Annotated in this window: 182 protein-coding genes, 4 tRNA genes, 2 pseudogenes and 1 riboswitch (1 of these 189 cut by a window edge); of the genes and pseudogenes, 88 read left to right on the top strand and 100 right to left on the bottom strand. The window is 66.4% G+C overall.

Annotated elements, in window-relative coordinates:
- On the top strand, positions 1–93 hold a 93-nt coding region (locus tag NFE57_RS06645; RefSeq protein ID WP_252134798.1), incomplete at its 5' end, for an integrase catalytic subunit.
- An 84-nt stretch (positions 94–177) separates the two neighbouring features.
- Here the strand turns inward: NFE57_RS06645 and ubiA are convergent.
- Positions 178–1,092 (bottom strand): 4-hydroxybenzoate octaprenyltransferase, encoded by a 915-nt coding sequence (gene ubiA, locus NFE57_RS06640; RefSeq protein ID WP_252134786.1) that lies wholly within the window; start codon positions 1,090–1,092, stop codon positions 178–180.
- Positions 1,089–2,330, bottom strand: coding sequence for an ABC transporter permease (locus tag NFE57_RS06635; RefSeq protein WP_252134785.1), 1,242 nt, complete (start codon positions 2,328–2,330; stop codon positions 1,089–1,091). Before NFE57_RS06635 ends, ubiA begins: the two co-directional genes overlap by 4 nt.
- Before the next feature lie 158 nt (positions 2,331–2,488).
- Here NFE57_RS06635 and NFE57_RS06630 point away from each other — a divergent pair, with 158 nt between their 5' ends.
- Positions 2,489–3,232, top strand: coding sequence for a 16S rRNA (uracil(1498)-N(3))-methyltransferase (locus NFE57_RS06630; protein ID WP_252134784.1), 744 nt, complete (start codon positions 2,489–2,491; stop codon positions 3,230–3,232).
- 46 nt (positions 3,233–3,278) lie between these two features.
- Positions 3,279–4,652: a glutamate--cysteine ligase gene (locus tag NFE57_RS06625; RefSeq protein WP_252134783.1), complete on the top strand. Its 1,374-nt coding sequence runs from the start codon at positions 3,279–3,281 to the stop codon at positions 4,650–4,652.
- A gap of 69 nt (positions 4,653–4,721) precedes the next feature.
- Here NFE57_RS06625 and NFE57_RS06620 read toward each other — a convergent pair whose 3' ends face one another.
- Complete coding sequence (locus tag NFE57_RS06620) at positions 4,722–6,038, bottom strand: methyltransferase family protein (RefSeq protein ID WP_252134782.1); 1,317 nt, start codon at positions 6,036–6,038, stop codon at positions 4,722–4,724.
- 103 nt (positions 6,039–6,141) lie between these two features.
- Here NFE57_RS06620 and NFE57_RS06615 point away from each other — a divergent pair.
- Positions 6,142–6,215 (top strand) — tRNA-Gly (locus tag NFE57_RS06615).
- A 98-nt stretch (positions 6,216–6,313) separates the two neighbouring features.
- Positions 6,314–6,466, top strand: a complete 153-nt coding sequence (locus NFE57_RS06610) for a hypothetical protein (protein WP_252134781.1) — start codon at positions 6,314–6,316, stop codon at positions 6,464–6,466.
- Positions 6,467–6,515: 49 nt separating this feature from the next.
- Here the strand turns inward: NFE57_RS06610 and NFE57_RS06605 are convergent.
- Positions 6,516–6,601: transfer RNA gene (locus NFE57_RS06605), tRNA-Tyr, on the bottom strand.
- A gap of 156 nt (positions 6,602–6,757) precedes the next feature.
- On the opposite strand from NFE57_RS06605, the gene NFE57_RS06600 reads away from it, so the two are divergent.
- The 4 genes from NFE57_RS06600 to NFE57_RS06585 all read left to right on the top strand — a co-directional run bounded on the left by NFE57_RS06600 (position 6,758) and on the right by NFE57_RS06585 (position 9,926).
- The gene (locus NFE57_RS06600; RefSeq protein WP_252134780.1) at positions 6,758–8,365 is read left to right on the top strand and encodes a M20/M25/M40 family metallo-hydrolase; all 1,608 of its coding nucleotides are present in this window, start codon (positions 6,758–6,760) and stop codon (positions 8,363–8,365) included.
- Positions 8,366–8,411: 46 nt separating this feature from the next.
- A complete protein-coding gene (rlmB, locus tag NFE57_RS06595) occupies positions 8,412–9,158 on the top strand; it encodes a 23S rRNA (guanosine(2251)-2'-O)-methyltransferase RlmB (protein WP_252134779.1) in 747 nt (248 codons plus the stop codon).
- Between the two features lie 227 nt (positions 9,159–9,385).
- Positions 9,386–9,598, top strand: a complete 213-nt coding sequence (locus NFE57_RS06590) for a cold-shock protein (RefSeq protein WP_252134778.1) — start codon at positions 9,386–9,388, stop codon at positions 9,596–9,598.
- A gap of 100 nt (positions 9,599–9,698) precedes the next feature.
- The gene (locus tag NFE57_RS06585) at positions 9,699–9,926 is read left to right on the top strand and encodes a hypothetical protein (RefSeq protein ID WP_252134777.1); all 228 of its coding nucleotides are present in this window, start codon (positions 9,699–9,701) and stop codon (positions 9,924–9,926) included.
- A gap of 11 nt (positions 9,927–9,937) precedes the next feature.
- Here the strand turns inward: NFE57_RS06585 and NFE57_RS06580 are convergent, their stop codons facing one another.
- The 3 genes from NFE57_RS06580 to NFE57_RS06570 all read right to left on the bottom strand — a co-directional run bounded on the left by NFE57_RS06580 (position 9,938) and on the right by NFE57_RS06570 (position 12,949).
- Complete coding sequence (locus NFE57_RS06580; RefSeq protein ID WP_252134776.1) at positions 9,938–10,591, bottom strand: GntR family transcriptional regulator; 654 nt, start codon at positions 10,589–10,591, stop codon at positions 9,938–9,940.
- 85 nt (positions 10,592–10,676) lie between these two features.
- A complete protein-coding gene (araD1, locus tag NFE57_RS06575; RefSeq protein WP_252134775.1) occupies positions 10,677–11,657 on the bottom strand; it encodes an AraD1 family protein in 981 nt (326 codons plus the stop codon).
- Between the two features lie 41 nt (positions 11,658–11,698).
- Complete coding sequence (locus NFE57_RS06570) at positions 11,699–12,949, bottom strand: sugar MFS transporter (RefSeq protein ID WP_252134797.1); 1,251 nt, start codon at positions 12,947–12,949, stop codon at positions 11,699–11,701.
- Positions 12,950–13,159: 210 nt separating this feature from the next.
- On the opposite strand from NFE57_RS06570, the gene NFE57_RS06565 reads away from it, so the two are divergent.
- Positions 13,160–14,323, top strand: a complete 1,164-nt coding sequence (locus NFE57_RS06565) for an aldose epimerase family protein (RefSeq protein WP_252134774.1) — start codon at positions 13,160–13,162, stop codon at positions 14,321–14,323.
- Between the two features lie 24 nt (positions 14,324–14,347).
- On the top strand, positions 14,348–16,147 hold the full coding sequence (locus tag NFE57_RS06560) for an IlvD/Edd family dehydratase (protein WP_252134773.1): 1,800 nt from the start codon (positions 14,348–14,350) through the stop codon (positions 16,145–16,147).
- Positions 16,148–16,201: 54 nt separating this feature from the next.
- Here NFE57_RS06560 and NFE57_RS06555 read toward each other — a convergent pair whose 3' ends face one another.
- From NFE57_RS06555 to NFE57_RS06530, 6 genes are all read right to left on the bottom strand, one after another.
- On the bottom strand, positions 16,202–16,966 hold the full coding sequence (locus NFE57_RS06555; protein ID WP_252134772.1) for a FadR/GntR family transcriptional regulator: 765 nt from the start codon (positions 16,964–16,966) through the stop codon (positions 16,202–16,204).
- 112 nt (positions 16,967–17,078) lie between these two features.
- Positions 17,079–18,104, bottom strand: a complete 1,026-nt coding sequence (locus NFE57_RS06550; protein WP_252134771.1) for an alanine racemase — start codon at positions 18,102–18,104, stop codon at positions 17,079–17,081.
- Between the two features lie 83 nt (positions 18,105–18,187).
- The gene (locus NFE57_RS06545) at positions 18,188–18,967 is read right to left on the bottom strand and encodes an ABC transporter ATP-binding protein (RefSeq protein ID WP_252134770.1); all 780 of its coding nucleotides are present in this window, start codon (positions 18,965–18,967) and stop codon (positions 18,188–18,190) included.
- Complete coding sequence (locus NFE57_RS06540; RefSeq protein ID WP_252134769.1) at positions 18,958–19,920, bottom strand: FecCD family ABC transporter permease; 963 nt, start codon at positions 19,918–19,920, stop codon at positions 18,958–18,960. The genes NFE57_RS06545 and NFE57_RS06540 overlap by 10 nt, the downstream gene beginning before the upstream one ends.
- Complete coding sequence (locus tag NFE57_RS06535) at positions 19,917–20,726, bottom strand: ABC transporter substrate-binding protein (RefSeq protein ID WP_252134796.1); 810 nt, start codon at positions 20,724–20,726, stop codon at positions 19,917–19,919. The genes NFE57_RS06540 and NFE57_RS06535 overlap by 4 nt, the downstream gene beginning before the upstream one ends.
- Positions 20,726–22,564 carry a TonB-dependent receptor plug domain-containing protein gene (locus NFE57_RS06530; RefSeq protein WP_252134768.1) on the bottom strand — a complete coding sequence of 613 codons (1,839 nt, stop codon included), beginning with the start codon at positions 22,562–22,564 and terminating at the stop codon, positions 20,726–20,728. Before NFE57_RS06530 ends, NFE57_RS06535 begins: the two co-directional genes overlap by 1 nt.
- Before the next feature lie 102 nt (positions 22,565–22,666).
- Positions 22,667–22,870, bottom strand: a riboswitch (cobalamin riboswitch).
- A 117-nt stretch (positions 22,871–22,987) separates the two neighbouring features.
- Between NFE57_RS06530 and NFE57_RS06525 the strand changes: the two genes are divergently transcribed.
- Entirely contained in the window at positions 22,988–23,134 is a 147-nt protein-coding gene (locus NFE57_RS06525; RefSeq protein WP_252134767.1) for a hypothetical protein, read from the top strand.
- Between the two features lie 32 nt (positions 23,135–23,166).
- Here NFE57_RS06525 and NFE57_RS06520 read toward each other — a convergent pair whose 3' ends face one another.
- Genes NFE57_RS06520 through NFE57_RS06510 form a run of 3 tightly spaced genes read right to left on the bottom strand, consistent with a single transcriptional unit; the run spans position 23,167 to position 28,234 of the window.
- On the bottom strand, positions 23,167–24,948 hold the full coding sequence (locus NFE57_RS06520; RefSeq protein WP_252134766.1) for an IlvD/Edd family dehydratase: 1,782 nt from the start codon (positions 24,946–24,948) through the stop codon (positions 23,167–23,169).
- A 31-nt stretch (positions 24,949–24,979) separates the two neighbouring features.
- Positions 24,980–26,062, bottom strand: coding sequence for a LacI family DNA-binding transcriptional regulator (locus NFE57_RS06515; protein ID WP_502802714.1), 1,083 nt, complete (start codon positions 26,060–26,062; stop codon positions 24,980–24,982).
- A gap of 18 nt (positions 26,063–26,080) precedes the next feature.
- Complete coding sequence (locus NFE57_RS06510) at positions 26,081–28,234, bottom strand: alpha-glucuronidase family glycosyl hydrolase (RefSeq protein ID WP_252134764.1); 2,154 nt, start codon at positions 28,232–28,234, stop codon at positions 26,081–26,083.
- 136 nt (positions 28,235–28,370) lie between these two features.
- Between NFE57_RS06510 and NFE57_RS06505 the strand changes: the two genes are divergently transcribed.
- The 5 genes from NFE57_RS06505 to NFE57_RS06485 all read left to right on the top strand — a co-directional run bounded on the left by NFE57_RS06505 (position 28,371) and on the right by NFE57_RS06485 (position 36,106).
- The gene (locus NFE57_RS06505; RefSeq protein ID WP_252134763.1) at positions 28,371–30,740 is read left to right on the top strand and encodes a glycoside hydrolase family 3 N-terminal domain-containing protein; all 2,370 of its coding nucleotides are present in this window, start codon (positions 28,371–28,373) and stop codon (positions 30,738–30,740) included.
- Positions 30,737–32,815 (top strand): GDSL-type esterase/lipase family protein, encoded by a 2,079-nt coding sequence (locus NFE57_RS06500; protein WP_252134762.1) that lies wholly within the window; start codon positions 30,737–30,739, stop codon positions 32,813–32,815. Before NFE57_RS06505 ends, NFE57_RS06500 begins: the two co-directional genes overlap by 4 nt.
- Before the next feature lie 100 nt (positions 32,816–32,915).
- Positions 32,916–34,055 (top strand): fumarylacetoacetate hydrolase family protein, encoded by a 1,140-nt coding sequence (locus NFE57_RS06495; RefSeq protein ID WP_252134761.1) that lies wholly within the window; start codon positions 32,916–32,918, stop codon positions 34,053–34,055.
- Between the two features lie 53 nt (positions 34,056–34,108).
- Positions 34,109–34,906: a D-xylose 1-dehydrogenase gene (gene xylB, locus NFE57_RS06490; RefSeq protein WP_252134760.1), complete on the top strand. Its 798-nt coding sequence runs from the start codon at positions 34,109–34,111 to the stop codon at positions 34,904–34,906.
- A gap of 24 nt (positions 34,907–34,930) precedes the next feature.
- Complete coding sequence (locus tag NFE57_RS06485) at positions 34,931–36,106, top strand: endo-1,4-beta-xylanase (RefSeq protein ID WP_252134759.1); 1,176 nt, start codon at positions 34,931–34,933, stop codon at positions 36,104–36,106.
- A gap of 95 nt (positions 36,107–36,201) precedes the next feature.
- Here NFE57_RS06485 and NFE57_RS06480 read toward each other — a convergent pair whose 3' ends face one another.
- Positions 36,202–39,603, bottom strand: coding sequence for a TonB-dependent receptor (locus NFE57_RS06480; protein ID WP_252134758.1), 3,402 nt, complete (start codon positions 39,601–39,603; stop codon positions 36,202–36,204).
- Between the two features lie 331 nt (positions 39,604–39,934).
- Here NFE57_RS06480 and NFE57_RS06475 point away from each other — a divergent pair, with 331 nt between their 5' ends.
- From NFE57_RS06475 to NFE57_RS06445, 7 genes are all read left to right on the top strand, one after another.
- Positions 39,935–41,479 carry a tryptophan halogenase family protein gene (locus NFE57_RS06475; RefSeq protein ID WP_252134757.1) on the top strand — a complete coding sequence of 515 codons (1,545 nt, stop codon included), beginning with the start codon at positions 39,935–39,937 and terminating at the stop codon, positions 41,477–41,479.
- Positions 41,476–43,011, top strand: a complete 1,536-nt coding sequence (locus tag NFE57_RS06470) for a tryptophan halogenase family protein (protein ID WP_252134756.1) — start codon at positions 41,476–41,478, stop codon at positions 43,009–43,011. Before NFE57_RS06475 ends, NFE57_RS06470 begins: the two co-directional genes overlap by 4 nt.
- A complete protein-coding gene (locus NFE57_RS06465; RefSeq protein ID WP_252134755.1) occupies positions 43,008–44,033 on the top strand; it encodes a cupin-like domain-containing protein in 1,026 nt (341 codons plus the stop codon). The genes NFE57_RS06470 and NFE57_RS06465 overlap by 4 nt, the downstream gene beginning before the upstream one ends.
- 93 nt (positions 44,034–44,126) lie before the next feature.
- Positions 44,127–45,776, top strand: coding sequence for a glycoside hydrolase family 43 protein (locus tag NFE57_RS06460; RefSeq protein ID WP_252134754.1), 1,650 nt, complete (start codon positions 44,127–44,129; stop codon positions 45,774–45,776).
- Positions 45,763–47,589, top strand: a complete 1,827-nt coding sequence (locus NFE57_RS06455) for a glycoside hydrolase family 9 protein (protein WP_252134753.1) — start codon at positions 45,763–45,765, stop codon at positions 47,587–47,589. The genes NFE57_RS06460 and NFE57_RS06455 overlap by 14 nt, the downstream gene beginning before the upstream one ends.
- 93 nt (positions 47,590–47,682) lie before the next feature.
- On the top strand, positions 47,683–48,705 hold the full coding sequence (locus tag NFE57_RS06450) for a LacI family DNA-binding transcriptional regulator (protein WP_252134752.1): 1,023 nt from the start codon (positions 47,683–47,685) through the stop codon (positions 48,703–48,705).
- Between the two features lie 108 nt (positions 48,706–48,813).
- Entirely contained in the window at positions 48,814–50,223 is a 1,410-nt protein-coding gene (locus tag NFE57_RS06445; RefSeq protein WP_252134751.1) for a sugar porter family MFS transporter, read from the top strand.
- Positions 50,224–50,268: 45 nt separating this feature from the next.
- Here NFE57_RS06445 and ada read toward each other — a convergent pair whose 3' ends face one another.
- The 6 genes from ada to NFE57_RS06415 all read right to left on the bottom strand — a co-directional run bounded on the left by ada (position 50,269) and on the right by NFE57_RS06415 (position 56,370).
- Complete coding sequence (gene ada, locus NFE57_RS06440) at positions 50,269–51,303, bottom strand: bifunctional DNA-binding transcriptional regulator/O6-methylguanine-DNA methyltransferase Ada (protein ID WP_252134750.1); 1,035 nt, start codon at positions 51,301–51,303, stop codon at positions 50,269–50,271.
- An 84-nt stretch (positions 51,304–51,387) separates the two neighbouring features.
- Positions 51,388–51,639 carry an ATP synthase F1 subunit epsilon gene (locus NFE57_RS06435; RefSeq protein ID WP_252134749.1) on the bottom strand — a complete coding sequence of 84 codons (252 nt, stop codon included), beginning with the start codon at positions 51,637–51,639 and terminating at the stop codon, positions 51,388–51,390.
- 44 nt (positions 51,640–51,683) lie between these two features.
- The gene (atpD, locus tag NFE57_RS06430; RefSeq protein ID WP_252134748.1) at positions 51,684–53,219 is read right to left on the bottom strand and encodes a F0F1 ATP synthase subunit beta; all 1,536 of its coding nucleotides are present in this window, start codon (positions 53,217–53,219) and stop codon (positions 51,684–51,686) included.
- A gap of 109 nt (positions 53,220–53,328) precedes the next feature.
- On the bottom strand, positions 53,329–54,207 hold the full coding sequence (locus tag NFE57_RS06425; protein WP_252134747.1) for a F0F1 ATP synthase subunit gamma: 879 nt from the start codon (positions 54,205–54,207) through the stop codon (positions 53,329–53,331).
- Between the two features lie 69 nt (positions 54,208–54,276).
- A complete protein-coding gene (gene atpA, locus NFE57_RS06420; protein WP_252134746.1) occupies positions 54,277–55,806 on the bottom strand; it encodes a F0F1 ATP synthase subunit alpha in 1,530 nt (509 codons plus the stop codon).
- Between the two features lie 9 nt (positions 55,807–55,815).
- Positions 55,816–56,370: a F0F1 ATP synthase subunit delta gene (locus NFE57_RS06415; RefSeq protein WP_252134745.1), complete on the bottom strand. Its 555-nt coding sequence runs from the start codon at positions 56,368–56,370 to the stop codon at positions 55,816–55,818.
- A 222-nt stretch (positions 56,371–56,592) separates the two neighbouring features.
- Between NFE57_RS06415 and NFE57_RS06410 the strand changes: the two genes are divergently transcribed.
- Positions 56,593–57,270: a dienelactone hydrolase family protein gene (locus tag NFE57_RS06410; RefSeq protein WP_252134744.1), complete on the top strand. Its 678-nt coding sequence runs from the start codon at positions 56,593–56,595 to the stop codon at positions 57,268–57,270.
- Between the two features lie 65 nt (positions 57,271–57,335).
- Positions 57,336–58,361: a tetratricopeptide repeat protein gene (locus NFE57_RS06405; protein WP_252134743.1), complete on the top strand. Its 1,026-nt coding sequence runs from the start codon at positions 57,336–57,338 to the stop codon at positions 58,359–58,361.
- Here the strand turns inward: NFE57_RS06405 and NFE57_RS06400 are convergent.
- The 3 genes from NFE57_RS06400 to NFE57_RS06390 are packed head-to-tail and all read right to left on the bottom strand — an operon-like array spanning position 58,331 to position 63,516.
- Positions 58,331–59,353, bottom strand: a complete 1,023-nt coding sequence (locus NFE57_RS06400; protein WP_252134742.1) for a cupin-like domain-containing protein — start codon at positions 59,351–59,353, stop codon at positions 58,331–58,333. The genes NFE57_RS06405 and NFE57_RS06400 overlap by 31 nt on opposite strands.
- A complete protein-coding gene (locus NFE57_RS06395) occupies positions 59,350–60,072 on the bottom strand; it encodes a GDSL-type esterase/lipase family protein (RefSeq protein ID WP_252134741.1) in 723 nt (240 codons plus the stop codon). Before NFE57_RS06395 ends, NFE57_RS06400 begins: the two co-directional genes overlap by 4 nt.
- A gap of 51 nt (positions 60,073–60,123) precedes the next feature.
- The gene (locus NFE57_RS06390; protein WP_252134740.1) at positions 60,124–63,516 is read right to left on the bottom strand and encodes a glycosyl hydrolase 2 galactose-binding domain-containing protein; all 3,393 of its coding nucleotides are present in this window, start codon (positions 63,514–63,516) and stop codon (positions 60,124–60,126) included.
- Between the two features lie 142 nt (positions 63,517–63,658).
- On the opposite strand from NFE57_RS06390, the gene NFE57_RS06385 reads away from it, so the two are divergent.
- Positions 63,659–64,993, top strand: coding sequence for a sugar porter family MFS transporter (locus tag NFE57_RS06385; RefSeq protein ID WP_252134739.1), 1,335 nt, complete (start codon positions 63,659–63,661; stop codon positions 64,991–64,993).
- Between the two features lie 339 nt (positions 64,994–65,332).
- On the opposite strand, the gene NFE57_RS06380 is transcribed toward NFE57_RS06385, so the two are convergent.
- Positions 65,333–67,825, bottom strand: a complete 2,493-nt coding sequence (locus NFE57_RS06380; protein ID WP_252134738.1) for a glycoside hydrolase family 3 protein — start codon at positions 67,823–67,825, stop codon at positions 65,333–65,335.
- 233 nt (positions 67,826–68,058) lie between these two features.
- Here NFE57_RS06380 and NFE57_RS06375 point away from each other — a divergent pair, with 233 nt between their 5' ends.
- Together NFE57_RS06375 and NFE57_RS06370 are read left to right on the top strand one after the other, a co-directional pair.
- On the top strand, positions 68,059–69,285 hold the full coding sequence (locus NFE57_RS06375; protein ID WP_252134737.1) for an ROK family transcriptional regulator: 1,227 nt from the start codon (positions 68,059–68,061) through the stop codon (positions 69,283–69,285).
- Positions 69,286–69,324: 39 nt separating this feature from the next.
- Complete coding sequence (locus NFE57_RS06370; protein ID WP_252134736.1) at positions 69,325–70,608, top strand: sugar MFS transporter; 1,284 nt, start codon at positions 69,325–69,327, stop codon at positions 70,606–70,608.
- 264 nt (positions 70,609–70,872) lie between these two features.
- Here the strand turns inward: NFE57_RS06370 and NFE57_RS06365 are convergent, their stop codons facing one another.
- Positions 70,873–71,196, bottom strand: coding sequence for a hypothetical protein (locus tag NFE57_RS06365; protein ID WP_252134735.1), 324 nt, complete (start codon positions 71,194–71,196; stop codon positions 70,873–70,875).
- A 24-nt stretch (positions 71,197–71,220) separates the two neighbouring features.
- Between NFE57_RS06365 and NFE57_RS06360 the strand changes: the two genes are divergently transcribed.
- Entirely contained in the window at positions 71,221–72,288 is a 1,068-nt protein-coding gene (locus tag NFE57_RS06360; RefSeq protein ID WP_252134734.1) for a serine hydrolase domain-containing protein, read from the top strand.
- Positions 72,285–72,701: a VOC family protein gene (locus NFE57_RS06355; protein WP_252134733.1), complete on the top strand. Its 417-nt coding sequence runs from the start codon at positions 72,285–72,287 to the stop codon at positions 72,699–72,701. Before NFE57_RS06360 ends, NFE57_RS06355 begins: the two co-directional genes overlap by 4 nt.
- Here NFE57_RS06355 and NFE57_RS06350 read toward each other — a convergent pair.
- From NFE57_RS06350 to pdxH, 3 genes are read right to left on the bottom strand one after another with little or no spacing between them, the layout of a single operon-like run.
- Complete coding sequence (locus NFE57_RS06350; RefSeq protein WP_252134732.1) at positions 72,698–73,492, bottom strand: PhzF family phenazine biosynthesis protein; 795 nt, start codon at positions 73,490–73,492, stop codon at positions 72,698–72,700. The two genes, NFE57_RS06355 and NFE57_RS06350, sit on opposite strands and share 4 nt — an antisense overlap.
- Complete coding sequence (locus tag NFE57_RS06345; protein ID WP_252134731.1) at positions 73,489–74,436, bottom strand: cation diffusion facilitator family transporter; 948 nt, start codon at positions 74,434–74,436, stop codon at positions 73,489–73,491. Before NFE57_RS06345 ends, NFE57_RS06350 begins: the two co-directional genes overlap by 4 nt.
- Positions 74,433–75,011 carry a pyridoxamine 5'-phosphate oxidase gene (gene pdxH, locus NFE57_RS06340; RefSeq protein ID WP_252134730.1) on the bottom strand — a complete coding sequence of 193 codons (579 nt, stop codon included), beginning with the start codon at positions 75,009–75,011 and terminating at the stop codon, positions 74,433–74,435. The genes NFE57_RS06345 and pdxH overlap by 4 nt, the downstream gene beginning before the upstream one ends.
- Before the next feature lie 384 nt (positions 75,012–75,395).
- Between pdxH and ligD the strand changes: the two are divergent.
- Positions 75,396–76,346 (top strand): annotated as a pseudogene (gene ligD / locus NFE57_RS06335) (non-homologous end-joining DNA ligase); the annotation flags it as partial.
- A gap of 99 nt (positions 76,347–76,445) precedes the next feature.
- Here the strand turns inward: ligD and NFE57_RS06330 are convergent.
- The 3 genes from NFE57_RS06330 to NFE57_RS06320 form a co-directional block, all read right to left on the bottom strand.
- Positions 76,446–76,631, bottom strand: coding sequence for a DUF1289 domain-containing protein (locus NFE57_RS06330; RefSeq protein WP_252134729.1), 186 nt, complete (start codon positions 76,629–76,631; stop codon positions 76,446–76,448).
- Positions 76,632–76,639: 8 nt separating this feature from the next.
- A complete protein-coding gene (locus NFE57_RS06325) occupies positions 76,640–78,076 on the bottom strand; it encodes a DEAD/DEAH box helicase (RefSeq protein WP_252134728.1) in 1,437 nt (478 codons plus the stop codon).
- A 93-nt stretch (positions 78,077–78,169) separates the two neighbouring features.
- A complete protein-coding gene (locus NFE57_RS06320) occupies positions 78,170–78,631 on the bottom strand; it encodes a hypothetical protein (RefSeq protein WP_252134727.1) in 462 nt (153 codons plus the stop codon).
- 79 nt (positions 78,632–78,710) lie between these two features.
- Between NFE57_RS06320 and NFE57_RS06315 the strand changes: the two genes are divergently transcribed.
- Genes NFE57_RS06315 through NFE57_RS06305 form a run of 3 tightly spaced genes read left to right on the top strand, consistent with a single transcriptional unit; the run spans position 78,711 to position 81,558 of the window.
- Complete coding sequence (locus NFE57_RS06315) at positions 78,711–80,159, top strand: FAD-binding oxidoreductase (RefSeq protein ID WP_252134726.1); 1,449 nt, start codon at positions 78,711–78,713, stop codon at positions 80,157–80,159.
- A gap of 51 nt (positions 80,160–80,210) precedes the next feature.
- Positions 80,211–80,996 (top strand): SapC family protein, encoded by a 786-nt coding sequence (locus NFE57_RS06310; protein ID WP_252134725.1) that lies wholly within the window; start codon positions 80,211–80,213, stop codon positions 80,994–80,996.
- A 7-nt stretch (positions 80,997–81,003) separates the two neighbouring features.
- Positions 81,004–81,558, top strand: coding sequence for a cytochrome b (locus NFE57_RS06305; RefSeq protein WP_252134724.1), 555 nt, complete (start codon positions 81,004–81,006; stop codon positions 81,556–81,558).
- A 225-nt stretch (positions 81,559–81,783) separates the two neighbouring features.
- On the opposite strand, the gene NFE57_RS06300 is transcribed toward NFE57_RS06305, so the two are convergent.
- A complete protein-coding gene (locus NFE57_RS06300; protein ID WP_252134723.1) occupies positions 81,784–82,638 on the bottom strand; it encodes an N-formylglutamate amidohydrolase in 855 nt (284 codons plus the stop codon).
- Between the two features lie 122 nt (positions 82,639–82,760).
- Here NFE57_RS06300 and cpdR point away from each other — a divergent pair, with 122 nt between their 5' ends.
- From cpdR to NFE57_RS06280, 4 genes are all read left to right on the top strand, one after another.
- Positions 82,761–83,138, top strand: coding sequence for a cell cycle two-component system response regulator CpdR (gene cpdR / locus NFE57_RS06295; RefSeq protein WP_252134722.1), 378 nt, complete (start codon positions 82,761–82,763; stop codon positions 83,136–83,138).
- A gap of 170 nt (positions 83,139–83,308) precedes the next feature.
- Positions 83,309–83,383, top strand: a tRNA-Val gene (locus tag NFE57_RS06290).
- A 388-nt stretch (positions 83,384–83,771) separates the two neighbouring features.
- The gene (locus tag NFE57_RS06285) at positions 83,772–84,515 is read left to right on the top strand and encodes a FadR/GntR family transcriptional regulator (protein WP_252134721.1); all 744 of its coding nucleotides are present in this window, start codon (positions 83,772–83,774) and stop codon (positions 84,513–84,515) included.
- 62 nt (positions 84,516–84,577) lie between these two features.
- A complete protein-coding gene (locus tag NFE57_RS06280; RefSeq protein ID WP_252134720.1) occupies positions 84,578–85,630 on the top strand; it encodes a glycoside hydrolase family protein in 1,053 nt (350 codons plus the stop codon).
- A gap of 71 nt (positions 85,631–85,701) precedes the next feature.
- Here the strand turns inward: NFE57_RS06280 and NFE57_RS06275 are convergent, their stop codons facing one another.
- Positions 85,702–89,757, bottom strand: coding sequence for a glycosyl hydrolase (locus NFE57_RS06275; protein ID WP_252134719.1), 4,056 nt, complete (start codon positions 89,755–89,757; stop codon positions 85,702–85,704).
- Positions 89,758–90,047: 290 nt separating this feature from the next.
- Between NFE57_RS06275 and NFE57_RS06270 the strand changes: the two genes are divergently transcribed.
- Entirely contained in the window at positions 90,048–90,767 is a 720-nt protein-coding gene (locus NFE57_RS06270) for a transcriptional regulator NanR (RefSeq protein ID WP_252134718.1), read from the top strand.
- 9 nt (positions 90,768–90,776) lie between these two features.
- Here the strand turns inward: NFE57_RS06270 and apnL are convergent, their stop codons facing one another.
- From apnL to NFE57_RS06235, 7 genes are read right to left on the bottom strand one after another with little or no spacing between them, the layout of a single operon-like run.
- Positions 90,777–92,564 (bottom strand): D-apionate lactonase, encoded by a 1,788-nt coding sequence (gene apnL, locus NFE57_RS06265; RefSeq protein WP_252134717.1) that lies wholly within the window; start codon positions 92,562–92,564, stop codon positions 90,777–90,779.
- Positions 92,548–93,570 carry a Gfo/Idh/MocA family protein gene (locus tag NFE57_RS06260; protein ID WP_252134795.1) on the bottom strand — a complete coding sequence of 341 codons (1,023 nt, stop codon included), beginning with the start codon at positions 93,568–93,570 and terminating at the stop codon, positions 92,548–92,550. Before NFE57_RS06260 ends, apnL begins: the two co-directional genes overlap by 17 nt.
- Complete coding sequence (locus NFE57_RS06255; RefSeq protein ID WP_252134716.1) at positions 93,570–94,595, bottom strand: ABC transporter permease; 1,026 nt, start codon at positions 94,593–94,595, stop codon at positions 93,570–93,572. The genes NFE57_RS06260 and NFE57_RS06255 overlap by 1 nt, the downstream gene beginning before the upstream one ends.
- A gap of 10 nt (positions 94,596–94,605) precedes the next feature.
- Entirely contained in the window at positions 94,606–96,129 is a 1,524-nt protein-coding gene (locus NFE57_RS16740; protein WP_252134715.1) for a sugar ABC transporter ATP-binding protein, read from the bottom strand.
- Positions 96,126–96,680 carry a DUF2291 family protein gene (locus tag NFE57_RS06245; protein ID WP_252134714.1) on the bottom strand — a complete coding sequence of 185 codons (555 nt, stop codon included), beginning with the start codon at positions 96,678–96,680 and terminating at the stop codon, positions 96,126–96,128. The genes NFE57_RS16740 and NFE57_RS06245 overlap by 4 nt, the downstream gene beginning before the upstream one ends.
- Positions 96,677–97,621: a D-ribose ABC transporter substrate-binding protein gene (locus NFE57_RS06240; RefSeq protein ID WP_252134713.1), complete on the bottom strand. Its 945-nt coding sequence runs from the start codon at positions 97,619–97,621 to the stop codon at positions 96,677–96,679. The genes NFE57_RS06245 and NFE57_RS06240 overlap by 4 nt, the downstream gene beginning before the upstream one ends.
- Positions 97,622–97,680: 59 nt before the next feature.
- Complete coding sequence (locus NFE57_RS06235) at positions 97,681–98,508, bottom strand: phosphogluconate dehydrogenase C-terminal domain-containing protein (RefSeq protein ID WP_286207687.1); 828 nt, start codon at positions 98,506–98,508, stop codon at positions 97,681–97,683.
- A gap of 104 nt (positions 98,509–98,612) precedes the next feature.
- On the opposite strand from NFE57_RS06235, the gene NFE57_RS06230 reads away from it, so the two are divergent.
- The 6 genes from NFE57_RS06230 to NFE57_RS06205 all read left to right on the top strand — a co-directional run bounded on the left by NFE57_RS06230 (position 98,613) and on the right by NFE57_RS06205 (position 107,893).
- Positions 98,613–100,106, top strand: coding sequence for an FAD-linked oxidase C-terminal domain-containing protein (locus tag NFE57_RS06230; protein ID WP_252134712.1), 1,494 nt, complete (start codon positions 98,613–98,615; stop codon positions 100,104–100,106).
- On the top strand, positions 100,106–101,254 hold the full coding sequence (locus tag NFE57_RS06225; RefSeq protein WP_252134711.1) for an FAD-binding protein: 1,149 nt from the start codon (positions 100,106–100,108) through the stop codon (positions 101,252–101,254). Before NFE57_RS06230 ends, NFE57_RS06225 begins: the two co-directional genes overlap by 1 nt.
- Before the next feature lie 272 nt (positions 101,255–101,526).
- A complete protein-coding gene (gene glcF, locus NFE57_RS06220) occupies positions 101,527–102,825 on the top strand; it encodes a glycolate oxidase subunit GlcF (RefSeq protein ID WP_252134710.1) in 1,299 nt (432 codons plus the stop codon).
- A 132-nt stretch (positions 102,826–102,957) separates the two neighbouring features.
- On the top strand, positions 102,958–103,773 hold the full coding sequence (locus NFE57_RS06215; protein ID WP_252134709.1) for an IclR family transcriptional regulator: 816 nt from the start codon (positions 102,958–102,960) through the stop codon (positions 103,771–103,773).
- 200 nt (positions 103,774–103,973) lie between these two features.
- Positions 103,974–105,584, top strand: a complete 1,611-nt coding sequence (locus NFE57_RS06210; protein WP_252134708.1) for an alpha-L-fucosidase — start codon at positions 103,974–103,976, stop codon at positions 105,582–105,584.
- 77 nt (positions 105,585–105,661) lie between these two features.
- The gene (locus tag NFE57_RS06205) at positions 105,662–107,893 is read left to right on the top strand and encodes a hypothetical protein (RefSeq protein WP_252134707.1); all 2,232 of its coding nucleotides are present in this window, start codon (positions 105,662–105,664) and stop codon (positions 107,891–107,893) included.
- A gap of 310 nt (positions 107,894–108,203) precedes the next feature.
- Here the strand turns inward: NFE57_RS06205 and NFE57_RS06200 are convergent, their stop codons facing one another.
- Positions 108,204–110,831: a TonB-dependent receptor gene (locus NFE57_RS06200; RefSeq protein WP_252134706.1), complete on the bottom strand. Its 2,628-nt coding sequence runs from the start codon at positions 110,829–110,831 to the stop codon at positions 108,204–108,206.
- A 245-nt stretch (positions 110,832–111,076) separates the two neighbouring features.
- Between NFE57_RS06200 and NFE57_RS06195 the strand changes: the two genes are divergently transcribed.
- Both NFE57_RS06195 and NFE57_RS06190 read left to right on the top strand, forming a co-directional pair.
- A complete protein-coding gene (locus tag NFE57_RS06195; RefSeq protein ID WP_252134705.1) occupies positions 111,077–113,299 on the top strand; it encodes a hypothetical protein in 2,223 nt (740 codons plus the stop codon).
- Positions 113,300–113,304: 5 nt separating this feature from the next.
- Complete coding sequence (locus tag NFE57_RS06190; protein WP_252134704.1) at positions 113,305–116,127, top strand: family 78 glycoside hydrolase catalytic domain; 2,823 nt, start codon at positions 113,305–113,307, stop codon at positions 116,125–116,127.
- A gap of 67 nt (positions 116,128–116,194) precedes the next feature.
- On the opposite strand, the gene NFE57_RS06185 is transcribed toward NFE57_RS06190, so the two are convergent.
- Together NFE57_RS06185 and NFE57_RS06180 are read right to left on the bottom strand one after the other, a co-directional pair.
- Positions 116,195–117,412 (bottom strand): SGNH/GDSL hydrolase family protein, encoded by a 1,218-nt coding sequence (locus NFE57_RS06185; protein WP_252134703.1) that lies wholly within the window; start codon positions 117,410–117,412, stop codon positions 116,195–116,197.
- The gene (locus NFE57_RS06180; protein WP_286207685.1) at positions 117,412–119,505 is read right to left on the bottom strand and encodes a beta-galactosidase; all 2,094 of its coding nucleotides are present in this window, start codon (positions 119,503–119,505) and stop codon (positions 117,412–117,414) included. Before NFE57_RS06180 ends, NFE57_RS06185 begins: the two co-directional genes overlap by 1 nt.
- Positions 119,506–119,599: 94 nt before the next feature.
- Between NFE57_RS06180 and NFE57_RS06175 the strand changes: the two genes are divergently transcribed.
- The 3 genes from NFE57_RS06175 to NFE57_RS06165 are packed head-to-tail and all read left to right on the top strand — an operon-like array spanning position 119,600 to position 123,968.
- Positions 119,600–121,429 carry a beta-L-arabinofuranosidase domain-containing protein gene (locus tag NFE57_RS06175; protein WP_252134701.1) on the top strand — a complete coding sequence of 610 codons (1,830 nt, stop codon included), beginning with the start codon at positions 119,600–119,602 and terminating at the stop codon, positions 121,427–121,429.
- Complete coding sequence (locus tag NFE57_RS06170) at positions 121,429–122,697, top strand: ribulose-bisphosphate carboxylase large subunit family protein (protein ID WP_252134700.1); 1,269 nt, start codon at positions 121,429–121,431, stop codon at positions 122,695–122,697. The genes NFE57_RS06175 and NFE57_RS06170 overlap by 1 nt, the downstream gene beginning before the upstream one ends.
- Positions 122,694–123,968 (top strand): four-carbon acid sugar kinase family protein, encoded by a 1,275-nt coding sequence (locus tag NFE57_RS06165; protein ID WP_252134699.1) that lies wholly within the window; start codon positions 122,694–122,696, stop codon positions 123,966–123,968. The genes NFE57_RS06170 and NFE57_RS06165 overlap by 4 nt, the downstream gene beginning before the upstream one ends.
- A 200-nt stretch (positions 123,969–124,168) precedes the next feature.
- Here NFE57_RS06165 and NFE57_RS06160 read toward each other — a convergent pair whose 3' ends face one another.
- The 20 genes from NFE57_RS06160 to NFE57_RS06065 all read right to left on the bottom strand — a co-directional run bounded on the left by NFE57_RS06160 (position 124,169) and on the right by NFE57_RS06065 (position 146,925).
- Positions 124,169–125,434 carry an MFS transporter gene (locus NFE57_RS06160; RefSeq protein ID WP_252134698.1) on the bottom strand — a complete coding sequence of 422 codons (1,266 nt, stop codon included), beginning with the start codon at positions 125,432–125,434 and terminating at the stop codon, positions 124,169–124,171.
- On the bottom strand, positions 125,434–126,102 hold the full coding sequence (locus NFE57_RS06155; protein WP_252134697.1) for an aspartate/glutamate racemase family protein: 669 nt from the start codon (positions 126,100–126,102) through the stop codon (positions 125,434–125,436). Before NFE57_RS06155 ends, NFE57_RS06160 begins: the two co-directional genes overlap by 1 nt.
- A gap of 19 nt (positions 126,103–126,121) precedes the next feature.
- Complete coding sequence (locus NFE57_RS06150; protein WP_252134696.1) at positions 126,122–129,322, bottom strand: alpha-L-rhamnosidase; 3,201 nt, start codon at positions 129,320–129,322, stop codon at positions 126,122–126,124.
- Positions 129,319–130,401, bottom strand: coding sequence for an L-rhamnose/proton symporter RhaT (gene rhaT / locus NFE57_RS06145; RefSeq protein WP_252134695.1), 1,083 nt, complete (start codon positions 130,399–130,401; stop codon positions 129,319–129,321). Before rhaT ends, NFE57_RS06150 begins: the two co-directional genes overlap by 4 nt.
- Positions 130,402–130,419: 18 nt before the next feature.
- Positions 130,420–130,737 carry an L-rhamnose mutarotase gene (locus NFE57_RS06140; protein ID WP_252134694.1) on the bottom strand — a complete coding sequence of 106 codons (318 nt, stop codon included), beginning with the start codon at positions 130,735–130,737 and terminating at the stop codon, positions 130,420–130,422.
- Positions 130,734–131,642 (bottom strand): amidohydrolase family protein, encoded by a 909-nt coding sequence (locus NFE57_RS06135; protein WP_252134693.1) that lies wholly within the window; start codon positions 131,640–131,642, stop codon positions 130,734–130,736. The genes NFE57_RS06140 and NFE57_RS06135 overlap by 4 nt, the downstream gene beginning before the upstream one ends.
- 67 nt (positions 131,643–131,709) lie before the next feature.
- Positions 131,710–132,459 carry an SDR family NAD(P)-dependent oxidoreductase gene (locus NFE57_RS06130; protein WP_252134692.1) on the bottom strand — a complete coding sequence of 250 codons (750 nt, stop codon included), beginning with the start codon at positions 132,457–132,459 and terminating at the stop codon, positions 131,710–131,712.
- Entirely contained in the window at positions 132,456–133,319 is an 864-nt protein-coding gene (locus NFE57_RS06125) for a 2,4-didehydro-3-deoxy-L-rhamnonate hydrolase (protein ID WP_252134691.1), read from the bottom strand. Before NFE57_RS06125 ends, NFE57_RS06130 begins: the two co-directional genes overlap by 4 nt.
- Positions 133,320–133,326: 7 nt before the next feature.
- Positions 133,327–134,544 (bottom strand): L-rhamnonate dehydratase, encoded by a 1,218-nt coding sequence (rhmD, locus tag NFE57_RS06120; RefSeq protein ID WP_252134690.1) that lies wholly within the window; start codon positions 134,542–134,544, stop codon positions 133,327–133,329.
- Positions 134,545–134,733: 189 nt separating this feature from the next.
- On the bottom strand, positions 134,734–135,894 hold the full coding sequence (lldD, locus tag NFE57_RS06115) for an FMN-dependent L-lactate dehydrogenase LldD (RefSeq protein WP_252134689.1): 1,161 nt from the start codon (positions 135,892–135,894) through the stop codon (positions 134,734–134,736).
- Positions 135,891–136,652 (bottom strand): L-rhamnose 1-dehydrogenase Lra1, encoded by a 762-nt coding sequence (lra1, locus tag NFE57_RS06110; protein ID WP_252134688.1) that lies wholly within the window; start codon positions 136,650–136,652, stop codon positions 135,891–135,893. Before lra1 ends, lldD begins: the two co-directional genes overlap by 4 nt.
- A complete protein-coding gene (locus NFE57_RS06105; RefSeq protein ID WP_252134687.1) occupies positions 136,636–138,708 on the bottom strand; it encodes a beta-galactosidase in 2,073 nt (690 codons plus the stop codon). The genes lra1 and NFE57_RS06105 overlap by 17 nt, the downstream gene beginning before the upstream one ends.
- Positions 138,705–139,433 carry an SDR family oxidoreductase gene (locus tag NFE57_RS06100; RefSeq protein WP_353653871.1) on the bottom strand — a complete coding sequence of 243 codons (729 nt, stop codon included), beginning with the start codon at positions 139,431–139,433 and terminating at the stop codon, positions 138,705–138,707. The genes NFE57_RS06105 and NFE57_RS06100 overlap by 4 nt, the downstream gene beginning before the upstream one ends.
- Positions 139,434–139,447: 14 nt before the next feature.
- Positions 139,448–140,509, bottom strand: coding sequence for a Gfo/Idh/MocA family protein (locus NFE57_RS06095; RefSeq protein ID WP_252134685.1), 1,062 nt, complete (start codon positions 140,507–140,509; stop codon positions 139,448–139,450).
- Positions 140,506–141,696, bottom strand: coding sequence for an extracellular solute-binding protein (locus tag NFE57_RS06090; RefSeq protein ID WP_252134684.1), 1,191 nt, complete (start codon positions 141,694–141,696; stop codon positions 140,506–140,508). Before NFE57_RS06090 ends, NFE57_RS06095 begins: the two co-directional genes overlap by 4 nt.
- The gene (locus NFE57_RS06085; RefSeq protein WP_252134683.1) at positions 141,693–142,832 is read right to left on the bottom strand and encodes an ABC transporter permease; all 1,140 of its coding nucleotides are present in this window, start codon (positions 142,830–142,832) and stop codon (positions 141,693–141,695) included. Before NFE57_RS06085 ends, NFE57_RS06090 begins: the two co-directional genes overlap by 4 nt.
- A complete protein-coding gene (locus tag NFE57_RS06080) occupies positions 142,829–144,310 on the bottom strand; it encodes a sugar ABC transporter ATP-binding protein (RefSeq protein ID WP_252134682.1) in 1,482 nt (493 codons plus the stop codon). The genes NFE57_RS06085 and NFE57_RS06080 overlap by 4 nt, the downstream gene beginning before the upstream one ends.
- A complete protein-coding gene (locus NFE57_RS06075) occupies positions 144,304–145,299 on the bottom strand; it encodes a sugar ABC transporter substrate-binding protein (RefSeq protein ID WP_252134681.1) in 996 nt (331 codons plus the stop codon). The genes NFE57_RS06080 and NFE57_RS06075 overlap by 7 nt, the downstream gene beginning before the upstream one ends.
- A 2-nt stretch (positions 145,300–145,301) precedes the next feature.
- Positions 145,302–145,754, bottom strand: a complete 453-nt coding sequence (locus NFE57_RS06070; RefSeq protein ID WP_252134680.1) for a MaoC/PaaZ C-terminal domain-containing protein — start codon at positions 145,752–145,754, stop codon at positions 145,302–145,304.
- Positions 145,744–146,925, bottom strand: a complete 1,182-nt coding sequence (locus NFE57_RS06065; RefSeq protein WP_252134679.1) for a CaiB/BaiF CoA transferase family protein — start codon at positions 146,923–146,925, stop codon at positions 145,744–145,746. Before NFE57_RS06065 ends, NFE57_RS06070 begins: the two co-directional genes overlap by 11 nt.
- Before the next feature lie 104 nt (positions 146,926–147,029).
- Here NFE57_RS06065 and NFE57_RS06060 point away from each other — a divergent pair, with 104 nt between their 5' ends.
- The 3 genes from NFE57_RS06060 to NFE57_RS06050 are packed head-to-tail and all read left to right on the top strand — an operon-like array spanning position 147,030 to position 153,337.
- Positions 147,030–148,133: an extracellular solute-binding protein gene (locus NFE57_RS06060; RefSeq protein ID WP_252134678.1), complete on the top strand. Its 1,104-nt coding sequence runs from the start codon at positions 147,030–147,032 to the stop codon at positions 148,131–148,133.
- On the top strand, positions 148,130–149,248 hold the full coding sequence (locus NFE57_RS06055) for a CaiB/BaiF CoA transferase family protein (RefSeq protein ID WP_252134677.1): 1,119 nt from the start codon (positions 148,130–148,132) through the stop codon (positions 149,246–149,248). Before NFE57_RS06060 ends, NFE57_RS06055 begins: the two co-directional genes overlap by 4 nt.
- Positions 149,249–149,266: 18 nt before the next feature.
- Complete coding sequence (locus NFE57_RS06050; RefSeq protein WP_252134676.1) at positions 149,267–153,337, top strand: glycosyl hydrolase; 4,071 nt, start codon at positions 149,267–149,269, stop codon at positions 153,335–153,337.
- Positions 153,338–153,467: 130 nt separating this feature from the next.
- On the opposite strand, the gene NFE57_RS06045 is transcribed toward NFE57_RS06050, so the two are convergent.
- The 4 genes from NFE57_RS06045 to NFE57_RS06030 all read right to left on the bottom strand — a co-directional run bounded on the left by NFE57_RS06045 (position 153,468) and on the right by NFE57_RS06030 (position 160,485).
- Positions 153,468–155,294, bottom strand: coding sequence for a beta-L-arabinofuranosidase domain-containing protein (locus NFE57_RS06045; protein WP_252134675.1), 1,827 nt, complete (start codon positions 155,292–155,294; stop codon positions 153,468–153,470).
- Positions 155,291–156,697 (bottom strand): glycoside hydrolase family 140 protein, encoded by a 1,407-nt coding sequence (locus NFE57_RS06040; protein ID WP_252134674.1) that lies wholly within the window; start codon positions 156,695–156,697, stop codon positions 155,291–155,293. The genes NFE57_RS06045 and NFE57_RS06040 overlap by 4 nt, the downstream gene beginning before the upstream one ends.
- 5 nt (positions 156,698–156,702) lie before the next feature.
- Positions 156,703–157,752 (bottom strand): glycoside hydrolase family protein, encoded by a 1,050-nt coding sequence (locus NFE57_RS06035; RefSeq protein ID WP_252134673.1) that lies wholly within the window; start codon positions 157,750–157,752, stop codon positions 156,703–156,705.
- A gap of 150 nt (positions 157,753–157,902) precedes the next feature.
- On the bottom strand, positions 157,903–160,485 hold the full coding sequence (locus NFE57_RS06030; protein WP_252134672.1) for a TonB-dependent receptor: 2,583 nt from the start codon (positions 160,483–160,485) through the stop codon (positions 157,903–157,905).
- Positions 160,486–160,804: 319 nt separating this feature from the next.
- Between NFE57_RS06030 and NFE57_RS06025 the strand changes: the two genes are divergently transcribed.
- The 8 genes from NFE57_RS06025 (at position 160,805) to NFE57_RS05990 (ending at position 167,180) form a co-directional block, all read left to right on the top strand.
- Complete coding sequence (locus NFE57_RS06025; RefSeq protein WP_252134671.1) at positions 160,805–161,830, top strand: oxidoreductase; 1,026 nt, start codon at positions 160,805–160,807, stop codon at positions 161,828–161,830.
- A 77-nt stretch (positions 161,831–161,907) separates the two neighbouring features.
- Entirely contained in the window at positions 161,908–162,849 is a 942-nt protein-coding gene (locus NFE57_RS06020; RefSeq protein WP_252134670.1) for a DnaJ C-terminal domain-containing protein, read from the top strand.
- 6 nt (positions 162,850–162,855) lie between these two features.
- Complete coding sequence (locus tag NFE57_RS06015; RefSeq protein ID WP_252134669.1) at positions 162,856–163,818, top strand: YihY/virulence factor BrkB family protein; 963 nt, start codon at positions 162,856–162,858, stop codon at positions 163,816–163,818.
- 8 nt (positions 163,819–163,826) lie between these two features.
- Positions 163,827–164,618, top strand: coding sequence for an enoyl-ACP reductase FabI (gene fabI / locus NFE57_RS06010; protein WP_252134793.1), 792 nt, complete (start codon positions 163,827–163,829; stop codon positions 164,616–164,618).
- A gap of 1 nt (position 164,619) precedes the next feature.
- Entirely contained in the window at positions 164,620–165,147 is a 528-nt protein-coding gene (locus tag NFE57_RS06005) for a GNAT family N-acetyltransferase (RefSeq protein WP_252134668.1), read from the top strand.
- Positions 165,144–166,214, top strand: coding sequence for a chorismate synthase (gene aroC / locus NFE57_RS06000; protein ID WP_252134667.1), 1,071 nt, complete (start codon positions 165,144–165,146; stop codon positions 166,212–166,214). Before NFE57_RS06005 ends, aroC begins: the two co-directional genes overlap by 4 nt.
- A 121-nt stretch (positions 166,215–166,335) precedes the next feature.
- Entirely contained in the window at positions 166,336–166,635 is a 300-nt protein-coding gene (locus NFE57_RS05995) for a hypothetical protein (RefSeq protein WP_252134666.1), read from the top strand.
- Positions 166,636–166,919: 284 nt separating this feature from the next.
- Complete coding sequence (locus NFE57_RS05990; protein ID WP_252134665.1) at positions 166,920–167,180, top strand: hypothetical protein; 261 nt, start codon at positions 166,920–166,922, stop codon at positions 167,178–167,180.
- A gap of 8 nt (positions 167,181–167,188) precedes the next feature.
- On the opposite strand, the gene NFE57_RS05985 is transcribed toward NFE57_RS05990, so the two are convergent.
- The 5 genes from NFE57_RS05985 to NFE57_RS05965 form a co-directional block, all read right to left on the bottom strand.
- A complete protein-coding gene (locus tag NFE57_RS05985) occupies positions 167,189–168,478 on the bottom strand; it encodes an adenylosuccinate synthase (RefSeq protein WP_252134664.1) in 1,290 nt (429 codons plus the stop codon).
- Between the two features lie 118 nt (positions 168,479–168,596).
- Complete coding sequence (locus tag NFE57_RS05980; RefSeq protein WP_252134663.1) at positions 168,597–169,691, bottom strand: ATP phosphoribosyltransferase regulatory subunit; 1,095 nt, start codon at positions 169,689–169,691, stop codon at positions 168,597–168,599.
- An 87-nt stretch (positions 169,692–169,778) separates the two neighbouring features.
- Positions 169,779–171,356: a phosphoglycerate dehydrogenase gene (gene serA, locus NFE57_RS05975; protein ID WP_252134662.1), complete on the bottom strand. Its 1,578-nt coding sequence runs from the start codon at positions 171,354–171,356 to the stop codon at positions 169,779–169,781.
- Positions 171,357–171,460: 104 nt separating this feature from the next.
- Positions 171,461–172,618, bottom strand: a complete 1,158-nt coding sequence (locus NFE57_RS05970; RefSeq protein WP_252134661.1) for a phosphoserine transaminase — start codon at positions 172,616–172,618, stop codon at positions 171,461–171,463.
- Between the two features lie 97 nt (positions 172,619–172,715).
- Positions 172,716–173,552 carry an alpha/beta hydrolase gene (locus NFE57_RS05965; protein WP_252134660.1) on the bottom strand — a complete coding sequence of 279 codons (837 nt, stop codon included), beginning with the start codon at positions 173,550–173,552 and terminating at the stop codon, positions 172,716–172,718.
- Positions 173,553–173,988: 436 nt separating this feature from the next.
- On the opposite strand from NFE57_RS05965, the gene NFE57_RS05960 reads away from it, so the two are divergent.
- Entirely contained in the window at positions 173,989–177,039 is a 3,051-nt protein-coding gene (locus NFE57_RS05960; RefSeq protein ID WP_252134659.1) for a TonB-dependent receptor, read from the top strand.
- 81 nt (positions 177,040–177,120) lie between these two features.
- Here the strand turns inward: NFE57_RS05960 and NFE57_RS05955 are convergent, their stop codons facing one another.
- The 3 genes from NFE57_RS05955 to NFE57_RS05945 are packed head-to-tail and all read right to left on the bottom strand — an operon-like array spanning position 177,121 to position 181,775.
- Positions 177,121–177,972: an endonuclease/exonuclease/phosphatase family protein gene (locus NFE57_RS05955; RefSeq protein WP_252134658.1), complete on the bottom strand. Its 852-nt coding sequence runs from the start codon at positions 177,970–177,972 to the stop codon at positions 177,121–177,123.
- A gap of 15 nt (positions 177,973–177,987) precedes the next feature.
- Positions 177,988–180,273 carry a glycoside hydrolase family 3 N-terminal domain-containing protein gene (locus NFE57_RS05950; protein WP_252134657.1) on the bottom strand — a complete coding sequence of 762 codons (2,286 nt, stop codon included), beginning with the start codon at positions 180,271–180,273 and terminating at the stop codon, positions 177,988–177,990.
- Positions 180,274–180,287: 14 nt separating this feature from the next.
- Positions 180,288–181,775 (bottom strand): glucoamylase family protein, encoded by a 1,488-nt coding sequence (locus tag NFE57_RS05945; RefSeq protein WP_252134656.1) that lies wholly within the window; start codon positions 181,773–181,775, stop codon positions 180,288–180,290.
- A 442-nt stretch (positions 181,776–182,217) separates the two neighbouring features.
- Here NFE57_RS05945 and NFE57_RS05940 point away from each other — a divergent pair, with 442 nt between their 5' ends.
- Complete coding sequence (locus tag NFE57_RS05940) at positions 182,218–184,695, top strand: TonB-dependent receptor (RefSeq protein WP_252134655.1); 2,478 nt, start codon at positions 182,218–182,220, stop codon at positions 184,693–184,695.
- Positions 184,696–184,873: 178 nt separating this feature from the next.
- Here NFE57_RS05940 and NFE57_RS05935 read toward each other — a convergent pair.
- Positions 184,874–184,950 (bottom strand) — tRNA-Pro (locus NFE57_RS05935).
- Between the two features lie 152 nt (positions 184,951–185,102).
- Here NFE57_RS05935 and NFE57_RS05930 point away from each other — a divergent pair.
- The 4 genes from NFE57_RS05930 (at position 185,103) to NFE57_RS05915 (ending at position 191,516) form a co-directional block, all read left to right on the top strand.
- Positions 185,103–187,427 carry a GH92 family glycosyl hydrolase gene (locus NFE57_RS05930; RefSeq protein WP_252134654.1) on the top strand — a complete coding sequence of 775 codons (2,325 nt, stop codon included), beginning with the start codon at positions 185,103–185,105 and terminating at the stop codon, positions 187,425–187,427.
- Between the two features lie 185 nt (positions 187,428–187,612).
- Positions 187,613–188,359 (top strand): trehalose-phosphatase, encoded by a 747-nt coding sequence (otsB, locus tag NFE57_RS05925; protein ID WP_252134653.1) that lies wholly within the window; start codon positions 187,613–187,615, stop codon positions 188,357–188,359.
- The gene (locus NFE57_RS05920) at positions 188,356–190,152 is read left to right on the top strand and encodes a glycoside hydrolase family 15 protein (protein WP_252134652.1); all 1,797 of its coding nucleotides are present in this window, start codon (positions 188,356–188,358) and stop codon (positions 190,150–190,152) included. Before otsB ends, NFE57_RS05920 begins: the two co-directional genes overlap by 4 nt.
- A complete protein-coding gene (locus NFE57_RS05915; protein WP_252134651.1) occupies positions 190,134–191,516 on the top strand; it encodes an alpha,alpha-trehalose-phosphate synthase (UDP-forming) in 1,383 nt (460 codons plus the stop codon). Before NFE57_RS05920 ends, NFE57_RS05915 begins: the two co-directional genes overlap by 19 nt.
- Positions 191,517–191,518: 2 nt before the next feature.
- Here NFE57_RS05915 and NFE57_RS05910 read toward each other — a convergent pair whose 3' ends face one another.
- Both NFE57_RS05910 and NFE57_RS05905 read right to left on the bottom strand, forming a co-directional pair.
- Positions 191,519–193,057, bottom strand: coding sequence for an ABC transporter permease/substrate-binding protein (locus tag NFE57_RS05910; protein WP_252134650.1), 1,539 nt, complete (start codon positions 193,055–193,057; stop codon positions 191,519–191,521).
- Complete coding sequence (locus tag NFE57_RS05905) at positions 193,054–193,839, bottom strand: ATP-binding cassette domain-containing protein (protein ID WP_252134649.1); 786 nt, start codon at positions 193,837–193,839, stop codon at positions 193,054–193,056. The genes NFE57_RS05910 and NFE57_RS05905 overlap by 4 nt, the downstream gene beginning before the upstream one ends.
- Before the next feature lie 101 nt (positions 193,840–193,940).
- Between NFE57_RS05905 and NFE57_RS05900 the strand changes: the two genes are divergently transcribed.
- Positions 193,941–194,714 (top strand): SDR family oxidoreductase, encoded by a 774-nt coding sequence (locus NFE57_RS05900; RefSeq protein WP_252134648.1) that lies wholly within the window; start codon positions 193,941–193,943, stop codon positions 194,712–194,714.
- Here the strand turns inward: NFE57_RS05900 and NFE57_RS05895 are convergent.
- Positions 194,711–195,604 carry a LysR family transcriptional regulator gene (locus NFE57_RS05895; RefSeq protein WP_382279806.1) on the bottom strand — a complete coding sequence of 298 codons (894 nt, stop codon included), beginning with the start codon at positions 195,602–195,604 and terminating at the stop codon, positions 194,711–194,713. The two genes, NFE57_RS05900 and NFE57_RS05895, sit on opposite strands and share 4 nt — an antisense overlap.
- An 89-nt stretch (positions 195,605–195,693) precedes the next feature.
- Between NFE57_RS05895 and NFE57_RS05890 the strand changes: the two genes are divergently transcribed.
- Both NFE57_RS05890 and NFE57_RS05885 read left to right on the top strand, forming a co-directional pair.
- Positions 195,694–197,802, top strand: coding sequence for a malate synthase G (locus NFE57_RS05890; protein WP_252134647.1), 2,109 nt, complete (start codon positions 195,694–195,696; stop codon positions 197,800–197,802).
- 186 nt (positions 197,803–197,988) lie between these two features.
- Positions 197,989–199,665 carry a DUF8614 domain-containing protein gene (locus tag NFE57_RS05885; protein ID WP_252134646.1) on the top strand — a complete coding sequence of 559 codons (1,677 nt, stop codon included), beginning with the start codon at positions 197,989–197,991 and terminating at the stop codon, positions 199,663–199,665.
- A 9-nt stretch (positions 199,666–199,674) separates the two neighbouring features.
- On the opposite strand, the gene NFE57_RS05880 is transcribed toward NFE57_RS05885, so the two are convergent.
- The 7 genes from NFE57_RS05880 to pyrE form a co-directional block, all read right to left on the bottom strand.
- Complete coding sequence (locus tag NFE57_RS05880) at positions 199,675–200,193, bottom strand: DUF2141 domain-containing protein (RefSeq protein ID WP_252134645.1); 519 nt, start codon at positions 200,191–200,193, stop codon at positions 199,675–199,677.
- Positions 200,194–200,346: 153 nt separating this feature from the next.
- Positions 200,347–200,976, bottom strand: a complete 630-nt coding sequence (gene maiA / locus NFE57_RS05875; RefSeq protein ID WP_252134644.1) for a maleylacetoacetate isomerase — start codon at positions 200,974–200,976, stop codon at positions 200,347–200,349.
- Positions 200,973–202,088: an AI-2E family transporter gene (locus tag NFE57_RS05870; RefSeq protein WP_252134643.1), complete on the bottom strand. Its 1,116-nt coding sequence runs from the start codon at positions 202,086–202,088 to the stop codon at positions 200,973–200,975. Before NFE57_RS05870 ends, maiA begins: the two co-directional genes overlap by 4 nt.
- Positions 202,085–203,005 carry a signal peptidase I gene (gene lepB, locus NFE57_RS05865; protein WP_252134642.1) on the bottom strand — a complete coding sequence of 307 codons (921 nt, stop codon included), beginning with the start codon at positions 203,003–203,005 and terminating at the stop codon, positions 202,085–202,087. Before lepB ends, NFE57_RS05870 begins: the two co-directional genes overlap by 4 nt.
- A gap of 21 nt (positions 203,006–203,026) precedes the next feature.
- Positions 203,027–203,428 (bottom strand): holo-ACP synthase, encoded by a 402-nt coding sequence (acpS, locus tag NFE57_RS05860; RefSeq protein ID WP_252134641.1) that lies wholly within the window; start codon positions 203,426–203,428, stop codon positions 203,027–203,029.
- Positions 203,425–204,153, bottom strand: coding sequence for a pyridoxine 5'-phosphate synthase (locus NFE57_RS05855; protein WP_252134640.1), 729 nt, complete (start codon positions 204,151–204,153; stop codon positions 203,425–203,427). The genes acpS and NFE57_RS05855 overlap by 4 nt, the downstream gene beginning before the upstream one ends.
- Entirely contained in the window at positions 204,150–204,734 is a 585-nt protein-coding gene (gene pyrE / locus NFE57_RS05850; RefSeq protein ID WP_252134639.1) for an orotate phosphoribosyltransferase, read from the bottom strand. The genes NFE57_RS05855 and pyrE overlap by 4 nt, the downstream gene beginning before the upstream one ends.
- Before the next feature lie 198 nt (positions 204,735–204,932).
- On the opposite strand from pyrE, the gene coxB reads away from it, so the two are divergent.
- From coxB to NFE57_RS05800, 10 genes are all read left to right on the top strand, one after another.
- A complete protein-coding gene (gene coxB / locus NFE57_RS05845) occupies positions 204,933–205,994 on the top strand; it encodes a cytochrome c oxidase subunit II (RefSeq protein ID WP_252134638.1) in 1,062 nt (353 codons plus the stop codon).
- 2 nt (positions 205,995–205,996) lie between these two features.
- Complete coding sequence (gene ctaD / locus NFE57_RS05840) at positions 205,997–207,661, top strand: cytochrome c oxidase subunit I (RefSeq protein WP_252134637.1); 1,665 nt, start codon at positions 205,997–205,999, stop codon at positions 207,659–207,661.
- Positions 207,662–207,812: 151 nt separating this feature from the next.
- On the top strand, positions 207,813–208,715 hold the full coding sequence (locus NFE57_RS05835; RefSeq protein WP_252134636.1) for a heme o synthase: 903 nt from the start codon (positions 207,813–207,815) through the stop codon (positions 208,713–208,715).
- On the top strand, positions 208,712–208,858 hold the full coding sequence (locus NFE57_RS05830) for a cytochrome c oxidase system small membrane protein (protein ID WP_252134635.1): 147 nt from the start codon (positions 208,712–208,714) through the stop codon (positions 208,856–208,858). The genes NFE57_RS05835 and NFE57_RS05830 overlap by 4 nt, the downstream gene beginning before the upstream one ends.
- Positions 208,855–209,388 carry a cytochrome c oxidase assembly protein gene (locus NFE57_RS05825; protein WP_353653870.1) on the top strand — a complete coding sequence of 178 codons (534 nt, stop codon included), beginning with the start codon at positions 208,855–208,857 and terminating at the stop codon, positions 209,386–209,388. The genes NFE57_RS05830 and NFE57_RS05825 overlap by 4 nt, the downstream gene beginning before the upstream one ends.
- 31 nt (positions 209,389–209,419) lie before the next feature.
- Positions 209,420–210,307 carry a cytochrome c oxidase subunit 3 gene (locus NFE57_RS05820; RefSeq protein WP_252134634.1) on the top strand — a complete coding sequence of 296 codons (888 nt, stop codon included), beginning with the start codon at positions 209,420–209,422 and terminating at the stop codon, positions 210,305–210,307.
- A complete protein-coding gene (locus tag NFE57_RS05815) occupies positions 210,304–210,696 on the top strand; it encodes a DUF983 domain-containing protein (protein WP_252134633.1) in 393 nt (130 codons plus the stop codon). Before NFE57_RS05820 ends, NFE57_RS05815 begins: the two co-directional genes overlap by 4 nt.
- Positions 210,693–211,334, top strand: coding sequence for an SURF1 family protein (locus NFE57_RS05810; RefSeq protein ID WP_252134632.1), 642 nt, complete (start codon positions 210,693–210,695; stop codon positions 211,332–211,334). The genes NFE57_RS05815 and NFE57_RS05810 overlap by 4 nt, the downstream gene beginning before the upstream one ends.
- Positions 211,335–211,346: 12 nt before the next feature.
- Positions 211,347–212,747, top strand: coding sequence for a threonine synthase (thrC, locus tag NFE57_RS05805; protein ID WP_252134631.1), 1,401 nt, complete (start codon positions 211,347–211,349; stop codon positions 212,745–212,747).
- Between the two features lie 4 nt (positions 212,748–212,751).
- Positions 212,752–213,621, top strand: a complete 870-nt coding sequence (locus tag NFE57_RS05800) for a class I SAM-dependent methyltransferase (RefSeq protein ID WP_252134630.1) — start codon at positions 212,752–212,754, stop codon at positions 213,619–213,621.
- 151 nt (positions 213,622–213,772) lie between these two features.
- Here NFE57_RS05800 and NFE57_RS05795 read toward each other — a convergent pair whose 3' ends face one another.
- From NFE57_RS05795 to NFE57_RS05785, 3 genes are read right to left on the bottom strand one after another with little or no spacing between them, the layout of a single operon-like run.
- Positions 213,773–214,417, bottom strand: coding sequence for a heme exporter protein CcmB (locus tag NFE57_RS05795; protein WP_252134629.1), 645 nt, complete (start codon positions 214,415–214,417; stop codon positions 213,773–213,775).
- On the bottom strand, positions 214,414–214,986 hold the full coding sequence (ccmA, locus tag NFE57_RS05790; protein WP_252134628.1) for a heme ABC exporter ATP-binding protein CcmA: 573 nt from the start codon (positions 214,984–214,986) through the stop codon (positions 214,414–214,416). The genes NFE57_RS05795 and ccmA overlap by 4 nt, the downstream gene beginning before the upstream one ends.
- Positions 214,983–215,333, bottom strand: coding sequence for a metallopeptidase family protein (locus NFE57_RS05785; RefSeq protein WP_252134627.1), 351 nt, complete (start codon positions 215,331–215,333; stop codon positions 214,983–214,985). The genes ccmA and NFE57_RS05785 overlap by 4 nt, the downstream gene beginning before the upstream one ends.
- An 80-nt stretch (positions 215,334–215,413) precedes the next feature.
- On the opposite strand from NFE57_RS05785, the pseudogene NFE57_RS05780 reads away from it, so the two are divergent.
- Positions 215,414–215,710 (top strand): annotated as a pseudogene (locus NFE57_RS05780) (4a-hydroxytetrahydrobiopterin dehydratase); the annotation flags it as partial.
- A 53-nt stretch (positions 215,711–215,763) separates the two neighbouring features.
- Here NFE57_RS05780 and NFE57_RS05775 read toward each other — a convergent pair.
- Positions 215,764–216,561: a LytR/AlgR family response regulator transcription factor gene (locus NFE57_RS05775; protein ID WP_252134625.1), complete on the bottom strand. Its 798-nt coding sequence runs from the start codon at positions 216,559–216,561 to the stop codon at positions 215,764–215,766.
- A gap of 134 nt (positions 216,562–216,695) precedes the next feature.
- Here NFE57_RS05775 and NFE57_RS05770 point away from each other — a divergent pair, with 134 nt between their 5' ends.
- The 4 genes from NFE57_RS05770 (at position 216,696) to NFE57_RS05755 (ending at position 220,435) form a co-directional block, all read left to right on the top strand.
- Positions 216,696–217,913 carry an acyltransferase family protein gene (locus tag NFE57_RS05770; RefSeq protein WP_252134624.1) on the top strand — a complete coding sequence of 406 codons (1,218 nt, stop codon included), beginning with the start codon at positions 216,696–216,698 and terminating at the stop codon, positions 217,911–217,913.
- A complete protein-coding gene (locus tag NFE57_RS05765; RefSeq protein WP_252134623.1) occupies positions 217,846–218,769 on the top strand; it encodes an isoaspartyl peptidase/L-asparaginase family protein in 924 nt (307 codons plus the stop codon). Before NFE57_RS05770 ends, NFE57_RS05765 begins: the two co-directional genes overlap by 68 nt.
- A 23-nt stretch (positions 218,770–218,792) precedes the next feature.
- A complete protein-coding gene (locus NFE57_RS05760; protein WP_252134622.1) occupies positions 218,793–219,641 on the top strand; it encodes a S1/P1 nuclease in 849 nt (282 codons plus the stop codon).
- A gap of 149 nt (positions 219,642–219,790) precedes the next feature.
- Complete coding sequence (locus NFE57_RS05755; RefSeq protein ID WP_252134621.1) at positions 219,791–220,435, top strand: protein-L-isoaspartate(D-aspartate) O-methyltransferase; 645 nt, start codon at positions 219,791–219,793, stop codon at positions 220,433–220,435.
- On the opposite strand, the gene ispG is transcribed toward NFE57_RS05755, so the two are convergent.
- The 7 genes from ispG to NFE57_RS05720 form a co-directional block, all read right to left on the bottom strand.
- Entirely contained in the window at positions 220,436–221,560 is a 1,125-nt protein-coding gene (gene ispG / locus NFE57_RS05750) for a flavodoxin-dependent (E)-4-hydroxy-3-methylbut-2-enyl-diphosphate synthase (protein ID WP_252134620.1), read from the bottom strand. It abuts the gene before it with no gap.
- 264 nt (positions 221,561–221,824) lie between these two features.
- The gene (locus NFE57_RS05745) at positions 221,825–223,171 is read right to left on the bottom strand and encodes a GH1 family beta-glucosidase (RefSeq protein WP_252134619.1); all 1,347 of its coding nucleotides are present in this window, start codon (positions 223,169–223,171) and stop codon (positions 221,825–221,827) included.
- 25 nt (positions 223,172–223,196) lie between these two features.
- Positions 223,197–224,009: a carbohydrate ABC transporter permease gene (locus tag NFE57_RS05740; RefSeq protein ID WP_252134618.1), complete on the bottom strand. Its 813-nt coding sequence runs from the start codon at positions 224,007–224,009 to the stop codon at positions 223,197–223,199.
- Positions 224,006–224,884: a carbohydrate ABC transporter permease gene (locus tag NFE57_RS05735; protein ID WP_252134617.1), complete on the bottom strand. Its 879-nt coding sequence runs from the start codon at positions 224,882–224,884 to the stop codon at positions 224,006–224,008. The genes NFE57_RS05740 and NFE57_RS05735 overlap by 4 nt, the downstream gene beginning before the upstream one ends.
- 129 nt (positions 224,885–225,013) lie before the next feature.
- Entirely contained in the window at positions 225,014–226,414 is a 1,401-nt protein-coding gene (locus NFE57_RS05730) for a sugar ABC transporter substrate-binding protein (protein ID WP_252134616.1), read from the bottom strand.
- On the bottom strand, positions 226,401–227,414 hold the full coding sequence (locus NFE57_RS05725; RefSeq protein WP_252134615.1) for a LacI family DNA-binding transcriptional regulator: 1,014 nt from the start codon (positions 227,412–227,414) through the stop codon (positions 226,401–226,403). Before NFE57_RS05725 ends, NFE57_RS05730 begins: the two co-directional genes overlap by 14 nt.
- A 58-nt stretch (positions 227,415–227,472) precedes the next feature.
- Entirely contained in the window at positions 227,473–228,615 is a 1,143-nt protein-coding gene (locus tag NFE57_RS05720) for an ABC transporter ATP-binding protein (RefSeq protein ID WP_286207680.1), read from the bottom strand.
- A gap of 161 nt (positions 228,616–228,776) precedes the next feature.
- Here NFE57_RS05720 and yajC point away from each other — a divergent pair, with 161 nt between their 5' ends.
- Together yajC and secD are read left to right on the top strand one after the other, a co-directional pair.
- Positions 228,777–229,115 carry a preprotein translocase subunit YajC gene (gene yajC / locus NFE57_RS05715; protein ID WP_252134614.1) on the top strand — a complete coding sequence of 113 codons (339 nt, stop codon included), beginning with the start codon at positions 228,777–228,779 and terminating at the stop codon, positions 229,113–229,115.
- Position 229,116: 1 nt separating this feature from the next.
- On the top strand, positions 229,117–229,630 hold the start of the coding sequence (gene secD / locus NFE57_RS05710) for a protein translocase subunit SecD (RefSeq protein ID WP_252134613.1). 1,088 nt of this gene lie beyond the right edge of the window; 514 of the gene's 1,602 nt are visible here — the first part of the coding sequence; it begins with the start codon at positions 229,117–229,119; its stop codon lies beyond the right edge, outside the window.

Here is a 229,630-nt window from a genome sequence, read left to right as displayed (position 1 = left end):
GCCCCGGAAACGGCGACACCGCCATATCCGGCATCCGGTTCCGCTTCGCTCCACCTCCGCCCGGATATGGCGGCAGCGGCTTTAATCCACTAACAAACCAATCGGTCCACTCGGTGGGGGCAGATCAGGGCCCCCACAAAGTATTACTTTGTGGGGGAGTGGGCCGGTGCCGCTCACCTAAAGCGCCTGACCGACGACGACGCAGCCGAAAAACATCAGCAGCCCGGCGAACCGGTTCGCGCGGAAGCGATCGAGCGCGTTGGCGCCGTTATCGGTCTGGAGCGTCGCGACCTGCCAGCAGAAATGGAGCGCGACCGGTACGAGCGTGACAAAAGCGAGCGGATCGGCGCGCACCTGCCAGATCGCCGCCGCCCACAGCGCCAGCGCAAGGGCATAGAAGCCCGCGGTGCCGCCACGCACATACTGCCCCATCCTGAGCGCCGACGAGCGCACCCCGATCAGCGCGTCATCCTCACGATCCTGCAGCGCATAGATCGTGTCGTAGCCGATCACCCACGCGATCGCCCCGGCATAGAGGAGCAACCCCGGCAGCGTCAGCGCGCCCGCGACCTCGGACCAGCCGACCAGCGCCGCCCATGAAAACACCAGCCCGAGCCATGCCTGCGGCCACCAGGTGATCCGCTTCATGAACGGATACGCCGCCACGGGCGCGAGGCTGGCAAGCGCGACGATCGCGGCATAGGCCGAGAGCTGGAGCAGCACGACCAGCCCGATCAGGCACAGCAGCACCAGCCAGATCCATGCGGCGGTGAGCGAGACGCCCCCCGAGGCCAGCGGCCGCGCGCGCGTGCGCGCGACCTTGCGATCGAGATCGCGATCGACGATGTCGTTATAGACGCAGCCCGCGCCGCGCATCGCAATCGCGCCGAGCAACAGCCACAGCAGCAGTTCCCACCGGCTGAAGGCGCCGCCGGCGAGCGCGACACCCCATGCCCCCGGCCAGAACAGCAGCCACCAGCCGATCGGGCGATCGAACCGCGCCAGCAGCGCGAACGCGCGCAGCCGCGGCGGCAGCGCACCAACCAGACCGCGATGCTGGGTATCGGGGACAATCTCGGCGGGCGTGGTCATTCGTACCGCAGCACTTCGGCCGGATCGACCGCGGCGGCGCGGGTGGCGGGGAACAGCGTCGCCAGCACGGTGCCGACAAGCGTCATCACGACGATGCCGACGAGTTCGAGCGGGCCGATGATGAAAGGCATGTCGAGGAAGATGCCATAGCCGCTGGGCGCGGCGTCGCCCGCCATCCGCGCGCCGAGCGCGGCCGAGAGCGGCGCCTTCGACAGCACCAGCCCGAGCCCGATCGCCAGCCCGACGACGGTGCCGATCCCGCCGATCACGCTGCCCACTGCGACGAAGATGCGGATCACCGAGGCGCGCGAGGCGCCCATCGTGCGGACGATCGCGATCTCGCGGTGGCGCGAGCGCACCAGCATGACCAGCGACGACATAATGTTGAACAAGGCAACCAGCACGACCAGCGACAGCACGATGAACATGCCCACATGCTCGACCGCGAGGGCATCGAACAGCGCCTTGTTCATCTCGCGCCACGTCTGGAGCGACGCTGTGCCGGCGAGCTTGGCCTTGAGCGGGGCGAGGAGGCGGTCGGCATGTTCCGAATCGTTGGTTGTGATGTCGATCCGGCTGACGACATCGCCCGCGCCGACCATGCGCTGAACCGCGGGCATCGTCGCGACGATGCGGGTCGAATCGTATTTGGCATTGTCCGAATGAAAGATGCCGGCGAGGCGGAAGCTGTAGAAATCGGTGCCGATGCCACCATCGGGCTCGAAACGGACCATCATCAGCGACACCGGCTCACCGACATAGACGCCGAGCTGTTCGGCAAGGCCGCTGCCGATCACGATCTCGCCGTCGCCCTGCGGCGCATGGCCGGTGACGAGCGCCTGCCCCGGCTGGACGAGCGGGTTGGTGGCGAGCCGATCGGGCGGCAGGCCCTGGAGATCGGCGGCATAGGTGCGGCCATTGACGCTGGCGACGACACCGCGTTCGATCGCGGGGCCGGCCGACACCACGCCCGGCGTGGCGCGTGCGGTAGCGGCGAGCTGGCGCCAATCCTGGAGGAATGCCCCCGGCCGGGTGATCGAGGCGTCGCCGTCGATGCTCGCGAATTGCTGCACCAATCGCGCCTCGGCGCCGTTCATCACGCTCATCACGAGGATCAGCGAGGCGACGCCGATGGTGACACCGAGCATCCCGATCGCGGCGACGAGGAGCACGATCCGCCCGCCCACGCCGGGCAGCAGATAACGCCCGATCAGCATCCGTTCGAACCGGGAAAGCATGGCCCCAGTCCCTTGCCGATCGCGCCGGACGCCGCAAGCTGTTTCGCTTTCGGGGCAGACGCGCGCGGCGCGGCCGGCCAGAATTTATTCCACTTGTGTGATGGCGGCCCGGGGCCGTCGCTGTTTCAGTATAACTGAAACAGTCTATAGCGAACGCCATGCCCGCCACCCCCGCCTGGCCGCCGCAATCGACGCCGCGCCTGTTCGTCGACTCGCCCCTGCACGCGGGCGCCGCGATCCCGCTCGACGGCGCGCCCGCGCATTATCTGCTGTCGGTGATGCGGTTGAAGGATGGCGATCCGGTCAAGCTGTTCGATGGAGTGAGCGGCGAGTGGCTCGGCATCGCGCGCGCCGTGCGCAAGCGCGACCTCATCCTCGACGTGACCGAGCAATTGCGCGAACGCGAGTCGGTGCCCGATCTCTGGTTGTGCGCGGCACCGATCAAGAAGGGCCGGATCGACTGGGTGGCCGAGAAAGCCTGCGAACTGGGCGTCGCGCGGCTGGTGCCGGTGCTGACGCGGCGCACCGTCGTCGATCGCATCAAGGACGAGCGGCTGCGCGCGCACATGATCGAGGCCGCCGAGCAATGCGGACGCACCGCGGTTCCCGAACTTGGCGACTCGGTGACGCTCACCGCGCTGCTCGCCGACTGGCCGGCCGAGCGCGCGCTGTTCTTTGCCGACGAAACCGGTGGCGCCCCCGCGCTGGAGGCGATGCGCGCGCGCCCCGGCCCGGCCGCGATCCTGATCGGGCCCGAAGGCGGGTTCGATGACGCCGAGCGCGCCGCGATTCGTGCCTTGCCGCAGGCGATCGGCATCAGCCTTGGCCCGCGCATCCTGCGCGCCGACACCGCCGCGGCGGCAACGATCGCCCTGTGGATGGCCGCAGCGGGCGACTGGTGACGTTCTGGTCTAGCGCCGCCCGCCGCCCTCCCCTACATCCCCGCGCATGACGACCAAGACCGTGACGGACAGCCACGCGGCGGTGATCGAAAGCCGGTCGCAGCTCATCGACAGCTTCGCGCGAGGCGAGAAGCCGAAGGAGCGCTGGCGGATCGGCACCGAACACGAGAAGTTCGTCTACGCCAAGAGCGACCTTCATGCCCCGAGCTATGACGAACCCGGCGGCATCCACGATCTGCTGACGGGGCTGACCGAGTTCGGCTGGCAGCCGGTCGAGGAGGCGGGCAAGATCATCGCACTGACCGGCCCCGACGGCGCGATCAGCCTTGAACCCGCCGGGCAGTTCGAGCTTTCGGGCGCTCCGCTCGACAATTTGCACCAGACCTGCGCCGAGGCGGCGCGACATCTGGAACAGGTGAAGGCGATCGGCGATCGGCTGGGGCTGGGCTTCCTCGGGCTCGGCATGTGGCCCGACAAGACGCGCGCCGAGCTGCCGGTGATGCCCAAGGGCCGTTATGCGATCATGCTGCGGCACATGCCGCGCGTGGGCGAGCTGGGGCTCGACATGATGCTGCGGACCTGCACGATCCAGGTCAATCTCGATTACGCGTCCGAAGCCGATATGGTGAAGAAATTCCGCGTCGGGCTCGCGCTCCAGCCGCTGGCGACCGCGCTGTTCGCCAATTCGCCCTTCACCGAGAAAAAGCCCAATGGCTATCTCTCGTATCGCAGCCATATCTGGTCGGACACCGATCCGGCGCGCACGGGCATGCTGCCGTTCGTGTTCGAGGCTGGCTTCGGCTACGAACGCTACGCCGACTATATGCTCGATGTGCCGATGTACTTCGTCTATCGCGAGGGCCGCTATATCGACGCCGCGGGGCTGTCGTTCCGCGATTTCCTGAAGGGCGAATTATCGGTCCTGCCCGGCGAGAAACCGACGCTCGACGATTGGAACGATCACCTCTCGACCGCTTTCCCCGAGGTGCGGCTCAAGACCTTCCTCGAAATGCGCGGCGCCGATGGCGGGCCGTGGGGGCGGATCTGCGCACTGCCCGCGTTCTGGGTCGGGCTGCTCTACGACGAGGGCGCGCTCGATGCGGCATGGGATGTCGTCAAACATTGGACGATGGACGAACGCGAGGATTTGCGGAACGCGGTGCCCAGGCTGGCGCTCGACGCGCCGATCGCGGGCGGCGGCCGCTTGCGCGACATTGCGGGCGACGTGCTCGACATCGCCGCGGCCGGATTGTCGGCGCGCGGCCGGCTCAATTCATCGGGCGACAACGAATCGGGCTTCCTCGAGCCGCTGCGCGAGATCGTGCGGACCGGCAAGGTGCCTGCGCAGATGCTGCTCGATCAATATCGCGGCTCGTGGGACGAGGATGTCTGCCGGCTCTATCGCGAGACGCGATTCTGATTCATGCGGGCGCTCCTGCGCAAGCAGGAGTCCAGGATAACAGAGTGCATCACGTTCGACTCCGGGTTCCTATGCGGCTTTGCTCTGCGCTGTGCGATCGAGCCCGCCCCGGAGCCAGTTGAAGAAGCGCGGCACCGGGCCGTTGCGTTCCATCCATTGCCAATAAGCGACGTAATCGGGATCGGCCTTGAGGTGCTTTTCCTCGGTCTTGGCGCGCCAGTAATAGACCCCGCTGACAACCGCGAGGATCAGCGTGTTGCGCGCGGCATCGACGAGGCTGCCGGTGGTGAAGAACGGGAGCGTCGCGCACCACCAGAACAGGTTCTTGGCGAGATAGGCGGGGTGGCGCGACAGCGCATAGGGGCCGTGGGTCAGGATACCGCGATGCGTGAGGTTCGAGAAGCGCAGCCCGAACGCCACCGTCGCCCAGGCGTAAACCGCGGTGAGCAGGACGAGGACGATCCCGGTCGCACTCAGCAGCCACGGATGCCCGGCGAACCAGTGCATCCAGCTCCCATCGCTGAAATTGCCGATCCGGTAATCGAGCGGGCCGCCATCGTTCATCAGGATGAAGGGCGGATAGCAGATCAGTGCCGCCGTCCAGCCCGAGGCATAGGGATTGGCGGTGCGAATATGCGCGTCGAGCGGCCGCATCGTCAGCATGTAGCCGACGGTCGCAAAGCCCACGTCGACGACGAACATGAAGGTGATGAGCCAATTGGCGAGCGCGACCGGATCGTCGAACAGCGCGCCCGTATCGGTGCGGATGAAATCGCCGAACCCGCCGGGGACGATCGCGAGCATGAAAGCGAGGTAGAAGCCCTTGACCGCCCAGCTGCGCAGATGGTTGGCGATCGCCTGTGGGTCGGCGGGCTCGGTGCCCATCAGCCAGGCGCCGAGCGCATAGGCACCGTCCTTGGGATCGATCAGCCGGCGATCGAGCCACAGCACATAGGGAATCGACAGCACGAACACGAAGGGTGCGGCGACCTGCAGACACCCCATCGCAAACGCGAAGCCATCCTCCCAATAGAAACGGAAGGTGAAATAGATGATCGCGATCGCGCCCCAGGTGAGCCACAGCCCGGCAAGCTTGGTGAGGCTGACGTCGAGCGTCTCGCGCCACGGCCGCACCGCCTGCCAGTCGATGCCCGTAGAGGCGCGGCGATGGACCTTGTCGACGACCAGCGCCCAGAGCACCATCGGAACCCCGCAGGCGAGCACGTTGACCAGCGCGGCATAGGGGCCGTCCATCCCGAACCAGCGCGCGATCGCGCACCAGCCGACCATCCCGACCAGCCCGGCCAGCCCGACGCCGTGGCCGACCGCCGATACCGGTCGCGGATCGGCGGTCGCGGTGCGGGCAAGAGATTTGTCATGAAACATGCCCGCTGAGCGATAGCGGCTAATGGTAATCAAGCCGTGAAGCACGCGTCCCCGCTTGATCTGGCGCGCGCCGCCCGCTAGTTCCGCACGTCCGGCCCGGTGAGCGGGTATAGCACAATGGTAGTGCAGCAGCCTTCCAAGCTGAATACGCGGGTTCGATTCCCGCTACCCGCTCCAACCGCCGCCTTTCCCTGTCATTTCGCTGCACGTGTCATACAGCACCGATACACTCGGCGCGGCGCTCTATTGCGTCAGCAACGCAACAGGAGAACGTCATGCGTATCGCCAAAACCATGATCGCGGCCGGGCTGCTGACGGGCGCGCTCGCGCTGACCGGCTGCGTCAACGATCGCCCCGGCCATTGGGGCGATCATCATCGCGGGCATCATGGGCATCACGATCGGGGCGACCATCACGGGCGCCGCTGAGGCGCCGGCCCGTCGCATCGCTTAAGTGATGACGACGGCGCTTCGGCGGTGGTGGACAGGGCTGGATTCGAACCAGCGTACGCTCTCGCGGGCAGATTTACAGTCTGCTGCCATTAACCACTCGGCCACCTGTCCCAAGGACCGCCGAAGCGAGGGCGGTCCAATGCCGCCCCGTGGCGCGCCTGTCAACGCCCCTGTCGACAGCCCCGCCGCCGTCGTGGCCGGGGTTGCGCCGAACCACACCCTAACTTAGTGTTTGGGCGAGACAATACGCCGAGTTCAGGGGGTTTCATGCGCCATTTCCTACTCGCCGCCGCCGCGCTGGCCGCGGTCGCGACACCGCTCGCCGCCCAATCGGTCGATCGCGGCGCGGTCAACCGCATCATCGACGAGGGCACCAACCACAGCCAGGTGATGCAGACCGCGCAATATCTGTCCGACATGATCGGCGCGCGGCTGACCAATTCGCCGACGATGCGTACCGCCGAGGAATGGACGCAGGCGCGGTTCCGCGACTGGGGATTGAAGAACGTCCACAAGGAAGGTTTCGAATTCGGCCGCGGCTGGTGGATCGAGCGATCGCAGGTGCGCATGACCACCCCGCGCGTGATCGAACTGACCGCGATCCCGATCGCGTGGTCGCCGCCGACGCCGGGCACGATCTCCGCCCCTGTGATCGTCGCGCCGATGAGCAAGGCCGAGGATCTCGACCAATGGCGCGGCAAGCTGGCGGGCAAGATCGTGATGGTGACGCGCCCCAACGATGGCTCCGAGCCGTCGACCGCGCCGTTCCGCCGCTATACCGATGCCGATATCGCCAAATTCGACGAATTCGAGCAGCCCAAATACGATCCCGAGGCCGCCGATCGCCGGATGAAGCGCGCGACCTTCGCCAAGCAGCTCGATGCCTTTCTCAAGGCCGAGGGCGCGCTCGCCTATGCCACCATGTCGCCGCGCGACGGCAAGCTGATCCACGGCACGGGCTATCTGTTCGCCAGCGGCGACAGCCAGGTGATGCCGGGTTTCGAGATCGCGGCCGAGGATTATCGCCGCCTCGCGCGGCTCGCCAAGGTCGGCCCCGCCCCCGTCGTCGAGATGACGAGCGTGGTCCATTACGACGATTCGGACAGCAAGGCGTACAACATCCTCGCCGACATTCCGGGCACCGACCCCAAGGCCGGCTATGTGATGGCGGGGGCACATCTCGACAGTTGGGTCGCGGGCGACGGCGCTGCCGATAATGGCGCGGGCACCGCGATGATCATGGAGGCGGCGCGCATCCTCGCCGACATGGGCGTGCGGCCCAAGCGCACGATCCGCTTCGCGCTCTGGTCGGGCGAGGAACAGGGGTTGCTCGGCAGCCTGGCCTATGTCGAGCAGCATCTGGCGATGCGCGGCGACCCCAATGTGCCCGAAAAGACGGGGCTGGAACGCTATTTCGGCTGGCAGCAGCGCTGGCCGATCCACCCGCGGCCGGGCTATGGCGACCTTGCCGCTTATTTCAACATCGACAACGGCTCGGGCAAATTGCGCGGGCTCTATGCCGAGAATAATCCCGCCGCGGTGCCGATCTTCCGCGAATGGCTGGCGCCCTTCGCGGCGATGGGCGCGGACCATGTCGTGATGAGCCGCACCGGCGGCACCGACCATGTGTTCATGCAGGCGGTGGGCGTGCCGGGGTTCCAGTTCATCCAGGATCCGCTCGATTATGACAGCCGGCTGCACCACACCAATGTCGACACGTTCGATCACCTGAAGGCCGAGGATATGCGGCAGGGTGCAATCGTGCTCGCCTCGCTGTTGCTTTCGGCGGCCAACGCCGACAAGGCGCTGCCACGCCCGCCGCTGCCGCGCGAGCCGGTGCCGACCGACCCTTATGCTTATCCGGATGACGATTGATGATGGCCCGACCGACCGCCCCGACCCATTCTGCGGGCAATGATTGATGGCGCGTCGCGGCCAACGCTCGACCACCCACGGCACACCCGGCCGCCCTCGTTTCTGGGGGCGGCACGCGGTGACCGCGGCGCTCGCCAACCCCGAGCGCACGATCCGCAAGATATGGGGCACGCGGGAGGCGCTGGCCGGGTTCAAGCTGCCGTCGGCGATCCAGGTCACCTATGCCGACGTCGCCGATCTCGCCCGCCTCGTGCCCGGCGATGCCCCGCATCAGGGGATCGTCGCCGAGGTCGATCCGCTCGAGGATATCTGGCTCGGCGATCTGCTCAATCAGCGCGGCGACGACAAGCGACCGCTGGTGGTGCTCGATCAGGTCACCGATCCGCACAATGTCGGCGCCATCCTGCGCTCGGCGGCGGCGTTCAACGCGCTCGGCATCGTCACGCAGGATCGCCACGCCCCGCCCGAATCGGGGGTGGTGGCGCGCGCCGCCTCGGGCGCGCTAGAACTGGTGCCATGGGTGCGCGTGGTGAACCTCGCGCGCGCGCTGGACGAGATTGCCGAGGCCGAATTCTGGCGCATCGGGCTCACCGGCGAATCGCAGACGACGTTGGCCGATGCGATCGGCGACAGCCGCGTCGCGTTGGTGCTCGGCGCCGAAGGCGAAGGGATGCGACAGAACACCGAAGCCCATTGCGACGTGCTGGCGCGGCTGCCGATCGCTCCGAAAATGGAGAGCCTCAACGTCTCCAACGCCGCCGCGATCGCGCTCTACGCGGCAACGGTGCGGTAAGACTTTGCGCCACGGGGCGCCGCCCCAACCGACGGTTCGCGGCACGCGCCGGGGCGTTCGGCGCAGCGCGCTTACAATCGGTCGCAACTAGGTCTATATAGACGCGGCTACAGTCGCATATCGACGGTCTTCGGCGCTTTGCGGCACCTTCTTCCTTCTTTCCCTGCTGCCGAAGCATCGGGTGCGCCGACAATCGGCGCCCCCTGAACGAAAGAAGGACTACCGCAATGGCCATTTCCGGCACCGTCAAATTTTTCAACGCCGACAAGGGCTATGGCTTCATCGCCCCCGACGAAGGCGGCAACGACGCGTTCGTGCACATCACCGCGGTCGAGAAGGCGGGGCTTGCCACGCTGCGCCAGGATCAGCGCGTGACCTACGACCTTGAGGACGATCGTCGCGGCAAGAAGGCTGCGGTCAACATTCAGGCGCTCGACTGATACCGGGGCACCGGCGGCGCCTGTGCAGCGCCGCCGGTGCCCGTTTTGGCCGATCGACCGCCTTTCCCTCATCCGGCCCTTCCCTCATCCGAAAGCCCGCATGGCCGACGATCCCGTTTTCTACCGCGCTCGTGCCGCTGCCGAGCACGCCGCCGCCGAAGCCGCGACGCTCGACAATGTGCGCGATCGGTGTGAACGTGCCGAGCGTGCCTGGACGGCGATGGCCGAACGCGCCGAACGCACGCGCCGCCAGCGCGACGCTCGCGAAGCCGCCACCGCCGCCCGCGTTCTCGACGCCGCCGCGCCGCCGCCTGCTTCCGTCGACTGACACCGCCCGCGTCAGCGCGGTGCCGCACCACGCAATTGTTGGTTGAGATCGGCGCGCGCGCCGTCGATATGCGTCGCCAGCAAACGCTCGGTTGCCGCGGTATCGCGCGCGAGCCACGCCTCGATCAGATCGCGGCGCTCCCGATGCGCACGCTCCCTGCGCCCGGCGGATTCATGATGCGCGAGCACATAGCGCTCGGCCATCACCTGCAACCGCTCGACGAGTTGCGTGGTGAGCGGCCGGGCGACCGCACGAATGAGCGCCATATCAAAGGTCCGGCTGCGCACCGTGAGATCGGGGCGGCCACAATGCGCGGCATCGAGATCGTCGAAGGCGCGTTGCACGGCCGCGCGATCGGCGTCATCGGCCATCGCCGCCGCGAGGCCGGCAGCGCGTGGCTCTATGTCAAGCCGCAGCACAAAGATCTCATCGGCCTCATCGGCCGTCATCGGGCGGACGAAATAGCCGCGATTGGGCTGGCTGATCAGCAGCCCTTCCTGTTCGAGCCGTGCCAGCGCCTCGCGCAGCGGGATTTTGGAGACGCCCAGTTCGGCGGCGAGCGCATCCTGCCGGATCGCGATATCATACGCCAGACGACCGGTGACGATCCGTTCGCGGATGACCTCGAACACCTGCTCGGCAAGCGTGCGAACGACGATGCTCATGCGGCATCCCCTCCATCAACCGTCAGCAGTGCGCAGCAATGCGAGCGTCCGTTCCGCCCGCACCGGCTGCGGGCGGAGGGTGCGATCACAATATCTTTACCGCCGTATCGAGCGCGGGGGCGCTGCCGATCGGGTTCGATACCGGCATCGTGAACGGCGCCGCCTCGATCTCGAACACGTCGCCGGGCTGCGTCTGGACGCCTTCGCTGAACGACAGCGTCGCGGTACCGAAAAAATGGACGTGGACGTCGCCGGGGCGACGGAAGCCAGCATATTTGAAATGGTGATGTTCGAGGTTGCTGATCGCGTGCGACATATTGCCCTCGCCCGAGAGGAAGGGCTTTTCCCAGATCGTCTTGCCGTCGCGCACGATCCGGCTGGCGCCTTCGACATGATCGGGCAGCGTGCCGGTGAGCAGTTCGGGCCCGAGCGCCGCCGGGCGCAGCTTCGAATGCGCGAGCCACAGGTAATTGCCGCGTTCGGTGACGTGATCCGAAAATTCGTTGGCGAGCGCGAAACCGAGCCGGACGGGGGTGCCGTCATCGGCGATCAGATAGATGCCCGCAATCTCGGGTTCCTCGCCCGCGTCGAGCGCGAAATCGGGCGACGGCAGCGGGGCGCCGGGCGCGACCAGCGCCGAACCGTCGCCCTTGTAGAACCATTCGGGCTGGACGCCGATGCTGCCGTCGCCAGGCTTGCCGCCCTCGACGCCCATCAGGAACATCTTCATCGAATCGGTCTGGTGCGCAGCCTCGGCCGCGGCGCGGTGCATCTTGTCGCGCCCCTCGGCCGAGCCGAGATGGGTGAGCCCGGTGCCCGTCATCAGCAGATGCGCGGGATCACGATGATCGATCGGCGCGAGCAAGGTCACCGCGTCGAGATCGACCGGATCGCCCAGCCCGGCGGCCTGTGCCTGATCGGCGAGCCCGGCCCCGGCGGCAAGCGCCGCCTGAGCGAGATCGTACACGGCCTCGACCCCCGCCACGCGGCGCGGCGCGGCATCGGGCGTGACCAGAGCGACACCGCGCCCGGCGGCATCACGAAACTGAACGAAACTTATCGACATGACGTCCTATCCTTAGAAATAATCCTGCCCACGCGGCGCGGTCAGACCGCACCGGGTTCGGCGACGGGCGGCGGGGTGCGGCCCGACACCACCGGCTTCGAGCCCCAGAGTGCGTAGAACAGCACGTACAATTCGCACGCTGCGGTCAGCAGGAACGACAATTGCAATCCATAACGATCGGCGAGCCAGCCCTGGACGATCACAAGCGCGCCGCCCGCAATCGCCATCACCAGCAGACCTGACCCCTCTTCGGTGAGCGGCCCCAGCCCGCGGATACCGAGCGTGAAGATCGTCGGGAACATGATCGAGTGGAACAGCCCCACCGAGATCAGCGTCCACATCGCCGTCGGGCCGGTCGCGAAGGTGGTGATGATCATCACCACGAATGCGCCGATCGCCGCCCCTGCGAGCACGCGCTCCGGGGAGAGCTTGCGCATCAGGAAGCTGCCCGCGAACCGGCCGACCATCATCCCGCCCCACAGCAGGAACAGATAGTTCGACGCCGTGGCGTGGCTGATATTGCCGATTTCGGGCGCCGACACGAAGTTGATGAACAGGTTCGACACGCCGATCTCGGCGATCAGATAGATGAAGATCGCGGGGATGCCGAACACCAGATTGCGGTGCCGCCACAGCGAATGCTGGTGGCGATCCGCGGCGGTGGCGCGCTGGGTCGCGACGCCGAGCGCGGGCAGTTTGTAGCGCGCGATCACGATTGCGAGCACCACGAGCACGCCGGCGACGATCAGATAGGGAAGCTGCACCGACTGGGCATCGGCAAGCCGTTCGGCCATCGTCATTTCGGCGGCACCATCGACGCGGGTGCCCGAGGTGCTGCGCGAGAGGATGAGATAGCCCCCGAACAGGGGCGCGAGCGTCGTCCCCATCGAGTTGAACGCCTGGACCAGATTGAGCCGCGACGAGGCGGTCTCGGGCGAGCCGATCACCGCGACATAGGGGTTGGCGGCGACCTGAAGCAGCGTAATCCCGCTCGCGACCACGAACAGCGCGGTCAGCACCACACCGTAGGACGGGATGCGCGCGGCCGGGATCATCATCAGCGCGCCCGTCGCCATCACCAGCAAGCCGACCACCAGCGACTTCTGATAGCCGATCCGTTCGATCAGCTTCGCCGAGGGGATCGAGGCAACGAAATAGGCGATGAACCACACCGATTCGATCAGCGTCGTCTGGGTGTAGGTGAGATCGAACACGCTGCGCAGATGCGGCAGCAGCGTGTTGTTGATGACGGTGATGAAGCCCCACATGAAGAAGAGCGTCGCCAGCAGCATCAGCGCCGAACGATAGACCAACCCAGCGCCGCCGGGGCCGGTGGCGCCCGCGGTCGGAATGGGGTCGGTAGTGGGGGGCAGAGCCATCAAGCGCGTCCTCTTTTACGATACCGGAATCGACTTTCAATTTCTTCTTGTCTGAGTATATACGGTTATGACGCGGGTCAATCTTCTCGCAGCAAGGCAATCTTCCCGCAGCAAGGATAGCCCATGAAACGGTTCGCCATCGGATCCGCCGCCGCACTCCTCGCGGTGGCCGGCTGCTCGCCACAGACCGACGGCAACTCCCCGCAGGAGAAGAGCGTGACGGCACAGCGATCGCAGTTCGGCACGCTTGCCGACGGCACCCCGATCGAGGCGGTGACGCTCACCAACGATCGCGGCGTTTCGGCGCGGATCATTGCCTATGGTGCGACGTTGCAGGCGCTCGAGGCCCCCGATCGCGACGGCAAGAGCGCCGATATCATGCTCGGCTATGACGATCTCGCGAGCTTCGTCGACAAGCCCAATTATTTCGGTGTCACCGTCGGCCGCTATGCAAACCGGATCGCGGGCGGAAAATTCGCGCTCGACGGCCAAACCTATCAGCTCACGCTCAACGACACCGCCAACTCGCTCCACGGCGGCGCGCGCGGGTTCGACAAACAGGTGTGGACGATCACCGACGTCAAACAGGGGCCGGTGGCCAGCGTGACGCTCGCGCTGACCAGCCCCGATGGCGATCAGGGCTACCCCGGCACGCTCACCGCGACCGTCACTTATGCGCTCGACGAGAAGAACCAGCTCACGATCGATTTCAACGCGACCACCGATCGGCCGACCGTGGTCAACATGACCAATCACGGCATCTTCAATCTCGCCGGCGAAGGTGCCGCCACCGGCATTCTCGACCACAAACTGACGGTGCCCGCCGCCGCCTACACCCCGGTCAACGCCGCGCTGATCCCGACCGGCGAACTCAAGCCCGTCGCGGGCACGGTGTTCGATTTCCGCAAAGCCCGCACGATCGGCGACGGCATTCGCGACGGCACCGATCCGCAGATCGTCGCGGGGCGCGGCTATGACCATAATTTCGCGCTCGACGCCGGGCTGACCGCCGAACCCAAGCTCGCCGCGCGGCTCGAGGACCCCAAGAGCGGCCGCGTGCTCGACGTGCTGTCGACCGAGCCGGGGATGCAGATCTACACCGGCAATTTCCTCGACGGCACGCTCGTCGGCAAGCACGGCCATCTTTATCGCCAGGGTGACGGCATCGCGATGGAGCCGCAGAAATTCCCCGATTCACCCAACCAACCCGGCTTCGCCTCGGCACGGGTCGATCCGGGCACGCCCTATCACCACCGCATGATCTTCCGTCTTTCGACGGCCAATTGATGATCTCTCCGGAGCCCGCTTACCATGACTGACGCCTCCTCCACGCCCAAGCTTCGCAGCCGTGCGTGGTTCGACAATCCCGACAATATCGACATGACCGCGCTCTATCTCGAGCGCTATCTCAATTTCGGGCTGAGCCTCGACGAACTACGCTCGGGCAAGCCGATCATCGGCATCGCGCAGACCGGCAGCGACCTGAGCCCATGCAACCGCCACCATCTGGTGCTCGCCGATCGCGTCCGCGAAGGGATTCGCGATGCCGGCGGCGTCGCGCTCGAATTTCCCGTCCATCCGATCCAGGAGACGGGCAAGCGGCCGACCGCGGGGCTCGATCGCAACCTCTCCTATCTCGGGCTGGTCGAAGTGCTGTTCGGCTATCCGCTCGACGGCGTGGTGCTGACCACGGGCTGCGACAAGACCACCCCCGCCGCGCTGATGGCCGCTGCGACCGTCAACATTCCCGCGATCGCGCTGTCGGTCGGGCCGATGCTCAACGGCTGGCATCGCGGCGAGCGTACCGGATCGGGCACGATCGTGTGGAAGGCACGCGAACTGCTCGCGGCGGGCGAGATCGACGACAAGGGCTTTATCGAGCTGGTCGCCTCGTCGGCGCCGTCGACCGGGTTCTGCAACACGATGGGCACCGCCTCGACGATGAACAGCCTCGCCGAAGCGCTGGGCATGTCGCTGCCCGGATCGGCCGCGATCCCCGCGCCGTATCGCGACCGTCAGGAAGTGTCGTGGCGCACCGGCAAGCGGATCGTCGAGATGGTCCGCGAGGATCTCAAGCCGTCGCAGATCATGACGCGCGAAGCATTCCTCAACGCGATCCGCATCAATTCGGCGATCGGCGGCTCGACCAACGCGCCGATGCACCTCGCCGCGATCGCGCGCCACATGGGCGTCGAACTGCCGATCGACGATTGGCAGGAATATGGCCACCACATTCCGCTGCTCGTCAATCTCCAGCCGGCGGGCGAATATCTGGGCGAGGATTATTATCATGCCGGCGGCGTGCCCGCGGTCGCGTCCGAACTGATCAAGCACGATCTGCTCGATACCGACGCGATGACGTGCACCGGCAAGACGATCGGCGAGAATTATCGCAACGCGCGGATCGCGGATGAGCGCGTGATCCGCCCCTATGACCAGCCGATCCTCGAGGATGCGGGCTTCATCGTCCTGCGCGGCAATCTGTTCGACGCCGCGATCATGAAGACGAGCGTGATCTCGGACGATTTCCGGGCGCGCTTCCTGTCCAACCCCGACGATCCCGAGGCGTTCGAGGGCGAGGCGGTCGTGTTCGATGGCCCCGAGGATTATCACGCGCGGATCGACGATCCCGCGGTTGGCATCACCCCCACTACCTTGCTGTTCATGCGCGGCGCCGGGCCGTTCGGCTATCCGGGCGCGGCCGAAGTCGTCAACATGCGCCCGCCGGCCTATCTGATCCGCGAGGGCGTCCATGCGCTGCCGTGCATCGGCGACGGGCGGCAATCGGGGACCAGCGGCAGCCCGTCGATCCTCAACGCCTCGCCCGAGGCGGCGGTGGGCGGCGGCCTGGCGCTGCTCAAGACCGGTGATCGGGTGCGGATCGACCTCAAGCGCGGTACCGCCGACATGCTGATTTCGGACGCCGAACTGGCCGAGCGGCGCGCGGCGCTCGAGGCGGCGGGCGGCTATCCCTACCCCGCCTCGCAGACGCCGTGGCAGGAAATCCAGCGCGCGACGATCGGGCAGATCGCCGATGGCGCGATCCTCGAAGGTGCCGAGAAGTTCCAGCGGATCGCCCAGACCCACGGCGTGCCGCGCGATAACCATTGATTGATCGGCATTGATCGACCGGCATTGGCAAGCCGGAAGGTGCCGCCTGCTGCATCACGTCGTGGCAGGCGGCCCCTCTTCCGCGCGCATCGCGATTTCGGTGTCGGCCAGCGCGAGATCGATCAACACCACCATCGCGTTGCGCGCGCCATCCGCATCGCCGGCCGCGATCGCGGCGTGGAGCGCGCAATGCTCGGGCATCGGATCGCGGGGCAGCACGCGGCGGCGCTGTTTGAAGATCGTCGTCCACGCCACCGCGGCCATGATCGAACTCGACAGCGTCGAGAGCAATTGGTTGTGCGCGGCCTCGATGACGAGGCTGTGGAAAAGCTGGTCGGCGGCGCGGCCCTCCTCGGTCGCCAGCCCGTGCGCCGCCATCGCGTCGAGCGCGGCGGCCATCGCGGCGACCTGAACCTCGTTACGCCGCGCCGCCGCGGCCGCGGCAGCGGCGGGCTCGACGATCATCCGCAGTTCGAACAGGTCGCGCAGGAATTCGGGGCTCGGCTCGCTCGCGAATTGCCACGCGAGCACATCGGGATCGAGCCGGCTCCAGCGTGCCGGATCGGTCACGTGCGTCCCGGCTTTGGGGCGGCTTTCGACCAGTCCCTTGGCCGACAGGATACGGAACGCCTCACGCAGCGCCGAGCGTGACAGATCGAGCTGCTGGCTGAAATCGATCTCGCCGGGAAACAGATGGCCCGGCGGCAATTCACCACTCAGGATGCGGCGCCCGAGTTCACGTGCAAGCGACGAGTGCAACCGGCGATTGAGGTTGCCCTTGAGAAGACCTGCTCCCTCGGGCTCGCCACGATCGTCCAAAGCTGTTCCTCCGTTGCATGGCTGCGCTCTTCCGGCTCAGTCGCCTATGTCCGACGATATAATGTATACCATATCTGACTCTGCGCCAAACGCGCTGCCCAGGGTTCGGACCCTAAAGCCAGCACCGATCGAAACGCGCGCCGAGGCAGGTGAGCAATTCGTATTGCGCCATCCCGCTGGCAGCCGAGGCGGCAGGCAGATCGTAATCGAGCGCGACCCAATCGCCTTCGGCAAGCCGGGGCGCGGCATCGACCCCGATCGCGATCATATCCATCGACACGCGGCCGAGCACGGGCAGCACCACATCGCCGACGCGCGCGATGCCCGTGCCCGAAAAGCCACGGAAATAGCCGTCGGCATAGCCAAGATTGAGGATCGCGATCTCGGTATCGGCGGGCGCGCGCCAAGTCGCATTATAGCCGACCACTCCGCCTGCGGGCACACAACGGCGCTGGATCACCTGCGCCTCGGGGGTGACGACCTGCGCAATGCCCCGATGTTCGTCACGCTGGCGGCCACCGTACAGCGCGAGGCCGGGGCGCGTCAGATCGAACGCATAGTCCGCGCCGAGCGCGATCCCCGATGAATTGGCGAGGCTCATCCGTGCCGCGCCGGTGCGGCCGGCGAGCGCCGCGAAGGCGTCGCGTTGGCGCGCGTTCATGGCCGTATCTTCGTCGGCGCAGGCGAGATGGCTCATCAGCGTGACGATATCGAGCCCGTCGAGCAAGCCGCCGCCAATATCCTCAGGCGCGACGCCGAGGCGGTTCATGCCGGTATCGACCATGACATCGCAGGGGCCCCCGCCCGCCTCGCGCCAGCGCGCGATTTGCATCGGCGTGTTGAGCACCGGCCGCGCGACGCCGGCGGCCGCGGCGGCCATATCCTCCGCACGGACGCCGTGAAACACCGCCAGCGGCAGATCGAGATCGCGCAGGGCCATCGCCTCGGCCCAGGTCGCGACGAAGAAGTCGCGACAGCCCGCTGCCGCGAGCCGTTCGGCCACCCCGCGCGCGCCCAGCCCGTACCCATCGGCCTTGATCGCCGCGCCGCACGCGGCACGCCCGCTCATCGCATCGAGCGCGCGCCAATTGGCGACCAGCGCGGCGGAATCGAGGCGAAGGCGGAGCGGCGCGTTCATCGCCCCTGCGTTAGCGATACGCCGGCCCGCGCGCCACCCTCAGCCTGCCGCAAAGGCGCCGGGCCGATTACCCCCGCGCGCGCTCAGCCAGTCACCCGTCCGATCGGGATGCACAATGGGCGGCCCGCGCGATCGACGGTGACGGTGACCTCAATCGCGAACACCGCGCGCAGATTGGCGGGGGTCAGCACCTCGGCCGCGGGGCCGAACGCGGCGACGCGGCCCGCCTTGAGCAGCAGCACATCGTCCGCCGCGCGGCCCGCCTGGACGAGATCATGGAGGACGATGGCAACCCCTGCCCCAGCCGCCGCCCGCGCACGCAGCCGATCGAGGATGTCGATCTGGTGCGCGGGATCGAGGCTCGCGAGCGGTTCGTCCGCGAGCAGCCATGCGGGCGCCCCGGCGAGCACGCGCGCGAGCAGAACGCGGGCACGCTCGCCGCCCGAAAGTTCGTTGACCGGGCGATCGAGCAGATCGGTGGTGGCGGTGGCGATGACGGCCGCGTCGATGGCCGCGCGATCATCGGCCGATAGCCCCGCGAACGGCGCATGGTGCGCGGCACGGCCGAGCGCGATCACGTCACGCGCGGGCACGTTCCAATGGATCGCGGCATCCTGCGGCAGATAACCGATCTGTCGCGCGCGCTCACGGGGATCGAGCGCGGCGACATTACGGTCGTCGAGCCGGATCGTGCCGCCCCGGATCGCGACCAGCGCCGCCATCGCCTTGACCAAGGTCGATTTGCCCGCGCCGTTGGGGCCGAGGATCGCGGTGACGCGGCCGGGGCGGAAGGTTGCGGTGATGTCGTGGAGGACCGTGCGGCCCGCCAGCGCCACTCCGAGGCGATCGACGATCAGGTCCATGCCAGCCTCCGTTGCCGGAGCAGTAGCGCGAGGAAGAAAGGCGCGCCGATCAATGCCATCGCGACCCCGAGCCGGACCTCGCCGGCGCCGGGCGCGAGGCGGCACAGGCTGTCGGCCGCGAGCACCAGCGCCGCGCCGCCCAGCGCCGAAGGCAGCAGCAGCGCGGCCGGGCGGTGGCCGAAGATCGGGCGCAGCAGATGCGGCACGACGAGGCCGACGAAGCCGACTACCCCCGTCACCGCGACGCTCGCGCCGACCGTCAGCCCGGTGCCGAGCACCACCAGCGCCTGTAACCGCCCGAGCCGCACCCCCATCGAGCGCGCCGCCGCCTCGCCCAGCGTCAGCGCATCAAGCGCGGGGGCGGTGAGGAGGAGGAGCAGCGCGCCGACGCCAAGGAAGGGCAAGGCCGGCAGCAGATCGACCCAGCCGCGATCGGTGAGCGCGCCCATCAGCCAATCGATCACCTCGGCGGTGGCATAAGGATTGGGCGCGATCGAGATCAGGAACGCGGTGAGCGCGCCCGACAGGCTGGCGAGGACGGTGCCCGCGAGGATGAAGCCGACCGCGCTCTGCGTCCGCCAGGTGAGCGCGGCCAGCAGCGCCATCGAGCCCGCCGCCGCCAGCATCGCGCAGGCGAACACCCCGCCCGCCCAGCCGAACACGATCGCCGCGACCGCGCCGAGCGCGGCCGAGGACGACACCCCCACCACCGCCGGATCGGCGAGCGGGTTGCGAAGATAGCCTTGCAGCACCGCGCCCGACAGCCCGAGCACCGCGCCAAGCACCAGCCCCAGCACCGCGCGCGGCAGGCGCAATTCAAGGATGATCCGCCCGAGCGGATCGGCGCTCCACCAGAGCGGAAACGGCACCCACACCTTGCCCGCCATCAGCGACAGGCCGAACAGCAGCGCCACGACCAGGCCGAGCAGCGCGAGCTTCGCGGCGCGGCTCATTCGAGCACCTGGTGCCGGATCGCGGCGAGCGTCTGCACCGCGGGGACGATCGTCGGCCCGCCGCAATTGACGAGACCGCGCGGGAACACCGCCTGCCGCGTGCGATAGGTGAGGATGCGCGTGCGGATCGCCGATTCACGCGTGGAAAATTCGGGCGTCATGATGAGGCGCGGCGGATCGGTGAGGATCGTCTCCAGCGGCAGCCGTCCGGTGTGCTGCAACCCGTAATCGGCGGCCGCGTCGCGCAGGCCGACATGCGTCATCAATTCGTCGAGCAGCGTGCCCGCGCCGGTCACCAGATCGCCGCTGATGTAGAGCAGCGCCGAGGGGCGCGCCTCGTCCTGCGGCGCGGTCTCGGCGAGCGCGGCATCGATACGGTTCACCAGCGCCTGCCCACGCCCCGGCCGATCGACTGCGCGCGCGATCACCATGATCTGTGCCTTGCTCGCCGCGATCGTCGTCGGCGAATCGAGCAGCAGCACGTTGAGCCCGGCGCGCGCATAGGCGGCGCGTGTCGCGGCAGGGGTGAAGGTGCTCGTCAGCACCAGATCGGGGCGAAGCGCAATCACTTCCTCCGCCGTGCCCGCCGTCACGCGGTAACGGCGCGCGACCTCGGGGGGCAGCGAGGTCGACGCCGGGTCTTGCGAATAATGGCTGATCGCGGCGATCCGATCGGGCTCGACCAGCGAAACCAGAATCTGGTCCGCGCACGGATTGGTCGAGACGATCCCGCCACGCGTCACCGCCGCCGGCCTGTCGCAGCCGGCGAGGACGAGCAGCAGCGGCAGGATCGCCGCGAGACGCATCAATCGAGCTTCATCCGGATTCCGCCATAGGCCGCGCGGCCAAAGGTGCCATAACCCGACACCGTCTGATAGCGCGCGTCGAACAGATTATCGATGCGGCCGTAGAGCGTGAAGCGGCCCCCGACCGGCAGTTCGGCGCGCACGCCCGCCAGCACATAACCGTCGAGCCGGTTGACATTACCGGCATCGTCATAGCTGTCGCCGACGACACTGACCGTGCCGCCGAGGCTGAGCGCGTCAGGAAAGCGATAATCGGCCGAGAAATTGACCGTCTCACGCGGGCGTCGGGCGAGATCGTTGCCGAGATTGGTGCCCGGGGTGCGGTTTTCGGTTCTGGTGTAGGTGTAATTGGCGGCAACGGTGAACGCATCGACCGGCCGCAATGTGACCCCCAGTTCGACGCCCTCCGCACGCGCACGCGCGATATTGGCGTAAGTATAGGTGCCGAGATCGAAATCAATCTGGTTGTGCGTCGCGCGATGGAAATAGGTCGCGCCAACGCGCACCCGGCCGCCCAGCGCGGCCTGCTCGATGCCGACATCATAGCTTTTGGCCGTCTCGGGCGCGAGCGTCGCGGTGCCATAGGCGCCGTGCAACTGGTACAAGGTCGGCGCCTTGAAACCTTCGGCATAGCTCGCGCGCAACGTCGTGCCCGTATCGAGCGCGAGCGCGGCATTGGCGCCGAAGCTGGTGTGGGTGCCGTAATCGTCATGATCGTCGTTGCGGACGCCACCGGTGATGGTGAGCTGGCGCACCGGCTGGACGATCAGCTCGCCATAGACGCTGGTGACCCCGGCCGACGCGGTGGTGCTGCCATCATCGAAGCGGCTGTTTTCATGCTCGGCGCCCGCGATCACGCGGAGCTGATCGACTATGCGGTAATCGCCCTGATATTCATAGCGTTCGGAACGCCCGCGGCCGATGAAGCCCGGTGCGGTGCTGAAACTGGGGTCGTAATTGTCGCGGTTGACATCGGCGATGGTGAAAGCGGCACGGTTGCGCCAGCGGCCGACGGTCGCGTAGACACCGGCATAGCCGTAGATTTCCTGCGTCGTCGAATATTCAGGCGTGTCGGCGAAACTGTAGGCCGGCGGCGGAAAGCCATCGAGATCGATCGTCGAATGCGCATAATAACCGCGCAGATCGAGCCCGACCCCCTTGGTTATATCGACCCCCAGCCGCGCACTGCCGCCGATCTGGCGATAGCCGTCGCGCTCGGTCCCGCTCGACGCCGCCGAAATGCCGTCGCTGCGCAGATAGCCGCCGGTCAACGCCCCCGACAGCGCGCCGCTGCGCCCCGATACCGCGCCATTGGCATAGACGCTGTCGGCGGCGCCATATTCGGCGCTGGCGCGGGCTGCGATCCCGGCTTCGGGCGGCTGTTCGGTGACAATGTTGACGACGCCACCGATCGCCTGGCTGCCCCATGGCACCGAATTGACCCCGCGCAGCACCTCGACCCGTTCGACCGAGCCGGAGAGCAGGCTGCCGAAATCGAATGCCCCGCCGGGCGACGAGGGATCGTTGACGCGCACGCCGTCGATCAGGACGAGCGTCTGCGTGGCCTCGGCGCCGCGAATGCTCAGGCTGGTCAAGGTGCCCGGACCGCCCGAGCGCGTCATGCTGACGCCGGGGGTCGTCGCCAGATAATCGGCGATCGAGACGGTCTGGCGCGTCTCCAGATCGGCGCGGGTGACGACAGTGATCGCATCGCCAGCCTCGCTCGCCGCTTGCGGTGCGCCGGCGGCGGTCACGACGATGTCGTCGGGCGTCTCCTGCGCAAGCGCGGGGCTGGCCAGCGCCGCGGTGGCCAGAAGGATCGATCGATACGGGGTCATGCAGGTCTTCCTCGATGCGACCGCTGCGCACCATTGCGAGCGGACAAACGTCGCTCGCTCGAGGAAAAGCCCCTCGTCCGCCCGGCACACCCCGTCCGCGCAGTGGATCGACCGTGGCAGGCAGGTCTCCTGACTTCCGGGTCGTCGCTGGCGCGCCGCCTTCCCGGGACATGAAGCCCAGTGGCGTGATGGCGTGCCGGCTATCCGGTTACAGTTGCGGGGGCAGCGCCGGGATTGCGGAATTCACTTCCGCGCACCGGACTTCCCTTTTGATCCCTTTCGGGAACCTGTCACACCGGCGCCTCTAGCGATTTGCGACGAACCGATCAAGTTCGACGAAAAGAGGGCTTTCAAAGACGAGCCGTTTATGTTTTTTCAAGCTGCCAGTAGTACATCTGTACGCGTAGCAATCGGGGGGTCGCTATGAAGGGGTCAATAATCGAAACGCTTGAAGCGCCGCCGGTGGAAGCCGAGGGCGAAGGTGAGCCGGTCGTCGGCATTCTCGTCGGCTCGCTCGCCGCTTTGGCGCTCTGGGCAGGGATCGTGGGTCTGATCACCCTGATTTTCTGACCGGCGACGGCTCGATGCGGGGCCAATCAACATCAATGGTTGTGGCGCGGCGGTATCTCGGCGATCCGATGATATTTTAGCGCCATTTCGAGCACCGCGCCGTCGGCGAGCTGGCCTGTCTTCTCGCGCGACAATTCTTCCCATGGCGAATGGCTCGCGGGCACCGGTGGCGGCGCCTCGGTGCGGCGCCGTGCGATCTCCGCCGCGTCGACCAGCGCATTGCACGTCCCCGCGTTCAGATCGACGCGGATCGTATCGCCCGTGCGCAGCCATGACAGCCCGCCGCCGACCGCGCTTTCGGGACTGACGTTGAGGATCGACGGGCTGTCGGACGTGCCCGATTGCCGCCCGTCGCCAAGCGTCGGCAGCCAGGCGATCCCGCGCCGGATCAGCGCGTCGGGCGGCTGCATGTTGACGACCTCGGCCGAGCCCGGCCAGCCGATCGGCCCGGCACCGCGCATGACGAGGATGCAATCCTCATCGATTCGCAGCGCGGGATCGTTGATGCGGTGGTGATAATCGTCCGACCCGTCGAACACGATCGCTCGCCCCTCGAACACATTCTCTTGGCCGGGACGCGCGAGATAGCGTGCGCGGAACTCGTCCGAGATCACCGAGGATTTGAGGATGCCGAGATCGAACAGATTGCCCGTCAGCGCGAGATAGCCGGCCTTTTCCATCAGCGGATCGCCAAACGGGCGGATCACCTCGCGGTCGTGCGATTCGCAACGTTCGATATTCTGGGCGACCGTGCGCCCGGTGCAGGTCAGGCAGTCGCCGTCGAGCTTCCCTGCCTGAAGCAATTCCCACAGGATCGCAGGCACGCCGCCCGCGCGGTGAAAGCGCTCGCCGAGATATTGGCCCGCCGGCTGGACGTTGGCCAGCAGCGGCAGATCATAACCATAAGTGGTGAGATCGCGGGGATCGAGATCGACCCCGGCGTGGCGCGCCATCGCCATGATGTGCGGCTGCGCGTTGCTCGACCCACCGATCGCAGTGAGCAGGCGGATCGCATTGAGGAAGCTCGCGCGCGTCAGGATCGCCGAGGGACGCAGATCCTCATAGGCCATGTCGACGATGCGGCGGCCGGTCTCATACGCCATCTGCCCGCGCTCGCGGTACGGCGCGGGAATCATCGCGCAGCCGGGCAGCGACATGCCGAGCGCTTCGGCGATCGAGTTCATCGTCGAGGCCGTACCCATCGTATTGCAATGCCCCGCCGACGGCGCGCTATCGCACGCACGATCGAGAAATTGCTCCTCGCTGATCTCGCCTGCCGCGAGCTTGCGGCGCGAACGCCAGATCACCGTGCCCGAACCGACCAGTTCGCCATCGTGCCAGCCATCGAGCATCGGTCCGCCGGAGAGCACGATCGCAGGGATGTCGACCGTCGCTGCCGCCATGATCGCCGCCGGGGTGGTCTTGTCGCACCCCGTTGTCAGCACCACCGCGTCGATCGGATAGCCATAGAGCAATTCGGTGAGCGTCAGATACGACAGGTTGCGATCGAGCGCCGCAGTGGGGCGGCGGCAATTCTCGAAGATCGGATGGACCGGAAATTCGATCGGGATACCGCCCGCGTCGCGGATGCCGTCGCGCACGCGTCGCGCCAGATCGAGATGAATACGGTTGCACGGCGCCAGATCGCTGCCCGATTGGGCGATGCCGACGATCGGCCGCCCGTCGCGCAATTCGGCCGGAGTCAGCCCGTAATTCATGAAACGCTCTAGATAGAGCGCGGTCATATCGGCGCGAGCGGGATCGGCGAACCAGTCACGCGAACGAAAGCGGCGCTTGGCAAGGCGGTGAGTCATGCCGCCTTGGTAGCGCTACCCCGCGATCAATTCAACGCTTCCCGCTGGCAAGTTCGGGACGACGGCGACGCGGTGGCGCATCGGAGTGGCGACGCACCAGCGCAAAATCGAGCAGCACCCGGCGGAACGGCGCAGCCTTGCCCGCGCGGCGTTCGCGCACCTCACCAACGAGCTGGTCGAGCGCGGCGCGCGACATTTCCGCGATCGGCTGGTGGATCGTCGTCAGCGCGGGCCAGATGGTGGTCGCGAACGGCGTATCGTCGAACCCGCAGACGCTGAGATCGCCGGGAACATCGACCCCGCGACGATGCGCGACCGCGACCGCAGCGGCGGCCATATCGTCGTTGCTCGCAAAAATCGCGGTCGGCGGCGACGCGTTGGCGAGCAGCAGCTCGGCGGCGTCGAGCCCCGAGCGATAGGTGAACAGGCCCTGCGCGATCAGCCCCTCGTCGATCCTGTTGCCGCGCTCCCCGAGCGCGGCGCGATAGCCCTCAAGGCGGCGCGCGCTGGCGTGCTGATTGGGGTTGCCGATGATGAAGCCGATCCGATCGTGCCCCATCGCGAGCAGATGGTTGGTCATCGCGCGCGCGGCCTCGAAATCGTCGATCCCGACCGACGAGACCCGATCGGGCGGGCGGGCGCTCGCCACCACCACCACCGACACGCCGGCCTCACCGAACAGCGCGATCACATCGGCCGCGTCGCTGAGCGGCGGCGGCAGCAGCACCCCATCGACGCCACCGTCGATCAGGTGGCGCGCCGCGCGCTGCTCGTCCTGCCCGGGCTCGCACTTCTCGATCACAAGCTGAACGTCGCCGCGCGCGGCCTGATCGAGCACGCCGACCAGAAATTCGCTCAGATAGGCCGCGCTCGGATTGCTGTAGAGCAACCCGATCCGCACCTGCCCCCCACCCGCCAGGCTGCGCGCCGCCGAATTGGGCGCGTAGTTGAGTTGGCGAATCGCTTCCTCGACCGCCGCGCGGGTGAGCGGGCGCACCGTCTGTTCGCCGTTGATTACCCGCGAAACCGTCATCGGGGAAACGCCGGCGCGCTTGGCAACGTCAGCAATCGTGGGGGCGCTACTGCCGCGCCGGCTAGGTTTCTTTACCAATATCGTTCCTCTGTTGCCCGATTAATGCCCCGGAGCATAGGGAAAGCGCAATGCCTCGTAATAACCGAGATCGTGAGCCGGCGGTTCCTCCCCTACAGGCAGCGGCAATTTCGACAATGACTGGAAATAGGCGATCGAGGCATCGCGCCACCATTTCGCCTCGCGATGCTGGATCGCCAGGAAGCGCGTGGCCTTCACATAACGCGCATCATCGACATAGCGCGCGAGCCCCGCCCACGTCCGCTGCATGTCGGCAACGGCGGCAACTCCGTGCCCATAGCGTTTGACGAGCGCATCCCACAGCGTGTCCCCCGACGCCATTTCATAGGTCCAGGGCAGGTGGTGGAACCACAGCAGATCATCATCGCCCACCGTCGCGAGGCTCGCGAAACGCTGCGCCACCGGGGAGGCATATTGCGCCACCGCGTCGCTGCCCGATGCGGTGCGATCGAACCCGATCCCGTTCGCATCGGCACGGTTGTAATAGACCGGATTCCATTCGGGGCGATCGAGATCGCGGACCCACGGCCCCGGACCATAATGATGGCCGGTCGCCATCTGGTGGGCGAGCCCGAGCGGGGTCATGTAATCGACCGCGGCCTGGCGCGAGGCCATCATCATGCCGGTGACGGGCGCGACGAAGCCGGGATCGGCGGTGAAGGTCTGCTTGATCCATTCCTCGGCGATCGCGCGCGAACCGAGATCGGGATCCCACGCCAGTCGCCCGAACGCATACCAATTGGCCTGATCGAAATCCGATCCCGACCAGTCGCGATCCGACCCGATATTGGCGACGCCGGCAATCGCGCTGAGTTTGTGCCCGTCGAGCCTGCCTTCGACTACTTTGGCGACCGTCGAGCCCTTGCCCTGAGCGAAGGTATCGGCGTCGAGCGTCTCCTCGAACAAGGGCGCGAGATAGACGAGATGGGTTGCGAAGCCGAGATATTCCTTGGTGATCTGCAATTCGAGCGCGAGCGGCGTCCCGGGCATCGCACCGAATAGCGGCGAGAAGGGCTCGCGCGGCTGGAAGTCGATCGGGCCGTTCTTGACCTGCACGATCACATTGGCGGCGAATTTGCCGTCGAGCGGCTTGAACTCGCTATACGCCTGCCTGGCACGGTCCTCCGGATTTTCGGCCGCATAGACGAACGCGCGCCAGATCACGACGCCCTGATGTGGGCGGAGCGCGGCGGCGAGCATGTTCGCGCCTTCCGCCTGGCTGCGCTGATAGTCGCCGGGGCCCGGCTGGCCTTCCGAATTAGCCTTGACGAGGAAGCCGCCGAAATCGGGGATCGCGGCGTAGATTTCATCAGCCTTGGCCTGCCACCAGCGCGCGACGCGCGGATCGGTGGGATCGGCCGTGTCGAGATCGCCCAGCGCCTTGGGGGCGGCGAAATTGACCGACAGCCAGACCTTGATGCCATAAGGCCGGAAAATATCCGCCAGCGCCGCCGCCTTGGCGATAAAGTGCGGCGTCAGCATCTCGGGCGCGGCGTTGACGTTGTTGAGCACGGCGCCGTTGATGCCGATCGAGGCGTTGGCGCGCGCGTAATCAGTGTAACGCGGATCGTGCCAATCGGGCAGCCGCCACCAATCCCAGATCGATTGCCCGGCATAACCGCGCTCGACGGTGCGATCGAGATTGTCCCAGTGATTGAGCATCCGGATTGCGATCTTCGGCGCCGAGCGCACATCCAATTTATCGAGCGCGGCCCCGGTCTCGGCGAGCCGCAGCCAGGCGAAGGCGCCGTGGAGCAGCCCGACATCGGTGTTGGCGGTGATCAGCGTCACTGGCTTGCCAGCCAGCGTCGTGCTGCGGATGAGATAGCCTTCGGTGCCGAGCGCGGTGGCGGTGGCACGATCGAGCGTCACGCCGGGAACGCTGGCGGGCGTGCCGATGACAAGCGCACCCGCGATCGGATCGCGCCGCGTCGCGATCGCCGCCCCCAGCAGGCCCGTCAGCCCGCGATCGAGCTCGGCCGCTGCGATTCGCAGTGTCGGCGACGGGGCCTCGGGCACCACCAGCGCGGTCGCGTGCTGCGCCAGTGCGGCGCGCGGCGCACCGGCGAGCGGTTGATAGCGCAGCCACAAATCATAGCCGTCCTCGGCGTGCCCTACCCCGGGCACCGCCAGCAGCGCAAACACCGCCAGCAGCCATTTGATCGTCCCACGCATCATTCTCTCCCGGATTTTCCGCGCATCATTGCGTCGGTCAGCCATTGACAAACCCACCCTATAGCATGGTAGCGCTATCAGGGAAGATGCGCTCAAGCATCGCTGGACGTGGTGTCCGTTCAAAGGGGAGTGACGCATGAAGGTTCGCGCGATTCTGTGCGCCGTTTCGGGGCTGGCATTGATAGCGGCCGCCCCCGCGCCATCACCGGTTCCGCCTGCCCCGCAGGCGGCGGACCAACCTCTCTACCGCGATGCCGGCGCGCCGGTCGCCGATCGGGTCGACGATCTGATTCGGCGCATGACGCTCGAGGAGAAGGTCGCGCAGCTCGAAGTGGTGTGGACGGGCAAGACCAACATTTTCGACACCAACGACCAGTTCGATGCCGCCAAGATGAGCAAGGTCTATCCCGGCGGAATCGGCGGCGTCGCGCGGCCCGCCGACGCACACGGCCCGATTTCGCCGCGTGAATTGCCCTGGCGCGACACGGCGCAGACGATCCGGCTGGTCAACGCGATGCAACGCTGGGCGATGACCAGGACCCGGCTCGGCATCCCGATCCTGTTCCACGAGGAAGGCCTGCACGGCTATGCCGCGCTGGGTGCGACGAGCTTCCCGATCCCGATCGGGCTCGCCTCGTCCTGGGATGCCGATCTCGTGCGGCGTACCAACGTCATCACCGCGCGCGAGATTCGCGCCCGCGGGGTGACGCAGGTGCTGTCGCCCGTGGTCGATATCGCGCGCGATCCGCGCTGGGGCCGGATCGAGGAGACCTTTGGCGAAGATCCCTATCTGGTCGGCGAACTCGGCGTCGCCGCAGTCGAGGGGTTGCAGGGGCCGGGGCGCGCGCGCGTGCTCAAGCCCGGCCATGTCTTCGCGACGCTCAAGCATCTGACCGGCCACGGCCAGCCCGAGAGCGGCACCAATATCGGCCCGGCGCCGCTTTCCGAACGCGAGTTGCGCGAGAATTTCTTTCCGCCGTTCGAGGAAGTCATCCGCCGCACCGGCGTGGCCGCGGTGATGCCGTCGTATAACGAGATCGACGGTGTCCCCAGCCATGCGAGCAAATGGCTGCTCACCGACGTGCTGCGCGGCGAGTGGGGATTCAAGGGCGCCGTCACCAGCGACTATTCGGCGATCGACCAGTTGAAGGACATCCACCACGTCGCGGGCGATCTGGAACAGGCCGCACGGCTCGCGCTCGCCGCCGGGGTCGACATGGATCTGCCCGACGGGCTGTCGTACCAGACGCTCGTCAAGCAGGTGCGCGAGGGCAAGGTTTCCGAAGCGCGGATCGACGAGGCCGTCCGCTATGTGCTCGACATGAAGTTCCGATCGGGGCTGTTCGAGAATCCCTATGCCGATGTCGCCGCGGCGCAGGCGATCACCAACAATGCCGAAGCCCGCGCGCTGGCGCTCGAATCCGCGCAAAAATCGATCGTGCTGCTCAAGAATGACGGGCTGCTGCCGCTCAAGCCGACAGGCACGATCGCGGTGATCGGCCCCAACGCGGCCAAGGCGCATCTCGGCGGTTATTACGGTATTCCGCCGCACGCCGTATCGCTGCTCGACGGGATCAAGGCCAAGGTCGGGAACAGCGCGCGGATCGTCTACGCCGAGGGCGTCAAGATCACCGAGAATGACGATTGGTGGGCTGACGAGGTCACGCTCGCCGATCCCGCGCAGAACCGCCAGCGGATCGCCGCAGCCGTCGAGGCCGCGAAGGGCGCCGACACGATCGTGCTCAATATCGGCGGCAACGAACAGACCAGCCGCGAGGCCTGGGCCGACAACCATCTCGGCGATCGCGACGACATCACCATGGTCGGCGAGCAGCAGGAATTGTTCGATGCCCTGAAGGCGCTGGGCAAGCCGATCGTCGTGGTGCTCACCAACGGCCGGCCGCTCGCGGTCAACGAGGTCGCCGAACAGGCGAACGCGCTGGTCGAGGGCTGGTATGGCGGCGAACAGGGTGGCAATGCGATGGCCGATGTGCTGTTCGGCACCGTCAACCCCGGCGGCAAGCTGCCGGTGACGATCGCGCGCAGCGTCGGGCAATTGCCGCTGTTCTACAATCACAAGCCGAGCGCGCAGCGCGGCTATCTGTTCGACACCACCGAGCCGCTGTTCCCGTTCGGCTACGGGCTCAGCTACACCAGTTTCGAGATCGGTGCGCCGCGCCTGTCGGCCAGGACGATCGGCATCGCCGGGAGCGTGACGGTGTCGGTTGACGTCACCAACACGGGCAAGGTCGCGGGCGACGAGGTCGTCCAACTCTACATCCGCGACAAGGAAAGCTCGGTCACGCAACCGGTCAAGGAGCTCAAGGGCTTCCGCCGCGTGACGCTGGCACCCGGCGAGAAGCAGACGCTGACCTTCACGCTGACCCCGAATGCGTTCGCGCTGTGGAACATCGACATGCAGCGCGTCGTCGAGCCGGGGGCGTTCGACATCATGGTCGGGCCCGATTCGCGGACCCTCAAGACGGTGACATTGGACATCTCATGAGACTGATCCTCCTCGCCGCCGCCGCGCTCGTCACCGCGCCCGCGGCGGCGCAGGAGGCGCCGCATTGGGTCGCCTCGTGGGGATCGGCGCAGCAGGTGCCCGAGCCGCACAATGCGCTGCCCGATACTGCGCTCACCGATGCGACGCTGCGCCAGACGGTGCGGCTCTCGCTCGGCGGCACTCAGATGCGCGTGCGGTTCTCGAACATCTTCGGCACCGCGCCGTTGACGATCGATGCCGCCGCGATCGCGCGGCCGGTAGCGCGCGGCAAACCGCAGATCGTGCCCGCAACCAATGTGCGGCTCAGCTTCGGCGGCACCCCCACGGTCACGATTCCCGCCGGGGCGGCATATTATTCGGACCCGATTCGTTTCGACGCGGCGGCGGGATCCGATGTCACGATCAGCATCCATTACCCCAGGCCGCCGGCGCAGCAGACTGGCCATCCGGGCTCGCGCGCGACCTCGTTCGTGGTACCCGGCAATCGCGTCGGCGATTCCGATCTGCCCGATGCGCACGCGATCACGCATTGGTATCAGCTTTCCGACATCGAGGTCGCCGCCGCGCCGGGCGCCCGCGCGATCGTGGCGATCGGCGATTCGATCACCGACGGCAACGGCGCGACCACCGATGGCGACAATCGCTGGCCCGACCAACTCGCCGCCCGGCTGCGCGCGACGGGGGCGGAGATCGGCGTGGTCAACGCGGGAATCGGCGGCAACCGCGTGCTGCTCGACGGGCTCGGCCCCAATCTGCTCGCACGCTTCGACCGCGATACCGCCGCGCGCAGCGGCGCCACCGACGTGATCCTGCTCGAAGGCATCAACGATCTCGGCACGCTGACGCGCGACGCGCCCGTATCACACGCCGAGCATGACGCGCTCGTCGCCAATATCATCGCCGGCTATCGCCAGGTGATCGCGCGCGCGCATGCGCAGGGGTTGCGCGTCTGGGGCGGCACGGTGACGCCGTTCGTCGGCAACGATTATTATCATGCCGATGCCGACAACGAGGCCGATCGTCAGGCGATCAACGCGTGGATACGCACGCCGGGTAATTTCGACGGCGTGATCGATTTCGATGCGGCGATCCGCGATCCCGCGCATCCCGAGCGGCTGTTGCCCGCGTACGATTCGGGCGATCACCTCCATCCCTCACCCGCGGGCTATGCGGCGATGGCGGCGGCGGTGCCAATCGAGGCGATGATCGCTGCCGGCACCCGTACTGACGGCCCGCAGATCGCGATCACCTTCGACGATCTGCCCGTTCACGGGCCGCTGCCCGACGGCGACAGCCGGATCGCGATCATGGCAGCGATCAGCACCGCGCTGAAGGATGCGGGGGTGCCGCCGACCTATGGCTTCACCAATGGCGGTTTCGCCGAGGCCGAGCCGGCGTCGATCCCCGCGCTCGCGGCATGGCGCGCGTCGGGCCAATTGCTCGCCAACCACGGTTGGTCGCACATGAACCTCAACGAGAATGCGTTGTCCGCATGGCAGGCCGACGTACTGCGTAACGAGCCCGCGATCGAACCGCTGATGGCGGGCGCCGACTGGCATTGGCTGCGCTATCCCTATCTCGCCGAAGGCGAGACGCCGGCCAAGTGGAAAGCCGCACGCACCTTCCTCGCCAGGCACAAATACAAGGTCGCGAGCGTGACGATGAGCTTCGGCGACTATGCCTGGGCGGCGCCCTATGCGCGCTGCGTGGCGAAGCAGGACCAGGCGGGAATCGCCACGCTGGAGGCGAGTTACATGCAGGCCGCCGCCGAGGCGCTGGCGTGGTCGCGCGCGGCATCACAGACGGTCGCGGGCCGCGAGATCCCGCTGGTGCTGCTGATGCATGTCGGCGCCCTAGACGCGAAATTGCTGCCGCGATTGCTGGCTTTCTACCGCGCGCAGGGCGCGCGCTTCGTGTCGCTTGCCGAAGCCGGGCAGGACGCCTTCTACGCGGGCGACATCGCCCCGGCCAAGGCACGCCATCCCGCAACCTTCGCCGCGGCGGCGCAGGCGAAGAGGGTTGCGCTCCCACCGCCCCCCTCCCCGCCGGCGTTACTGGAAAGTATTTGCCAATGACGGGCGCCGGAGGCACAGCTGCATCGTGGGTTACAGAATGCTTGACTCACGCGCTATATTGCATATTGGTAGCGCTATCAATTCCGAGGGGATGCACGAGATGGAATTTGCGGTGAAAACCGCGCTGCCGGCCGACTGGCAGGCCGGCCGGTTCGTCGGGCGCATCGACCGTGGTGAGGGGCCATGCGTCGTCCTGATCCGCGACGGCCGCGTCACCGACATCACCGCCACCTACCCGACCGTGTCGGCGTTTGCTGCGGCGGGCGCGCCCGCTTGCGACGGCGACGATCTGGGCACGCTCGACGCGCTTGGCCTGTCGGTATCGACGACGCCCCGGCTGCTGAGCCCGATCGACCTCCAGTGCGTCAAGGCATCGGGCGTGACCTTTGCGGTCTCGGCGCTCGAACGCGTGATCGAGGAGCGTGCGCGCGGCGATGCGAGCAAGGCGGCCGAGGTCCGCGGGCGGCTCGAGCAGCGCGTCGGCGGCTCGATCCGATCGGTCGTCCCCGGCAGTGCGGAGGCCGCGACGCTCAAGCAGGCGCTGATCGACGACGGCATGTGGTCGCAATATCTCGAGGTGGCGATCGGCCCCGATGCCGAGATTTTCACGAAGGCCCCCGTGCTCTCCACGGTTGGATGGGGCGCCGACATCGGCATTCGATCCGATTCGACCTGGAACAATCCCGAGCCTGAAATCGTCCTGCTGATCGCCCCCGATGGGGTGCCGCTTGGCGCATGCCTCGGCAACGACGTCAACCTGCGCGATTTCGAGGGACGATCGGCATTGTTGCTGGGCAAGGCCAAAGACAATAACGCATCGTGCTCGCTGGGCCCGTTCATCCGGCTGTTCGACGCCGGCTTCACGATGGACGATGTACGCGACGCCGAACTCGATCTGGAAATTTCGGGCGACGACGGCTATCGCCTGACCGGGCACAGCGCGATGCGCGAGATCAGCCGCGATCCCGAAGACCTCGTCCGCCAATCAATGAGCGAGCATCAATATCCCGATGGCTTCGTGCTGTTCCTCGGCACCCTGTTCGCGCCGACGCAAGATCGTGACGAGCCCGGCCGGGGTTTCACCCACAAGGTCGGCGACCGCGTATCGATCGCGACGCCGCGGCTGGGTGCCCTCGTCAACCGCGTCGTCACGTCGAAAACGGCCGCGCCCTGGACGATGGGGATCGGCGGCCTGATCGCCAACCTCGCCCGCCGCGACCTGCTCGGCCACAGCGGGTGAACGCGCTCCTTTTTCCCTTTTCATCCCATCACACGACCTCAAGGACCGCCTGAATGCTTCAAGAAGCGAGCGCTGCCGGCATCGACACCGGCCGGTCTGCGCACTATCCGAGTCTGGCCGACAAACGTGTCTTCATCAGCGGCGGCGGCTCGGGCATCGGCGCCGGGCTGGTCGAGGCCTTCACGCGGCAGGGCGCGCAGGTCGCGTTCGTCGACATTGCCGATGCGCCTTCGCGCGCGCTGGTCGAGCGGCTTGCGCCCGACGCCGCCCACGCGCCGCGTTTCGACCATTGCGACATCACCGATCTCGACATGTTCAAGACCACGATCGCCGCGATCGAGCACGATCTGGGCGGTATCGACGTGCTGATCAACAACGCCGCCAACGACGATCGCCACGACATCGACAAGGTGACGCCGCGTTATTGGGACGACCGCATGGCGGTGAATCTGAAACACCAGTTCTTTGCCGCCCAGGCGATATGGCCGGGGATGAAGGCGCGCGGCGGCGGTTCGATCATCAATTTCGGCTCGATCTCGTGGCACCTCGGACTGCCCGACATCGCGCTGTACCAGACCGCCAAGGCCGCGATCGAAGGGTTGACGCGCAGCCTCGCGCGCGAACTCGGCCGCGATGGAATCCGCGTCAACACGATCGTTCCGGGCAATGTCGAGACGCCGCGTCAGGCGCAATGGTACACCCCCGAGGGTGAGGCCGAAATCATCGCCGGCCAATGCCTGAACGGCCGGATCCAGCCCGCCGACGTCGCCGCGATGGCGCTGTTCCTCGCCTCCGACGACGCGCATATGTGCACCGCGCACGCTTATTGGGTCGACGCCGGCTGGAGCTGAACACCACCCGACAGGGAGCAAGCCATGGCCAGAGACATCACGCGCCGCGAGGGAATGACTTGGTTGGCGGGGTATGGGTTGGCGGGGCTTGGGCTGATAGCGTCCGGTGATGGTGCGCACGCCGCTGGATCGGTCACGGCGCCGTCGATCGATGCCGTCGCACGCAAGAGCGGCCGCCGCTTCGGCTCGGCCTTTGGCTGGAGCCCGCCCGGCGCCGATGCGGGGAGCTTCGCCAACCCCGCTTATGCCGCATTGCTCGAACGCGAATGCGGCGTGCTCGTCCCTGAAAACGAACTCAAGTGGAAGGCGCTGCGGCCCGATGCGGCCAGCTTCGCGTTCGATCGCGTCGATGCGATGCTCGATTATGCCGCGCAGCACGACATGGCGATGCGCGGCCACACCCTGCTGTGGCACCGCCCCCAATGGATGCCCGCCTGGGCCGAGAGCCACGACTTCGGCAGCGCGCCGGCCAAGGCGGCCGAACGGCTGCTGACGACGCATATCGCGACGGTGATGCACCATTGCGGCCCCCGCATCGCGAGTTGGGATGTCGTCAACGAAGCGGTCGACCCCGAGACCGGCGGGCTGATCGAGATCGCGCTGTCGCGGGCGATGGGCGGCGCCCGGCAGTCGGTCGATCTCGCCTTCCACACCGCGCGCGCCACGGCGCCCGACGCCGAGCTGGTCTATAACGATTTCATGAGTTGGGGTGCGGGCAGCGCGACGCACCGCGCGGGCGTGCTGCGGCTGCTCGAGGGATTCCGCGCGCGGGGGGTGCCGGTCGATACGCTGGGCATCCAATCGCATCTGGCAACCAGCGGTCCCGATATCGCCGCAACCGTAACCCAGCAGGAGCGCGACTGGCGCGGCTTTCTCGATGAGGTGGTGGCGATGGGGTATCGCCTGATCATCACCGAACTCGACGTGCGCGATACCGGGCTGGCCGCGCCGTTCGCGGTGCGCGATCCTCTCGTTGCCGATTACGCGCGCGCCTATCTCGATATCATGCTCGATTATCCGCAGCTCGGCGACGTGCTGGTCTGGGGCATGTGCGACGCCTATAGCTGGCTCGACGGCTTCGACCCGCGCAGCGACGGCGAATCGCGCCGGGGCTGCTGCTACGACCCCGACTTCCGCGCCACCCCGCTGCGCACGGCGATCGCAGCGGCCTTTGCCGCCGTGACACCCGCGCAAGGCTGAAAAAAGGGGCGCTTGTCCTTTCGGAAAGCGCCCCTTCAGCCCCCCGGCGTTCAGAGTGATAGAGTTGATCCGGTTCCATTAGAACCGGACCAAGTCTAGAAATTACCGCGTATGATGAACGAGAAGCGGCGATCGTTCATGAAATAGGAACGCGGCGCCAGCGCGCTTGGATCGCCCTTATACGCCTGCAGCGTCTTGGTGACCTCGTTGGTCAGGTTGACGCCCTGAACGCCCAGTTTGATCCATTTGTTGACGTTGATGAACGCCGACGCATCGAGCTGCCCCGTCGCATCCTGGAAGATTGACGTATACGGGAAGATCACGTCGGCGGCGGTCAGCAGGAATTTTGACCGCCAATTATACGCCGCGCGCAGCGAGATCGGTCCCTTTTCGTAGAATATCGTGCCGTTGATATTGTGCTTCGACAGCCCTTCGAGCGGCAGATTGCCGGGCTTGATGCTGCCGATGTTAACCGCCTGCCCGGTGTTCAGGAACGTGTTCGGAAGCCCCGAACTCTGCACATAGGAATAATTGGCGTTGACACCGAAGCCCGAGAGCAGGCCGGGAAGGAAATCGAAGGTCTGCTGATAGGCGACCTCGAACCCCTTGATCTTGCCGTGGCCGTCGTAATTGGCCGGTCCGCGGGTCTGCGCGGGGAAGGTAATGCCGTTGTTGGTGATCGGCAGCGCCCCGGTCGCCTGATAGAAGAAGTTTTTGACGTCCTTGTAGAACACGTCCGCCGTCAGCGAGCCCACGCGCGAGAAATACCATTCGGCGGTCAGATCGAACTGCCACGCGGTGGCGGGATTGAGGAACGGGTTGCCGACATTGGCGACCAGATTGCCATTCCCGTCGACGCCGAGATCGAGATAGCTGCGCACATAGGACGATTCGGGGCGCGTCAGCACCTTCGAGGCCGCGAAACGCACTTGCAGATTGTTGGTCAACCCGAATTTGAGGTTCAGGCTCGGTAGCCAATAGGTGTAGCCGTGGCGCGACTGGTTGGGCGTGATCGCCGCATCCGTCCCCGAGAATTGCTGGAGCAGCGCATAACCACCGGGGCCGAGGTTGCACACCCCGCCCGGCCGCCGCGCCGTCGTCCCCGGCGGCGCGCCCGCCGGCACGCTTTCACGACACCGCACGTCATAAACATCGGTAATGCCGAGATCGCCCTGGTTGGGGATACGCGACGCGCCGAACGAATAGAGATCGGTGTGAACGAAGCGGACCCCGGCGTTGCCCGACAGGCTGATATTGCCCAGCGTCGTCTCCGGCCCACCGAAATTGACCATCAGATAGGCATTGACGTCCTGCTGCTTGACGCGCTGGATTTCGTTGGGGCGGAACATGCTGCCGGGGATGGCGTCGACCCGCTCGGCGAGCGGTTCCCAGTCATTCGCGGCGCCCGCCCCGTTGGTATTGTGCCAGGTCGAGGCGATTCCCTTGAGGAAGCTGCTGGCGCCCGCATAATCCTTGATGAGATCGCCATTGTAATAATAGCCGCCGATCGGGCCGGGGGTCTGACCACGGAAGAAATTCTGGAAATCGTAAAAATCGGCCTGCGCGCTGCCGCTCTGGGCCAGCGACACCGGCGTCCCGCCCCACAATTCGCTGAGCACGCCCCAATTATATTGCGAATGGCGCACCGTCTGATCGCGATCGGCATAACGCGCGCCGACCTTGAGCTTCTTGAGGAAGGAATCGTCGCCCAGATCGTAACCGACATCGGCCTTGAACGCATATTCGCGCCCGACGCTGTGTTCGGCATGATCCATCGCCGCGCGCCAGAACTGGACGTTCCGGTTCGCGAAATATTCGGCGTCGGTATTGGACGCCAATTCGGCATTCGGCGTCGCCCAATCGGCGGCGAGCGTCATCGGCTTGTGCGGGATGACGATCGGCAGATCGCCCGTCAGGTCGAGTTCCTGATCGGCGAAGGTCGATCCGAAGGTGCTGACATCGAGGATCGTGTGTTCGGACCGTGTATAATCGCCATCGAGCTGGATCTCCCAGCGATCGGCGGGCAGGATCTTGAGGTTCATCCCGAAATCGTTGACGGTATTCGCTTCCTTCACCTGCCGGCGCGACAAGGATTGCTGAATACCGCCGGTCGGCACGAAGCTATCGGCGCTGCCGCTGTTCGAGGTGCGCCATCCGGTGCCGGGCAGCGTGATATAGCCGCTCTCGAACAGGCCGCTTTCGTCATATTGATAGTTCTGGAGCGACCCGACCGGGCATTCCGCCCGCGTCGTGCCGTTGTTGTTGTAGAGCGGCCCATTGCCGTTCTGGAGGCAGCCCGCGGGATAGGTATTGTATTCCGACAGATCGGGCGCGCTCTCGAACGTGTGCTCGCCCCAGCTATTGGTCGTATGCGAGCGGATGAATTGCGCGGTGGCTACCACCGATTTGTCGAGCGATTCCCATTGTCCCGCAAGCGCCACGCCGTCGCGCTTGCGATCGAAATCCTGGCTGCGGAACTGGCCGCCGATCGGCGCATAGGCCACCGGCATGAAATCGGCGAAGCCGTCCGCCCCCGCCGGCTGAGTCGCGCCGCACGGCGCATTGACCACATTGCCCTGAGCGTCGAGTTGCTGCGGCGGCAATCCGAGCGTATCCGAATTGCCGGGCAAAGGATTGCGGCAGACCAGCACGCCATTGCCGTTCTGATAGGGCACGGCGGTATTGTCGCGGGTCTGGTAATTGGTGACCTGGATGCCGTCCGCGCGGCTGCGCAGGCGCGAATAGGAGACGTGGCCGAGCAGGCCGAAGGTGCCGATCCCGGTATCCCAGGTATCGCTGACGAGCAGCGATCCGGTGGGCGACCATTTCTTTTCGAAATCGCCGTAATTGGCTTCACCACTGAAGCCGACGTGGAACCCGCGATTGTCGAACGGCTTGCGCGTGTTGAGATTGACCGTGCCGGCAAGCCCGCCCTCGATCATCGCCGCGGTGACGTTCTTGTACACCTCGACCGAGCCGAGCAATTCGGACGGCACGTCCGAGAAATTGAGCGCCTGCCCCCCCACCCCGGCGGCGAACGCATCGCGGCCGTTGAATTCGGAACGGACGAAATTGAGGCCGCGCACGACGACCCCCGAGCCCTCGACCGAGAAATGGTCGGGATCGTTGGTGCCGGCAAACCGGTTGATCGCCACGCCGGGGACACGTTGGAGCGCCTCCGTGACCGAGCGATCGGGCAGCGCGCCGATATCCTGCGCGGTGATGGCATCGACGACGGTGTCGGCATTGCGCTTGATCGCCTGCGCATTGGCAAGACTCTCACGAATCCCGGTAACGACGATCTCGCTGGCGCCGGGTGCAGGCTGCTGATCGACACTATTGCCGTCCTGCGCGACGGGTGTCGTCTGCGCCCAGGCCGGAAGCGCCGCAACCGCGCCCCCCAAGACAAGCAGCGATGCGCCGCAGCGCAAGGCAGCCCCGGTAGCGCTTCCGCGCGTGCCGCGAGTCGCACGGCGCAGATTCAGGAAGTCCCCCATCGTCCCCTCCCACCTGATAGCGCTAACAGCTTACGTCGCGCCTTTTGTATGTCATTTGCGTAACGTAAGAACTGCGGCCACGCAAGGTAGCGCAATATTTGATCCGCCGATCGCGCCCCGATTGTGACAAAATCGCCACGAAACCCGCCATAAAAATCCTATTTTAATATTATTTTGCAATGCATTGCTTGCAAAATGTACCGCTAACTTGACCGTTTGACGGCGCGGCATCGGCCTCTCTAGAGTAACACCACGATGGGGGAGGCACGAACAGCATGGGCGGGATCACCGTAACAGGCACCATCAATGCGGTGTGCCGATGGCGCGCCATATGACCGGCATGCCCGCGCCGATCGAGCGACTCGTGATCGTCGGCGGCGGCACCGCCGGCTGGATGGCCGCCGCCGCCTTCTCGCGCTTCCTCAACAACGGCCATACCAAGATCACGCTGATCGAATCGGCGGAAATCGGCACGATCGGCGTCGGCGAAGCGACGATTCCGCCGATCCTCACCTTCAACAAGATGCTCGGAATCAACGAAAACGAGTTCATCGCGGCGACGCAGGGCACGTTCAAGGCGGGGATCGAATTCGTCAATTGGGGCGCGATCGGCGAACGTTACGTGCATCCGTTCGGCTTTCACGGTCGGGAAATCCACGGCGTCGCCTTCCACCAGCTCTATCTTCGCGCGCGATCGCGCCGGCCGATGCCCCCGATCAGCGAATGGTCGATGAGCGGCGCGGCGATTCGCCTTGGCCGGTTCGCACGCCCCGGAACGGACGCATCCACGCCCTTCAACCAGCTCTATTACGCCTATCAGTTCGACGCCGCGCTCTATGCCCGCTTCCTGCGCACCTATGCCGAACGCGGCGGAATCGAGCGGATCGAGGGCAAGGTGGTCGATGTCGCCCTCAACGGTGAGAGCGGTTTCGTCGAAACGCTGACGCTCGCCGACGGCCGCCGGATCGAGGGCGACCTGTTCCTCGATTGCTCGGGGTTTCGCGGGCTGCTGATCGAGCAGGCGCTCAAGACCGGCTATGAGGATTGGTCGCACTGGCTGCCGTGCAATCGCGCGGTGGCGGTGGCGACCGAGAATGCCGTGCCGCCAGAACCGCTGACGCGCGCCACCGCGCGGTCGCACGGCTGGCAATGGCGCATCCCGCTCCAGCACCGGATGGGCAACGGCCTGGTCTATTCGAGCGCCTATCTTTCCGACGACGACGCACGCGACACGCTGATGGCGAACCTCGAAGGCCCCCCGCTGGCCGATCCGCGGACGCTGTCGTTCACCACCGGGCGGCGGCGGCTGTCGTGGAACAAGAACGTCATCACGCTCGGGCTGTCGAGCGGGTTCGTCGAGCCGCTCGAATCGACCAGCATCCATCTTGTTCAGGCCGGGATCGCGCGGTTGATCGCGCTGTTCCCCGACAAACGCTGCACCGATGTCGAACGCAACGAATATAACCGCGCGATGAAGGATCTGGCGGAGGATATCCGCGATTTCGTCATCCTCCATTTCCACGCGACGCGGCGCAATGATTCGCCGTTCTGGGATTATTGCCGGACGATGCAACCACCCGACAGCCTGGCGCGAAAAATCGCGCTGTTCCGCGAAAAGGGCCGCGTCTTCCGCGACAATTTCGAGCTGTTCGCAACCCCGAGCTGGGTGGCGGTGATGTTCGGCCAGGGGATCTGGCCCGACGGCTACGATCCGATCGTCGACGCGCTCGACGAAGACCATGTCGATCGGGCGATCGAGCAGATGCGTCGCGATTACGAAGCCACCGCACAGCGACTGCCGACCCAGGCCGAGTTCATCGCGCGCTGCTGTGCCGCGCCCGGATCGCCGCTGCGCGCGGCGGTGGCGGCGTCATGATCGACGACCGCATCCGGCGCATCGTCATCGTCGGCGGCGGCACCGCGGGCTGGATGGCGGCGGCGGCCACCGCCCGGATCCTGGGCAAGATGCCCGATCTGTCGATCACGCTGGTCGAATCGGCGGACATCGGCACGGTCGGGGTCGGCGAGGCGACGATCCCGCAGATCGTGCTGTTCAACGCCTTGCTCGGGATCGACGAAAACGCGTTCGTGCGCGCCACCAACGCCACGTACAAACTGGGCATCGAGTTCATCGACTGGGTCCGCATCGGCCATCGTTATTCGCATCCGTTCGGCTTTTACGGGCTCGACATGATGGGGATCGAATTCCACCATCACTGGCTCAAGGGCCGCGCGCTCGGCGATCCGCATTCGCTCGACGATTATGCGATCTCGGTGGTGGCAGCGCGCGCCGAAAAGTTCACGCGTCCGCGCCCCGATCAACCCCGGTCGCCGTTGTCGAAGCTCGCTTACGCCTTTCAGTTCGATGCCGCGCTATATGCCAAAATGCTGCGCGGGCTGGCGGAGGCGGACGGCGCGACGCGCATCGAGGGCCGGATCGTCGATGTCACGCAGCATAGCGAAAGCGGGCTGGTCGAGCATGTCACGCTGGCCGACGGACGGACGATCGAGGGCGATCTGTTCCTCGATTGCTCGGGATTCCGTGGGCTGCTGATCGAACAGACGATGCACGCCGGGTTCGAGGACTGGAGCAAATGGCTGCCGTGCGACCGCGCCCTCGCCGTCGCGAGCGAGCGCACCGGCGACTGGCAGCCGCTCACCCGATCGACCGCGAAAGCCGCGGGGTGGCAATGGCGCATCCCGCTCCAGCACCGCACCGGCAATGGCTATGTCTATTCGAGCGCGCACCTTTCCGACGACGAGGCCGCGGCAACGCTGCTGGCGGGGCTCGACGGCCCGGCGCTGGGCGATCCGCGCCCGCTGCGCTTTACCGCGGGGCATCGCAAGGCGGCGTGGGTGGGCAATGTCGTCGCGCTGGGGCTCGCGAGCGGATTCCTCGAACCGCTCGAATCGACCAGCATCCACCTCGTCCAGACCGGGATCGCGCGGCTGATGACACTGTTTCCCACGCGCGATTTCGACCCGCGCACCATCGCGCGCTACAATGCGATGACCGAGCAGGAATATGTCGATATCCGCGACTTCCTCGTGCTGCACTATAATGCGACCGAGCGGAACGACACGCCCTTCTGGGATTATTGCCGCACGATCGAGCCGCCCGACGGGCTCAAGGCCAAGCTCGAGATGTACCGCGCTTCGGGGCGAATCTTCCGCGAGCATGACGAATTGTTCACCGAGACGAGTTGGCTGTCGGTGATGGCGGGACAGGGAATCGAGGCGGCGAGCTATCACCCCGCCGCCGACCTGCTGCCCGATGCCGAGACGCTGGCGCGGCTGGCACATCTGCGCGAGGTGGTGGCGCACACCACTGCGGCGATGCCGACACAGCAGGAGTTTCTGCGTCAGCAACGCGCGCTCGCCGATACGCCGCTGATGCGGGCATCGTGAGCGATCTTCCCGAACCGCGCCCGATTGCTGAATATGACAACGTCGATCGCGCCCGCTTTCTCGGTGAGATCCGGCCGCTGGCGCAACCCGCGGTGCTGCGTGGGCGCGGCGCGGGCTGGCCGGTGGTAGCGGCGGCGCGTGCTTCCGATGAGACAGCGGTCGCGCATCTGATGGGCTTCGGCCCGACACGCAGCGTTTCGGTGATCGTCGGCGACCCCGAGATTGCCGGCCGCTTCTTCTATCGCGACGATCTTCGCGCGCTCAATTTCACGCGTGGCCAGGCTCCGCTCGCCGATGTGCTCGCGCGATTGCTACGCGATCGCGCCAATCCGGCGCCGCACGCGATCGCGGTTCAATCCGAGATACTGCCCGAATTACTGCCGGGTTTCGCCGAAGCCAACCAGATCGATCTGCCGCCCGCCCCCACCCCGCCGCGTATCTGGATCGGCAACGCGATCCGCGTCGCGCCGCATTTCGATCTGCGGGAGAATATCGGTGTGGTCGTTGCCGGGCGACGGCGCTTCACGCTTTTCCCGCCCGAGCAAATGGCCAACCTCTATCCCGGCCCACTCGAACTGACGCCGGCGGGCACGCCGGTCAGCATGGTCGATCTCGCCGCGCCCGATCTCGAGCGTTACCCCCGCTTTGCCGCCGCGATGGCCAGTGCCGAGGCCGCGACACTCGCACCGGGCGATGCGCTCTACATACCCTTTCACTGGTGGCACGGGGTCGATTCGCTCGATCGCTTCAACATCTTCGTCAATTACTGGTGGAACGAGGCGCGCGACGATCTGGGCGATGCGTATGACGCGCTGCTCTACGGCCTCTACGCGCTGCGTCACTTACCCGCCGATCAGCGCGCGGTGTGGCGACAGGTGTTCGATCGCTACGTTTTCGCGACCGACGGCGATCCGGTGGCGCACCTGCCCGATCATGCCAAGGGCGTGCTGGGCCCCGACCCCGACGCGACCATGCTCGGGCGGATGCGCGCGACGGTCAAAGCGATCGCGGGCAAGCTCTAGCCTCATCCGCAGCCGCGTGTTAGCGATAGCACAGGGGCATAGGGGGCAGAGATGCGACGCAGAACGCCGATCGGGCGTGTGCTGGCAATAGCGATGGGAGCGCTCATATTATGGGGCGCCGCGCCGGCGCCGCGCACCGCGACGTTCGCCTGGGTCGATTATCGGGGCGACGACGCGCTGCCGCCCGGCGTGACGCAAGGCCCGAGCGACTATCGTAACCCGATCCTCGCCGGCTTCTATCCCGATCCGAGCATCACGCGCGCGGGCGACGCTTATTATCTCGTCAATTCGACCTTTTCCTATTTCCCCGGCCTGCCGGTGTTCAAAAGCACCGATCTCATCCACTGGACCCAGATCGGCAACGCGATCGACCGGCCCTCCATGGTCGATTTCGGTAAACTCGGCGTATCGCGCGGGCTCTTTGCACCGGCGATCACCTATCACGACGGGCTGTTCTGGATCGTCAACACCTGCGTCGATTGCGGCGGCAATTTCGTCATCACCGCACGCGATCCGGCGGGGCCGTGGTCCGATCCTGTATGGCTCAAAGACGCGGCGGGCGGGATCGATCCCTCGCTGTTCTTCGATGACGATGGCAGCGCGTGGCTGGTCAATAACGACGTTCCCGCCAAGCCGCCGCGCTATGACGGGCATCGCGCGATCTGGCTCCAGCGCTTCGATCCCGTCACTAAGAAACTGATCGGCGCGCGACGTGTGATCGTCGACGGCGGCACCGATCCGGCGGCCAACCCGATCTGGATCGAGGGGCCGCACCTGTTCAGGAAGGACGGGCATTATTATCTGATCGCAGCCGAAGGCGGCACCGCCGAGAACCATTCTCAGGTGGTGTTCCGCGCCGATGCGGTGACCGGGCCCTACGTGCCGTTCGCGGGCAACCCGATCCTGACCCAGCGCGACCTGCCCGCCGATCGCGGCTTTCCGATCACCTCGACCGGCCATGCGGGATTCGTCGATACCGGCAAGGGCTGGTGGGCGACCTTCCTTGGCGTGCGGCCTTATGACGGGCGCAACTTCAACACCGGACGCGAGACCTTTCTGCTGCCGGTGACGTGGACCGATGGCTGGCCGCGGATCACCGCGCCGGGGGCAGCCGTGCCCTATGTCCACGCGCGCCCCGATCTACCCGCAAGCGAAGCGTCCGTCCCCACCACAGGGGCGATGACGCTACGCCAGAATTTTGCCGCACCAACTTTGCCGCTCGACTGGATGATGCTGCGCAACCCGGCCAAAACCTGGTATCGGCTTGGCGACGGCGCGACGCTCGAGGCGCGGCCGGTGGGGCTGGGCGATCGCGGCAATCCCTCGTTCCTCGCACGCCGCCAGCAGCATCTGAACGCGAGCATCACCACGCAAGTGCGTTTTTCGCCTGAGCAAGACGGCGACCGCGCCGGGCTCGCCGCGTTCCAGAACGACGATTACTGGTTATTCCTCGGGATCGAGCAGGTGGCCGGCAAGGCGATGATCCGGCTCGACCGCCGCGCCGACGAGGAAGACCCGGCGATGGGGGTGATGGTGGCCGCGGCGCCGCTTGAGGGCACCGCGGGAGCGCCGATCGAGCTTCGGATCACGGCACGCGGCGGGCGCTACGACTTCGCTTATGCGACCCGGCCGGGCGCGTGGCGCATACTCGCGCGCGATGTGGACGGGACGATATTGAGCACGCAGATCGCGGGCGGATTCGTCGGGACGATGCTGGGGATTTACGCTTATGGCGCCGATTAGGACAGCTTTCCTGGCCGTTGCACTGGCAGGTAGTGCAACGGCGAGCCCGCAACCGCCCGCCGCGCCGATCCGGCTCAACCAGATTGGGCTGCTGCCCGATGGCGCCAAGCGCGCGCTGCTACCCGATGCGGCGTCCGCGCCGCTCGGCTGGACGCTGACCGATGCCACAGGCAAAACCGTCGCGTCGGGCATGACGCGCGTGACCGGGGATGATGCGGCTTCCGGCGAGCATCTCCATTTGATCGATTTCGGCAGCTTCCGCGGGCGCGGCGAGGGTTTCCGGCTCCATGTCGGGGCGCGGGCGAGCCGTGTGTTTGCGATCCGGCCCGATCTCTACGCCCCCCTCAGGCGCGCCGCGTTCAACTATTTCTACCAGTCGCGCGCGGGGACACGCATCGAGGCGCGCTATGCGGGGGGTGAGCGCTGGGCACGGCCCGCCGGGCACCCGCACGAGATCGTCACCTGCGTCGCGGGCACCGATGGGCAGGGTAACCAATGGCCCGGTTGCGCGGGCAGCTATGACGTTACCGGCGGCTGGTACGATGCCGGCGATCACGGCAAATATGTCGTCAATGGCGGGATCGCGCTGTGGACGCTGCTCGATCTGTACGAACAGGGCCAGCGCTGGATGGCGCCGCCTTTCCCCGATGGTGCGGCCGCGTTGCCCGAGGCGGGCAACGGGGTGAGCGACCTGCTCGACGAGGCACGCTGGGAGATCGAATTCCTGCTCGCGATGCAGGCGCCCGCGGGGACGACCGTGGCGGTCGCCCCCGGTGTGCCGCGCGCGGCGCCGGGGCTGGCGCTGGTGCCGACCGACGTCTCGGGCATGGCGTTCCACAAGGTCGCCGACGCACGGTGGACCGCGCTGCCCACGCCCCCGCAGGACGACCACGAAACGCGCATCCTGTTCCCGCCGAGCACCGCGGCGACGCTCAATCTCGCCGCCACCGCCGCGCAATGCGCGCGGATCTGGCGGTCGATCGATGCGGGCTTCGCAGCGCGCTGCCTCGACGCCGCCAAACGCGCCTTCGCCGCCGCCGAGGCGAATCCCGACATCTATCCGATTGCTGATTTCACCGGCAGCGGTGTTTATGGCGATGCGACGCTCGCCGACGAATTCTATTGGGCGGCGGCCGAATTGTTCGTGACCACCGGCGAGACGCCGTATCGCACCGTGATCGAGGCGAGCCCGTTCTTTCGGGCGCCCCGTGCGGGTGAATTCGGCTGGGCGACCACCGCAACGCTGGGCACGATCACCCTCGCAACCGTGCCCAACGCCTTGCCCCAGCAAGATATCACGCGGCTCAGGCAGAGCATCGTGGCCGCAGCCGATGCAGCGCTCAGCGACGACGCGCGGATCGGCTATCGCATCCCCTATGACCCGCCGGCCTATCCATGGGGTTCGAATTCGAACCTGCTCAACCGCGCGATGCTGCTCGCGCTCGCCGCCGACATCACCGCCAAGCCGGGCTATCGTGACGGGGTAATCGACGCGATGGATTATCTGCTCGGCCGCAACCCGCTCGACCGCTCGTTCGTCTCGGGGTTCGGCGCGCGGCCGATGACGCAGCCACACCACCGTTTCTGGGCACACGCCGCCGATGCGGCGCTGCCCCCACCGCCGCCGGGCGTGCTATCGGGCGGCCCCAATTCGCAGTCGCGGCGGGCCGATGAGATCGGCGCCGCGCTCGGGGATTGCGCCCCGCAAACATGCTGGGCCGATGATTGGCACGCTTTTTCATTGAACGAAGTCGCGATCAACTGGAACGCGCCGCTGGTCTGGGTGGCCGCGTGGCTGGACGCGCACCCATGATTGTGGTGCACCGTATCGTGGCGCTGGATACAAGCAGGAGGGACCGTGGCGAGATCGAGCCGTAGAAGCCGGGGGACGGCAACGATCCTCGACGTGGCGGCCGTCGCGGGGGTCTCGTCGATGACGGTCTCGCGCGTCGTCAACGGTGCGCCCAACGTGCGCGACAGCACCCGCCGTCGCGTGCTCGAGGCGATCGAGCAACTCAATTATTCGCCCAACACCGCCGCGCGCTCGCTCGCCGCGGGGTCGGCGACGCATATCGGGCTGTTCTACGCCAACCCGTCGGACGCTTACCTGACGCAATTCCTCGTCGGTGCGCTCGATGGCGCGCGGCGCGCGGGCTGCCACCTCGTGATCGAAGTGTGCGAGGGCGAGACCGCCGAAGCGCAAGCCGAAGCCACGCGCCGCTTCGCCAACACGCATGTCGAAGGCGTCATCCTGCCGCCGCCAGTGTCCGAATATGATCCCGTCCATGCCGAACTTGCCGCCGCCGACATTCCGGTGGTGTCGGTCGCGCGCGGGCTTGCGCCGGCCGACGCGCTCAATGTGCGGATCGACGATTATGAGGCGGCCAGGACGATCACGCGCCATCTGATCGAACTCGGTCATCGTGCGATCGGGCACATCCGGGGGCATCCAGGGCATATGGCGAGCGCCGAACGGCATCGCGGCTTCAACGATGCGCTCGCCGAAGCCGGGCTCGACCCTGATGCGGCGCCCGTCGAGCAAGGCTATTTCAGCTACAAATCGGGGCTGATCGCCGCCCAGCGCCTGATCGCGCGGCCAAGCCGCCCGACCGCGATCTTCGCCGCCAATGACGATATGGCGGCCGCCACGGTTTCGGTCGCACACCGCAGCGGGCTCGAGGTGCCGGGCGATATCAGTATCACCGGGTTCGATGATACCGCACTTGCGACCTCGATCTGGCCCGAGTTGACGACGATCCGCCAGCCGATCGCCGCGATGGCCGAAGCCGCGCTCGACCTGCTGCTCGCGCACCTCAGCACGGCGCGCGGCACCCCGCGCGTGCGCGAGCGAGTGCTCGATTTCGAATTCATCATCCGCGATTCGGCCGGGCCACCGAAGACCACGGGACGGCACGACGACATCCGCTGATTTGACGGCCGTTGAAACGCCATCAGAAAAAGCTCGCGCTATCCGCTGCTAGCGCTACCATAAGGCACATTCGATCGACGAGAATCGAGACGATGGAGGAGAGACGGGATGACTGAGGGGACCGACGAAAAGGTCAATAAAGGCCTGATCGCGCTGATCGTGGCGGTCGCGACGATCGGCGGCTTCATGTTCGGCTACGATTCGGGCGTGATCAACGGCACGCAGGACGGGTTGCGCCAGGCCTTCGGGCTCGACGATCTCGGGCTGGGCATATCGGTCGCCGCATTGCTGCCGGGGTGCGCGGTCGGCGCCTTCGCCGCCGGGCGGCTCGCCGATGCGATCGGCCGCCGCGCGGTGATGATGCTTTCCGCGTTGGTCTTCATCCTGAGCGCGCTGCTCGCGGGCGCCGCGCCCACCGACTTCATCTTCATCTTCGCGCGTTTCTTCGCCGGGCTCGCGGTGGGCGCGGCGAGCGTGCTCGCGCCGGTCTATATCAGCGAGGTTACCCCGGCATCGATCCGCGGCCGGCTGTCGAGCGTCCAGCAGGTGATGATCATCGCCGGACTGACCGGCGCCTTCCTCGTCAATTACTGGCTGGCGCACAATGCGGGCCATTCGACCGAGATTTTCTGGCTCGGCTATCCGGCATGGCGCTGGATGTTCTGGGCGCAGGTGATCCCGGCCGGGCTGTATCTCGCCTTGCTGCTGCTGATCCCGGATAGCCCGCGCTACCTCGTCATGAAAGGCCGCGATACCGAGGCCGAGGGCGTGCTGTCACGTATCCTCGGCAGCGGGGCGGGCGCGCGCAAGGTCGGCGAGATCCGCGCCTCGCTCGCTGCCGATCACCACCGCCCCCGCCTCGCCGACCTGCGCGACAAGGCGACCGGCAAGGTCCGCAAGATCGTGTGGGCCGGGATCGGCCTTGCGGTGTTCCAGCAGCTCGTGGGCATCAACATCGTCTTTTATTACGGATCGGTGCTGTGGCAGTCGGTCGGCTTCAGCGAGAATGACGCGCTGCTGATCAACATCCTGTCGGGATCGCTCTCGATCCTCGCCTGCCTGTTCACGATCTTCACGATCGACCGGATCGGGCGCAAGCCGCTGCTGCTCGTCGGATCGGCGGGGATGGCGGTAACGCTGGCGATCGTCGCCTTCTGCTTCTCGACCGGCGCGCTGGTCGACGGCACGCTCCAGCTTTCGGACCAATACGGGCTGATCGCGCTGATCGCGGCCAATGCCTATGTCATCTTCTTCAACGCGAGTTGGGGCCCGGTGATGTGGGTCATGCTCGGCGAGATGTTCCCGAACCAGATCCGCGGTTCGGGGCTCGCCGTGTCGGGATTCGCGCAATGGGTCGCCAATTTCGGGATCAGCGTCAGCTTCCCGTGGATGGCCGCCAATATCGGCCTGCCGGTGACCTACGGCTTCTACGCCGCGGCAGCGTTCATCTCGTTCTTCTTCGTGCGCGCGATGGTCCACGAGACGCGCGGGCGCGAGCTGGAGGAAATGGAGGGCTGACCGAGACGCCCCGCGCCCGCGATCGGCTGGGCGCGGGGCGTTTCTCTAGTCGACACCCTCGCGCTTCCTGAGCGCGATCTTGCGGTCGACACCATAAGCATAGCCGCCCATGCTCCCGTCAGCGCGCTGAGCGCGGTGGCATGGGATGACGACCGCGATATTGTTGGCGCCGCACGCGCTGCCGGCCGCGCGCACCGCCCGCGGGTTGCCGGCAGCGACGGCAAGCTCGCTATAGGTCCGCGTCTCACCGGGCGGGATCGCGCGCAGCGCCTGCCACACCGCCTCCTGAAACGCCGTGCCCTGGACGTCGATCGGCAGATGCTGGTCGCGCTCGGGCGATTCGACGCTGGCGACGACACGCGCGGCAAGCTCGGCGAGCGCGGCACCGCCGGGCACGATCTCCGCCTTGGGAAAGCGCGCCGCGAGCGCCGCTTGGTTCTCGTCGAACGACACCCGGCACAGGCCCTTGTCGGTCGCCGCCACCAGCAACGGGCCAAGGCTGGTCGGCGCGACCGTCCAGCGGATGGTTACCCCTGCCCCGCCGCGCTTCCACGCACTTGGCGTCATCCCCAAGCGCCGTGCACCACCGTCGTAGAAGCGGCTCGGCGCCGAATAGCCCGCCTCGTAGATCGCCTCGGTCACGCTGGTGGGTTTGTCCAACGCCTCGGCCGCCGCGCGCGCGCGCAGGCCGCGCGCATAAGCGGCGGGCGTCACCCCGGTCGCGCGTTTGAACAGGCGGTGGAAATGATGGGGAGCGTATCCCACGCGGCCGGCGAGGGCATCGAGCGGGATCGCTTCGTCCGCCGCCTCGATCAGCGCGATCGCGTCCGCCACCGCGCGCCGATCACGCCCGACCTCATCGGGTTTGCACCGCAGGCACGCCCGAAACCCTGCCGCCTGCGCCGCCGCGGGATCGGCGTAGAAAGCGACGTTCTCGCGGCGCGGGCGGCGTGCGGCGCAGCTCGGCTTGCAATAGATGCCGGTGGTCTTGACCGCGACGATGAAGCGCCCGTCGGCGTTGCGATCGCGGACCGAAAAGGCGGCCCAGGCCGCGTCACTATCGATGGCGGTGTGTGTCATGCACCCGATATAGGCGCATTTCGCGCCACCCGCTTCCCGCGCCTTGCGATCAAAGCGTGCGCGGCACGGCGCACGCCCGCTGCCTTATTCCGCGCGCTCGGCGAGGATCGTCAGGCCGCGCTCGTTGACCTCGGCGAAACCGCCTTCGATGCGGATCGTCTCGGGCGTGCCCTTTTCCTCGCGATGGATCACGAGATTGCCGTCGCGAATCGTCGACATCAGCGGCGCGTGCTGCGCGAGCACACCGAAATCGCCCTCGCTGCCCGGGACGACGACCATGTACACGTCCTCGGAGCGGACGAGGCGTTCGGGAGTGACGAGTTCGAAGTGGAGCATTTTTCGGTTCCTAACCCCTCCCGCAAGCGGGAGGGGAGTTTACATTACGCCGCTTCGGCCAGCTTTTCGGCCTTGGCGATCGCCTCGTCGATGCCGCCGACCATGTAGAAGGCAGCTTCGGGCAGGTGATCATATTCGCCGTCGACCACCGCCTTGAACGAGCGGATCGTGTCTTCGATCGCCACGAACTTGCCGGGGATGCCGGTGAACACCTCGGCGACGTGGAACGGCTGGCTGAGGAAGCGCTGGATCTTGCGCGCGCGCGCAACGGTCAGCTTATCCTCTTCCGACAGTTCGTCCATGCCGAGAATGGCGATGATGTCCTGCAGGCTCTTGTACTTCTGCAGGATCGACTGGACGGCACGCGCGGTCTCGTAATGCTCCTGGCCGACGACGCGCGGCTCGAGCACGCGGCTGGTCGAATCGAGCGGGTCCACCGCCGGATAGATGCCGAGTTCCGAGATCGCGCGGTTGAGCACCGTGGTCGCGTCCAGGTGCGCGAACGAGGTCGCCGGCGCCGGATCGGTAAGATCGTCCGCGGGGACGTAAATCGCCTGCACCGAGGTGATCGACCCCTTGTGGGTCGAGGTGATCCGCTCCTGGAGCGCACCCATGTCGGTCGACAGCGTCGGCTGATAGCCCACCGCCGACGGAATGCGGCCGAGCAGCGCCGACACTTCCGAGCCGGCTTGCGTGAAGCGGAAGATGTTGTCGACGAAGAACAGCACGTCCTGACCTTCGACGTCGCGGAAATATTCGGCGATCGTCAGGCCCGACAGCGCCACACGCGCACGCGCACCGGGCGGCTCGTTCATCTGGCCATAGACCAGCGCGACCTTGGACCCTTCCGAGATCGCCTTGCCGTCCTTGTCCTTGGCGATGACGCCCGCGTCGAGGAATTCGTGATAGAGATCGTTCCCCTCGCGGGTACGCTCGCCGACGCCGGCGAACACCGAGGTGCCGCCATGGCCCTTGGCGATGTTGTTGATCAGTTCCTGAATCAGCACGGTCTTGCCGACGCCGGCGCCGCCGAACAGGCCGATCTTGCCGCCCTTGGCGTAAGGCGCGAGCAGATCGATGACCTTGATGCCCGTCACGAGAATGCTGCTGTCGGTCGACTGATCGACGAACAGCGGCGCGGAAGCGTGGATCGGCGCGGTTTCGGTCGCGCCGACGGGGCCGAGTTCGTCGATCGGCTCACCGATCACGTTGAGGATGCGCCCCAGCGTCTTGGGGCCAACGGGCATGCGAATCTGCGAGCCGGTGTCGGTGACGATCTGGCCGCGGGTCAACCCGTCGGTCGCGTCCATCGCGATCGTGCGCACGGTGTTCTCACCGAGATGCTGCGCGACCTCGAGCACCAGACGATGCCCGTTATTGTCGGTCTCAAGCGCCGAAAGGATCGCCGGAAGCTGATCCTCGAAGGCGACGTCGACGACCGCGCCGATCACCTGGCTGATGCGGCCGACGTTGTTGGTCGTCGCCTTGGCCTTGGGCGCCGCCGTCTTCGCTGCCGGCGCAGCCTTCTTGGCGCGCGGCTTGGCGGCGGGCTTCTTGGTCGTGGGGGCTTCGCTTGCCATGATGTCCCTCATTCTCTTCTTCGTCATCCCAGCGGACGCTGGGATCTCCCTCCACGGGAGCATTCTGTGCGGCACGTGGCTCCGGCCTGCGCCGGGGCGACGCGATTGGCTAGAGCGCCTCGGCGCCCGAAATGATTTCCACCAGTTCGGTCGTGATCGCGGCCTGGCGGGTGCGGTTGTACTGGATCGTGAGTCGATTGATCATGTCGCTCGCGTTGCGCGTCGCATTGTCCATCGCGGTCATCCGGCTGCCCTGTTCGGACGCCGCATTTTCGAGCAACGCGCCGAAAATCTGGATCGCGATATTGCGCGGCAGCAGATCAGCGAGGATCGATTCCTCGTCGGGCTCATAGTCGACCGCAGCCGACGACGCGGGCGCGGCAGCGCTGCTGGTGTCGATCGCCACCGGGATGATCTGACGGCCGATCGGCTCCTGCACCAGCGCCGACTGGAACCGCGCGTAGAACAGATGCGCGATGTCGAACTCGCCCGCTTCGTAGCGGCGCACGACTTCGTCGGCGATGCTCTGCGCATCGGCGAACGCCACCGTCTTGATCCCGCCCATATCATGATCGCCCGCGATCAGCTTCGGGAAGAAGCGCTTGAGCACCCGTCCCTTCTTGCCGACCACGTAGAAATGGACCTGCTTGCCATCGGCGATCAATTCTTCCGCCTTGCGCTTGGCGGCACGGACGATGTTCGAGTTGAACGCGCCTGCGAGCCCGCGCTCCGACGTCGCGACGATCAGCAGATGCCGATCGTCCTTGCCGGTGCCCGCGAGCAGCTTCGGGCTCGACGCGCTGACGGTGATGCGCGCCGCGAGGCTCGCCATCACGCCCTCGAGTCGCTCGGCATAGGGGCGCGCGGCGACCGCCGCCTCCTGCGCACGACGCAGCTTGGCAGCGGCGACCATCTTCATCGCCTTGGTGATCTTCTGCGTCGACTTCACCGAGCCGATGCGGACCTTGAGGGCCTTCAATGACGCCATCTAGCTTCCCTTGTGCCCCCGCCTGAGCGGGAACCCCGACTGGCCCCCGCTGGCGCGGGAGCACATCATTTACGCAAACGCCTTCGTGAACGCGGCCAGCGCATCCTTGAGCTTGCCCTTGGTCGCATCCGACAGATCGCGCGTGTCGTGGATATCCTTGAGGATGTCCGGGTGGTTGGCGCGAATGTCGGCGAGCATCGCCGCTTCGTAGCGTGTGACCGCATCGACCGGAACATCGTCGATATAGCCGTTGGTGCCCGCGAAGATCGACACCGTCTGCTCCTCGAAGGGCATCGGGTTGAACTGCGCCTGCTTGAGCAGCTCGGTCAGCCTCGCACCGCGGTTGAGCAGGCGCTGCGTCGAGGCATCGAGATCCGAACCGAACTGCGCGAACGCCGCCATTTCGCGATATTGCGCCAGTTCGAGCTTGATCGAGCCCGACACCTTCTTCATCGCCTTGGTCTGCGCGGCCGAGCCGACGCGGCTCACCGACAGGCCGACGTTGATCGCCGGGCGGATACCCGCGAAGAACAGATCGGTTTCAAGGAAGATCTGGCCGTCGGTGATCGAGATCACGTTGGTCGGAATATAGGCCGACACGTCGCCCGCCTGCGTCTCGATGATCGGCAGCGCGGTCAGCGAGCCGTTGCCGTGCTCGTCGTTCATCTTCGCGGCGCGCTCAAGCAGGCGGCTGTGGAGATAGAAGACGTCGCCCGGATAGGCTTCGCGGCCCGGCGGACGGCGCAGCAGCAGCGACATCTGACGATAGGCAACCGCCTGCTTCGACAGATCGTCATAAACGATCAGCGCATGCATGCCGTTGTCGCGGAAATATTCGCCCATCGCGCAGGCCGTATAGGGCGCGAGGAACTGAAGCGGGGCGGGCTCCGACGCGGTCGCGGCGACCACGATCGAATATTCCATCGCGCCATTTTCTTCGAGCTGACGGACGATCTGCGCGACGGTCGAGCGCTTCTGCCCGATCGCGACGTAGATGCAGTACAGCTTCTTCGATTCGTCGTCGCCGGCGTTGGCGCCCTTCTGGTTGATGAAGGCGTCGATCGCGACGGCGGTCTTGCCGGTCTGGCGGTCGCCGATGATCAGTTCGCGCTGGCCGCGGCCGACGGGAACGAGCGCGTCGATCGCCTTGAGACCGGTCTGGACCGGCTCGTGCACCGACTTGCGCGGGATGATGCCCGGCGCCTTGACCTCGACGCGGCTGCGCTGATCGGTAACGATCGGCCCCTTGCCGTCGATCGGATTGCCGAGGCCGTCGACAACGCGGCCCAACAGGCCCTTGCCGACGGGCACGTCGACGATCGTGCCGGTGCGCTTGACGTCGTCGCCTTCCTTGATCTCGGCGTCCGAGCCGAAGATCACGACGCCGACGTTATCGGCCTCGAGGTTGAGCGCCATGCCCTGCACGCCGTTCGCGAACTCGACCATTTCGCCCGCCTGGACGTTGTCGAGCCCGTGGATGCGCGCAATGCCGTCACCCACGCTCAACACCTGGCCGGTCTCGCTGACCTGGGCCTCGGTGCCGAAATTGGCAATCTGGTCCTTGATGACCTTGGAGATTTCTGCGGCGCGGATATCCATGTGCGTGCCTTAGCCTTTCATCGCGTGCGCGAGGGAGTTCAAACGGGTCTGGATCGAGCTGTCGATCATCTGGCTGCCGATGCGGACCTTCAGCCCACCAAGCAGTGCGGGATCGACCGAGAGATCGACGGCGACATCACGGCCGAGCCGCTGACGCAGCGCTTGGCGAAGCGCGTCGACCTGCCCGCTCGACAGCGGGTGTGCCGAGGCGACCTCGGCGGTGGTTTCGCCGCGATGGTGCGCGGCGAGTTGACGGAACGCACGCATGATCGCCGGCAATTGCGCAAGCCGGCGATTCGCGGCGAGCACGCCGAGAAAATTGGTCGTGGTCGAATCGAGCTTCATCGCCTTCGCCGTCGCGGCCACGGCCTTGCCGGCATTGGCGCGCGAGACCAGCGGGCTCGTCGTGAGCTGCTTGAAATCGGCCGATTCGTCGAGCGCCTGACGGACCATGCCGAGGCTCTTTTCGACCTTGTCGATCGCACGGGCGTCGCGCGCGAGCGCGAACAGCGCGGTGGCATACCGCCCTGCTAAGCTCGCTTGAATACCGCCGGACATCTCCACGGACGCGGGTTCCTCTTCGGACAGACTGAAAGTGGCCCCATGCAAAAAGGGGCCCCGAAGGGCCCTCCTATGGGTTGCGCGGCTGCTAGCATCGGGGGGCGGCGGATGCAAGTCGCCCCCTTGGGGGTTTATCGCGGAATGCGGCCCGGGGGTTTTCGGCGGCCCCTTCCACGCCCGTGGAGCGCGCCCTAAACCAGCGACCGGCAATCGGGAGAGCGAGCGATGACGACGGGCACCATGATCCGCATGGCAATGGCCGACGGCGCCGACATCCAGGTCTATCACGTCGCGCCCACGCGCGCGCGGCGCGGCGGGCTGGTGGTCGTGCAGGAGATTTTCGGAATCACCGGGCATATCCGCGCGGTCGCCGACGGTTTCGCCCGCGACGGCTATGAGGTGCTGGCGCCCGCTTTGTTCGATCGCGAGGCGCCGGGGCTGGCGGCGGGTTATGAAGGGCGGAATTTGGCGCGGGCGATCACGCTGGCACGAACGCACCCGATCGATCAATCGGTCGGCGATGTCGGCACCTGCGTTGCCGCACTCGCCGACAAGGGGCCGGTGTTCGTGGTCGGCTATTGCTATGGCGGGTCGATCACGTGGCTGGCGGCGACGCGGCTGGAAGGGGTCGCCGCCGCCTCGGGCTATTATGGCCGCTTGATCCCCGCACATCTCGACGAAACCCCGCGCGCGCCGGTGATCCTCCATTTTGGGCGCCGTGATTCGTCCATTCCGCCGGCCGAGGTGCAAAAGGTGATCGACGCCGACCCGCCACAGACCGCGATTCACCTCTACGATGCCGGACACGGCTTCAATTCGGACCGGCGCAAGGATTATGACGCGCCCTCCGCGGCACTGGCGCGCGCGCGGACGCTCGAACTGTTTCGCGCGCACGGCGGGTGATTCGCCGCAGGGTTGAACGCACCACGCCGATTGATAGGGTCGCGCGTTCCGTCTGGGGGGACCACATGACCGACCGATCGATCCGCCGCGGGCATGTGGCGTGCGCGCTGGTCGCCGCATCGATTGCGGCGCCGATGCTCAACGCCGAAACCGCGAACTTCACCGCCGACCTGCCCGCGCCGCATCGCGAGGCGAGCTTTTTGGGCTCGATCGCGCTGGAGCCGATCGCCGGGCAGGACGGGGATCGCCTTGCCTTTGCGCTCGAACGCGCGCTGGCGGCACCGGCCGCCGATGGCGCGCCCGCCTTTACGGTGCTGGCCGGGCGCCGCGGCCCTGCTCCCGAGGGCCTCGTCTCGGGCCAGGTGACGACCGGCGTCGAGGAGAATCGCGTCGAGGCATCGCGCCGGCGGTGCGTCGAATGGGACACCAAGGACGCCAAGAACGACGAGGGAGAAAAGGGCAAGCGGGGCGATCGGGGAAAGTGCATCAAGCACGCCAATGTGAAGGAACGCTGCCGGCAGCGGGTCATCACCGTCGAGGCCGATATTCGGATCGTGCGCGTCGCCGATAACCGCGTCGTCTATGCGGCGCACCAGCCCAAGCGCGACGAAGTGACATGGTGTCGCGACGACGATAATCCCCGCGCGGCCGAGCCCGTCATCGCCGATCTGATCAACGCGATCGCCGGGGACGTGCGCAGCGACATCACGCCGCACGTGCGCGATTTCCGTATCCGCTTCCGCGAGGGACGCGACCGGATGCCCAAGCCGATCGCGGCGCGGTTCAAACAGGCGGTCAAAATCTCCGAGGTCCGGCCCGACGAGGCGTGCGCCGCCTGGCAGGCGATCGATGCCGAGATGCCCGATCACCCGTCGGTGGTGTTCAACCTTGGCCTGTGTGCCGAGGCGCGCGGGGCATATGAGCGCGCGATGGCGCATTATCGGCGCGTGCAGCAACTCGACCCCAAGGCCCGCGACGCGCGCGACGCGCTGGCCCGCGTGCCGCAACTGATGGCGGGCGCCGCCGAGGCGGAGGAACGTGCCGCCATGCGCTCCTGGTCTCAGCCGCCGCCGAGCGCGCGCAACAGATAGGTGCGGATATATGCCGCGCGCTCGGGCGAGGGCGTATCGAGCACGGTGCGCGCGGCCGGCGGCAGATGATCGGCGGCGTGTCGCGCCTCCGCGCCGAACACATAATGATCGAGCCAGCCGCGCCATGCCGCGCGCTCGGCCTCGGGCAGATCGCGCATCGCCACCAGCGCGTGGATCAGCGCCGGAAACGCCGGAATTTCAGGATTTCCCCACCAATAATTGACGAGCACGTTGAACGGCCCGACCGCCTGGACATCGTGCCACCACAGGCTGGGAATATAGATCGCGTCGCCGGGGCCGAGTTCGGCCGTCATCGCATGGGTGAGCGCCTCGGCGAAGCGCGGATAGCGCGCCAGATCGGGAGCGACGAGGTTGACCATGCTCGACGGCTGGCCCGCCATCGTCACATCGAGCGGGCCGACGTACAGATTGGCGATCTGATCGGGCGGGAACAAGGTGAAGCGCCGCGTACCCGCGACCACGCAGGCAAGGTTGCTCGATACGTCATAATGCGTCGGAACATGGGTGGCATTGCCGATCCAGACCCGCGGCACGGCATCGGATGTCGGCAGATTGATCGGATGGGCCTCGGCCCAGCCCGGCAGATAGTCGGCCGCCGCCGCCGCCCCGGCGTAGAGCGCGGGCGCGGGCTGATCGGTTTCGGCCAGCGCAACCAGCTTGGCGAGCAGCGTGGGCACCGGCACGGCCTCGCGCTGGAAATTGAAGCTGCGCATGTCGTCGCGATAGAAAAAGCGCCCGGCGATCTCGGGCGCGCCGACCATCACCTCGACCGGGCGGTCGCTCGCGAAACCGACGATATAGGTCGCGATCGCGCGCGGCGTATCGCCCACCGTGACCGCGGGCCAGGCCGCCACCTGCCCCCGCAACACGATGGGCCGGTGCGCGGGTACGATCTCGCGTGCGAAAGTGTCGGCATCGACCGCGCCGCGTTCGGGCAGCGGGGCGAGCGTCGAGACGGCGGCGGCGCTCATGTGACCGAATACTGCCCGATCATCGGCACCAGCACGCTTTCCATCACCGCATAGCCTTGCGCAGTGGGGTGGACGCCATCGGACGCGGTACCCGGCTTCATTGCGCCCGCAGGCGTCGCCAGCGCGGGGGTGTAATCGACGAAGGTCGCGCCGGCCCGCTGCGCATAATCGGCGATCCAGACGTTGAGCGCGCGGATCTTGTCGGTGACGGCAAGCCCCGGCCGCCACGGGAAACCGTCCGAAGGTGGCACCGAGGCGAGCAGCACATCGATGCCCGACGCCTGCGCGATCTCGGTCATCATCACCAGATTGTCCTGAGTCTGCGCGGGCGTCATCGGGCCGGTATTGCCGGCGATGTCGTTGGTGCCTGCCATGATATGCACCGCCTTGGGTTTGAGATGGACCACGTCGGCCATCATGCGGAGCACCATCTGCGGCGTCGTCTGGCCGCTGATCCCACGGCAAACGCAATCGGTGGTCGCGAAGAAATCGGGATGCTGCCCCTTCCAGCCTTCGGTGATCGAATCGCCCATCATCACCAGCCCCACCGGCTGCCCAGAGGCGATCAGCGCCGCGTTTTCGGCGGCGTACTTGCCGAGCCAGGGGAAATCCTCGCGCCGCTGCTTGTCGCGCGCGTCCTCGGCAAAGGCGGGCACGGCGGCGAGGACCGGCAAGGCGGCAGCGGCGGCAAAGAGCGAACGGCGTGTGATCTGGGTCATAGCGTGTCCATCAGGTTACGGATGTCGGTATCGAAGCGGTGTCTGGCGGCGTCACCGTGTTGCGGCCTTCTGTTCAATCACGTTCCAGCCGCGCAGGTTGAGCAAGGGTGCGCTGGTGACGCTCGCGGGATAGCGGATCTCCACAATGCGCGTCTCATCGGGGAGCAGCGAGACATAATTGTCGCTGTAATAGGCCGGCAGGATGCGTTGGCCCGCCGCGTCGACCAGCGTCAGCTTGGCCTCAAGCGCGGGAACGTCGCTCCGGTTGGATAGCGTCACGCGGACCAGCATATCCTCACCGTCACGCACCGGCGGCGCGGCTGTCAGCGCGAGCGGGGTCTGCGCGAGACCATCCAGCGCGCGGTAGGCCGCCTGATCGCGCCCGCGCCAATAGAAATTGCGGCTGACGGGCGTGGCGCCGTCGCGCAGGTCGAGCCGGACGAGCGCCATGCCCGTCGTGGCCAGAATCGCGTCGAGCGGCACTGGCGCCAGCGCGGTGGCGCGATTGGCAAGCGCATCCACGGTATCGGTGCGCGTGAACAGCGCTTCATTATCGAGCCCGACGACCGTGGTGGTCGCGGTCAGTCCCTTGCGATCGGCGCGCGTGGTGTTGAGCACCACCAGGTCGTTGCCGGGCAGGTTGAGCTGGATATGGATCGGCTCGGCCGCGCTCTTGGCGCCGTAATAGGCCGCCGACGTATCGTAATCCCAGCTATAGAGCTGCCATGCATTCGACGGCCAGGCGGGATGCGTCATCCACAAGAGACGCCCGCTGTTCTTCGTCCACAGATGCCCCAGAAACCCCTCGTACATCGCCTTGTGCGTTTCGAGGTTCATCATCTGCGCCTTGCGCTCGAAATCGGCGAGGCTGGTGGCGGGCCCGAACATCGTACCGAGCGCCTCCATGAACGATTTGGTGTCGCCATTCCCGCCGAAATGCCAATCGTGATAGGCAAGCGTATCCGAGAGCGGCCAGCGATCGGCCTCGGGTACCCACGCACGAATCGATTCGAGCGTCGAGAGCGAGGGCGTGCCCGTCTCGACCGAAAAACCGGTCGCGAGATCGGTGAAATAGCCCACCGGCGGGCGATAATTATACGGCCCCGAACCTTGCAGATTCACCGTGTTCGAGCTGCCGGTGTACCAGCGCGTGCCATCGAGCTGGAAAACGAGATCGTCGAGCCCCTCATTGAGCGTCGGATAGGGCACGCCCTCGTTGCGGCCGAACCACAGAACGATCGACGGATGGTTGCGATAGCGGCTGATGACGTCGCGCGCATTGGCGAGGAAAAGCTGCGGATCGTCGGGTTCGATCTGCGAATTCTGGGTCGATTGCCAGAAATCGTTGAACACCATCAGCCCGTTTTCGTCGGCGAGATCGAAGAATTGCTGTTCGTCGTTATTGCCCATCCAGTTGCGGATGACGTTCATATGCGCCTCGCGCTGGAGGCGGAAATAGGGCCCGAGCCGATCGCGGCTGACCCGCTTCATCGCATCGTCCATCCCCCAATTACCGCCGCGCGTGGCGATTTTGACGCCGTTGACGCGCAGCGTGAGGTGCGGTTCGGGCAGCGTCTCGGCACAGGGGGTGACGGCGGGCGAGGTTTCTCCCGCAAGGGTCAGCGATTCGGCCCAGCCGCGCGGGCTCTGCTTGATCGCTTCGTGGCGCACGTCGATCAGCTTTTCGCCGACAAGCGCGCCATTGGTCGGCTGGACGGTGACGCGGCGCAGCGCGCCCTTGCTATCGAACAGCGATAGATCGTAACTGATCTCGCGAATGCCGAAGCGGAGCTGTCTGGTATCCGACACCGCGCCGTCCGCGCTGACGCTCAACGCCAGATCGTGGAGCACGGGATCGCCATAACCATTAGGCCACCAGAGCGCCGGATTCCTGACACGGAGTTGCGCGAACTCGGCCGGGGTCAGCCGGACCTCGCTGGTGCCCGGCGCGGCCTGCACCGTCTTTGCGACCGTCACCCCGTCGAAGGCGGCGCGCACCGTTACCGCCGCAGGTTGGGTGCCCGCATTGGTGACGGGGACAGTGATATAGATGTCGGCGCTGTCGGTCTTCGGCAGCGGCAGATCGGTAACGACATGCGGGTCGCCGATCCTGACGCTGCCATGCGCCTGCAAGTCGACTGGCAGCCAGATGCCGGTGTTGCGATCGCGGATGCCAGGCATCCAATCCCATCCCTCGGTCGCGATGAAGGTGGGGCCGTCGATCGCGAGCTGGCCGCCATTATACCCCGGACCGCCCTTGATCGATTGTTCGTGCGGGATGCCGGGATGCGGCGGCGGCGAGACCTTGACCGCGATGACATTCTCGCCCGCGACCGGCGCGATGGCGAACTGGCCACGCATGAACGCGCCTTTGGTGCCGCCGAGATGCTTGCCGTTGAGCCAGATGTCGGAAGCGAAGTTGATGCCGTTGAACACCAAGGTCAGCGCCTTGCCCGCTGCCTCGGCAGGAACGGTGAAGCGCGCGCGATACCAATAATCCTGCCGCGCGAGGCGTTCGGGAATCGCCATATTGTCAAGGCCGTAATAGGGGTTGGGATAGACCCCGCGATCGACCAGCGTCGTCAGTACCGTCCCCGGCACCGTGGCGGCGTACCAGGTGGAATCATTGAAATCGGGGCGTGAAAGCGCCGCACCATCGGCCGTCACATCGGGTGCTGCGGCGAGCGTCCAGCCGTTGATCTGCCAGCGATCATCAGCGATCCGCGCCAATGCGGGCAGATCGGGCAGCGGCTTGGCGACCGGCGCCGCCACCGGCGCCTTGGCGTGCGGGAGCGTCCACGGATCCTGCTGTTCGGTCAGGCCGATCCAGGCGATCTTCTGGAACGCCCAGCCGACCCCGACCTGAAGGATATGCGCGGTCTCGACATCGGGCTTGCTCGCGGCGGCGGCCGCAACCTGATCGCTGCGCATCGCCACCGTATCGAGCGTCGCGCCGAGCAAGGTGCCGCCGAAATGCACCTGCCCGGCGACCACTGGGCCGATCCCGATCTTGGGCGCCACCGCCGCGCCCGCCACCGCGCCGCGCGCGACGCGCTTGCCATCGACATAGAGCGTCGCAGTCTCGCCATCCGAGACCAGGGCGACATGCGCCCACGCGCCCGGCGCGAGCGCGGTGCGCGCCACCAGTGCGTCGAACGCGGGCCGCCCGTCACGCAGTTCGAGGCACCGGCACGCGCCCGCCGGATCGCCGAGCGCGATCAGCGTCACCCGGCCGGGCTGGCGCGCGTCGGGCCTGATCCATGTCGATAGCGAGAAGGGATGACCCGCGCCCGCAACCGCACCATCGCCAAGATCGCGATCGATGCCGATCCCGCCGGGCATGAAGTGGGCATTATACGGACCGCCGTTGTCGGGGATTTGGGCATGACCGGGCGCTGCGATCGCCGCTGCGCCGACGAGCATCATCCATCGGAAGTGCCGCATCCTCTTCTCCCCTGTTACCGGCCCCGATCGTGTCGTGCCCGGTCCTGTGCGCTCATCTTGCGCGAAGGCGGCGCGTGATTGATACAACAAATTAAATAATCAATCGACGCACGCCGACTGGTAGCGCGAACAGGAGGGCAGAATGGAAAAGCCGGGCGCCGACGTCAACCGGGGGAACGTCAACTGGAACGCCGTGATCGCGGCGAGCCTCGCCGGGCTGCTGTTCGGGTTCGATACCGCGGTAATATCCGGCGTGACCGGTGTGCTGCGCACCGAATTCGCCTTGAGCGCAGTCGGGCTTGGCACCGCGGTGTCGGCCGCGCTGGTCGGCACGCTGGTCGGCGCCCTGAGCGCGGGCGCGCCGGGCGACCGGTTCGGCAGCCGCACGGTGCTGGTGTGGATCGCGCTTGGCTATATCGTCTCGGCGATCGGATCGGGCGCGAGCTGGGATCTGGGCTCGTTCGTCGCCTTCCGCTTCCTCGGCGGGCTCGCGATCGGCGGATCGTCGGTGCTGGCGCCGGTCTATATCGCCGAGGTCAGCCCGGCGCGGCGGCGCGGGTTCCTGGTCGGGCTGTTCCAGCTCAATATCGTGATCGGCATCCTTGTCGCTTATGTCAGCAATTTCGCGATCCAGCAGCTCGTCGACGGCGATCTGGTCTGGCGGCTCAAGCTCGGCATCGCCGCGGCGCCCGCCGCCTTGTTCCTCGTCATGCTGCTGCGCATCCCGCATAGCCCGCGCTGGCTGGTGGAAAAAGGCCGTCACGACGACGCGCATCGGGCCATCGCCGCGCTCGACATGGGCGATCCCGCCACGCTGATCGAGCGTTTCCGCACCGCCCATGCCGGGCAGACCGAGGGCCGGCTGCGCTGGGCACGCCACCGCAAGCCGATCCTGCTCGCGATCGGAATCGCGCTGTTCAACCAGCTCTCGGGGATCAACGCGATCCTTTATTATCTCAACGACATCTTCGCGGCCGCGGGCTTCTCGCGGCTTTCGGCCGATTTGCAGGCGGTGGGGATCGGCGTCGCCAATCTGGTCGCGACGCTGATCGGGATGGCGCTGATCGACCGCGTGGGGCGCAAGCCGCTGCTGATGATCGGCGCGGGCGGCACCGGCCTCGCGCTCGCCGGGGTCGCGACGATCTATTCGACCGGCACCGGGCAGACGCTGCTGCTGCCCGCGCTGGTTGGCTTCATCCTGTTCTTCGCGATCAGCCAGGGTGCGGTGATCTGGGTCTATCTTTCCGAGATTTTCCCGACCGCAGTGCGCGCACGCGGCCAATCGCTGGGCAGCGCGACGCATTGGGGGATGAACGCGCTGCTGGCGTTCGGTTTCCCGATCGTCGCCCGGCTGACGCAGGCCGCGCCCTTCTGGTTCTTCGCCGCCGCGATGGCGGTGCAACTGGTGGTCGTCTGGCGCTGGTTCCCCGAGACGCGCGGGGTCGACCTCGAAAAGATGGATCGGGTGGTGCGCTAAGTGGCAAGGGTTAAACCCGAACCGTTCGCCCTGAGCTTGTCGAAGGGCCGTTCTGAGCGCCTGCCTTGGCAGGCAGTCGAAGGGGGGCTGTTCTGCGATAGGCTCGTTAATCGCTTGCGGCACGAAGTACGGTGCTTCGACAAGCTCAGCACGAACGGGTTTTGGGAGCGGTTTGACTTAAAGTCATCAGGCCCAGATGCGAGCGGCACCGGCCCGGCCCCCACCTCAAAAAACGGGCGTGATCCGGCGGGAAGGTGCCGGACCACGCCCTTAGATACCGCGCGCGTCAGTGCAGCGCGGTGCTTGATCGCCCCAGGGAAGGTTGTACGGGACGCCAAGTCATTGGGGGCACGCCGCGATCTGATCGGCGACGGTGCCAAGCTGCACGGTCGCGAGGCTGATCACGGCCTTGCCCGAGGTGGTGAGCGCGAACGGCACATCGAGATGCGCCATATCGACACCCTGTTTCGCGAAACATTTGAGCGGCACGCCGTAGCTGCGCCACGCACCCGGCGCGGCGAGATCGGCGAGCGGCACGCTGGCGCTCGCGGTGCCGCTGCGCGCCGACAGCGTCAGCGTGGCCGCGGGCGCGGTATCGACGCGCATCGTCGCCACCAGCATGAGATCGCCGTTGCTCTCGCGCGCGACATCGACCGGTGCCTGCGTCGACAGCGCGACCGTCGCGGGGGCCTTGCCCGCAAAGGCAAAGCGGCGCGCGCCTTCCTGGACGATATGATCGGTTGCCGTCACCGCGACATCGCCATTGGCGCCGGTCGAGGGCACGGTGGTGATCCGCGTCTGCTGGCCGGCGGAATCGGCAACGATCAGCGACCAGCTCGCCGCCGGCACGCCATTGGCGAAATAGATGCCTTGCTGCGCATCGTCCGCGACGCCGGGATCTTCGGACAGCGGCGGCACCGCCACATTGCTCGTCGTCCTGAGGCCATAGCCGAGGTCGAACAGATGCTTGCCCTTGGCATCGGCGGTGGCGGGCCAGGGGAAACTCAGCGTGCCGCGAAATTCGTACGCGACCTTGCCGGTCCTGTCGGCCAGCAGCACGTCGGCGACGCCCGCGCCTTCCGAGCCCGGCAGCCACGCGACGACAAAGGCATCGGCGGCGTTGATCTCGGGGTTTACGAACAGCGGCCGCCCGGTGAGCATCAGCGCGACCACCGGAATCCCCTGCGCCTTCAATTTCTTCATCGTCGCGAGCGGGGCACGCAGTTCGGGTTTCAACTGGAGCGTCTTCAGGTCGCCCTGAAACTCGGCATAGGGCGTCTCGCCGAACACGACGATCGCGGCATCGGGCTTGGCGCCGGCAAAACTGCCGTCGGGGGACAGGGTCGCGGTGCCGCCGGCCGCGCCGATCGCGCTCTTGAGCCCGCTCCAGAGCGAGGTTGCACCGGGGAAATCCTCGGGCTTGAGCCCGGTGCCCTGCCACGAGAGCGTCCACCCGCCCGACTGGCGCGCGACATCGTCCGCGCCGTCACCCGCGACGAGGATGTTGGCGCCCGGATTGAGCGGCAGCACGCTGCCGTTGTTCTTCAAGAGCACCAGCGATTCGCGCACCGCCTGACGCGCAATGGCACGATGCTCGGGGCTGCCGAGCAGATCATATTTACCCGCCAGCAGCCGTGACGAGGGCTTGCCCGCCTCGAACAGCCCGAGCCGCATCTTGACGCGCAGGATGCGGGTGACCGCATCGTCGAGCCGCGCCATCGGGATGGTGCCATCCTTCACCTGGGCGAGCAGGCTGTGCCACAGAGGCTTCCAGCTATCGGGCGCCATATACATGTCGAGCCCGGCGTCGATCGCCTGCGGGCAGCTCTGGTTGGTGCAGCCAGCGACCTGGCCGTGCGCGTTCCAGTCGCTGACGACGAAGCCGCCGAACCCCATCCGATCCTTGAGCACGCCGGTGACGAGGCTCTTGTTGCCCGCCATCTTGACGCCGTGCCAGCTCGAAAAGCTGGTCATCACCGTCTGCACGCCGGCATCGATCGCGGCAACATAGGGCAAGCCGTGGATGTCGCGCAGTTCGGCCTCGCTGATTGTCGCGTCGCCCTGATCGTGGCCGTCTTCGGTGCCGCCATCGGCGAGGAAATGCTTGGTCGAGGCGATGACGTGCGGCCCCTTGAGGATGTCGGTCGCACCGGGTTCGCCCTGCAACCCGCGAATGAACTGGCCGACATAATCGGAGACCAGCCGGGGATCGCTCGAATAGCCTTCATAGGCGCGGCCCCAACGGCCATCCTGCGGCACCGTGATCGTCGGCGCGAAGGTCCATTCCTGCCCGGTGACGCGGATCTCGGTCGCGGTGGCCTCGGCGATTTTCCGCATCAGCACAGGATCGTGCATCGCGCCGAGCCCGACATTGTGCGGGAACAGCGTCGCACCGATGATGTTCGAATTGCCGTGGACCGCATCGATCCCCCAGATCACCGGGATGCCGATGCCGCCGCTGCTCTTGTCCACCGAGGCCGCGTAGAATTCGTCGGCGAGCTGGAGCCATTTGGGTGCCGGCGCGAGATCGTCGCCATAGGGGCCCGAACTGCCGCCGTTGAGCACCGAGCCGAGATGATATCGTTTGACGTCGGCGGGCGTAACGCTGGCGATGTCGGCCTGGACGACCTGCCCGACTTTTTCCTCGATCGTCATCCGCTGGAGCAGACCGGCAATCCGCTTTTCCAGCGCGGGATCGGCCTTGTACGGCCAATGCGCCTGCGGCCAGAGATCGGGATGTGCGGTTGCCTCGGGCGGGGTTGCGGGGGCCGGGGCCTGCTGCGCGAAAACCGCGCCGGCAGTGCTGATCGCCAACACTGTTGACGCTAACATCAAGAGGCCCTTGCGCCTCTGGATCATTGCCCGCATGACCATCCCCTCTTGTCTCCAACTATATTATTAAATTAAATTGAAAAGCAATTGCTGTTGCTATCGACGCGGGTATCTTGGCACCGCCCGTGCTCGAGGGCAATGCGAACGTTCACAGGGTGAGGTAACGGGATGGCGGAAATGCGCGACTCGATCGGAACCAAAGCGGCGCTGCCGCAGGGCGTGACACGCCTCTTATGAGCGTTCCGCCCTCCCCCGCCCGTGTTCGGCTGTCGGGCACCAATCTCGAGCGCGCCGCCGATCACAATCAGCGCGTCACGCTGCACGCGATCCGCGTCAACGGTTCGCTGACCCGGGTCGATCTCGCTGCGATCACGGGGCTGACCCCGCCGGCGATCGCCAATATCACCAAACGGCTGCTCGGCGACGGGCTGATCGAGGAAGCCGGGCAACGCCGTGGCGGGCGCGGACAGCCACCGACCAAACTCGTCATCAAACGCGACGCCTGCCATGCGATCGGCATCAACATCGATCGCGATCACATCACCTTCGTGCTGGTCGATTTCGCGGGGCAGACGCTCGCGCGTGTCACCGAGGAAGTCGATTTCGCGCTGCCGGGCCACGTCCGCGATCTCTATCACCGCTCGGTCCGCGCGATGCTCGACGATGCCGGGGTCAAGCGCGCGAGCCTCGTCGGGCTGGGGGTCGCGATCCCCGACGATCTCGGGCTGGTCGATCTGCCCGGTCGCCCTCCCGCTTATGCCGAGTGGGACGCGATCGACATGGCAGAATTGTTCGACGAGCCGTTCGACCTGCCGATCTTCGTCGAAAACGACGCCGCCGCCGCGGCGATGGGCGAGATGCAGCTTGGCCTCGGCCAGACGCTGTCGAGCTTCTTCTACATCCTGATCTCGTCGGGTCTGGGCGGCGGCATCGTCGTCGATGGCGCCTATTTCCGGGGCGCCAATGGCCGATCCGGCGAACTGGGCTTCCTGCGCGCACCGACCGAGGACGGCGGCATCCAGCAGGCGCAGAAACTGGTCTCGCTGTCGGGTCTCGCCAAACACCTCGCCGCCGATGGCCTGACGCTTGCCGACGCGCTCGCCACCGATCGCTCGGCGCGTGCGGAAGCGAGCGTCGACACCTGGATCAGCCACGCCGCACAACGGCTGTACGTCCCGCTCGAGGCAATCAATTGTCTGGTCAATCCAGGCATGGTGCTGATCGGTGGTCGCCTGCCCAAGGATCTGGTCGAGCGGCTTGCGACTGCTGCCCAGGCATTGCTCAAGGAACGCGGCGACAATATTCCGGTGATCGCACCGGTCGCGCGCGCCGCCCTGTCCGAAGACGCGCCTGCCGTCGGCGCCGCGATCCTGCCGTTCAGCCATTTCCTGCTGCCCAAGCCGGGCGCCTTGTGGAAGGCCCCCGCCGACACCACCCGCCGTACCGCCAGGCATGCCTGACCGGAGATCGATGACCGACGCCCATTAGGGGAGAGCCGCATGTCCACCCATCACAAGGCCACTGGCGCATTCGCGTCGGTCACCACCCTGTTTTTCGCCTGGGGGTTCATCACCTCGCTGGTTGATCCACTGGTCGCCGCGGTAAAGGGCATTTTCAGTCTGTCGAACGTCGAGGCGCAACTGAGCGCCTTTGCTTTCTTCATCGCTTATGGCGTCATCTCGATCCCCGCCGCGATCCTCGTCTCGCGCTTGCGCGCGGTCCCTTCGATCGTGCTCGCGATCGCGATGATGATCGCGGGCTGCTTTGTCATCCTGGTCGGCACCAATCTCGATACCTATCCCGGCGTGCTGCTTGGCCTGTTCGTGATCGCCAGCGGAATCACCGTCCTCCAGGTCGCGGCCAACCCGCTCGCCGCCGCGCTGGGCGTGCCCGAGCGTAGCCATTTCCGTCTCACGCTGAGCCAGGCATTCAACTCGCTCGGTACCGTGCTCGGGCCGCTGCTGGGCGCCAATTTGCTGCTCAAGGGTGTCGAGGTGAAGCCCGGCGACGTGATTGAGGCGACCGCCCGATCGAACGCGCTGGGCGCGATCGACCTGAGCTTTATCATCATCGCGGTGCTGCTGGCGTTCCTGGCCGGCTTCATCTGGTGGTCGCGCCACCGCATCACCAGCGCTGCGCCGCCCGCGCCCGCCGCGCACGGTTTCCGGCAGACGCTCACCGAAGTCGCCGGCGCACGCTGGGCGCTGATCGGCGGGCTCGCGATCTTCCTCTATGTCGGCGCCGAAGTCGCGATCGGCACCCAGATGGCGCTGTTCCTCAACAGCGAAGCGATCTGGAACATCCCGCTCCAGCATGCGGGCTATTACGTCAGCCTCTACTGGCTCGGCGCAATGATCGGTCGGTTCATCGGCTCGGCCTTGCTCACCAGGATCAAGGCGCATCGGTTGCTCGCGATCAACACCGCGATCGCGGCGGCGCTGTGTCTGTTCGTCGTGCTGACGCGCGGCGTGCCCGCGGGCTATGCCGCGCTGTCGATCGGGCTGTTCAATTCGGTGATGTTCCCGGTGATCTTCACACTGACGCTCGAACGCTCGTCGGCGAGCACCAGCGCGACCTCGGGCTTCCTGTGCATGGCGATCATCGGCGGCGCGATCATCCCGCTGATCGTCGGCAAGATCGCGGACATCAGCGGCTATTCGGCCGGGCTGATCGTCCCGATGATCTGTTATGCCGTGCTGTGCCTGATCGCGATCGGCGCGGGCCGCGCCGCGACCCACGCCGCCGGCGTCGACAGCGACGAGGAGTTTGCCAGCCCGCATTGAGCACAGACGCACGCTCGTGCTCGGGTGCCGGTCGCGGGATATTGCGGACCGACTCTGGATTATCTTTCGTTTGCCGTGACTTCCGAGTCGCCAGATGATTCCATCTGGCTCGAAATCACCCCAGGATCGGCACGCAACAGCGGCGTCGGCGAACTGCCGTTATCGGCCGGATTGTCCAAGGGCGATGATCTGGCTAGCTATCAGATGGACGACGCTTTCGCGGCTATGTTCCACACGCTTGCCCCCAAGCAAGAGTCGGGACGGTCAGCGCTTGAGCGGTTCGGGCTGGCAGCCGAGGACGGAATCGAAGGTCACCTTGCGGCTGGCGACCAAAGGCACCGAGGCCGTGATCGTCTTGGTCTTGGGATCGTCGGCGAGGCGGATCACCTCCATGCCGGGCTCGAAATCCTTGTAGCAGCTTTCGAGCGGGCGGCCCTCGATATAGCGGCACCCGCAGGCAACGCGCGCGCCATAGCCGACGCCGAGTTGCAACTTGGGTGTCATCAGATGCGCATAGAGCGCAACCCCGGCCGCGAGCAGCACGATCAGCGCGAGCGCGCCCCAGCCGATGATCCGTCTTGTCTTCATGCGCGCTGAGACTAGGCTGGCTCGATGCGGATCAAAAGCCTGTTCGCGCTTCCCCTCCTCGCCGCGCTTTCGGCGAGCGGGCACGCGCAGCCGCAAAGCGTGATCGCGCCGCTGTTCGCTGCCGATCCGGGCACCCGCGCGGTACTGCTGATCGAGGACGGCCGCGTGATCGCCAAACGCTATGCGCCGGGCTTTTCGGACGCCAACCGCTTCATTTCCTGGTCGATGGCGAAGACCGTGACGGCGATGCTGGTGGGCGAACTCGTCGCCGACGGCAGCCTCGCGCTCGATGCGCCCGCGCCGGTGCCTGAGTGGCATCGCCCCGGCGATCCGCGCGGCGCGATCACGCTTCGGATGCTGCTTCAGATGCGCTCGGGGCTCCAGCATACCGAGATCGGCGATCCGATCGAGCGATCGGACACCAACCAGGTGCTGTTCGTCGGCGGCACCGACGACATGGCGGCGCAGGCGATCGCCCAGCCGCTCGAAGCGGCGCCGGGGACCAAATTCGAATATTCGTCGCTGACGACGATCATCCTCGCGAAGATCATCGCCGACACGCTGACCGACAGCAAAGATCCCAAGGTGCGTGCCACCGCTTACCGCAACTTCGCCTATCAGCGACTGTTCCGGCCGGCGGGGGTGACGAGCGCGTTCCTCGAATTCGACGGCGCGGGCACGCAGATCGGTGGCTCGCTGATCTACATGACGCTCGACGATTGGGGGCGGATGGGCCGGTTGCTGCTCGACGGCACGGGGGCCGGCGGGGCGCAGGTGATCGCGCCCGACTGGCTGGCGTTCATGAAGGCCCCTTCGCCGCGCGACCCCGAATATGGCGGCCAGACCTGGCTCAACCGCACGGGCGGGAGCGACCCCGACGGGCCGACGCTGTTCCCCGACGCAGCGCCCGACACCGTCGTCTCGATGATCGGGCATCTCGGCCAGTTCGTCATCGCGGGTACCGGCGCCGATCCGCACGATCCGGGCGCAAAACATAGCGTCATCCTCGTCCGGCTCGGCAAGACACAGGACGATGCGCTGGCGCCGACGCGGCGGACGCTGGGCCGGATCGTGGGGAGTCTCATTTCATGATCGAGCGGATCGGCCATATCAACATCCGCACCCCCGCGCTCGACGCGACGCTGACCTTCTACGAGGAGGTGTTCGGCCTCGTGCGCGGCCCGGCGGCGACGATGGCGGACCAGACCCGAAACGCCTGGCTCTACGACCGCGACGGGCGTGCGATCATCCACGTTAACATGCCCGTCGAGGGCGAGGACGTGCCAGCGATCGGCGCGCGCGGGCGGATGGATCATGTCGCCTTCGATTGCCGCGATCCCGATGCGATGGAGATGCGGCTGACCGATCTCGGTATCGCGTACCGCCGCCGCGAGACGCGCGTTGCGGGACTGACCCAGATCGTGCTCAAGGACCCCAATGGGATCAATCTCGAACTCGCCTTCGGGACCGAACGCGCCCTAGCCCCCGAATTTGCGCGCCCCTAAACCGCGAACACCCCCTCGATCACTGTCACACATTGGCCGCCGAGCACCGCGCGGTCGCCGTCGAGGCGGCAGGTCAGGTGGCCCCCGCGCGCGCTCGCCTGAAACGCGGTGAAGCGATCGCGACCGAGGCGGTTGGTCCAATAAGGCGTCAGCACCGCATGCGCCGAGCCGGTGACGGGGTCTTCGTCGATCCCCGCGCCGGGCGCGAACACGCGGCTGACGATGTCGGTCTCGTCGCCGGGGGCGGTGACGATCGTCAGCACGTCGCCGCCCGCGGCAAGACGACGGAAATCGGGGCCGCACGCGCGCACCTGCGCCGCCGTCTCAAGCACCACCACGCCATAACCATGGGGGTGCCAGAGCGTCTCGACCGCGTGGCCCACCCCCAGCGCCGCGACGATCGCGTCGAGCGGTTTGGGATCAGGCGCCCAGGCGGGGAGCGCGAGTTCATAGCCGTCGTCCGCACGCGCCACCGCGAGCCCGCCTGCCTTGCGGGTGCGGAAACGCACCCGATCGCGGCCCGGATCGGCCGACAGTACATAATGCCCGCTCGCGAGCGTCGCATGGCCGCACAGCACGACCTCGACCGTCGGCGTGAACCAGCGCAGCTCGAAATCGGCATCGGCATCGTCGGCCGGCACGAGGAAGGCGGTCTCGCTGAGGTTGTTTTCGGCGGCGATCCGTTGCAGCAGCGCATCGTCGAGCCAGGCGCGGAGCGGCATCACCGCCGCCGGATTGCCGGTGAAGGGAGCGCTCGCGAAGGCATCGATCTGGACGAATGGAATCGTCATATGCGCTTGCCGAACCAATGCGGGGTGACATCCGCCTCGACCAGCGGATTATCGGTATCGACATGACCTTCGGGGTCGAGGTGGATCAGCACCTCGACCTTGGGGAACGCCCGCTTGAGTGACTTTTCGACATCCTCGACGATGTCGTGCGCCGCGGCCACCGTCAGGTCGCGCGCGACCTCCATATGAAATTGCGCGAATTCGTGCGCCCCGGAACGGCGCGTCCGGAAATCGTGGATGCCCTTGATCCCCGGCTGGCGCGCAGCGACCTCGACGAAGCGCGCGCGCTCCTCCTCGGACCATTCCTTGTCCATCAGGTGATCGATCGCGGTCGACGACGCCTTGAACGCCCCCCACAGCAGCCACGCGGCGATCGCAATGCCGAACAGCGGATCGGCCGCGGGAATCCCGACCAGCTGATCGAGCACGAGCGCAAGGATCACCGATCCGTTGAGCAGCACGTCCGACTGATAATGCACATTATCCGCCATGATCGCGACCGAACCGGTCTTGCGGATCACGCGGCGCTGATACCAGAGCAGCACCAGTGTCGCGGTGATCGCGACCAGCGAGACGGCGATCCCGAATCCGGCATCATGCGTTTCGACCGGATGGTTGAGCGCCACGACCGCGCGCCAGGCAATGCCGATCGCCGAGGCGGTGATCAGCCCGACCTGAAACAGCGCCGCCAGCGCCTCTGCCTTGCCATGGCCGAAGCGGTGATCGTGATCGGCGGGCATTGCGGCAAGCCGGACGCCGTAGAGCGTGACGAGGCTGGCGAGCAGATCGAGCCCGGTATCGGCAAGCGAACCGAGCATCGCGACCGAGCCCGTGTGCCAGGCGGCGAACCCCTTCAGCAGCAGCAGGAAGCACGCCATGCTGACGCTGGCCAGCGCGGCGCGCACGGCAAAGGGCAGCAGACGGCGGCGTTCGTTCTCGGTCACGGGTAGAGCAATCCTTCGGTCCAGCCGTCGCCGTCGCGGGTGAACAGCCGCCGTTCGTGGAGGCGGTGCGCGCGATCCTGCCAGAATTCGATCCGCGTCGGCCGCACGCGATAGCCCGACCAATGCGGCGGGCGGGGCACCGCGCCACCCGCAAAGCGCGCCTTCACATCCGCGAACCGCGCCTCGAAGGTGGCGCGCGAATCGAGCGGGCGCGACTGATCCGACGCCCAGGCGCCGAGTTGCGAATCGCGGCCCCGGGTAGCGAAATAGGCATCGGCCTCGGCATCGCTGACGATGCTCACCGGCCCTTCGATGCGGATTTGCCGGCGCAGCGACTTCCAGTGGAAAAGCAGCGCCGCCTGCGGGTTCTGGGCCAGATCGCAGGCCTTGCGGCCCTGCTGGTTGGTGTAGAAGACGAACCCGCGCGCATCATGCCCCTTGAGGAGCACCATCCGCACCGCGGGCTGCCCCGCCGCATCGGCGGTGGCGAGCGCCATCGCATTGGGATCATTGGGTTCGTTTGCTTGCGCCTCGGCCAGCCAGGCATCGAACAGGACGAACGGATCGTCGGCCATCAGCGCTCCTTCCGCCACGCGACGTTGACAAAGTTGACGCGCTGGCACGGTTGCCGCGCCCGGTGCCGAAGCGTCCGTGACGGGGTGATGGAAAGACGGGTATAAAGACCGGCGATGCGCATGGCCCGCGTCCATAAACCAATGCCGCGCTGTAGGACAGCGCGGACATCGTGCCGCCATCCCTGCCCAACCGCACGGCGCGACCGACACTGCGGAACGACTCGGGCCCAGGGGCATTGAATGGGTAGCCCGCGCCCCGATCCCGGTCGCGATCGACAGCGCGATCAAGTCGGACTCGCGGTCGGCTTCCGGCCGATCCCCGAACCGTCGGCCGGACGGATACGAAAAAGGGTCGAGCCGGGCGCGCTCGATGCCGACGATAGCGATGACGCGCTGCGCCGCCCGAGCTTTCGGGGGCTGCGCGGCGACAAGCCTGCGGAGGACGCCGTGCCCGAGACATCCGCCAAAGCACCAGCGCGCACCAAAGTGACGCATCCCGAAAGACTGCTGTTCGACGACAGTAAGATCACCAAGGGCCAGCTTGCCGATTATTATGCGGCGGTGGCGCCGCTGATGCTTTGCTGGGCGGCAAACCGGCCGATCAGCCTGTTGCGTTGCCCGCAAGGGCGCAACGCGGCATGTTTCTTCCAGAAGCACGATACGGGCTCGTTCGGCGCGCCGGTGCATCACGTCGACATCGCCGAGAAAGACGGCGGCGTTGCGCCCTATCTCTACGTCGAGGATGCCGCGGGGCTGATCCAATGCGTCCAGATGGGGACGATCGAATTCCATGGCTGGGCATCGTCGGTGGCGACGCTCGAACAGCCCGACCGGCTGGTGTTCGATCTCGATCCCGACGCGGGGCTCGATTTCGGCGACGTCAGGAAAGCCGCGGTCGATCTCAAACGGCATCTCGCCGACATGGGACTGACCAGCTTCGCGATGCTCTCGGGCGGCAAGGGGGTGCATGTCGTGGTGCCGCTGACCCCCGAGGCCGGATGGGACGCGGTCAAAAGCTTCGCCGAGCGCTTTGCCCGCGCGCGCGCCGAGGCCGAGCCCAAGCACTTCACCGCGACGATTGCCAAGGCCAGGCGCACCGGCAAGATCTTCATCGACTGGCTGCGCAATCAGCGCGGGTCGACCGCGATCCTGCCCTATTCGGCACGCGCGCGCAGCGGGGCGCCGGTGGCGGCGCCGGTTTCATGGAGCGAATTGGAGGATGTCGAGACTCCCGCGATGTTCTCGGTCGACGATCGCGACACGCTGATCGCGCGCGCCAATGCCCGCGCGCTCACCGGCTGGGGCGTGGCGGACCAGGTGCTGCCCGATGTGTGAGGCGGAGAGAGAGAGAGAGAGAGAGAGAGAGAGAGAGAGAGAGAGAGAGAGAGAGAGAGAAGAACGGTGCTTCGACAGGCTCAGGGTGAGCGGGCCGGCCTAACGCGTGGGAAGTGCCGCCATCACCGCGGCGCGCTCGGCGTCGGTCATGCGGGTCCAGCGCGCGATCTCGTCGCCGGTGCGCGCGCAGCCGAGGCAGCGACCGCTGGCCGGATCGAGCACGCAGCGATTGATGCACGGGCTCGCCATCGGCCGGCGCGGCACGATCTCGACCACGCCGCCCATCGCCGCAATCAGGCGATCCGCGCCGACAGGAAGCCGGGGACGGGGCCGTTCCAGCCGCCGTCATCCTCGCCCTGATCGTCGTCGCGGTGCCGCGGGGCACGATCGGGGCGGCGGTCGGACGCGCGATCCCGCCGGTGGTCGTCGCGCGGCGGTGCGCGGTCGGCGGGCGCTTCTTCGCGTTCGGGCGCGCGTTCGGTGCGGGCAGCCTCGCGGGGCGCCTCACGCTCGGGGGCGCGCTCTTTGTCCCGACCTCGACCGCGACCACGACGCGCCGGCTTTTCGGCCTCGACCGGTGCCTCGACCGGTTCGGGCGCCGCGTCGCGCGGCGCGGGCTTGCCGTCGAGCCGCCCGATCGTCTGCCCGGTCAGCTTTTCGATATTGGCGACATTCTCGGCGTCTTCGGGGGTCACGAACGTATAGGCGACCCCGGTCGCGCCCGCCCGGCCGGTACGACCGATGCGGTGGACATAATCGTCGGGATGCCAGGGCGCGTCATAATTGACGACATGGCTGACCCCCTTGATGTCGAGCCCGCGCGCCGCGACGTCGGAGGCGACGAGGATGTTGATCTCCCCGCGCTTGAACAGATCGAGTTCGGCGAGCCGCTGCGGCTGTTCCATGTCGCCGTGAATCTCGCCGGTGCGGAAACCCGAGCGCTTGAGGCTCTTGTTCAACTCGCGCACGGTCGTCTTGCGGTTGCAGAAGATGATCGCGGTGCGGACCTCGTCCTGCCGCAACAGATCGCGCAACCGCCCGCGCTTGTCCGCCGAGGCGACCGGCACCAGCCATTGCGTGATGTTGACATTGGTGCTCGCGGGGCGCGCGACTTCGATCGTCTTGGGATTGTCGAGAAACTTGTCGGCGAGCTTCTTGATCGGCGCCGGCATCGTCGCCGAGAACAGCAAGGTCTGGCGCTGGCGCGGCAGCTTGGCACAGATTTCCTCGATATCGGGGATGAACCCCATGTCGAGCATCCGATCGGCCTCGTCGATCACGAGCAGATTGCACGCGGTCAAGAGGATGTTCCCGCGCCCGAACAGGTCCATCAGCCGCCCCGGCGTTGCGATCAGCACATCGACGCCCTTTTCGAGCGCCTTGATCTGATCGCCCATCGACACACCACCGATCAGGAGCGCCATCGAGAGCTTGTGATATTTGCCGTATTTCTCGAAATTCTCGGCGACCTGCGCGGCAAGTTCGCGCGTCGGCTCGAGGATCAGGCTGCGCGGCATCCGCGCGCGGCTGCGCCCTTCGGCGAGAATATCGATCATCGGCAACACGAAAGACGCGGTTTTGCCGGTGCCCGTCTGCGCGACACCGATGATGTCGCGCATCATCAGAACACTGGGAATCGCGCTGGCCTGAATCGGCGTCGGCGCCTCGTAACCCGCTTCCGCAACCGCGCGAAGCAATTCATCCGAGAGGCCGAGATCGGCAAAGTTCATTGGGTGATCCGGAAATGAGGAGCGTCACGGCTCAAGCGTGTTGCGCGACCCGCGCTCGCGGATTTGACGGTGAATGTCAAGGTTTCCTGCGCGTCAGCGCGCGGGCACAAGGCGCTTGAGGGCGACAATCGGGCACGCATCACCCGAACGCGAGCGTATCGAATCGCGCCGCACACACAATTTCCCGTCGCTCGTTCGCTTCAAATAGACGCCCGAATAGAAATCGAGTGCCGGACAATTATCGCCCAACTTGGCGCGTAGCCGGCTGCCGCCGCGTACCACCAGATCGACGCTGTCGGACTCGGTGATCGTTGCGGCGGCGAGCGTTTCGACCGCGATGCATTTGGGCCCGTTCTTTTCTTCCCAGCGGATCGGCCGGATGTCGGCGGCAGGCATCCGCGCCTCGGCAGGCACCGGCATCCGCGGTACGCGCACCACGATCCGCTGGCGGATCGTCAATTGCTGCCAGATCCCGGCCGGCGGCCCCAGCGGCGCGGCAGCACCGGGCGCAACCAGCGCCAGCATCAGCGCGGCAGGAAGGACGAAGCTCGACATGCGGCCATCGCTTCTAGCCCCGAGGGTTGAACAGTCGATGAATTTGCCCGGCCGGTCGCACGTGCTACGCGATACGGCCATGACCCCGCGCCAAACCGCCCTGCTCGATCATTTGCGCGACCGGATCGGCCCCAAGGCGATCACCACCGACCGCGCCGCGATTGCGCCGTGGGAATCGGATTGGCGCGGCCGCTGGCACGGCCATGCCCCCGCCTTGCTCAGCCCGGCATCGACGCAAGAGGTCGCGACGATCGTCGCCGCCGCGCGCACACGCGGCGTCGCGCTGGTGCCGCAGGGCGGCAACACCTCGATGGTCGGTGGCGCGACCCCGCCCGAGGACGGGTCGGCGCTGATCCTGTCGCTGCGGCGGATGAACCGGCTCCGCGCGATCGACCCGGCCGCGAACCTTGCGATCGCCGAGGCCGGGGTGATTCTCCAGACGCTGCACGAGGCGGTGGCGGCCGAGGGGCGTCGCTTTCCACTGACGCTGGGATCGCGGGGGAGCGCGACGATCGGCGGGCTGGTCTCGACCAATGCCGGCGGCACGCAGGTGCTGCGCTGGGGGACGATGCGCGGGCTGGTCGCGGGAATCGAAGCGGTGCTGCCCGACGGCGCGGTGCATGACGGGCTGGCGGTGCTCAAGAAGGACAATCGCGGCTACGACCTGACCCAATTGCTGGTGGGAGCCGAGGGCACGCTGGGGATCGTCACCGCCGCCGCGCTTCGGCTTGCCCCCGCGATCACCGCGCGCGCGGTCGGCTGGGTCGGGTGCGCAAGCCCGATGGCGGCGCTCGCCTTGCTGCGGCGGATGCAGGCCGCGACCGATCGAGTCGAAAGCTTCGAGATCATCCGCGGCGATTCGCTTCGCCGCGTGCTCGACCATATCCCCGGCACGCGCGCGCCGCTTACCGGCCCGCACGCCTGGCATGTGCTGATCGAGGCCGTGGCGAGTGATTCCGAAGCCGAAGCGCCTGCGAGCTTGCTCGAGCGGCTGCTGGCACCCGCACTGGCCGACGGGTTGATCGGCGATGCCGTGATCGCGGCGAGCGACGCCCAGGCCGAGGCATTCTGGCGGCTGCGCGAGTCGCTCTCCGAAGCCGAGCGCGCCGGCGGCCCGGCACTGCAATTCGACATTTCGGTACCGGTCGAGGCGATGCCGCGCTTCATGCTCGACGCCGCCGCCGCCGCCGAAGCCCGCTTTGCCGGCACCCACGCGACCGCGTTCGGGCATTTGGGCGACGGCAACGTCCATTTCCATGTGCGTGCGCCGGCCGGGGCCGCTGCCGACCGCTGGTATGCCGACGACGCGCCCGCGATTACGCGATTCGTCGACGATCTGGTCGTCGCAGCGGGGGGATCGATTTCGGCCGAACACGGGATCGGGCAGATGAAGCTCGCCGAGTTCGAACGCCTCGGCGCGCCCGCGCGGCTCGGGGCGTTGCGCGCGATCAAGGCGGCTTTCGACCCCGCCGGGTTGCTCAATCCCGGCAAACTCGTCAGGCTTGCGCGCGAGCCCGCCGGGAAATAGAGCCGTCAACCGCAACAACCGGCGCGCCGCGCCTTGCATGGAGAGTTTTCAATGGCCAGCGCGCCGCAGAATCAGCTTCCGCTTTTCTATAACGCCCTCGAACCGCTTTCGAGCCAGGCGCACGCCAAATTCCGTACGCGCACCCGCGACAAGGCGCCGTTCCTCGCCAATCATCACGCCGTGCCGCTGACGATCGACGAATTCGCGCTGGTCCAGCGCTTCATGCCGATCGTTTTCACGCTCGGCGACGATGCGATTCCGATCGCGCTGATGGGGCTCAACGAAGGCGTCAACGTGTTCGTCGACGACGAAGGCACGATCACCGAGAAGAACCTGTACATCCCGGCCTATATCCGTCGCTATCCGTACATGCTCGCGCGGCTGCGCCCCGATGCGCAGGAATTGTCGCTGTGCTTCGACCCGACCTCGGACGCGATCGGCGATTTCGAGGAAGGCGAAGCCTTGTTCGACGGCGACCAGCCGACCGAGTTCACCAAGGGCATCCTCCAGTTCAACGAGGCCTTCGAACAGGCCGGTGCCCGCACCCAGGCGTTCATGAAGGAGCTCAAGGATCTGGGCCTGCTGATGGACGGCGAGATCAGCATCCAGCCCGAGGGCGCCGAGCGGCCGTTCATCTATCGCGGCTTCCAGATGGTCGACGAGAAGAAGCTGCAGGATCTGCGCGGCGATCAACTGCGCCGGGCGAACCAGAACGGGATGCTGCCGCTGCTCTATGCGCACCTCTTCTCGCTGTCGCTGATGCGCGAGATTTTCGGCCGCCAGATGCAGCTCGGCAAGATGCCGCAGCCGCAACCGCAGCTCGATCCGGTCGCCTGAGGCCGCCATGGCACGCGCAACGGGGCCTGCCGATCGGTACTCGACGGGCGCGATCTGGTTTCACTGGGTCATCGCGTTGCTCGTGCTGTTCAACCTTGTCGTCGGCATCTTCCATGAAGGGGTGCCGGCGCTCAAGGCGTTGATGGGAACGCACAAGGCGGTGGGGATCACCGTGCTTGCGCTCACGCTCGGGCGGATTGCGTGGCGGCTGGGGCACCAGCCCCCGCCGCTGCCCGCCGAGCTTGCGGGTTGGGAACGCACCGCCGCCAAGGCGGCGCGCTGGGCCTTTTATGCGTTGCTGCTGATTATGCCGCTGACCGGCTGGGCGATGGTATCGGCGGGCGATCCGCCGCGCCCGCTCGGCTGGTTCGGGCTGTTCGACGTGCCGCTGCTGCCGGTGACCAAGCCGACCGCGGGCGTGGCGCACGATCTGCACGAAGTGCTGGGGCTGCTGTTCGCCGGGCTGGTGCTGCTGCACGTCGCGGGCGCGCTGCGCCACCATCTGCTGCTCAAGGATGGTGTGCTCGCGCGGATGATCCCGGGGATCACATCAAAGCGCTGACGGAGCGTGTAAAAGCGGCGTCGATTGCGCCATGCGCAGCCCTTGAAGCCCCCGGCACCGTGCCCTATATTCGTGGAGTACGGCTTCGTGTCCCCCCCTTTCGCGAGGTCGTATGGCACGCCTTCGGGCGTGTGTCCTCCCTGAACCTTGGCCACCTCGTGCGTCATGCACGAGGTGGTTTTTTATGAGGGTTCGGGTTGCGAGGATGGGCGGCAATCCAATCCTTCATTCGGCCGCGAGCGCCCCGGGCTGCGCCAGCGCCTCATCGGCGAGCGCGTCGATCATCCGGCGCAACAGTGCCGCGGTCCGCTCCAGCCCCTCGCCTGGCCGATCGAGCGCGGCATCGAGATAGAGCGTGCGGCAGAATTCGATCTGGACCGCGTGAATCCCGCCACGCGGCGCGGCATGGCGTTCGAGGATATGCCCGCCGGCATAAGGGCTGTTGAGCGCATAGCGGCATCCCATGGCCGCGGCCTCGCCTTCGAGCCGGGCGACGAAGCGCGCGCGCGCGCTCTTGCCGAACCGATCGCCCAGGACGATGCGCACCGTATCGCCCCCGGTGCCGAGCGGGGGCATCGAATGCAGGTCGAGCAGCACCGCCACCCCGAACCGCGCGCGCGCGGCAGCGAGCGCGCGCGACAGCGCCGCGTGATACGGCCGGTGATCGAGCCGGATGCGCGCGACGATCTCCTCGGCGGTGAAGCGGCGACACCAGAGATCGCCCGAGCGCGCGGCGCGGCGCGGCACCAGCCCGAGGCCGCTGCGCAGCTTGGCCGAGGGGAAAGGCAAACGGGTGATCGACGCGCCTTCATCGACGCGCGGATCGCGTTCGTGCTCGGCGCGGTTGAGATCGATCCAGGCACGCGCACGGCGCTGGACGAACGTGGTTTCGCCGATCCGCGCGGCCAGCGCCACCTGATCGACCGCGCGATCCTCCAGCGCGGCCAATTGGCCGATCGGCACCCGCAGCGCCGCCCGCAATTGCAGGGGATAGTCCCGCCCCGCATGCGGCACCGACAAGACCACCGGGCTGGTTGGCTCGGCAGGCCCGTGGCGGTCGAACGGCGGCGCATTCTCCATGTCCCGTCCATCCTATGCCGCGCACCGCTCGACGGCAATCGTCACATTGCGGGACGCGCTGCGGGCTGGAAAATCTTAAACGCTTTGCGCATAGACACGTTCGTGAAGCGTAGGGGCGCCCAATGATCCGAATTCTGCTGGCCGAAGATGACCAGGTGATGCGCGAATATCTGACGCGTGCGCTCGAGCGGTCGGGCTATGCGGTGAGCGCGGTCGATCGCGGCACGGCAGCGATTCCGTTGCTCGAAACCGAGCATTTCGACCTGCTGCTGACCGATATCGTCATGCCCGAGATGGACGGGATCGAACTGGCGCAGCGCTGTGCCGAGATCTCGACCGACACGCGCGTGATGTTCATCACCGGCTTCGCCGCGGTGACGCTGAAGGCCGGGCGGACGATGCCCGAGGCGCGCGTCCTCTCCAAACCGTTCCACCTGCGCGACCTTGTGCTCGAGGTCGATCGCATGTTCGAGATCGAGCACATGTCGGGCGGCAAATAGAGTTTATGCCCCGTCTGTGGAGGCAGCACCGGCCCGCTTCCCACCCCCACTTCCCAAGATATCATCCTGACTGGAAGGCGGGGCGGCGGAGCGGGCCCGTGCCACCTTTCGAAACGGACGATAGAGCGCTTGCATACGCCGGCCTCCCCGGCTACAGCCCGCCTCCTCGTGGGCGTGTAGCTCAGTGGTAGAGCACTGTGTTGACATCGCAGGGGTCGCAAGTTCAATCCTTGCCACGCCCACCATTGAATGTTGCGAACGCAACCCTCAAACAGGCCCGGCCGGGTTATCGGTCGGGCCTGTTTTCGTTTGTACCCGCGCCGCGCCGATCGCATCGACCACGGGCCTGCCGCCCAAATGCAGGTGATAGGGTCGGTGACCTTGCCAGTGCTTGTATAAAATATTACCAATTGAAAAATACAAGAGAGGGCAAATGGCTAGGCAATCATTTCACGCGTGCGGTGTCGCAGCGATGTTCGACAATTCCGCGCCGACCAACCGGCAACGCTGTTGCTTTCGGGCAGCAAAATGACCGATGATATTTCCCACGCCGGGGCATCGGGCGACGGAGCGGTAGCGCTCCCCGCCGCGTCGGCGATGCATGGCGGCAACGGTCGAGCAGGAGTTTCGGCGATGGCATTTCCGGCCAAATTCGGGCGCTATACCGAAGGCACCTTGTCGAGCCACGATCAGGTCGCACGCACCTTGGGCAGCGAAATCCTCGCCGGGGTCTATCCCACGGGATCGAAAATCCCCTCCGAAAGCGAAATCCTGCACCGATTCGGCGTCTCGCGCACGGTGCTGCGCGAAGTGCTCAAGACGCTGACCGCCAAGGGGCTGATCGTCTCCAAGACGCGCGTCGGCACCACCGTGCTCGATTCCTCGCACTGGAATTTCTTCGACGCCGATGTGCTGTCGTGGAAGGTCAGCCAGGGGTTCGATGCCCATTTCCGCCACGATTTGACCCAGGTGCGCCTCGCGCTGGAGCCCGCCGCCGCCGCCGAAGCCGCCGAGCACCGGTCGGACGAGGATGTTGCCGAATTGCGGCGCTGCATCGCGCAGATGTGGGACGCAACCGGCAGCGCGCGCGAATTCGCCGAGGTCGATCTCGATTTCCACCGCGCGGTCGGCAAGGCATCGGGCAACGTCCTGATGCGGTCGATGTCGGCGGTGGTCGAAACCGCACTGGTCGCCTCGTTCACGCTGAGTTCGCCGTTCCGCGAGGAGCACGAACACAAGGTCAGCGTGCGCGGCCATGAACGCATCGTCGATGCCATCGAGGCCCGCGACGGCCCCGCCGCGTCGGCGGCGATGCGGGCGATCATCGGCCACGGGGTGGGCCGGATCGCCAAGGTCGAGGCCGGCGCCAAATCCTGACGGGGCGCGGCAAGGCGCCGCCCCCTCACCCCCAACTCTACCACACTGAGGAACTACACAACATGATCGACCGTCGTTCGCTTCTCGGCGCAACCATGGCCGGCACCGGCGCGCTGCTGCTGCCCGACGCCGCACGGGCCATGGCCGCCGACCCGGTCGCGCCCTATCGCACGCCCTATAAATATCCCAAGCTGATCCTCGGCGGATCGGGCATTCCCGGCAGTTTCGACGAAAAAGCGGTCGATTGCCCGTTCGTCTTTTCGGCCAACGGCAAATTCTATCTGACGCACGTCGGGTTCGACGGCATCGGTTACCAGACCGGAATCTGCGAATCGGACGATCTGATCAACTGGCGCCGGCTCGGCGTCATCATGGCGCGCGACCCCAACGATCCGATCACCCGCTACAATATCGCCTGCGCGTCGATCCTGCGCGAGAACGATCTGCAATCACCCGGCCGGCTGCTCAAGGTCGACGGCCGCTATGTCGCGGTATGGCACGCCTATCCGAGCCCCGGATATGAAGAGGGCCCCGCGGTGATCGGCATCGCCTGGAGCGACGATTTCATGAACTGGGAGCGCGGCCCCGTGATCCTGCGCGCCGAGGACGGCGCCGATTGGGAGCGCGGCGGGCTCTACAAGCCCACGATCATGAAGGACGGCGATACATTCTATCTGTTCTACAACGCCAAGACGACGGGCCAGCCGTGGCACGAGCAGACCGGCATCGCGACCTCGAAGGATCTCAAGACCTGGACGCGCCACCCCGGCAACCCGGTGATCCCGAACGGCCCCAATGGCGCGCCCGACGCGCGCTTCGCGAGCGATCCGGTGCTGGTCAAGCATCGCGGCCGCTGGGGGATGTTCTATTTCGGGCTCGCCTATGACGGCCATGCGCGCGAATTGCTGGCGATGGGCGACAGCCTGACCAGCTTCAAGAAGGTCGACGAGGTGCTGATCGACGTCGGCCCGCCCGGATCGATCGACGAGAAATATGCGCACAAGCCGGCGGTGATCTATCACGACGGCGCGCTCTATCACTTCTATTGCGCGGTCAGCGGCAAATGGCCCAACGACGTGCGTGGGTTGGCCGTGGCGCGCTCCAAGCCCTGGTAAAACGACAACGGCCCCGGCGGTGAACGCCGGGGCCGTCAAGGCTGCCGTAACCGGCGCCCGCCGCTATCCGCTCAGGCAAGCGGATAGAGTTTGGCATTGAGCAGGCGCACCGGCCCCAGCAGCCCCGATTCGAGCAGCGGCGCCTTGGCGTCGTAATGCTTCCACGTCGTGAAGGCGACGCGATCGCTCGCCGGCTTGGGCTTGCCCGCGCGATACCAGTCGGGGATCGCCGAAATGCCGCCGGTCACGCTGTGCGCGGTGACATTATACTCATATTCCGCCGGGAAATGCTCGTCGCCGATCAGGCGGTTGGGCCACAGGTTGGTGACCTCGACCTCGAGCATGTTGGTGCCCGCGCGCACCGCATCGGTGACGTCGATCCGATACGGCGGCTTCCAGAGCTGGCCGAGCGCACGACCATTGACGCGCACCGTGGCGATCACCTCGACCCGGCCGAGATCGAGATAGACCCGCCGATCGCTGCCGAGCGCGCGCGCCGCCACGTCGAAGCGCGTGCGCCAGGTCGCGGTGCCCGCAAAGTGCCGGACCCCGAAATCCTTGTGGCGATGGAGCGACCCCAGCCGATCGAGCACGATCGCGTCAGGCGCGCCGAGATCGGGCGGGAACGCGACCTGCCACGGCCCGGCCAGCGACGCCGCCGGCGCAATGCCGCGTGCCTCGATTTTGCGCGTGCCGAGCGTATAGGCGCCGTCGCGCCAGATCAGCAGGCCGTTGTCGGCGACCTCGATCGCCGGCACGTCGGCGGGCGTCGGCGGCCCTGCCGCCACACGCCCACCGAGGTCGGTGGCCGAAAAGACGCGTGCATGGACTTCGAGCGCTTCGAGATCGCCCTCGAAATAGCGCGGCCGGGCGCCGGCGAAGCCCGTCATCGCATGGACGCGCGAGGGCGAGGCGGTGCCGGTGCCGATCAGCGCGCCGTTGAGGAACACGCTGGGGCGCCCATTGTCGTAGCTGACCGCGAGATGCGTCCAGCCCGCGATCGGCACCGTCAGCGCGAGCACTGCGCGATAGGTGACGCCCGCATTCTCATAGAGAATCACCCCGTTGCGTCCGACCGATACCGCGAGCGTGGCATGGCCCGCACCGAACGTGGCATCGCCCGCGGGTGGATCGAGCACGAAGCTGGCTCCGGCATTGCCGAGCGTCACCAATTCCCCGACGCGCGCGAGCGCCTCGGCACGCGCGGCGACGGTTTCGGGATCGTTGCTGTCGGAGGCGATCGCCGGGGTCACCGGCCAGAGATCGGTCTCGGGTTTGATCCATGCGGTGACGGTGAAATTGTGCGCGGCTTCGATTCCCGCAGATACGCGGTATGGCCGGGTTTGCAGCACCGGGCCCGCCGGCCCTGTCAGCATCGGCACACCACCAGCGGCGGGTTTGCGGAAGACGATGAAGCACGAGCCCACTTCTTCGAGCCGCAGCGCGACGCGGGTGCGCCCGTCGACCTCTTCATAGACCGGCAGCGTGCGGGTCTTGCCGGTCATCGCGTCCCACAATTCGGGGCGGCGGCCCGCCACGCGGAAGGTGCAGACCAGATCCTCCACCCGGCGCCGCCCGTTGGCGACGAAATAGATGTCGGCATCGTCGGTGCGGCGATGAATCCAGTTGGTGAACGGATCGGCCGTGCGCGCGGTGATCTCGACATCGGGAGCAAGCCCCGCCGCATCGAGCACCTGCCGAAGCGGCATCCCCCAGAACACCCGGCCGCGCCCGACGTTGCGCGCGGTGCGCGTCTTGCCGTCGAGATCGCCCCAGAGTTCGTCGGCCAGGCGCCGGACCTCGGCATCGCTGTCGGGATAGCCGGCCAGCCCGTGCGACTGCTCGACCCGCGGGCCGACCAGCCACATGCCCGCGCGGACATAACCGGCGAGCTTGACCAGCAGTTCGCGTGAGATGCGGCGATCCTCGGGCATCACCAGCACGCGATAGCGGATGCCGTCGGGCAGCACGATCTCGCCGTCCTCGATCCGCACGCGGTTCATCAGCACATCGGCGTCGGCGACGTCGTAATCATGGCCGGCGGGCACCGGCTGCGGCAATTTGGGCCGCGCGCCCGAGAGCGTAGCGGCAATCGGCTCCTCGATATGGACCGCCACCTGCACCGGCGAATTCTCGCCGCTGAAATAGAGGATGTCGGCCGCGAACCGACCCTGCCGCAGCATATTCTGGCAGCGCGCGGCATAGGTCAGCCAGGGCCCGGCCTCTTCGAACCAGGTGTTGGTGCGATCGAAATGGAAGCCCCATGGGCCCATCGTCATCCCCGGCTTCGCGGTCGGATGCGGCTGCTGCGCGTAGCGGTGAAAGACGAAATGGTTGAGCCCGAGCGAATACATCTCGTCGCCCAGCGCCTTCATCGCATAGGGATGCTCCAGCCAGCGCGATTGCGCCGCGCGGCCGGTGAAACTTTCGGCACCGATAAAGGTCTTGCCGTGAACGTGCGCGGTGGTCGCGGCGACCTTGACCGAATAAGCCGCGGCCCCGCCGCGAACCCAGAATTCGCCCATCAGCGCATCGACCTTCGCGCCGGCCTGCTGATCGTCGAACGGGCCGTTGCCATAGGGTTCGGTGTACGAGACGAGGCCGTGCTTGCCGCACAATTCATGGAAGCGACCGTAATAGCGATCCTCCATCAGCAGCGCGTGGACGCGGCGCAGATCCCACAGGAAACGCTCGGAGGTTTCGCCGTCGCCGACGACGCGGCCGGTGACCGCGGGCATATAGGGCGTCAGCGCATAGCCGCGCCGCGCCTCGAACTCGGCCGGCAGGTCGGCGGTCCAGTTCTGCATCCCGCCTTCGTAGCTGTCGATGACGGCGCCCGCGAGATCACGCTTGCCGAGCCGCTCCATCGCCGAGACGACTTCGCTGAAATATTTGTCGAAGTGGAAATCGAGCGCAGTGGCGCTGAACTTGTCGCATTCGAGCCCGAACCCGGCGTCGGGCGCGGCGATATTGCGCGCGCCGGTCGCGGTGTGGCCGAAGCGCAGGATCGTCCAGTCGCCGCGCGGCGCCTTCCACCGCAGCCGCCCGTCGGCTTGCATGAACCGGCTGACGTCGATCACCGTCTTGGGATCGATCGCGACATCGGAATCGCCCGGCGTTTCGCCCGCGTTGACGTAGCGGCCCCAGCCGGCCTTGTCGCCGGTATCGGCAATCCGAGGATCGGCCGAGAGCGCCATTTCGACCACCTTCATCTCGGTCGGCACCGAGATGCGGAAGAATTTGGCGCTGGTCGCGTCGAAGCTCAGGATGATCGGCGGGTTGGTGTGCAGCCGCCAGATCGGCATCGGCGCCTCGCCGACCGGACGATAGGTTGTGCCGTCATCCGATGCTTCGATCCGCACCAGCGCGCGGCTCGCGTAATTGGCGGTATCGTCCGCGGTCGCACGCAGCGTGAGCGAGCGGGCGCGGTACGGCTTGGCGAATTCGAGCACGAGTTGCGATGGATCGGTGCCGGGCTTGAAATCGAGCCCGGTGGTGCTGTCGCCATCGACCAGCAAGCGGATTTCGGCGGGCGCACCGTCGAGCGTGGTCCGCACGATCTGGCCGCGCGCATGGGCGCGATCCCCCGGCAGCGCCGGATAGGCGATCACCATCGAATCGCGGTAATGATCGAGCCGGACGAGCGGCACGGGCAGATGCTGATCGATCGCCTTGCCGCCGGTGAGCGTGATTTCGCTCCACACCAATTGCTGCATCGACAATTCGGGCGTGACCCACGGACCGCCGCTCGACGACCAGCCGGGGCAATTGTGGAGCGTGAACGACAGCCCGAGACGGCCGCATTCGTCGACCGCGTGGCGGACCAATCGGCTCCATTCGGGGGTCGTCACCCCGGCGGGGCCAGCGGGAATGCCGCAGCCGACGTCGAACATCTGGACGCCGCCGACGCCGACGCGCGCCATCGCTTCGAGATCGCGGGTGATGCCATCGGCGGTCGCGTTGCCGTTCATCCAATGCCACCACGTATGCGGCTTGGCGTCGCCGGGAGGGGTGGTGAAGCCGGCGAGCAGGCGATCGTCGCCCTCGGCAAGCGCCGGCACCGGCCAATTGAGCGCGACCGCAAAGCTACCCGCAGCGGTCCCCGCCAAAAAAGTGCGCCGTTCCATCCTCGCCTCCCCTTTAGTGTCGAAGCCTGAGCGCGCGTCCAGCGCGTGCTGCAATCGGCCAGATCGAATGATCTCGTCGGCTGGACCTGTTGCGCTGCCCGGAGCCGACGGCTAGCTTCGCACGTTATGGTATGCTGGTATCATGAGCAATCTCAAATTCGTATTATAATACTTTGAAGGCGGCGGGCGGCGGCAGATGCATTGCGGTTCGGGCCGCGTCACCGCAATATCCGGTTATCCTGCGCGCCGCGTGACCGCGCTTGATCACGTAAAGATTTCGGAAGAAGAACATGGCCGTGACACATCCCGAGAGCGAACCCATCGTCAGACGCAAGCTGGCGGACGAAGTCTTCGACCGATTGAAGGCGATGATCGTCAGCGGCGAGCGCGGCCCCGGCGAAAGCCTGCCCTCCGAACGCGAGTTGATGGTGCGCTTCGGCGTCGGCCGCCCCGCGATCCGCGAGGCGATGCAGGCGCTCGCCAATCTCGGGCTGGTGACGATCAGCCATGGCGAGCGGGCGCGGGTGCGCGCGATGACCGCCAAGGCAGCGATTCACCAGGTCGATATGGTCGCGCAACTGATGCTGTCGACGATGCCCGACGCGCTTGAGCATCTGAAGGAAACCCGCACCTTTTTCGAGCGCGGCATGGTGCGCAAGGCGGCCGAGCTCGCGAGCCCCGAGGATGTGGCAGACCTGCGGGCGATCGTCGAGCAGCAGCGCGCGCTGACCGGCGACGCTGCGGCGTTCGTCCATGCCGATATGGGGTTCCACAACAGGATCGCCCAGATCACCGGCAACCCGATCTACAGCGCGGTCAGCGAGGCGATGCTGAGTTGGTTGCAGCAATATCATGCGCACATGCTGATCTGGCAGGGTCAGAGCGAGCGCACCCTGGCCGAGCATCGCGCGATCATCGACCGGATCGAGGCGCACGACCCCGATGGCGCCGAGGCCGCGATGGTGCGACACCTCGAACGCTCGGATCACCTCTACGCGCACAGCCACTGAGGCGCGGCGTCAGATCTCGATGCGGCGCGTTTCGTAGGCGTCGAGTTCAACCCGGTGCGGCGTGCCTTCGACCTGCACGATGCGCGGTTCGGGGGTAAGGTTCGCAAGCAGCATGATGTCGTCGGTCGCGACCGCGCGCGCCTGATCGGGCGCGGAGGAGCCGCACCCGCGACGCGGCGCGCCGGCGAGCGTGGCGAGATGCCGCACGACATCGAACACCGGGCGCTCCCCATCGGGGCCGAGGATACCGAACGGGCCGGTCAGCGCGCCGGGCGTGAGCGTCTCGAGCCCGCCCGCCTCGCTCGCGGCGACATAGCCGAGCGCCCAGGCGGCGGCGAAGCGGCCATCCTGACGCGGATCGACGCTGGCCATCGGCACGCGTCCGCGATCGGGATTGTCCATCGTCCGCGAGCCATAAGGGTTCTGCCGCATCCCGATCGTGCTCGGGCCGAGGCGATACGGCGCCGCCCCGATGATCGCGCGCGCCGAGTGGACGATGTGCGGGATCGCCTCAAGCGTCTGCATGACGCTGCGATCGTCGGCGGCATGGACGATCGGACAGGTCGCGTGCGTCACGAAATCGAGCAGTTCAACCGGCGGGCGCTTGCGGTTGAGTTCGGTGAAATAGCTGAACATCCCGCCGCCCAGCGCGATGCCGGGAAAGACCCGGCGCGCGGCGGCGTAGATGGCCTCGAACGGCGGGCATGACGGCCACGCACTGCCGGGCGGAGTCGATTGCAGGTCGGGCGCCGGGAACACCGCGATGCCATCGAGCGCGAGCCCGGCCGTGGCGACATGCCGCGCCACCGCACCAAGCTCCTCGTCGAGATCGCCCGAGGCCGCGATCACGCACTCGAGCGTAATCCGCGCGTTCGTGTGGGCGGCAACGCGCGCCAGCGCCGCCATCTCGGCGGCGCCCTCGCCCCGATCGACGCGCAAGCTGAGCAGCAGATCCTGCGGCGCGATGGTCGCGAGCGCGTCTATAGCGGCAAGCGTTGCCGCCGCCTCCGCCGCCGAGACCACCAGCCCGATCCGCGGCATCGCGCCCACACCATCGCCCGGCGTGATCGTGATCGCGGCCTCGGCACGCGGCGTCACGATCGCGGCGCCCTCGATCGACAGCCGCACCGACTGGCGATCCACGCTGCCGGCCGGCACGCGATAGGGCCAGGGCCGCGCAAGCGGACGGACATAGGTTTTGTACGACGCGTCGGACCAGTTGCGCTGATCCTCCATCTCGAACACGTCACCGTCGAGGCGGCACGCGATCGTCGCGCCATGCTGCTGGTGGATCAGCGCGCGGATGTCGGTGAAGGGCTGCCACGGCGCAATCAATTCGGGGAAGGCCGCGTGCTCGACGCTGCCGTCGCCATGTTCGACGCTGAGCGGCGCCCCGGCGAGGTGCGCGGGGTGGAGCACGCAAAAGCCGAGCCGGTTGGTGGTGATGTCGCTCTCGGCACGCGCCTCGACGGTGAAATCGAGCCCGCTCTCGGTCGCGGCGATCGTCGCGGCATAGGTGAGCGTGCCGCCGTCGGGATCGCGCACCGTCGCATTGTAGGTCAATGTGACGCCGATCGTGTCCTGCATCACCACGAGGTCGGCGATCGCCGGGCTCAACGTGCCCCAATCGTGGTCGCGGACCAGATATTGGATGCCGCGCACGATCTCGACGCCGCCGATCCGCACCGCCCCCACGTTGCCGCCGACCAGATCGAACGAGAGTGGCCCGGCCGCGAATCGCAGCACTGGCGGTTCGGGCACCGCGGTGCCGCAGAGTATTTCAGCGCGGGTCGACATCGAGCGTGCGGCCGCTGGCGGCGCTGCGATAGGCGGCGTCGACCAGCGCGAGCGTGCGCAGGTTGTCGCGCCCCGATGTGTCTGGCTCCTGCCCGGCACGCAGGCATGCGACCCAATGGTCCTGGATCGCGGCGACGCTTTCCTGGATGCCGTGCCACGGCCGTTCAGCCCAGGCGAGCAGCGGGGGCGAGACATCGCGTTCCTCGATCCGCGTGCGATCCTCGATCGTCAAACGGTAATCGGCGCCGAGCCGCAACCGGCCCTTGTCGCCATCGACCTCGATCAGCGTTTGCGGGAACAATTCGTCGTGGATCGGGGTGGCATAGCTGCAATCGACGACGCTGGTCGCGCCGCTGGTATGGCCGAGCAGGATCGTCGCGACATCCTCGCCGCGAATCGCCGGGTTGACGCGCTGGGTACGGCAGGTGAGCGTGGCTGCCTCGCCCATCACGAAGCGCGCGACATCGAGGATGTGGATTCCCAGATCCTCGATGATGAAGCGGTCGCCCTCGGCGAGATAGGGTTGCGCGGCATAGACGTCGAACCCCGAGCGGAACGCGAAGCGCGCGAAGAAGGGCGTCCCGATCCGGCCCTCGTCGATCACCGCCTTGAGCGCACGGATCGGTGCCTGCCAGCGGAAATTCTCATGGACCATCATCGCGACGCCGGCGGCGGCGCATGCAGCGACCATCGCCTCGGCATCGGCGAGCGTTGCCGCCAGCGGCTTCTGGCAGATCACGGGGACGCCGTGGCGCGCTGCGCGTTCGACCAGCGTGCGGTGGCTGGGCGGGGTGGTGGCGATATCGACGAAATCGAGATTCTCGGCCGCGAACATCGCCTCGGCATCGGTGTAGCGCGCGGCGATGCCGAATTGCTCGCCCGTAGCGGCCAGCCGTTCGGGATCGGTATCGCAGATCGCGACGATCCCGGCGCCGTCCTGATCGCGCCACGCATGGAGTTGATTGGCGGCGAAGAAGCCGCAACCGATAAGCCCGCCGCGCAGCATCACGCCATCGCCGCCGCGCGCCGGATCGCGACGCGGTGCTGGAGGCGTGCCTGTGCGCCGTCGAGCAGCACCGCGGCGATGATGACCAGCCCCTTGATGACCATCTGCCAGAACGCGCTGACCCCCATCATCACCATACCGTCGCCGAGCACGCCGATCACCGCCGCGCCGACCAATGTGCCGACGATCGTGCCGCGCCCGCCGGCGAGCGAGGCGCCGCCGAGCACGGCAGCCGCGATCGCGTTCAATTCAAACGTGTCGCCGGTCGCCGGGTGCGCGGCCTGCAATTCGGACGCGATGATGAGCCCCACCACCGCCGCACAAAAACCCGAGACCATATAGGTGACGATCAGCACGCGGTTGACGCGGATGCCCGACAAGGCGGCGGCATGGGCGTTGCCGCCGACCGCATAGATCTTGCGCCCGAGCGGGGTACGCATCGCGACATAGGCCGCGACCGCCGCGATCACACCGAGCAGCCAGACCGAGACCGGCAGGCCGAGCAGATAGCCGCCGCCGATCAGCGGGAAACCGCTGGTGCCGTAATAAGCGTCGCCCACCAGATCGGGAAAGGTCCGCCCGTCCGACGAGAGCAGCGCCGCGCCGCGCACGACATAGAGCGTGCCCAATGTGGCGATGAACGGCGCGACCTTGAGCCGCGCGACCAGCACGCCGTTGATGGCCCCGATCAGCACCCCGATCGCGAGCACGATCAGGACGATCTCGAACAGGTTGAAGCGCATCAGCATGTCGCCGCCGACAGGCACGCCGTTGAGCATCAAAAAGCCGGCGACCATGCCCGTCAGCCCGACCGTCGAGCCTACCGACAGGTCGATCCCCCCGGCGACGATCACATAGGTGAGACCGATCGCGAGGATCGCGTTGAGCGCCACATGCTTGAGCATCAGCACCATATTGGCGCTGCTGAGGAAATTGGGCGCGGCGGCGGAAAACACCGCGAGCACGACGACCAATGCGATCACCGTCCGCAGCCGCATCAACAAGAGCAGCGTGTCGCCTCGCATGATATTCCTTTCAAGCCGCCCTGGCGCGCGGATTGGCCGCCGCGGTAATGCTGTCATGATCGGCCGCGTCGCACGGCAGATCGAGCGTGATTTTGCCCTCGCACATCACCAGCACGCGCGTCGCGAGCGCGGTGAGTTCGTCGAGTTCGGAGGTGGCGAACAACACCCCCAGCCCTTCCTCGGCGAGGTGGCGGATCAGGCGATATTGTTCGGTCTTGGCGCCGACATCCACCCCGCGGGTCGGCTCGTCGAGCAGCAGCACCCGAGGCCGGGTGAGCAGCGCCTTGCCGATCACGACCTTCTGCTGGTTGCCGCCCGACAGCGTGGTGACCATCGTCTCGGGACCGGCGACCTTGATCGCCAGATCGCCGATCGACCCGCGCACCGCCGTCGCTTCGCGGCGCCGGTCGAGCGTGCACCACCGGGCGAACCGCCCAAGGCTGGCGATCGTCAGATTGTGCGCGACCGAGAAGCTCTGGACGAAGCCCGCGCGACGGCGGTCCTCGGGCACCAACGCGACCCCCGCGGCCATCCGATCGGTCACGTCGCGCGCGCTGATCTCGGCACCCGCGATACGGATGCTGCCGGTCGCGTCGCGGCGGCAGCCCATGATCGATTCGAGCAATTCGGTGCGGCCCGCACCGAGCAAGCCGTAAATGCCGACGATCTCGCCTGCGCCAACCGTGAGCGAGACGTGATCGACGGTGAAGCCGCCGCGTTCGCGCGGCAGGACAAGATCGGTAACCGCGAGCACCTCGCCACCGCTCGTGCAGCACGGCGCGGCATCGGCGCGCGCGGGCGCATCGCGGCCGATCATCTGGCGGACGATCCACGGCACGTCGACATCGGCCATCGCCGCGGTCGCGACCAGATGGCCGTCGCGCAGCACGGTGACGTAATCGCCGATCCGCTTCAATTCCTCGAGCCGGTGCGAGATGTAGACGATCGCGACCCCGCGCGCCTTGAGTTCGGCGATCACCGCGAACAGCGTCTCGGCCTCTGCCGCGCTCAATGCCGAGGTCGGTTCGTCGAGGATCAGCACGCGGGCATCCTGCGCCAGCGCGCGGGCGATCTCGACGATCTGCTGCTGGCCGATCGTTAGCGACGAGACCAACGCACGCGGATCGAGCGGATGATCGAGTCGTTCCAGCAGCTCGCGCGTGCGCTCGATTTCCGATCCGCGATCGATGTCGATGCCGAGCCGGCAGCGCTCGCGGCCGATGAACACATTTTCGGCAATGCTGAGGTTGGCGAACAGGTTGAGTTCCTGAAACACCATGCACACGCCCGCCCGCGCGGCGGCGGCGGGATCGGCGAAATGCACTTCCTCGCCATCAAGCATCAGGCGGCCCGCGCTGGGCTGCTCGACCCCGGCGATGATCTTCATCAGCGTCGATTTGCCCGCGCCATTCTCACCGATCAGCACGTTGACCGCGCCCGCGTGCACCTCGAAATCCACGCCATCGAGCGCCTGCACGCCGGGGTAGAGTTTCGACACGCGCTGGGCGCTGAGGCGAGGCGCGGCCTCGTTCACGGGGCGGGTTCGACCGTGACCGGGGTCACCACCGGCGGGCTATCCCCATCGGGCAGGTAGGCGCCGATCACCACGACGCGGGCGCCCGGCGCGATCGCCTTGGCGGCGGCGCGCGCCTGCCCCACCGCCTGATCGTTGATGAGCCGCGCATAACGGGCGTAATCGATCTGGCTGTCGAAATCGTTGAAGGTGCGCGTGCCGAGCGCATCGCGCAGCGCGGTGCCGCGCACCACCGGGCCGAGCTGGACAATCGCATCGGTGCTGCCGTCGCCATCGCTATCGATCGCCATCGCGCGCGCCCGCTCGCCGCCGGTCACCGCCAGCACCGTGCCGGTCAGGCGCACCGCCAGCGCGGCATCGCCCTTGAGATGCGGATCGAACGCGGCCGCCTTGCCGGTAAGCGCCGCCGGCAGCGCACGCAGCGCCTCGGCGGCCATGCCCTCGATGTCGGCGCTCTGGCCGCTCGCGGCGTGGCGCGCGGCCTCGTCGCGGGTTTCGAGCCGGCAGCCGCCGAGCAGGACGAGGCCGATCAGGAGCGCGGGCGCCTTCATGGCCGCATATCGAAATCGTGGAGCCGCTCGGCATTGGACGGCACGATCAGGATGCAATCGATCAATTGCTTTTCGGGCATCCCCGTCGAACCGGTGCGCAGATAGGCATCGGCCTGTTCGACCGCCATGCGTGCCTGGAGCGACGCGGGCTGGAGCACCGTGGCGCGGATGCCGCCCGACAGGATCGACTGGCGCACGTCGTCGCTGCCGTCGAAACCGACCACGATCACATCGGTGCGCCCGGCGGCCTTGAGCGCCGCCCAGGCGCCCATCGCCATCGTATCGTTGCCCGCGATCACGCCCTTGATCTGCGGATTGGCCTGAAGCATCGATTCCATCTTCGCATAGGCCTCGGTCTGGCTCCAGTTCGCCGATTGGCGCGCGACCTGCTTCATCGCCGGATATTGATCGATGATCGCGTGAAAGCCTTCGGAGCGAATCGCCGCATTGGTATCGGCCTCGCGGCCGACCAGTTCGGCATAGCTGCCCTTTTCGGCCATCGCATCGACGAACGCCTGCGCGCCGATCTGCGCGCCCTGATAATTGTTCGACACGATCTGCGACACCGCGACGCCGCGCACGTTGAGTTCGCGGTCGATCAGAAACGAGGGCACGCCCGCGAGCTTGGCGCGGCGCACCGCCGCCACCGTGGCCGCCGCCCCGGCATTGTCGAGGATGATCGCCTTCGCCCCGCGCGCGATCGCGGTATCGATCATCTCGGATTGCTTGCTGGCGTCGTCGTCATGGACGAGCATCAGCGCTTCATAGCCGAGCTGGACGGCGCGATCACGCGCCGCCACCGCCTGCGCGCGGAAGAACGGATTGTCATAAGGCGGCATGATGATCGCGATGATCCCGCCATCGGCGCGCGCGCCCCGGGAGCAGCCCGCGACCAGCGTCGCGGCTCCCAACATGCCAATAAACGTGCGCCGTGCGATCATGCGCCTCTCCCCGTTCCGGGCGCTCCTCTTGCGGAAGCGCCCGGCCGTCAACCGCTGTATCAGGTGATGCGCTCGATCGAGGCGGCGATTTCGTCGGTCTCGAACACGCGCTTCCAGTCGTCGCGCATCAGCACGGGCTTGCCGAAGGTGATCGCCTTGTTGCACGCATCCGAGAAAACCCCCGGAATGTGCTTGAAGATCACCGCCGCCAGCACGTTCATATGGCCGAGCAGGAAATCGCGGGCGGCCTCTTCTGGCACGCCGCGCGCGACGACTTCGTCCATCGCCTCACGCATGACATCGAGCAGCGACGCACACACGGTTTCCGACAGGCCCGGCTCGAGCAGCGCCATCTGCTCGACGGTCACCTTGTGCGAACGCAGGATCGGCGCCCAGATCACGCGGGCGATTTCCTCGCCAAGCGCATAATGCTCCTCGGGGCCCTGCATCAGCGCACTGACGATGCTCTGGCGGGCATGGAGACCACCGAAGCGGTCGTCGCGCGCGGCGGGCTCGGTCTCGTCGTTGAAGATCGGCGGATGGCACGGATGCGTGACGAAATAGGTCAGATCGTCGCGCTTGGGCAGATGCCCGGCGAACGGCGCGGCGGCATCGAGCGCCACCACCATCGTGCCGCTTTTGAGCAGCGGCGAGATGTCGTGCGCGACCTTGCCGATATGCGTGTCGGGCACCGCGAGGATGACGACATCGACATTGTCGAGCGCGGCTTCCTTGTCGACGCACTCGATCCCGAGTTCATCCTTCAGGCGTGCCCGGCCGGCATCGCTCAACTCGACGTGACGAACGTCATATGCGCTCGACTTCAGATTATGCGACAGGCGTGCGCCCATCTTTCCACCCGCGCCAAACAGCGCAATCGCAACCATGATGTGAATTCCTCCAAACGCTTGGCAGTCATGGTATGCTGGTATACTGAGTAGTGCAATAGTGGTCGTTGCAGACGCGATGATCCGATCGCTAAGAGGCACGAATGACCCTGAAAATGCCCGAGCCGGATGCCGCGGTGCTCGCGCGGCGCGAAGCGATCGTCGCCGCGCTGCGCCGAATCGTGCCCGGCGAAGGCGTCATCGCCGATCCCGATGGGTTGCGTCCGTTCGAAAGCGACGGCCTGACCGCCTATCGCCAGCCGCCGATGGTGGTGGTGCTGCCCGAAACCACCGAACAGGTATCGCAGGTGTTGCGCTGGTGCCATGCCGAGGGCGTCAAGGTGGTGCCGCGCGGATCGGGCACCTCGCTGTCGGGCGGGGCGCTGCCGCTCGAAGACGGCGTGCTGCTCGGTCTCTCCAAGTTCAACCGCGTGCTCGAGGTGGATTATGACGATCGCCTCGCGGTGGTGCAGCCGGGCGTGACCAACCTGGCGGTCACGCAGGCGGTCGAGGCGCGCGGCTTTTATTATGCACCCGATCCGTCGAGCCAGATCGCCTGCTCGATCGGCGGCAATGTCGCCGAGAATTCGGGCGGGGTGCATTGCCTCAAATACGGGCTCACCACCAACAATGTGCTCGGCGTCGAACTGGTGATGATGGACGGCGAGGTCGTCCGGCTGGGCGGGCGGCACCTCGATGCGGCCGGGCTCGACCTGCTCGGCGTGGTGGTCGGCTCCGAAGGGCTGCTCGGCATCGTTACCGAAGTGACGGTGCGCATCCTGCCCAGGCCCGAAGGCGCGCGCGCGCTCCTCATCGGCTTTCCCAGCGTCGAAAGCGCGGGGCAATGCGTCGCCGATGTGATCGCCGGGGGCATCATCCCCGCCGGCATGGAGATGATGGACCGGCTCGCGATCGAAGCCGCCGAGGCGTTCGTCAAGGTCGGCTATCCGCTCGATGTCGAGGCGTTGCTGATCGTCGAGCTCGACGGCGTCGGCGCCGAATGCGACCATCTGATCGGCGAGGTCACGCGGATCGCCGAGGCCAACGGCTCGACCACACTCAGCGCCTCGCGCAACGAGGCCGAACGCCTCGCCTTCTGGGCCGGGCGCAAGGCGGCGTTCCCGGCGGTGGGGCGGATCTCGCCCGATTATTATTGCATGGACGGCACGATCCCGCGGCGGCGGCTGCCCGAAGTGCTCGAACGGATGGCTGAATTGTCGAAAACCTACGGGCTTGGCGTGGCCAATGTCTTCCATGCCGGCGACGGCAACCTTCATCCGCTGATTCTCTACGATGCCAACAAGCCCGGCGAACTCGACCGTGCCGAGGCGTTCGGCAGCGACATCCTGCGGCTGTGCGTCGAGGTCGGCGGGGTGCTGACCGGCGAACATGGCGTCGGCGTCGAGAAACGCGATCTGATGCCCGAGATGTTCAGCGAGGAGGATCTCGCGCAGCAGCAGCGGGTCAAATGCGCGTTCGACCCCAAGGGGCTGCTCAACCCCGGCAAGGTGTTCCCGACGCTGCACCGCTGCGCCGAACTGGGGCGGATGCACATCCACCGCGGCCAGGTGCCGCATCCCGATCTGCCGCGCTTCTGATGCGGCCGACAACCGAACAAGAGGTCCGCGACGCGATCGCCGAGGCCATCCGCAGCGGCGCGACGCTCGACATCAAAGGCGGCGGCAGCAAGGCGGCGATCGGCGCGCCGCGCCCCGACGCAAAGGTGCTCGATCTGTCGGCAATCGCGGGCGTGGTCGATTACGATCCCGCCGAACTGGTGCTGACGGTGCGCCCCGGCACCCCGCTCGCCGAGGTCGAGGCGCTGGTCGCGGCGCGCGGGCAGATGCTCGCGTTCGATCCGTTCGATCACGGGCCGATCCTGGGCGGCACCGCGGGCGCGGCGACGATCGGCGGCGTGGTCGCCGCCGGCGTCTCGGGCTCGCTGCGGCTGTCGGGCGGCGCCGCGCGCGACCACCTGCTCGGCCTGCGCGCGGTATCGGGGCGCGGCGATCTGTTCGTCGGCGGCGCCAAGGTGGTCAAGAACGTCACCGGCTATGATCTGCCCAAGCTCGCCGCGGGCAGCCGGGGGCGGCTGTTCGCGATCACCGAAATGACGCTCAAGGTGCTGCCGCGCGCGCCGATCGCGGCGACGCGCGCGATTGCCGGGCTCGATCCGGCGGCGGCCGTCCGCCTGATGGCGGCGGCGATGGGATCGCAGGCCGAGGTCGGCGCAGCGGCCTATCTGCCCGCCGCGCTCAACCACGGGCAATCGCTCACCTTGCTGCGGCTGCTCGGCTTCGGGCCGTCGGTGGCGGCGCGGTGCGGGATGATCGAAAGCCTGCTCGGCACGCACGGCGCGGTGATCGCGCGCGACGGTGACGAGGACGCCGCCTGCTGGGCAGCGCTGCGCACCGTCGCGCCGCTGGCGGGCGATACATGCTTGTGGCGCGTCAACGTGCCCCCCAGCGGCGCACCCTCGGTCGTCGCCGCGCTCGAACCGCTGGGCGCGCGCTGGCTGTTCGATTGGGCGGGCGGGCTGGTGTGGATCGCGTTCGATGGCGATCCCGCGCTGGTCCGCGCCGCCGCGGCAGCAGCGGGCGGTCATGCGATGCTGATCCGCGCCCCCGAGGCGCGGCGCGCCGCCACCCCCGCCTTGCACCCGCCCGCGCCGGGCGTGGCCGCCCTCGAGGAACGCGTTCGCCGCGCTTTCGACCCGGCGCGCGTGTTCGAGACCGGACGCTTCTAGGGCTCGGACCCATTATTAAAGAGGTCGAGATGGAGACGAAAAGGGTCGCTGGGAGAGAGGGCGCGCAGCCAGATAGCGGGGCTATCTGGCAAGCGCCCGACCGCGCCAGCGGCCCTTTTCGTCCCACCGCTTCGCGGCAGCCCTGTCCGGGCGCTGCGGCGCGTCGGACCACTCGAACGGGGGGCAAGCCCCGTTCCTCGCGATCCTCCTCCCACAGCATCCCGGACAGGGCTGTCTCGATCCTCTTTAATAATGGGGCCGAACCCTAGACTATGCAGACCAACTTCACCCCCGACCAGCTTGTCGATCCGGCGATGGCCGCGTCCGAAGCCGTGATCCGCAAATGCGTGCATTGCGGCTTCTGCACCGCGACCTGCCCGACCTATGTCCTGCTCGGCGACGAACTCGATAGCCCGCGCGGCCGCATCTATCTGATGAAGGACATGCTCGAAAACGAGCGCACGCCCTCGGCCGAGGTCGTCAAACATATCGACCGCTGCCTGTCGTGCCTGTCGTGCATGACGACCTGCCCCTCGGGGGTGAATTACATGCACCTCGTCGATCATGCGCGCGCCTATATCGAGGAGCGCTATCGCCGCCCCTTGCACGAGCGGCTGTTGCGATCGCTGTTGGCGCAGGTGCTGCCCTATCCGCGGCGGTTCCGGCTCGCGCTGGCGCTGGCGCGGTTCGCGCGGCCCGCGACGCCATTGTTTGCACGGGTGACGGCGCTGAAGCCGATCGCCGCGATGCTGGCGCTCGCGCCCAAGCGCGTGCCGCCGGCCCCGGCCGCGCTGCCCTCGCCCGCCCCCGACGCGGGCAGACGCGGGCGGATCGCCTTGATGCAAGGGTGCGCCGAACCCGTGTTGCGCCCGGAGATTCGCGCCGCGACGGTGCGGCTGATCAACCGCGCGGGCTATGACGTGGTGTTCGCCCCCGACGAGGGCTGCTGCGGCGCGCTCGTCCACCATATGGGCAAGGACGAGGCCAGCCTGGCCGCAGCCCGGCGCAACGTCGATGCCTGGACCGCGCTGGCCGACGACGGCGGGCTCGAAGCGGTGGTCATCACCGCCTCGGGCTGCGGCACGACGATCAAGGATTATGGCTTCATGCTGCGCAACGACCCCGCTTATGCCGACAAGGCAGCGCGGGTATCGGCGCTCGCCAAGGATGTGAGCGAATTGCTCGCCGACATTCCGCTGCCCCCCGGCAACGGCCGCGGGCTAACGGTCGCCTATCACGCCGCCTGCTCGCTCCAGCATGGGCAGAAGGTCACAACCGCACCGCCGCGCCTGCTCGCCGACGCCGGCTATGCCGTGCGCACCCCCGCCGAGGCGCATCTGTGCTGCGGCTCGGCCGGGACGTACAATATCCTCCAGCCCGAGATCGCGGGCCAGCTCGGCGATCGCAAGGCCGCCAATCTGGTGCGGCTGGGCGCCGACGTCATCGCCACCGGCAATATCGGCTGCGCGATGCAGATCGGCCAGCGCGCCAGCGTGCCCGTCGTCCATATCGTCGAACTGCTCGATTGGGCGACCGGCGGGCCCAAACCAGCGGCGATGCTTGATTTTTGAGGATAATCGGCCGAAGCTGACATTAATTCCCAACATATGATACCGGGGAGGAAGCGACTCCGCTAAAGCGGAGCCGAACCGATCCGTCCGTCCGGGCGAATCGCGATTCTAAAAAGCGAAGGGGCGGGGATAATGAGCACGGCGGTGGCATCGGACGACAATCATGAGAAGACGGGGCACGAGAAGATCGGGCCGAAGGGCAGCCAGACGCTGCTGCGCGGGCTCGATATTCTCGATCAGGTCGTCGACGGCCCCATCGCGCTGGCCGAATTGTCCGCGCGGATGGGGCTGACGCGCTCGACCACCCACCGGCTGGCGACCGCGCTGATCGATCGCGGTTTCCTGATCTTCATGCCGCGCAAGGGCTATCGCCTCGGCCCCAAGCTGCTCCACCTCGGCTTCGTCGCGCAAAGCCAGGTCAATCTGATCCAGGTCGCGCGCCCTCATATCGAAGCGCTGGCGGCGCGCACCGGCGATACCGTGCATCTCGGTCGGCTCGATACCGATCGCGCGCTCTATCTCGACAAGATTTCGGGGCGGCGGCGCGTCGAGATTTCGAGCCGCATCGGCGATCGCCATCCGCTGACCTCGACCGGGCTGGGCAAGGCGCTGCTCCTCGATCTTGCGCCCGCGCATTGGCGCCACCTGTTCGAGGACGATCAGGCGCGCGGCGTGCCAGGCGCCGATTATGCGACCTGGGAACAGCGGATGCGCCGTTATGTCGCGGCGGGCTGCGCGTTCGATCTCGAGGAGAATGAGGATCAGATCCGCTGCGTCGCCGCGCCGATCCATGATGCCTCGGGGCGTACCGTCGCCGCGATCAGCGTGTCGAGCGCCGCGCAATATATGGACGAGGCGCGGATGGCGACGCTGAGCGCCGACGTGCTCGCCACCGCGCAGCGCATCAACCTTGCGCTCGGGCAGGAACCGTCGCGCACGGACGAGTAAGGCGGCGAATCGGCCGGCGCGGCATCGCGCCGCTCGGACACTCGATTCGTCTCCGACCGCGGCGTTCGTGCGCGAAATATGTATCAATATATGGCACCCACATCCGTAAAGTGGATTTTGCTTGCCGCCCATGCACCCCCATGGCTAACTGGTCATACCATCCCCGACGGTCGGGGAGGAAAGTTTTATGGGAGGGCCTGATGGCTCGTATCAGCGGTGCGATCAGGCGGGCTGCGGTGATTTCCGTGTCCGCGCTCGCGATGATGGGAAGCGGCGCCGCCGCGCAGACGACTGTCCCCGGCTATGAAGCCAAGGTCGAGGCCAAGCTGCAGGCTGTCCAGGCCGGCATTGCCAGCGGGCCGTTCAAATCGGATTGGGATTCGCTGCGCGCGGGCTACAAGACGCCCGATTGGTTCCGCAACGCCAAGTTCGGCATCTTCATCCATTGGGGCGTCTATTCGGTGCCCGCGTTCGCGAACGAATGGTATTCGCGCAACATGTATGTGCCGGGCAACCCGGCCTATGAGCACCATCTGAAGACCTATGGGCCGCAATCCAAGTTCGGCTACAAGGACTTCATCCCGATGTTCAAGGCGGAGAAGTTCAACCCCGATGCGTGGGTGAAACTGTTCACCGATGCCGGCGCGAAATACGTTATCCCGGTGGCCGAGCATTGCGACGGCTTCGCGATGTACGATTCGGATCTCACCGTCTGGGACGCCGCCGACATGGGCCCCAGGCGCGACGTGGTCGGCGAGATCGCCAAGGCCGCGCGCGCCAAGGGCATGCACTTCGGCCTGTCGTCGCACCGCGCCGAGCATTCGTGGTGGTACCATATGGGCCGCACGTTCGATTCGGACGTCAATGACCCGAAGAATTTCGGCATTTACGGCCCGGCGCAGCGCACCGGCCTGCCCGCCGACAAGTCGACCGCCTGGCCCGACAGCGGCCAGCTCCAGAACTGGATGCCGCCGAGCAAGGAATTCCTCAACGACTGGCAGGCGCGCACGACCGAGCTGATCGACAAGTACAGCCCCGAGCTGATCTATTTCGACTGGTGGACCTCGGCGCCCGTGTACGAGCCGCTGATGCGCGACACCGCGGCTTATTATTACAACAAGACCGCCAAGCAGTACGAGCAGGGCATCATCGCCTATAAGGGCTCGCAATTCGCCGAAGGCAGCGCGATGTTCGACATGGAGCGCGGCAAGTCCGACGCGCTCAAGCTCACGCCGTGGCAGTCGGATACCTCGGTCAGCGTCCACAGCTGGGGCTATGCCCAGAACGACACCTATCGTACCGCGCCGTCGCTGATCGCCGATCTGATCGACATCGTCAGCAAGAACGGCAACCTGCTGCTCAACGTCGGCCCCAAGGCCGACGGCACCATCCCCGAGGAAATCGCCTCGGTGCTCAAGGGCATGGGCGGCTGGCTCAAGGTCAATGGCGAAGCGATTTACGACACTCGCCCGTTCAAATATTTCGGCGAGGGATCGACCAAATCGGGCCAGGTCCGGGTTGGCGGGCAGGTCGAGGAATCGGCGACCAAGGGCTTTGGCGTCGACGACATCCGCTTCACGACCAAGGGCGACAATCTCTACGCCATGGGCCTTGAGCGGCCGAAAAACGGTGCCGTGCTGATCAAGACGCTCTACGCGGGCAATCCGTATCTCAACGCGCCGATCAAGAGCATCGAACTGCTCGATGGCGGCAAGATCAAGTGGCAGCAGACGCCGGAGGGGCTGAAGATCACGCTCCCCGCGGTGGGCGACGGGGCTTTCCCCTACGCGCTCCGCATCCGGACCAGCTGAGCTTAAATAAGCGGAATACAAAATATGGCCGTGGCCCCCTCGGGTGCCACGGCCATTTTAACATGGGGGAGGACACGATGAGCATAATACACCGCCGGACGAAGACGATTCTCGCGACCGCAACGGCATGGGCAACACTGGCTGCGACAGGTGCCGCCGCACAATCGGAGATCGCGCTCCAGCCGTTCCCCGTGAACCACGAACTCCGCGTCGATTCGGCCGCCGATGCGCGCTTCCTGCTCGATGGCCCGGCTGGCAAATACGGCTTCATTCAGGTCCGTGACGGCCATCTCTATCGTCCCGACGGCAAGCGCTTCCGCTGCTGGGGCGTCAATCTGACCGGCTTCAGCCTGGGATCGGCGCAAATCCCGCCCCACACCGAGGCGACCGAAATGGCCGCCGAACTGGCCCGACTGGGCATCAATTGCGTGCGATTGCACTTCCTCGATCTGCCCAAGACGCAGACGGTGAAGCCCGCGGGCGATCTCGGCCCCGATCCGGTGCCGGTCAAGCAGATGCCGTCGGCGCTGATCGCCGATGGGCCGACCTCGCAGGTGTTCGATCCCGAGGCGCTCGACCGGCTCGATTTCATGTTCGCCGAGCTCAAGAAGAACGGCATCTACGTCGATTTCAACCTCAACGTCGGGCGCACCTATCGCCCCGGCGATAACGTGCCCGACGCCGAGCTGATCGGCAGCGCCAAGGCCTATACCTATATCGGCCCCGAGTTGATCGCGCTGCAAAAGGACTATGCCAAGAAGCTGCTGGGCCACACCAACGCCTATACCGGGCTGCGCTATGCCGACGATCCCGCGGTGGTGATCGTCGAGGTGGTCAACGAGAATTCGCTGCTCGAATTCTGGATGCGCAACTGGCTGCGCGGCGAGCGCGTCGAGGGCGGCGCCAACCACCAGCTCGATATGACGCCGCATTATCAGGCGATCCTGATCGGCATGTACAACGACTGGCTGGCGGCCAACCGCAAGCCCGCCCAGATCGCCGAACTGCGCCGGTTGGCAGGGGTTGCCGCCGGTCAGCCCATTCCGCTGATGCGCCGTGGCAACCACCCCGATGCGCCGCGCCTCCGCTTCGATGCCGAGCTCGACTTCGTGACCCACGTCGAAGTCGCGTTCCATGCCGAGATGAAGCGCTTCTTGCAAGATGAAGTCGGCGTCAAATCGCCGATCATCCCGCTCGCCGATCACACCTATTTCATCGCCAACCAGCCGCTAATGCGTACCGCGATGAAATCCGACATCGTCGATGCGCATGTCTATTGGCAGCATCCGGCGATCTATGGCCGTCGCAACGAGCCGATGGTCAACACCCCCGAATTGTCGATCGTCCAGAAGCTCGCGCGTAGCGCGACGGTGGGCAAGCCGTTCACGGTGAGCGAGGTCAACCATCCTTACCCAAGCGACTATGGCGCCGAGATGATCCCCATCCTCGCCTCCTACGCCGCGCTTCAGGATTGGGATGGCATCTTCTTCTATACCTATGAGACCAAGCTGCACGGCAAATGGACCCCGCACATCACCGGCGAGTTCGACATCGCGCTCGATCCCGCCAAGATGGCGCAGATGCCCGCGGGCGCGATGCTCTTCCTGCGCGGCGACGTGTCGGCCGCAAAACAGGTGATGACGCGCTCCTACTCGACCGATCAGGTCAACGAAGCAGCCCGGCTGCCGCGCGCGGCGATGCCTTATTATACGCCCGGCTTCGACATGAAGCTGCCGCTGGTCCACGGCTCGCGCGTGTCGTGCCTCGATTGCACGCCCAGCCTGCCCGCCCCGCTGCCGGCGATGAATCCGATCGTCTCCGACACCGGCGAACTGAGTTGGAAGACCGACGACGGCAAGGATGGGATCTTCAGCGTCAATACGCCGCGCAGCCAGGCGCTGGTCGGGTTCGTCAGCGCCAATGAGAAGGTGCAGACGCGCAACCTCTCGGCCGACATCGGCAATGCCTTCGCGGCGATCACGCTGTCGTCGCTCGACAACAAGCCGCTCAACCTCTCCGATCGGATGCTGCTCACCACCACCGGCAAGGTCGAGAATACCGGTCAGCAATGGAATGCGCGCCGCGCGATGCTTTCCAACTGGGGCGGTGCCCCGACGCTGATCGAGCCGATCACGGGCTGGATCCAGCTCAAGGATCTCGAAGGCGCGGTGGGCGTATTCGCCCAGCCGCTCGACGGTTCGGCGCGCCCGATCGGCCCCGAGATCAAGGGCCGCATGATCGAGCCGGGCTGGGAGATCGCCGTCGGCACGCCTGCCACCACCCACTATCTCGTCAGGGTCGTCCGCTAGGGCGCGCGGCGTCAAATCTGATCCGTTCGCCCTGAGCTTGTCGAAGGGCCGTTCTTTCTTTCGATGCCGCAAGAAAAACGGTGGGATCACGTGCCGCCCCTGGCACAGAGCACGATAAAATAGAGCGGCGATCCGATATTCTTGGATCGCCGCTCTTGCTTTGTGACGTGAGCGCCGCCCGTTCCTGCGTCCACGCTCAAACCCGCTTCGCAAAAAAATCGGCCAGCGTCCCGAAGGACGCTGGCCGAACCGCCGAAGCGGGGGCAGATGCCGGGGCCGCGACCGATCGCCGCCGCCCCGGCCACTGGGCTTACCAGTGGAAGCGGACGCCCACGGTGAACTGGCGATCGTCGTACGACCGGCCGTTGGGCTGAAGCGGATTGCCGAAATAGGTTACCGACTTGGTGCGGGTCAGGTTGCTGCCTTCGAAGGTCAGCGCCACCTGGCTGGTGACATCGACCGACGCCGAGGCATCGAGCCAACCATAACCCTTGCGGAAGTTCGAGGCGACGCCGAGCCCACCGTTCAGATAGGCCAGCCCCGAGTAGAAGGTGCTGCGATAATTGTACGCGACGCGCGCCGAAACCGGGCCCTTCTCGTACATCGCAACAAGATTGTAGCTGTTCGGCGACAGATTGGGCAGCGGCAGCGTTTGCCCGGCCAGCGGGCTCGGCGAGACGCTCTTGACGTGGGTGTAATTGGCCTGGACCCCCAGCCCGCTGAGCAACCCCGGCAGGAAATCGAAGAACTGCGTATAGCCGACCTCGATCCCCTTGATCGTCCCGTTGCCGCCATTGATCGGCTGGGTCAGCGTATAGGCGTTGCCGTCGATGACCACGCCCGCGGTCGCCGAGCTCGACAGGAAGCCCTTCACCTTGCGGTAGAAGCCCGCCACATAGACCGAGCTGCTGTCGCCGAAATAATATTCGAGCGAGGCATCGAGATTGTCCGAGCGGAACGGCTGCAGATCGGGATTACCCGAGCTCGCCAGGCCCGACGCCGGCACTACCGTGACCGACGGCGACAGATTGTTGAAATCCGGCCGCGTAAGCGTCTTCGACGCCGACAGGCGCAGCTGGAGATCATCCGTCAGGTGCGCACGCAGGTTAAGCGACGGCAGCCAGTCGGTATATTCGGACTTGCGATTGAGCGCCCGATACCCGTCCTGCGTCAGCTTGCCGTCGGCGTCCTTGACATAGGTCGCGACGTTACCGATCAGGCTGCCGCGCGTGTGAACCACGCGCAGGCCGACGTTACCGTCGATGCGGATGCCGGGATCGACCTCGAACTTGGCCAGACCGTAGATCGCCTTGACCTCTTCGCCGATGTCGAAGGTCGACAACGGATTGACGCTCGGCACGGCGGTAAAGCCGAGCCGCTGACGGATACCCTCGAAATCGTTGCGCAGCAGATCGGTCTTCGTAACGAGGAAATCGCGCGTGAACGGCACATTGCCCTTCTTGGTGAAGAAGTCGGGCGTATGCGTCGGCTCGAACAGATCGGCAAAGTTGCTCGCCGACGGCGAACCCGGCGTGGCCGAGAAGAAGCGAACCGGGGTGAAATAGGCGTTGCGATCGGCATAGCGGAAACCCGCCGCGATCTGCGTGATCGGGCCGTCGAGTTCCTGCGACACGTCGAACGTCGCCGCCCACATGTTACCCTTATAATGGTTCTCGCTCAGCGTGTAGCTGCCGAGATTGTATGAACTCAGCTTGGTCAGATCGACGCCCTCGACGATCATCGAGGGGGCCGAGCCCGAATTGTCCTGGTGCGTCTTGGGGGCGACCGCCGTGATGCCGAGATCGGTGTACGACAGATCGTTGGTCGACGTCGTCCGGCTGACGTCGGCCTTCAACTGCAGCCCGTCACGCTTCCACTTGCCGCCGATCGCATAAGTCTGGTTTTTATCATAGACATCGCGCGCCGCGGCAAAGGCTGTCACACGGTTATTGGCGAACGACCCGGACTTGAAGATGTCGGTGCCGTCGAAGGTGGTGAAGCTGCCCGGGATCGGGGCGACCGTTGGCGACGAGTTCGCCGCGGCGCGGATGTTCAGGCCCCATTGATCGGTGATGTTCTCAAACTTCGAATAATTGCCCTGGGCATAGATCTCGAGTTCGTCGGTCGGGCGCCATTGCACCGCGGCATCGACGCCCTTGCGGGTCCGGTTGCCGATGATCGACGGGCTGTAGGTGCCGTCGGGGGTGGCGATCGTCCGGCCGGCGATGATATCGGTGCGGCCGATGGGGGCGCCCGACGAGATCGTGTCGTTGCGGAACGCGCGCTCCTGATAGGTCGCAGCGACCAGCACGCCGATCTCACCGATCCCGGTGCTCCAACGGTTCGAGACCAGCCCCGAGAACAGCGGCGACACCTTGTCGGCCAGGTCGTTGTACCGCGCGCGCGCGCTGCCCGAGAGCGTGAAACCGTCGAAATCGAGCGGCATGCGCGTGCGAACGTCGATCGTGCCGCCGATCCCGCCTTCGACCAGATCGGCGGTCGGCGCCTTATAGACGTCGATCCCCGAGATCAGCTCGGCGGCCAGATCCTGGAAATTGAAGGTGCGGCCGGCGCCGGCGGTGAACACTTCGCGGCCGTTGAGCGTGGTCTCGACCTGCGTGAGCCCGCGAATCATCACGCTCGACCCCTCGCCGTAATCGCGACCGATCTGCACGCCGGTGATGCGCTGGAGCGCTTCGGTGACGTTGACGTCGGGCAATTTGCCAATGTCCTCGGCAACGATCGAATCAGAGATCGAGTCAGAATTGCGCTTGATTTCCTGCGCACTCCGCAGGCTGGCGCGGACGCCGGTGACAATGATGCTGTCGCTCGCCACATCCGCCTGATCGCTGATCGCCTGGCCCTGCGCCCATGACGGCGCCGCGACGGCGATAAGGGCGCACAGGGCTGCGCCGGACCTGAGTTTTCCAAAAGACACGATAATCCTCCCCTAACTGTGTCGCCATCTCAGCGGCGACAAACTGCCCCACCCCATATGCTTACCGCACGATTCCCACTTTATGGGATATTGGTTCACAATATTTACAGAAATGGTGTGATGAGTACAACACCAATCTGGTATAATGAGATCAAGCCGTATAAGCCCGGCTTGAATTGCCATAATGTGTCATATCGTCGCATTTTGTGGGACAACTGCAGGATAGCCTGCACAGGGAGGGAAGCATGAAAAAGATGATCAGCGCCGGCGTAATCGCGGGGCTCATGGGCACATTTTCGGGATCAGCCTGGGCGCAGGAAATTCCGCTCCAGCCCTTCCCGGTGAACCACGAACTGCGGGTCGATTCGGCCGCCGACGTGCGCTTCCTGCTCGATGGCCCCGCCGGCAAGGACGGCTTCATCCAGATCAAGGACGGCCATTTCTATCGCCCCAATGGCGAGCGCTTCCGCTGCTGGGGCGTGAACATGACCGGCTGGGCCGTGGGCTCAGAGCAAATCCCGTCGCATAAGGATGCCGAGATCTATGCCGCCGAACTGGCGCGGCTTGGCGTCAATTGCGTGCGGCTGCACTTCATCGACCGCCCCGATACCGAAAACGCCGTGCGCAACGAAGGCGCCGAGCGGTCGCCCAAGGCGGGCCCGTTCACCCACGCCCCGCGCGGGCTGATCCGCGGCGATGTCGACAACAGCCAGGAATTCAATCGCGAGCGGCTCGATAATCTCGATTATTACATCGCGCAGCTCAAGAAGAACGGCATCTACGTCAATTTCAACCTCAACGTCGGGCGCCGCTTCATGCCCGGTGATGGCGTGCCCGATGCCGAGCTGATCGGCAACGCCAAGGCTTATACCTATTTCGGCCCCGAATTGATCGCGCTGCAAAAGGATTATGCCAAGCAATTGCTGGGGCATACCAACCCTTATACCGGGCTACGCTATGCCGATGATCCCGCGGTGATGACCGTCGAGGTGGTCAACGAGAATTCGCTGCTCGAATTCTGGATGCGCAACTGGCTGCGCGGCGAGCGCGTCGAAGGCGGCGCGAACCTTCAACTCGATATGACGCCGCATTATCAGGCATTGCTCGTCGGCATGTATAACGATTGGCTGGCGAAGAACCGCAAGCCTGCCCAGATTGCCGAACTGCGCCAGATGGCGGGTGTCGCTGCGGGTGGGCAGATCCCGTTCATGCGCCGCGGTGATCACCCCGATGCGCCGCGCCTGCGGCTCGATGCCGAGATCGATTTCGTGACCCAGGTCGAGATCGACTTCCACGCCGAGATGAAGCGCTTCCTCAAGGATGAAGTCGGCGTCAAATCGCCGATCGTGCCGCTCGCCGATCACACCTATTTCATCGCCAACCAGCCCTTGATGCGCACCGCGATGAAATCCGACGTGCTCGATGCGCACGTCTATTGGCAGCACCCGGCGATCTATGGCCGCCGCAACGAGCCGATGGTCAACACCCCCGAATTGTCGATCATCCAGAAGCTCGCGCGCTCGGCCGCCAGCGACAAGCCGTATACCGTGAGCGAGGTCAACCACCCGTACCCGAGTGACTATGGTTCCGAGATGATCCCCATCCTCGCCTCCTATGCGGCGCTCCAGGATTGGGATGGCATCTTCTTCTACACCTTCGAGACCAAGATCAGCGGCAAGTGGACGCCGATGATCGGCGACCATTTCGACATCACGCTCGATCCGGCGAAGATGGCGCAGATGCCCGTCGGCTCGATGATCTTCCTGCGCGGCGACGTCGCGGCTGCAAAACAGGTGATGACGCGCTCCTACTCGACCGATCAGGTCAACGAGGCGTCGCGGATGCCGCGCGCGGCAATGCCTTATTATACGCCCGGCTTCGACATGAAGCTGCCGCTGGTCCACGGCTCGCGCGTGTCGTGCCTCGATTGCAAGCCCAGCCTGCCCGCCCCGCTGCCGGCGATGAATCCGATCGTCTCCGACACCGGTGAACTGAGCTGGAAGACCGACGACGGCAAGGACGGAATCTTCAGCATCAACGCCCCGCGCACCCAGGCGCTGGTCGGGTTCGTCAGCGCCAATGAGAAGGTGCAGACGCGCAACCTCTCGGCCGACATCCGCAATAAATTTGCTGCGATCACGCTGTCGTCGCTCGACAACAAGCCGCTCAACCTCTCCGATCGGATGCTGCTCACCACCACCGGCAAGGTCGAGAATACCGGTGCCGAATGGGACGAGCGTCGCGCGATGCTGACCAATTGGGGCACCGCCCCCACCGTGATCGAGCCGATCACGGGCTGGATCCAGCTCAAGGATCTCGAAGGCGCGGTGGGCGTGTTCGCCCAGCCGCTCGATGGTTCGGCACGCCCGATCGGCCCCGAGATCAAGGGTCGCATGATCGAGCCGGGCTGGGAGATCGCCGTCGGCACCCCCGTCACCACCCACTATCTCGTCAGGGTCGTTCGCTAATGTCCATGCCGCATCTCACTCGCCGTGGCCTGATGGCCGCCACGCTGGCCTCGTCGCTGGTTCCCAATGTCGCGCTCGGCGCGCCTGCGGGGACGCTGCGGCCGATAACACCGCGCGTCGAATGGCGCCGGCGGCCGGAAGGCGTGGACGCACCGCGCCCGCGCTTCACCTGGACCGCAGAGGCGACCGATCCGGCCGCCCAGGGCGTGCGGCAATCGGCGTGGCGGATCGTGGTTGCCAGCAGCGCGGCCAAGGCCGCGGCGGGCAGTGGCGACGTGTGGGATAGCGGCAAAGTGGCGGGGCGCGCGCTCAGCGCGCGCCCCGACCGCGACCTGAAGATGGCGGCACAGACCCCCTATTGGTGGGCGGTGATGCTGTGGAGCGATGACGGCAAGGCCTCGACCTGGAGTGCACCCGAGCGCTTCATCACTGGGGTTACCGACGGCTGGCAGGCGAAATGGATCGCCGCCGACAAGGGCTGGCCGGTTCATATCGCCGAATCGCGCAAGGGCGCCGACAACCCCGGCCCCAAGGTGATGCCGCTGTTCCGGCGCGGCTTCACGGTCGACAAGGCCGTTCGCCACGCGGTCATCTCGATCAGCGGGCTTGGCCATTATCAGTTGAGCATCAACGGGCGCGAGACCAGTGCCTCGCTGCTCAATCCGGGCTGGACCGATTATCGCAAGACCGTGCTCTACAACAGCTACGACGTCACCGAGATGTTGCAGCCGGGCGCCAACGCGCTGGGCGTGATGCTCGGCAACGGCATGTACAATGTTGAGCAGGTCGCGACGCGGTACAAGAAATTCGTCGGCACCTTCGGCCAGTTGCGGCTGATCGCGCAGCTCGCGATCACCTATGAGGACGGCAGCCGCGAGATCGTCGGCAGCGACGACCAATGGCTGACGCGGCCAGGGCCTATCGTGTTTTCGTCGATCTTCGGCGGCGAGGATCACGACGCCCGGCGCGAGATCGCCGATTGGGACCGCCCGAATGCCGCGCGCGACGGCTGGGCTCCCGTGCTCGTCGTCGATGGCCCCGAAGGCACGTTGAAGCCGCAGGGCATCCCGCCGATGACAGTGGGTACCACCTATCCCACGGTCGCCATCACCGAGCCCCGACCCGGCGTGTTCGTCTATGATTTCGGCAAGAATTGCTCGAGCCGCCCGGTGCTCACCGTGCGCGGCCCGGCGGGCAGCACGATCAAGCTGAGCCCTTCGGAAGTGCTCGGCGCCGACGGGCTGATCGACCCGCGCAGCATCGGCGCGCGGCCTAACCTGCCCGTGAACTACAATTACACGCTCGCCGGGCGTGGTGACGAGACCTGGCGGCCGCGCTTCACCTATTGCGGCTCGCGCTACCTCCAGGTCGAGGGCGCGAAACCCGCCGATCGTGCGGGCCCGAACGACATTGCCGTCGTCGCGCTGGCAAGCGAGTTCGTCCATACCGAACTGCATCAGGGCGGGCGGTTCGATTCGAGCCAGAAGCTGCTCGTGCAGACGCACGATCTGATCAAGCAGGCGGTACTGAGCAATACCGCGAGCGTATTCACCGATTGCCCGCACCGCGAGAAACTGGGTTGGCTCGAACAGACGCATCTCAACGCCGAGACCGTCCTCTATGTCGAGGACGGGATCACGATGTACGAAAAGATGCTCGCCGACATTGCCGACGCGCAGCTGCCGAGCGGCCAGATCCCCGAGATCGCGCCCGAATTCGTCCAGTTCACCGGTGTCGACGAGATCTTCCGCGATTCGCCCGAATGGGGCGGCACGGTGGTGATCGGGGCGTGGAAGGCGTACCAATTCTACGGCGACCGCGGCGTGCTCGACATCGGCTATCCGGCGATGAAGCGCTACGCGGATTATATGGAGAGCAAGCGCACCGATCGCGGGCTGGTCGATTACGGGCTGGGCGACTGGCTCGATCTCGCGCCGGGCCGGCGGGAAAAGCGTGAGGACAACATCCACCCCACGCTGACGACGATGGGGGTCACGGGCACCGCGACCTATTATCAGATGCTCACCTGCCTGGTGGATATCGCCACCTTGCTGGGCCACACCGCCCACGCAGCCGATTTCGCCAGGCGTGCGCAGCATGTGAAGGCGGCCTTCAACGCGGCCTTCTTCAACGCGGCCAAGGGCAATTACGACCGCAACAGCCAGACCGCGAACGCGATGCCGCTCGCGCTGGGCATGGTGCCGGCGGGGCAAGAGGCCCGCGTGCTCGCCGCGCTGGTCGCCGACATCCAGTCGCGCGGCAATCAGGTAACGGCAGGCGACGTCGGCTTCCATTATGTCGTGCGGGCGCTGGGCGAAAACGGCCGGTCGGACGTCCTCCATGCAATGCTCTCGCGCACCGAGGCACCGAGCTATGGCGCGCAGATCATGGCAGGCGCGACCGCGCTGACCGAGAATTGGGACCCCCGCAACGGCGGCTCGCAGAACCACTTCATGCTCGGCCATGCGCTGGCGTGGCTGTACAACGGCCTCGCCGGCATCCGGCTCGACTTCTGGAGCAAGGCGGCGACGACGCTGACGATCGCGCCGCAGCTCGTCCCGGGGCTCGATTCCGCCGAGGCGAGCTACGATTCGGTGCTGGGGCCGGTGCGAAGCGCGTGGCGCCGCAACGGTTCGGCGGTGCGCTTCGACATCACCGTTCCCGCAGGTGCCGTCGCCTCGGTGACGCTGCCCACGTCGCTCGCGAAGCTGCGCGTCGATGGCGCGCCTGCGGCGCGCGCGCGCGGTGTTTCGGGCGCGACCGATCGGCGAGGTGAGACGACGCTGTCGCTGGGTTCGGGCCGTTACCTGTTCGAGGCGGCGGTCTAAAACCGCTTCCATCGGGTACAGCGACTACCGGGCCGGCAAGCGATCCGCTTGCCGGCCCGGTTTCGTTTCAGGCGCCGCAGCCTTGCGCCAGCACGACCGGCAACGCGGCCTCGGCCATGCGGGTATAGCCGGCGTCATTGGGGTGGAGATTGTCGCCGATCTGATCGGACAAGCGCATCACAGTCGGCTTGCCCGGCTCCTGCATCGCGCGATCGAAATCGATCAGCCCGTCGAAGCGGGCCACGTTGGCGCGGAGCCAGCTGTTGACCGTCTGCCGCCGCTGCTCGCCCGCGGCATCGGCATAGGCAGCGCCCTCATAGGGTAGCAGCGTGCCGAAGATCACCTTGAGGCCGCGCACCTTGGCGCGGGTCAGAAGCTGCTCATAGGCGACGATAAGCTGATCGGCGGGGGGCTGCCAATCCTTGCTCGGGTCTTTGACCTTGCCGATGTCGTTGATGCCTTCGAGCACGACGACATGCGTTGCGCCCGGCACCGACAGCACGTCGCGATCGAAGCGCGACAAGGCGTTGGGGCCGCGTCCGCTGCTCAGCAGGCGATTGCCGCTGATGCCCTGATTGGCGACCGCCCAGCAGCGCCCGTTGGGGTTCGTCAGGAGCAGCCGACCGAGTTGATCGGGCCAGCTCATCGCCTTGCCCGGCGTCGCGCCCGCCCCCTCGGTGATCGAATCGCCGAACGTCACCAGCACGCGAGTCGCGGCGCTGCCGCCGATCTCGAGCCCGCTGACCACGCCCGATGCACGCACGCGCTTGGGTGCGGCCAGATCGAGGGCGCCGGTGGCGTTGCCGGCGACGATATCGACCATCTGCGCGTGCGCGGGCAGCGCAACCTCTTCGGGGAAATAGACCGAGACCGCGAGCCGCTCGCCCGCCTTGACCGGATAGGCGAGCGGATCGGACACGATCGGTGCCCGCGCGGGCACCGATATGTCGGCGGCCCGGCCGAAGGTCAGCACGCGCAGGCTGCCCGCGACGGGTTTGCCTGCCGCATCCAGCCGCACGATCGACGCCGCGCCGATGCGCAGCGGCACATCAGCGAGTTCGTTGCTGAGCCGCACGCGCACCGTCGATCCGGCGACCCCGACGCGCAGTTCCTGCCGCACCGTCTCGGCGTTGAACGGCCGGCCGAGGCCGTCGCGGATCGCCGGCTCATAGCCGATCGGCGCCGCCGCCCATCCGGGCACCCAATGCTCGACCGCGGCGGCGTGTGCGCCGGCGATCATTCCCAGGCACAGCAGCGGTGCCGCGGCGAATGTGATCCGCCGCATCACCGTGCCTTGGCCGCCAGTTCGAACAACGCGACGCCGTGCGCGGCGACGCTGCCGTTCGCCCAATCACCGCTGACCGGCCGGGCCCCTGCGGGCAGCGCGAGCGGATGCGCGACATCGCCGTGGTTGATCGCGATCAGCACCCTTTTGCCGCCGCCCGCACGCTCGGCGATCTCGAAATCGGGATGCGCGCCCGCGATGATCGGCGTGATCTTCGCGTCAGCCAGCAACGAGGTGGCGAGGCTCGCCATCGTCTCGGGATCGAGCAGCGCACCGACATAGGTGATGCTGCCGCGCCCGACCTTGCGGGTCACGATCGCAGGCTTGCCGTCGAGCCAGCCGCCGGCATCCCGATAGGTCGCCAGCGTGCGCACGTCGCGCGCGCTCGGCTCGATCGCCTCGGCCCAGAGCGACGCCTTGCCATTGATCGTGCCGGTGATCCCGACATCTTCGTCGAGCGCATAATATTGCGCCACCCGCGCGCCGAGCAGGGCCGCGAGCGGCCCCGGCTGACGCTCGGGCCACAAGGCGTTGGCGTCGTCCTTCATCCCCGAGCGCGCCCCGAGAACGAGGTGCCCCCCGCCCCGGACATAGGCTTCGAGATGCTTGGCCTGCGCGGCGGTGATGACGTTGATATGGGGTGCGACCACCAGCGGATAGGCGCTGAAATCGGCATCGGGGGCGAGCACGTGCACGCCCTGCGACTGGACCCGGAGCGGCCGATAGAAATCGGTGAACGCCTTGATCGGATCATATTCCTTGTTGTGCGGCTGGAGATCGAGCGCCCAGCGGCTGTCGAACGAATAGATCATGCCGACCTGCGCGGTCGGCTGGGTATCGGCGAGCAGCGCCGCCGCACCGGTCATTTCGGTCGACATCTTCGCGATTTCGGGCTGGATCAGATTGGGCTTGCCGTCCTGCCCCAGCACGGTGCCGTAATAGGTTTCCTGCCCGTTCGCCGCCGGGCGCCATTGCCAGTAGAGCACGGCATCGGCGCCGTGCGCCACCGCCTGCCAGCCCATCTCGCGAACCTGCCCGGGATCGAGCGCGCGATTGATCGTGCCCCAATCGACATGCCCCGCCTGCGTCTCCATCAGCCAGAAGCTGCGCTGCTTATAGCCGCGCACGAGATCGTGATTGGCGCCGTTCGAGACCCAATCGGGCCGGCCGTTGGGGATGTAATTGTCCCACGACGCGATATCGAGATCGCGGTGCAGGACGAAATGATCGAAGCCCGCGTTCCAATACATCGTGTTGGTGGTGATGAACGACCGCGAATCGATCAGCGGTCGCATCGCGCTGGCCTGATTCTGGATGAAATCGGTCCAGGTCGCGGTGGTGAAATGCCGGAAATCGAGCAACAGGCCGGGGTTCTGCTGGCCGGTCTGGTGCAACGGCACCTGATCGAAATCGTTGTAGAACTGGCTCCAATATTGGGTCGTCCAGCGGCGGTTGAGTTCGTCGATCGTGCCGTAGCGCGCCTTGAGGAAGGCATGCCACGCGGCGACCGATTCGGCGTCGAACGAGGCCGGGCCGACTTCATTGTCGATCTGCCAGCCGACGACCGCCGGATGATGACCGTAGCGCTTGGTCATCTCGACCGCGATCCGGCGCGACAACTCACGATAGCGCTTGCTGGCGAACGAGAAATGACGGCGCCCGCCGTGCCCGGCGCGCCGCCCGTTTTCATCGACGCGCAGCGTATCGGGATATTTTTGCGTCAGCCATGCAGGTGGCGCGGCGCTGGGGGTGCCCAGCACGACCATGAAGCCATGCCGCTGTGCGGCCGCGATCGCGCGATCGAGCCAGGCGAAATCGAACTTGCCTTCCTCGGGCTCCATCCGGCTCCACGCGAACTCCGCAAGGCGTACCGTATTGAATCCGGTGGCTTTCATCAGCTTGAGATCGGTTTCCCAACGCGATTCAGGCCAATGTTCGGGGTACCAGGCAGCCCCGACTGCAATCGCCGGAACATCAGCGTAACCGGTTGCACGTCCAGGAAAATCTGCCGGAGTCTGCGCAAGCGCCACCCCCGGAATTACCGAGAAGCTCGCTGCCAACGCGAGCGCCGCAATAACTGGCCTACAGATCATACCACGCCTCTTGCCATTTGTATTATGATATGGCTAGTTATAGCCTTGAGCGCTGCGAGCGCCAGCAATAAGTCTGATCCCAAGGGGCTTCACGATGGAGAGCAATGTGAACGAGGGCGTTTCGAGGCGCGGTTTCTTCCACTGCGCGGCATGCGCAACCACCGCGGCCGGTGCCGCAGTCCTGCCGATGGCGGGCTTTGCGAACGCGGCCAATGCGGCGATGCGCGGCAAGGAAGTACTTCACGAATTCGCCTACGGCGCGGTCCAGTTGACCGGCACCGGGCGGATGAAGGAACATTACGACCGCATCCATTCGCATTATCTCGCGCTCGACAACGATCGTATCCTCAAGGTCTTCCGCCAGAATGCCGGCCTGCCCGCGCCCGGCCCCGACATGGGTGGCTGGTATGACGCCGATGGCTTCGTGCCCGGGCTCGCGTTCGGCCAGTATGTCTCGGGGATCGCGCGCTACGCGGCGACCACCAACAACGCCGCCGCGCACGCCAAGGTCGCGACGCTGGTCGAAGGCTTTGCCGAAACCATCATCAAGGCCAAGAGCCCTTATGCCGGCAAGGGCTCGCAGGACAATTGGGCCGCCTATGTGATGGACAAATATGTCGTCGCGCTGGTCGATGCCTATCAGTTGAGCGGCGTCACGCAGGCAAAGGACCTGTTGCCGATCGTCATCGACAAGTGCCTGCCTTATATCTCACCGGTATCGGTCGACCGGATCGGCAAGGTCGATCCGCCCTGGGACGAAACCTACGTCCTGTCGGAAAACCTGTTCCACGTCGCCGACATCACCGGCGACGACAAATACCGCGCGATGGCGGTCCATTATCTGCTCAACAAGGAATGGTTCGATCCGCTCGCGGCGGGCCAGGACGTGCTGCCGACCAAGCATGCGTACAGCCACACCGTCGCGCTGAGCTCGGGTGCACAGGCCTATCGCCATCTCGGCGACCCCAAATATCGCACCGCGCTGATCAACGCGTGGAAGTTCATGGAGCCGCAGCGCTACGCCTCGGGCGGCTGGGGGCCGGAGGAGCAGTTCGTCGAACTTGGCAAGGGCCTGCTCGCCGAAAGCCTCAAGACCTCGAAGGCGCATTTCGAGACGCCGTGCGGCGCGTTCGCTGACATGAAGCTCGCGCGCTACCTCACCTCGTTCACCGGTGAGGCGCAATATGGCGACGGGCTCGAGCGGATGCTCTACAACACGATGCTCGCTACCCGCCTGCCCGACAGCGACGGCGAATATCCTTATTATTCGAATTACGGCCCCGGCGGCGAGAAGCTCTATTATCACCGCAAATGGCCGTGCTGCTCGGGGACGCTGGTCCAGGGTGTCGCCGATTATGTGCGCGGGCTCTATTTCCACGACGACGACACGCTGGTCGTCAACATGTACGCCTCGTCGCAGGTCAAATGGGATCGCAGCGGCGGTGCCGTCGAAGTCGCGCAGGAGACGAACTACCCGCAGACCGACGCCGTGCGCCTCACCGTGCGCAAGGCGGGCAATGGCCGCTTCACGATGAAGCTGCGCATCCCGGCCTGGACCAAGGGCGCAACGCTGGCGGTCAACGGCCAGAAGCAGGCCGTCAAGCCGGGTACGCTGGCCGCGCTGTCGCGGACGTGGAAGGCGGGCGACACGATCGACCTCGTCATCCCGCAGCCGCTGCGCACGCTGTCGATCGACGACCAGAACCCGAACCTCGCCGCCGTCATGCGCGGTGCAGTGATGTATGTCGGCGTCAACCCGTGGGACGGCATCGAGAACCAGACCATCGCGCTGCCCGGTGCGCTGGCCCCGATCCCCAACCAGGACCAGGCGTATCGCGCCGGTGTCGACGGGCGGGATCTGGTGTTCGTGCCTTATTATGCGATCGATACCGAGCGCTATAACACCTACTTCAAGATCGCATGATGATGGACCGCGTCTTCGCAACTTACTGGATCGAAACAGCGTTTCCGCTCGCGCACGCGGCGGAAACGATGGCGGGCGAACAATCGACGGGCACCTTCGTGCGCGTCCCCGGCGAGACCGACGCACTGCGCGAAGCGCATAGCGCGCGGGTCGAATCGATCGAGGAGCTGGGAGACGCGGCCGCGCCGTCGCTGCCCGGCGCCGGCCTGCCCAAGGGCGGCGGCGACGGGCGGCGACGCACCGCACGGGTCGTGCTGTCATGGCCGGTCCATAATTTCGGGCCGTCGCTGCCCAATCTGCTCGCCACCGTTGCGGGCAATCTTTCCGAACTGAAGGCTTTTTCGGGGCTCAAGCTGCTCGATCTCAAGCTGCCGCCGGTGTTCCTCGAACGCTATCAGGGCCCGCAGTTCGGGGTCGCGGGCACCCGCACACTGGCGGGCGTCCACGATCGCCCGATGATCGGCACGATCATCAAGCCGAGCGTCGGGCTCGATCCCGAAGCGACCGCGGCACAGGTCAAGGGCCTGCTCGCCGCCGGGATCGATTTCATCAAGGACGACGAACTGCAAAGCGACGGCCCCGCCTGCCCGTTCGAGGCGCGCGTGGCGGCGGTGATGCGCGTCATCAACGACCATGCCGACCGGACCGGCAAGAAAGTGATGTTCGCCGCCAATCTGACCGGCGACATCGACGAGATGCTGTCACGTCACGATTACGTGCTGTCGCAGGGCGGCACCTGCATCATGGCGAGCATGAACTCGATCGGCCTGCCCGCAATGAAGGTGCTGCGCGCGCATTCGCAGCTCCCGATCCACGGCCATCGCAACGGCTGGGGCATGCTCGGGCGGTCGCCCGCGATCGGCATGAGCTATCTCGCCTTCCAGAAGCTGTGGCGGTTGGCCGGGATCGACCACAGCCACGTCAACGGCATCGACAACAAATTCTGCGAGACCAATGAAAGCGTGATCGCCTCCGCGCGTGAATGCCTGACGCCGATGTTCGACGCGCCGCATCACGGCTGCGAGATCATGCCGGTCTTCTCATCGGGCCAATCGGTGAAGCAGGCACACGCCACCTATGCGGCGCTCGAATCGGTCGATCTGATCTATGCAGCAGGCGGCGGCATCCTCGCGCATCCAGGTGGGCCGGCGGCAGGGGTCACCGCGCTGCGCCAGGCATGGGATGCGGCCGTGGCGGGCGTGCCGCTGGCCGATGCCGCGAAGGAATCGCCCGAATTGCGCGAGGCCGTGGCGGCGTTCGCCGGGTGACACCGCTCTACGCTTATTACGGCGACGATTTCACCGGATCGACCGACGTCCTCGAACAGCTTGCCGAGGGCGGCGTGCCTGCGGTGCTGTTCCTGCGCGCGCCCGACGCCGCGTTGCGCGCGCGCTTCCCCGAAGCGCGCGCGATCGGCCTTGCCGGCGACAGCCGCAGCCGATCGCCGGCATGGATGGACGCCAACCTGCCCGACGCCTTCGCGGCGATCGGCGACGCGGCGATACTCCATTACAAGACCTGTTCGACTTTCGATTCGAGCCCCGAGACGGGATCGATTGGCCGCGCGATGGAGATCGGCGCGCGCCAGTTCGGCGGCGTCGTTCCGATCCTCGTCGGCGCCCCGCATCTGGGCCGCTATGTCGTGTTCGGCAATCTGTTCGCGGTTGCCGGTGGCGACGAGGTGTTCCGTATCGATCGTCATCCGACGATGGCGCGCCATCCGGTGACGCCGATGCACGAGGCCGACCTGCGCCGTCATCTCGCCGCGCAGACCGACATGCCGATCGCCTTGGTGCCGATCGACCGCATTCAAGCCGGCGCGGCCCCCGCGCTGTTCGATGCGGTGACCGAGGGCGCGGTGCTGTTCGACGGTATCGACATGCCCAGCCTCGCGGTTGCCGGTGAGTTGATGCAGGCGCGCGGCACCCGCTTCGCGGTGGGCAGTTCGGGCGTCACGCGCGCGCTGGTGATGGCCTGGCAGGCGAGCGGCGTCGTAGCCCCTCCTGCGCCCCCCGAGCGCGCCGCTGAGGTCGATCGGATGCTGGTGGTGAGCGGCAGCTGTTCCCCGGTAACGGCAGCGCAGATCGCCTGCGGGCTGGCCGACGGTTATGTCGGCGTCCGCGCCGATGTGCCCGCGCTGGTGCGCGGTGAGAGTGGCGAAGAAGCCCGGCTGATCGACGCCGCCAACGCCGCCCTCGAAAATAACGGGCGGTGCGTGATCCATTCGGCCGAAGGCCCGCTTGGCAAGACCGCACCCGCCGCCGGCGACCGGCTGGGCGCGGCGCTGGGCCGTGTCGCGCTGGGCGCGATCCGGCAACACAAGCTGCGCCGCGTGCTGTTCGCGGGCGGCGACACCTCCAGCCACGGCGTCGCCGAACTGGGAATCGATGCACTGACCTGGGCCGCGCCGATGGAACGCGGCGCGCCGCTGGTACGCGCGCACGCCGCCGAGCCCGCGGTCGATGGCCTCGAACTGGTGCTCAAGGGCGGCCAGATGGGCGGCGAAGGCTTTTTCGAGACCGTGCGGCGCGGCCGCTAACGCTCGTTTCCACCATGCGGCAATGCCGGTGGGACAACCTCAAAACCGAAGACACAGCTGAAACGGGGTGCGGCATCGCCACACCCCGTTTCAAATAATGTGCCTTGATCAAAGTTTGTTCTGATACCGCTCGGCGGGCGCTTTCGGTGCTGCCCGGTTGTCCGTCGCGCCGGACCTGCCGACGCGACGGACATTGCGGTTCAGGCCGCTGCCGGGGCGACGAGCGGCGCGAGCTTGTCGTCGAGCCCCTTGGTGCAATCGATCAGCACGAACAGGACGGCTGCGATGAACACCATCGCCGCAACCCCCTGCAACGGCAGATCGAAATTGCCGGTGGCCGCGAGGATATAGCCGATCGCCACGGTGCAGATGAAACCGCCGAAATTACCGGCGGTGTTCATCACGCCGCTCGCGGTGCCGCCAAAACGGCCGCCGATCGCCATGCACATCGCCCAGGCCGCAGGCAGCATCAGATCCATGACGCCGAACGCCGCGCCGGCAAGCAACACGATCGCAAACCGGTTATCGACCACGCTCATCGCCACTAGCAGCGCCGCGGTGATCGTCAGGCAGAAGAACGCGATCAGGCTATAGGCACGCCGCACGCCGATCCGCTGCGCCGTCCGGTCGCACAGCACGCCACCGACGATATTACCGAGCACGCCGAGCAGGAAGGGGATCGAGCCGTACAGGCCCATTTCGGCAATGGTGAAGCCCGCGCTCTGCACCATCCAGATCGGGAACCAGTTGAAAAAGAACCACGCGCCGAACGCATAGAAGAAATAGGCGGCGGCGATCAGCCAGAGTTGCGGCAGCGCGAGCAGCTTGCGCCACGGCGTGCCGCTGTGCCCGCCATGGGCGTCATCGCCGATCTCGGCGACCTCTTCGGGCGTGATCCCCGGCTGATCGGCCGGGCGATCATGGTACCAGAAACGCCAGATCAGCGCCCAGACCAGACCGACAATACCGAGCGCGACGAACACCACGCGCCAGCCGAATACGGCTTCAAGCGGCACCAGCAGCAGCGGCGCAAGCGCGCCCCCGAACCGGCTTGCCGCCCAGATCGTCCCCTGCCCCCGCGCGCGCTCACGCGCCGGCAGCCAGCGATAGAGCACGCCGGTGATGTTGGGATAGGCGCCCGCGGCACCCAGCCCGAACATGAAGCGCGCGCCCGCAAGCTGCCAGAAATTCCGGCACACGGCCGTGATCGCGGTGAAGAACGACCACCAGATCGTGATCCGCGTCAATTCCTTGCGATAGCCGTGGCGATCGCCCATCGCGCCCGACGGCACTTCGAACACGGCGTAAGCGATCACATAGGCGCCGAGCACCCAGCCCCATTGCTCGGGGGTGATCGCCAGCTCCTCCTGGATCGCGGGGCCGGTAACCGCGATCGCCATGCGATCGAGGAAGGTAATGACCGAGAGGACCGCGAGAATGCCGACGACGGCATGGCGCTTCTTCATCACTTGACGAGTCCGGCGAGCACGTCGCGTGCCCGCTCCATGCCGAGTTCGGGGCTCGAATAGACCGGTGCGCCCACCGCACCGTCGGGCAGCGTCGCCACCACGCGCGCCATCGACGCCTGCGCGAGAACGATCGCATCGACCCCCTTCATGCCCTGCGTCAGCCCTTCGCCGACGATGCGGTCATGCGTGGCACCGTCGCCCGCCATCACCGCCTCGAACGCGCCTTCGCACAGATGCTCGACGATCTCGATCTGCTTGCCCTGCTCGGCCGCGACCCGGCGGACGAGATCGGCGGTCGGGTTGAGCGTGGTCGACAGCGTTGCGACGACCCCGATCCGGCTGCCGCTCGCGACCGCCTTTTCGGCCATCGCGCGATCGACCCGCAGCACGGGCTGATCGTAAAGCTCCGCGGCGATATCCACTGCCGCGCCGATCGACGAGCAGGTGACGAGCGCGGCGTCGCAGCCGGCATCGAAGGTCGAGCCGACCAGCCGGATAACCTGCCGCATCGTCGCCTTTTCGAGCCGACCCGCCGCGATCGTATTCTTGATCGTGCTTTCGTCGACGAAGTGGAGGATGCGCACGTCGGGCATGACCCGTGCGGCGATCTCGTTGAACACCGGCGCAAGCATCGGTGAATTATGGATCAGTCCAAGTGTGGGCACGGGTCGAATTCTCCCAGAATCAAATCGTAAAGACGTAGCGTCCCGCGCCGACCTCGAAACGAACGAGATCCCCGGCACGGGCAAGATTGCGGACATCGGGATGATCGTCGATCGCCCGGCCACCCTCGCGCCAGGTGCGCGCGGGCAGTTCGACTTCGGCGACCGTATTGGCCGGAATCGAGAGCGTCAGGCTGGACACGCCACCGGCATCGCCATCGACCTCGGTCGCGATCGTGCCGACACACGATTCGTATGTCGCCGAAACCTTGCCGACCTTGGGCAGCCAGATCGGACGAATGGCGATGCGGCGGAAACCGGGGGCCGCCGGGGCGATCCCGGCCAGACGGCGGTAGAAGAAGCCAACCACCGCGCCGAGCGCATAATGGTTGTAGCTGTTCATCGCGACGTCGCCGACATCGCCGTTCCAGCGTTCCCACACCGTGGTCGCGCCCTTGACCGGCATATAGCCCCAGCTCGGATAGCCGGTCTGGAGCAATAGCCCGCTGACTTCTTCGAGCCGGCCGTTGTCGGCCAGCACGTCGAGCAGATAGGGCGTGCCGAGGAAGCCCGTCGACAGCTTCATGCCGCGCTTGCGAATATCGGCGGCGAGCACCTCGGCGGCGGCAGCGCGCGCCGCCTGCGGCACGAGGCCGCAATGGAGCGCGAGCACCTGGCTGGTCTGGCTGCCGTTGCCGGCGGTGCCGTCAGGCTTGACCAGTTCCTTCTGCGCCGCCGCGACGATCTTGGCGTGCAGTTCGGTGTAGCGCGTCGCATCCGCCTCGCGATCGGTGGCGCGCGCCATCTCGGCCATCAATTCGGCGCACCATGCCCAGTAAGCGGTGGCGCACAGCACGCGCGGCGTCGTCTCGTCATCGGGCTTGATCGCATCGACCGAGAGCCAGTCGCCGAGATCGAGGCCACGATCGTTGCGCCAGATATGATCGGGGTTGCTGCGCGCGACATAGGCCATCCAGCCTTCCATCGCCGCCCAGTTTTCCTCGATCGCTTCGGTATCGCCGTAGCGCTGCCAGAGCTGCCACGGCAGGATGATCCCCGCCTCGCTCCAGCCCGCCGTCACCACGTCGGGGAAGGATTGCGGCTGCGGCACCACGATCGGATAGGCGCCATCGGGGCGTTGCGCGGCGCGCGCCTCGACCAGGAAGCGGCGGATGAAGGGATCGACCTCCATGTTGAACGCGGCGGCATCGAGGAAGATCTGGATATCGCCCATCCAGCCCATCCGCTCGTCGCGCTGCGGGCAATCGGTCGGCACCGAGAAGAAGTTGGAGCGCTGGCTCCATTCGGCATTCTGCCAGATCTTCTGGAGCAAGGGCGAGGCGAACCGCATCTCTCCGGTCGTGCGGCACGCGCTGTAGACGACCACGCCTTCGATATCGTCGGCGGTCGGGGCACCGGGATAGCCCTCGATCTCGACATAGCGGAAGCCGTGATAGGTGAAGTGCGGCTCGAACACCTCAGCCTTGCCGTCCCCGGCGAGAATGAACCGATCGGTGCATTCGGCGAGCCGCAGATTGGCCTGATCGACGGTGCCGTCGGGGTTGAGCAGTTCGGCGAAGCGCAGCGTGATTTCGGTGCCCGCCTCGCCGCGCGCCTTGAGCCGTACCCAGCCCGAGAAATTCTGCCCGAAATCGAACACGAACCGGCCCGGCGCGGGCTCGGTGACCTTGGCCACGCGCTGCTTCATGTTCGCGGTGAGCAGCGGCGAGGTCTGCGCGACCAGCCGCACCGGCGGCGCGGCGCCGACCGTCGCCGGGGTCCAGCCCGCGGCATCGAACGCGGGACTATCCCAACCCGGCGTGTTCAGTCGTGCGTCGATCGTCTCGCCATTATAGATGTCAGATTTGACGATCGGCGACGTGCCGAGCCGCCAATCGGGGCCGGTGACGATCCAGTCATGGCTGCCGTCGTCATAATCGAGCCGGAGCTGCGCGCGCAGCCGGCGCGGCGCCGGGCCGAAGCCATAACGTTCCATCCGCCAGCCGAACGCGCCCGCATACCAGCCGTCGCCGACGATGACGCCGAGCGCATTCTCGCCCTTCCGGATCAGCTTGGTGACGTCATAGACCTGATAGAAGACGTGCTTGTGCGCGACGCTCGTCTCGGGCGCGAGAAATGCCGCCGAGACGCGCTCGCCGTTGATCCGTGCATCATAGGCGCCGAGCGCGGTCGCATAGAGCCGCGCGCCGACCACCTTCTTGGTCGTGTTGAAATCGGTCCGCAACAGCATCGCGGGCTCGGACGGGCGGGGATCGTTGTTGACGTTCGATCCGCTCGTCACCGGGCGCGCCCAGGCACTGGCGTTGAACGTCGGCGCGGTCCAGCCCTCGGGCGGGTTGGGGCGCACGCGCCAATCGGGGCCGCTGACGATACGATCGATCACGCCGCCCTTGCGGTGGAGCCGGATCAGCGCCGAGAACGCGCCGCCGTCGACCGGGAAGAACCCCGTGGTTTCGGCCTCGACCAGCGCGCACACGCTGTTGCGGCCGGGGCGGATATCGCCCTCGAACGGCAGCAGCGTTCCCCAGAAGGGAAGCATCGTATCCCAGCCCAGCCCCAGCGGCAGCGCATCGGGGTTCTTGTGCTCGCCGTTGATCCACACGCCGCGCATATGGTCCTTGCCTGCGAGCAGGATCTCGGCGCGCTCGAGATCTTCGGGGGCGTCGAAATCGATCCGGAAGGCGTGCGGTCGGCTGTCGAGCGCGGTCGGGCTCCAGACCCAGCGCACGCCCGCGGCGCGATCGGCGCTGGCGAGCGGGTCTTCGGCTTCGATCCACTGCGCGCGCCAGTCGTCGGGCGACAGCAGCCCGGTTTCGAACCAGGCCGGCGCGGAGGTCGTGGTGGTGCCGCGATCGTCCTCGACCTCGACCGACCACCAGACGCGCTGCATCGAGGTCAGCGGCTTGCCGTCCCACGCGATATCGACGGTCGCGTCGGACGCGACATCGCCGCTGTCCCATAGGTCACTCTTGCCCGCGGCGCTGCCCGCGCGGACGCGGTAGCGCACCTGACGGACGCCGCGATCCCTGGCCTCGATCCGCCACGACAGGCGCGGACGCTCGACCTCGGTGCCGAGCAGGCCGACGGTATGTTCGGCGCGCAGATCGACCGCCGCGAGCGCGGGCGTGGTCGAACAGGCAGGCATTGCGACAAGCGCAGCAGCGGTGCCGGTACCGGCCAGAAATTCGCGACGGGTGGTCATGCACTCGCTCCCAACATGTTGCCGTAACCGATGACGATGGTGGCGAAGACCAGCAGGAAGATGCCGAGCCACACCGTGTTGCGCACACGCGGGGCGGCGTCTTTCCATTCCTTGAAGGCAAAGCCCCACAAGGTGCCGAAGATGATGATGCTGGCCATGTGCAGCGTCCAGGACGAGAAGCCGAAGCGCCCCATCTGGCTTTCACCCATCGTGTAGAAGAAGAACTGGAAATACCACAGCGTCCCGCCCAGCGCGGCGAGCAGGTAGTTCAGCAGCAGTGGCGGACGGCGGCCATCGGCGTCGGGCGCCTTGCCCGGCCGACCGATGAACTCACCCGCGGTGCCGTTGCGCACGATCAGGAAGCCGCACCACGCGGCGTTGGTGAGCAGCCCGCCGAACATGATCAGGCACAAGGCCGGCAGGCCGGTCCACAGCGGGCCGGTGCCCGCAGCGGCAGAGAGCGCCTTGATCGGCTCGCCCGCCGCCAGCCCGAAGGCGAAGCAGGCCGACATGATGCCCGAGAAGATCGCGACCGCGATCCCCTTCTTGAAATTGAACTCGGCGATTGCCGCGAGTTTCTGTTCCTCCGAAAGCGCCGCATCCTTGCGCGCGCCCGCGATCGCGACGACGACGATCCCCGCGACCGTGATCGCCAGCCCGAGCAGAATGATGAGGCCGCTGGTGGTGCCGAGCAGGTGGCTCGCGAAATCACCCTGGACGATCGGCGGAATCAGCGTGCCGAACACCGTGCACAACCCCAGCACCACCGCCATGCCAAGCGACAGCCCCAGGTAGCGCATGGTGAGGCCGTAGGTGAGCCCGCCGAAACCCCAGAGGATGCCGAACAGAATGCACAACCCGACGACGTTGCCGGGGATCTGCCCCATCACGCCGAACAGATCGTTGGTCTGGATGCTGGCCATGATCCACGGCGCGAACACCCAGGAGAAGATGCCGCCGGTGAGCCAGAACACCTCCCAGCTCCACCGCCGGATGCCGCGATAGGGCACGTAGAAGCTGGCCGACGCGAGGCCGCCCATCCAGTGGAACAGGACGCCGAGGAGCGGGTTGCCGGGCATGAGGTCGGTCTCCTGCGATCAATCGAGGTGGAAAACCGTGTCGAGCGGCACGGTCTCGGGAGAAAGGTCGGGGTTGGTCACCATCAACGGGGCCATCGAGGCCCACCAGCGGCGCATCACATCGCTATCGGCCAGCGCCGCGACGCGAGCCGCGTCGTCGCGCCACATCGTCGCGAACAGCGCATCGGTTTCGGGGTCGTGATGGATCGAATAATCGCGCACGCCCGCCGCCTTCAGCGCAGCGGAAAGGTCGGGCCAGACCGCGTCATGGCGCTGGCGATACGCCTCGAGACAGCCGGGCCGAAGCCGCATCCTGAAGGCGACCTTCTCGCTCAAAGCGCGATCCCCAGCCGGTAGACGCGATTGGCATTGCCCGCAAACATCGCGCGCTTTTCCGCGTCGCTGAAATCGGCGACGATCGTGTGATACGCCTCCATATGGCGATCGAAGCTGCCGAACAATTTGTCGGTCGGGAAATCGCTGGCGAACAGGCAGCGATCGGGGCCGAAGATCTCGATCGCCTCGAGCACGAGCGGGCGGATCTGCTCGAGCGTCCAGCGGCGATCGACGAAACCGACCCCCGAAATCTTGGTGACGACATGCGCGTTGGCGGCCAGCGCCCGCATCCCCTGCCGCCAATCGTCGAACCCGGCGGGATCGCTCGCGACCGCCATCCCCATATGGTTGATGATGACGGGCACATCGGGGTGGCGCGCGACCAGCGCCGCCAGCGACCCCATCTGGCCGGGATAGCATTGCAGATCGAACGACAGGCCGTGCTGCGCGAGCCGGGCAAAGCCCTGCCGCCACGCCTCATCCTGCGTCACGTCGCGCGGCGTATAGGTCCGCACCGGATCGGCGTGCCAGTTGACGATATGGCGAATGCCGCGAACCCCGGCGTGGCGAGCGTGCGCCGCAAGCAGGGTATCGACATTAGGATCATCGAGCGCGGCGAACGCGACGATGCCGGTCGGCATCCCGCGCGCGTCGCGCATCGCCTGCAACCATTCGGTCTCGGCAAGCGCGGCCGAGGCTTGTGCCCCGGCGTCGATATGCACCATCCCGACGACGTTCCAGCGGGCGGCATCGGCGCGATAATCGTCGAGCAGATAGGTGCGCGCGATCGGTTCGACGCTGCCGTTGGGGCCATCATCGGCGAACGGTGGCGTCAGCCACGGATAGGCGATGTGCGCCAGATCCCATAAGTGGACATGGGCGTCGACGAAGGGAATCTGCGGCACTCAACTCTCTCCCGGTTACGCGGGCGCCGCCTCCTGGCGGGCGGCTGCCCCTAGCTGTTCAACGTCGTCAGAATGTCGTCCGTCCCCCGGAGGTGTCGAAGGTCGACGCGGTGGTGAAGCTGCATTCCTCGCTCGCCATGAAGCAGACCATGGCGGCACTTTCTTCGATCAGCCCGAGCCGCCCCATCGGGATCTTCGAACGCATGTAATCGACCTGGCTCTGCGGCAATTGCGCGAGGATCGGGCTTTCGAAGGTCGCCGGCGTCAGGCTGTTGACGATCACGCCCTTACCCGCCAGCTCCTTGCCGAGGCTCTTGGTCAGGCCGATGACGCCCGCCTTGGACGCAGAATAGGCCGAGGCGTTGGGATTGCCTTCCTTGCCCGCGACCGAAGCGAGATTGACGATCCGGCCATAGCCGCTCGCCAACATCAGCGGCACCACCGTCCGGCAGCAATAGAACAGGCCGTTGAGGTTGATGTCGATCACGCGCTGCCAGCTGTCGATCGGATAGTCGTGCACCGGCGCCGTCGCGCCGGTGATGCCGGCCGAGCAGACGAGAATGTCGACCTTGCCGAGCACCGACGCGCTGGCGGCAGCCGCCGCCTCGACCGCGGCGGGATCGGCGACGTCGAGCGCCTGGATGTCACGCGCGCCCACCTCGTCGCGCGCCGCGACGAGCGCGTCGCGATTGAGGTCCCACAGCGCGACCGTGCCGCCTTCGGCGACGATCCGCTGGGCAACGGCCTTGCCGAGGCCCGAGGCCCCGCCGGTGATGATCGCAGTACGCCCGGCAAAACGATTGGCGAAAATGCTCACGCAAGCGCCTCCAGATCGAAGGCGATCACGTTCTGGCGCTGCTCACCGAGCTTCGAGATGCCGAGGTGCATCTGATCGCCCGGCTTGAGGAAGATCATCGTCGGCTTCTGCCCCTCGCCGACGCCCGGCGGGGTGCCGGTAATCAGCAGGTCGCCCGGATGAAGCGTGATGAAGCGGCTGACGTAAGCGATGCACTCGGCGACCGGGAAGATCATCGTGCTGGTGTGGCCGGTCTGCATCCGCTTGCCGTTGACGTCGAGGAACATGTCGAGGTCCTGGCAATCGCCCAGCTCGTCGGGAGTCACCAGCCACGGGCCGGTCGGACCAAAGGTGTCGGCCCCCTTGCCCTTATCCCACTGCGTGCCGAGCTCTTTCTGGAAAGCGCGCTCCGACACGTCGTTGACGAGCACATAACCCGCGACATGATCGAGCGCATCGGCCTGCTCGACATAACGGCAGGTCTTGCCGATCACGACGCCCAGCTCGACTTCCCAGTCGGTCTTGACGCTGCCGCGCGGAATCATGACGTCGTCGTTCGGGCCGACGAGGCACGAAATCGCCTTGGTGAAGAAGATCGGCTCGGGCGGAGGCTCGAGCCCGGCTTCGCGCGCGTGGTCGGCATAATTGAGGCCGATCGCGAGGAACTTGCCGATGCCGCTCACCGGCACGCCGTAGCGCGGGCTGCCCTCGACCAGCGGCAACGAGGCCGGATCGATCGCCTTGAGCCTGGCGATGCCTTCGGGCGTCATTTCCGCCGGAGTAATGTCCGCAACGTGCGCGGAAAGGTCGCGGATGCGGCCGTCAGCGTCGACCAGACCCGGCTTTTCGGCGCCCTTCGGGCCATAACGGCAAATCTTCATGACTTCCTCAATTCGAATAGGGACGGTGAAGCGTAATTTCGGGGTTGAGCTCGACCCCGAAGCCCGGCCTGTCGAGCGCCGAGACGCGCATACGGCCGTTTTCGGGCACCGGCTCGCCGAGCAACTGGGGGGCGAACATCTGCACCACCTCGGTCGCCTCGGGGTGCATCATCAGAAACTCGGCGAAGGGCGAGTTGTGACGCGTGATGACGAAATGATAACTGTACACGCTCGAACCATGCGGCACGACCAGCTTGCCGCGCGCATCCGCCAGCGCGGAAATCTTGAGCAGCTCGGTCACCCCGCCGCACCAGCCGATATCGGGCTGGACGATGTCGGCGCATTCCATGTCGAGCAACATGCGGAAGCCCCAGCGGGTCGCCTCGTGCTCGCCGGTGGTCACCAGCATCCCGCGCGGCACGTTGCGGCGCAGATCGGCATAGCCCCAATAATCGTCGGGGCTCAGCGGCTCCTCGATCCACTTGAGACCAAGCTCGTGACACGCCGTCGCCAGCCGCGTCGCATAATCGAGATCGAGCGACATCCAGCAATCGTACATCAGCCAGAAATCGTCGCCGACCTTCGCGCGCATATCGGCAAGCGCCGCGACGTTCTTGTGCAGCCCCTCGACCCCCTCGGCCGGACCGTGACGCAGCGGCAGCTTGCCACCGATGAACCCAAGCTCCTTGGCGACATCGGGGCGCGCGCCGGTGGCATAGAATTGCAGTTCGTCGCGCACCGCGCCGCCGAGCAGGTGATAGACCGGCTCACCGCGCAATTTCCCGAGCAGATCCCACAGCGCCAGATCGACGCCGGAGATGGCGTTCACGACCAACCCCTTGCGCCCGTAATATTGGGTCGAGAAGTACATCTGATCCCAGATCTTCTCATATTCCGCCGGGCTTCGGCCGACGAGGAAACGCGAGAGGTGCTTTTCGACGATATAGGCAGCGGGCTCGCCGCCGGTGGTCACCGCAAAACCGACCGTGCCGTCCTCAGCCTCGAGCTCGACCACCAGCGTGCCAAGCACGTTGATGCCGAAGCTCTGCCGCGACTGGCGATATTCGGGATAGCGCGCCATCGGCGTGGCGATGTGATCGTCGATCCAATGGCCGTCGCCCTGGTCGTGATAGTCGGCCCCGCCGCCACGCACAGTGAACGCGCGCACATGCTTGATCTTCGACAGCGCCACTACCGGAAACTCCCCCTTCGCGTTATATGACATATAATATACATATTATACCAGCGTCAATTCAGTCGGCAGCCGCAGGCTCCACGAGCGAACGACGGCATCCCCTTTGCCCCATCCTGATGGGCGTGTCTAGAATAGTAATATTATATCTATCGTGGTCGCGTCGCAGCCATGCCCCGGCTCGGCGCTACACGACGATGACGCTCGTCACCCCTCATCGACTCATCCGCCGTGCCGCTGCGTGGCCAGAATCGTCCGATCGATTTTGGCGATGCTGGTGGCGCCGGTCAGCGTCATCGCAACGCGCATTTCGGCTTCGATCAAGCTGAGCATATGGGTCACTCCGGCCTCGCCGCGCGCTGCGAGCGCATAGGCCCAGATCCGGCCGAGCAGCACACCCTTCGCGCCCAAGGCGAGCATCCGCACGACATCAAGCCCCGATCGGATACCGCCATCGGCCAGCACCGTCAGCCGATCCGCCACCGCGTCGGCGATCGGCGGCAGCGCCTGCGCCGACGACAGCACACCATCGAGCTGGCGCCCGCCATGGTTCGACACGATGATGCCATCGGCACCGATCGCCGCGGCCTCACGCGCATCCTCAGGATCGAGAATACCCTTGATGATCAGCGGCCCGTCCCATTCGGCGCGGATGAAATCGAGATCCTTCCACGAGATCGACGGATCGAAATTGTTGCCCATCCAGGCGAAGAAATCCTCCAGCCCCGATTTTTCGCCGAGCACTGGCGCGACATTGCCCAGACTGTGCGGACGACCGTTGACGCCGACATCCCACGCCCAGCCGGGGCGCTTGACCGCCTGCCACGTCCGCCGCATCGCGCCGAACATGCCCGCAGCACCTGCCAGCCCCGAGCGATAATCGCGATAGCGCGTACCCGGCACCGGCATATCGACGGTGAACACCAGCGCGGTGCAGCCCAGCGCCTTGGCCTTAGCGAGCAGCGTACGCATGAACGCGCGATCGCGGATCATGTAGAGCTGGAACCAGAACGGCTCGGTGGTGCCCGCCGCCACTTCGTCGAGCGGACACGCCGATACGGTCGACAGGCAGAAGGGGATGCCCTTGGCCTCGGCCGCGCGCGCGGCTTGCACCTCGCCGCGCCGCGCATTCATGCCGGCGAGGCCGATCGGTGCGAGCGCCACCGGCAGCGCCATTTTCTGCCCGAACAATTCGGTCGACAGATCGAGCCCCGAGGCATCGGTGAGCACGCGCTGGCGAAGCGCAACCGCCCGGAGATCGGCGACGTTGCGCTTGAGCGTCACCTCGTCATACGACCCCCCGTCGATATATTCGAACAGGAAGTGCGGCAGCCGCCGTTTCGCCAGCGTGCGATAGTCGAGCGTGGAGGCGGCTTTGCTCATTGGAGGTTCACGAACATGCCGCCGTCGACCAGCATCGACGCACCGGTGACATAGCGCGCGAGATCGGAGGCGAGGAACACCGTGGGGCCGACCAGATCGTCGGGCGCGCCAAGACGGCCCAGCGGGATCCGCTTTTCCATGTACGTTCGCTTGTCCGTATCCGCGAGATCGTCCTTGTTGATGTCGGTCAGGATGGTGCCCGGCAGCAGCGCGTTGCAGCGGATGCCGTGCTTGCCCAGCGCGATCGCGCACGATTGCATCAGCGACAGCACGCCCGCCTTGGTCGGCGTATAATGCGTCTGATATTCGCCGCCGACCAGCGCCGAGATCGACGACATCGCGATGATCGACCCGCCGTCGCCCTGCTTCACCATCTGGTTCGCCGCGGCCTGGACCATGAAATAGGCGCCGTGCATGTTGACGCGCATCGTCCGCTCGAACGTCTCGACGGGCATATCGAGAAAGGCGTGGAACGGGCAGATGCCGGCGTTGTTGACGAACGCGTCGACACGCCCCAGCGCCGCCACCGCGCCCTCGACGAACGCGGTTGCGGTCGCTGGCTCGGCAACATCGCCCTGGATCGCGACGGCCTTGCGCCCCAGTGCCTCGATCGCGGCGACGGCGGCAGCCGCACCGGCGGTATCACGGCCGAAATTGATGGCGACGTCGGCGCCGTGGCGCGCGCAGCCGATCGCGACCGCGCGGCCGATCCCCGCCGACGCGCCGGTGACGAGAACGACCTTATTTTCGAGCAGCATCGGAAACCCTTTCTGAAAGAACGGCGACGCCTTCGGGCGCCAGCGTCAGCGTGGAGACCTTACCCTTGCCGAGCACATCGGCCATCGGCCGCGGCAGCGCGACCGAGCGGGTCTCACGCCCATGGTTGATGAGGATGAAGACGCGGCGGTCCTTGCCCTCGCGGGTCATCAGTTCGACGTCCTCGGGCATCGCGAAATCGCGCGCCACCCCGGCGTGCGTCAGCGCGCCGTCGATCAATTGCTTCATCACCTTGTCGTCGACCAGCGCGCCGACATAGGTGATCGTGCCCTTGCCGACGCTGCGGCGGATGACTGCGGGGCGCCCGTCGAGCCAGCCATTGCTCTTGCCGTAGGTGAGCATTGTTTCGGTATCGGGCGCGGTCGCGGCCAGCCGCTCGGCCCAGATCGTCGCCGTGCCGTCACCCACCGCCACCGTTTCGTCGAGCGCGTAATATTGCTCGACGTGGCCGCCGAGCAAGTCGGCGAGCGGCCCCGGCTGCCGGACCGGATCGAGGCGGTTGTACTCGTCCTTCATCCCCGAGCGCGGCCCGAGGATGAGGTTGCCGCCGGATTTGACATAAGCGGCGAATTTCGCCGCTTGTTCGTCGGTGATGATGTTCAGGCTCGGCGCGACGACCAGCTTGTAGCGATCTAGCGGCCCGGCCGCCTCGACGATATCGACCGCGCCCAGCGCGTCCTTGAGCGGCCGGTAATAATCGAGCAGCACTCCGATCTGGTCGTAATCCTTGTGCTGCATCTGGAAATCGATCGCCCAGCGGCTCGGATAATCCTGAAGGATCGCCACCGGCGACACCGGATGCGTGCCCGCGAGCACCGGCGAGGCCTTGGCCATGTCGCGCCCGATCTGGACGACTTCGTCATAGACCGGCAGCGGCTTGCCATCGGCGCCGAGCAGCGAGCCGTGGAGCGTCTCCTGCCCGTTGAGCGCGTTGCGCCACTGCCAATAAAGGATGCCGTCGGAGCCGTGCCCGATCGCCTGCCACGCCATCGCCCGCGTCTCGCCGGGATAGAGCATGTTGCTGACCGGCGCCCAGTTCACGAAGCCGGGCTGGATTTCCATCACCCAGAAATTCTTGCGCTTCCACCCGCGCACCAGATCGTGCGAGGCGCCGTTGCGATAGGCCTGCAAATGGCCGGTGCCGACGTAATTGTCCCACGAGGTGAAATCGAGATCGCGGTTGATTTCGTAGCGATCGAACTTGTTGGCCCAGCCGAGCCCGCCCAGATTGGTGGTGATGAATTGCGACGGCGCCACGCGCGCGCGCAGCACATCGAGCTGGTTCTTCTGAAAATCGACCCATTGGCTGGTGATGAAGCGCTTCTGCTCGAGCATCAGCCCCGGATTGCCCTTCTCGGTATTGAAGGGCACCTGATCCCAGGCGTTATAGGTCTGCGACCAATAATCGGTGGTCCACGCCGCGTTGAGCTTGTCGAGCGTGCCAAAGCGCTGCTTGAGCCACGCAACCCACGCACCCTGCGCATCGGGATCATAGCTTTCGTCGGTATATTCGTTGCCGATCTGCCAGCCCATGACGTTGGGTTCGTGCCCCAGCGCGTCCGCCATATGCGACACGATGTCGCGGCTGAACTGCCGGTACAGTTTGGACGAGATCGAGAACTGGCGACGCCCGCCGTGGCCGAGCCGCTTGCCGTCACCGTCGATGCGCAGCACCTCGGGATATTTCTGCGTCATCCACGCCGGCGGCGTATCGGTGGGGGTGCCGATCACGACCTTGATGTCGTATTTGGCCGCGAGGCGAACCGCGCGGACCAGCCAGCTCATGTCATACGCGCCTTCGGTGGGCTCCATCCGGCTCCATGCGAATTCGCCGATCCGCACGACGTTGGCGCCGTGCGCCTTCATCAGCCGCAGGTCTTCGGCCCAGCGTTCCTCGGGCCATTGCTCGGGATACCAGGCCGAGCCGAGCCACAACCGGTCGAACTGCTGCTGCCCGGCCGGCGCGACCGTATCCGCCGCCACGGGCAGCGGCGCCGCGAGCATCAGCGCGGCGGTCGCGAGCAACAGTCGCTTCATATCGACCATCCGCCGTCGATATTGTGGATCTGGCCGGTCGTATAGGTCGCCCCGGCGAGGTAGACGACGAGATCGGCGATCTCCTCGGGCGTGCCGATCCGGCCGATCGGCTGGCGCGCGACGAACGCCGCGCGGGTGGCCTCGTAATCGCCTTGCTCGGCCAGCCGCTCGTTGAGTGACGGCGTTTCGACCGTGCCCGGGCAGATCGCGTTGCAGCGGATGCCCTGGCCGACATAATCGGCGGCGATCGCCTTGGTGAGCCCGATCACCGCCGCCTTGGTAACGCCGTAGACGAAGCGGTTGGGCACGCCCTTCACGCTGGAAGCGACCGAGGCCATGTTGATGATTGCGCCATCGCCCTTCGCGAGCATCCCCGGCAGCACCGCGCGGCACATCCGCGTCATCGCCTTGACGTTGAGTTCATAGGCGAAATCGAGATCGGCATCGGTCGCCTCGAGCAACCCGCCGCCATGGACCACGCCCGCGCAGTTGAAGAGGATGTCGATATCGCCCGCGCCGCCGACCACCGAGGCGATCGCGGCGGGATCGAGCACGTCGAGCCGAAGCGTGGTGATGGTATCGCTCGCGAGGCCTTCAAGCGCCGCCGCGTTGATGTCGGTCGCGATCACGCGGGCGCCGGCGGCCGCCAGCGCGAGCACCGACGAGCGGCCGATGCCCTGCGCGGCGGCGGTCACAAGCGCAGTCTTGCCGGAAAGATGTGTCACGTGGAGTCCTTCGTTCATTCGGTGGGAATCGGGAAAGCGGGCTGGGCAGCCGCGCGGTAACAGGCTTCGACCAGCGCCATCGTCTTCCAGCCATCCTCGACTGCGGTCGCAAGGCGATCGTCCTCGCCCGCGGCGAAGCGCTGGAGATTGGCCATCGGGCCGATAAAGGCGTCGGGGAACCACGCCCCGTCGAGCGGAACCTGTTCCCAGGGGCCACCACGGCGCGCGAACCACAGTTCGTCGGGTTCGCCGGTCGGGTAATCGAGCAGCAGCCCGAGCTTGACCATCATCGCGCCCTCGCTGCCCTCGATGCGGAACGACGCGTCCTGAAAGCGGCGACCGAAATCGTGGTGATGGTTGATCGACAGCGTCGCGCGCAGCGGCGCGTCATAATCGAGGATCGCCGTGGTGCGCGTATCCGACAACTGGCTCGACGGGTGTGCATAGCTGCGCGCGAACACGCCCTTGGGGTCGCCCGCCAGCGCGCGGATAGTGTCGAGATAATGGATCGAGTGCGACACGATCTCGACACGCGGATTGGGAATCAGATGCGGGAACAGATGCCACGGCGTGACGAGGTTGAGATGGACCTCGATCTCGACCAGCTCGCCAAGCTGCCCGCGCGCGATCGCATCGGCCACCGCGAGCATCATCGCCGAATAGCGCAGCTGGAAATTGACCGAGGCGGTCAGCCGCCGTGCGCGGCACACGTCGCGGATCGCGCTGGCGTCGGCGAGATCGAGCCCCATCGGCTTTTGCAGCAGCACCGCCGCCCCTTCGGGCAGCGCCGAAAGGATAGCGACATGCGCGACCGGCGGCGCGGCGACATCGAACACCGCGTCGGCGGCAGCCGCCTGTTCGAGCGTGTCGAACACCGTCTCGATGCCCCATTCGCCCGCCAGCGCTTCGGCACGCGCACGATCCTGATCGTACAACCCGGCAACGGCAAAGCCCGCCTTGCGATAGGCGGGCAGATGCGCGTCCTTGACGATCCCGCCGGTGCCGATGACCACGATCGGCCGGGGCTGCGACGGCATCGGCCAATGTTGGCGCAAGGACTGGCCCGGCGTGCTCATGCCAGCGCCTCGGCGCGCGCCTGTGCCTGCGCGAGCAGATTGGCGGTGGGCGCATCGCCCGTCACCGCGGCGGTCAGCATGTCGTCGACGATGTGCGACATCTCGGCGAGCTTCGGCGTCAGCGGCATTTCGCGGGCATGTTCGTGCAGCCAGTCGAGCCGGTGATAATAAGGCACGTCGCCATTGACCTCGGGATCGGCCCAGGTCGATTTGCGCACCCCGATCGCGCCTTCGGTGGTGGTGAGCTTGTCCATCGGCGCGGTCGCGCAGTGGCGCAGGAAATCCCACGCCAGTTGCTTGCGCGGCGAACCGCTGCCGATCGTCAGCACCCAGAACACGTTGAGCGAGACGCTGCGCCCGCCCGGCCCGGCAGGCAAGGGCGCAACATCGACCAGCCCCTTCACGCGACTGTCGGGCGACGTATCGGCATAAGCGGCGAAGCCGAACCAGTTCGCCATCAACGCGACCTTGCCCTCGGCGAACAGCAGCCCCGATTTGACGCTGTCGAGGTCGCGTGCGCCCGGCGCCATCGCACTGCTATCCGCCGCGAGCATCCGCAGGAAATCGAGCGCCTGATGCGCCTGGGGCGAGGTGAACGCGGGGCGGCCATCGGCGGTGAACGGCTCGCCGCCGCGCGACCAGATGTGGATGCAGAAATCGTAGAAGCTGTTGTGCCCATCGGGGAACAGCGCGAGCACGGTGCCATATTGGTCGCGATCGGGCGCGTGCAGCGCGCGCGCCGCAGCGTGGAACTCATCCCATGTCGCGGGCACCGCGATGCCGGCGGCGTCGAGCAGATCCTTGCGATAGATCAGGCATTCGGGGCCGTCGTGATAGGGCATCCCCCAGAAGCCACCACCAAAGCGCTGCATCGTCGTGAGCGACGGGCTCCACGCCTCGGGAAAATCGGCGACGGGCGCGCGGGCCATGTGCGGCGTCAAATCCTCCAGCAAGCCATCGGCCTGCGCCTCGGCGAGCCAATCGGTCGCCATGAACGCGATGTCCCAGGCGCCGGTCGCGAGGCCGCGCGTGCCGATCGCCGCTTCGTGCAATGGGTTCAGATCCATCGCCACCGCTTCCAACCGCGCGTCGGCGCCGGTCGTCGCGACGAAATCGGCGAACTGCTTCTGGATGGCGCTTTCGAACGGATCGAACTTGCGGACGGCGATGCGCAGCGTCTCGGTCATGCCGCCACCTCAGCGGGCGTCACCTCGGGCGTGGTCGGGCGGGCGCGGCGACGTTCCGCGCCGAGCGTGTAGATCGCGGCGGCCGCGACGACGACCACGCCCTCGATCAGCCCCTGATAATTGGCGCCGAGATTGAGGATGTTGAAGCCGTTGGTCAGCGTGAACAGCAGCAAGGCGCCGACCACCGTCTTGACCACGCTGCCCGCGCCGCCGAACAGCGAGGTGCCGCCGAGGATCGCCGCGGCGATCACGGTCAGTTCGGTGCCCTGAAGCGCGGTCGGGTTGATCGCGCCGAGCCGGCAGCCGAACAGCACGCCCGCGAAACCGGCCGCAACGCTCGACAGCACGAACGCGCCGAGCCGATAGGCATGGACGTTGATCCCCGACAGCCGCGCGGCCTCGGGATTGCCGCCCACCGCATAGAGGCGGCGGCCGATCACGGTGAAGCCGAGCACGAACCAGAGCAACGCGGTGAACCCGGCGAGATAGACCACCGGTGCCGCCACATTGAAACCGGCGCCCGCCACCAGCGCGAGCGCGCCGAGCACCGCGCCGCCCACCGCCACGAACGGCCGCCGCTTGACCAGCCCGAGCACGACCAACGCCGCCCCCAGCGCCAACAACGGCCAGAACAGCGGCACGCGCGTGCTCTCAAACGCGAGCATCTGCGCCAGCACCTCGGGCTGCTCGACCATCAGCGAGCGGCCGTCGGTGAGAATCAGCACCAGCCCGCGTACCGCGGTCAGCGTGCCCAGCGTGACGATGAACGCATTGATCCCGACGAACTGGACGATCGCGCCGTTGATGAGGCCGATCGTCGCGGCGACCGCCAAAGCCGCAAAAGCGGCGGGCACGAACCCGATCTGCCCCGCCAGCCCGACCAGCACCGCCGCCGCCAGCGCGGCCACCGACGCCACCGACAGATCGAACGCGCCGGTAATAAGCATCACCGTCATCGCGACGCCCATGATCCCGACCAGCGACGCCTGATAAGCGATGTTGCCGAGGTTCTGCCCCGACAGATAGGGCGGCAGCCCGCGCGCCGCCGCAAGCGCGGCAAGCACGCCGAGCAACAGCAGCAAGGCATAATAGACGCCCGCCTCACGCAGGCTGAAGATACGTCGCCAGTCGGTCATGCAGCGGCTCCCAGAGGGGCGCCGCCCCCGGTCATGAGGATAAGATCGGATTCGGTGCTCGTCGCCGGATCGGCCTCGCCGATCACCGCGCCATCGCGCAGCACCAGCAACCGATCGCAGATCGCGAGCAGTTCCTCGAACTCGGACGAGACGAGGATCACGGGCAGGCCGTCATCGGCAAGGGTGCGCACGAGACGGAGGATGTCGGTACGCGCGCCGATGTCGATCCCGGCGGTGGGCTCATCGAGCAGCAGCACGCGCGTGGTCGGTGCCAGCCATTTGGCGATCACCACCTTTTGCGCGTTGCCGCCCGAAAGCTCGCCCGGCAGTGCATCGGCGCCCGGCGTCTTGATCGCCAGCCGTTCGATCGCGGCCTCGGCGGCAACACGATCGGCCTCGACATCGAACAACAGCCCGGTGGCGTGCGGGAGGGCGATGTTTTCGGCGAGCGTCAGCAAGGGCACATAGCCCTGGCTCGCGCGATCCTCGGGCACCAGCGCGATCCCGGCGGCGACCGCCTCGTCGGGCCAGCGCCCCACCGGCGCGCCATCGAGCAGCACCGCGCCCGTCGCCGCCGGATCGGCACCGAAGATCGCGTGCAGCAATTCGCTTCGCCCCGAACCCAGCGTTCCCGCGAGCCCGAGGATTTCGCCCGCGCGCAGCGTCAGACTGGTCGGCGCGAGCTTGCCCGGCGAGGCGACATCGCGCAGCTCGAGCACCGGCGCCCCCGGCGTCCGCGCGACCGCGGGGCGTTCGAGCGCGGTCACCGATCGGCCCGCGATCGCGGCGGCAATCGCCTGCGGCTCAAGCCCGGCGGTCTCGGCATGAAGCACGGTGCGGCCATCGCGCAGCACCGTCACTTCGTCGGTCAGCGCCATGATCTCGTCGATGAAATGCGAGACGAACAATACCGCTTTGCCCTCGGCGGCGAGGCGACGGATCGTCGCATAGACGCGCTCGCGCTCGTGCCCGGCGAGCGACGCGGTGGGCTCGTCCATCACCACGACCTCGGCGCCAGAGGCCAGCGCCTGCGTGATCGCCACCATCTGCCGCGCGCCGATCGGCAGCTCGCCGACGGGCGTATCGAGCGGGAACGGCGTGCCCAGCGACGCGACCAGCGACGCAATCCGCGCGCGCGCATCGGCGCGCCGGCGCCGCCAGCCGCCATCGTCGAGCAGGATATTCTCGAGCGCGCTCAGCGTCGGCACCAGCGGGATGTGCTGGTAAATCGTCGCGACTCCCGCCGCCTTGGCACCGCGCGGGGTCGACCAGCGCACGACCTGATCGTCGCGCCGAATCGTCCCGGCGGTCGGCGCGAGCGCGCCCGCCAGAATCTTGATCAGCGTCGATTTGCCCGCACCGTTCGCACCGAGCAGACCGTGGACACGGCCCGGCGCCAGCACCAGATCGACCCCGCGCAGCGCAACGGTGCCGTTGGGGAAGGTCTTGGCGATTCCTTCGAGGCTGAGCGTCACCATTGGCCGACACACGCATCGACATTGGCGCGGGTGACCGCCGGGATCGGATAGGTACGGAAGCGCGGGCCCGCTTGCGGCGCGTGCAGCGCCTCGAACGCGAGCGCACCCAGCGCCTCGGGCTTGAAACAAACGGTGCCGTCCACCGCGCCCGCCTTGATCGAGGCGACCGCGAGCTTCGAGCCGCCGACGCCGATCAGCCGCGCGTGCGACCCTGCGGCGCGCACCGCGCGGGCACAACCAATCACCATGTCGTCGGCCTCGTTGAACAGCAGATCGATGTCGGGCTGCGCGGCAAGGATGTTCTGGCACGCCGCCTCGCCACCCTGCGCCGTCCAATTGCCGGGCTGTGACGCGACGATCGTGTAGCGGACGCCCGCCTTTTCCAGGCCCTGCCGGAAACCGCGCGCGCGCTGCTCGACCTCGGGGAAGCCGGCCGCGCCCTCGATCACCGCGATCCGCGCCGGGCGGTCGCGCGGTAGCAACCGGGCCGCGAGCGTACCCGCCGCTTCGCCCGCCGCCACTTCATCCTGCGAGGCAAGCGCGACCAGACCGGGATAGACATCGTCGATCGCCCGCGTGCGCGGATCGCCGACCAGCGCGGCCACCGCCGCCACCGGCACGCCCGCGCGGCCGATGCGATCGACCCAGCCTTGCGCGACCACCGAATCGAGCGGCATGATCGCGATGCCCTTCACGCCCTGCGCAACCAGATCGTCGATGTCATTGGCCTGCTTCTGCACGCTGCCCTTGGCGTCGAGCACCACCGGCGTCGCCCCGGTACGCACCGCGGCATCGCTGAATCCCTTGGCGATCGCGGCGGCGAAGGGATAGCTCAGCCCCACCGTCGACAGCCCGTACCGCGGCCCACCGGCAACCGCGGCCGCCGTCGGGGCGTCGGCGCGCGCGGCATGGCGCAGCGACACCAACGCAGTGATCGCCGCCGCAACGACGATCGCCCAGAGAAGCAGGGGAAGCGGGCGCCAGCGCATGATCAGGCGAGCGGCTGCCGCCGCGTGACGAGATAGAGATGCTCGCACGCCAGCACGGTATCGCCGTTCTGGTTGCGGATATCGACCTTCTCGGTGACGACGCCGTGGCCCGCGCGCTTGGGATGATCGCGCTTGTCGGCGATCGTCGTGATCGTCGTGATCGTGTCGCCGATATGCACCGGGCGGATGAAACGCATCCGATCATAACCGTACGACATGGCGTGCGGATTGATCGTGGTCGCGGTGAGGCCGATGCCGATCGAAAAGATCATCGTACCATGCGCGATGCGCTGGCCGATATCCTGCGTCGCACACCAGACGGCATCCATATGGTGCGGGAAGAAATCGCCGGTGTGGCCGGCATGGACGACGAAATCGGTTTCGGTGATCGTGCGCCCGAAACTGGTGCGCGACGCACCGATCTCATATTCCTCGAAATATTGTTCAACGATCATCGCTGGCCTCCATCAGGGCGGTGTCGGCGCCGAGCCGTGGGGCGGCGCGCTCGTTGGTAAGAATACGGCCATCGACGCGGATCGGGCAGCGCGTCAACGTCAGCGCTTCACCGTCCGGCGAACGGACCTGCTGCGTGGCCTCGAGCGCGGCAAACGCCGGATCGGCGGTAAAGGCGGGCCAATCGTTGACCGGCGCCGCCCAGATCCCCGCAGGCTCGAGCCGATCGAGCCAATAACGGGTCGCCTGCGTCGCGAGATGATCGCGCAGCAACGCCTTGATCGCGTCACGATCGGCGAACCAGCGATCGGATGGGAAGCCCGCAAGCGCAGGGCAATCCACCACCTCGGCAAGCCGATCGACCGGGCACATCGCGATCGCGAGATGACCGTCGGCGGTGCCGTAAATGCCATAAGGCGCGGCGAGATAGAGATTGGCATTGGCGACCGCGCTGCGCGCGGGCATTGCATCGTCGCGATTGAGATAGACCGCCAAATGCTCGAATTGCAGGTCGATCGCGGTCTCGATCAGGCTGACATCGACGCGCCCACCCTGCCCGGTCACCCCGCGCCGCACCAGCAGCGCGAGAATCCCCTGCGCGAGCTGCGCGCCCGCCATCATATCGGTGATCGACAGCCCCGCGGGCACCGGCGGCCCATCGGCATCGCCCGACAGCCAGGCGATCCCCGACAGCGACTGGACCAGCAGATCCTGCCCCGGCCGATCGCGCCACGGGCCGACCGGGCCATAACCGCTGACGCCGGCATAGATCAGCCGCGGATTGAGCGCCGACAGCGCGTCCCAGCCGAGCCCCAGCCGCTCCATGATACCGGGCCGGAAATTGTGGATCAGCACGTCAGCCCCAGCGATCAGCGCGCGCACCCTGGCCAGATCGCCGGCATCCTTCAGATCGGCGGCGACCGACAGCTTGCCGCGATTGATCGCGTGGAACAGCGCGCTGTCCCGGTCGAACGCGAGATCGGCGAGGTAGAGGTTGCGGCTGGCATCGCCGCCATCGGGGCGCTCGACTTTGATCACACGCGCACCGAGATCACCAAGCCGCAGCGCACACGCAGGGCCGGCGAGAAACTGGCTGAAGTCGAGCACCGTCACGCCGGAGAGCGGCATGACGAAACCGCTGTCGGGCGGGCTGTCCTGCGGGGCCACGGTCATGCGCGCGTCGATCCTCATTAGTATGTTTATATGATATTTCTTCCCAAGAGCTATGCTGCGCGTTAGGAGACGAGTCAACCGGTATCGGGAGCAGGAGAAAGCAGATGCGGGGAATGACGTGGGACCATCCGCGCGGCTACGATCCGCTGGCGGCCGCGTCGGAAGCGTGGGCGAAAGCAGGGGGTGAAGCAATCACCTGGGACCGCCGTTCGCTCCAGGATTTCGAAAGCTATCCGGTCGAGGAACTGGCGCGTCGTTACGATCTGATCGTGATCGATCATCCGCATGTCGGGCAGGTTGCCGACGCCGGCTGCCTCGCCCCGCTCGACACGCTGTGCGATGCCGACGCACTCGCCGAGATCGCCGCCGGGTCGGTCGGCGGATCGTACCAAAGCTATGCCTGGGCCGGGCATCAATGGGCGCTGCCGATCGACGCGGCCGCACAGGTTCAGGCGTGGGTGCCGGGCCGGATCGCGAGCCCGCCCGCCGATTGGGATGCGGTAACCGCGCTTGCCCGCGACGGGCGATTGGCGCTGGCGCTGCGCCCGCCGCATTCGCTGATGTCGCTGTTCACGCTGAGCGGCTTGATGGGCGTCACGCTGCCGGTCGAGGGCGATATCTTGTTCCCCGATGCCGCGCGCGCCGCCTATGAGCGCCTCGCCGATCTCGCTGCGCTGGTTGGTCCCGATGCCTATGCACACGATCCGATCGCGATCCTCGAGGCGATGGCGCTTCCCGACGCGCGAATCGCGGTATCGCCGCTGATCTATGGCTATATGAGCTATGCGCTTGCCGATTTCCGCCCGACCCGAATCGCGTTCGCCGATCTGCCGTCGGCCAATCCGACGGGCTCGGCGCTCGGCGGCACCGGGATCGCCGTGTCGGCGTTGGGCGCGGCGCCCGCCGCGGCCGCACGCTTCGCGCAATGGGTGGCAAGCGGCCTGGTCCAGCGCGGGCTCTATGCCGCCGCCGGTGGCCAGCCTGCGCACGCCGATGCGTGGAGCGACGCCGCGGTGAACGCCGAGGTCATCGGTTTTTACGCGGAGACGCGCGCGACGCTCGATCGCGCCTGGCTGCGTCCGCGCCACGACGGTTACATGGCGTTCCAGCACGCCGCTTCCGAACGGCTCAATGTTGCGCTGCGCGCGGAGGAAGGCGCCGCCTCGGCGCTGGCCGCGCTCAACGAACTGTTCCGGAACCGCCGATGACGGCGTCATGCCCGCTCGACGGGCTCCTCGTCATCGATATGGCGCAATTCCTGTCGGGGCCGTCGGCCGCGCTCAGGCTCGGCGATCTCGGTGCGCGCGTCATCAAGATCGAGCGGCCGGAGACAGGCGATATCTGCCGCACGCTCTATCTCTCCGATACCGATGTCGACGGCGCCTCGACGCTGTTTCACGCGATCAATCGCGGCAAGGAAAGCATCGCACTCGATTACAAGCACGCCCCCGATCGCGCCGCATTGCTGCACCTCGCGGCGCGCGCGGACGTGGTGATCCAGAATTTTCGTCCCGGCGTTGCCGATCGGCTCGGCGTCGGCGCTGCGGCGTTGCGCGCGGTCAATCCCCGGCTCGTGGTGGGCACGATCAGCGGCTATGGCGAGGACGGCCCCTGGGTCGACTTGCCGGGGCAGGATCTGCTGGCGCAGGCGCTGTCGGGCGCGATGTGGCTCAACGGCGATGCCGATGACGGGCCCAAGGCAGTGGGGCTGTCGATCGCCGACATGCTCGCGGGCCATGTGCTGGTCGAAGGCGTGCTCGCGGCGCTGGTGCGGCGCGGTATCACCGGGCAGGGCGCGCTGGTCGAAACCAGCCTGATCGAGGCGCTGGTCGATTACCAGTTCGAGGTGCTGACCACGCATCTCAACGATGGCGGTCTGCTCCCGCGCCGCGCGGCGGTGGACAATGCCCATGCCTATCTGGGGGCGCCCTATGGCGTCTATCGGACCATGGATGGCTGGCTCGCCCTGGCGATGATGCCGCTCGATCGGCTCGCGCCGCTGCTCGCGCTCGATCTGGGCGGCGATCCCTTTGCCGATCGCGACGCGATCAAGGCGCGCATCGCCGAGCGCATCGCCCAGCAGACCACCGACGCATGGATGCAAGCGCTACGCGCGCACGACATCTGGTGTGCGCCGGTGCTCGACTGGCCTGCCCTGCTCGCCTCCGACGCGTTCGCGCGGCTCGGGATGCTCCAGCAGGCAGGGCCGGTCACCACCACGCGCGCGCCGCTGCGCATCGACGGCGCGCGCGCAAGCAATCCCGCCGGAGCACCGGCGATCGATCAACATGGCGCCGCGATCCGGCGCGAATTCAACCTTTAAAAGACGCAGGAGTCGATAATGAGAGCGATCGGACGATGGACGACGGGTAGCGCGCTGGCGGTGCTGGCGATGACGGCGGCAACCGCGCAGGACCGCGCCGCTGCTCCCGCCCCCGCCCCGTCGGCGGCACCCGACGCCGAAACCTTCCGCAATCCGCCGATGAGCGCGCGGCCGGGCACCTTCTATCACTGGATGAACGGCAACGTCACCAAGGAGGGCCTCGACTCCGACCTTACCGGGATGCGCGACATCGGCCTCGGCGGCGCGATGATGTTCGACGGCAGCAGCGACGTGCCCAAGGGGCCGGTCGATTATATGAGCCCGCACTGGCTCGATTTGATGACGCACATGGCGTCCAAGGCCGGCGAACTCGGGCTTGAGGTCGGGGTGCACAACGCACCGGGCTGGTCGTCGAGCGGCGGACCGTGGGTCACGCCCGCGCTGTCGATGCAGCAGATCGTCTGGACCGAAACCACCGTCGCCGGCGGCAAGCCGCTGTCGGTCAAGCTCGCCCGGCCCTATGCCAAGCGCGATTATTATCGCGACGCGTTCGTGATCGCCTTCCCGGCATCGCAGGGCGACGAAAGCTATTACCGTGAGCGAGTCGCCTCGATGCGCGTGGGTGCCGGGGTTTCGGCCGCCACGCTGACCGACCGCAATCTCAATACCGTCACCGAGATCGCGCCGGGTACGCCGCTGATCGTCACGATGAAAGCACCCTTCACCGCCCGCGCCGTCACGCTCTACGGCGCACACGACGCCGTTTTTTCCGCGACGATCGAGGCATCGGACGATGGCGTCCAGTGGCGGCCGGTGGGCAAGGTATCGGTCGGCCGCGAACGCGGGATCGAATCGCCCGGCTCGCTCAACTTCCCGGCGGTCACTGCCCGCCATTTCCGGATCACGCCGACGACCAAGGCGATGCTCGCCGAGGCGCTGTTCTACGCCAGCCCCCGGATCGACGATTGGGGCATGAAGGGCGAACATGCGTTCGAGATGGCCGCCGATCCCGCACGGCACGCCACCGACAGCGATACGCGCGATGCGATCGACCCCAACAAGGTGATCGACATCACCGACAAGCTCGCGGCCGACGGCACGCTACGCTGGACGCCCCCGGCCGGGCGCTGGACGGTGATGCGCTTCGGCCACACCAGCACCGGCCATATCAACGTCGCCGCATCCGATGCCGGGCGCGGGCTCGAGATCGACAAGCTGAGTGCGGCGGCGGTCGATTATCAATTCGACAACAGCGTCGGCAAGATGGCGAAAGCGGCGGGATCGCTCGTCGGCAAGTCGTTCAACATGGCCATGATCGACAGTTTCGAAGCTGGCCTGCAAAACTGGACGCCGACGCTGCCGCATGATTTCGCGGCCCGCAACGATTATGACATCCGGCCCTATCTGCCGGCGCTGACGGGCCGCATCGTCGGCGATCGCGATACATCGGATCGCTTCCTGTTCGATTTCCGCCGCACGCTGGCCGATATGATGGTCGACAATTATTACGGCCGGATGCAGCAGCGGGCGAACGAGGCCGGGCTGCGCTTCTTCGTCGAAGGCTATGGCCCCGGCGCGTTCGACGCGTTGCAGGTCTCTGGCCGCGCGCAGATTCCGACGAGCGAATTCTGGTCGCGCACGCCATGGACCGACAACCGCACCGTCAAGATGGTCGCCTCCGCCGCGCACGTCTACGGCAAGAACGTGATCGCCGCCGAAGCCTTCACCGGCGAGGCGGAAACCAGCCGCTGGCAGGATTTTCCTTATTCGATGAAGACGCTGGGCGATCAGATGTTCGCGCTCGGGGTCAACCAGATCCTGTTCCACCGGGCGGCGCATCAGCCCAATCCCAAGGCGGCACCGGGCATGGTGATGGGGCCGTGGGGCATCAACCTCGACCGCTCGAACACCTGGTTCGGCCAGGGGCGGCCGTGGATCGATTACCTCACCCGCGCGCAATATATGCTGCGCCAGGGCACCTATGTCGCCGATCTGCTCTATTTCGTCGGCGAGGATAGCCCCAACCAGTCCGAATATGTCCGCCCCGACGTGGGGCCCGATACCAACCCCAAGATCGGCGTCCATTTCGATCCCAAGGTACCCGCGGGCTATCAATACGATCTCGTCAACGCCGAGGTGCTGCTCACGCGCGCGCGGATCGAGGACGGGCGGATCGTGCTCGCCAACGGCGCCAGCTACCGGATGCTGGTGATCCCCGACGGTATCGATGGCATGACCCCGACGCTCGCCGCCAAGCTGCGCGAATTCGTCGATCAGGGCATGGCGATCATGGGATCGCGCCCGGCGCATCCGATGACGCTGGCCGGCAAGACCGATGGCGACACCGCGTTCCACGCCGCGGTTCAGGCGGTGTGGGGCGACGGCGAACCCGATCGCCACGTCGGCAAGGGCCGTGTGTTCGCCTCGGGCCCGGTCGGCGAGGCCCTCGCCAAGATCGGCGTCGTGCCCGATGCACAATGCACGACCGCGCACCCCGGCGGTCAGGTAGTGTGGATGCACCGCGCGCTCGATGCGAGCGATATGTATTTCGTCGCCAACCGGGAGCGCCGCGCGGAGACGATCAGCTGCACCTTCCGGGTCGGCGATGCCGCCCCGGCGCTATGGGATGCCGAAACCGGGACGATCAGCCACCCTGCCCTGTTCGAGAGCAACGCGACGACGACGCGGGTCGTGTTCGATCTGGCGCCGGCGGGTTCGACCTTCGTGATGCTCGATCGCGCGCCGAAGGCCGCCGGCATGGCGTGGGCGGCCAAGGACGGCAAGCGCTTCGCCGACGTGACCGCGCCCGCCCCCACGCCCGCGGCCGCGCCGCGCGACAGCTTCACGATCTCGGGCTGGGCCAAGCCGGACATCGACCTGCGGCTGATGCCCGACGAATCGATCGACGGGCGGATCAACGAAACCGGCAAGAACTATCTCGTGTCGGCGCGGTCGGGCCATGACATCCACGGCGAAGGTACCGCCATCGCCGGGCTCGCGATCGGGCGCAACGGCGCGTTCGTGATCGAGCGCGTCTCCGCGGATAAGGTCCCCGCGGTCTTGGTCAGCCATCAGCCCCTGTCGGGCTGGACGCACGTCGCGCTGGTCTATGACGGCGGCACGCCGCATCTGTACCTGAACGGCACGCTGGTCCGCTCCGGGCTCAAGAGCGGCCGCCCGGTGTTCGCGGGCGGCGGCGATCCCGCTGCTCCCAATGGCGTCACCTATTTCTTCGAGGGCAACGCCACTCCGCTCCGCACCGATGCGCGCGTGCTGAGCGCGGCCGAGATCGCCGCCGAAGCCGCCGCCGGGCCGCCGGCAGCCGCGATCGCCCAGTCGCCTGCGGATCTGACCCGCACCGAGGATGGCGGCCTCAAGGCGCTGGTGTGGGAATCGGGTCGTTACACGACCAGCTCCGGTGCGCGGTTCACAGCCAAGGTGCCTGCGCCGCGCGTCGTCGAGGGCCCGTGGACGGTGGCCTTCGAGCCCGGCCGGGGGGCACCGGCGCAAACCGTGCTGCCCGAACTCGAGAGCCTCAGCCGCAACGCCGACGCGGGCATTCGCCACTTCGCCGGCACCGCGACCTATACGCGCTCGATCGACGTGCCCGCCGCGCTGCTGCGCAAGGGACGCCGGGTCTATCTCGATCTCGGCCGCGTCGAAGTGATCTCGGACGTCACGATCAACGGCCAGAAGCTGGGGATCACCTGGAAGGAACCGTATCGCGTCGACATCACCGACGTCGTGCGGGCCGGCGCCAACAGCGTCTCGCTCGAGGTCGCCAATCTGTGGACCAACCGGCTGATCGCCGATGCGGCCTTGCCCGAGGAAGGCAATTTCGTCGACGCCGAATGGCCGGTGGGTGAGCGCTTCTCGGCCGACGGCAAGACCAAGACGCCGATCATGGCGCGCAAGATCACCGAGCTGCCCGATTGGTACAAGAAGGGTCAGGCCAAGCCCGCCGGTGGCCGCGTCGCCTTTGCGCCCTGGAATTTCTATTCCAAGGACGAGGCGCTGGTCGATTCGGGGCTGCTCGGGCCGGTCCGGGTCGTGTTCGCCGACGAGGTCACGGTCAAGCCGCGGAAGTAAGCGTCCGGGGCCGGCCGCCATCGTCACGGCGATGGCAGCCGGCCCCGAGCACGACCTGCCGACAAACAAGAAACGGCGGCGCGAGATAATCGCGCCGCCGTTTCTTGTTTCCGCCTGGGAGCCGTCCGGGTCAGGTGACCGAGAAGTAGCTCACATATTCCTCGTCATGCAGATAGGCGAACGGCCGCAGCCGCAGCGTGCCCGCGGTGGCCTCCAGCGTCCATTGCGGCGGGCCGGACGATACCTGCTTGAGCGTCTCGAACGCGCGGCGCGGAATGCCTCCTTGCGGGCCGATGCCGTGGAGCACCAGTGGCCCGCGCAGCAACGCGCACAGATTGGGATGCTCGGCGTCGATCGGCTGGAGCCGCACCGTCATCGGCAGGTCGATCGTCACCCGATCGCCCTCGCGCCACACGCGGTCGATCGTGGCGAAGCTGCCCGCGTCGGCGGCACCTGCAAAACGCTCGCCGTTGATGCTGATCGTCGCCCCGCCGGTCGCCCAGCCCGGCACGCGCAAGCGCAGCACGAACCGCGTCGGGCGCGAGACCGACAGCGCCAGCGTCGATTGCGAACCGACCGGATAATCGGTGCGCTGTTCGAGCGCGACCTTGGCGCCGCCTTGCGTCCACGCCACGCGCGACGGCAGATAGAGGTTCACATAGACGCCGTCGGTATCGTGCAGATAGGCGCTGATCGCATAATCGTTGACGACCTGCGGCAGCGTGCCCGCGCAGCACGGCCATTTGGCGCCGTAATAGATCTTCTTGCCGGTATGGAGCTTATAATCCGAATAATAAAAGGCGCTGCCGTCAGCCAGGAGCGGCATCGCACCGAGCACGGTGTTGTAGAACACGCGCTCCATGCTGTCGCCATAATGCGGATCCTTGGTAATCCGCAGCAGATAGCGGGTCAGCTTGAAGTGCGCATAGGCGCCGCACACCGTCTCGAAGCTCGACTTGAAATTGCGGAACAGCGTTTCGGCCAGTTCGCCCGAGCCCGGCTTGATGAAGAATTCGCCCGGCCCCCAGCCGCCCGACGCCCAGCTCTGCTCCTCGATCATTCGGAATGCATTGGTGACCGCGGTCAGATATTTCTCGTCGCCGAGCGTCAGATACGCCTGCACCCCCGAACACAGCGCGTTGACGTGGCTATAAGCGTGCAGGCCCGGCAGCACGTTCTGGTCGGCCGCGAGCGGATCGAAGAAGCTATCGTCCATCAGGAACTGTTGGGCAATCGCCTTGTAGCGCGCGTCGCCGCTGCGCCGCCAGGCGAGGAACTGGTTCTCGGGGATCGTGTAGCTCTCGTCGTTGGTCCGCCGCATCTTGCGCGCGATCTGCTCGTCGCGGTTGAGCGCCTTTTCGGGCAAGCGGGGATGGACGAGATCGGTGACGCGGTTGAGCAGCGGCCAGGCGTGGCGATAGCCCGCATGTTCGGCGGCATCGACGCAGCCGCACACCATCTTGTCGTAGAAATAGGCGCCTTCGCCCCACGGGCCGGCGAGCATCCCGCCGTCGCCCGCGACGGTGAGCGCATAGCCATCGAGCAACCGGCCGACCTTGTCACGCGCGGCCTTCGATCCCGTGGTTTTGGCATAACGCGACAGCCCCGACACCCATTGACCGAAAATGCCGCCGCCACCGCCACCGTGCTGCCCATCGTACCAGCCGCCCATATCGAGGCCGGGCGCGGGCAGCTTCGCCTCGCGCCGGAACACCTTGAGCAGATTGTCCTCGGGCACGGTCTGGACGACCGCCATCGTCATCTCGCGCTGCGTCAGCGCGGGGCCTTCGAGCAGATCCACCTGATCGTAATCGAACTCACCGAGCGTACGCACGCCGCCGGGCTGCAGATAGGGATCGCGCGTCGCCGTTGCCGCGGCGGCATTCGCGACGCCCGCGTAAATGGGCGTCGACGCCAGCGCCGAGGCACCCATCAACATCGTGCGGCGTGAAATCATGGAAGCCTCTTGGTCTTGCTATCGTCGAGCAGCAGCACCCAGTCGTTGCCGGGCGCGGGCGTGCCGGGCGGCACGAAGCGCCGCTCGCCACGATTGGCGATGGTGCCGATCGGCTGGGTCGCGCCGGTCTGCGGCGAATACCAGGCCGCGCGGAGCTGCTGGCCCTCGATCGCGCCGAGCCGGACCCGGAACGAGCGACCGGTATAGCTGTACGCCATCATGTAATCGCGCCCGCGCGTCGCGAGCACGCGCTCATAGCGCTCGCCATTATCCAGAATCAGCGACTGATCGGGCACGCGCTCGAAATAGGGGCGCGACAGCATCAACGTCTTGAGATGCCGCATCTGCGTGGCGCCGGGCGCGTCGAGCGCCTCGTCCCAACGCAACGCGGCCCCATAAGATGGCTTGTCGCGGCCGGGCACGAACATCTGCATGACGCTGTTTTCGCCATAGGTATGCCCCATCGCCCCGGCGAACACACCCCACCACGCATAACGGCGCGCATCGGCGGCGCCCCAGCGCGGCGCGGTCACGTCGTGCAGCCCATAAGGGATGTTTTCGTACGACGGCTCGCCGTCGATCGTCGGCTTGACCGGCCCGAGCGCCAGATCCTCGGCGACGAAGCGCCAGTTATCTTCGCTGCGTGCGCCAGGCTCTTCCTGATCGTAGCTCTTGTGGCCCGATTGGAACATGTTGAAATCGAGCCACGCCTCGCGGTGGAAGGTCCACGACGAATCGGTGCGGCCGAACGGATGGAAGGTCATCAGATGCCGCGGGTCGATCAGCTTGATCGTGCGGCCCAGCGTCTGCCACATCTCAGTGTGTTCATCGGCAAGCGTGTCGCCGCCGTTGAGCCAGATGATGTTGGGATGCTTGCCGTAGCGCTCGGCAAGAAAGCGACCATAAACGGCGGCGCTCGCCGGCGTCACCTTGCCGGTCGCGGTGACCGAGCCCCAGACGGGCACCAGCGCCAGATACAATCCATGCGCCGCCGCACGCTCAACCGCCCAGTCGAGATGGTCCCAATAATCATATTCGCCCGGCCGTGCGGGATCGCTGCCCGGGGTGACGATCGGCCGCGCCGGATCGCCGTCTTCGAGCGCGACCGCGCCATAGCGGCTGCGCATCTCGGCGGTGTGGATCACCATCACCTGGATGACGTTGAAGCCCTGCGCCGCGCGCTTGGCATAATATTGCTCGGTCTCCTCACGCGTGAGGCGCGAGAGCATCAGCCAGCCGGTATCGCCCATCCAGAAGAACGGCTTGCCGTCGGCGCTGAGATAGCGCCCTTCGGCCGAGACGTTGAGCCACGGCATCGGCGCGGGGTCAGCCGCGGCGGGGGCCCCCATCGCCGCCGCCGGAAACGCCGCGATCGTGGCGGCCAGCGCGAGACGGCGCAACATCCGGCTTACCATGGTTTCGACCGCGCGATCGTTACGCCGCGATCCTCGTCGGGATATTGCCCCGCGACCGCCGCGTAGAAATGATAGAGCGCGCCGTCGTGATAGATCACCGACGGTTTGTGCGCGTGGGTTTCATCGATGCTGCCGGGGGCGCCACGGTCGATCATCGGCTCGGCGACCTTCTCGAACGCGAACGGAGTGCGCCCGATCGCGAGCAGATCGCGCGCGCCGCGCCGCGAGGTATAACCGTAATAATACATGATCCACTTGCCCTTGTGTCGAAACACGCTTGGGTTGGCGACGAACCGCGCATCGTTCGATCCGGGCTCGCCGACCTTGAGGATCGGGTTGCCGGCATGGCGCGTCCACGTCTTGAGATCGCGCGAGGTCGCCACCCCCATCTGTTCGAGCCAGGGCGTGTCGTGATTCTTGGCGTTGTAGAACAGATAATAAGTGCCGCGATCGCGGATCAGATACGAGCGATAGAGCCCGGCGCGCTCCCAATCGGCACCGTCTTCGGGCCGCAGGATCGGCGTATCGTCGCGCTCCCAGTTGATCAGGTCGTCGCTCCAGGCGAGACCGATCACGGCGGGGCCTTCTTCCATGCCGGGCTGCGGATAGGCATTCCAACTCGCCAGATAGCGGCCGTTGACCTTGATCGGCCGGCCCTTGGCGTGGAGATCGGGCTCGCGCAGGATCGACGACATCGCCACATTGTAGCGCGTGATCGGCGACGACAGGTCGCGCCCGAGCGCGAGGCCGCGCTTGCGCCAGGTAATCAGATCATCGGATTCGGCCAGCCCGGTTTGATAGCCGATGCCGTCGAAGCCGTAGAAATACATGTAGAAGCGGTCGGGACCGCGGATTACCAGCGGCGCATCGACGAATTTCGAATCGAATGCCGTGGGATCATCGGAACGGCTCACCACCAGCCGGCCCAATTTGTAGGGCGTCCGGTAGGGCGCGATATCGACCGCCGCGGGCCGTGCCAGCGCCGGAACGGCCGCCAACCCAACCCCCGCGCCCACCCCCGCGAGGAGCCCTCGCCGAGACATAAAAAAATCCCCCGCGACCGAAGCCGCGGGGGAGGTGTGGAGGGAATTAAAGCGTGAAACGGACACTAACCACCTGGATATCGTTGAAGCTTCATCGTCGCTGTCAAAATGGGCGGGCAGCCATATCGTTAAGCTGCCCGCCCCGTTTGATTACAGCTTGAAGCGGATGCCGGCCATGATCTGCCGGTCATCGATCGAGCGGCCATTCGGCCGGGTCGGCGAGCCATAATAAGTGAACTCACGCCGCTGCAGCAGATTGCTGCCCTCGAGCGTCACGGTGATCTGCTTGGTGATGTCGTAGCCGATCGACGCATCAAGCCAGCCATAGCCCTTGGTATAAACCGGCAGGAGTTCCGGAGCCACGCCGGCCCCGAGGCTCAGACCGTAGATGCTGCCCAGATATTTCGAGCGATAATTGTAGGCAACACGCGCCGACAGACCACCCTTCTCGTACAAGCCGGCAAGGTTGAAGCTGTGCTTCGAAAGGCCGGGCAACGGGGTCAGTTCCGTTGCGATGATCGCTGGCGTCGAGCTGTCGACATAGGTGTAGTTCGCCTGGATACCAAAACCGTTGAACGGGCCCGGCAGGAAGTCGAAGAACGTCTGACCACCGACTTCGAGGCCCTTGATCTCCCCGTTTTTGCCGTTGGTCGGCTGCGTGATGACGTATTCGATACCGTCGATCGTCTGCGTGTTACCATTGGTGAACACGAAGCCCTTCACCTTGCGGTAGAAGCCGGCGAGATACAGCGAGCCCGTGCCCGAGAAATAATATTCAAGCGAGGCATCGAGCGCGTCGGCGCGCAGCGGCTTCAGATTCGGGTTGCCGCCCGATCCCTGGCCCTGGGCCGGCACCAGCGTGAGCGCCGGCGACAGCTGGCTGAAGTTCGGCCGCGTCAGCGACTGCGACGCCGCGAGGCGAAGCTGGAGCTGATCGGTGAACCGCACGCGCATATTGGCGCTCGGCAGCACGCTCACATAATCGGTGCTGTAAATCGCAGGCTGAATCACACCGCCAACGCTCTGGTTGCCGTTGATATCAAGCTGCGTCTTGACCACGCGAACACCGACGTTGCCGTCGATCGGCAACGCGCCGCTGGTTCCGAATACCAGCTGAGCATAACCAGCCACGGTTTCCTCAGTCATATCGTAAACCGACTTCGGATCGACCGCCGGCTTGTTGGTCAGGCCGATCGCCTGCCGTACCTTTTCCCAATCTGCGGCGTTGCCGAGATTGGACGTGATCGCCGTCAGATAATCGTGCTCAAGCCGCGACGTCCCGCCGAAATAGTTTTTGAACGGCATCGATTCGAACAGGTCGGCAAACGGGGCAGCAGAGGTCCCGGCGGCCGGCGCCTGATAGAAGCGGATCGGATCGAACGACGTGCTGAGCTTCTGATAGCGAACGCCCGTCTTGAAATTCGTCAGGAAACCGCTGTCGATCTTGAAATCGCCGTCGACACGCCCGGCGTAGGAATCGCCCTTATAGTGGTTCTCGCTGCGCGTCAGCGGCCCGACAGTGTAATTGTTGATGTCGGACAGATCGATACCGCTGACCAGCGCCGAGGGCACCTTGCCGCTCGTGTCGATCGTCAACTTCGGCAGCACCGTGGCGAGATCGAGCTCCGAATAATAGAGCTCATTGGTCGACTTCTGGTACGTGAACTCAGCCGAAATCGACGATTCGCCAAAATGCTGCTTGGCACCAATCGAATATTGCTGGTTCTTGTCATAGGTATCGCGCTGGACACCATAGGTGGTGATCGGAACGTTGAGGAACGTCCCCGACTTGAAGTGATCCGTCCCATCGTAAAGGGTCACGCTGCCGGGCTCGACGGCGCGGCCGTTGGTCGGATTATTCAGCCCGCGCTGCTGCTGGAGCGAGCGGAATTCCTGATAGCCCGCCTCGGCGAAAATCTCGAGATCGGGGTTCGGCTTCCACTGGAACGCACCCTGAAGACCGATACGGCGACGCTTGCCGTTGATGAGCGGCTCATAATCACCATTGGGCGTATAAACCTTCTGCCCCGCGATGACATCGCTGCGCAGCGACGGCGCACCGTTCGAAATGACGTCCGAACGGAACGAACGCTCCTGGAACGAGCCGCTCAACAGCACACCCATCTCGCCGCCGCCGACATTCCAGCGATCGCTGATCAGCGCCGAAACCAGCGGGTCGACCTTCTTCGCGAGCGTCTCGTAGCGGCCACGAACGCTGCCGCTGAGGGCGAAACCGTCAAAATCGAGCGGCTTGCGCGTACGCAGGTCGATCACGCCGCCGATGCCGCCCTCGATCAGATCGGCCGTCGGCGTCTTGTAGACATCGATGCCGCCGAGCAATTCGGACGGGAAGTCCTGGAGATTGAAACCACGACCACCGCCAGCCGTGAAAATGTCACGACCGTTCATCGTGGTGAGGACCTGGGTGAGGCCACGAATCGCCACCGACCCGCCTTCACCGCGGTCGCGGCCGACCTGGATGCCGGAAATGCGCTGCAACGCTTCGGTGGTATTGCTGTCGGGCAGCTTGCCGATATCGTCGGCGACGATCGAATCGACGATCGCGTCGGCCGTGCGCTTGCGCTCCTGCGCCGATTCGAGGCTGGCGCGAATGCCGGTGACGACGATCGCGTCGTCGGCCTGATCGACCTCCTGGGCGAACGCCGTGGCGGACATGCCGCCGACAATTGCCAGGGTCGCTGCGCCGGTCAGGGCGCGGGTAATCACGTTCATTAGGAACCTCCCCACGAGAACTACAACTAAAGCTATTGGCGGCGTGTATATAATACTATTTTAGACGATCAAGCCCCAATGCCGACGTCCGCGCCCGCAGAAGCCCCCGCGCACCCCAGTGCGAGGACAAGAGCCTGATAATTATCGTTTAATTTTGGCGCCAAGGTGTGGCTTAGATGCCACTATCGACGCAAAATCGAGACATGCCATCCCTGTCGCGAGCCCATCAGCGCGGCGATACGTCATCACGCTGTCATCCGACCACGCAAGGCTTGTTGCCCGTTTGCGCCATTGCCACCGGTCGCCCATAAGCACGCGCATGATACGCACGGGTTTGATTGGCTTCGGGCTTGCCGGCAGCGCCTTCCATGCACCGCTCATCGATGCGGTCGACAGCCTCGTGCTCACCGCGATCGGATCGTCGCGACGCGACGAGATCGCGCACTGCTGGCCAGAAGCGCGCGTGGCAAGCGCGGACGCGGTGATCGCCGATCCCGACATCGACCTCATCGTCGTTGCGACCCCCAATACCACCCACGCCCCGCTGGCTCGTGCCGCGATCATGGCAGGCAAGCATGTCGTGATCGACAAGCCGCTCGCGCTCGATGCCGCCGAAGGCGCCGCGCTCGCCGATCTCGCCGCCGATCGAGGGCGCGTGCTCGGCGTGTTCCACAACCGACGCTGGGATGGCGATTTCCTGACCGTCCGACGCCTGCTCGACCAACGCGTGCTGGGTGACGTGCGGCTCTACGAGGCCCGTTGGGATCGGCTCCGCACCGCGATCAAGCCCGGCTGGCGCGAACAGCCGGGGCCGGGCAGCGGACTGCTCGCCGATCTCGGCCCGCATCTGATCGATCAGGCGCTGGTCTTGTTCGGGATGCCCGAGGCGATCACCGCCGACATCGTCGCGCAACGCGCCGCGGCACGGGTCGACGATTATTTCGAACTCAGGTTCGATTACGGCCCCATGCGGGCGATCCTCTCGGCCTCGACGCTGGTCGCCGCACCGCGCCCGCGCTTCGCGGTCAGCGGCACCGGCGGCAGCTTCGTCAAATACGGGCTCGATCCACAGGAAACGTGGATGCGCGACGGGCGCCGCCCGATCGACCCGGGCTATGGCATGGATGCACCCGACGCGTTCGGGACGCTGACCAATGCCGACGGCACCACCATCCGCGTGGCGACCGAAAGCGGTGATTATCGCCATTTCTATGCCGGCATTGTCCGCGCGATCCGCGATGGCGCGCCGCCGCCGGTTGCTCCCGCCGATGCGGTCGCGACGCTGCGGCTGATCGAATGCGCTCGACGGAGCGCAATCGAGGGGCGCCGCATCACCATCGCCTGATGACGTCGGCGCCTCCCCTTGCGTTCGGGCGAGTGCGCGCCGATGTTTGCCCGCACATAAGCCGCACTGAGGAATAGATGGCCGATCCGTATTCGACATTGGGGGTGCCGCGCGGCGCGAGCGAGGCCGAGATCAAGAAAGCCTATCGCAAGCTCGCGAAGGAACTCCATCCCGATCGCAACCAGGACAACCCCAAAGCCGCCGAGCGCTTCGGCCAGGTCGCCAGCGCCTATGATCTGCTGAGCGACAAGGACAAGCGCGCGCGCTTCGACCGCGGCGAGATCGATGCCGATGGCAACCCCTCCTCGCCGTTCGGATTCGGCGGCGGCGGGGGTGGCGCGCGCTCGGGCGGGTTCCGCCCCGGCGGCGCGCAATTCGACTTCGGCGGCGAGGCGGGTGGGGACATCGGCGACATCTTCGAAGGCCTGTTCGGCCAACGCCAGCAGGGCGGCGGCTTTGCCAGCGGCTTCGGCTTCAACCGCGGCCCCAAGCCCAAGGGGAGCAACATTGCCTATCGGCTGCAGGTGCCCTTCACCGATGCCGCTGCACTCAAACCGCAGCGGATCACGCTCGGCGACGGCGCAACGATCGACCTCAAACTCCCTGCCGGGGTCGAAAACGGCACCCAGATGCGGCTCGCGGGCAAGGGGCAGGCAGGCCCGGGCGGCCATGGCGACGCGATCGTGACGATCGAGATCCAGCCGCACCGCTTCTTCACGCGCGAGGGCGATGACGTACGGCTCGATCTGCCGGTGACGCTGGCCGAAGCGCTGCTCGGTGCCAAGGTGCGCACGCCGACGGTCGACGGCGCGGTCAATCTGACGGTTGCGAAGGGATCGAACTCGGGCAAGGTGCTGCGGCTCAAGGGCAAGGGCTTCCACAAGAAGGGCGGCGGCCGCGGCGACCAACTGGTGACGCTGATGATCGATCTGCCCGCCGACGATGCCGCGCTCACCGAATTCGTCGAAACCTGGCCCGGCCGCGATCAGGGGAACCCGCGTACCCGTTTAGGCGTCTAGCTGCGCGTGGAGGATGTCTCCCCCGTCTCGCCCGAGGAGCGGCGCAAGCGCGGCGGCACGGCGCGGGTCCGGCTCGACCGGCAGCTTGCCAAGGTAAAGCCCGGCAGTTGGGGGTACGAACTCGTCAAGCGCGTCCTCGTCGGCACCTGGTCCGACGGGTTCATCCATGCCGGCAACATCGCCTATCTCTCGCTGCTGACGCTGTTCCCCTTTTTCATCGTCGCCGCCGCGGTGGCGCGGCTGTTCGGGCAGACCGGTGAAGGGATGCACACCGTCGAGGCCTTCCTCCACACCGTGCCGCCGAGCGTCGCCGATGTGCTGGCCCGACCGATCAGCGACGTGCTCGCGGCGCGCTCGGGAACCTTGCTGTGGCTGGGCGCACTGGTCGGGCTGTGGACGACCGCAAGCTTCGTCGAGACGATCCGCGACATCCTGCGCCGCGCCTATGGCGTGCGCTCGACCCGCGCCTTCTGGCAATATCGGCTGACCTCGATCGGGTTGATCATCGCCTCGGTCATCCTGACGCTGATCGCGTTCGGGTTTCAGGTCGTTCTGATCGGCATCGAGCAGTTCGTGCTGCGCGTCCTGCCGCTGTCGAGCGATGTCGCGCAGTGGATCTCGATCACGCGGATCGCGCCCGCCGTCGCGCTGTTCGTCGCGCTCTACATGCTGTTCTATTCGCTCACCCCGAGCAAATATCGCTATTCCAAATGCCCCAAATGGCCCGGCGCGGTGCTGACGGCGGCATGGTGGCTCGCGGTAACCGCTTTATTGCCGCGCATCCTGTCGATGCTCGGCAGTTACGACCTCACCTATGGCAGCCTTGCCGGCGTGATGATCGCGTTGATTTTCTTCTATATGGTGGGGCTCGGGCTCGTGACGGGCGCCCATCTCAACGCGGCACTGGCGGAAGACCCCGATGACGGGCTAGAGGGCCCGGCTGGAAGCAAGGAGGACGCTGCGTCGTGACTGGATTGATGCAGGGAAAGCGTGGGCTCATCATGGGCCTCGCCAATGACAGATCGCTCGCATGGGGCATCGCGCAAAAACTTGCCGAGCACGGCGCCGAACTGGCGTTCAGCTATCAAGGCGAGATGATGGAAAAGCGCGTGCGCCCGCTCGCCGAGCAATTGGGCGTGCCCAAGCTGATCGAATGCGACGTTTCCGAAACCGCGGAAATCGATCGCGCGTTCGATGATCTTGCCCGCGACTGGCCGACGATCGACTTCGTCGTCCATGCGATCGGCTTTTCGGACAAGAACCAGCTGCGCGGGCGTTATTACGATACCACGCTCGACAATTTCCTGATGACGATGAACATTTCGGTGTTCAGCTTCACCGCAGTCGCGCGCCGCGCGCGGGAGATGATGCCCGACGGCGGCAGCTTGCTCACGCTGACCTATTATGGCTCCGAAAAGGTCGTGCCGCATTACAATGTGATGGGGGTCGCCAAATCGGCGCTCGATACCTCGGTCCAGTATCTCGCGGTCGATCTGGGGCGCGAGAATATCCGCGTCAACGCGATCTCGGCGGGCCCGATCAAGACGCTGGCGGCATCGGGAATCGGCGATTTCCGCTACATCCTCAAGTGGAACGAGCTCAACGCGCCGATGAAGCGCAACGTAACGATCGAGGATGTCGGCGGTGCCGGGCTGTATCTGCTGAGCGATCTTGCCAGTGGCGTGACCGGCGAGATCCACCATGTCGACGCGGGCTATAACGTCATCGGCATGAAGGCCGAGGACGCGCCCGATATCGCGCTCGCCTGACATGGGTGTGGTCGTCGAGCGCGCCGCGCCCAGGCACGCCTATGACATCGACGATCTGCTGCGCACCTGCTTTGCGCGGCCCGCCGAAGCGATGCTCGTCAAGCAGCTCGCGATGGATGGCGACCTCGTGCTCGCGCTCATCGCGCGCGACGAGGAGAGCGGCGCGACCGCCGGGCTGGTCGCGCTGAGCAAGATGCATGTCGCGATTGGTGGCGATCCCGCCCCCGCGATCGCGCTTGCCCCGCTCGCGGTGATGCCCGACTATCGCCACTCGGGGGTGGCCGCCGCGCTGGTGACGGCGGCGATCGAGCAGATGCGCCAGGCGGGCGCGTTGCTGATGTTCGTGCTCGGCGAACCCGGCTTTTACGAGCGTTTCGGCTTTGCCACCGCAAGTGCCGAAGGTTTCGATTCGCCTTATGCGGGGCCCTATTTCATGGCGCTCGAACTGCAAGGCGGGCTGCCGTGCGGCCCGCGCGGGATCGCCGATCATGCACCGGCGTTCGCGGCGCTGGCGGAGACTGACCAATGAGCTTCAACACGTTCGGCCGCGTCTTTCGGTTCACGACCTGGGGCGAAAGCCACGGCCCCGCGCTGGGCGCGGTCGTCGACGGCTGCCCGCCGGGGCTCGCGCTTACCGAAGCCGATCTCCAGCCGTGGCTCGACAAGCGGCGCCCGGGCACCTCGCGCTTCACCACGCAGCGCCGCGAGCCCGATGCGGTCCGCATCCTGTCGGGGGTGTTCGAGGGCCGCACCACCGGCACTCCGATCAGCCTGATGATCGAAAATGTCGACCAGCGCTCGAAGGATTATTCGGAGGTCGCCAAGGCGTATCGCCCCGGCCATGCCGATTATGCCTATGACGCCAAATACGGCTTTCGCGACTATCGTGGTGGCGGCCGCTCCTCGGCGCGCGAAACGGCGGCACGCGTTGCCGCAGGCGGCGTCGCGCGCGCGGTGATCCCCGAGGTGTCGATCCGCGCCTGGGTCGAAGCGATCGGCGGCGACCGAATCGATTACGCCCGCTTCGATGCCGACGAGATCGACCGCAACCCCTTCTTCTGCCCCGATGCCGAGGCCGCCGCACGCTGGGAAGCCCTGATCGACGCGACACGCAAGGCAGGCTCGTCGATCGGCGCGGTGGTCGCCTGCGAGGCGATCGGCGTTCCGGCCGGCTGGGGCGCGCCGATCTATGCCAAGCTCGACAGCGAACTCGCCTCGGCCTGCATGTCGATCAACGCGGTCAAGGGCGTCGAGATCGGAGACGGCTTTGCCGCCGCCGCGCTCACCGGCGAGGGCAATGCCGATCCGATGCGCCCCGGCGCCGACGGCCCCGCCTTTCTCGCCAACCATGCCGGCGGGATTGCGGGCGGGATTTCGACCGGGCAGCCGGTGCGGCTGCGCGTCGCGTTCAAGCCGACCAGTTCGATCCTCACCCCGGTCGCGACGATCGATCGCGATGGCGCGGCCACCGACATCGCGACCAAAGGGCGCCACGATCCGTGCGTCGGCATCCGCGGCGTCCCCGTGGTTGAGGCGATGATGGCTTTGGTGCTGGCAGACCAGAAACTGCTCCACCGCGCCCAATGCGGCGGCTGAACACGCCCGGACGGTCGATTCGGACGACGAACCAGCCCTGAGCGTGCGACCCGCGCCCTCCCGGAATCGTTGATTTTCAGGAGAGCGAACGGGAGCAATCCCGCTTTCGAGGAGAATCGATATGCGGATCGCGACGATCATGAGCATCGCGGTGCTGGGCCTGTCGGGCGCGGCCATCGCGCAGGTGGCGACATCCTCCGATCAGGACACGCCGCCGCCGATGCAAGACAATAGCGCCGACACCATGACCAACAATATGGTCACGCCCACCGACCCGATGGCCAATGACATGATGGACCACGACAGCGACGACATGGATTCGGCGATGCCCGATACCATGCCCGACGCCGCGCCGGACTCGCTCGACCCGACGATGCCGCCCGAATCGGCGCCGGTCCCCGACAGCGACACGACGATCTGACACCGCGCGCGCGGCGCGCGCGTCTTCAACGGCCGGTCCGTCCCGCCATCGGCGCGACGCGCCGGCCGTTTTTTAAATAATCACTCGTCGCACGTCAGTAACGGAATACCGTAAAACATCACACTAAAGATCAGATGAAATCGAATTTCGTCAAATGCGCCATAAACAGATCAATCGGTAGATTCACTGGCTGAACCGAACAATCACCGTCTAGAAATGTGCTGAAATAACCAAATATAAGATCGTGAGGCAGGGGCTTCACCACCACAATGGAGAGTAAGCAAATGCGGATCGCAACAATGTTGAGCCTGGGTGTTCTCGCGGTGTCGAGCGCCGCCATCGCGCAGGTCGCCACCGATCAGAGCACGCCGCAGGAAGTCGACAACAACAGTGTCGCCGCCGAGGGCACGGTAGCCCCCGCAACCACGGCGCCCGACACGAGCGCAACCACCCCGACCGACGACAGCGCGACGACGCCCGCGCCGGCCACCGATGATTCGGCAACCGACGACGGCACGTCGAGCGACGATACGAGCGCGCAGTAAGCGCGGGATCAGTCCGCGAACGGATCGCGCACGAGGATCGTGTCGTTCCGTTCGGGGCTGGTCGATACCAACGCCACGGGGCAGTTGATCAATTCCTCGACACGGCGGATATATTTGATCGCGGCCGCCGGCAGTTCCGCCCAGGAGCGGGCGCCGGCGGTCGATTGCTGCCAGCCTTCGATCGTTTCGTAGATCGGCTCGACCGCCGCCTGATCGGCATAATGGGCGGGGAAGTAATCGAGCTCGGCGCCGTTCAGCCGATAACCCACACAAATCTTCACTTCATCGAACCCGTCGAGCACGTCCAATTTGGTGAGCGCGATACCGGTGACGCCGGAGACCGCGACCGATTGCCGCACCAGCACCGCATCGAACCAGCCGCAGCGGCGCTTGCGCCCCGTGACGGTGCCGAATTCATGACCGCGTTCGCCCAGCCTTGTGCCGGTGGCGTCGTCGAGTTCGGTCGGGAACGGTCCCGATCCGACGCGCGTCGTATAGGCTTTGGCGATCCCGAGCACGAAGCCCACCGCGCTCGGCCCGAGGCCCGATCCCCCCGCGGCGGTGCCCGAAATCGTATTCGACGAGGTGACGAACGGATAGGTGCCGTGATCGACATCGAGCAGCACGCCCTGCGCGCCTTCGAACAGGATACGCTTGCCCGCCGCGCGCGCGTCGCCGAGCATCCGCCAGACCGGCTGCGCAAACGGCAGCACGAACGGCGCGATCTCACGCAATTCGCGCAGCAGCCGCGCGCGATCGATCGGCGGCTCGCCGAATCCGGCACGCAGCGCGTCGTGGTGCGCGGTCAGGCGATCGAGCTGAGCGCCGAGATCGTCGAGATGCGCGAGATCGCACACCCGGATCGCGCGCCGGCCGACCTTGTCCTCATAAGCCGGGCCGATCCCGCGCCGCGTGGTGCCGATCTTGCCAGCGCCCGAGGCATCTTCGCGCAGCGCATCGAGATCGCGGTGGAACGGCAGGATCAGCGCGCAATTGTCGGCGATCATCAGCCGGTCGGGGGTGATCTCCACCCCTTGCGCGCGCAGCTTCTCGACCTCGGCCTTCAGCGCCCAGGGATCGAGCACGACCCCATTGCCGATCACCGACGGCGTTCCACGCACGATGCCCGACGGCAGCAGCGACAATTTGTAGACCGTCTCGCCGACCACCAGCGTGTGCCCGGCGTTGTGCCCGCCCTGAAACCGGACAACGACATCGGCGCGCTCGGCGAGCCAGTCGACGATCTTGCCCTTGCCCTCATCGCCCCATTGGGCGCCGATCACCGCTACGTTAGCCATATTGGGTCCTCAGCTATGAATTCGTCATGCCGGGCGTCTTCCGGCATCCAACCATCCCCGAGCACAAGCGCTGCGGGGCACATTGACCCCCGGACAATAAAGCCGGGGCGACGCGGGATTAGTCGACGGGCTTTGCGTTCCCGTCGATCAGAATATGCGTGCACAATTGCGCTTGCGCGGTATCACGCGCGTCGAGCGCGGCTACCGTCACCCAGCCGTCGCGGCGCAGGCCGGCTGTGATCGCGGGATCGCTGCCCAGCGGCACGAACAGCCGGCGGCGATCGTCGGCGCCCGCGCCCGCCTCGACGAGCTGGTCGATATAGAGCGAGAAGCCCATCGCGGCTTCCTCGACCCCGTTTTCGACGATCGCATAAGCACCGCCCCGCCCGATCTCGCCGCGCACCCCTTTGGCGAACAGCGAGAAACCGAGCCAGGTCTGATATTCGAAACCGTGCCGTTCGGTGGGATCGAGCGTCAGCGCGACATCGAGCCCATCGGCCACTGCCGCAAGGCCATCGAGCCGCGACGCCAGCGCACCGTTGAAACCGCGCAGCCGATCGAGCGCGGAGGCGAACGGCCCGGCAGCCTCAATCAGCGGCAGATAATCGGGGGCAATGTCGGCGACCGCGCCGGCATCCTTGGCATCGAGCCGGTCGCGCAGCGCATCGATCCGCTCGGGCGCCACCGGCAACGGTCCGGCGGCGAGGACATCGATCAGATCGGGGAGCGTGAAATCGATCGAGACGCCGCCGATTCCCGCGGCCGCCAGCGCCTCGCACGCCACGCGTACCACTTCACGCGCGGCGGCGACGTTATCGAGGCCGATCAGCTCGCAGCCAACCTGATGCCGCTCGCGCTCGGGGGCGAGTTCGGCCGCCCGCAGCTTGAGCACCGGACCGCCATAAGACAACCGCAAGGGGCGTGGATGATGCGCCATCCGCGTCGCCGCGATCCGGCCGACCTGTGCGGTGATGTCGGGCCGGATCGCCAGGCTGCGCTGCGACGCCGGATCGATGAAGCGCACCGCATCCTGCCGCCGCGCGGCCTTGAGGCGGCTCGCCAGCCCTTCCTCGAATTCGGCGAGCGCGGGATCGACGCGTTCATAGCCGTGCGCGAACGCGGTGCCGAGCACGCAAGCCTCGAGCCGCGCCGCCGCGTCGGCAAGCGGCGGCAGGCGATCGTGAAAGCCAGCAGGGAGAAGCGCGGAGGTCATCGGCGGCCCCTTAGCACGGAATCGGGCAGCGTCACCCTCACCCTTCCAACGCGGCGGTGCCGCACGGAAGAATGAGGGTGCCCGCCATCAGAACGACAGCGCCATCGCGGTCTTGACGCCAGGCAGCGCACGGACCTCGGCGACGAGATCGGGCGACACCGGATCATCGACCGAGAGCAGCAGCACCGCCTCGCCCCCCGCCGAGCGGCGCCCGAGATGGAAGGTGCCGATATTGACCCCCGCCGCACCCAATGTGGTGCCGACGCGCCCGATGAAGCCCGGCGCGTCCTCGTTGACGACGTAGAGCATATAGCCGTCGAGATCAGCCTCGACCTTGATCCCGAACAATTCGATCAGGCGCGGCGCGGCATTGCCGAACAGCGTGCCCGCCACCGACCGCTCGCCCGCCTCGGTCTTGACCGTGACGCGCACCAGCGTGTGATAATCGCCTTCGCGATCATGCCGCACCTCGCGCACGTCGAGTCCGCGCTCACGCGCCAGGAACGGCGCGTTGACCATGTTCACCGTGTCCGAATAAACGCGCATCAGCCCAGCCAATACCGCGCCGGTGATCGGCTTCATGTTGAGCTCGGCGGCAGCACCCTCGACCTCGATCGAGATCGCGCTGAGCGGGCCGTGCGCAAGCTGGCCGATCAGGCTGCCGAGCGTTTCGGCAAGCGCCATATACGGCTTGAGCTTGGGCGCTTCCTCGGCCGACAGGCTGGGCATGTTGAGCGCGTTGGTGACGCCGCCGCTGACCAGATAATCCGCCATCTGCTCGGCGACCTGGATCGCGACATTGACCTGCGCCTCGGTGGTCGACGCGCCGAGATGCGGGGTCGAGACGAAATTGGGCGTCCCGAACAGCGCGTTTTCCTTGGCCGGTTCGGTGACGAACACGTCAAGTGCGGCGCCACCGATATGGCCCGAATCGAGCCCCTCCTTGAGCGCGGCCTCGTCGACCAACCCGCCGCGCGCGCAATTGATGATGCGCACGCCCTTCTTGGTCTTGGCGAGATTTTCGCGCGACAGGATGTTGCGCGTCTGATCGGTGAGCGGCGTATGGAGCGTGATGAAATCGGCCCGCGCCAGCAACGTATCGAGATCGGCCTTCTCGACCCCGAGTTCGACCGCGCGTTCGGGGGTCAGGAACGGATCGTAGGCGATGACCTTCATTTTCAGCCCGCGCGCGCGATCGGCGACGATGCCGCCGATATTGCCCGCGCCGATCAGCCCCAGCGTCTTGTTGGTCAGCTCGACACCCATGAAGCGGTTCTTTTCCCACTTGCCAGCCTGGGTCGAGGCATCGGCCTCGGGGAGCTGGCGGGCGAGCGCGAACATCAGCGCGATCGCGTGCTCGGCGGTGGTGATCGAATTGCCGAACGGCGTGTTCATCACCACCACGCCCTTGGCGCTGGCGGCAGGAATATCGACGTTGTCGACACCGATCCCGGCACGGCCGACGACCTTGAGGTTGGTCGCCGCGTCGAGGATTTCCTGCGTGACCTTGGTCGCCGAACGGATCGCAAGGCCATCATATTGGCCGATGATCGCCTTCAGTTCCTCGGGGGTCTTGCCGGTGATCTCGTCGACCTCGACGCCGCGCTCGCGAAAGATCTGCGCGGCCTTGGGGTCCATTTTGTCGGAAATGAGAACTTTTGCCATGTCTTTTACCTCGTCATCCCGGCGAAGGCCGGGATCGCGTGCCGCAATAGGGCACGAAATAGGGAGAGACCCGACCTGCGCCGGGGCGGGCTGCCTTTAAACCTTCAAGCGGCGTTGGCCTGTGCCCAGGCCCAATCGAGCCAGGGCCCGAGCGCCTCGATATCCGCGGTATCGACCGTGGCACCGCACCAGATGCGCAAGCCCGGCGGGGCATCGCGATAGCCGGCGATGTCATAGGCCGCGCCTTCGGCTTCGAGCAGGCCGGCGAACTTCTTGATGAAGCCCGCATCGGCGCCCTCGACCGTGAGGCACACGCTGGTCTTCGAGCGGATACCGCGATCGACCGCGAGATGGCCGAGCCACGAACGCGCGGCGACGATCTTGTCGAGCGCGGCCGCATTGGCGTCCGAGCGCTTGATCAGACCGTGCAGTCCGCCGACCGATTTGCCCCATTCGAGCGCGAAAATCGCGTCCTCGACCGCGAGCATCGACGGCGTGTTGATCGTTTCGCCCTTGAAGATGCCCTCGCTGAGCTTGCCGCCCTTCGTCAGGCGGAACACCTTGGGAAGCGGCCAGGCCGGGGTGTAGCTTTCGAGCCGCTCGACCGCGCGGGGGCCGAGGATCAGCACCCCGTGCCCGCCCTCGCCGCCCAGCACCTTCTGCCACGAGAAGGTGGCGACATCGATCTTGTCCCACGGCAGATCGTACGCGAACACCGCACTGGTCGCGTCGGCGAAGCACAGCCCTTCGCGATCCGCGGCGATCCATTCGCCATCGGGCACGCGCGCGCCGGAGGTGGTGCCGTTCCAGGTGAACAACACGTCGTCCGACCAATCGACTGTATCGAGATCGGGGATCTGGCCGTAATCGGCGCGCAATACGTTCGGCTCAAGCTTCAATTGCTTGACCACATCGGTGACCCAACCTTCACCGAAGCTTTCCCATGCCAGCGTGGTCACGCCGCGCGCGCCCAGCATCGTCCACATCGCCATCTCGAACGCGCCGGTATCCGACCCCGGCACGATGCCGATGCGGTGCGTCTCCGGCAGCGCGAGCATCTCGCGCATCAGATCGATGCAATATTGCAGGCGCGCCTTGCCGAGCTTCGAGCGGTGCGAGCGCCCGAGCACATCGGCAGCGATTTTGGTGACATCCCAGCCCGGTGGCTTCGCGCAGGGGCCCGACGAAAAGAACGGGCGAGCAGGCTTGGCATCAGGCTTTGCAGACGCAATGACAGCGCCGGCGGCAATCGTATCAGTCATGTAGACTCTCCTCACAGAGAGCACGCGCGGCGTTGGGACCGCGTGGCCCGCCGCCGCCCCTATAGAGACGGGCAGCGGTGTCAAGCGCGGCACCCGATTATTTGGGCGTGAACACCGGCGCGGGCTGCCCCAACAGCCCGCGATCCGACAGCCAGTCGAGCACCGTTTGCGGCCAATGCTGGAGACTCACGAGCGGTGTATCTTCGCCAAGATTGAAGGCGTGGCCGCCCGCCGCATAGAGATGAATTTCCACCGACGCCCCCGCCTTGCGATACGCCTGGAGCAGATCGACCGTCGGCGCCGAACAGCACGCGTCGTCATTCGCCGCACCGAGCAGCAGCGGCGGCGAATCGGCGCTGACCTGCTCGGCGGCGTGGAGCGGACCGGGAAATTCGAGGATCGCGAAATCGGGCCGCGCGGAGAGCGCATCGATCGCGTCGGGCGTGCCGCGCGCGGGCACCGGCGGGCTGAACGCGGCCATTCGCGCCAGTTCGCCACCCGCCGAGAAGCCCCAGATGCCGATCCGGTGCGGGTCGATGCCATCGCCGGCCGCGCGGGCGCGGACACTGCGCACCGCGCGCTCGACATCGGCGCGCGCATCCTCGAGCGTGTAGGGCGAGCCCGCCTCACGGAACAGGCGATAGCGCACGACGAACGCCGCGATGCCGCGATGGGCGAGCCAGCGGCCGACATCGTCGCCCTCAGTCGTGGTGACGAGCAATTGATGCCCGCCGCCGGGCACGACGACAATCGCGGTGCCGGTCGCGTTGGCGGGCGCGGGGAGGAAGGCGGTGATGCCGGGATTGTTGACGCCCTTGGTCCAATAATCCTCGACACGCTCAGGGATGCCCGCGCGGTCCTCGAACCCCGGCGCGCCGTGCGCCCATAACGGCGTCCGCACCGGCGCCTGCTGCGCGATGAGGGGCGCACTCAACGATAACGCTATCAGAGGCATGAGAGCCATTAACCAGCACCTCTTCATCACCCACCTCCCCGACGCCGATAGCGCAACCGTCGACGCCCCTGGCAACGCTGTCAATCCTCGCGATCGCTTAGCGCGCCTCATGGGGCGCGGCACAAATGCCACAGCGCGGCGGCAAAGCACGCCCGGCCCCTTGCGGGGGGTGCGTGGAAACGGTTACAAACCCTCCATGAAACCGGTTACAGGGCCGTAACGGCCTCAGGCCGGGCGGAGGATCTGGCTCAGGACACATGATCATCGCGTTCAGCCGCATTGCGCAAAGCCGCACGCGCGCGCCGGGCCTCACCACCCGGCTGTCGGCGCACTCGGCCGGGCGACGCGGCACCCATTCACCAAGCAGCACAACGTACCGAAGCCCTGAGAAGGCCGGAACGGGGGAGACCAACCAATGAAGTCGACTACCACATCCATCCGCGGTCGCGGGCTGCACTTCGCCGCCGCGCTCCTGCTCGGCGCCGCGTCGGCCGCGCTGCTCGCTACGCCTGCCGAGGCACAGGTTTCGGCCGCATCGCTGCGCGGCACGATCACCGACAACGGCCAGCCCACCGCGACCCAGGTCACGATCGTCGATACCGGCTCCGGCTATCGCCGCACCGCCCCTGTCAGCGCGAGCGGCCAGTATAATTTCCCGTCGCTGCGCCCCGGCGAATATCGGCTCGAAGTGACGACGCCGAGCGGGGTGCGCAACACCGACACCTTCACGCTCCAGGTCGCGCAGAACGCCCAGCTCAATTTCGACCTCGCCGAAACCGGTCCCGAGGCCGCCGCCGCGCCGGGCGAAGCGGCTGCAGATGAGGGCGGCACGATCATCGTCACCGCCTCCAAGCTCCAGAACATGGAAGGCGGCGAGGTCGGCAAGGTCATCTCGCAGCGGCTGATCGAGCAATTGCCGCAGAACAACCGCAACTTCCTCGCCTTCGCGGATCTGGCGCCGGGCGTGCAGTTCATCACCGATGGCGGGGGTAATTCACGATTGCAGGGCGGTGCGCAGGCCAGCAGCACGGTCAACGTCTTCATCGATGGCGTCGGCCAGAAGGATTACGTCCTCAAGAACGGCGTCACCGGGCAGGATTCGACGCAGGGCAACCCGTTCCCGCAGCTCGCGATCGGCGAGTATCGCGTGATCAGCTCCAACTACAAAGCCGAGTTCGATCAGGTCAGCTCGGTCGCGATCACCGCGGTCACCAAATCGGGCACCAACCAGTTCCACGGCGAAGGTTTCGTCGATTTCACCAACCAGGACCTGCGCGATTTCCGGCCCGCAGAATTATTCCGTACCGATCCGGCCAAGGTGAAGAGCAAGGACTTCCAGTTCGGTGGCGCGCTCGGTGGACCGATCATCAAGGATATCGCGCACTTCTTCGTCACCTATGAAGGCAAGCGCCGCATCGAGCCGCGCGACGTGACCCCGGGCCTGTCGCTGCCGGTCTCGTTCTTTCCCGAAGAATATCAGGGCTATTTCGGCCCCCGGAATCAGGAATTCAACGAGAACCTCTATTTCGGCAAGATCGATATCGCGCCGACCAGCCGCGATCTGCTCGAGTTTTCGCTCAAATATCGCGAGGAATATGGCGAGCAATTCAACAACGGCATCGCAGCCTATGACACGCGCAGCCTGACCGACGTCACCGAATGGCGTGGCCTCGCGCGGTGGCAGCACACCGCCGATAGCTGGATCAACGATTTCAAGGTCGCCTATGAGGACGTGTCCTGGAATCCGCGTCCGGCGGTGAACGGTACGGTCACGCTGTTCAACGCGACCGTTCCGAATCCCACCGGCGGCACACGGACCGGCGATGTCCTGCGCTTCGGCGCGGGCTCCAACTTCCAGAACAAGGGCCAGAAAGGGTGGACCGTCTCCGACGATTTCACCTACACTGCTCTGCAGGGCCACACCTTCAAGGTCGGGGTCAAGGCCAAGTGGATCACACTCAACACCACCGAGCAGAACGGCCTCAATCCGCTCTATATCTATAACGTCTCGTACAATCCGGACGGCGGCACATTCAACGACACGATCCCCTATCGCGTCCAGTTCGGCGCCCCGATCGGCAGCGGCGATCCACGCATCTCATCGGACAATTTCCAGTTCGGCGTCTATGCGCAGGACGATTGGGACGTCACCGACCGGCTGACGCTCAATCTCGGCCTGCGTTGGGATTACGAGCGCACCCCGGCCTTCCTCAACTATGTCCATGATCCGGCGATCGTTGCGCTGGTCACGGGCGTCACCACCGACCCGCTGACCGGCGATCCACTCTATCCCAATCTGCAAAACGCCGATTACAACATCAACGACTATATCTCGACCGGCAACAACCGGAAAGCGTTCAAGGGCGCGTGGCAGCCACGCCTGGGCTTCACCTACAAGCTCGACGAGACTGGTCGGTTCGCAGTGTTCGGCGGCTATGGCCGATCGTATGATCGTACCCAGTTCGACTTCATCCAGCAGGAATTGTCGCAGGGCCAGTTCGCCGGGCGGACGTTCAACTTCATCACCGGCGACCCCCGCAACGTCTGCGCGCCCAGCCCGACCTGCGTGCCGTGGGACCCGGTCTACCTGACCGAAGCCGGGCGCGCGCAATTGCTCGCGGGCGCTCCTGCCGGCGGTGGGCGCGAACTGCGGTTCATCAACAACGACATCAAGATGCCCTATTCGGATCAGTTCAGCCTGGGCATTCGCGGCCGTTTCGATCCGATCGAACTCGAAGCGGGCTATTCGCACGTCGCCAGCCACGACGGCTTCGCCTATCTGCTGGGCAACCGCCGACCCGACGGCAGCTTCTTCCCGGCGACCGGCAACCCCGATTCGCCGTTCGGCTTCGCGCCGCCGGGATACGGCGCGATCATCATCGGCACCAACGGCATCGAAACCCGCGCCGACAGCGGCTATCTCAAGCTGACCAAGCAATATTCGGTCGATTCGCCGTGGAGCATCGACGCGACCTATACCTACACCAAGGCCGAGGAAAACCGGCAGTTCGGCGAATTGTTCTCGCTCGATTTCCCGAGCATGGCCGATTATCCGTTCACCGCCTCGTCGGGGGTGCGCAAGCATCGCTTCGTCGCCGCGGGCACCGTCGATCTGCCGTTCGACATGGCGCTGTCGGGCAAGTTCCAGATTTCATCGCCGATGGTCCTCAAGGCATTCGTGAACACCGCCGGGACGCCGCCGTCGCGCACCGTCATCGCCACCGAGACCGAGGGCAATGGCGATCGCTGGGGCTTCCGCCAGATGGATGTGTCGCTGACCAAATATGTCGCGATCGGCTTCCCGACCGACGAGATGCGAGTACGCTTCCGCCTCGACATCATCAACCTGTTCAACGACCGCAACTACAACGGCTTCGATGCCCTGACCGGCAAACGGCAGCTGACCAATTACAATACGGACGGCCCCCCGCGCACGATCAAGCTCTCGGCGGGCTTCAGCTTCTAAAGGAGGTCCTTCCCCTCCTCACCTGATGGCGCGTTCCCCAGCCGGGAGCGCGCCATTTCTTTTGGGGCACTGTCGCCGTCGTTACGAGCCTTCGGGAAACGCGAGTTCGGCGGTCAGCGGGAAGTGATCCGATGGATACACCTTGCCACGATGTGTCGTGATCGTCTGCTGGCCCAGCGCGGTGAAGCCGCGATAGAGAATCCAGTCGATCCGGTGATCGGGGGTGCCGGTGAAATTGTGGAAGGTCTCGGCCGGACCTTGCGGATTTGCCACCGTTTCGCGCGCGTCCTTCAACTCGGTGGTCAGCAGCGTGTGCGCCGCGCTCTCCGGCCCGGTGTTGAAATCGCCCGTCATCACGAACGGCACACCCGGCGGCAGCGCCTTGATCCGCGACAGGATCAGCGTCGCGCCCTTGGTGCGCGCGTCCTCATCCTCGTCGCGATACGGCAGGTGCGTATCGTACATATAGAAGCGCTTGCCGTCGGCCTTGCGCTCGAACAATCCCCAGGTGACCATGCGCGGGAACGGATGGCCCCAGGTATTGCTGCCCACGATGTCGGGCGTGTCGGACAGCCAGAAATTGCCGAGATCGACGAGCGTCAGCCGATCGCGGCGATAGAAGATGCCCATATGCTCGTCGGCATGGCCGCCGCGGCGATCGATCCCGAACCAATTATAATCGGGCAGCTTGGTGAGGACGTAATCGGCCTGGCTCTTGTAGAGTTCTTGCGTGCCGATCACGTCGGGATTCGCGGTGCGGATCGTATCGACGAACAGATCGCGGCGCTTCACCCACAGGTTCGCGCCATCGTCGGGCGACGGCCAGCGCACGTTGAAGCTCATCACCTTGAGCGGCGCGGCATCGTCGGCGGCATAAGCGGGCCAGGCCAGCGCGAGCAGCGCGATCCCGGCGGCGAAACGAAGGCGGCGCATGGCTTTCTCCCTTTATCAGCGACTCGCGAGGGTGAAGCGTGCCGGCGCCCCAGCTTCCGCCGACGGCGCGATCCAGACCTCGAAATCGCCCGGTTCGGCGATCCACTTTCCCTCGCCGCCGACGAACATCAGGTCCGATCGCGTCAGCGTGAAACTGACATTGCGCGCTTCGCCGGGTTTGAGCGAGACCTTTTCGAACCGCTTCAACTCACGCACCGGCCGCGTAATGCTCGCGGTGACGTCGCGGATATAGAGTTGGACGACTTCCTCGGCGGCGCGCTTGCCGGTGTTCGATACGCGCGCGCTGACGACGATCTTGCCATCCCACGCCAGCGTGCCCGCACCGGCATCGACCGCCCCATAAGCGATCGTCGAATAGGTCAGCCCGTGCCCGAACGGATAGAGCGCCTTGTTCAATATCCCGCGGAAATGCGTCTTATACGGTTCGGGAGGACGCCCCGGCGGGTTGGGGCGCCCGGTCGGCTTGTGGTCGTAATGATAGGGCACCTGCCCCGATTGCTGCGGGAAGCTGACCGGCAACCGCGCCGAGGGGGCGACATCGCCGAACAGCATGTCGGCGGTGGCGGGGCCGCTTTCGCTGCCGAGAAACCACGTCACCACGATCGCGGCCGCCTCCTTCACCGCGCCGTCGAGCGCAAGCGCGCGGCCATTCTTGAGCAGCACCACGATCGGCTTGCCCGTCGCTGCAACCGCCTCGGCCAACGCCTGCTGCGCCTCGGGCACGATGATCGCGGTGCGCGACTGCGCCTCGCCCGACATCGCGGTTTCCTCGCCGATCGCGAGCACGACCACATCCGCCGCGTTCGCCGCCGCCACTGCCGCGTCGATCCCGCCATCGAGCGGCGCATCGATCGCCGACCCGTCAGTGACGCTAAGCTGCGCGCCCTGCCCCATCACCGCGCGCATCCCGGTTTCGAGATCGACCGCCTGCTTGTCGTCGCCATAGACGTTCCACGGCCCGATCAGATCGTGCTGGCCGCGCGCAAACGGGCCGATCAGCGCGATCCGCTTACCCGTCTTCGGCAGCGGCAGCAGATCGCCCTCGTTCTTGAGCAGCACGATCGAGCGTTGCGCGGCCTCGCGCGCGAGCTTGAGATGCGCCGGCATCCGCACACGCGCCTGTTCGCGGCCAGGCTGGATACGCCGATAGGGATTGTCGAACAGCCCAAGCGCCGCCTTCAATTCGAGCACACGGCGCACGGCGGCATCGACCAATGCAACCGGCACCTCGCCCTTGGCCACCAGATCGGGAAGGTGGTCCATATAGAAATGCGATTGCATGCTCATGTCGACCCCGGCGAGGAACGCCTTCTTGGTCGCGTCGCGCGCATCGACGGCAAAGCCCGCGTCGATCAATTCCATGTCACCAGTGTAGTCGGACACCACGACGCCGCCGAAATTCCACGCGGTGCGCAGCACGTCGGTGAGCAGCCAGTGGTTGGCGTGCGCCGGCACGCCGTTGATTTCGTTGAACGACGCCATCACGGTGCCGCATCCGGCCGCGAGCGCGGCCTTGAACGGCGGGAAATAAACCTGTTCGAGCGTGCGTTGGGAAATATCGACCGGGTTGTAATCGAGCCCGCTTTCGGCCGCGCCATAGGCCGCGAAATGCTTGGCGCACGCCATCACCGATGTATCGCTGGTCAGGCTGTCGCCTTGAAAGCCCTTCACCCGCGCCGCGGCGAAAAGGTTGCCGAGATAGACGTCTTCGCCCGATCCTTCGACTCCGCGCCCCCAGCGGGCATCGCGCGCGAGATCGACCATCGGCGCGAAGGTCCAGTCGATCCCCGCCGCCGCCGCCTCGACCGCCGCGACACGCGCGGTCCGCGTCGCAAGTTCGGGTTCGAAGCTCGCCACCTCGCCCAGCGGCACCGGGAAGACGGTGCGGTGGCCGTGGATGATGTCGGCGGCGATGATGACCGGAATCTTGAGCCGCGACTGCATCGCCGCCTGCTGCAAGCGGCGCGCATAATCCGAATCGCGGCCATTGAACACGCCGGTCAGCCGCCCGGCGCGCGCCTCGGCGATCTGGTGTTCGATATTGGGGGTCGTGGTCGGTGGGTTGAGCGCGGTTGCCGCCGCACCGCCCAGCGCGGCCGCCATCAGCGTGAGTTGCCCCGCTTTCTCCTCGATGGTCATCTTGCCGATCAGATCGGTGATGAAGGCCGGGGTCGCGCGGGTGGCGCCCAACCCGCGGGCAATCGCCGGCGTTTTCGCCAGCAGCACCAGCCCCAGCGCCCCGGTGATCGCACCGCGCCGCGTCGTCATCAGCCTCGTCATATTGCGTTCTCCGTTCACGAGGCGTCGAGCCACCCGCCGGTAAAGCCTGCGCGCTTCAGGCCGGTCACGATCGCAGGCGCCTTGCGCATATATTTCCACACGAAATCGGATCGGTGGTTGGCGATCATCGTCAGGATCGCCCCCTGATCGATCCCGAGATAATCCTGATCGACCCAGCCGAGTTCGGGATCGACGATCGAATGCGCGACCTTCGAGGCGAACCGGTAGCTCGGGTTGAACGAATCGAGGAAGCCGTACTCGCCGTAGAGCCGCCGGCCATAACGCTCGACCATCGCATCGGCCGCCGCCTTGGCCTCCTCGGGGACGAACGGAATCGAGCCGAGCGCCGCAGTGGGCGCGATCGTCCCGTCGTCGAACGCATGGTTGCCGCTGACGCCGCGCGCCGAATAATCGCGGAACTCGCGGAGTTCGCCATTGTAGGGCAATTTGCCGCCGCCCGGCCCGTCGCAGGCGGTGAAGCCCCAGATATTCTCGTCATAGCCGCGCCAGCCCATCGGGTTGGCGGCGGCATAGCCCCGCTGCGCGAGCGCGGCACGGCGGCTGTTCTCGAAATAATCGAACCCCGCCGCGCGCATCGGCGCGTCCTTGATCCCGCGAAAATCGATCCAGACGTGGCTGTATTGGTGCCCGAACATCGGCGCGAAGCCGAGGAAATGCTGGCCGTATTGATCGACCCAATCCTCGGCATAGCCCTTGGTCCAGCCTTCCCACGCCTCGGCCGGGAGCGGGTGCGTCGGCGCAGCGAGCGCCAGCACATAGAGCAGCATCGCTTCGTTATACCCGACCCAATCGGCCTCGATGAATCCCGATTCGGGGTGCCAGCCCATCGAAACGACGGGCTTGTCCTCGACGATCCACGGCCAGTCGGCGCGCGCGTAGATCCGCTGTGCGAGATCGCGAATCTCGGCCTCGCCGGCGTCGTCGCCGTCGAAATATTGCGCGGCGAACAGCATCCCGCCGAACAGCAGGGTGGTGTCGATCGTCGACAGTTCGTTCTGCCGGTACCGCGTGCCGGTTTCCATATCGAGGAAATGGTAGAAAAAGCCCTTGTAGCCGGCGGTGCCCGCGGCCTCGGGCCCTTGCGGTGCATTCCAGAAAAAGCGCAGCGTGGTGAGGGTGCGATCGCGCGCCTGCGCGCGCGTCACCCAGCCCTGCTCGACCCCATAGGGATAGATCGTCAGCGCGAAGCCGACCGCGGCGATCGAGGCGAAGCTTTTCGAAGGATAGCGATCCGGAACGAGGCCGTTGGCGGCGTTGGTCGTGTCCCAGAAGAAGCGGAAGGTGCGCTGCGCCACATCATCGATCAGCGCCTCGCCGCGCAGCGCCCCCGTACCGCCGTTACGGCCGGTATCGCCCGGCGCGCCTGCGATCCCTGCGGCGCAACCAGAGAGCAGTCCGGTACCCAGCAGCATCGTCGTCGCCAGCAGATCACGGCGATTGGGGCGCGGCGCACCAACAGGCGTCGAGTCCTCGGGGGGCATCATCATCTCCATTACCAGCGGCCGGGGAGCGACCGCACGCGCTACCTATGTAACCGGTTACACGGAAGGTCCGCAAGGGCTGACGATATCCCTGCATAGCGGATCGCATCATCCGAACGAGAGAATCAGCGGCTGTTGGTGAGGCCCCTGTCTTTCAGGCTTCGACAACCAGAAACCGACCGATGTTGGCGCATATGAGCGCCAGTGACGCAACGGGCGCATATGCCTCTCGGTCCCGACATCGCCCCATTTGGACACGAATCTGCGGATCGCGACTCTGTCACATCTTTGTCGCGAACATGACGCCAACCCGACCCGGTTACGTCGCGCAACTGTAAACGACGCCCCCTAATCGCTGGCTTCGGCGGGGGGTGAAAACAGCGTGAATCGACGAGCGATTCGCCAGCATCTCCCCTGCACAAAGAACAATCCAGGGATTCATATGACGCACCGCTCGATTGCCAAATTCGCTGCCTCGATGCTCAGCATCGCCTTCATGCAGGCTACCGCCCATGCCACCGACGCTGCGGGCGCGCGCGACGGCGCCGAAGCGGCGGTGACCACCGTCGGCGCGGACGCCTCGGCCCAGGCCACGCAGAACAATGACGGCTATACCGGATTGACCGACATCGTCGTCACCGCAACGAGGCGCGAGACCAACCTGCAGAAGACCCCGATCGCGATCGCGGTCCTCGACGCGGATGTGATCGAGAAGCGTCACGTTCAGAGCCTGCTCGATCTCGCCGACGGTGGTGTTCCCTCGCTGCGCGTCGCGACCTTCGAAGCGCGCCAGTCGGCGCTGACCGTCGGCATCCGTGGCATCGTCCCCTTCGACCAGAATCAGGTCGCGCGTGAGCCGGGTGTCGGCGTCTATGTCGACGGCGTCTATCTCGGCCGCTCGCAGGGCCTCAACGCGGCGCTGTTCGACGTGCAGCGCATCGAAGTCCTGCGTGGCCCGCAAGGCACGCTCTTTGGCCGCAACACCGAAGGCGGCGCGCTGAGCATCGTGACCAAGGCCCCGACCGGCGAGTTCGGCGGCCGGGTTTCGGCGGGGATTGGCAATTATGGTGCCTATAATGGCGAAGTTCACCTGGATCTGCCGGCGTTCGCCAATTTCGCGATCAAGGTCGATGGCGTCGTTCAGCATCAGGACGCAACGATCAAGAACCCCGCTAGCGGGCAATATGGCTGGAACTATTACAACCGCGCCGGCGGCAAGATCGCGGGCCGCTGGACACCGATCGAGGGGCTGACAATCGACCTTTCCTACGATCGGGCCAGGAACGAGAGCACGCCATTCTACAGCCAGTTGATCAACTACAATCCGAACAACCTGCCGGTCGGCTCATATGCCGGCACGACGCTCGTCTGCCCGGCCGGTGCCGCCAAGTGCATCGCGCCGCTGTCGCCATTGGTCCAGGTCAGCGGCGATCGCCGGATGGACGTCGCCGACATGGGCGTCATCCAGCAGCTCAGCACCGATGATACGCACGGCTACACGGCAGCGATCAAGTACAAGCTGAACGCGGATATCGAACTGCGCTCGATCTCGGCGTGGCGTGGCGTGGAAACCCACCAATGGGATGGGTCGGCCGGCGCGCATCGCTCCGCTTTCGTTCCCAACGGTGAATTTGGCCGCTACAGCCTGTCGGAACTGTTCCAGAACCAGTTCAGTCAGGAACTGCAGATCGTCGGCAGCATCCCGCAGCTCGATTTCGTGCTGGGCGGCTATTATTTTAACGAGCATGCGCGCGAAGCCGCGGCGACACCCAACCCGTTGAAGTGGAACGCCGACGGCACGGGCTATACCTTCATCAACCAGGCCCCCGCCAATCCGAATGCGCCGATCAGTTCGGGCAACCAGGGCTGGGATCGGCGCTATTGGTTCGTCCAGCGCGACAGCCATGCGGTGGGCAAGAGCTACGCGCTATTCGGCCAGGGCACCTATACGCCCGCGGGCATCGAGACCGTGCATTTGACTGCTGGCGGGCGTTATACGCATGAGACCCGCGAGGGCGCGCTGGCCGTGGTCAACAACGCGCCGTTCGCTGGCGCCATCCTCGATTATGCCAACAGCCGGTTCGACCCGATGGTCACGCTGGCATGGGAAGCGGCGCCGGGGGTGAATCTCTACGCCAAATATTCGACCGGCTTTCGTGCCGGCGGCGCCAACTCACGGTCGTCGAGCTTCCGTCAGTTCGATCCCGAATCGGTCAAATCCTATGAAATCGGCGCCAAGACCGACTTCCTCGATCACCGCGTCCGCCTGAACGTCGCGGCCTATATCATGGACCGCACCAACACGCAGATCGACTTCGACTATGTCGATACCCGGGCAACCATCGGCGGATCGCCCAATCCCTATTTCAACAAGCATACCGAAGAGACGGTCAACGTCGCCGGCACCTCGAAGATCAAAGGCGTCGAGGTGGAATTGACCGTGCGTCCGGTTACCGGCCTGACGCTCGGCGCGTCCTATGCCTATACCGACGTCAATATTCCGCCGGTGCCCAACCCGATCAAGGAATCGCTGGAGACTTACGGGGTCATCACCCAGGTATACACGGTGTTCACGCCCAAATCCGCGCTGTCGGGTTCGCTCGATTACGAGACGCCCGTGGGTTCTGGCGACAGCAGCCTGCGCCTGCATCTCGATGCCAATTACGCTGGCCCGCAATATAGCTTCCAGGCGGAGAGCGCGCAGACCCAATCGAGCTTCATCGTGAACGGCAGCCTCGCGCTGGCCAGCATCCCGATGAATTCCAACGGCGTGACGGGCACGATCTCGATTTGGGCACGCAACCTGCTCAACGAGACTCACATCTACCGTCGATCGGACGCGAACAACGCAATCCTGGGTTCCTACGCCAATTTCAACCCGCCCCGGACCTTCGGCCTCCAGGGTAGCATCAACTTCTAAGACTCGATGTGGTGACATCGTCTACCCCTGCACAACGCGGCTTGTGCAGGGGTATGGCGGTGCCCGTTTCGCCGGCGACTCCATACGACCGCGCACGACGGCCCTATGAACGCGTGCACGGCGCAAACGCGGCGCCTTGCGGCTCCGGCTCAAGTGACTGATTTTTCAAGAAAATGATTGGTCGGGGCGACAGGATTCGAACCTGCGACCCCCACACCCCCAGTGTGATGCGCTACCAGGCTGCGCTACGCCCCGACCGAGCCGCGCGCTCTATGCGTAACCGACGCGAGATGCAAGCCATGAGCGGCGACCCGCCAAGCGCCCGAGAGGACGCCCTTTGCGAATAACGACATTCGTTTTCGTAAATCGCTTGTCGCGCAGACAGCGTCCTGCTTTGATGCCGCCCCATGAAGATGCTCCATCGCCTCGGCATGTCGCTCGCGCTGGTCGCCGCGCCCGTCTTCGCGCAGACCGCTTCTTCGCCTTATGACGCGGTCGATCCGTTCATCGGCACCGGTGGCGAGGGCCATACTTTCCCCGGTGCGGTGGCGCCGTTCGGGATGGTGCAGTTGAGCCCTGATACCGACACGACGTGCACGATCCGCGATTGCTACGGCCACGCGGCGGGCTATCGCTATGAGGACAAGACGATCCAGGGGTTCAGCCACACCCATTTTTCAGGCGCTGGCCATTCGGACCTTGGCGATTTTCTGGTGATGCCGGTGGCGGGCGACACGGTACCGCTCGAACCCGGCGACCCGACAAAAGCCGGCGACGGCTATCGCCAGCCCTTCGACCACCAAACCGAGATCGCGCAGCCGGGCTATTATGCGGTGACGCTGGGCGACGCGAAGGTCCGCGCCGAAATGACCGCGGGCACGCGCGTCGGCGTGCATCGCTACACCTTCCCCGCCGGGCAGGCCGCGCATCTGGTGCTCGACCTGCGCACCTCGCTCTACAATTATCCCGGCAAGATATTGTGGTCGTCGGTGCGGCTGTGGCCCGACGGCACGATCACCGGCACCCGCCAGACGCGCGGCTGGGCGCCCGATCGCCAGCTCTTTTTCGCGATGAAATTTTCCGCGCCGCTCGCCGGCCACGCCTTCCTCGATACCGAGCAGGACGTGGCGTATCGCGGCTTTCAGGGGCCGGGGCGCGGGCAGGACGATCTGGCCGAGAAAGCCGGCCGCCAATTGGTCGCGCGGCTTGATTTCGGGCCCCTCAAAGCCCCGCTCGAGGTCAAGGTCGCGATCTCCTCGGTCGATGAGGCAGGCGCGATCGCCAATCTCGCCGCCGAACCGGGTGATTTCGACGCGACTCGCGCGAACACCAAAGCGGCGTGGCAAAAGGCGCTGGGCGCGCTCGATATTGCAGCCGACGCAGCCATGCGCACGACGATGTACACCGCGCTCTACCACAGCCTGATCGCGCCCTCGGTATCGAGCGACGCCGACGGCCGCTGGCGCGGGCCGGACAACGCCGTCCACAAGGCCGACTTCACCGTTCATTCGACCTTTTCGCTGTGGGACACGTTCCGCGCCGAGCATCCGCTGCTCACGCTCGTCCAGCCCAAAGAGACCAACGTCGATTTCGTCAAATCGCTCGTCGCGAGCCAGCAGGTGAGCCCGTTCGGCATCCTCCCCGTCTGGCAGTTCCAGGGCCGCGAGACATGGACGATGATCGGCTATCACGCCGTGCCCGTCATCGCCGATGCGTACATGAAAGGCATTCGTGGCTTCGACGCCAAGGCCGCGCTCGACGCGATGGTCGCGAGCGCGACCTACGCGCCTTATGGCGGGCTCGGCGACTATATGCGGCTCGGCTATGTACCGATCGACCAGGAGCCCGAGGCGGCGTCGAAGACGGTCGAATATGCCTTTGACGATTGGACGATCGCGCAAATGGCGCGCGCGATGGGCGAGACGGCGATTGCCGACCGGTTCGAGAAGCGCTCGCGCAACTGGCGCAACAGCTTCGATGCCAAGACCGGCTTCCTGCGGGCGCGCAACAGCGACGGCAGCTTCCGCATCCCTTTCGATCCCACCGCGATCAATTACGGCAGCGATTATACCGAGGGGAATGCCTGGCAATATTCGTGGTTCATGCCGCACGACGAAGGCGGGCTGATCCGCGAACTCGGCGGCGACGCGGCGACGGTGGAGAAGCTCGACGCGATGTTCGAATTCGACAATTCCAAGCTCGATTACAGCCATGCCGAGGATATCGCCGGGCTGATCGGCCAATATATCCATGGCAACGAACCCAGCCACCACGTCGCGTACATGTACAATTATGCCGGCCAGCCGTGGCGCACGCAGGAACGGCTCAAGCAGATCGTCGACAGCCAGTATAAGCCCACGCCCGACGGGCTGTCGGGCAATGACGATCTCGGCCAGATGTCGGCGTGGATGGTGTTCACCGGGCTTGGTTTCTATCCGGTCGCGCCGGGCAGCAACCAATATGTGATCGGGCGGCCGTTCGTCGAGCGCGCCGCGCTCAACCTGCCGGGCGGCAAACGCTTCACGGTGCGCGTGGATAATCTGTCGGCGGCCAATTCCTACATCGGTCGCGTGCTGCTCAACGGCGAGCCGCTGGCGACAGGCTATATCACCGACGCGCAGGTGCGCGCTGGCGGCGAATTGCGCTTCGTGATGCAGGCGACGCCCAACAAGACATGGGCAACCGCAGCGGCGGACCGGCCCTATTCGCTGAGCGGCTACGGCGCGCAATAGATCATCGTAATCCTGTCTCCGTCATGCCGGACTTGTTCCGGCATCCAACCATCCACAAGCGACAACGCTGGAGGCGTGTTGCTCCCCGAACCACTCCAGGGCGACGGGTTTTAAATGGAACGGGACGGAACCGTTCCGACCGGCCTGCGTAGGGCTTATATCCCCCACGCTTGCAAGAAAGGGCGATGGCCGTCCCCGACCTCGCATACCCGCCCGCCGACCTGCTCGACGGCGCCAGTCTTTTCCTCGATTTCGACGGCACGCTGGTCGATCTCGCCGACCGGCCCGGCGATGTCGCGGTCGATCCCGCGCTGGTCGCGCTGCTCGACCGGCTGGCGCGGCGGCTCGACAATCGCATCGCGCTCGTCAGCGGCCGATCGCTCGCACAACTCGACGGTTTTTTCGGCGAGGGCGGCAAGGCGCTGGCGATGATCGGCAGCCACGGCGCCGAAACGCGCCATCTCGGCGGCGCGATCACCCGTCCCGATCGGCCATCCACGCTCGACGCCGCGCAAGCACTGATCGCGGCGACGTTCGCGGGGCATGCCGGCGTCCTGATCGAGCAAAAGAGCCTCGGCGTCGGCATCCACTACCGGCTCGATCCTTCGATCGAGGCCGAGGCGCACGCGCTGGCCGACCAACTCGGCGCTGCCCACGGGCTCGAGGTCCAACACGGCAAGATGATGGTCGAACTGCGCCTGCCCGGTTTTGACAAAGGCAGCGCGATCGCCGCATTACGTGCCGACCCGCCGTTCGTCGGCACCCGCCCGATCTTCCTCGGCGACGATCTGACCGACGAGCCCGGCTTCGTCGCCTGCGTGGCGGGGGGGGGGGCCGGCATTCTGGTCGGCGCGCTGCGTGACACTGCCGCCACCTACCGGCTCAACAGCGTTGCGGCCGTGCGTACCTGGCTGAAGGAGGCTGCCCGATGACCGCGACGCTCGATCTCTGGCCGATCGGCAATTGTCAGGTGTCCGCGTTGGTCGACCGATCGGGGCGCTTCGTGTGGGGCTGCACCCCGCGCGTTGACGGCGATCCCGCGTTCTGCTCGCTGCTCGACGACGCGCCCCCTGCCGGTGAAGGCGCGTTCGGCTTCTGGGAAATCGACCTCGACGGCGTGGTCGAGACCACCCAATCCTATCGCCGCAACACGCCGATCCTGGTGACGCGCCACGCCGACGCGGCCGGCAACGCGATCGAGGTGATCGATTTCTGCCCGCGCTTCAAACGCAACGGGAGAATGTACCGTCCGGTCGCGTTCGTGCGGATCGTGCGGCCGGTGGCGGGCAGCCCGCGCGTGCGTATCCGGCTGCGCCCCGCGCGCAACTGGGGCGCCCGGATGGCCGAACACACGCGCGGCTCGAACCATATCCGCTATCTGATCGATCAGGACGTGCTGCGGCTCTCGACCACCGCGCCGGTCGGCTGGATCCGCGACGAGCGGCTGTTCCGCGTCGAACGGCCGCTCCATTTCTTCCTTGGCCCCGACGAGAGTTTCTCGACCGACATCGCCGCCGCGCTCGATCACATGCTCGATCAAACCGCCGCCGAATGGCAGCATTGGGTACGCGGGCTCGCGACCCCGGTCGAATGGCAGGAAGCGGTGATCCGATCGGCGATCACGCTCAAATTGTGCCAGCACGAGGAAACCGGCGCGATCGTCGCCGCGCTCACCACCTCGATCCCCGAACACGCTGATTCGGGCCGCAATTGGGATTACCGTTATTGCTGGATCCGCGACGCTTATTACACCGTGCAGGCCTTGAACCGGCTGGGCGCGCTCGACGTGCTCGAAGGCTATCTCGAATATCTGCGCAACATCGTCGACAACGCGGCCGGCGGGCATATCCAGCCGCTCTACGGCGTCGGCGGCGAAGCGACGCTGACCGAGTATCAGGCCGAGGCGCTGAGCGGCTATCGCGGGATGGGGCCGGTGCGCGTCGGCAACCAGGCCTATGAGCAAATCCAGCACGACGCTTATGGCCAGATCATCCTGTCGAATGTGCAGGCGTTCTTCGACCAGCGGCTGCTGCGCATCGCGGGTGTCGCCGATTTTGAGGCGCTGGAGCCGATCGGCGAGCGCGCCTGGCAGCAATATGACCAGCCCGATGCGGGGATCTGGGAATTGCGCACCAAGGCCTATGTCCACACCTATTCGGCGGCGATGTGCTGGGCGGCGTGCGATCGGCTCGCCAACGCGGCCGCGGTGCTCGGACTCGTCGATCGCGCCGAATTCTGGCAGCAACGCGCCGATACGATGCGCAGCACCATCGAATCAGCCGCGTGGCGCGACGATCCCGCGCGCCTCTCCGCCACCTTCACCGGCGACGATCTCGACGCGAGCCTGTTGCAATTGCTCGAATTGCGCTTCCTCGCCCCCGACGATCCGCGCTTTCACGGCACGCTCGACGCGCTCGAAAAGGGATTGCGGCGCGGTCCCTATATGCTGCGCTATGCGACCGAGGACGATTTCGGCCTGCCGCACACCGCGTTCAACGTCTGCACCTTCTGGCTGATCGAGGCGCTGCAGGTGACCGGCCGTGGCGACGATGCGCGCATCCTGTTCGAGGACATGCTAACCCGGCGCACCCCCGCCGGGCTGCTGTCCGAGGACATCGACCCCGTCTCCGGCGAATTATGGGGCAATTATCCGCAGACCTATTCGCTGGTCGGGATGATCAACTGCGCCGTTCTGCTGTCCAAACCATGGAGCACAATCCGCTGAGCCGTCTTATCGTCATCTCGAACCGCGTGTCCGCGCCCAGCCCCGATCAGCCCGCCGCACAGGGCGGGCTCGCGGTCGCGCTCACCGCCGCCCTCCAGCAAAGCGAAGGCATCTGGTTCGGCTGGTCGGGCGATATCGGCGCGCGGCACGATCTGCATTTCGACGAGTATGGCGGCGTCACCTCGGGGACGATCGATCTGTCCGAACAGGATATCGAGGAATATTATAACGGGTACGCCAACCGCACCTTGTGGCCGCTGTTCCACTATCGGCTCGACCTGACCGAGATCGACCGCTCGTTCCAGGGTGGGTATGAGCGCGTCAACGAAGCCTTCGCGCGGATCATCGCGCCGCATATCGACCCCGACGACCTCGTCTGGGTGCACGATTACCACATGATCCCGCTCGGCTGGCTGCTCCGCCAGCAGGGATTGGCCAACCGGATCGGCTTTTTCCTCCACATCCCCTGGCCACCGACGCGGTTGCTGGTCGCGCTGCCCGACCATCGCCGCCTCGTCGAGGCCTTGTTCGCCTATGACGTGATCGGGTTTCAGGCCGAGGAATGGCTCGAATCGTTCCGCCATTATGTGACACACGAAATGGGCGGCACGCTGGGCCCCGACAACTCGCTGACCGTGGGCGGCCGCACGATCCGCGCGATCGCCTGCCCGATCGGAATCGACGCGCAGGATTTCATCGCCAGCGCCAGCGGCCCCGTCGCGCGCGAGACGCAGGCGCGGATGTACGACAGCGGCGTCGGCCGCAGCCTGATCGTCGGCGTCGACCGGCTCGATTATTCGAAGGGGCTTGCCGAGCGCTTCCACGGGTACGAGCGCTTCCTCGACACCAACCCGGATCGGCGCGCGCTCGTCTATCTGCTCCAGATCGCGCCACCTTCGCGCAGCGATGTCGACACCTATCAGAGCATCCGCGAATCGCTCGATCAGCTTTCAGGGCGGATCAACGGCGCCTATGCCGATGTCGATTGGGTGCCGGTGCGCTACGTCAACCGCGGCTATCCGCGCGACATGCTCGCAGGCGTCTATCGCGCGGCGCGGATCGGACTGGTGACCCCTTTGCGCGACGGGATGAATCTCGTCGCCAAGGAATATGTCGCGGCACAGGATCCCGACGATCCCGGCGTGCTGATCCTGTCGCGCTTCGCGGGCGCCGCCGAACAACTCACCAACGCGCTGCTGATCAACCCCTATAGCGCCGACGAGATCGCCGAGGCGATCGACACCGCGCTCACGATGTCGAAACAAGAGCGGATCGAACGCTGGCAACCGATGTTCGAGAATGTACGCGATCATGATGTCATCTGGTGGCGCAAGCGCTTCACCGAGGCGCTGAAAGCAGCGTAATTCTACGGCGCCAGCCGCTTCTCCAGCCACCGCGCCGCCGCGTCGGGCGTCCGTTTGCCCTGATCGCGATCGACCATGTAATTCGCCTCGCGCATCGCCGCGACCGGGATCGCGCCGACCAGCGGCCGCAGCGCCGCCACGATCTTCGCATCATCGGCGCGTTTGGGCGCGAGCAGCAGGATCGCATCGTAACCGGGGATCGCGTGCCGGGGATCGGCGAGCACGGTCAGATGCTCGGCCGCGATCCGGCCATCGGACGAGAAAGCGGAGATCACGTCGGCGCGCCCGCTGGCGAGCGCGCGGTACATGAAGCTCGGCGTGTAACGCTGGGTGGCGGTGAAGCGCAGGCCGTAAGCATCGCGCACCGCCGCCCATTCGGGGCGTTCGAGAAACTCGAGGTCCGAGCCCAGCGTCAATTGCGGCGCGTGATGTGCGAGATCGTCGAGCGTCGTGATGCCCCGGCGCGCCGCATCGCGCTCGCGCATCGCAAAGGCATAGGCATTCTCGAAGCCGAGCGCGCCGAGCAGCCGCACGCCATCGGTACGGCGCGTCCAATCGCCCAACTGGCGCACGATCTCGGTGCGGGGCGGCACGTCGCTGCGGTGCATCCGGTTGGTCCACAAGGTGCCCGAATAATCGACATAGACGTCGATACCGCCGCTCGCGAGCGCCTGATAGATCACCGCCGAACCCAGCCCCTCGCGATACCGCACGCGATAGCCCGCCGCCTCCAGCCGATGCCCGATCACGCGCGCGAGCACATATTGTTCGGAGAAATTCTTGGCACCGACGGTGACCGTCCGCCCGCCGCCGCTCGCCCACAGCGGCGCAAGCGCGAGCGCGACCCCGGCCACAAGCAACCCGACGCCCGTCCAGACCCGCCCGCGCCGTCGCCTGGCGATGCCGTGCTCGATCAGCCCGAGCAGCACGTCGACGACCAACGCGAGCGCCGCGGCGGCAACGCAGCCCGCGAGCACCAATGCCCAATTCTGCGTCTGCAATCCGGCGAAGATCAGATCGCCAAGGCTCGGCTGCCCGACCGTGGTCGAGAGCGTCGCGGCCCCGATCGTCCACACCGCTGCGGTGCGGATGCCCGCCATCGCGATCGGCGCGACCAGCGGCGCCTCGACCAGCCACAGCTTTTGCGCGGCCGTCATACCCACGCCATCGGCGGCCTCGACGATCGCGGGATCGAGCCCCGCCAGCCCGGTCACCGCGTTGCGCAGGATCGGCAGCAGCGCATAAAGCGACAACGCGAGCAGCGCGGGCAGGAAGCCGAGCGCGGGAATACCACCGCCGACCAGCGCCGACAGCCACAAGAGCAGCGGATAGAACAGCGCGAGCAACGCCAGCGACGGGATCGTCTGGACGAGGCTCGCAAACCCCAGCGCCACCCGCGCGACATTGGCATGGCGCGCCGACAGAATCGCCAGCGGCAGACTGACCGCCAACCCAACGAGCAACGCGGCCGCCGCGAGCAAAACATGCGCCGCGAGCAGATCGGGCACGCGCGCGAGGGCATCGCGGAAAGGCGCGCTCACACCCCCTCCTCCAGCGCGCGCAACCGCCGCGCCTGATCGCGCGGCACCGCGACCAGCGCGTCGGCCGCCGCGCCGCCCACACCTGTCAGCAAGTCGCGCGGCGTCGCATCGGCGACGATCCGCCCCGCCTGCATCACCAGCACGCGATCGGCGAGCAGCAGCGCCTCGGCCATGTCGTGCGTCACCATGATCGTGGTGAGGCCGAGCGAATCGTGCAGGCCGCGCACCGCCGCGCCCAATTGCTCGCGCGTCACGGGATCGAGCGCGCCGAACGGCTCGTCCATCAGCATCAACCCGGGCGCGGCAGCGAGCGCACGCGCCACCCCGACGCGCTGGCGCTGCCCGCCCGACAGCGCATCGGGCATCCGCGCGGCCAGATCGCGCGGCAGATCGACCAGATCGAGCAACGCGCCGACGCGCGCATCATTGTGGCGCGCACCGTCGAGCCGCAGACGGATCGCGATATTCTCCGCCACGCTCAGATGCGGGAACAGCCCGACGTTCTGGAAAATATAGCCGATCCGTCGCCGCAGCCGGTGCGGCTCCCATGTATCCACCGGCGCGCCACCGATCAGCACGCGGCCTGCGCTCGGCGCGATCAGTCGATTGACGGTCTTGAGCAGGGTCGACTTGCCCGATCCCGATGGCCCCACCAACGCGACGAAGCTCCCGGCTGCAATCGCCACCGACACGCCATCGACCGCGACCGTGCCGCCCGGATAGCGCTTGACGACCGCGTCGAACGCGACCGACGGGCCGTGGAGGAGAGGGTCGGCTGGCACGCCCCGATTGTGTGCCCCGCGCTTCGCCCCGTCAAACCGCGCGCAACCGTGCTGGCATTGCACGCGATTGTGCAGGATGAAGGCGACAAAGGGAGACGAACATGAAAGCGATCTTCATCACCGGCGGCGCCTCGGGGATCGGGCGGGCGGTGGCGCAACGGTTCGCGCGCGAGGGCTGGCGGATCGGGATTGCCGATGTCGACGGCAAAGGTCTGGTCGACACCGCCGCGACGCTACCGAACGGCGCCGACACGTACGACATGGACGTGCGCGATCGGGCGGCGTGGACGCGGGCACTCGACGATTTCACCCAGTCCACCAAACGGCTCGACGTGCTGTTCAACAATGCCGGGATCGGCGTCGGCGGGCCGCTCGCGGAGGCCGATTTCGCCGATCTCGATCGGCTGGTGGCGATCAACTTCATGGGCGTGCTCAACGGCGCGCGGATCGGCCATGCCTATCTTGCCGCGACGCCGGGGTCGTGCCTGCTCAACACCGCCTCGGCCTCGGCGATCTACGGCTCGGCGGGGCTCGCGACCTATTCGGCGACCAAATTCGCGGTCCGCGCGCTGACCGAGGCGCTCGATGGCGAATGGGCCGCCGACGGCATCAAGGTGCGCGACATCGTCCCCGGCTTCATCGAAACGCCACTGCTCGATGGCGGGGTCGCGAATTCGAACCGCACGATCCGCGATAGCGTGCGGGAAGCCGGGCTCGAGCTCACGCCCGTAGAGGTCGTCGCCGATGCGGCCTGGGCAGCGGTGCATGGCGACCGCGTGCACAGCTTTGTCGGGCCGACCGCAAAGCGCATGGCGTTCGCCGCACGCTGGATGCCGGGTAAGCTGCGCAAGATGATGCAGCGCGGCGCGCTTTAGGGCGCGGCGCGGTTTCCCCAGGGCGGCGTTGCGAACAGGCGGCGCAGATAGGTGAGCATCGCCTCACCCGCGCGCGGCAACGCATCGGGCAGGTGAACCGCATAAACCGCCGCGTCGTCCGATCCGCGCCACTCGGGCAGCACGCGCACCAGCCGGCCATCGGCAAGCTCGGCATCGACATCCCAGATCGAGCGCAACGCGATTCCGACGCCCGCGATCGCGAGTTCGCGCACCACCTCGCTCGAATCGGTGGCGACCACGCTGGGCGCCTCGATCGCCGTCGCGCCCGTCCCGGTCAGCCGCCATGGCATCTGCCCGTCGGCGGCGAGCAGTCGATGCCGCGCCAGATCGCCGATCGCGATCGGGCGCCCCGCCGCCGCGAGATACGCAGGCGCGGCGCACAGCACGCGGCGGCTCGGCGCGAGGCGATGCGCGACCACCCCCGGCGGCGGCGCACCGGTGACGCGGATCGCCAGATCGACCCGCGCGGCGGTCAGATCGAGGAACGCATCGGTGAGATCGAGCCGCAGCGCGATCGCCGGATGCGCGTCGAGAAACGGCCGCAGATGCGGCGCAAGGTGGAGCCGCCCGAACGAGGTCGGCGCGTTGACCACCAATGGACCGGCGATGCCGCCGGTATCGGCGACGCGCGCCTCGGCCTCGGCGATCGCCGCGAGCACCGCGACCATATCGCGGTGAAATACCGCGCCGCGCGGGGTGAGCGCCAGGCGCCGCGTGGTGCGGTGGAGCAACCGCACCCCCAGCCGCGCCTCGAGCCGCGCGATCCGTTTCGACACCATCGCCGGCGAGATGCCGCGCGCGCGCGCCGCCGCACTCAGGCTGCCCGCGGCAACGACGTGGACGAACAAGGCGGCATCGGGATCGATGATTGTTTCCTTATATGAACAACAGCGTCTCCTTTCGATCGTCTACCGAAAGGTTCGGCGAGCGTCTATCTTGGCCAACAAGGAGACATGACATGACCGACCGGATCAATCGCGCGGGGCTGAACGTGGCGCCCGCGCTGGCGCAGTTCATCGAGGCCGAGGCGCTGCCCGGCACCGGGATCGAAGCCGAGGCTTTCTGGCGCGGCGTCGCGGCGATCTATGCCCGCTTCGCCCCCGAAAACCGCGCGCTGCTCGCCACGCGCGACCGGATTCAGGCGCAGATCGACGGCTGGCACGCCGAGCGCGCCGGCAGCCCGATCGATCAGACCGCCTATCAGGCGTTCCTGCGCGAGATCGGTTATCTCGTCGATGAACCCTCCCCGTTCGCGATCGCGCCCGGTCAGGTCGATGACGAAGTCGCGCGGATCGCGGGGCCGCAACTCGTGGTCCCAATCCTCAACGCGCGCTTCCTGCTCAACGCCGCCAACGCGCGCTGGGGCAGCCTGTACGACGCGCTCTATGGCACCGACGCGCTGCCCGGCGCGCCCGCGGGCAAGGGCTATGATCCGGTGCGCGGCGCGGCGGTGATCGCCTGGGCGCGCGACTTCCTCGATTCGGCGGCGCCGCTCGCGAACGGTTCGTGGACCGATTGGGACGGCACCGCGCCCAGGCTCGCCGATCCCGCGCAGTTGGTGGGCCGCGCAGGCGACAATCTGCTGCTCCGCCGCCACGGCCTGCACATCGAAATCGTGATCGATCGCAGCCACCCGATCGGCAAGGACGACCGCGCCGGGATCGCCGATCTGGTCCTCGAATCGGCGATCACGACGATTTGCGACCTCGAGGATTCGATCGCCGCGGTCGATGCCGAGGACAAGGTCGCGGCCTATGCCAATTGGCTGGGGCTGATGAAGGGCACGCTCGAAGCCAGTTTCGAGAAGGGCGGACGGACGATGACGCGCGTCCTCGCGGCCGACCGGGCCTATACCGCGCTCGACGGCACCGCCTTCACGCTCCCCGGCCGCAGCCTGCTGTTCGTGCGCAACGTCGGCCATCTGATGACGACCCCGGCGCTCCATCTGCCCGATGGCAGCGAGGCGCCCGAAGGCATTCTCGACGGCATCGTCACCAGCCTGATCGCGCTCCATGACCTCAAGCGCACCGGCGGCCTGCCCAACAGCCGCGCGGGCTCGGTCTATATCGTCAAGCCCAAGATGCACGGCCCCGACGAAGCCGCGTTCACCAACCGTCTGTTCGACGCGATCGAGGATCTGCTCGGGCTCGCGCGCCACACGATCAAGGTCGGCGTGATGGACGAGGAGCGGCGCACCTCGGCCAATCTTGCGGCGTGCATCCACGCGGTGAAGGACCGGATCGTGTTCATCAACACCGGCTTTCTCGATCGCACCGGCGACGAACTCCACACCTCGATGCAGGCCGGGCCGATGGTCCGCAAGGGCGAGATGAAGGCCGCCGCCTGGATTGCGGCCTATGAGGATCGCAACGTCCAGATCGGGCTCGCCTGCGGCCTTTCGGGCAAGGCGCAGATCGGCAAGGGCATGTGGGCCGCGCCCGATCGGATGGCGGACATGCTCGACCAGAAGATCGGCCACCCGCAAAGCGGCGCGACCACCGCCTGGGTGCCCTCGCCCACCGCGGCGACGCTGCACGCGACGCATTACCACAGCGTCGACGTCGCCGCGCGCCAGATCGCCCGCGCCGCCGAACCGGTGGCGTCGCTCGACGCGCTGCTGAGCGTGCCGCTCGCGCTTGGGCGCAACTGGCAGGCAGACGAGGTGCGCGAGGAACTCGACAACAATGCGCAAGGCATCCTCGGCTATGTCGTGCGCTGGATCGATCAGGGCGTCGGCTGCTCGAAGGTGCCCGACATCCACGACATCGGCCTGATGGAGGATCGCGCAACGCTGCGTATTTCCTCGCAGCATATCGCCAACTGGCTGCGCCACGGCGTCGCGACGGCAGCGGATGTCGATGCCGCCTTCACCCGCATGGCGGCCAAGGTCGACGCGCAGAACGCGGGCGATCCGCTCTACGAGCCGATGGCGGGCAATCCCGACAGCATCGCCTTCCAGGCGGCGCGGGCATTGGTGTTCGAGGGGCTCGACCAGCCCAATGGTTATACCGAACCGCTGCTCCACCGCTTCCGCCAGCAGCGCAAGGCCACCGCCCCGGCCGCGTGACACGGCAGGGCGAGGGCAGTAGACCGGCGGCATTGCGGAGTCGGAGGCAGCGACGCTGCCTCCGATTGCGGCACCGGCCCGCTCCCCCGCCCCGCCACCCAGTCAGCATCATGGCATGGGTGGCGGGGCGGGGGAGCGGGCCGGTGCCGCCTCCACGCAAGTGGATCAAACCATGAGGTAGATGCCATGCGCCGTGCTCTGTTCCTCGCCCTGCTCGCGACTACCGCCTGTTCGGGGCCGACCCCATCGACCGACAATAATGCCACCACCGAGGCTGCCGCGCCGCACGCCTATCTCGTCGCCGAGCGCGCCAAGGTTGCGCGGATCGAGATGGCGCCGCGCACCGATTTCCTCACCGACGAGGAACGGCAGGTGGTCAATCTGCTGATCCAGGCCTCGGACCTGATGAACCCGATCTATCTGCGTCAGGTTGCGGTCGATAACCCTGCGACGCGTGCTGCCATCGCCGCGAGCAAGGGGGGCGATCGCGATCTGCTGCTCGATATGTTCGATCTCTATTTCGGCCCGTGGGACGGCTTCGACGAGAACAAGCCGTTCTGGGGCGATCAGGCCTGGCCCGAAGGTGCGGGCTTCTATCCCACCGATATGACGCGCGCCGAGTACGACCAGTGGCTGGCGCAGCACCCGCAGGACAAGGCCGCGTTCGCGAGCCTCTACACCGTTATCCGCCGCACGCCCGAGGGCGGGCTCAAGGCAGTGCCTTATTCGGTCGAATATAAGGAATGGCTCGAGCCCGCGGCGGCATTGCTCGACAAGGCCGCGGCGATCACGACCAACCCCAGCCTCAAGACCTTCCTCTCGCTGCGCGCCAGGGCGTTTCGCACCGACGATTATTATGCGAGCGAACTCGCGTGGATGGACCTGAAGGATACGCCGATCGAAATCGCGATCGGGCCGTACGAGGTCTATACCGATCGCCTGTTCGGGCAGAAGGCGGCGTTCGAGAGCTTCGTCACGCTCAAAGACCCGGAAGAATCGGCCGCCCTCGCGCATTACAAGGCGTATCTGCGCGACATGGAGGCCAATCTCCCGGTCCCCGAGACATACAAGAATTTCAAGCGCGGGTTCGAATCGCCGATCGCGGTGGCCGAGCAGGTGCGTGGCGGCGGCGACAACGTCCCCGGCGGCCAGACGATCGCGTTCAACCTGCCCAATGACGAACGCGTGCGCGAGGCCAAGGGCGCCAAGAAGGTGATCCTCGCCAACGTGCTCGGCGCGAAATACGATCGCGTGCTCGCGCCGATGGCGCCGCTGGTGCTGGTCGGCGATCAGGCCGCGCTGGTCGCGAAGAAATACATGCAGCTCGAAACGCTGTTCCACGAATTGTCGCACAGCCTCGGGCCGGGAACGATCACGTTGGGCGGCCAGCAAACCACGGTCAACGACGCGCTCAAGGAGCAGGCCTCGGCGATCGAGGAGGGCAAGGCCGATGTGATGGGCGCCTACAACATCCTCTTCATGATGCAGAAGGGCGAGCTACCGGCGGCCGAAAAGGACCAATTGTTCGCGACCTATTTCGCCGGGATGTTCCGCGCGATGCGCTTCGGCGTCACCGAGGCGCACGGCCACGGCGCGGCGATGCAATATGGCTATCTGAAAGCGAAGGGCGCGTTCGCCTGGGATGCCGGCGCCAAGCGCTATCGTATCGACGCCGCGAAGATGGAGGCGGGGATACGCGATCTCGTCCACGATATCGTCCTGCTCCAGGGCAATGGCGATTATGCGGGCGTCAAGGCGTTCATGGCCCGGCACGCCGTGCTCGACGACAATGCCAAGGCCGTGATCGCGTCGATGACGGCGATCCCGGTCGACATCCAGCCGATCTACCCCGACCGCGTCTGAGGCGTTGCTCTAATCCGGCCGGAAGCCGCTAAGAATACCGTGCAGATACTGGACGGTGATGTTGATCGTCTTCACCCCCGCGCCGACGTCGATCACGCCGTCGGCAAGCTTGGGCTTGGCGCGCCCGAGCTTGCGGTTGCTCGGCACCCCGGCACCATCCTGCCGAAAATTGAACTTGTTCTTGCCATCGCGATCGTGGGTGAACACCAGCCCGTAGCGGCCCGGTTTGGGCACCTTGATGCACATCGCGACCGCGCCGTTCGCCGGCACGTCGGCCCAGACCCGGCGGAAGGTCTTGCCCGCCGCCTGAAGCACCGTGCGATGTTCGAGCCAATCGTCCTCGTTCGCGGGATAGAGTTCGAGCTTCATCCGCCCGGTGCGATCGCGCAGCCCCGATACCTTGACCAGCACCGCGGGCCCCTTGCCCGCGGCGCAGGCGGCAGCATCCTCGCCAACCGGGGCTGCGGCAGACGCGGCCGCCGGCAACGCGAGCGCCGCGGCGAGCAGGGGGAAGATGATACGGTTCATGCCAATATCCTTGTAGGCGCGCGCCAAAACCGGCGATCGGCGCAGATCTGCGCGGCACGCGTCAGCGCGGCCGTCATGCAAAGCGGCTCCCAAGGATAAGCGCGAAAGGGGCGAAAAGAAGGTCATAGTTCGGCAGCGGCGCCGAAAAGACCCTCAGGCGGGGCGTGCGCGGCCGGGATGCGCGGCCGCAAAAGCGGGCACTGCCTGTGCGACTTCATCGGCGCGCACCAGCTTCGGATAGCCATCGAGCGGCAGATCGAGCCGCCGCGCATTGTACATCTGCGGCACCAGGCAGATGTCGGCGATGTCGGGGGCGGCGCCCCCCAGGAATGGCCCCTCGCCCGCCATCCGTTCGAGCGCGACGAAGCCTTCCGCCATCCAGTGCCGATACCAATCGTCGCGCGCGGCCTGATCCGCGCCGAACTGACTTTTGAGCCGCTTCATGATGCGCAGATTGTTGACCGGGTGGATATCGCACGCAATCACCAGCGCGCGCGCCATCGTATGCGCGCGCTGCACCGGATCGCGCGGCACCAGCGGCGGATCGGGGAAAGCATCATCGAGCCAGCCGATGATCGCGAGACTCTGGACCAGCGGCATGCCGTCGACCTCGAGCGTCGGCACGAAGCCTTGCGGATTGCGCGCCAGATTGTCGGCACTGTGGTGGGCGTCATCGAGCAGGCTGACGGGATGCAGGTCGAAATCGACCTGCTTGAGCTCAAGCGCGATCCGCACCCGATAGCTCGCCGACGAACGCCAGTAATCGTGGAGCACCAGCTTCATGCCTTGGTCTTGCCTCCAGCCCCGCCGCCAGCCTTGCCTTTGGCCTTGCCCTCCGCCTCGCGTTCGGCGCTGCGTTCGAGCGCGACCTTGATCATCGCGGTCATCGGATCGGCCAGCGCGAGGCCGACGACACCGAACAGCGTGCTCGCAAGGATCTGCGCCGACAGCGTCAGCGCGGGCGGCAGATCGACGGTACGCTTGGCGACCATCGGGATCACGACATAGCCGTCGAACGTCTGCACCACGAAATAGGTCGCGAGCGCGTAGAGCCCGGTATCGACCCCCGCTGAAAAACCCACCGCGGTCATTAGCACGCCGGTGATGAACGCGCCGACATTGGGGATGAACGCAAGGATCGCCGCGATCAACCCCAGCACCAGCGCCATCGGCACGCCCAGTACCATCAGGATGAACCAGGTGAGGAACCCCTCGAACGCCATCCCGAGCAGCCGCCCGGCAAGCAGCCGGCGCATCGTGAAGGCCATCCGATCGATCGTGATCGCGAATTGCTCGCGCTGCGCGGTCGGCACCATCCATTGCAGTCCGCGATCGTAGATGCGCGGTTCCATCGCCACGAACAGGCCGATCACCATGACCATGAACAGGCTGGTGAACGCGCCCAACGCCGAACCCACCCATGTCGTGAGCCGCCCCACCGAGCCCAGCGCCTGCTGCGCCAGCCCTTTGAGATCGGATTGGCCGGGCACGATCCCCATCTGCGTCGCCCAGGCCGAAACGCGGGTGGCCTGCACGTCGAGCGTGGTGCGCAATTGTTCGATCTGGGCGGCGATCTGGACGCCGGTCAGGTAAAACACGCCGACCAGGAACGCGAGCACGCCGAGCACCACGATCAGCAACCGCCAGCCGCGCGGGATCGGCAGCACCTTGCCGAGCAGCCGGACGCCACCGTCGAGCATCGAGGCGAACACCAGCCCGCCGAAGATGATCAGCAGTGGCTGGATCAGCAGCACGACCAGCGCGATGGCGCAGATCAGCCCGAGCCACACCCCGGCCTTTTTGAGTTCACGGCGTGTTTCTGGGTCGCGCCATTCGTGCGGGCTGGCTGCGTCGGTCCTGGGCTCGCCCCCGGCGTCCACCGACCCGCCGCTCATCGCGCCGCCCTGGCGGGATGGAGCGAATCGCCCGATCGCCCGCCGCGGAACGCGCCCCACCAGGTGAGCGGGTTCAAGGTCGCGCTGCCATCGAGCGAAAAGGTGATGAATTCGGCGCGGCCACCCACATATTCCCACGGCACGGGGCCGCCGAGCCCCAGTTCGGCGAGCGAGAAGCGGCTGTCGGCGCTGCGATCGCGATTGTCGCCCATCAGGAAGACGTTGTTCGCGGGCACGGTGATCGGTCCATAATTATCGCCCTCGCTATAGCCGGGATCGAGATCGACCGTTTCATAGCTGCGGCCGTCGGGGAGCGTTTCGGTGACCAGCGGCAGGCGGCACGATATGCTGCCGTCGGGCGCAATACGCCGCGCGCCGGGATATTGCACCGGATCGCAGGTGAAGCTGCCGTCGTGCATCCGCACCCCGCCATAATCGGGAATGTCGACATAATGGAGCGGCCCGCGCTTCACCGGCACGCCGTTCAGGATCACCTGCCCGCCGCGCACTTCGAGCCGATCGCCGGGCAGCCCGATGATGCGCTTGATATAATCGGTGCGCGTCCCCGGCGGGGTCACGATCACCACGTCGCCACGCGCAGGCAGGCTGCCGAACAGCCGGCCCTTCATGAACGGCATCATGTGAAACGTCGGCGAGACGAACGAATAGCCGTAGGGATATTTGCTCACCACCAGCCGATCGCCGACCAGCAGACCGGGCAGCATCGATTCGGACGGGATGTAGAACGGCTTGGCAATGAAGCTGTGAAAACCGAGCACAGCGAGGACCAGCCAGAAAATCCCCTTGATCTCGGCCCACCATGCCGCGCGGCGGCGCGCGCGCCGGTTGGTGGTCGATTCCTCGATCGCGGCCCCGACCCGCGCTTCGTCACTCTCCAACGCCAACTCCTCGGCCATCTACTCGTCCCCGTGCGCGTCCTACCGCGCAATCGCCTCGATGATCACGAAAGCCTGCGCCCAGGGGTGGTCGTCGGTCAGCGTCACATGGATATGCGCGACGTGGCCTTCGGGGGTCAACGCGTCAAGTCGCGCCTTGGCTCCACCGGTCAGTGCAAGGGTCGGCGCCCCCGATGGCGCGTTGACCACGCCGATATCCTTGAGGAACACGCCCTGCTTGAACCCGGTGCCGACCGCCTTGGAAAACGCCTCCTTGGCGGCGAAGCGCTTGGCATAGGTGCCCGCGCGCGTGAACGGGCGCCGCGCCGCCTTGGCGCGCTCGACCTCGGTGAAGCAGCGCGCCTCGAACCGCGCACCGAAACGATCGAGCGACGCCTGGATGCGCTCGATATTGCACAGGTCCGAACCCAGCCCGATGATCACCGCGCGTCGTCCATCGCCGCGCGCATCCGGCGGACGCTGGCGTCGAGCCCGACGAAGATCGCCTCGCCGATCAGGAAATGGCCGATGTTGAGTTCGCGCACTTGGCGGATCGCGGCGATCGGCGCGACATTGTCATAGGTCAGGCCGTGCCCGGCATGAACCTCGATCCCGTTCTTGACGGCGAGCGCGGCGGCATCGGCCAGGCGGCGCAGTTCGTCGGCACGCGCTTCCCCGTCGAGTTCGGCATAGCGCCCGGTGTGCAATTCGATCACCGGCGCGCCGAGCCGCAGCGCCGCGTCGATCTGGCGCGAATCGGGTTCGATGAACAAAGACACGCGCACCCCCGCCCCTGCCAGCGCGGCAACCATCGGCTGGAGCCGGTCGAACAGCCCTGCGGCGTCGAGCCCGCCTTCGGTGGTCAGTTCCTCGCGCTTTTCGGGCACGATGCACGCGGCATGCGGGCGGTGGCGCAGCGCGATCCCCAGCATCTCGTCGGTCGCCGCCATTTCGAGGTTGAGCGGGACCGCCAGTTCGGACGACAGCCGCGCGATATCGGCATCGGTGATGTGGCGGCGGTCCTCGCGCAGATGCGCGGTGATCCCGTCGGCGCCGGCCTCGGCGGCAACCAGCGCCGCGCGTACCGGATCGGGATAGCCCGAGCCGCGCGCATTGCGCACCGTCGCAACGTGATCGATATTGACCCCGAGGCGCAGCACATCGCTCACTTCTTCAATCCTCTGCTGCCCGGCTTGGTCGCGGGCAGCGCGGCGAGGTCGGGCGGCAGCGCATCGGCGGGATAGGCCGGGATATCGAGCCGGCACAGCGAAACCAGCGGCGCCCCGACATCGGCGCGGCCGTTCGAGCGATCGATGATGCACGCCGCGCCGAGCAATTCGCCCGGATGGGTGCGGATCGCGGTGAGGCATTCGCGCGACGACAAGCCGGTGGTGACGATATCCTCGACCATCACGACGCGCGCGCCGGCGGCGATCTCGAAACCGCGGCGCAGGCGGAACTCGCCCTCTTCACGCTCGACGAACACCGCATGGCATCCAAGCGCGCGCGCCGTCTCATAGCCGGGAATGATGCCGCCGACCGCGGGCGAGACGACCAGATCGACCTGCCCGAACCTCTGGATGATCGCCGCCGCCAGCGCCTTGGCGAGCCGCTCGGTGCGCACAGGATCCTGAAAGACACGCATTTTCTGGAGGAAAATCGGCGAGTGCAGCCCCGACGACAGGATGAAATGCCCCTCGAGCAGCGCGTCCGCACCACGGAACTCGTCGAGCACGTCGTCTTGGGTCATCGGGCACCTGTCCTTGCTGCAATTGGCCCGCGCTCAATACGAACCGCCGCGCCGCCGTGCAACGGATGGACCAAAAATCACGCAGCTTGGCTTGAGACCCCCGACACTGCGGCGTATAGGCGCTCACAAATGGGCGTATCCCTATCCTCGTGCCTGGGGTATGGCGCTCCGCAAAAAGGGTGAAAAGCAACGATGCGCATGACAGGGTTGAAATCGATCGTCCTGGCGGCGGGCCTGGCGCTCGCCGGCATGGGGACCGCGGTAGCGCAGGAACCTGCGGCGCCTGCCGTCAGCACTGCCGCCACCGCGTCCGATCAGGCCGCGCCGGCGAATCCGCTGGTGGCACAGGACGGCGCGCCGCTGATGGCGCCGGTCGAGCATATCGGCCAGCCGAGCGACGGCCGGATGGGGCTTCAGGCACAGGTCACGCCCAACGGCCACCGCGCGCACTGGATGCACGATGCGATCCTGATGCCCGCGATCACCGGCATTTCGGTGCTCGTGCTGGTGCTGATTCTCTGGTGCATCTTCGCCTATCGCCGTGGCCGCAACCCGACGCCCTCGCGCACCTCGCACCACACCGTAATCGAGATCATCTGGACGCTGGTGCCGGTGATCATCCTGGTGCTGATCGCGATTCCGTCGATCGGGCTGCTCCAGGCGCAATACAAGCCCGCGCCCGACAACGCCGTGACGCTCAAGGCGATCGGCAACCAATGGTATTGGAGCTACGAATATCCCGATAACGGCGATCTCCAGATCACCGCGAACATGCTCAAGGAAAAGGATCAGGTTCAGCCGGGCGAACGCTATCGCACCGACGTCGACGGCCCGCGCCTGCTCGCGACCGACAATCGCGTCGTGCTTCCCGTCGGCGTGCCGATCCGGCTCATCACCACGGCAAGCGACGTGATCCATAGCTGGGCCGTCCCGGCGTTCTGGATCAAGCTCGACGCCGTCCCCGGCCGTCTCAACGAAACCAGCTTCACGATCGAGAAGCCAGGCGTCTATTTCGGCCAGTGCTCGGAGCTGTGCGGCACGCGCCATGCGTTCATGCCGATCGCGATCGAAGCGGTGCCGCCGGCGGAATTCGCCGCCTGGGTGCGCGCCAAAGGCGGGACGATGCCGGGTGACGAGGCGGCCCCGGCCGCCGCGCCGCCGATCGAACCCGGCGCCGCGGTCGACGCGACCGCCACCCCCGCCATCCCGACCCAGCCGGCGACGCCTCCCGCGCCCGGCGCCAGCACTTCGGACCTTTGATCATGACCGATACCGCGATTCAGCCATCCGCCTTCCAGGCGCATGAAACAGCCGAGCATCACCATGATGCCGATCACAAGCCGGCCTTCTTCCAGCGTTGGTTCATGTCGACCAACCACAAGGATATCGGCACGCTCTACCTGATCTTCGCGATCACCGCCGGGATCATCGGCGGCGCGGTGTCGGGGCTGATGCGCGTCGAGCTCGCCGAGCCGGGCATCCAGTATCTCCAGACCTGGGCGAGCCTGTTCCACGGCACCCCGCAGAGCTTCGACGAGGCGCTGCACTTCTGGAACGTGATGATCACCGCCCACGGCCTGATCATGATCTTCTTCATGGTCATGCCGGCGATGGTCGGCGGGTTCGGCAACTGGTTCGTGCCGCTGATGATCGGCGCGCCGGATATGGCCTTCCCGCGGATGAACAACATCAGCTTCTGGCTGCTGGTGCCCGCGTTCGTTCTGCTGCTCGCGTCGCCTTTCTTCGGCGGGTCGGGCAACGGCTGGACGATGTATGCCCCGCTATCGACCTATGGCGAGCCGGGGCCGTCGACCGATATGATCATCCTGTCGATGCACCTTGCGGGTGCCTCGTCGATCCTCGGCGCGATCAACTTCATCACCACCATCTTCAACATGCGCGCACCGGGCATGACGCTGCACAAGATGCCGCTGTTCGCCTGGTCGATCCTGATCACCGCGTTCCTGCTGCTGATCGCGCTGCCGGTGCTTGCCGCCGCCATCACGATGCTGCTCACCGACCGCAATTTCGGCACGACCTTCTTCGATCCGTCGGGCGGTGGTGATCCGGTGCTCTATCAGCATCTGTTCTGGTTCTTCGGCCACCCGGAAGTGTACATCATGATCCTGCCGGGCTTCGGCATGGTCAGCCAGATCATCGCAACCTTCAGCCGCAAGCCGGTGTTCGGTTATCTCGGCATGGCCTATGCGATGGTCGCGATCGGTGTCGTCGGCTTCATCGTGTGGGCGCACCACATGTTCACCACCGGCCTGGCGGTGAACGTCAAGATGTACTTCACCGCCGCAACGATGGTGATCGCGGTGCCCACGGGCATCAAGATCTTCTCGTGGATCGCGACGATGTGGGGTGGTTCGATCACCTTCAAGACCCCGATGCTGTGGGCGATCGGCTTCATCTTCATGTTCACGATCGGCGGCGTCACCGGCGTCGTGATCGCCAACGGCGGCATCGACGATTACATGCAGGACACCTATTACGTGGTGGCGCATTTCCACTACGTGCTCAGCCTGGGCGCGGTGTTCAGCCTGTTCGCCGGCTTCTATTACTGGTTCCCGAAAATGTCGGGCCGGATGTACAATGAATTCCTCGGCCAGCTCCATTTCTGGATCTTCTTCATCGGCGTGAACATTCTGTTCTTCCCGATGCACTTCCTGGGCCTGCAGGGAATGCCGCGCCGCTACCCGGATTATCCGGACGGGTTCGAGCATTGGAATGCGATCGCCACCCATGGCTATGAGATCATGGCCGTCGGCATGGGGATTTTCTTCATCAACCTGGTCTGGTCGCTCGTGGCCGGCAAGAAGGCGACCGACAATCCGTGGGGCGACGGTGCAACCACGCTCGAATGGACGCTGTCGAGCCCACCACCGTACCACCAGTTCGAGACCCTGCCCAAGATCGACTAAGCAGGTCTCAACGCAACGGCCACAAGCCGATACGGCGCCGGCGCGGGAACCATCCCGCGCCGGCGTTTCGCTGTCCGGTACCGGGCCGACGCCCGAAGAATCTATCCCCCCCTTCCCCCGCGGCGCCTGGCTGCCTATAGCCGGGCCAGCCATGACTGCCGCTGACCATCCCCTTGCGATTCCCGCCGACTGGCGTGACTTCCTTGCGCTGACCAAGCCGCGCGTGATGTCGCTGGTCGTGTTCACCGGGCTGTGCGGGATGCTCGCGGCGCCACAGGCGATCGATCCGATTCTGGGCTTCACCGCGGTTCTGTGCATCGCGCTCGGCGCGGGCGCGGCGGGCGCGCTCAATATGTGGTACGAAGCCGATATCGACGCGCAGATGAAGCGCACGCGCAATCGCCCTCTCCCGGCCGGGCGGATGGATCGTCAGGCCGCGCTCCATTTCGGCGTCGGGCTCGCGGTGTTCTCGGTGCTGCTGATGGGCCTCGCGCTCAATCTTGCGGCCGCGGCGATCCTGACCGGCTCGATCCTGTTCTATGTCCTGATCTACACCGTCTGGCTCAAGCGCCGGACGCCGCAGAACATCGTCATCGGCGGCGCCGCGGGCGCCTTCCCGCCGCTGATCGGCTGGGCCGCGGCGACCGGGCAGGTCACGCTGCTGCCGTTCCTGCTGTTCGCGCTCGTGTTCCTCTGGACGCCGCCCCATTTCTGGGCGCTCGCGCTGTTCGTGAAGACCGATTACGCCAACGCCGGGGTGCCGATGCTGCCCGTGGTCGCCGGTGAGCGCTCCACGCGGCGCCAGATCGGCCTGTATACGATACCGATGGCGGCGGTCGCGGTGATGCCATGGCCGCTGGGGTTGACGGGCCCGATCTACGGGCTGGTCTCGATCCTTACCACGGCCTTCTTCGCAGCGCTCGCCGCGCAGGTTGCGCTGCGGACCACCGGCGACAATGATACGATGCGGCCTGAAAAGCGCCTCTTCGCCTATTCGATCGCCTATCTCTTCATCATGTTCGGCGCGTTGGTCGTCGATCGGTGGGTAGCATGAACGATCCCAAACGCGACGACGACGAAGACCTGATCCGCCAGCGCCAGCGCAGCCGCTCGATCGTGATGGCCGTGCTGCTCGGCGCGTTCGTGATCCTGATGTTCGGCATTTCGATCGTGAAGATCAAGGCGGGCATGCAGTGACACCCCAGCTTCGTACCGCGTTGTTCGCCGTTGCCGGCGTCGTCGGCATGACCGGGCTCGGCTTTGCCAGCGTACCGCTGTACCGCGTGTTCTGTCAGGTGACCGGGCTCAACGGCACCACGCAGCGCGCGATCGACGCCCCCGGCGGGGTCGGCGACAAGATCACGGTCGCGTTCGATTCGAACGTATCGCCCAAGCTGGCGTGGAGCTTCAAACCCGAACGGCACCAGGACAAGATCGATGTCGGCGCGCGTGATCTGGCGTTCTACGTCGCGACCAACAATTCGGATCATCCGATCACGGGCACCGCGACCTTCAACGTCACGCCCGCGCAGGCGGGCAAATATTTCACCAAGATCGAATGTTTCTGCTTCACCGAGCAGACGCTGGCGCCCAACGAGACGGTGCGCATGCCGGTGATCTTTTTCGTCGATCCGAAGATCCTCGACGATCCCGATACCAGGGACGTACGCGAGATAACATTGAGCTACACTTTTTACCCGGTGGATTCCGCGGGAACCGCGAGCTAAAGCCGCTGGGACTATAGACAGGGACGACATCATGGCCGGAGCCAAGAACCACGATTACCATATCCTGCCGCCGAGCTTCTGGCCGTTGCTGGGCGCGCTTGGGGCACTGACGATGGCGTCGGGCGCCATCATGTGGATGCACGGCGGCCATCTGAGCCCCGAGAAGGCAAATGGCGGCGGCTGGGTCTTCTTCGTCGGCGTCGCGCTGGTGCTGCTGACGATGCGGTTGTGGTGGGGCGATGTCGTCAAGGAAGCCCGCCAGGGCGATCACACGCCGGTGGTCCAGATCCATCTGCGCTACGGGATGATCCTGTTCATCATCTCGGAAGTCATGTTCTTCGTCGGCTGGTTCTGGGCGTTCTTCGATTTCTCGCTGTTCCCCGACACGGTCGAAGCGGTCGGCGGACAATGGCCGCCCAAGGGGCTTGAGGTCATCAACCCGTTCGAGCTGCCGCTGCTCAACACGATCATCCTGCTCACCTCGGGCACCACGATCACCTGGGCGCACCATGCGCTGATCCATGGCCAGCGCGGCGGCGAGAAGACCGGCCTGTGGGGCCTGCTCGGCGTCGGCAACCGCGACGGCGTGCTCAAGGGGCTGTGGCTGACGATTGCGCTCGGCGTGCTGTTCAGCGCGATCCAGGCCTATGAGTATGTCCACGCACCGTTCGACTTCAAGGGGCTGAACTACGGCGCGTCGTTCTTCATGACGACGGGTTTCCACGGCTTCCACGTCATCGTCGGCACGATCTTCCTGATCGTGTGCCTGCTGCGCGCGTACAAGGGGGACTTCACCCCGCGCCAGCATTTCGGCTTCGAGGCGGCGGCCTGGTACTGGCATTTCGTCGACGTCGTGTGGCTGTTCCTGTTCGTCTCGATCTATGTCTGGGGCGGCTGGGGCGCGCCGTACCACGGATGAACGAAGCGGGCGATCCGGCCGGCGGCCCAACGCCGCCGGCGCCCGCCATCGCGGCGATCAAGGGGGTGTGCCCGCGCTGCGGGGCCCCCGGTCTGTTCGCCGGCATCGCGCGCTTCGCCAGCCATTGCCGCGGGTGCGGGCTCGATTATGCGAGCTTCAACGTCGGTGATGGCCCGGCGGCGTTCCTGACCTTGATCATCGGCGCGCTCGTGGTGGGGCTTGCGGTGACGCTCCAGCTTGCGATCGATCCGCCCTTATGGCTCCAGATGGCGATCTGGATTCCGATCACCGCCATCATGGTCGCCGGCGGCCTCCGGATCGCCAAGGGCCTGCTGCTCGCGCTCGAATATCGTGGCGCCGCGCGCGACGGGCGTCTCTCGGACGCATGAAACGGCTCCCGATCCTGTCGACCTTGCTGGTCGCGCTCGCGGTCGCGACGATGGTCGCGCTCGGCCTGTGGCAGCTCCAGCGCAAGACCTGGAAGGAGCATCTGCTCGCGCGCTACGCCACCAACGAGACGCTGCCGCCGATCGCCTTCCCCGAGGCGTCGTTCGGCGACGAGCATTTGTTCCGCAAGACCTATGCGACCTGCGCTGCGGCATCGGATTGGGTGCGCGAGGTCGGGCGCAGCGCCGACGGCACGATCGGCTGGCGCCAGATCGCGCGCTGCACCCGGCCCGGCTCGGGCGCCCCCTTCTTCGTCCAGCTCGGCGTGTCGTCCGATCCCGAGTGGCAGCCGACCTGGCACGGCGGGCCGCTGACGGGTTTCATCAGCCACGCCCCCGACCATCGCTCGCTGATCGAGGACATGGTCAGCAAAAGCCGCCCGCAACCGCTGTTGCTCGTCGCCGATACCCCGCCCGAAGGGTTGATGCCCAATAGCGGCCCCGATCGATCGGGCGTGCCCAACAACCATTTCGCTTATGCGATGCAATGGTTCATCTTCGCCGGTCTCGCCGCGCTGATCTATGCGCTGGCGCTCCGGCGACGCGGACGCGTGCTTGTCACACCGCCAACGCGCGGCTAGGCGACGCCCGATATGCGTTACGTAAGCACCAGGGGAAATGCGCCCGTCCTCGATTTCGAGGGCGCGACGCTCACGGGGCTCGCCGCCGATGGCGGGCTGTATCTGCCCGAGCATTGGCCGGCGCTGTCGGCCGATCGGATTCGCGCGCTGCGCGACCTGACCTATGCCGAGACCGCGGTCGAGGTGATGGCGCCGTTCGTCGGCGATTCGCTCGGCCGTGAGGAGCTCAAGGCGCTGTGTGACCAGGCTTATGGCCGCTTCGCGCACGATGCGGTGACCCCGCTGGTCCAGCTCGACCATCGCCAGTGGCTGCTCGAATTGTTCCACGGCCCGACGCTCGCGTTCAAGGACGTGGCGCTGCAATTGCTCGGGCTGCTGTTCGAGCGCTTCCTGACCGGCAAGGCCAACCATCTGACGATCGTCGGCGCGACCAGCGGCGATACCGGCTCGGCGGCGATCGATGCGCTGGCGGGGCGCGAACATATCGACGTGTTCATGCTCCACCCGGCCGGCCGCGTCTCCGACGTCCAGCGCCGCCAGATGACGACGGTGCTCGCGCCCAACATCCATAATATCGCAATAGAGGGCAGTTTCGACGACGCCCAGGCGATGGTGAAGGCCGCGTTCAACGATCGGGACTTCGCTTCGCGCTTCCGGCTCTCGGCGGTCAATTCGATCAACTGGGCGCGGCTGATGGCGCAGGTGGTCTATTATTTCTACGCCGCCGTCCGCCTCGGCGCCCCCGAACGCGCGATCGCCTTCTCCGTCCCCACCGGCAATTTCGGCGACGTCTTCGCCGGCTATGTCGCGGCGAAAATGGGGCTGCCGATCGCGAAGCTGGTCGTCGCCACCAACGTCAACGACATCCTCGCGCGGGCGCTTTCCAGCGGCGACTATTCGTGCCGTGACGTGATCCCGACGCCAAGCCCGTCGATGGATATCCAGGTCAGCTCCAATTTCGAGCGGCTGCTGTTCGATGTCGGCGGGCGCGACGGCGCGGCGCTGGCAGCGCAGATGCGCAGCTTCGAGGCGAGCAAGGCGATGCAGCTCACCAACGCGCAGCGCGAGGGCGCGGCGGCGCTGTTCGCCAGCGACCGCGTCGATCTCGACGAGATGGCGATGGCGATGCGCTGGGCGTGCGACCATGCCGGCGAGATCATCGATCCGCACACCGCGATCGGGCTCGCGGCGGCGCGACGCGTCGATGTCGGCGACACCCCCGTGGTGACGCTCGCGACCGCGCATCCGGCCAAGTTCCGCGACGCCGTCGAACGCGCGACCGGCGCGCGGCCGGCGCTGCCCAACCGGATCGGCGATCTGTACGATCGCGAGGAACGCTACACCACGCTCCCGGCCACCTTCGAGGCGGTCACCGCCTATATCGCCGAGCGCGCCACCCCCGCCGCCCGCTAGCCCGGTGACGCTGCACACGCTTATCGCCGAGCCCTGGGCCGATTACGGGCTGGTCGATTCGGGGCATGGCCGCAAGCTCGAACGCTACGGACGGTTCCGCTTCATCCGCCCCGAGCCGCAGGCGATGTGGGCACCGGCATCGGCGGATTGGCGCGCCGATGCCGAATTCGTGCCCGGCTCCGACGACGAAGGCGGCGGGCGGTGGGTCTACCACCAGCCCGTCCCGCACGAAGGCTGGCCGCTCCATTGGGACGATGTGACCTTCACCGCGCACACCACGCCGTTCCGCCATCTCGGTTTCTTCCCCGATATGGCGCCGGTCTGGGGCTGGATGCGCGAGCGCGTGGCGGGAATGGACGCGCCCGAATGCCTCAATCTGTTCGGCTATACCGGCGTGGGCACGCTCGCGATGGCGGCCAAGGGCGCGCGGATGGTCCATGTCGACGCCTCGAAGAAATCGGTCGAGGCGGCGAAGGACAATGCGCTGCTCTCCGGCCTTGCCGACGCGCCGGTGCGCTGGATCGTCGACGACGCCGCCAAATTCGTGGCGCGCGAGGGCCGGCGCGGCCGCCGCTACGACGGCATCCTGCTCGATCCACCCAAATACGGCCGCGGCCCCACCGGCGAAATCTGGAAGCTCGACGAAGGACTGCCCGATCTGATCGCGGGATGCCGCCGGTTGCTCGATGCCGAGTCGCGCTTTCTGTTCCTCACCGTCTACGCGGTGCGGATGTCGGCGCTCGCGATCGGCGAATTGCTCCGCCAGGCACTCGGCGACCTTGGCGGCGAGATCGAGATGGGCGAACTCGCGACCCGCGAGGAAGCGCGCGGACTGGTGCTGCCCACCGCGATCTGGGCGCGCTGGAAGCGGTAGAATTTATTGGCCGCGGCCCGCCTGAATATGATCCGTTCGCCCTGAGCCTGTCGAAGGGCCGTTGTTTCTTTCGACACCGCGAGAAGTAACCCCAGATCAATCTGGGGACGAACGACCGCTGGGTGAGGATCCTGATTTTCGGCGGGATGCTCTAATCGCGCGCCGCGCGGATCGCTGCACCGGCCACGAACGGCGCCCCCGCCAGCAGCAGCAGGCTGACCGCCGCCAGCAGCTTGACCGCGCCCGGCCCGCCATCGACCGAGCCCGCGCCGAAGATCAGCAGCGGCACCGCGAACGGCAGCATCACGAGCCCGGCCACCGCGCCGGCGCCGCGCAAGCCCGCGACCAGCGCCCCCGTCGCCACCGCCAGCGCGGCGAGCCCCGGCGTGCCGATCGCCAGCCCCAGTTCGATCATCAGCAGCGTGTCACGGTCGATCCCCAGCATCCCGGCGGCGATCAAGCCGGCGAGCATCAGCGGCGGGCCGAAGCTCAGCCAGTGCGCCGCGATCTTGGCGGCCGCCACCGCCGCCATGCTCATCCCCCGGATCGCAAGCTGATCGAGCACCCCCGCTTCAGCGTCGGGCGTGACCAGCCGTTCGACCGGCAGCAGCGCGGCAAGCAACGCCGCGGTCCAGATCACCCCGCCGCCGACGCGTGCGAGCAGCGCCGAATCGGGGCCGATCGCGAACGGAAACAGGATCGCGACGAGCAGGAAAAAGGCGATCGGCAGGCTGGCGCCTCCACGCGTCCAGGCACGGCGCACGTCGCGCACGATCAGGGCGGTGACGACGCTCATGCCTTGAGCGCGATCATCGTCGCGCCGGGAACCGCGATCGGCAGATGCGTCGCGACCAGCACCACCCCGCCGCCCGCGCGATGCCCCGCGATCAGTGCCTCGAGCGCCTGGATCGCGATCACGTCGAGTCCGTTGCCGGGTTCGTCGAGCAGCCAGATCGGCGCCCCGCTCGCTGCCACCGCGGCCAGCGCCGCGCGCCGCCGCTGCCCGGTCGAGAGCAGCCCCACCGGCACCTCGGCGAGCCGCGTCAACTGAAGCGCGTCAAGCGCGGCATCGACCGCATCGCGCTGCCCGTCGATCGCCGCCCAGAAGCCGATCGCGCGCGCCAGCGGCTGATCGTGATCGAGCGCCGACGCCTCGACCAGCAACGCGCACCGCCCCTCGACGGTGACGCTGCCCGCCGCGGGCGTGAGCAGCCCGGCGGCGACGCGCACCAGGCTCGATTTGCCGACACCATTCGGGCCGGTGATCAGCGCGGCGTCACCGCTGCCGAGATCGAACGAGCGATCCTCGAACAGCCGCCGGCCACCGCGCACGCACGACACCCCTGCAAAAGCGAGCCGCGTCACGCCTCATCCTCAAGCCGGTGCATATCGTCGTCCGACAGCCCGAAATGATGCCCGACTTCGTGCACCAGCACATGCCGGACGAGATCGTCGAGCCGCACCCCGGTTTCGATCCATTCCTCGAGGATCGCGCGGCGATAGAGGAAGATGCGATCGGGCATCGCGCCCGAATCCATCGACGATTTCTCGCCCACCGGCCGACCGTGATAGAGGCCCGACAGATCGAGCGGGTGCGCGATGCCGAGCGCAGCGAGCGTCTCGTCATCGGCATAATCCTCGACCCTCAGCACGACATCGCCCAGATAGGCGCGGAACGCAGCCGGCAGCCCCGCCAGCGCCTCACGTGCCATCGTTTCGATTTCATCCGCGCTCGGCGCTTGCCCGTTCATGGCCATGTGGATAGCCCTGACGCTCAAGCCACGGCAAGGAGAGAGCGATGGTCGAGCAACTGAGCGAAGCCGAGCGCGCCGAAGCGCTCGATGGCCTGCCCGACTGGGATTATGACGACGCGCGCGATGCGATCACGCGGCGCTTCACCTTCGCGGACTTCTCCGAGGCGTTCGCTTTCATGACCCGCGTCGCCTTGCTCGCGGAAAAAGCCGACCATCATCCCGAATGGTCGAACGTCTATAATCGCGTCGAAATCCTGCTGACGACGCACGATGCGGGCGGACTTTCCGAACGCGATATCGAGATGGCCGACGCGATCGACGGGTTGGTGGAATAGGCGCTGTTTCAGTTGGGCGGAAGCAGCGGCGACCGCCCCCCCACTCACGCGCATCATAGCGCATCGCGATAGCGCCGGCTGCCGCGCAGCACCGCGCCGCTCGCGAGTTCGACCGTGAAGTCGCCATTCCTGTCGGTCGCGACGCGGCGAATCGCGGCGCGGCGAACGAGGTGGCCGCGATGGATGCGGACGAAACCGTCGCCCAGTTCGGCCTCGATCGCGGTGAGCGTCGCGCGGTGGAGCAGTGGGCGCAGCGTCCAGCCGAGTTCGACATAATTGCCCGCCGCCGACGCGCTCTCGATCTCGTCGATCGGCACATAGTGGGTGACGCTGCCTTCGTTGATCGCGAGCACGCGCGGCGACGGGGCGTCGCCGGTGCCCGTCGTTGCGGCGCGCGCAATCAGCCATTTCGCGACCAGCGCGATCGCCGCGAACTGGAGGAAGGTGCCCAGATCCTTACGATATTCGTAGAGCAGCGGATTCCCGATGCCCATCATGAAGCGATAGCGCTCGCCCTCCAGCCAATAGACGAGGCTGCGAAGCGCCACCATCAGCCCGACGTGCCACAACGATACCGGAAGGCTCGCCGCCAGCACGATCAGCGCGGTCTTCCACCACGCCAGCCGCGCCCGGCCCAGCCAGGCGACCAGCAGCCAGATCGGCGGCAGCAGCGTCAGCCACGCCATGATGCTGCTGACTTCCCATAACCAGACATGCGCGGTGGTGACGGGAATATGGGCAGCGGCGAAATCGCTCGCCATCGAGGTCGCGTTGGCGACCATGATGACACCGAGGATGACGAAAAAGCCCGCGCCGAACAGCAGCGCGAGCCGGCGCTGCGCCCCGTTCATCCCTCGCCATCCGCCGCTCGTCACGCCCGCGTGCTGCATCGTCCCTCGGAAGCCTCCGCCCGAACCTTCGCGATACAAGCCCGATCGCGCCTGCGCCAGTTCTCGTGCCTCGACGCACAAGCAGGACGATCGCGATGGAACGGCATTACGGCATGGATTGGCTGCGGATCGGGGCGTTTGCGCTGCTGATCGTCTATCACGTGGGCATGGTGTTCGTGCCCTGGGGCTTCCACGTGAAGACCGAGCACCCGCTCGTCTGGGCGGAAATTCCGATGTTTCTCACCAGCCCGTGGCGGCTGACGCTGCTGTTCGTCGTCTCGGGCTATGCCAGCCGCGCGCTGATCACGAAGATGCCGGGGATCGGCGCGTTCCTGCGGCAGCGCAGCGGGCGGCTGCTGTGGCCGCTGCTGTTCGGCATGGCGGTGGTGGTGCCACCGCAGACCTGGGTCGAGCTGACCACGCAACACGGCTATACCGGCGACTATCTCGCTTTCTGGCTGACCGACTATTTCCGCTTCGGCACGCTGGCGGGGATCGTCATGCCGACGTGGAACCATCTCTGGTTCGTCGCCTATCTATGGGTCTATACATTGGTCCTCGCCGGCGTTGCGGCGCTGCCGATCGGCGCGCGCGCGCAGGGCTGGTTCGACCGCGCGTTCGGCGGCTGGCGTGCGCTGGCGATCCCCGCGCTCTACCTCGTGTTGCTCGAGGCGGTGCTCTTCCACCAGATCGACGACACGCACGATCTGCTGAACGACGGCGTCGCGCATCTGCGCTACCTCCCCGCATTCGTGTTCGGCTTCGGCCTTGCGGGATCGCGGCCGGTAATGGCGGCGCTGGCGCGGCATTGGAAGGTGGCGGCCGTTACCGCGATCGGCTGCTACGCAACGCTTGCGGGGCTGCTGATCGTCTACCCCGATTTCAGCTTCACGTCGGACGGCAGCGTGCTGGCCTATCGGCTCGCGCGGCACGGCGAGGCCTGGCCTGCGATCGCGGCGCTGATCGGGATCGCCGAGACCTGGTGGAACCGCGATGCGGCATGGCGCCCGATGCTGACCGAGGCGGTGTTTCCCTTCTACATCATCCACCAGACGGTGATCGTCTTGGTCGGCTATGCGATCATCGGGCACGGGATCGCGGCGGGGGCCGAATTCGCGATCCTGCTGGCGGCGACCGTCGCGGGGTGCTGGGGCTTCTATCTGATCGGCCGCGAGATCGGCTGGCTGCGCCCCTTGATCGGGCTGAGGGTGGCAGCGCGGCGCGCATCTGCTAAACCGCGCGGCGATGAACGGCTGGACCCTGCTGATCCACGGTGGTGCCGGAATCCTCGAACGCGCGAGGATTGCGCCTGAGGCCGAAGCGGCCGCGCGCGACGGGCTCGCGCAGGCGCTGGAGGCGGGGAGCGCGGTGCTGCGCAACGGAGGCACCGCGCTCGACGCGGTCGAGGGGGCGGTCTGCACGCTTGAGGATCACCCCTCGTTCAACGCCGGCCGCGGCTCGGTCTTCACTTATGAGGGCCGCAACGAGATGGACGCCGCAATCATGGACGGGCGCGATCGCCGGGCCGGGGCGGTCGCGGGCGTGGTTGCGACACGCAACCCCGTCCGGCTGGCGCGCGCGGTGATGGAACGTAGCCCGCACGTCCTGCTCGTCGGCCACGGCGCCGACGCTTTCTCGCGCGAGCACGGGCTCGAACAGGCTGGCCCCGATTGGTTCGCGCTCCCCGAGCGCCGCGCGCAACTCGACGCGATGAAGGCGGCCGGCGGCAGCGTGTTTGACGTCGACATGAAATACGGCACCGTCGGCGCGGTCGCGCGCGACCGCCGCGGCCATGTGGCGGCGGCGACGTCGACCGGGGGCGTCACCGGCAAGCGCTGGGGCCGCGTCGGCGATTCGCCGATACCGGGGGCGGGCACCTGGGCCGACGACCGGGCGTGCGCGGTCTCGTGCACCGGATCGGGCGAGTTCTTCCTGCGCGTCGGCGTCGCCCACGAAATCGCGGCACGGATACGCTATGCGAGCGACGCCGCGCAGGCCGCCGCCGACGCCGTGCTCGCCGAGGTCAAGGCGCTGGGCGGCACCGGCGGGGTGATCGTCGTCGGCACCGATGGCGTGCCCGCCTGGTCACTGACGACCCCCGGCATGTACCGCGCCCGCGCCGGCGCGGCGATCGCGCCGATGGTGGCGATTTTCGGGGACGAGGGCTGAGCCACGTCGCTAAAGACACCGGCATGATTCGCCGTCTCTCGCTGCTGCTCGCCGCCTTTGCCCTCGCCACACTCGCCGCGTCTCCGGCCGCCGCCTATTGGGAATATGGGCACGAGACGATCGCCAGAATCGCGATGCTCAACGTCAAGCCGCAGACGCGCGCGACAGTGATCGCGCTGCTGTCGCACGCCGCCGATCTCGACACCCCTCAATGCCCCGCGCGCACCCCCGAGCAGGCCTCCGTCTGGCCCGATTGCATCAAGAAGCTCGGCGACCGCTTCAGGAACACCTTCGTCTGGCACTATCAGGATGTGAACATCTGCGCGCCCTTCGCGCTGCCCCCAGAATGCGCCGAGGGCGATTGCGTCTCGGCGCAGATCACGCGCGACGTGGCGACGCTCAAGGACACGCGCGCGCCACGCATCGAACGCCTCAAGGCGCTGGTGTTCCTGATCCATTTCGTCGGCGATCTGCACCAGCCGCTCCACGCGGGCGAGAAAGGCGATGCCGGCGGCAACAAGGTGACCGCGGCGTACGGCATCTACGCGCCGCCGCGACTCAACCTGCACAGCGTGTGGGACGGGCTGCTCGCCGAACGCGCGATCTCGACCCCGCCGACGATCGTCCGCCGTTATGCTCCCGCCGAAAAGGCGCGGCTGCAAGCGGGCGACGTTCCCGACTGGAGTCGCGAGACCGCGCACGTCGCGCACGATTCGGTCTATGGCAGCGCGATGGCCGATCCTTGCGCGCCGACCCCGGCCAAGGTCGTGCTCGACGAGGCCACAATCGAACGCCTCGTGCCGGTCGCGCAGTTGCAGGTCGAGCGCGGCGGGCTGCGGCTCGCCAAATTGCTCGACCAGGCGTTAGGCTGACCCGCAACAGGGGACAGTCCCCCGTCACCCCGGACTGGTTCCGGGGTCCAACGCGCCGCAATCGCTAGCCCTCGTGGCTGGATACCGGAATCATAACGTCACCGGGATCTACCCCGCGCGCGCGCCGTTTTTCTGCACGGAGAGACGCGATGACCAATTTCGTCGAACGCCGCCACTACATGGTCGCCAACCAGATCGCCGCGCGCGGCATCGCCGATGCGGCAGTGCTGGACGCGATGCGCCGCGTGCCGCGCGACGTCTTCGTCGATCCGGCTTATGCCGACCGGGCGTATGACGACACGCCGTTGCCGATCGCCGACGGGCAGACGATCTCGCAGCCTTATATTGTCGCGGCGATGATCGAGGCGGCCGCATTGGGGCCGGGCGATCGCGTACTCGAAGTGGGCGCCGGATCGGGCTATGCCGCCGCGGTCATCGGCCAGATCGCGGCGCGCGTGATCGCGATCGAACGGCACCCTGCGCTCGCCGAGGCCGCGGCGATGCGCCTCGCCGCGCTCGGCTATGACAATATCGCCATCCGCATCGGCGACGGCATAACGGGCGCGGCCGATGCGGCGCCGTTCGACGCGATCATCGTCTCGGCCGGCGCGCGCCACGTGCCCGCAACGCTCAAGGCGCACCTCGCGATCGGAGGGCGATTGGTGATCCCGACCGGCCACCCCGGCAACCAGCGGCTGCTCAAGCTGACACGCACCGGTAAGGACGCGTTCGCGCAGGAGGATCTGGGTGGGGTCGCCTTCGTGCCGCTGATCGGCGCCGAGGGCTGGCGCTGATTATTCCGCCGCGATTTGCTGCGCGGCCTCGGCGGCCTCGATCTCGGCGGCCTTGGCCTCGACCAGTTTGACGATGTGCTCGATCATGTCGGCATCCTGCACATGGTGATCGGTGACGCCCGACAGATAGACCATGTGCGTCCCGTTGCCGCCGCCGGTGATGCCGATATCGGTCTCGCGCGCTTCGCCGGGGCCGTTGACGACGCAGCCGAGCACCGAGAGCGACATCGGCGTGCGGATGTGCTGGAGGCGCTCCTCAAGCTTCTGCACGGTGCGGATGACGTCGAAGCCCTGCCGCGCGCAACTGGGGCACGAAACGATGCGCACGCCGCGGTTGCGGATGCCCAGCGCCTTCAGAATCTCGAAGCCGACGCGGACCTCGTCCTCGGGTTCGGCCGACAAGGAAACGCGGATCGTGTCGCCGATCCCGAACCACAGCAAATTACCGATCCCGATCGCCGATTTGACGGTGCCCGAAACGAACCCGCCCGCCTCGGTGATGCCAAGATGCAGCGGGCAATCGACCAGTTCGGCGAGTTGCTGATAGGCGGCGACCGCAAGGAACTGGTCCGACGCCTTCACCGCAACCTTGAATTCGTGGAAATCGTGATCCTGGAGGATCTTGATATGGTCCATCGCCGATTCGACCAGCGCCTCGGGGCACGGCTCGCCATATTTTTCGAGCAGGTCGCGTTCGAGGCTGCCCGCATTGACGCCGATCCGCATCGAACAGCCATTGGCCTTGGCGGCGTTGATGACCTCCCGCACACGCGCGTCCGAGCCGATATTGCCCGGATTGATCCGCAGGCACGCCGCGCCGGCATCGGCCGCTTCAAGCGCGCGCTTATAGTGGAAATGGATGTCGGCGACGATCGGCACGCGGCTTTCGCGCACAATCTGCTTGAGCGCGGCGGTGCTCTCCACGTCGGGGCAGCTCACGCGGATGATGTCGACGCCGACGTCCTCGCAGCGCCGGATCTGGTCGATCGTCGCTCGCGCGTCCGAGGTCGGCGTGTTGGTCATCGTCTGGACGGTGACCGGCGCATCGCCGCCGACAGGCACGTTGCCGACCATGATCTGGCGGCTCTTGCGGCGCATGATATCGCGCCAGGGACGAAGAGACATGGGAGATTTCCTGCGTTTTCGCTTCCACATATAGCGCTTGCACAGTGCAGGCGAAAGGCGGGTGGCTCAGAGGCCGTTTGAGAATGCGCCTTCCGGCGCATTGCGGCACCGGCCCGCTCCCCCACCCGGCCACCCATAGAATATTGTCGCTGGGTGGCCGGGTGGGGGTGTCACCCCACAAAGTATTACTTTGTGGGGCCCCCGTGGGGGAGCGGGCCGGTGCCGCTTCGGAAATCGCCCTTTCGCGATTTCTCAAACAGACTCTCAGCCGTTCGGCAGCGCCCCGTTTCGGGCGATCACGTCGCGATAGAAATGCGCACTCGCCTTGGGGGTACGCGCCTGGGTCTCGAAATCGACATGGACGATGCCGAAGCGCTGCGCATAGCCGAGCGTCCATTCGAGATTGTCGAGCAGCGACCACAGCATATAACCGCGTACATCGACCCCGCGCGCGATCGCATCGCCGACCGCCGCGATGTGCGAGCGCAGATAATCGACCCGCAACGGATCATCGATCGCGCCGTTCACCGCGCGCGGCGGATCGTAGAACGCAGCCCCGTTTTCGGTGACGTAGAGCGGGATGTCGCCATATTCGGCTTGCACCCAGACCAGCATGTCGGTGAGCGCCGCTGGCGACACTTCCCACCCCGTCGTCATGTGCGTCGAACGCTTTTGCGTCACCGGCGCGGCGCGGGTGAGGAATATAGTGTCGTCGGCGCGCACGACGCTGCGCGTGTAATAATTGACCCCGAGGAAATCGATTCGCTGACGCGCGAGCGCCAGATCGTCCGCCGACCAATCCTCCCACGCCTCGCCGTACATCGCGGCGAGTTCGGGCGGGGTGCGGCCGTGGATCGCGGGATCGAGATACTGACGGTTCATATAGGCTTCGGCGCGGCGCTGCGCGGCATGGTCCGCCGCGCTGTCCGACGCCGCCAGCTTGGGCTCGATATTGACGACGAGGCCGATCTCGTGCTGCCCGCTCGCGCGATAGGCCTCGACCGCGCTGCCATGCGCGCGCATCAGATTGCGGCTGACGATCGGCGCCTCGAACATGTTGCGATGCCCCGGCGCGAGCGTGCCGTGCAGATAGCCGCCGTCGGCAATCACCCAGGGCTCGTTGATCGTCACCCATTTGGTCACCCGCCCGTCGAACCGATCGAACAGCAGCCGCGCATAATCGGCAAACCAGTCGGCGCTGTCCCGGTTGAGCCAGCCGCCGCGATCGTCGAGCGCGGCGGGCAGATCCCAATGGTAAAGCGTGACGAGCGGTTGAATCCCGCCCGCGAGCAATTCGTCGACCAGCCGTTCGTAGAAATCGAGCCCGGCCTGATTGACGCGCCCCGTACCGTCGGGCAGCACCCGCCCCCAGGCGATCGAAAAGCGATATGCCTGCAACCCCAGCGTCTTCATCAGCGCCACATCGTCGCGCCAGCGGTGGTAATGATCGCACGCGACCTCGCCGGTATCGCCTTTCGCGACCATCAGCCGCGGATCGTGCGTGAAACGCCGCCAGATCGACGCCCCCGCGCCATCGGCGAGCGGCGAACCCTCGATCTGATAGGCCGCGGTGGCGGCGCCCCACAGGAAATCATCGGGAAAACGAGTCATACGCAAGACTGTCCTGTCAGTGAGATCATCCCTTGACGCTTCCCGCGAGCAGCCCGCGAACATAGAAGCGCTGGAGCGCGAGAAACAGCAGCAGCACGGGAACCAGCGTGACGACCGCGCCCGCCATCATCAGTTCGATATCCTGCACATGCTCGCGGGCCAGCGCGGCGAGCGCGACCGGCAGCGTCTGCTTGTCGGCGTCGTTGAGCACGATCAGCGGCCAGAGGAAATCGCTCCAGCTCGCCAGAAAGGCGATGATCGCGAGCGTGATCAGCACCGGAGTCAGGCTGGGCAGCACCACACTCACGAAGATGCGCCATTCGCCCGCACCGTCGATCCGCGCCGCCTCGAGCATTTCGTCGGGAATCGACAACGCATATTGGCGCACGAGGAAGATCCCGAAGATCGTCGCCAGATTGGGCGCAAGCACCCCTGCGAAGCTGTTGACCAGCCCTAGTTCCTTGCACAGCAGGAACAGCGGAATCATCGCCACCTGCGCGGGGATGACGAGCGCGGCGATCAGCAGCCGGAACAGCCGGTCGCGCCCACGAAAGTGCAGCTTGGCGAAGGCATAGCCCGCGGTGACGTTGAAGCCGAGCGAGAGCAACGTCGCGAGGATCGCGAGCGCGAGGCTGTTGGCAAAATAGCGCGCCATATCAAGCTTGCCGAACAGCATCGTGTAATTCGCGAGGGTCGCCCGATCAGGAAGCAGCGGCGGCGGCGTCTGCGCGGCTTCGCCCGGCACCATCAGCGACACCGACACCATCCAGGCCAGCGGCACCAGCGTCGCCAGCGCGAGCAGGACCATCAACCCGTTGACCACGATGCCGCGCCTCATGGCCGGCTCCATCGTCGCGCCAGCGCAAGCTGCGCCAGCGTCAGCGCGAACAGGATCGCGAACAGCACCACCGCGATCGCGGTCGCAAACCCCAAATTCCAGAATTTGAAGCCCTGATCGACCATCATGTAGATGATCGAGGTCGTGCTCTCGACCGGCCCGCCCTGCGTCATCACATAGGGTTCGGCGAACAGCTGGAAATAGCCCGCGATCGTCAGGATCGACACGACGAGCAGGATCGGCGCCAGCGCGGGCAAGGTCACGTGGCGGAACTGCGCGATCCGCCCCGCGCCGTCGATCCGCGCGACCTCGTAAAGCTCGTCGGGGATCATCTGGAGCCCTGCGAGCAGGATGATCATATTGTAGCCGAAATTCTTCCACACCGCGAAGATCACGATCGCGGGCATCGCCCAGGCGGGATCGCCCAGCCAATCGATCGGCGCGATCCCGACGAACCCGAGCAGCCAGTCGATCAACCCGTATTGCGCGTGGAACAGATAGCGCCAGATCAGCGCGACCGCGACCAGCGTCGTCACCACCGGCGCGAAATAAACGGTGCGGAAGAAGCCGCGCCAGCGCGCCGTCCTGGAATTGACGAGCAACGCCGCGCCAAGCGACAACGCGATCGACAGCGGCACGCCCAATATGACGAATTCGGCGGTATTGCCCAACGCCTTCCAGAACAACGGCGTGTGGGCGAGCGCGATATAATTGTCGAACCCGATAAAGCGCAGATTGCCGAGATCGGCGAGTGCGTAGAGATCGAAATCGGTAAAACTGAGCAGCAGCGCTGCGACCACCGGCAGTGCGAAGAACACCCCCAGCGCGGCGAGCGCGGGCGCAACGAAGGTCCAGGCGGTCACCTCGCGGCTCATGTGGGGGCACTCCGCCCCGTCATGCCGGACTCGTTCCGGCATCCAACCCGCCGCGCGCGTCCACGCTCGGGGCACGTTGGCCCCCGGAACGAGTCCGGGGTAACGGAGGAGGTGGCACGGCAGCGCGGTTCATGCGCGGTTCCCTCCACCCCGTTCGTGCTGAGCTCGTCGAAGCACCGTTCTTTCCGTCGGCGCCCGCGAAGAAGAACGGCCCTTCGGCAAGCTCAGGGCGAACGGCGTGGTGGTCGGCGCCTCTTTCGCCTCCCGCGCCAGCATCCAGCGCCGTTTGGCGAGGATCGCGTCGGCGCGCGCATCGATCTCGGCTGCCACCTGCGCTACCGGGGTATCTCGATGCGCGGCCGCCTCGGCGACGAGCCGCATCTCGGTTGCGATCCGCTCCCATTCGGGCACTTTGGGGCTGGGCCGGAGCCTCGTCAGTTGTTCGGCGAAGGCGCGTTCGGGCGCATCGGGGGCGAGTCCACTCCAGGCACTATGCCGCGACGGCAGATCGCCGGTCAGCGCGTGCAGCCGCCGCTGCACCTCGGGCCGCGATAGATAGGTGATCAATTGCCACGCCGCGTCCTGCCGATCCGAATGGCGGAAGATCACGAGGCTCGATCCGCCTGCCGTCGACACCCCCGGCCCGTCGGGGCCCGGCATCGGCGCGGTGGCCCAGTTTTGCTGGCGCTCGCGCGGCAGGCGGCGGCGGAACTCGCCGATCTGCCACGGCCCGCTGATATAGAAAGCGAAGCGGCCCCGATCGAACTCGTCCCAGACATTGGCGACCTGCGTGCTGGTCCACGCCGGCGCCAGCCCCGAACGGATCGTGTCGAGATAAAAGCCCAGCGCCCGCTCGAAGCCCGCGCTCTCGAAATTGCCATGGCCGTCATCGGTCACCATCGGCTCGGGCGCCTGAAGCCCCAGCACCTGAAGCGGCTCATATTCGTTGAGCGGGAAATAGGCGGCATAGCGCCCCGGCGGCGCCTGCTTCTTGATCGCCACCATCTGCCGCCGCCATTCGGCCCAGGTGACAGGCGGCGTATCGAAGCCCGCGCGCTTCAGGATGTCGCGGCGGTAGAACAGCAGCCGCGTATCGACATACCAGGGCAGGCCGTAGAGCCGTCCGTCGATCACATTGCTCGCCCACACGCCCTCGACATAATCGGCGCGGTCGATCGCCGGCGTCGCGGCCACGCGCGCATCGAGCGGCACCAGCGCGCCCAGCGCCTCGAATTCGGGCACCCAAGTATTGCCCATCTGCGCCATGTCGGGGAGCGAATCGCCCGCGAACCCGGTCAGCAATTTCTCGTGCGCGCCGTTGTTGGGCAGCGCGGTGACGCGCACCTCGATGTCGGGATGCTGCGCCTCGAACCCCGCGATCAGCGCGCCGATCACCTCGCCTTCGCGCCCCATCGCCCACAGCGTGAGGACGATTTTGTCCGAGGCACGCCCACAACTGCCCAGCAGCAGCGCCAGCGCGAGCGCCAGCACGCTTTTGGGCAAGGTGCTCAAGGGGTCACGGTCGCCCACCGCGCAGGCTCGAGGCACGAACCAGCAACTCGGGCATCACATGATCGGGTTCCCCCGCGCGCGCCGACGGATCATCGATCGCCTCGACCAGCCGATCGAGCGCGCGCGCGCCGAGATCGGCGATGCGGATCGCCATCGTGCTCAGCCGCGGGGTCACGAACCGCGCGGTCGGCACGTCGTCGAAGCCGATCATCGCGATCTGCTCGGGCACCGCGATCCCGGCCTCGATCAGCGTGACCATGCACGCGATCGCCATGATGTCGTTCGCCGCGAACACGCCGTCGATCTCGCCGCGCGCCAGTAGCGCCCCGGCCGCGGCGACGCCCGCGTCTTCCGAGAAATCGCCCGGCAGCACGAGCGGCGCCGCGTCGCCGAGCAACGCGCGCGTCGCCTCGCGAAAGCCGCGAACGCGTTCGAGCGCATCTTCATTGTCGGCCGGCCCGGCGATATGCGCGAGCCGCGTGCACCCTTGCGCCACCAGATGCTCGACCGCCGCCCACGCCCCGGCATGGTTGTCGATGACGATCGACGCGTGCCCCGTGCCGTCGAGCCGCGCGCCCATCACCACGACGGGCAGCGCCGACGGCAGATTGGCCGCCAGAAAATCGGCCTCGATATCGGGCGACATCACTAGCAGCCCATCGACCCGCCCGCGCATCGCGCGGATCGCGAGCGCGGTTTCGTCGGCACTGCCATGCATGTTGGAGAGCAGGAGTTGCAGGCCGCGCCGATGCGCCGCCAGATCGATGCCGCGGATGATCTCGGAGAAGAATTCGCCGAACAGATCGGGCAGCACGACACCGATCGTGTTCGAGCGCCGCGTCGAGAGGCTGCGCGCGCCGATATGCGGTACGTAATTGAGCGCCCGCGCGGCCGACAGCACCCGCTCCCGCGTCGCCGGGGTCACGCTGTGGTGCCCGTTCAGCGCGCGCGATGCCGACGCCACCGATACCTCCGCGGCGCGCGCAACATCCCTGATCGTGGCGGTTCCGCTAGCCACGGCGCCATCCCCCCGAAAGTCGTTCAACAGCACCGCGGGCACAGCCGTGTAACCGTTTTCATAACCCGCATCTAAGCCGGTTCCCGGCCCCACGCCAAGAATCTTTTTGCGGCGGTCCGCCATCCCCCGCGCCCGCCAACGCCATGCCGTCGGCACCGAACAGATGCAAATGCTCGGGCGGCAAGGCCACCGTCATCATCGCGCCGGGTGTGGGGTGCGCGGTGGTGGTCATCAGCAGCGGCTCGGCGAAACCGGGCAGATCGAGATGCACGATATGCGTGGCGCCGACCGATTCGACGAAGCGCACCCGCCCCTCGCGGGCGTTGGCGCCGGCCTCGGCGACATGTTCGGGGCGGATACCGATCGATACCGGCGTGCCAGGCGCAACCCCCGCCAGTACCGGCCCGTCGAGCAGCACGCCATCGGCGAGCGCGAAGCGCGTGGCATCAGGGCCCGTCTCGTGCACCGTCGCGGCGACCATATTCATCCGCGGCGTGCCGATGAACCCGGCGACGAAACGCGTCGCGGGCCGATCGTACAGCGCCTGCGGCGTCCCGATCTGCTCGATCCGGCCATGGTTGAGCACGACAATGCGATCGGCGAGCGTCATCGCCTCGATCTGGTCGTGGGTCACGTAGAGCATCGTCGCCCCGAGGTCGCGGTGGAGCGCCGCGAATTCGTAGCGCATCTTCACCCGCAGCGCGGCGTCGAGGTTGGACAGTGGCTCGTCGAACAGGAACACGCGCGGCTTGCGCACGATCGCCCGGCCGATCGCGACCCGCTGGCGCTGCCCGCCCGACAGCGCGCCCGGCCGGCGATCGAGCAGGTCGGTGAGCCCGAGCGTCGCGGCGGCGGCGTCGACGGCGGCGCGAATCTCGGCGCGCGGCAACCGCTGCATCCGCAGCGCGAACGCCAAATTCCCGCGCACGCTCATATGCGGATAGAGCGCATAGGATTGGAACACCATCGCGATGCCGCGCGCGGCGGGCGGCAGGTGATCGACCGCGGCGCCAGCGATCGCGACCGACCCCGCGTCGGCCGCGTCGAGCCCCGCGATCACGCGCAGCAGCGTCGATTTGCCACACCCCGACGGCCCGACGATCACCACGAACTCGCCATCGGCGACCGCAAGATCGACCTGATCGAGCACCATGGTATCGCCGAACGCCTTGCACACGCCCGTCAGCCGGACGTCCGCCATATCCGCCTCTCCCGCGCGATTGAGCCGTGGGTGATGCGCGCTCGCCCCGTCGCTGGCAAGGGGCGGCCGCCCGCAGATATTGCGCACCCGCCGTGATGATGATAGCGCCCGCCGCTTGACCTTGCGGGTACTTTCGCCCGCGTTCCAGCCTTCAGGATCCTATGTTCGCAACTCCAGCTTATGCCCAGGCCGCCGGTGCGGTCTCCGACGCAGGCGCCGCCGGCTCGATCCTGTCGTTCGCCCCCCTCGTCCTTATCTTCATCGCGTTCTATTTCCTGATGATTCGGCCGCAGTCGAAGCGGATGAAGGAACTGCAGGCGTCGGTCGCCGCGGTGAAGAAGGGCGACGAAGTGACCACCGGCGGCGGGATCGTCGGCAAGGTGACCAAGGTCGACGATCTGTTCGTCGAGGTCGAGATCGCCGCCGGGGTCAAGATCAAGGTCGTCAAATCGACGCTCGCGGCCGTCGCCGCGCGTGGCGGCAAGCCGGCGAACGACTGATATGCTCGATTTTCCGCGCTGGAAGATCACCTCGATCGTCGCCTTCATTGTGGCGCTGATGCTGTTGGCGGTACCGAGCTTCTTCCCCGAAGAACAGACCGCCAAATGGCCGATCCCGCATCCGCGGGTCAATCTGGGTCTCGACCTTGCCGGCGGCAGCTATCTGCTGCTCGAGGCCGATACCAAGGATCTCGCCAGCTCGCGGCTCGAACAGATGCGCGAGCAGGTGCAGGCCGAAATGCGCCGCACCCAACCGCGCATCGGCATCGGCGACATCTCGATTCGCGGCGGCAAGCTCAGCTTCATGGTGCGCGACGCGAGCCAGGTCGATGCCGCGCGTGAACGCCTGCTCGGGATCACCGGCAGCGGCGCGGGGATGACCGGCCAGCGCCAGTGGAATGTCGAGGTCGTCGATACCTCGCGCTTCGTGCTCACCCCCACCCAGGCCGGGCTGACCGAGGCGATCACCACCGCGATGGCCGACGCGACCGAGGTCGTGCGCCGCCGGATCGATG

The sequence above is a fragment of the Hephaestia sp. MAHUQ-44 genome, assembly GCF_023806085.1.
GTDB lineage: Bacteria > Pseudomonadota > Alphaproteobacteria > Sphingomonadales > Sphingomonadaceae > Sphingomonas.
Note: the sequence above shows the minus strand (reverse complement) of the source record. Positions and strands in the feature narration are given on the sequence as shown.

Coding starts and splice junctions, on each gene's coding strand:
- ubiA (WP_252134786.1), bottom strand. CDS start 1,092: ATGACCACGCCCGCCGAGATTGTCCCCGATACCCAGCATCGCGGTCTG.
- NFE57_RS06635 (WP_252134785.1), bottom strand. CDS start 2,330: ATGCTTTCCCGGTTCGAACGGATGCTGATCGGGCGTTATCTGCTGCCC.
- NFE57_RS06630 (WP_252134784.1), top strand. CDS start 2,489: ATGCCCGCCACCCCCGCCTGGCCGCCGCAATCGACGCCGCGCCTGTTC.
- NFE57_RS06625 (WP_252134783.1), top strand. CDS start 3,279: ATGACGACCAAGACCGTGACGGACAGCCACGCGGCGGTGATCGAAAGC.
- NFE57_RS06620 (WP_252134782.1), bottom strand. CDS start 6,038: ATGTTTCATGACAAATCTCTTGCCCGCACCGCGACCGCCGATCCGCGA.
- NFE57_RS06610 (WP_252134781.1), top strand. CDS start 6,314: ATGCGTATCGCCAAAACCATGATCGCGGCCGGGCTGCTGACGGGCGCG.
- NFE57_RS06600 (WP_252134780.1), top strand. CDS start 6,758: ATGCGCCATTTCCTACTCGCCGCCGCCGCGCTGGCCGCGGTCGCGACA.
- rlmB (WP_252134779.1), top strand. CDS start 8,412: ATGGCGCGTCGCGGCCAACGCTCGACCACCCACGGCACACCCGGCCGC.
- NFE57_RS06590 (WP_252134778.1), top strand. CDS start 9,386: ATGGCCATTTCCGGCACCGTCAAATTTTTCAACGCCGACAAGGGCTAT.
- NFE57_RS06585 (WP_252134777.1), top strand. CDS start 9,699: ATGGCCGACGATCCCGTTTTCTACCGCGCTCGTGCCGCTGCCGAGCAC.
- NFE57_RS06580 (WP_252134776.1), bottom strand. CDS start 10,591: ATGAGCATCGTCGTTCGCACGCTTGCCGAGCAGGTGTTCGAGGTCATC.
- araD1 (WP_252134775.1), bottom strand. CDS start 11,657: ATGTCGATAAGTTTCGTTCAGTTTCGTGATGCCGCCGGGCGCGGTGTC.
- NFE57_RS06570 (WP_252134797.1), bottom strand. CDS start 12,949: ATGCTGCTGGCGACGCTCTTCTTCATGTGGGGCTTCATCACCGTCATC.
- NFE57_RS06565 (WP_252134774.1), top strand. CDS start 13,160: ATGAAACGGTTCGCCATCGGATCCGCCGCCGCACTCCTCGCGGTGGCC.
- NFE57_RS06560 (WP_252134773.1), top strand. CDS start 14,348: ATGACTGACGCCTCCTCCACGCCCAAGCTTCGCAGCCGTGCGTGGTTC.
- NFE57_RS06550 (WP_252134771.1), bottom strand. CDS start 18,104: ATGAACGCGCCGCTCCGCCTTCGCCTCGATTCCGCCGCGCTGGTCGCC.
- NFE57_RS06545 (WP_252134770.1), bottom strand. CDS start 18,967: ATGGACCTGATCGTCGATCGCCTCGGAGTGGCGCTGGCGGGCCGCACG.
- NFE57_RS06540 (WP_252134769.1), bottom strand. CDS start 19,920: ATGAGCCGCGCCGCGAAGCTCGCGCTGCTCGGCCTGGTCGTGGCGCTG.
- NFE57_RS06535 (WP_252134796.1), bottom strand. CDS start 20,726: ATGCGTCTCGCGGCGATCCTGCCGCTGCTGCTCGTCCTCGCCGGCTGC.
- NFE57_RS06530 (WP_252134768.1), bottom strand. CDS start 22,564: ATGACCCCGTATCGATCGATCCTTCTGGCCACCGCGGCGCTGGCCAGC.
- NFE57_RS06525 (WP_252134767.1), top strand. CDS start 22,988: ATGAAGGGGTCAATAATCGAAACGCTTGAAGCGCCGCCGGTGGAAGCC.
- NFE57_RS06520 (WP_252134766.1), bottom strand. CDS start 24,948: ATGACTCACCGCCTTGCCAAGCGCCGCTTTCGTTCGCGTGACTGGTTC.
- NFE57_RS06510 (WP_252134764.1), bottom strand. CDS start 28,234: ATGCGTGGGACGATCAAATGGCTGCTGGCGGTGTTTGCGCTGCTGGCG.
- NFE57_RS06505 (WP_252134763.1), top strand. CDS start 28,371: ATGAAGGTTCGCGCGATTCTGTGCGCCGTTTCGGGGCTGGCATTGATA.
- NFE57_RS06500 (WP_252134762.1), top strand. CDS start 30,737: ATGAGACTGATCCTCCTCGCCGCCGCCGCGCTCGTCACCGCGCCCGCG.
- NFE57_RS06495 (WP_252134761.1), top strand. CDS start 32,916: ATGGAATTTGCGGTGAAAACCGCGCTGCCGGCCGACTGGCAGGCCGGC.
- xylB (WP_252134760.1), top strand. CDS start 34,109: ATGCTTCAAGAAGCGAGCGCTGCCGGCATCGACACCGGCCGGTCTGCG.
- NFE57_RS06485 (WP_252134759.1), top strand. CDS start 34,931: ATGGCCAGAGACATCACGCGCCGCGAGGGAATGACTTGGTTGGCGGGG.
- NFE57_RS06480 (WP_252134758.1), bottom strand. CDS start 39,603: ATGGGGGACTTCCTGAATCTGCGCCGTGCGACTCGCGGCACGCGCGGA.
- NFE57_RS06475 (WP_252134757.1), top strand. CDS start 39,935: ATGACCGGCATGCCCGCGCCGATCGAGCGACTCGTGATCGTCGGCGGC.
- NFE57_RS06470 (WP_252134756.1), top strand. CDS start 41,476: ATGATCGACGACCGCATCCGGCGCATCGTCATCGTCGGCGGCGGCACC.
- NFE57_RS06460 (WP_252134754.1), top strand. CDS start 44,127: ATGGGAGCGCTCATATTATGGGGCGCCGCGCCGGCGCCGCGCACCGCG.
- NFE57_RS06455 (WP_252134753.1), top strand. CDS start 45,763: ATGGCGCCGATTAGGACAGCTTTCCTGGCCGTTGCACTGGCAGGTAGT.
- NFE57_RS06445 (WP_252134751.1), top strand. CDS start 48,814: ATGACTGAGGGGACCGACGAAAAGGTCAATAAAGGCCTGATCGCGCTG.
- ada (WP_252134750.1), bottom strand. CDS start 51,303: ATGACACACACCGCCATCGATAGTGACGCGGCCTGGGCCGCCTTTTCG.
- NFE57_RS06435 (WP_252134749.1), bottom strand. CDS start 51,639: ATGCTCCACTTCGAACTCGTCACTCCCGAACGCCTCGTCCGCTCCGAG.
- atpD (WP_252134748.1), bottom strand. CDS start 53,219: ATGGCAAGCGAAGCCCCCACGACCAAGAAGCCCGCCGCCAAGCCGCGC.
- NFE57_RS06425 (WP_252134747.1), bottom strand. CDS start 54,207: ATGGCGTCATTGAAGGCCCTCAAGGTCCGCATCGGCTCGGTGAAGTCG.
- atpA (WP_252134746.1), bottom strand. CDS start 55,806: ATGGATATCCGCGCCGCAGAAATCTCCAAGGTCATCAAGGACCAGATT.
- NFE57_RS06410 (WP_252134744.1), top strand. CDS start 56,593: ATGACGACGGGCACCATGATCCGCATGGCAATGGCCGACGGCGCCGAC.
- NFE57_RS06405 (WP_252134743.1), top strand. CDS start 57,336: ATGACCGACCGATCGATCCGCCGCGGGCATGTGGCGTGCGCGCTGGTC.
- NFE57_RS06400 (WP_252134742.1), bottom strand. CDS start 59,353: ATGAGCGCCGCCGCCGTCTCGACGCTCGCCCCGCTGCCCGAACGCGGC.
- NFE57_RS06395 (WP_252134741.1), bottom strand. CDS start 60,072: ATGACCCAGATCACACGCCGTTCGCTCTTTGCCGCCGCTGCCGCCTTG.
- NFE57_RS06390 (WP_252134740.1), bottom strand. CDS start 63,516: ATGCGGCACTTCCGATGGATGATGCTCGTCGGCGCAGCGGCGATCGCA.
- NFE57_RS06385 (WP_252134739.1), top strand. CDS start 63,659: ATGGAAAAGCCGGGCGCCGACGTCAACCGGGGGAACGTCAACTGGAAC.
- NFE57_RS06380 (WP_252134738.1), bottom strand. CDS start 67,825: ATGTTAGCGTCAACAGTGTTGGCGATCAGCACTGCCGGCGCGGTTTTC.
- NFE57_RS06375 (WP_252134737.1), top strand. CDS start 68,059: ATGAGCGTTCCGCCCTCCCCCGCCCGTGTTCGGCTGTCGGGCACCAAT.
- NFE57_RS06370 (WP_252134736.1), top strand. CDS start 69,325: ATGTCCACCCATCACAAGGCCACTGGCGCATTCGCGTCGGTCACCACC.
- NFE57_RS06365 (WP_252134735.1), bottom strand. CDS start 71,196: ATGAAGACAAGACGGATCATCGGCTGGGGCGCGCTCGCGCTGATCGTG.
- NFE57_RS06360 (WP_252134734.1), top strand. CDS start 71,221: ATGCGGATCAAAAGCCTGTTCGCGCTTCCCCTCCTCGCCGCGCTTTCG.
- NFE57_RS06355 (WP_252134733.1), top strand. CDS start 72,285: ATGATCGAGCGGATCGGCCATATCAACATCCGCACCCCCGCGCTCGAC.
- NFE57_RS06350 (WP_252134732.1), bottom strand. CDS start 73,492: ATGACGATTCCATTCGTCCAGATCGATGCCTTCGCGAGCGCTCCCTTC.
- pdxH (WP_252134730.1), bottom strand. CDS start 75,011: ATGGCCGACGATCCGTTCGTCCTGTTCGATGCCTGGCTGGCCGAGGCG.
- NFE57_RS06330 (WP_252134729.1), bottom strand. CDS start 76,631: ATGGGCGGCGTGGTCGAGATCGTGCCGCGCCGGCCGATGGCGAGCCCG.
- NFE57_RS06325 (WP_252134728.1), bottom strand. CDS start 78,076: ATGAACTTTGCCGATCTCGGCCTCTCGGATGAATTGCTTCGCGCGGTT.
- NFE57_RS06320 (WP_252134727.1), bottom strand. CDS start 78,631: ATGTCGAGCTTCGTCCTTCCTGCCGCGCTGATGCTGGCGCTGGTTGCG.
- NFE57_RS06315 (WP_252134726.1), top strand. CDS start 78,711: ATGACCCCGCGCCAAACCGCCCTGCTCGATCATTTGCGCGACCGGATC.
- NFE57_RS06310 (WP_252134725.1), top strand. CDS start 80,211: ATGGCCAGCGCGCCGCAGAATCAGCTTCCGCTTTTCTATAACGCCCTC.
- NFE57_RS06305 (WP_252134724.1), top strand. CDS start 81,004: ATGGCACGCGCAACGGGGCCTGCCGATCGGTACTCGACGGGCGCGATC.
- NFE57_RS06300 (WP_252134723.1), bottom strand. CDS start 82,638: ATGGAGAATGCGCCGCCGTTCGACCGCCACGGGCCTGCCGAGCCAACC.
- cpdR (WP_252134722.1), top strand. CDS start 82,761: ATGATCCGAATTCTGCTGGCCGAAGATGACCAGGTGATGCGCGAATAT.
- NFE57_RS06285 (WP_252134721.1), top strand. CDS start 83,772: ATGGCATTTCCGGCCAAATTCGGGCGCTATACCGAAGGCACCTTGTCG.
- NFE57_RS06280 (WP_252134720.1), top strand. CDS start 84,578: ATGATCGACCGTCGTTCGCTTCTCGGCGCAACCATGGCCGGCACCGGC.
- NFE57_RS06275 (WP_252134719.1), bottom strand. CDS start 89,757: ATGGAACGGCGCACTTTTTTGGCGGGGACCGCTGCGGGTAGCTTTGCG.
- NFE57_RS06270 (WP_252134718.1), top strand. CDS start 90,048: ATGGCCGTGACACATCCCGAGAGCGAACCCATCGTCAGACGCAAGCTG.
- apnL (WP_252134717.1), bottom strand. CDS start 92,564: ATGTCGACCCGCGCTGAAATACTCTGCGGCACCGCGGTGCCCGAACCG.
- NFE57_RS06260 (WP_252134795.1), bottom strand. CDS start 93,570: ATGCTGCGCGGCGGGCTTATCGGTTGCGGCTTCTTCGCCGCCAATCAA.
- NFE57_RS06255 (WP_252134716.1), bottom strand. CDS start 94,595: ATGCGAGGCGACACGCTGCTCTTGTTGATGCGGCTGCGGACGGTGATC.
- NFE57_RS06245 (WP_252134714.1), bottom strand. CDS start 96,680: ATGAAGGCGCCCGCGCTCCTGATCGGCCTCGTCCTGCTCGGCGGCTGC.
- NFE57_RS06240 (WP_252134713.1), bottom strand. CDS start 97,621: ATGATCGCACGGCGCACGTTTATTGGCATGTTGGGAGCCGCGACGCTG.
- NFE57_RS06235 (WP_286207687.1), bottom strand. CDS start 98,508: ATGGTTGCGATTGCGCTGTTTGGCGCGGGTGGAAAGATGGGCGCACGC.
- NFE57_RS06230 (WP_252134712.1), top strand. CDS start 98,613: ATGACCCTGAAAATGCCCGAGCCGGATGCCGCGGTGCTCGCGCGGCGC.
- NFE57_RS06225 (WP_252134711.1), top strand. CDS start 100,106: ATGCGGCCGACAACCGAACAAGAGGTCCGCGACGCGATCGCCGAGGCC.
- glcF (WP_252134710.1), top strand. CDS start 101,527: ATGCAGACCAACTTCACCCCCGACCAGCTTGTCGATCCGGCGATGGCC.
- NFE57_RS06215 (WP_252134709.1), top strand. CDS start 102,958: ATGAGCACGGCGGTGGCATCGGACGACAATCATGAGAAGACGGGGCAC.
- NFE57_RS06210 (WP_252134708.1), top strand. CDS start 103,974: ATGGCTCGTATCAGCGGTGCGATCAGGCGGGCTGCGGTGATTTCCGTG.
- NFE57_RS06205 (WP_252134707.1), top strand. CDS start 105,662: ATGAGCATAATACACCGCCGGACGAAGACGATTCTCGCGACCGCAACG.
- NFE57_RS06195 (WP_252134705.1), top strand. CDS start 111,077: ATGAAAAAGATGATCAGCGCCGGCGTAATCGCGGGGCTCATGGGCACA.
- NFE57_RS06190 (WP_252134704.1), top strand. CDS start 113,305: ATGCCGCATCTCACTCGCCGTGGCCTGATGGCCGCCACGCTGGCCTCG.
- NFE57_RS06185 (WP_252134703.1), bottom strand. CDS start 117,412: ATGCGGCGGATCACATTCGCCGCGGCACCGCTGCTGTGCCTGGGAATG.
- NFE57_RS06180 (WP_286207685.1), bottom strand. CDS start 119,505: ATGATCTGTAGGCCAGTTATTGCGGCGCTCGCGTTGGCAGCGAGCTTC.
- NFE57_RS06175 (WP_252134701.1), top strand. CDS start 119,600: ATGGAGAGCAATGTGAACGAGGGCGTTTCGAGGCGCGGTTTCTTCCAC.
- NFE57_RS06170 (WP_252134700.1), top strand. CDS start 121,429: ATGATGGACCGCGTCTTCGCAACTTACTGGATCGAAACAGCGTTTCCG.
- NFE57_RS06160 (WP_252134698.1), bottom strand. CDS start 125,434: ATGAAGAAGCGCCATGCCGTCGTCGGCATTCTCGCGGTCCTCTCGGTC.
- NFE57_RS06150 (WP_252134696.1), bottom strand. CDS start 129,322: ATGACCACCCGTCGCGAATTTCTGGCCGGTACCGGCACCGCTGCTGCG.
- rhaT (WP_252134695.1), bottom strand. CDS start 130,401: ATGCCCGGCAACCCGCTCCTCGGCGTCCTGTTCCACTGGATGGGCGGC.
- NFE57_RS06125 (WP_252134691.1), bottom strand. CDS start 133,319: ATGAAGATTTGCCGTTATGGCCCGAAGGGCGCCGAAAAGCCGGGTCTG.
- rhmD (WP_252134690.1), bottom strand. CDS start 134,544: ATGTCATATAACGCGAAGGGGGAGTTTCCGGTAGTGGCGCTGTCGAAG.
- lldD (WP_252134689.1), bottom strand. CDS start 135,894: ATGAGCAAAGCCGCCTCCACGCTCGACTATCGCACGCTGGCGAAACGG.
- lra1 (WP_252134688.1), bottom strand. CDS start 136,652: ATGCTGCTCGAAAATAAGGTCGTTCTCGTCACCGGCGCGTCGGCGGGG.
- NFE57_RS06105 (WP_252134687.1), bottom strand. CDS start 138,708: ATGAAGCGACTGTTGCTCGCGACCGCCGCGCTGATGCTCGCGGCGCCG.
- NFE57_RS06095 (WP_252134685.1), bottom strand. CDS start 140,509: ATGAGCACGCCGGGCCAGTCCTTGCGCCAACATTGGCCGATGCCGTCG.
- NFE57_RS06090 (WP_252134684.1), bottom strand. CDS start 141,696: ATGACCGAGACGCTGCGCATCGCCGTCCGCAAGTTCGATCCGTTCGAA.
- NFE57_RS06085 (WP_252134683.1), bottom strand. CDS start 142,832: ATGACCGACTGGCGACGTATCTTCAGCCTGCGTGAGGCGGGCGTCTAT.
- NFE57_RS06080 (WP_252134682.1), bottom strand. CDS start 144,310: ATGGTGACGCTCAGCCTCGAAGGAATCGCCAAGACCTTCCCCAACGGC.
- NFE57_RS06075 (WP_252134681.1), bottom strand. CDS start 145,299: ATGCGCTGGCGCCCGCTTCCCCTGCTTCTCTGGGCGATCGTCGTTGCG.
- NFE57_RS06070 (WP_252134680.1), bottom strand. CDS start 145,754: ATGATCGTTGAACAATATTTCGAGGAATATGAGATCGGTGCGTCGCGC.
- NFE57_RS06065 (WP_252134679.1), bottom strand. CDS start 146,925: ATGACCGTGGCCCCGCAGGACAGCCCGCCCGACAGCGGTTTCGTCATG.
- NFE57_RS06060 (WP_252134678.1), top strand. CDS start 147,030: ATGCGGGGAATGACGTGGGACCATCCGCGCGGCTACGATCCGCTGGCG.
- NFE57_RS06055 (WP_252134677.1), top strand. CDS start 148,130: ATGACGGCGTCATGCCCGCTCGACGGGCTCCTCGTCATCGATATGGCG.
- NFE57_RS06050 (WP_252134676.1), top strand. CDS start 149,267: ATGAGAGCGATCGGACGATGGACGACGGGTAGCGCGCTGGCGGTGCTG.
- NFE57_RS06045 (WP_252134675.1), bottom strand. CDS start 155,294: ATGATTTCACGCCGCACGATGTTGATGGGTGCCTCGGCGCTGGCGTCG.
- NFE57_RS06040 (WP_252134674.1), bottom strand. CDS start 156,697: ATGTTGCGCCGTCTCGCGCTGGCCGCCACGATCGCGGCGTTTCCGGCG.
- NFE57_RS06035 (WP_252134673.1), bottom strand. CDS start 157,752: ATGTCTCGGCGAGGGCTCCTCGCGGGGGTGGGCGCGGGGGTTGGGTTG.
- NFE57_RS06030 (WP_252134672.1), bottom strand. CDS start 160,485: ATGAACGTGATTACCCGCGCCCTGACCGGCGCAGCGACCCTGGCAATT.
- NFE57_RS06025 (WP_252134671.1), top strand. CDS start 160,805: ATGATACGCACGGGTTTGATTGGCTTCGGGCTTGCCGGCAGCGCCTTC.
- NFE57_RS06020 (WP_252134670.1), top strand. CDS start 161,908: ATGGCCGATCCGTATTCGACATTGGGGGTGCCGCGCGGCGCGAGCGAG.
- fabI (WP_252134793.1), top strand. CDS start 163,827: ATGCAGGGAAAGCGTGGGCTCATCATGGGCCTCGCCAATGACAGATCG.
- NFE57_RS06005 (WP_252134668.1), top strand. CDS start 164,620: ATGGGTGTGGTCGTCGAGCGCGCCGCGCCCAGGCACGCCTATGACATC.
- aroC (WP_252134667.1), top strand. CDS start 165,144: ATGAGCTTCAACACGTTCGGCCGCGTCTTTCGGTTCACGACCTGGGGC.
- NFE57_RS05995 (WP_252134666.1), top strand. CDS start 166,336: ATGCGGATCGCGACGATCATGAGCATCGCGGTGCTGGGCCTGTCGGGC.
- NFE57_RS05990 (WP_252134665.1), top strand. CDS start 166,920: ATGCGGATCGCAACAATGTTGAGCCTGGGTGTTCTCGCGGTGTCGAGC.
- NFE57_RS05985 (WP_252134664.1), bottom strand. CDS start 168,478: ATGGCTAACGTAGCGGTGATCGGCGCCCAATGGGGCGATGAGGGCAAG.
- NFE57_RS05980 (WP_252134663.1), bottom strand. CDS start 169,691: ATGACCTCCGCGCTTCTCCCTGCTGGCTTTCACGATCGCCTGCCGCCG.
- serA (WP_252134662.1), bottom strand. CDS start 171,356: ATGGCAAAAGTTCTCATTTCCGACAAAATGGACCCCAAGGCCGCGCAG.
- NFE57_RS05970 (WP_252134661.1), bottom strand. CDS start 172,618: ATGACTGATACGATTGCCGCCGGCGCTGTCATTGCGTCTGCAAAGCCT.
- NFE57_RS05960 (WP_252134659.1), top strand. CDS start 173,989: ATGAAGTCGACTACCACATCCATCCGCGGTCGCGGGCTGCACTTCGCC.
- NFE57_RS05955 (WP_252134658.1), bottom strand. CDS start 177,972: ATGCGCCGCCTTCGTTTCGCCGCCGGGATCGCGCTGCTCGCGCTGGCC.
- NFE57_RS05950 (WP_252134657.1), bottom strand. CDS start 180,273: ATGACGAGGCTGATGACGACGCGGCGCGGTGCGATCACCGGGGCGCTG.
- NFE57_RS05945 (WP_252134656.1), bottom strand. CDS start 181,775: ATGCCCCCCGAGGACTCGACGCCTGTTGGTGCGCCGCGCCCCAATCGC.
- NFE57_RS05940 (WP_252134655.1), top strand. CDS start 182,218: ATGACGCACCGCTCGATTGCCAAATTCGCTGCCTCGATGCTCAGCATC.
- NFE57_RS05930 (WP_252134654.1), top strand. CDS start 185,103: ATGAAGATGCTCCATCGCCTCGGCATGTCGCTCGCGCTGGTCGCCGCG.
- otsB (WP_252134653.1), top strand. CDS start 187,613: ATGGCCGTCCCCGACCTCGCATACCCGCCCGCCGACCTGCTCGACGGC.
- NFE57_RS05920 (WP_252134652.1), top strand. CDS start 188,356: ATGACCGCGACGCTCGATCTCTGGCCGATCGGCAATTGTCAGGTGTCC.
- NFE57_RS05915 (WP_252134651.1), top strand. CDS start 190,134: ATGGAGCACAATCCGCTGAGCCGTCTTATCGTCATCTCGAACCGCGTG.
- NFE57_RS05900 (WP_252134648.1), top strand. CDS start 193,941: ATGAAAGCGATCTTCATCACCGGCGGCGCCTCGGGGATCGGGCGGGCG.
- NFE57_RS05890 (WP_252134647.1), top strand. CDS start 195,694: ATGACCGACCGGATCAATCGCGCGGGGCTGAACGTGGCGCCCGCGCTG.
- NFE57_RS05885 (WP_252134646.1), top strand. CDS start 197,989: ATGCGCCGTGCTCTGTTCCTCGCCCTGCTCGCGACTACCGCCTGTTCG.
- NFE57_RS05880 (WP_252134645.1), bottom strand. CDS start 200,193: ATGAACCGTATCATCTTCCCCCTGCTCGCCGCGGCGCTCGCGTTGCCG.
- maiA (WP_252134644.1), bottom strand. CDS start 200,976: ATGAAGCTGGTGCTCCACGATTACTGGCGTTCGTCGGCGAGCTATCGG.
- NFE57_RS05870 (WP_252134643.1), bottom strand. CDS start 202,088: ATGAGCGGCGGGTCGGTGGACGCCGGGGGCGAGCCCAGGACCGACGCA.
- lepB (WP_252134642.1), bottom strand. CDS start 203,005: ATGGCCGAGGAGTTGGCGTTGGAGAGTGACGAAGCGCGGGTCGGGGCC.
- pyrE (WP_252134639.1), bottom strand. CDS start 204,734: ATGACCCAAGACGACGTGCTCGACGAGTTCCGTGGTGCGGACGCGCTG.
- coxB (WP_252134638.1), top strand. CDS start 204,933: ATGACAGGGTTGAAATCGATCGTCCTGGCGGCGGGCCTGGCGCTCGCC.
- ctaD (WP_252134637.1), top strand. CDS start 205,997: ATGACCGATACCGCGATTCAGCCATCCGCCTTCCAGGCGCATGAAACA.
- NFE57_RS05835 (WP_252134636.1), top strand. CDS start 207,813: ATGACTGCCGCTGACCATCCCCTTGCGATTCCCGCCGACTGGCGTGAC.
- NFE57_RS05830 (WP_252134635.1), top strand. CDS start 208,712: ATGAACGATCCCAAACGCGACGACGACGAAGACCTGATCCGCCAGCGC.
- NFE57_RS05820 (WP_252134634.1), top strand. CDS start 209,420: ATGGCCGGAGCCAAGAACCACGATTACCATATCCTGCCGCCGAGCTTC.
- NFE57_RS05815 (WP_252134633.1), top strand. CDS start 210,304: ATGAACGAAGCGGGCGATCCGGCCGGCGGCCCAACGCCGCCGGCGCCC.
- NFE57_RS05810 (WP_252134632.1), top strand. CDS start 210,693: ATGAAACGGCTCCCGATCCTGTCGACCTTGCTGGTCGCGCTCGCGGTC.
- thrC (WP_252134631.1), top strand. CDS start 211,347: ATGCGTTACGTAAGCACCAGGGGAAATGCGCCCGTCCTCGATTTCGAG.
- NFE57_RS05795 (WP_252134629.1), bottom strand. CDS start 214,417: ATGAGCGTCGTCACCGCCCTGATCGTGCGCGACGTGCGCCGTGCCTGG.
- NFE57_RS05785 (WP_252134627.1), bottom strand. CDS start 215,333: ATGGCACGTGAGGCGCTGGCGGGGCTGCCGGCTGCGTTCCGCGCCTAT.
- NFE57_RS05775 (WP_252134625.1), bottom strand. CDS start 216,561: ATGAACGGGGCGCAGCGCCGGCTCGCGCTGCTGTTCGGCGCGGGCTTT.
- NFE57_RS05770 (WP_252134624.1), top strand. CDS start 216,696: ATGGAACGGCATTACGGCATGGATTGGCTGCGGATCGGGGCGTTTGCG.
- NFE57_RS05765 (WP_252134623.1), top strand. CDS start 217,846: ATGAACGGCTGGACCCTGCTGATCCACGGTGGTGCCGGAATCCTCGAA.
- NFE57_RS05760 (WP_252134622.1), top strand. CDS start 218,793: ATGATTCGCCGTCTCTCGCTGCTGCTCGCCGCCTTTGCCCTCGCCACA.
- NFE57_RS05755 (WP_252134621.1), top strand. CDS start 219,791: ATGACCAATTTCGTCGAACGCCGCCACTACATGGTCGCCAACCAGATC.
- ispG (WP_252134620.1), bottom strand. CDS start 221,560: ATGTCTCTTCGTCCCTGGCGCGATATCATGCGCCGCAAGAGCCGCCAG.
- NFE57_RS05745 (WP_252134619.1), bottom strand. CDS start 223,171: ATGACTCGTTTTCCCGATGATTTCCTGTGGGGCGCCGCCACCGCGGCC.
- NFE57_RS05740 (WP_252134618.1), bottom strand. CDS start 224,009: ATGAGGCGCGGCATCGTGGTCAACGGGTTGATGGTCCTGCTCGCGCTG.
- NFE57_RS05735 (WP_252134617.1), bottom strand. CDS start 224,884: ATGAGCCGCGAGGTGACCGCCTGGACCTTCGTTGCGCCCGCGCTCGCC.
- NFE57_RS05720 (WP_286207680.1), bottom strand. CDS start 228,615: ATGGCGGACGTCCGGCTGACGGGCGTGTGCAAGGCGTTCGGCGATACC.
- yajC (WP_252134614.1), top strand. CDS start 228,777: ATGTTCGCAACTCCAGCTTATGCCCAGGCCGCCGGTGCGGTCTCCGAC.